This window comes from Mesorhizobium sp. CU3, assembly GCF_006442965.1.
In the GTDB taxonomy this organism is placed as follows: domain Bacteria; phylum Pseudomonadota; class Alphaproteobacteria; order Rhizobiales; family Rhizobiaceae; genus Mesorhizobium.
Genome location: NZ_VFWX01000007.1, coordinates 54415 through 277836 on the forward strand (window position 1 = coordinate 54415; position 223422 = coordinate 277836).

Genomic DNA, 223422 nt, shown 5'->3' on the forward strand with positions numbered 1-223422 from the left:
GCGCTTCCTCGCTCTGTCGAACGAGGCTGCGCGGGTCCGGCGACAATTAGAGAAGTCGGCGCCGCCCCTCATTGCCCTGCCGGGCATTTCTCCCCGTAAACGGGGAGAAAGAGGCTGGATGTGGCCGCAGCGCTTTTTCTGCAACGATGGTGATTGGCGAAGGCGGCGGCAACAGCTCCCTTCTCCCCGTTTACGGGGAGAAGATGGCGGCAGCCAGATGAGGGGCGGCGCCGGCGCTTGTTAATGGTCGATGGCGATCACGCCATTCGCCGCAGTAAGTTCTCCAATTCCCCCGCATCAGTCACCGCAGGCAAACAAGCTTGCCCAGTGCAGAACCAAGCGCCTGGCTTGTCGGCCGCCGGCAACACGCCGCCTGGCAACAGCGCTCGATTCGCCTCCGTACCAATCGGCACGACGATATCGACACGGCGCGGATCCGGATTCCGATTCGCAACCGGAACAAGGCTTGGATTCTCTGCGGAATCGACCAACACCAGTTTCAGCGGTTCGAGCACCAACGCGCAGGCGTTGACGATGCCGGCCTGGCCGTAGACCTGCTGCGCGGCGCGGCCCATGGCATGCTCGGCGATTGACGAAGCCTTTTCCCAGAGATCGAGATCGCCGCTCAGCGAGGACAGCCGAACCAAGGCCTCGACAATCTGGCTGGTCGCCGAGGGAATAGCCTCGTCGACATCGCCGCGGATGCGGATCGGCACGTCGCGGCTGTCTGAGGCGGTCAGCCAGTAGCCGGTTTTTTCGCCATCGAGATGCCAGCGGTCGAGCTCGTCGCTGAATTTCTTCGCCTGCGCCGAATAGGCCGGATCGCCGGTTGCCTCGAGCAGCGCGATCGCCGCGTTGGTCATTGCGGCATAGTCGCTCGACAGCGCCGGGAAGAGTTTCTTGGCGCCAAGCATGGAGTGGGGCAGGCGGCCATCCTGGCCGGCCTTGACGATATGGGCGAAGGCCTTTGCCGCGGCGTCGATCCAGTCGCGCCTGCCGAGCGAACGGCCCGCTTCGGCGAGCGCCGCGATCATCAGGCCGTTCCAGTCGGTCAGCGCCTTGCCGTCGCGGCCCGGCCTGACGCGTTTTTCCCGGATCTCCAACAGTTTCGCCTTCAGCGGCGTGAGCTGGGCATAGTCGGCGATACCCTCACGTTGCTGCGCCTCGCTCTGGCGGACGATCGGCTTGCCTTCCCAACCATGCGGCGCGGCGAGCTCGAAATAGCGGAAGAAGGTTGAGGCATCGTCGCCTAGCGCGGCTTCGATCTCGTCGCGGCTCCAGGTGTAGAAAAGCCCCTCCTCGCCGTCGCTGTCCGCATCGAGGCTGGCGGCAAAGGCGCGGCCTTCGGCCCGCATCTCACGCAGCAGCCAGGCGACGGTCTCTTCGATTCGTACCCGGAACAAGCTGTTGCCCGTGGCGGCATAGGCCCAATTGCACAGGCGGATGAGCTGGGCATTGTCGTAGAGCATTTTTTCGAAATGCGGCACCAGCCATTCGGCATCGGTCGAATAGCGCGAGAGGCCGCCGCCGACATGATCGTAGATGCCGCCGGCGAGCATCTTTTCCAGGCTGATCAACACGGCATCGCGATGCACCGTCTGACCGTCGCGCAGCCAGGAAAGCCAAAGCGCGTGCATGAACGGCGCATTGGGGAACTTTGGCGCACCCTGCAGGCCACCGAGATCGCGGTCGATCATGCCGTCGATGCGTCCGGCGAGGTCGGCCAGCGCGTCGCGGTCGAGGATGGCCCTGCCCTTGCCGCCGGCCAGCCGTTGCTCGACATGGGCGGTCAGCCCGTCCGCGCTTTCGGCGAGGCTTTGCTGCTTTTCGCGCCAGGCCTTGTCGACCGCTTCCAGCACCTGGATGAAGCCCGGCCGCCCGTAGCGCGCCTCGCGCGGAAAATAGGTTCCGCCCCAGAACGGCTTGCCGTCGGGCGTCAGGAACATGGTCAGCGGCCAGCCGCCTTGCTCGCCCATGGCATGAAGTGCCGCCATATAGATCTGGTCGATGTCGGGCCGCTCCTCTCGATCGACCTTGATATTCACATAGAGCCGGTTCATGACGGCGGCGACGGCGTCGTTCTCGAAACTTTCATGTGCCATGACATGGCACCAGTGGCAGGCGGCGTAACCGATGGAGAGCAGGATCGGCCGCCCGAGTTCCCTGGCTTCTGCAAGCGCCGCCGGCGACCAGCCCCGCCAATGCACGGGATTGTCGCTGTGCTGCTGCAGGTAGGGGCTCGCCTCTTCGGCGAGCAGGTTCTTGGCAGGCAAGGTCACGATCGGCGGCTCGGTATTGTCATTTGAGTGAGAAGAGACGCTAGGGCGGTTCGGTAGGTCGGGCAAATGGTTTCCCAATTTAAGGATTCGATCGTCGCGCTCTCAAGCGGCCGGCTGCCCGCCGGCATCGCAGCGATCCGTATTTCGGGACCGCAGACTCGATTCGTCATCGAAACGATGGCAGGGCCTGTTAAGGGTCGGTTCACCACGTTGCGGCGGCTGAAGGCGGCCGATGGCTCGACCATCGACCACGGCCTAGTCATCTTCTTTCCGGGGCCCGGAAGTTTCACCGGCGAGGACGTCGCCGAGTTCCATGTTCATGGCAGCCGAGCGGTCGCGGCCAAGATGCTGGAGACGGTCACCAGTTTCGATGGTGTCAGGCATGCGGAGCCGGGCGAATTCACGCGGCGCGCCTTTCTCAACGGCAGGCTCGATCTGGTCGAAACCGAAGCGCTGGCCGATCTGGTCAATGCTGAGACCGAAGCGCAGCGGCGCTTTGCGGTTCGCAATGCGGAAGGCGCGCAGAGCGAGCTTTACGCGAGCTGGCGCCGGCGGCTAATCCATGCCCGAGCGATGATCGAAGCGGAGATCGACTTCGCCGATGAAGAGGATGTGCCGGGATCCGTTTCGGATACGGTCTGGTCGGATGTCTCTGCCCTGGTTGGGGAGATAGAGCGGCATATTAACGGCTACAAGGCTGCCGAGATCATCCGCGACGGTTTCGAGGTGGTCATCCTGGGCGCGCCGAATGCCGGTAAGTCCAGCCTGTTCAACGCACTGGCGCGGCGCGAAGCTGCAATCGTCACCGACGAGCCGGGCACCACCAGAGATTTGCTCGAAGTCGTTCTTGATCTGAACGGCATGCGCGTACGGATCGTCGACACCGCCGGGTTGCGCGAATCGTCCGGCAAGGTTGAGGCGATCGGAATCGAGAAGGCGCGCAGCAGGGCCGCCGACGCCAATCTTATCCTTCTGCTGGAGGACATGGCCGATCCCTTGCCTGTCAGCCACGTACCGGTCGGTGTTCCGCTACTTCGCGTCGGAACGAAGGTCGACCTCAAGGCCGTAGGCTCGGGCGGGTATGATTTTACCATTTCGTCGATCGTTGGGACGGGATTGACGGAATTGCTGGAAGAGATCGGGCGACGGGCAGAGGATGGGGCCGGCGATGCCGGTGATGTCCTGCCTTCTCGGCTTCGGCACGTCGAGCTGTTGGGCGAGGCCAGGGATTTCCTGGGCACCGCGTTGGCCGGCAATCGGGCGGAGTTGCAGGCGGAGGAATTGCGCCTGGCGGCGGATCGCCTTGGTCGGATCGTCGGCGCCGTTGACGTTGAAGACCTGCTGGACGTCATCTTCTCGCAATTCTGCATCGGTAAATGATTCACGTGAAACACAGGGCCACCCTTCACCCTGCAGTGATTCACGTGAAACACTTATGAAAGCCACCGGATCGATGTTTCACGTGAAACGAGTCCAGCCTTCATCCTTGACAGGGCGCTGCCGCGGAGACATGTGTCGGTCGATCTCTGAAAGCGGATTCTTCAAATGACCAATCACTATGATGTGGTGGTGGTGGGCGGCGGTCATGCTGGATGCGAGGCGGCAAGTGCCGCAGCGCGCGCCGGCGCCAGGACCGCGCTAGTGACTTTGCGCTTTGACACGATCGGCGTGATGTCCTGCAACCCGGCCATCGGTGGTCTCGGCAAAGGCCATCTCGTGCGCGAGATCGACGCAATGGACGGGCTGATGGGCCGCATCGCCGACGCCGCCGGCATTCAATTCCGCCTGCTCAACCGCCGCAAGGGTCCGGCCGTGCGCGGGCCGCGAACCCAAGCCGACCGCAAGCTCTATCGGCTGGCGATGCAGGAAGCGATTCGGCAGCAGAACGATCTCGATGTGGTCGAGGGCGAGGTTCTCGACTTTGAAATCGTTGACGGGCGGATCGCTGCCGTTCAAGTGTCCGGCGACCGCCGGCTTGCCTGCGGCGCGGTGGTTTTGACCACCGGCACCTTCCTGCGCGGACTGATCCATATCGGCGAGAGGAAGATCGTTGCCGGCCGCATGAACGAGCAGGCAAGCCATGGGCTGTCGGCCACAATGGCCCGCGCCGGTTTCAAGCTCGGGCGCCTCAAGACCGGGACGCCCCCTCGCCTCGATGGCCGCACCATTGATTGGGCCTCGCTGGAAAGCCAAGCAGCTGACGAGCATCCGGTGCCGTTCTCGCTCCTGACCGACGCGATCGTCAACCCACAGATCCATTGTGGCATTACGCGGACCATGCCGGCCACACATGAGTTGATCCGCGCCAATCTTGGCCGCTCCGCCATGTATTCCGGCTCGATCGAAGGCGTCGGGCCGCGCTACTGCCCGTCGATCGAGGACAAGATCGTCAAGTTCGGCGACCGCGAGGGTCACCAGATTTTTCTCGAGCCGGAAGGCCTCGACGACGATACCGTCTATCCGAACGGCATCTCGACCTCGCTGCCGGAAGACGTGCAGCTCGACATATTGAAGACCATTCCCGGGCTGGAAAAGGCAACGATGCTGCAGCCCGGCTATGCCATCGAGTATGACCATGTCGATCCGCGCGAACTGGACACGACGCTGGAGACCAAGCGGGTTGCTGGCCTGTTCCTGGCCGGGCAGATCAACGGCACGACCGGTTACGAGGAGGCTGGAGCCCAGGGTCTTCTCGCTGGCCTCAATGCCGCGCGCAAGGCAGCGGGAGATGAGCAGATCGTGCTCAGCCGCACGCAAGCTTACATCGGCGTGATGGTCGACGACCTCACCAGCCGCGGCATTGCCGAGCCCTACCGCATGTTCACTTCGCGCGCCGAGTTCCGGCTGTCGCTGCGCGCCGACAACGCCGATGAGCGGCTGACGCCGCTGGCCGGAAAGCTCGGCATTGCGTCGCCGCGGCGGCTGCATCGTTTTGGCGAGATGGCGCAGAAGCTGGATCGGGCCCGCGATCTGGCGAAATCCGTGGCCTGGACGCCGAACGAAGCGGCTCGGCACGGACTGGAGATCAACAAGGACGGCGTGCGCCGCTCGGCCTATGAATTGTTGGCGCATCCGGGCGTCGACATGGCCTGGCTCGCTCGCGTCGAGCCGCGTTTTGGCGAACTCGACGCCAAGACGGTCGAGCGGCTTGAAACGGAAGCGAAATATTCCGTCTATCTCGATCGGCAGCAGGCCGATGTTGCGCAAATCAGGTATGAGGAGTCGCGGCTTATTCCGGAAGCTATCGACTTCTCGGATGTGCCTGGGCTTTCGAACGAGCTGAAGCAGAAGATGAAGACGCGGGAGCCACGCTCGATCGCTGATGCGCAGCGCATGGAAGGCATGACCCCGGCGGCCTTGGCGATCATCGTCGCGCATGTGCGCAATGCCGAGCTCGCCGCGCGAAGGGATGTGGCGTGAGTGCCGATGCCTGGGAAGCCCTGCAAAAGGCGGCAGGGCCAGTTTCACGTGAAACATTCGAGCGGCTGCAAGCCTTCGAACAACTGTTCCTGAAGTGGAACCGCAGCATCAATCTCGCGGCGCCTTCGACGCTGGATGATGTCTGGCGCCGTCATATCCTGGACAGCGCCCAGCTTGCGCGGTTGGCGCCCGCCGCAACGCGCTGGGTCGACCTCGGCTCCGGCGGTGGCTTTCCCGGTCTGGTGCTCGGCTTCCTATTGGCGGAGCGCCCAGGCGCTTCGATCGATCTGGTCGAAAGCAACCGCAAGAAGGCCTCGTTCCTGCAGTCGGTCGTCGGCCAGTTCGATCTGCCGGCGCGTGTGATCGCGCGGCGCATCGACGACAGCTATGCACTTGTTCGGGAACCGGAAATCGTCACGGCGCGGGCGCTCGCAGCACTTCCGGACTTGCTTGATCTGTCGGCGCTCTGGTTGACCAAAAAGGCGCGCGCGCTTTTCCACAAAGGCCGGGATTACCGCGCCGAGGTGGAAGAAAGCACTCACCGCTGGGGCTTCGATCTGGTAGAACATTCGAGTATGACCGACCCTCACGGCGTCATCCTCGACATCAGCGAATTGCGCCCGGCGACAAGCGAATGAGTTACTGGCAAATGAATTACCGGCACAGGCCCATGAGCACAGCACCGCGTATCATCACAGTCGCCAACCAGAAGGGCGGCGTCGGCAAGACGACGACTGCGATCAACCTGGCCACGGCGCTGGCCGCGATCGGCGAGCGCGTGCTGATCATCGACCTCGACCCGCAGGGCAATGCCTCGACCGGTCTCGGCATCGACCGCAAGGACCGCACTGTCTCGTCCTATGACGTGCTGACCGGCGAGCTTGATCTGGAACAGGCGGCCTTGCCGACAGCGGTGCCCGGCCTGTCGATCGTTCCTTCCACGCTCGATCTGCTCGGCATCGAAATGGAAATCGCCTCGGCGCCGGACCGCGTGCTCAGGCTGCGCAATGCGCTGCGCGCCGCGGCGGAACGCTCGGCCGATTTCGGCTATGTGCTGATCGATTGCCCGCCCTCGCTCAATCTGTTGACGCTGAATTCGATGGCGGCGGCCGATTCGGTTCTGGTGCCGCTGCAGTGCGAGTTTTTTGCGCTCGAAGGTCTCAGCCAGCTGCTCGAGACGGTCGAGCAGGTGCGCCGCACGATCAATCCGGACCTGACCATCCAGGGCATCGTGCTCACCATGTATGACGGCCGCAACAACCTCGCCAACCAGGTGGTGCAGGATGTGCGCACCCATATGGGCGACAAGGTCTACGAGACCATCATTCCGCGCAATGTGCGCATTTCCGAAGCGCCGTCCTACGGCAAGCCGGCAATCCTGTACGACCTGAAATGCTCCGGCAGCCAGGCCTATCTGCAGCTCGCTTCCGAGGTGATTCGACGCGAGCGCAAGCTGCGCGCGGCCTGAGCTTCAGCGGCTTGCGGGCTTTGGTTAATTAGCCGATTCGATTCCGAAACGATCTGGGCAGTATAATGAGCGAAGACCAATCAAGAAAAAGACTGGGCCGTGGCCTCGCGGCGCTGATCGGCGAGATCGACCGGCCGGCGGCGCCGGAACAGCCGAAGGCAACGGTGGCGGCGGACGGCAAGGTGCCGATCGAATTCGTCAGCCCGAATCCGAAGAACCCCCGGCGGCATTTCGGCGACGCCGAGCTCACTGACCTTGCCCAGTCGATCCGCGAGCATGGCGTGGTGCAGCCGGTGGTGGCGCGGCCGTCGCCGTCGCAGCCGGGGCGCTACGAGATCATCGCCGGCGAGCGGCGCTGGCGCGCGGCGCAGCGAGCGGGTCTCACCGAGATCCCGGTGATCCTGCGCGACGTCAACGACCGCACCGCACTCGAGTTGGCGATCATCGAGAATGTGCAGCGCGCCGATCTCAATCCCGTGGAAGAGGCGCAAGGCTATCAGCAGCTGATCGACGAGCATGGCTACACCCAGGCCGATCTCGGCCAGGTGATCGGCAAGAGCCGCAGCCATGTCGCCAACACGCTTCGCTTGCTGAAACTGCCCGACGTCATTCACTCGATGCTGGTCGACGGCGATCTGTCGGCCGGCCATGCCCGCACGCTGGTGACCGCCGAGGACCCGGCCGGTCTCGCCAAGCGCATCGTCGAGGAAGGGCTCTCGGTGCGCCAGGCCGAAGCGCTGGCGCAGACGCCCGCCGGCCCTACGCCGGCGAAGGCGAAGTCGGCGCCGAGTAAACCGAACAAGGACCCCGACACGCTGGCCCTGGAAAAGCTGATCACCGACACGATCGGCATGATCGTCTCGATCGAGCATAAGCCCAAGGGCGGCACGCTGCGGATCGACTACCGGTCGCTGGACCAGCTCGATGAGTTGTGCCGGCGGCTGAAGGACGAGCGGTAGGCGATTGGGGTGCAATGGAATTTGGCGGGGTTTGAGGTTCTGGCTTAAGGTTGGATACGGCTGATATATCGGTGATAGACAGTGAGGGCTGGCGGTTGCGCCGGCCCTTTTCCTTTGCGGGGTAATTGGCGAAGGCGGTGGTGACGGCCAATCTCCCCCCTCGTGGGGGAGATGCCCGGCAGGGCAGAGGGGGGCGCGAAGGAACGCTGCCTTCAAGGGCGAAGAAGCAAAGGGATGCGTGTTAGACTCGGAATTCACGCCCACGACGAAGGGCCACGGATGATCCAGCCGAGGATGACGACGCGTCGGTTCCTGCGAACAAAGTGCTGAGAAGTCGGTGGGACAGCGCCCCTCTCTGTCCTGCCGGACATCTCCCCCACGAGGGGGGAGATCAGCTGGCACATCGGCTTTCGCCAATCGCCGACGTCGGCATCGGGCGACGAAGCATCGCCCAATCTCTGCCCCGCTAGCGGCCACCGATATCCAAGCCGGCACGAGGAAGTGTCGGCTTCATCGGCTCAGCATGGTGGCTCTGCTTGACACCGCCGGTCAACGGCGTACCCTTTATTAGATACATCTTAATTATGCCCTGGCGTGCCGATCAGTCGCGGCGAGGGCTATCTGCCGGTCCCGGGCACAACCGGGAATGGCACCGCCTCGCCAAAGCGAAAATGCCGACGCGCCGACGCGAACGGGAGGTGCAAATGGCAGTCAGTTGGCAATTGTCTGGAAGCTATTTCGAAAATTGCAGCTGCGATGTCGTGTGTCCTTGCCTCTTATCCACCAACGCGCAGCTGACATCGAAGCCGACCAAAGGCGTCTGCGATGTCGGTCTGGTCTTTCACATCGACAAGGGCAATTTCGGCGACGTGCGACTGGACGGGCTCAATGTCGCGATGGTGGCGCATACGCCTGGCCCGATGGCCGAAGGCAGCTGGACGGCTGCCGCCTATATCGACGACAGGGCCGATGACCGGCAGACGGAAGCGCTGGGCGCGATCTTCACCGGCGCCGCGGGCGGTCCGATGGCGGCCTTCGCGCCGATGATCAGCACCAATCTCGGCGCCAAGAAGGTGCCGATGAAATACCAGGTCGACGGCAAGACGAGGTCGGCGGAGATCGCGGGCGTGATGCGGCTGGCGGTCAAGCCGCTGCCGACCATGCGCGAGGATGGCGAGATGTGGGTGGCTTCCGGCCATCCCGTCAATCCCGACTGGCTCGGTATGGCGATGGGCGTCGAAGGCAGCACCTTCAGCGACCATGGCATGAGCTGGGACAATTCCCGCCGCAACGGGCATTACGCGCCGATCAACTGGTCCGGCCAGCAATAGCCCTGCGGGCATCCATGGAGCTGACGTCGCAGCGAAACATCATCCTCGCGCTGCTGATCGCGGTGGCCGCGGGGGCGTGGACGCTGCTGATCCGGGAACAGTTCGGCATCGCCGCGGATATGGGCATGGCGATGTACTCGCCGACCATGGGCATGAAGGCGCCGCTGTTTCTCGCCGTCTGGATGGTCATGATGGTTGCGATGATGTTCCCGACGGCCGCGCCGATGATCCTGACGTTTCATCGCGTGCAAGCCGGCAAACAAGAGCGCGGCGAGGCTTTTGTCTCGACTTGGGTTTTCGTGGCCGCCTACATGCTGCTTTGGGGCGCCATGGGCGGACTCGCCTTTGCCGGCGCGGCCGGCGCGGAGCTGATCGCGGCGCATGCCGGACTGTCCGCTGCGACGGCCGCGCGCATCGGCGGCGCGCTGCTGATGGTGGCTGGCGCCTATCAGCTCTCGCCGTTGAAGGATATTTGCCTCGGCAAATGCCGGACGCCGATCGGCTTCATCCTGACCTCGTGGCGCGACGGCCGGTGGGGCGCGGTGCGGATGGGCCTGCAGCACGGGCTCTTCTGCGCCGGCTGCTGCTGGCTCTTGTTTCTCGCGCTCTTTCCGCTCGGGATCATGAACGTCGCGGCGATGGCGGTGGTCTCGTTGCTGGTCTTTGCAGAGAAGACCCTCCCGTATGGAGAGCGGATAGCAAAAGTGTCGGGTGTCGCCCTGCTTCTTTACGGCGCGGCGGTGCTGGTGTTTCCGCAAGCGCTGCCAACCTTCCAACCGATGGACGCAACGATGCCGATGGACCAGATGATGATGAACTGAGCGGAAAGGCGGCGTTCGGATCGCCTTCTTACCCTTCGTCATTCTAGGGCGGAGCAAGGAGCGAAGCGACGCGCGCAGACCCTAGAATCCATGCCGTGACGTTTTTGCGCCGCGACGGTGCAGGACGCTCACCAGCCAATCCCGCGAAAGAGCTCGAACCATTCCGGATTGGTCTTCTCGATCAGTTCGATTTTCCATTGCCGTGGCCAGCGCTTCAATGATGTCTCACGCTGAATGGCGTCAGTGATGTCGAAATACTCCTCGTACCAGACCAGACGTTGCACACCATAGCGTCCGGTGAAGCTGGAGCCTTGGCCGGTCTTGTGCTCGGGCATGCGACGAGCAAGGTCGTTGGTGACACCGATGTAGATCGTGCCGCCCTTTTGGCTTGCGGTCATGTAGACGTAACCTGTCATGTTACGATCGTACCTGTCGTTATCGCCAACGGCCATTCTGGACCGTTGCGTTCTACGGCCAGCGTCACGGCATGGATTCTAGGGTCTGCGCGCGTCGCTTCGCTCCTTGCTCCGCCCTAGAATGACGAAGGATAGGTCGCACCCTATCCACCCGGGGAGATTGGCCACACGGTTACCTCTGCGCCAGCCTCGCGCTTTCGATGGCGATCCCCAGAAGCGCCTGTCTTGCCAGCGCTTCCGACAGGTCCGGCCGTTTGCGCGTCTGCAGCACCGCTGTCTGCAGCCGCCCCAGCGCGCGACCGAGCGCATCCGTGTTCCAGCGCTCCAGCGTCTTTTCCACCAGCTTGCGGCGCGAGAAGAAGACCGGCGGGCGGGCGCCGGCGACGACCGAAGCGGCGTTGCGGCCGCCGCTCTCCATCTGGCCGCGCATCACCTGGATCGCCTGCAGCTGCCGCATCGCCGAGGACAGCACCAGGAAAGGATGGCCGCCGGACTGGCAGTGCCGGGTGAAGGCGATGTCGAAGTCGCCGACCTTGCCGTCGAGGACGGCATCGACCGCGTCGTCGAAGGAGGCGCCGGAAACGTCGCCGGACAAGGCGTTGACGTCGTCGACGCCGATCTCTTTCTGGCCATGCGCGAAAAGCACCAGCTTCTCGATCTCGCCGCGCGAGGCCAGCCGGTCGCCGCCGAGATTGCGGCGCAGCGCCTGGCGGGCATCCAGCGTCATCGACATGCCGGCCTTGCGCAACTCGTCGTCGATCACAGTGTCGAGGTCGCGCGCCTCGTCGGCATAACAGGGCAAGGCCATCGCGTTGCCCGCGGCCTCGACGATGGTGCGCAGGCCCGCGCCCTTCTTCAGGTCGCCGGCTTCGATGAGGATGATGGCGTCGCGCGCGGGCTCGGTGGTCAGCGCCTTGACGTCGTCGGCCAGCGCCTTCTGGCCGCTGGCATTGCGCACCCAAAGCAGCCGCCGGTCGGAAAACATCGGCACGGTGCGCGCTTCGTCGAGCAGGCGGCCCTGGTCGCGGTCGACTTCGGCGCCGTCGAGCTTGACCACTGAGAACGGGTCGTCGAGCGGCAGGCCGGTCTTCGTCGCGAAGCTTTTGGCGCGTTCAGCGACGAGGCCGCGGTCGGGGCCGTAAAGCAGGACGATCGCCATGGACGGGTCCGGCTTCGCCAGCCACGAATCGACCTCGTATCCCTTCTTCTGTGCCATGAGGGGTGAGTTAGCATGGGGCGGTGGCGGAGTGAACGGAGAAGCGGCGGCAGCGAGCGTGATCTCCCCCTTTGTGGGGGAGATGGCCGGCAGGCCAGAGGGAGGCGCTGTCCCGCCAGCGTATCGATGCATAATCCCTAGCACCGATCGACGCATCGGCTGCTGGTGCGCGCGCGTCCCTCAGAATCCTTGCTAGCCTCCAAAAACGACAACGGAGAGGTAGCGTTCTGTCACGCCCCCCTCTGCCCTGCCGGGCATCTCCCCCACGAGGGGGGAGATTAGCTGCTTCGGCCACCGCGCCTATCTCACTTACCTTATCTGGCGGCAATCGCCTCCTAAACTTCCGCCAAATTGCGCGCGGCGCGAAAACATCGACAAGAAATTTCGCCGCCATATCTGCATCTTGGCGCCTGCGTGCCGGAGGGCCGACGGTCGGGAGGACGGCTGTGCCCAGACCCGGCGAATTGGCACTGGTCACACGGCGCGGATGTGCAAATATCGCACCGGCAACATTGGAGGACATTAGCTCATGGCCGATGCTGGACTGTTGCGCTTTCATGTGCCCGAGCCGGAGGTTCGGCCCGGCGGTACGCCCGATTTCTCCAATGTGACCATCCCCAAGGCCGGTTCGGTGCCGCGGCCGGAGATCGATGTCGATCCGCGCAGCATCCGCGACATGGCCTTCTCCATCATCCGCGTGCTCAACCGCGCCGGCGAGGCGGTCGGTCCATGGGCAGGGCTGCTCACCGACGAGGAATTGCTCGAAGGCCTGCGCCACATGATGACGCTCAGGACCTTCGATGCCCGCATGCAGATGGCGCAGCGCCAGGGCAAGACCTCGTTCTACATGCAGCATCTGGGCGAAGAGGCGGTGGCCTGCGCCTTCCGCAAGGCGCTGGCCCCTGGCGACATGAACTTCCCGACCTATCGGCAAGCCGGGCTGCTGATCGCCGACGGCTATCCGATGGTCATGATGATGAACCAGATCTATTCCAACGAGGCCGACCCGCTGAAGGGAAGGCAACTGCCGATCATGTATTCCTCGAAGGAGCACGGCTTCTTTTCGATCTCCGGCAATCTGGCGACGCAGTATATCCAGGCGGTCGGCTGGGCGATGGCCTCGGCGATCTCGAATGACTCTCGGATCGCCGCCGCCTGGATCGGCGACGGTTCGACCGCCGAATCCGATTTCCACTCGGCGCTGGTGTTCGCCTCGACCTACAAGGCGCCGGTCATCCTCAATGTCGTCAACAACCAGTGGGCGATCTCGACGTTCCAGGGCATCGCGCGCGGCGGCTCCGGCACCTTCGCCGCGCGCGGCCTCGGCTTCGGCATCCCGGCGCTGCGCGTCGACGGCAACGACTATCTCGCCGTCCATGCGGTGGCCAAATGGGCGGCTGAGCGGGCGCGCGCCAATCTCGGGCCGACGCTGGTCGAATATGTCACCTACCGCGCCGGCGCGCATTCGAGCTCGGACGATCCGTCGGCCTACCGGCCGAAAGCCGAGTCCGACGCCTGGCCGCTCGGCGATCCGGTCATCCGGCTGAAGAACCATCTCATCCACCGGGGTGTCTGGTCGGAGGAGCGCCACACCCAGGCCGAGGCCGAGATCCTGGAGACGGTGATCGCGGCGCAGAAGGAAGCGGAAAGCCACGGCACGCTGCATGCCGGCGGCAAGCCGTCGACGCGCGACATGTTCGAAGGGCTCTATGAAGAGATGCCGCCGCATCTCAGGCGTCAGCGCCAACAGGCGGGGGTCTGACGATGCCCAGAAAAACCATGATCGAGGCGATCCGCGACGCCATGGATGTTTCCATGGGGCGCGACAGCAAAGTTGTCGTCTATGGCGAGGATGTCGGCTTCTTCGGCGGCGTCTTTCGCGCCACGCAGGGGCTGCAGGCCAAATATGGCCGCAGCCGCTGTTTCGACGCGCCGATCAACGAATCCGGCATTGTCGGCTCGGCCATCGGCATGGCGGCCTATGGCTTGAAGCCTTGCGTCGAGATTCAGTTTGCCGACTACATGTACCCAGCTTACGACCAGCTGACGCAGGAAGCAGCTAGACTGCGCTACCGCTCGAATGGCGATTTCACCTGCCCGATCGTGGTGCGCATGCCGACCGGCGGCGGCATCTTCGGCGGCCAGACGCACAGCCAGAGCCCCGAAGCTTTGTTCACGCACGTGTCCGGCTTGAAGACCGTCGTGCCGTCGAATCCGCATGACGCCAAGGGCCTGCTGATCGCGGCGATCGAGGATCCGGATCCGGTGATCTTCCTCGAGCCGAAGCGGCTCTACAACGGCCCGTTCGACGGCCATCACGACCGGCCGGTGACGCCCTGGTCGAAGCATGAACTGGGCGAAGTGGCCGACGGCCATTACACCATCCCGCTCGGCAAGGCGGCGATCCGGCGGCCGGGATCGGCGGTCACCGTGCTCGCCTATGGCACCATGGTCTATGTCGCACAGGCCGCGGCCGAAGAGACCGGCATCGACGCCGAGATCATCGATCTCAGGACGCTCTTGCCGCTCGACCTCGACGCCATCGTCGCCTCGGTCAAGAAGACCGGGCGCTGCGTCGTCGTGCATGAGGCGACGCTGACCTCGGGCTTCGGCGCCGAGCTGGTCTCGCTGGTGCAGGAGAACTGCTTCTACCATCTCGAAGCGCCGGTGGCGCGGGTGGCCGGCTGGGACACGCCCTATCCGCATGCGCAGGAGTGGGACTATTTCCCGGGCCCTGCACGGGTCGGGCGTGCGCTCATCGAAACATTGGAAGCATAGAGTGGGGGAGGCCTGACATGGGCGAACACATCATCAAGCTTCCCGATGTCGGCGAAGGCGTCGCCGAGGCCGAGCTTGTCGAATGGCACGTCAAGGTCGGCGACCTCGTGCGCGAGGATATGGTGCTGGCCGCCGTCATGACCGACAAGGCGACGGTCGAGATCCCTTCGCCGGTCGATGGCGAGATCCTCTGGCTGGGCGCCGAGATCGGCGACACGGTGGCGATCGGCTCGCCGATCGTGCGGCTGAAAGTAGCCGGCGAAGGCAATGTGAAGACCGCCGCCGAGCCCGCATCCGAGGAGAAAGCGCCGGCTAAGCCGGTCGAGGCAAAGCCGGCGCCGGCTGCCGCAAAAGCAGCGCCAAAGCCGGCGGAGCCGCCGAAGACGAGCGTTGCCGCGCCGAAGCGTCCCGCCTCCGCTTCCGCCGCGCCGCGCGCCGAAGGCGAAAAGCCGCTGGCCTCGCCGGCTGTCCGCCTGCGCGCGAAGGAGGCCGGCATCGATCTTCGCCAGGTCGCGGGCAGCGGCCCGGCCGGGCGGATCGGCCATGAGGACATCGAGGCTTTTCTGGCGCGGGGTCCGCAAGCGGCTCGCGCGACCGGGCTCGCCCAGAAGGACGGTGTCGAGGACATCAAGGTCGTCGGTCTCAGGCGCAAGATCGCGGAGAAGATGTCGCTGGCGAAGTCGCGCATCCCGCATATCACTTATGTCGAGGAGATCGACGTCACGGCGCTGGAAGAATTGCGCGCGGCCCTCAACAAGGAGAAGCGCGCGGATCGGCCGAAGCTGACGCTGCTGCCTTTCCTGATGCGGGCGATGGTGAAGGCGATCGCCGACCAGCCCAATCTCAACGCGCTGTTCGACGACGATGCCGGCATCATCCACCAGCATGAAGGCATCCATATCGGCATCGCCGCGCAGACGCCGAACGGCCTCGTGGTGCCGGTGGTCAAGCATGCCGAAGCGCGCGACCTTTGGGACAGTGCGGCTGAAGTCAACCGGTTGGCCGATGCGGCGAAGTCGGGCACGGCGACGCGAGACGAGCTTTCCGGCTCGACCATCACCATCACCTCTCTCGGCGCCATGGGCGGCGTGGCGACGACGCCGGTCATCAACTACCCGGAGGTGGCGATCGTCGGCGTCAACAAGATGATGGTGCGGCCTGTATGGGACGGCACGCAGTTCATCCCGCGCAAGATGATGAACCTGTCGTCCAGTTTCGACCACCGCGTCATCGATGGCTGGGATGCAGCGGTGTTCGTGCAGCGCATCAAGGCGCTGCTCGAGACGCCTGCGCTGATTTTCGTGGATTGATGGGGATGGAGAGGGACGTTGCCCCCGCACCTTCGTCATCCTCGGGCTTGACCCGAGGATCCATGCCGTGCCCGACGACGACGGTCGCAGCGGCGCAGAATTCCGCACCGTTGCAAAGCTCGAACGTCACGGCATGGATTCCAGGGTCTGCGCGCGTCGCTTCGCTCCTTGCTCCGCCCTGGAATGACGAAGGCACGAGCGCCTCGGCAAATCTCCAACCCAGGCGATACGGCACCCAGGCATGGCGACCGATCGAGGTGACCCCATGAAAGAAATCTCCTGCAAGCTGCTCGTCATCGGCGCCGGCCCCGGCGGCTATGTCTGCGCCATCCGGGCGGGACAGCTCGGCATCGATACGGTGATCGTCGAAGCGGCAAAGCCGGGTGGCACCTGCCTTACCGTCGGCTGCATCCCGTCCAAGGCGATGATCCATGCGGCTGAAGAGTTCGCCAAGATCGCGCATATGGCCGGCGGCAAGGATCCGCTCGGCATCGAGGTCGGCGCGCCGACGCTCGACCTGGCAAAAACCGTCGCCTGGAAAGACGGTATCGTTAGCCGGCTGACCGGCGGCGTCGCCGGGTTGCTGAAGAAGGCCAAGGTCAAGATCGTGCAGGGCTGGGCGACGTTCCGCGACGGCAAGACCGTCGAGGTCGAGACCGAGACGGGAACGCAGGTGATCCGCGCGGAGTTCGTGGTGATCGCCACCGGCTCGGCGCCTGTCGAGTTGCCGTTCCTGCCCTTTGGCGGAGCGGTCATCTCGTCGACCGAGGCGCTGGCGCTCCGCGAAATGCCTCAGAGGCTCGCCGTCGTCGGCGGCGGCTATATAGGGCTGGAGCTCGGCATGGCGTTCGCCAAGATGGGATCGAAGGTCACCGTGGTCGAAGCCCTGCCGCGGGTGCTGGCGCAGTACGATGCCGACCTGACGAAGCCGGTGCTGAAGCGGCTCGGCGAGCTTGGCGTCGAGGTGATGACGGGCGCCAAGGCCAAGGGGCTGTCGACCAAGGGCGACGCGCTGCTGGTCGAGACGGCCGACGGCAAGAGCGCCAAGGTCGCCGCCGACAGGATCCTGGTCACCGTCGGCCGCAAGCCGCTCACCTTAGGCTGGGGTCTGGAGCAGATCGACCTCGACATGGCCGGCAAATTCATCCGCATCGACGACCAGTGCCGCACCTCGATGCGCGGCATCTATGCCATTGGCGACGTCACCGGCGAGCCGATGCTGGCGCATCGGGCGATGGCGCAGGGCGAGATGGTGGCCGAGATCGTCGCCGGCCACAAAAGAAGCTGGGACAAGCGCGCTATTCCCGCGATCTGCTTCACCGATCCCGAACTGGTCACCGCCGGGCTCACGCCGGAAGAGGCGAAGGCGCTCGGCGGCGAGATCAAGATCGGCCAGTTCCCGTTTGCCGCCAACGGCCGCGCCATGACTAGGCAGGGCGAGGACGGCTTTATCCGCGTCGTGGCTCGTGCCGACAATCATCTGGTGCTCGGCATCCAAGCAGTCGGGCAGGGCGTGTCGGAACTGGCGGCGGCCTTCGGCCTGGCGCTGGAAATGGGCGCACGGCTGGAGGATATCGCCGGCACCATCCACGCGCATCCGACGCAAGGCGAGGCGTTCCAGGAAGCGGCGCTGAAGGCGCTGGGCCACGCGCTGCATATCTGATGCATGTCGCGCAAAAGTGTGCAGCGGTTTTGCGGCAACGACATGCATGAAAACAATGACCTAAAGCGCGTCGCCTGAATCCGCCTCTGCGCGACGCGCTTTAGGTTGCATATCGGACCATGCTGGTGTCTTTGCGCTGCATGGAGCTGAAGAAATACATTGCGATCCGGTACAATGCGCCGACCGGCTTCAAGCCGAGCCGATGGAACGGCACGGGTCGGGCCAATCTCGATCCTGTCTGGCTGGTCGAGCGGCTGGCGCTGTTCGACAACTATTGCGCGCCGTCACTGGAAAACCAGTCGATGAAAGACTTCACTGTGCTGGTCGCGTTCGATGCCGATACGCATGAGAATTACATGCGCATGGTTTGCGACTGTGTCGCCGGCATCGACGTACGGCCGGTGCTGGTGCGGCCGGGCGAGATTCACAATGCTCGGTTCAATGCGCTCGTCCAAGCCGACACGGACGCCGACTTTGTCTGCGTCGTGCGGCTGGACAGCGACGATGCGCTGGCGCCGGGCTTCATGGAGCGGGTCGACCACTATGCGCGCAGGGAGATCGCCAAGGGCGCGGTCGACGAACAGCCTCTCTACATCGCCTTCCCGCAGGGACAGAATTTCGACGTGGCGACCGGCCGCTACACCCAGCACGACTTTGTCGCGTCGGCATTCGGCGCCCTGGTCGAGAAGAGGTCGCCGGTGATGAAGGGCGTCTACAGCGATCATCATCAAAAGATGTCGGCCCGCTACAACACCGTCGTCGCGACTGCACACGGCGCCCTGTGGTGCATCGTCGTGCATGACAACAACGCCGCCAATAGCCTCAGGGGCAAGCCGATTGATACGCCTTCCTTCTCCGTGGGCCGGCCGGGCTTTTCTCCCAAGCTGCCGGCGGTCCCTGTCGCGAAGGGCGACGCGGCTTCGCCTGTGGGGCGAACCGCAAAGGCTTCGCGCACCTTCGGAAACCTCATGCGGTTTGTCTCAGGTCAGCCGCTGATCCTGCGTAAGTAATGCCAGCGGCGGCGTGGCGCGAATCTGCTCAGCTCGCGAGCCGACTTACCATCTCGTGTTGTGCATAGGCGCGGCCGAAGCGGTTAGCCAGGAAGGCGTCCAGCGCAATGTCTTCCTGGCGCACGAAACCCTTCGCCGGCAGCGAGCCGTCGGCCAGCATGTCGAGCACGGCGCAGATGCCGGAAGCGGTGGTGATCTGGATGGCGCTGCGCACAACCCCGCCGACGCGCTGCGAATAGATCTTGTTGGCGTAGGTTTCCTGCAGCAGGCGGCCGTTGCGACGGCCCGAGACGGTGACGAAGACGATGACCACGTCCTGCAGCGTCGACGGCAAAGCGCTTTCGAAAATGTCCTTCAGCACGTCGCGACGGTGGCGCAGGCCGAGGTCGTTGAGCAGCGCCTTCATGATCGCGGCGTGACCGGGATAGCGGATGGTGCGGTAGTTCAGCGTACGCACCTTGCCCTTCAGCGTCTCGGCCAGCGTGCCCAGACCGCCGGAGGTGTTGAAGGCCTCGTAGGTGACGCCGTCGAGCGAGAATTCCTCGCGCTCTTCCAGCGGCGGCACCTCGATCAGCTCGCCTTCGACGATCGCCTCGCAGGGCTCGCAATATTCGTTGATGACGCCGTCGGTGCTCCAGGTCAGATTGTAGTTCAGCGCGTTGGACGGATATTGCGGCAGCGCGCCGACGCGCATGCGCACGCTTTCCAGCGTGTCGAAACGGCTGGCGAGATCGTTGGCGACGATCGAGATGAAGCCCGGCGCCAGGCCGCATTGCGGGATGAAGGCGTTTTTCGCTCCGCGCGCCAGCTCCTTCACCCGGCGGGTCGAGACGACGTCCTCGGTGAGGTCGAGATAATGCACGCCGGTGGCCGCCGCCGCTTCGGCGATGCGCGTGGTGAGATGGAAAGGCGCGGCGCTCAGCACCGCGAACTTGCCGGCGAGGATCTTTTCCAGCTCGCCGGCGGCGGCGATGTCGAGCTCCTGCGTCGCGACGCCGTCCGGCAGTTCGGCGGCGGCGAGCTGGGCGGCCGAGCGGTCGACGAGGGTGACGCGATAGTCGCCCGTGGCGCTCAGCATCTCGGCAATGGTCGAGCCGATCTTTCCGGCGCCGACGACAACGATGTTCTTCATGATCAATACCCCTGGCATTTCGAGTTACCCGGAATCATCGCAGCTTGCCTGTCGAAAGGAAGCGTGGAACTGTACGAAACGAAGCACCATTCTCAGCAATATGCCGACAGGTCTCGTCGAAATGATCACTGAAGCCGAACAGGCCCTGCTCACGCTCTTGCGTGCCAATGCGCGCGCCTCGACCGCCGAGCTGGCGCGAAAACTCGGCGTGTCGCGCACCACGGTGCAGAGCCGGATCGAGCGGCTGGAGCAGCGCGGCATTATCGCCGGCTATGGCGTCAGGCTGTCGGCCGATTATGAGCAGGGACTGGTCAAGGCGCATGTGCTGCTCACCGTCACCCCGAAGCTCGCCGACAAGGTGGTGCGCAGCCTGGAAGCGATGCCGCCAGTGAGGACAGTGCATTCGGTCAGCGGCAATTTCGACATGATCGTTATTGTGGACGCGCCGTCGATCAGGGATTTGGACGCGCTGCTGGATAGGATCGGGTCGATGGACGGGGTGGAACGGACGTCGTCGTCGATTATCCTGTCGACGCGGGTGGATCGGTGATTAGCCGATCTCCTCCCTTGCGGGGGATATGGCCGGCAGGCCAGAGGGGCCTTTGCGCGTGAAGCGGCGACCTATCCTTCGTCATTCTAGGGCGGAGCAAGGAGCGAAGCGACGCGCGCAGACCCTAGAATCCATGCCGTGACATTGGCCGTAGGATGCAGCGGTGCAGAATGGTCACCTGTAACAAGGCCAGCTAACATCAATCGATGACCGGCTACGTCTACATGACCGCAAGCCGGAAGGGCGGCACGATCTATATCGGCGTCACCAACGACCTTGCTCGACGGATGCCAGAGCACAAGACCGGCCAAGGCTCCAGCTTCACCAGCCGCTACGGGGTGCAGCGTTTGGTCTGGTACGAGGAATATTTCGACATCGCTGATGCTATCCAGCGTGAGACGTCATTGAAGCGTTGGCCGCGCCGATGGAAAGTTGAATTGATCGAGAAGACCAATCCGGAATGGTTCGAGCTCTTTCGCGGAATTGGCTGGTGATCGTTCTGCACCGCTGCGACGCTCATGCGTCACGGCATGGATTCTAGGGTCTGCGCGCGTCGCTTCGCTCCTTGCTCCGCCCTAGAATGACGAAGGAAAGGCTAGCGGGACAGCACCCCCTCTGCCCTTGCCAGGCATCTCCCCCGTAAGGGGGGAGATTGGCCGTCGCGGCGGGTTTCGCCAATCTCCGGCGTCGCCCCCTAGGCCCTCCTCCTCTCCGGCCCCTCATCCAGCCACGCCACATCTTCCGGCGTCAGCTTGATATCCAGCGCCTTCAGGCTGTCCTCCAGCTCGTCCAGCGTGCGCGGGCCGATCAGCGGAACCGAGGGGAAGGGCTGCGCCAGCACAAAGGCCAGCGCGACATGGATCGGGCTCTTGCCAAGCCGTCTCGCCAGCTCGATGGCGCGGTCGCGGCGGCCGAAGTTTTTCTCCGAGTACCAGACCCGCACCAGCTCCTCATTGTCTTGCTTGTCGCGGCCGGCGCGGTCGGTGAAGAAGCCGCGGCCCTGGCTCGACCAGGCGAAGTTGGGCATTTGCCGCTTCGTCAGCCAGGCTTTCCAGGCGTCGGTCGAAGAGGTGATGCAGCCGGCCCAGATCGGCTCCAGCATCTCGGCCAGGGAGAAATTGTTGGAGAGCGCGCCGGGCTTCTGCTTGCCGTTCTTCTCGGCATAGGCAATCGCGGCATCCATGCGCTCCATCGTCCAGTTCGAGCCGCCGAACAGGCCGCGGATGCGGCCAGCTTTGGCCTCTGCGTCCATGGCGTCGACGAACTCGCCGACCGGCACGTCCGGATTGTCGCGGTGCATGAAATAGATGTCGACATGGTCGGTCTGCAGCCGGTCGAGCGATTGCGCCAATTGCTTGCCGATGACGTCGGGATAGCAGAGCGGCGAATGCGCGCCCTTGGCGATGATGACCGATTTTTCGCGCACGCCGCGATTTCTCAGCCACTGGCCGAGCAGCGCCTCGGTATAGCCGGCGCCATAGACGAAGCCGGTGTCGAACAGATTGCCGCCGGCTTCGAAAAAGGCGTCGAGCAGAATCGAACCTGAGGAGAAGGTGCGGAAATCCTCGAAGCCGAGCGCCAGAAGTGACACAGGTTTCGGCAGGCCGGGAATGTCGCGCTTGGCGATCGACTTGCCATCTGTCCGAAGCGGCCGGCCAGAGATCGTGGCCACACGCTTAGCCGGCTTCTCGATGCCGTATTCGAGCCCGACGGCATGGCGCCATCTGTCGAGCACGCGCAGCGTGCCCAGGCTGTCGGCCCAGGACATACCCGGCCAGGCGAATTCCTGGCGGCCGGCAAGGATCGCCTCGCCGGCGGCGTCGACCTCGAAGGAATAGACATGGCGGGTCTCGTTGACGCTGACCGTCTCGCGTGTGCCGCCGGACCGGATTACGTCGATCCGACCCGGCCCGACATCGCGGTTGCCACCGGCGAACCAGAAATCGGGCACATCGATGTTGCCCTTGGTGCCAAGGATGCGCAGCACATTGTCCTGGTTGAGAGAGATGCTGCAGGAGACTTCGGCGACGATGCCGCCGGGGAAGTGCAGCAGCGCCGAAGCCCATTCGTCGACGCCGGACTGGCCGAGATGCGCCGCGCCGACAACCTTGTCCGGCTCGACGAAGGGCTGGCCGGTCGCGGCGCCGGCGATCAGCCGCGCCATCGACACCGGATAACCGCCGACATCCAGAATGCCGCCGCCGGCGAGATCGTTGGCGTAGAGCCGGTGCTCCGGCATGAAGCCCGGCATGGCGAAGCCGAAGCTAGACTTGATCATGCGGATTTCACCGATGGCCCCCGACCTTATCAGCTCGACCAGTTGCCTCGTCTGCGGATGCAGCCGGTACATGAAGGCCTCGCCCAGAAAAGTGCCGGCCTTGCGCGCCGCATGCATCATGGCGTCGGCCTCGAAGGCGGTCAGCGCCAGCGGCTTTTCGCACAGCACATGCTTGCCGGCTTCGGCGGCCTTGATCGCCCATTCGGCATGGCCGGGATGCGGGATCGAAATGTAGACCGCGTCCACGTCTTTGTCGGCGAGCAGCGCTTCATAGCCGTCAAGGATGCGCGCCCCGGGAAACGTCTCGGCAAGCCCGGCTTTGCCTGGATTGCGAGCGCCCAAAGCGACCAGTTCGCCGGTGCGCGACTGGGCCACGCCGCCGGCAAAGGATTTTGCGATGCTGCCCGGCCCGAGAATGCCCCAGCGGATTTTTCCAGATGCGGATGTCATATCGAATACTCCATGGATCGCCGCCACGTCTTGGGAAGCGGGCGGACAAGAAACTCAGCGAATCCTCGCGCCCGCCTTGTCGAAGAGCAGCGAACGCTCGGCCTTGATCGAAACGGTGAAATGGTCGTCGCCGGCGCGCTGGCGCGAGGCTTCGCGCTCGATGACCAGCTCCTCGGGTCCGGCGTTGGCATAGACATAGCTCACGGAACCGAGATGCTCGGCGACGTCGGCCTTGACCGGAATGTCGCAATCGCCCTCGCCCGCTTCGCAGAAATGCTCCGGCCGGACCCCGAGTACGACTTCGGCGCCAACCGCCGGCAACTCTTGGCCGAGCGGTTTTCGCAACTTGGCACCGCCATGATTGACGAGTTCGATGATCGCGGCGCTGTTGGATATCTCGGTGACTTTGCCCTTGAGAAAATTCATCTTCGGCGAGCCGATGAAGCCGGCTACGAAACGGTTGGAGGGATCGTCGTAGAGATCGAGCGGCGCGCCGATCTGCTCGACATTGCCGCTCTTCAGCACGACGATACGGTCAGCCAGCGTCATCGCCTCGGTCTGGTCATGCGTCACATAGATCATGGTGACGCCGAGCTCCTTGTGCAGGCGCGAGATCTCGACCCGCATCTGCACGCGCAGCTCGGCATCGAGGTTGGACAGCGGCTCGTCGAAGAGGAAAACCTGCGGCTCACGCACGATGGCGCGGCCGATGGCGACGCGCTGGCGCTGGCCGCCCGACAGTTGCTTCGGCCGCCGCTGCATCAATTCGTCGATGCGCAGGATTTCGGCGGCGCGCTTGACCCGGCGTTCGGTATCGGCCTTCGGATTGCCGTTCATCCTGAGGCCGAAGCTCAGATTCTGTTCCACCGTCATATGCGGGTAGAGCGCGTAGGACTGGAACACCATGGCGACGCCGCGGTCGGCCGGCTCGACATCGTTCACCACCTTGCCGCCGATGGCGATCTCGCCGCCACTGATATCCTCCAACCCGGCGACCATGCGGAGCAAAGTGGATTTGCCACAGCCGGACGGGCCGACGAAGACGACGAACTCGCCATCGGCGATATCGATGTTGGCGCCGTGGACGACCTCGAAGCCGCCGAAGCGTTTTACAACATTGGTGAGGGTGACGGCGGCCATTGCGCTCCTATCCTACTTGACCGCGCCGGCGGCGATGCCGGCGATGAAATGGCGCTGCAACAGCACGAAGACGACGAGCATGGGCACCGTCAGCATGACCGCACCTGCCATGATGCCGCCCCAGGACACTTTGGTCAGGCCGACCAGCGTGCCCAGCGCCACCGGTGCGGTCATCGCGCCGGGCTGGCTGTTGATCAGAAGCGGCCAGAGATAATTGTTCCACGACGCGAGGAAGAGGATGATGGCAAGCGCGGCCAGCATCGGCCTGGCCAGGGGCAGCGCGACGAAGAGGAAGATGCGCCATTCCTTGACGCCCTCGACGCGTGCGGCGTCGAACAATTCGGCCGGCATCATCGAGAAGGCCTGGCGCATGAACAGCACGCCCAGCGAATTGAACAGCGGCGGCACGATCAGCGCGATCCAGGTGTTGGCCAAGGCGAAGTCGCGCGCCACCATGATGAATTGCGGGATCAGCACGACCGCATAGGGCAAGGTGATGGTGCCGAATATGATCGCCACCACGCCGCCCTTGCCGATGAACTCGTAGCGGGCCAGCGCCCAGCCGGCCATCGAGGTGAGCAGCACCGAGAGGAAGGTGTAGGTCACCGCCACCCCGACCGAAATGCCGATGGCGCCGATGAAATTGGTGTCGCGCTGCAAATTGTTGACGTTCTCGAGGAAGTAGTCGTGCGGCAGCATCTCGATGGCGGGGCTGAAGATGCCGTTGTCGGGCATGGTGGAAAAAACCACCATCATCCACAGCGGGAACAGCCAGATCAGCGCCAGCGGCGTGAGGAAGAGATGCAGCGCAATGCTGCGTCCGAGCCGTGCCTGCGAGCGCGAGGTCATTTCGGCTCCCCCCTCATTTCGGATCCCTCGTCAGCCAGAGCTGCACCAAGGTGATGGCGATGGCCAGGCCCGCCATGGTGTAGGCGACGGCCGAGGCGTAGCCGAAATTGAGCGAGCGGAAGCCCTGGCGATAGAGCAGCAGCCCAAGCGTCTCGGTGCCGCCGCCCGGACCGCCGCGCTCGGTGATCAGGAACGGCTCGGTGAAGAGCTGCATGGTGCCGATGATCGACAGCACGGCGCAAAAGACGATGACGGGCTTCAAGAGCGGCAAGGTGATGTAGAAGAACTGCTTGAGCTTGCTGACGCGGTCGAGCGTCGCCGCTTCATAGACGTCGTCGGGGATCGATTGCAGGCCGGCAAGCAGGATGATGGCGTTGTAGCCGGCCCAGCGCCAGGTGACCGCGATCATGATCACCGCCATGGCCGGCGTGACGTTGGAGAACCAGTCGATCTTGGACAGGCCGACGCTATCGAGCAGCTTGTTGACGATGCCGAAATCGAGGCTGAACATCAGGCGGAACACCGCCGAATAGGCGACCTCGCCGACGACGACCGGGGCGAAGAAGGCAAAGCGATACAGGCCGCGGGCTTTTAACAGCGGCGAGTTCAGCAGCACCGCCATGACGATCGCCAGCGATATCATCACCGGAACCTGGATGACCAGGATCAGCAGCGTGTTCTTCAGCGCGTTGTAGAAGGCGGGGTCGCCGATCAGGCGGCCCCAGTTGAAGGTCGGCGCGAAGCGCCACGGCACGGTGCGGGTCGCCTGGAAGGAGATGATGAAGGACGAGATGATCGGCCAGATCCAGAAGATGGCGAAGATCAACAGATAAGGCGTGAGGAAGCGATACGCGGTGGCGTTCCGGTAGCGCATCGTCCTCCTCCTTTCCGATTGTTGGGTGCGCCTTCTCATGGGCGCGGTGTTGATCAGACTTTGAGTTTGCTGGAGCGGCGCCAATTGTCGATGTCGGCGCCGCCCTGTCTTAACCTTCTCCCCTTGTGGGAGAAGGTGGCCGCGAAGCGGCCGGATGAGGGGTGCTCCAGGGAAAGCCAGCGTCTCACTCCGCTGGAACACCCCTCATCCGTCTCGGCGCTGTCGCGCCGATCCACCTTCTCCCACAAGGGGAGAAGGGGAAACCGCGCTTACTTCACCGGCAGGCCGGTGGCGGCGGCGATCTGGTTGGCGGCGTCGTCGAGCGCGGCCTTGGCGTCCGGATAGCCGTTGGCCAGATATTTGGTCTGGACGGCACGCACGATGATCTCGGCGTCGCTCTGGAACTGCGTGCCGCGGCTCGGATCGACCTTGGGCAGAGTGGCGAGGATATCCTTCCACACCGCCTGGCCGCCCCAGTATTCCAGGCCTTGCGAGACGTAAGGATCGTCGAGCGCCGAGATCAGGGAGGGCACCAGGCCGAAATCCTTCAGCATGGTGATCTGTCCCTCATTGGTCTCCAGCGTGTATTTCAGATAGGCGTAGGCCGCCTCCTTGTTCTTCGAGGCCGAGGTGATGGCGAGCGAAGAGCCGCCGAGATTGGCGGCGCGCGGGCCGTCGGCGGTCAGGCTCGGCATCAGATAGACGCCCCACTTGCCGCTTTCCTTGGGCGATTCGGTGCGGATCGTGCCTTCGTACCAGCCGCCATAGACCTGGGTCGCGACGGTGCCGGCGGTGTTGTTGGTGATCTTGGTCGACCAGTCGGCCGAAGACACGATGCCGGCGTCCTTCATCTCCTTGACCTTGGCCAGGCTGTCGACGCATTTCGGCTGGTTGACCGTGATCGACTTGCCGTCATCGGCGAAATAGGCGCAGCCCTGCTCGTTGGAGATCATGCGGAAGAATTCGGTGTCGCCGTTGAAATCGGCATTGGTCATAGACACGCCGGGATTGGCGGCCTGGATCTTCTTGCCGGCGGCGATGAAATCGTCCCAGGTCTTGATTGAGGACGGGTCGACGCCGGCCTTCTCGTAGAAATCGCGGCGGTAGAAGGCCGCGACCGGACCGGAATCCCATGGCATGGCGTAGGCCTTGTCGCCGACCTCGAGCTCGGTGCGCTTGAAATCGGGGAATTTCTTCTGGTCATCCGCCGTATAGCCCAGCGTGTGCAAGTCGACGAAGCAGTCGGGGAACTGGCTCCAGTAGTTCTCCGCCTCGCCATTCTCGATCGAGACGATATCGGGCAGGCCGACGCCGCCGGCGGCGCAGCCGGCGATCGATTTGTCGTAGGTCGGCTGGTTGCCGAGGTCTTGAACCGTGACCTTGATATCGGGATATTTCTTGTTGAAACCGGCGACCGTCGCCTTCAGCGACGAGGCGGCGATGTTCCAGCTCCAGATGGTGATTTCGCCGGATTGCGCGAGCGCCGGGCCGGAGCCCAGGGCAAGCATAAGCGCGGCGCAGGCCAGTGTCTTGCGCATTGAAACTCCTCCCATTTCATTTGCTCTCTGACAGTGAGCGTGCCTAAATTAGGCAAGGCGGAAGGCTTGTCCCGGACAAAGGGAAAAGAAAATTGGCGGAAAGTAAGATGCCGGATCGGCCGTTTTACCAGCCTGGCGCCAGCAGCGTGGAAGGCATGCCGCTGATGCTGCAGATGTTCCACACGCAGCCGCTGGTGATGCTCAAGCCGCATTGGCACGCGCAGGTCGAGGTCAATTTCATCGTTCGCGGCAGCGTGCATTACCTGATGAACGATCACGAGATCGCGCTGACGGCCGGCGAGATGTGCCTGTTCTGGGGCGGCCTGCCGCATCAGATGGACGATCTTTCCGACGACGCCGTCTATGCCGGCGCGCATCTGCCGCTGGTGCATTTCTTCCGGCTGCATCTGCCGGCGGATGTCCGCCACCGGCTGATGACGGGCGCGACGCTGGTGACGTCGGCGACCGACCAGTCCGACGACCACAATTTCCAGCGCTGGAACAGCTACGCGCGATCGGGCGACGCGGTGAAGGCCGAGCATGCGGTGAACGAATTGCTGCTCAGGCTGGAGCGGGTGCGCTTCGAGCCCTACGATCTGGTCTCCGGCGCATCTACCGGCCAGGTGGCCGGCGGCCCGTTCGACCAGCAGTCGTCGCGCAATGTCGGGCGCATGTGCGATTTCATCGCCGAGAATTTCCTCTACGAGATCGACTGCGTCGACATAGCGGCGGCGGCGGAGATCCACCCGAAATACGCCATGAGCATCTTCAAGAAGTCGACCGGCATGACGCTCAACGAGTATGTCAATCTCCTGCGGCTGAGCTACGCGCAGGCGCTTTTGATGCATGAGGACGCCAATGTGCTGCGCGTCGCCATGGATTCAGGCTTCGGCTCGCTCAGCGCCTTCAACAAATCCTTCCGCAAGCTCGCCGGCATGTCGCCCAAGGACTTTCGCCGGGCGGGCATTCGCTAGCACCTTAAGGGGAAGGCGGCTTCACCGCCGGAAAGCTGACGATCACGTCGAGGCCGGGATTGCGGTCTTCCAGCGAAATCGTGGCGCCGTGCAGGTCGGCGACCGCCTTGACGAGGCTGAGGCCCAAGCCGCTGCCCGGCGTCGTGCGGCTGGAATCCAGCCGGTAGAGCCGGCGAAAGACCTTTTCGCGCTCCTCGGCCGGAATGCCAGGCCCATTGTCGCGGACATGCACCACTACACGATCGACTTGCCCGGTGGCCGCGAGTTCGATCGTGGTGCCGGGTGGGCAGTGCCTCAGCGCATTCTCGACCAGATTGGCGAGCATTTGCATAAGCAAGTCACGGTCACCGTGGATATACCATTTCGTACCCGGAATGAGCTTTGTCGAAAGTGACTTCCCGTCATCCTCGGCGACGTCGGCATAGACCTCGCCAATGGTCTCGACGACATGGCCGACATCGACATCGACGAAACGCGCCTTGCGCGCGCCAGCCTCGATCTGGGCGATGCGCAGCAGCGCGTCGAAGGTTTCGTTGATCTGCAGGCTTTCGGCGCGGGCGTCGGTCAATTCGCCCGAAACGTCCTTGCCGGCGGCAGTCTTGTCGGCGGCGGATTCCAGGATCATCTGCAGGCGGTTGAGCGGCGTCTTCAGATCATGGGCGATGTTGGCGCTGACCTCGCGCATGCCGTCGACCAGCGCCGACAGGCGCTCCAGGGCGGCGTTGACCTGGCCGGAGACCGCATCGATGTCGTCGCCATTGCCGATCAGCGGGATGCGGGCGCCGAGCCGTCCGTGGGAGACCTCGACCATTGTGTCGGCGATCGCGTCGAGACGCCGTTGGACCCGCGAGGCAAGCACCGCGCCGCCGGCGATCGCCAGGCCGGTGATGAACAGCGTCGCCCAGCCGAAGCTCATCAGGATGATGGTCTCGAGCTCCTCGGTTTCCGAGAGCGAGAAGGCGACCGTCAAATTGTTGTCGCCGACCCTGCCCGAGTAGGCGCGATATTCCGTGCCGGGCGGCACACCAGGCAAGGCAGCGGTGAACATCGAGAACCCGTCCGGCAGGTCCGTGGCGGCGAAATCCCCGGCCAGGCGGTTGCCGCTATGGTCGGTGAGGGAAAAGATCTGGTCGCTGTCCTGGCTGAACTGGGCATGGTCCCTGACGGTGGCGACAAGATCCTCCTCGTCGCTCTCGGCATAGGTCGCGGCGATCAGGGCGTAGGTTTCCTTGATCGACCGATCGAGCTGCTTGGCGAGTTCGGCGCTCATCAGTTGATAGACGATCGCGCCGGAGAGGATGAAGGCGAGCAGGAACAGGAAGGCGAAGGTCAGCGCCAGCCTGAACGGCGTGCTGCGCAGCAGGCTGGCGCGCGGTCCGTTCATGCGGCCTCAGCTCGGTGCATGCAGGCTGTAGCCGGTGTTGCGGATCGTGTGGATGAGCGGCACGTCGAAAGGCTTGTCAACCTTGGTGCGCAGCCGGCTGATATGCGTCTCGACCACGCTGGTCTTGGGGTCGAAATGAAAGTCCCAGACGCGCTCGAGAAGCATGGTTCGGGTGATGACGCGGCCCTCGCCGCGCATCAGCACTTCGAGCAGGCTGAACTCGCGCGGCTGCAGGTCGATCGCTTGGCCCTGCCTGGTAACACGCCGCTGGATCAGGTCCATCTCGAGATCTGCGACGCGCAGGCTGGTCTTCTGCTCGGGCGCCGTCGGCCGCCGTCCCAGCGCATGGATGCGGGCAAGCAATTCCGAAAAGGCGAAGGGTTTCACCAGATAGTCGTCGCCGCCCGCTTCCAGCCCCTCGACGCGGTCGTCGACGCCGCCGATGGAGGTCAAGAAGATCACCGGCGTGCGGACTCCGGCGGCGCGCACCGCCTTGATCATCGACAGGCCGTCGAGGCTGGGCACCATGCGATCGGCAATGATCACGTCATAGGCGGTGCGGGTCGCGGCAAAGAGACCGTCATGGCCGTCGCGCAACTGGTCGCAGACATGGCCGGCCTCGGTCAGTCCCCTGACGATATAGTCGGCGGTTCTCGCATCGTCCTCAACAAGCAGAAGTCGCATTGCCCAGTGCGGTCCCACCCTTTGCTGCCTCAATCCCGCCGGCATGGTAGCGCCGGGTGCGGCTTTTTCTTGGCCGGCCGCCGGCCATACCATCGCTGACAGGGAACGCCCATCCTTACCGAAAACGCCTCAATCGAGAAGGGCATGATCATCTTCATCAATGATGTCCTTCAGCGTCATATAGAGAACGATGGCCACGATGCAGCCGAGGAAGGCCAGGCTGGTGAAGGTGGTGCCGAAGCCCATGCCGCCATATTCGACCGGCTGCGAAAGCAGGTCGCCGAAGGAGGCGCCGAGCGGCCTCGTCAGGATATAGGCGAGCCAGAAGGCAAGGATGCCGTTCAGGCCGAGGAAGAAGTAGGCGAGGGCGATCGCCGCGATCACGCCGCCGAAGATGAGGCCGGTGGTGAGGTAACCCATGTCGAAGCGTTCGGCGACGAGATCGCCGGCGGCCGTGCCGAGCGAGAAGGTGAACAAGATAGCCAGCCAGTAGAAGATCTCGCGCCTGATGGTGAAGATGGTGTGGATCGACAAGGTTTTTTCGCTCGCATACCAGGCCACGAAGGTCAGCGCGAGGACGATGGAGAAGACGATCGTCGTCGTTTCCAGCCGCACGCCGAAATTGTCGACGAGGTTGTCGGTGACCAAAGTGCCGACGATGCTGATCAGCACGACCGCCAGCCAGTAGGCCCAGGGCACATAACGCTTCTGGGCGAATTGCAGGACAAGGGCGGCGACAAGGACGCCGGTCATGATGAGCGAGGTGGTGGTGAGGCCGAGGCCGAGATTGACGGCCAGATAGTCGGCCGCCGTCTCACCCATGGTCACCGCCATGACCTTGATCAGCCAGAAATCGACGGTGACTTCCGGAACCCGGTTCAGTTCGGACTCGTGTTCGTTGATGATTGCGGTCATGGCAATGTCCAACTCCGGTCTCTGGCGATTACTTGCCGATGATCTTCATGGCCTGGGCGAAGAAGTCGTCGGCGCGCTTGTCGTCATCGGCATTGCAGCGCTCGATGCCCTTGGTCTCCAGCTCGGAAACCTTGTTCTTGTCGGCATCGTTCAGCGTCGCCTTGGCCTCGGCGGCGCGCAGGTCCTTCAGCGCGGTCTCGCAAGGCGTCGGGGCGGCAATGGCCACAGCAAGCGGAGTGACGATCGCGACAGCGGCAAAAGCGAAGGCAAAGGCAAATTTGTTCATGACTTTATCCTGATGTTTGGGCCGGTGTTCGGCTCCTGTTCGGGTCGCCTCAAAATTCCGTGAGGCGATCGTGAAGTTAGGCAGGCAAATTCACCGCAGCCTGTCCGCGCGCTTACAATTTCGTAAGGTCGGTCAAAAACGTTCGCCTGGCCTCGTCATCGCGCGGTGGAAGAGCTAGAGAAAGCTCGGCGTCCCCTGTCGGCACCGGAGCGTGAGAAAAGAATGGCTTACACGTCCCTGAAAGCGGCACCGAAGGCGTTCGACCAGGACAAGCGTCTGATCGTCGTGCAGGCGGCCGCCGTGTTTGCCGTCATCCTGCTTCTGTTCAGCAGGCCGGCCCTGGCCGAAGGCTCGAACGGGCATGAAATCGTGGAGACGATCGGGTTTGCGATGGTGCTGATCTGCTTCCTTGGCCGGCTGTGGAGCATCCTTTTCGTCGGCGGCAGGAAGAATGACGAGCTGATCGTGTCCGGCCCCTTCTCGATGACCCGGAACCCGCTCTACTTCTTTTCGACCGTCGGCGCTGTCGGCATCGGGCTGATGTTCGGCTCGGCGCTGGCCGCAGCGATGCTGGGCCTGGCAAGCTACGCGGTCTTCCGCTTCACCGCGGGCAAGGAGGCGGAGTACCTCGCCGGCAAGTTCGGCGCCGTCTACACGGCCTATGCCGACCGCACGCCGCGCTTCTGGCCGAACCCGCTGCTTTACCGCGACGAGGACCAGTGGCTCTTTTCGACGCGCGCGCTGAAGAGCACGTTTTGCGACGGCCTCTATTTCCTGGCGCTGTTTCCGGTCATCGAGACGGTCGAGTATTTCCGCGCGAGTGGTGCCCTGCCGACGCTTTTCACCGTTTACTGATCAGCGCGCCTTGTCGCGCGCCCCACGCCGCACGCTATCGAGGAGAATTGCCAGGCAGCCGGCGAGCAGCAGCAAGCCGCCGATCAGCGGCGGCAGTGCGAGGAGCTTCACCGCCGCGGCGACCAGCGCGATCAGGATCAAAGCCAGCAGCGCCAAGCTGCCGTCATCGACAAACATGCCGCCGAGCTCTTTGATAATGATGCGGACTATGGTCATCGAGCGGCTCCCTCGGCCGGATAGGCGCCGCGCAGCCAGCGCACGATGGCGAAGGACGCCAGCGCCACGATCGCGAATATGCCAAGCAAGGCCAGGTCCTCGCCCGGCCATTCGGCGCCAAGGCCCTCGCCGGTCCAGAAAATGCCGAAGCTGGTCAGCATCAGCCCGACAACGAATTTGAGGGCGTTTTCCGGGACGCGCGTCAGCGGCCGGTGCACGGCGAGCCCGATCAGCATCACCAGCACGAAGGCCGCCAGCGCGCCGAGGCTTGCATAAAGCGTCTGCCCATGCGCGGCGCCGACGGCAATGACGATGAACACCACTTCGACACCTTCGAGCAGCACCGCCTTGAACGAGGCCACGCCGGCCAGATAGTCGGCGCGGCGGTCGTCGGCCTGCCGCTGCAAGGTGGCTGTTTCCTCGGAAAAGGCATGCGCTTCGTCATGTAGCGCAATGACGCCGACGCTGCGCAGGATGGCTTTCCTCAGCCAGCGCATGCCGAACAGGATCAAGAGCACGCCGACGACGAATTGCAGCACGGTGATTGGCACAAGCGCCAGCAGCGGCCCGAAAACGAGCACCAGCGCTGCCAACACGGCGAGCGCCAGGGCCGCCCCCGTCAGCGCCGGGCGCCAGCCGCGCGTGACGCCGACAGCCAGCACGATGGTGAAGGCCTCGACCACTTCGACGAAGGACGCCAGGAACGACGCCGTCACGGTGGACAGAATGGGTGACAGATCGTTCATTCGGGCTTCCGTTGAATCGGCGGGCTCACCTGGCTATCTGCTTCTATGCAATTCCAAAGCAGAAGCCCTTATAGCTTTTCCTGATATTGCTGGAGCAACACAAGAGTTTGAGCGGCTCAGCTCAACCGGAATGGAGCCATGAAGAAAATCGGATTCCTGTCGTTTGGGCATTGGTCACCCTCGCCGCAATCGGGCACGCGCTCGGGCGCCGATGCGCTCTTGCAATCGATCGACTTGGCGGTCGCGGCCGAGGAGCTCGGCGCAGACGGCGCCTATTACCGCGTCCACCATTTCGCCCGGCAGCTCGCCTCGCCCTTCCCGCTGCTGGCCGCGGCCGGCGCGAAAACCAAACGTATCGAGCTCGGCACCGCCGTCATCGACATGCGCTACGAGAACCCGCTCTACATGGCCGAGGATGCGGGCGCCGCCGACCTCATCGCCGGCGGGCGTCTGCAGCTCGGCATCAGCCGCGGCTCGCCCGAGCAGGTGATCGATGGCTGGCGCTATTTCGGCTACGTGCCGGAAGAGGGCAAGAGCGACGCCGACATGGCGCGCCGTCATTCGGAGATCTTCCTCGACCTGCTGCGCGGCGAAGGCTTTGCCCAGCCCAACCCCAGGCCGATGTTCCCCAATCCGCCCGGATTGCTCAGGCTCGAGCCGTTCTCGGCAGGCTTGCGCGAGCGCATCTGGTGGGGCGCGGCCACCGACGCCACCGCCGTCTGGGCGGCCAAGCTCGGCATGAATTTGCAGAGCTCGACGCTGAAATTCGACGAGAGCGGCGAACCGCTGCATGTCCAGCAGGCCAAGCAGATCAGGGCCTATCGCGCCGCCTGGAACGAGGCCGGCCACACGCGGGAGCCGCGCGTCTCGGTCAGCCGAAGCATCTTTGCGCTGGTCAACGACATGGACCGCGCCTATTTCGGCGGCAGCGAGGGCGAGGACCATTTTGGTTACATCGAGCCGGAGAAACGCGCCGTATTCGGCCGCACCTATGCCGACGAGCCGGACAAGCTGGTCGAGCAGCTCAAGCAGGACGAGGCGATCGCCGAGGCCGACACGCTGCTGCTCACCGTGCCCAATCAGCTCGGCGTCGACTACAACGCCCATGTCATCGAGGCGATCCTGAAGCATGTCGCGCCGGCCATGGGGTGGCGGTGAGGGTGGGTGGCGAGCCACCTCTCAGCGATGGTAATTGGGCCAGAGGGGATGCACAGAGATTTTGACCGGCTGGCCATGCGTGCGTTGGCAGGCGGCATGCCCTGGAGATTGGCCGAAACGCCCATCGCAATCGTCATCCACGGGCGGAGCAAGGAGCGAAGCGACGCGCGCAGACCCGAGGATCCATGCCGTGACTTGGAAGCGCTGCGGCGGTCCAGAATTCTGCACCGTTGCATATTTCGGCCCAGGTAACGGAATGGATTCTAGGGTCTGCGCGCGTCGCTTCGCTCCTTGCTCCGCCCTAGAATGACGAGATTTGGGAGTGGCGCTGCCGCCCTCGATAGCCCGTATCTGATATTGACACCCGGCAAATCTGCACATTATCTTGGCGCGTAATCGGTTACGTAACCGATTACGGCTCAATCAAGTGGAGGAGACTAATGAGCAAGATTTCGAACACGCATGGGCTTGGCCCGTTCTCGCGCCGCCAGTTCCTGAAGACCAGCGCTCTGGCCGCCGGCGCGCTTGCACTGCCGCTCGGCCCGGTTCTGGCCGCCGACAAGCCGAGGGTCGGCCTGGTTATGAAGTCGCTGGCCAACGAGTTCTTCAAGCAGATGCAGGCCGGCGCGGAGGATTACGCGGCCAAGAACAAGGACAAGTTCGATTTCGCCGCCGTCGGCATGAAGGACGAGCGCGATTTCGCCGCGCAGGTCGACGCGATCGAGAACTTCATCACCCAGAACTACAACATCATCGTCGTGGCGCCGGCCGATTCCAAGGCGATGGTGACGCCGATTGCCAAGGCGCTGAAGGCCGGCATCAAGGTCATCAACATCGACGTCTCGCTCGACGAGGAGGCCAAGAAGAAGGCCGGCATCGACCTCGCTTTCTTCGGCCCGGACAACCGTGCGGGCGCCAAGCTTGCCGGCGACGCGCTGGGCAAGGCGCTCGGCAAGGGCGGCAAGGTCGTCATCCTCGAAGGTAATCCGGAGGCCGACAACGCCAAGGAGCGCAAGCTCGGCTTCGACGACTCGGTCAAGGAAAACGGCCTCGACCTGCTCGATTCCAAGACCGCGCATTGGGAGACCGAGGAAGCCAACACGCTGATGACCAACTTCCTCACCCAGCATCCCGACATCCAGGGTGTGATGGCGGCCAATGATTCGATGGCGCTCGGCGTCGTCAAGGCGATCGACGCGGCCGGCAAGTCCGGCCAGATCAAGGTCGTCGGCTTCGACAACATCCCGGCCGTCGGCCCGCTGCTCAAGGAAGGCAAGATGCTCGCCACCGTCGAGCAGTATGGCGCGCAGATGGCGGCGATGGGCATCGACTACGGCCTGCGCGAGCTCGCCGGCGAAAAATTCTCGGGCTGGGTCAAGACCGACATCAAGCTGATCACCGCCTGAGGCGAGCAAGCGCCGGGACTCCCTCCGGCATCGTGCTTGTCTCACCATCGCCGTCGGCACAGTGCCGGCGGCGGTGACGATGCGCAGCTACCGCCGCGAATATGCGCGGTCTAGGATTCCTCTGCCTATGGATGCGATTCTCTCCCTCGAAGGGGTCGGAAAGATCTTTCCCGGCGCCGTCGCGCTCAGCGACGTGTCGCTGTCGATCGCGTGTGGCGAGACCCACATCATCCTCGGCGAAAACGGCGCCGGAAAATCGACGCTGATCAAGCTGCTCGCTGGCATCTACCAGCCGGACTCGGGCACGATCGCCTTCAACGGTGAGCCCTACCAGCCGAAGACGCCGCATGACGCGCAGCTTTCGGGCATCCGCATCGTGCATCAGGAACTGAACCTCCTGCCCTATCTCAGCATCGCCGAGAACCTGATGCTGGAAAGCCTGCCGCGCCGCGCCTTCGGTATCGTCGATCGCAAGGCGCTGAACAGCCGCGCCGTGGCGCTGCTCAAGGAAGTCGGGCTCGACATCGACCCGCGTACCCGGGTCGAGGCGCTGGGCGTCGCGCAGATGCAGCTGGTCGAGATCGCCAAGGCGCTGAGCTACGACTCGAAGCTGCTGGTGCTCGACGAGCCGACGGCGACGCTGACGCCGCCGGAGATCGAGCGGCTGTTTGCCATTATCAAGCGGCTGAAGTCCCGGGGTGTCACCATCATCTACATCTCGCACCGGCTGCATGAGGTGTTCGAGATCGGCAACCGGGTGACGGTGCTGCGCAATGGCCGGCTGGTCGCCACCCGCGAGCTGCAGGGGCTCACCGTGCCCGACCTGGTGCGCATGATGATCGGGCGCGACATCGCCGACGAATATGGTTTCGACGCCTCGATCGTGCCGGGCACGGTGGCGCTCAGCGTCGCCAATCTGAAGCGCGACGCTTCCACCCCGGACATCTCCTTCGCCGTTCGCCATGGCGAGATCCTCGGCGTCGCAGGGCTGGTCGGCAGCGGCCGCACCGAGGCGATGCGGGCGCTGTTCGGCGCTGATCCGAAGCTCGACGGGCTCGTCGAGATCGACGGCAAGCCGGTGGCGATCGCCGCGCCCAAGGACGCGGTGCGGCATGGCCTCAGCCTGCTCACCGAGGACCGCAAGGGGCAAGGGTTGCTGCTCGACATGCCGGTCGACAAGAACATCACCATCACCGATCTGGACAAGGTTTCGCGCAACGGGCTGCTCAACCGCCGGGCCGAAGTCGCGGCCGCCAACGACCTCGTCGGGCAGCTGCGGGTCAAGGCAAGCTCGATCGAGCAGGCGGTGCGCAACCTCTCCGGCGGCAACCAGCAGAAGGTGGTGCTGGCCAAATGGCTGTTCCGCGGCACCTCGACGTTGATCCTCGACGAGCCGACGCGCGGCGTCGACATCGGCGCGCGGCGCGAGATCTATCAGCTGTTGTGGATGCTGGCGGCGCAGCAGAAAGGCATCATCATGGTGTCGTCGGACCTGCCCGAGCTGATGGGCATGTGCCACCGCATCATCGTCTTCTCGAAAAACAAAATCGTCGGCGAGGTGCCGCGCGCCGAGTTCGACCAGGAGCGCATCCTGTCGCTCGCCTATCAGGAGTATGTGCGACCATGAGCGAGACGTCCGAGACAGTCGTGGCGGCGCCCGTTTCACCGGCCAAGGCGAAATTCCTGCGCTTCCTGGTGCGCGACGCCGGCGTGCTGCTCGCGCTGGTGCTGATCACGCTGTTTTTCTCGGCGACCGCCCCTTACTTCGCCACATCGGGCAATGCGCTAAAAATCTTCGTGCAGATCGCCATCAACACGGTGCTGGCGGCCGGCATGACCTTCGTCATCCTCACCGGTGGCATCGATCTTTCGGTCGGCTCGGTGCTGGCGCTGTGCACCGTGGTCGGCGCCACCGTGATGATCGACGAGAATCTCTCGCCGGCGGTCGCCATCACGCTGGCGCTGCTCGCTTGCATGGCAACGGGCGCCGTCTGCGGCTTTCTCAACGGCTGGATCTCGACGCGCTGGAAGATTCCCTCCTTCATCGTCACGCTCGGCATGCTCAACATGGCGGCGGGGGCGGCGCGCGTGGTCAGCGACAATTCGACCATCACCGGCCTGCCGCAAAGTTTCGTCGATTTCGGCAATCTCATCATCGGCGGCTTCCTCCCGTCGATCTTCCTGATCGCCGTGCTGGTGATCGCGGCCGGCTGGTTCGTGCTGCGCTTCACCGTCTTCGGCCGCATGATCTTCGCCGTCGGCACCAATGACGAGGCGGTGCGGCTGTCGGGCCACAATCCGGATTTCTACAAGGTCGCCGCCTTCACCATCAGCGGGCTCACCGCCGGCATCGCGGCGATGGTCTATCTGTTGCGCCTCAATATCGGCAGCCCGATCGCCGGCGTCGGCTACGAGCTCAACGCGATCGCCGCCGTCATCATCGGCGGCACCTCCTTGAGCGGCGGCAAGGGCTCGATCATCGGCACGCTGGTCGGCGCCTGTATCCTGCAAGTGCTGTCGACCGGGCTGCAGTTGCTCGGCGTGGGGGACAACTTCAAGCCGATCGTGATCGGCCTTGTCATCGTGCTTGCCGTCATTCTAGACGCATATCGGGAGCGGCTGCTGCGGAAGATTCGGTAGGGGGTTCAGGGGACCAGGGACCATGACGACGATTGCCGATGTTGCGCGTCACGCGGGAGTATCCGTCGCTACCGTCTCGCATGTGATGAACCACACGCGCCATGTCGAGCCGGAAACGGCCGAGCGGGTGCGCGCAGCGATCGCCGCCTTGCGCTACAGTCCGAATTCGGTGGCGCGGAGCCTCAGGCGCGGCGAGACCAAGACCATCGGCCTGCTGCTTCCCGACAATTCCAACCCGTTCTTCGCCAGCGTCGCGCGCCAGATCGAGGACGCCGGCTTCGTGTCGGGCTATACGGTGATCCTGTGCAATTCCGACGGCAGCGCCGAGAAGGAGGAGCGCTATCTCTCGGTGCTGATGGCCAAGCAGATCGACGGGCTGATCTTCGCCGGCTCGTCCGACCATGCGCGTGTGTTCTCGCGTCTCTTACCCAACGTGCCGGCGGTGCTGCTCGACCGCGAGATCCAGTCGGTCAACGTCGATTCGGTGCTGGTCGATCACGACCATGGCGGCTACCTCGCCGGAAAACATCTGGTCGCGCTCGGCCACGAAAAGATCGGCGTCATCGGCGGCCCGCGCGATTCGAGCTCCGGCCCGGCGCGCTTGCGCGGCTTTGTCCGCGCGCTCGAGGAGGCCGGGCTCGAACTGCCGCCGTCGTCGATCGTCGATTCCGACTATCATTTCGCCGGCGGCCGGCTGGCGATGGAACAGCTGATGGCGCAGGCGCCTCAGATCACGGCGCTGTTTGCCTGCAACGACCTGATGGCGATGGGCGCGCTGACGCTGCTGCGCTCGCGCGGACTGCGGGTGCCGGACGACATGTCGATGATCGGCTTCGACGACATCCCCTATGCCGTCACCACCTGGCCGCCGCTGACGACGATCGCGCAGCCGGTGGAAAAGATCGGCACGCGCGCGGTGAGCCTCCTGCTCGAGCGCCTCGGCGATCCGGCCGCCGCGTCACGCCGCGAGGTGCTGGCGCCGGTGCTGGTGGAAAGGGAGAGCTGCGCGGCGCGCGGGTAGTACGGGGCAATCATCGATGCTGGCACCGGCGCTTTCGCCAATCGCCAACGCTGCACTATAGGCGCCGAGATCGCGGCCAGCCCCCTTCTCCCCGTTCACGGGGAGAAGATGCCGGCAGGCAGATGAGGGGCAGCGCCGAGGCTGCAAGATTGCCTTCAAAAGCCATCCGTGGAGGCCGCAATGTGCTCATTTTCGACCGCCGCGCCGCCCCTCATCCGCCCTTCGGGCACCTTCTCCCCGTGAACGCGGAGAAGGAAAGGGCGTCACGCCGCCGGCTGCATCGCGGCCCTGAGCAGCATCCCGAACAGGTCGCGCGGCTCGTCGGGGTCGGCGAGCAGGTCGAGTTCTTCGTAGAGGCCGGTGGCCTGGAGCTGGTCGCGGACATAGCGCAGCGCGGAAAAATCCTCGGTGGCGAAGCCGACGCTGTCGAACAGCGTGATCTGTTTCGCCGACTTGCGGCCTTCAGCCTGGCCGGTCATCACCTGCCATAGCTCGGTCACCGGATGATCGGCGTCGAGCTGCTGGATCTCGCCCTCGATGCGGGTCTGCGGCGGGAATTCGACGAAGATGTCGGAGCGCAACAGGATGTCGCGATGCAGCTCGGTCTTGCCCGGGCAGTCGCCGCCGACGGCGTTGATGTGGACGCCGGAGCCGACCATGTTGTCGGTAAGGATGGTGGCGTACTGCTTGTCGGCGGTCACCGTGGTGATGATGTCGACGCCTTCGACCGCGTCCTGCCCGGTCGAACAGATGGTGACATCAAAGCCCTTGCCGGCCAGGTTGCGGGCGCATTTTTCCGAGGCCGAGCGGTCGATGTCATAGAGCCGCAGCCGGTCGATGCCGAGCAGCGCCTTGAAGGCGATGGCCTGGAACTCCGACTGGGCGCCGTTGCCGATGATGGCCATGGCGCGCGCACCCTTCGGCGCCAGATACTTTGCCGCGACGGCCGAAGTGGCGGCGGTGCGCAGCGCCGTCAGGATGGTCATTTCGGTCAGCAGCATCGGATAGCCGGAGCCGACATCGGCCAGCACGCCGAAGGCGGTGACGGTCTGGCGACCCTCGCGCATGTTCTTCGGGTGGCCGTTGACATATTTGAAGCCGTACATCTTGCCGTCGCTGGTCGGCATCAATTCGATGACGCCGTCATGGCTGTGCGAGGCGATGCGCGGCGTCTTGTCGAACAGTTCCCAGCGGCGGAAATCCTCCTCGATGTAGGAGGCCAGCTCGGTGAGGAAGCGCTCGACGCCGATGGCGAGCACCAGCTTCATCATGCGGTCGACGCTGACGAAGGGAACGATGGCAAGGCGCGAAGGCTGGGTCATGATCAGAGGCTTCCGGAGTGGCTGCGGGTCGGGCGGTCCATGATGCGGCGGCCCATCAGGCTGGCGGTCAGGTCGACCATCAGGGTTGCGGTGCGGCCGCGCTCGTCGAGGAAGGGGTTCAACTCGACCAGGTCGAGGCTGGAGACCAGGCAGCTGTCGGACAGCATCTCCATCACCAGATGCGCTTCGCGAAAAGTGGCTCCGCCGGGCACGGTGGTGCCCACCGCCGGCGCGATCGAAGGATCGAGGAAGTCGACATCGAGGCTGACATGCAGGAGGCCGTTTTCCTTCTCGACGCGGGCGAGGAAGGCGCGCAGCAGCGGCGCGATGCCGTGCTCGTCGATGGCGCGCATGTCGTGCACGGTGACGCCGGCATCGTTCAGCGCGCGGCGCTCGGCCGGGTCGACGCTGCGCAGGCCGATGGCGCAGATGCGGGCCGGATCGACGGCCTGCGGCAGGTCCGGAAAATAGCCCTTGAAGCCCGCCTGGCCGCTGGCATAGGCGAGCGGCACGCCGTGCAGATTGCCGCTGGTGGTGGTGTCGAGCGTGTGGAAATCGGGATGCGCGTCGAGCCACAGCACGAAGAGCGGCCGGCCGCGCTCGGCGGCGCGGCGCGCGACGCCGGAGACCGTGCCGGCGGAAATCGAATGGTCGCCGCCGAGAAAGATCGGCATGGCGTTGTTCGCAGCCGCATAAGCCGTCTCGGCGATCGTCGCCGTCCAGGCCGAAATTTCGGGCAGCGCCTTCAGCGCCAGATTGCCGTGCACGACGGGACGCGCGGCGAGTTTCTCGACCGCGCCCCAGTCCTCGACCTCATGGCCGAGTTCCGCAAGCATCGAGACAAGGCCTGCCGTGCGCAGCGCGCTCGGCCCCATCTCGCATCCCATCCTGCCCGCGCCGTCCTGCACCGGCGCGCCGACGATCCTGCAACGCATAATTCTTCGTCCTCGCGATTGATTGCGCGGATTGGATCATCGGCAGCTGGCGGTTTGAACAGCCAAAATTGGCATTTCGAGAAGACTATTCTATCATATTGGACAGATAATTTGACCGAAATGGACAAGGTATGGACGCTCTCGACGAAAGATTGGTGACGCTGCTGAGGCACGACGCGCGGCGCAGCGTGTCCGACCTCGCCATCGATCTCGGCGTCTCGCGCGCCACGGTCAGGTCGCGCATGGAGCGGCTGGAAAAATCCGGCGAGATCATCGGCTACACGGTGGTGCTGCGCGCCGACGCGGTCGATCAGAGAATACGCGGCGTGATGACGATCGAGATCGAAGGCCATGCCGCCGACCGCGTGGTCAAGGCGCTGGGCGGGTTGGCCGAGGTCTCGACCATCCACACCACCAACGGCCGCTGGGACCTGGTGGTGGAATTGGGTACTGCGACGCTCACCGATTTCGACGCGGTGCTGCGGCGGATCAGGCTGATCCCCGGGATCACGGGCAGCGAGACGAGCTTGCTCTTGGCGACGCCGCGCACGACGCGGGCGCGGCTGGGATAACTGGCCGGATGCGGCGGCGCCGATGTTAGGCCGGGAGGCTCACATCGGCACCGCCTTGCGACGAGCGTTTATGCGTCAGCCGTTCGGATAGTAACCGCCGTCGGCGCCGTCACCCATATATGTTCCCTGCCCAGTGTCGTTCTGGAGCCGCTGGTCCAGCGCGTTGATCTGCCCCAACGCCGAACGGCCTTCGGAAACCCTGATGGTATCGGCCTGCTGCATCAGATCGCGCGCCTGGCCCGCCGTGAGCTTGCCGGCATCCTGCGCTTCGCGAATGCCCTGCTTGACGCCCTGCAACTGGTCGAACACCGCCCTCGTCTCCGGATCGGCCGGCACCGATGCCGTGGTCGTGGTGTCGACCTTGTGACGGTGAACCGCATAGGCGCTGGAAAGCGGTATCGCCGCGAAGATCGCCGCAGCCGCGATAATCCTTGGTGTGAAAGAACGCATGATGACATCTCCCGAGGGTTGAGAAGCGGTAAGACCGCTTTTCCGAAATGGGGCCGTCAGGTCGCGTCGTGTCGCGGTGGAGTCAGTCATTCATCGCCGGCGGTACTCGGTCCCGAAAATGCCATATAGTGGACATGTTGGCGTCGAAACCGGGGTGGAACGCTAACGTTATCCGATGTGATCGCGCGGTGAAGCGCCGTGATCAGTACCAGGGCCACAAATGAAAAAGGCCGGATTGAACCGGCCTTTTTTCATGCTGCTTAATTTCCTGAGGAAACTGGAGCGGGTGAGGCGATTCGAACGCCCGACCCCAACCTTGGCAAGGTTGTGCTCTACCCCTGAGCTACACCCGCTCGCGCGGCCTTGGGCCGCAAGCCGGGCTTATATGACCGAAGCGCGCGGCGATTGCAACAGGGAAATGACGGTGTTTTTGGAGCTAGCTCTCCCACCCATGTTCCCTGTGCGGACGTGGGATTCGTGCTGGCCGATCGCGGCGGCCTTGCCCCGGAAGCATTCTTGGCCGTAAACGGCGTCAGACTGTTCGACCGCGCGAGGACCGATGCCGAAGACCGAAGCCGAGCTCAATCAATTCCTTGCCGATCTCGGCATTGCCGTTTCGACGGTCAGGCACCCGCCGCTCTATACGGTCGCCGATTCGCAGGCGCTGCGCGGCGAGATCGCCGGCGGCCACACCAAGAACCTGTTCCTGAAGGACAAGAAGGACAATTTCTTCCTGGTCACGGTCGGCGAGGAGGCGGAGGTCGATCTGAAGCAGATCCACCATCTGATCGGCGCCGCCGGCCGGGTGTCGTTCGGCAAGCCGGAGATGCTGATGGAGCTGCTCGGCGTCATTCCGGGCGCGGTCACCGTGTTCGGACTGATCAACGACACGGCCGGGCGGGTGAAAGTCTTCCTCGACCAGGAGTTGATGAGCCACGACGTCATCAACGGCCATCCGCTGACCAATGAGGCAACGACCTCGATCGCCGCCGCCGATCTGATCAGATTCGTCGAGGCAACCGGCCACGATCCTGTTATCTTGAAAGTATCGGCTTGATCGCCACATGTGGGCGAAAGCGAAATCCGACAATGACGCGCCCGACGCCGGCGGCGCGACCGAAAGGGCGACGACATGAGTGACAACAATCCCTATGGCGGCTCGTTCGGCAGCGGCGGCCAATATGCCCAGACGGTGCAGTATGGCGGCGGCGACCGCCCCAAGGTCTCGCTCGGCGAGGCGCCGGCGGCGGCCGATCTGATCAAGGACACCACGACCGCGACCTTTGCCGCCGACGTCATCCAGGAATCGCGCCGTCAACCGGTGCTGGTCGACTTCTGGGCGCCCTGGTGCGGCCCCTGCAAGCAGCTGACGCCGCAGCTCGAAAAGGCGGTGAAGGCCGCCGGCGGCAAGGTCAGGCTGGTCAAGATGAACATCGACGACCATCCATCGATCGCCGGCCAGCTCGGCATCCAGTCCATTCCTGCGGTCATCGCCTTCAAGGACGGCCAACCGGTCGACGGCTTCATGGGTGCCGTTCCGGAAAGCCAGATCGCGCAGTTCATCGAGAAGGTCGGCGGCAAGGGCAATGGCGCGCCGCAGATCGCCGATGCGCTGGCCGCGGCCGCCGAGGCGCGCGCGGCGGGCGATATCCAGACCGCAGCCGACATCTATGACGCGGTGCTGGAACAGGCGCCCGAGACCATCGAGGCGATCGCGGGTTTGGGCGAAATCCTGTTCGAGGCCGGCGACGCCGAAGGCGCGGAGGCGGTGCTTTCGCGCGCGCCGGATGACAAGAGGGACGCGCCGGCGCTCGCTGCGCTGCGCACGAAGATGACGCTCGCGGCGGAAGCAGCGGCGCTCGGCAATCCGGCCGAGTTCGAGAAGCGGCTCGCCGCCAACCCGGCCGACCACCAGGCGCGCTTCGACCTGGCGATGATCCAGAACGCGCGCGGCGAACGCCACGAGGCGGCCGACAATCTGCTTTCGATCGTCAAGGCCGACCGGACCTGGAACGACGACGGCGCCCGGGCGCAGCTGCTGAAATTCTTCGAAGCCTGGGGAATGACCGACGAGGCGACGCTGGCGGCGCGGCGCAAGCTTTCCTCGCTGCTGTTTTCCTGACCTTTGCCGGCTTTATTTGCCGGATGGCCTTGCGGCAGGCGGCGGCGACGCCAGATAGAGCGGCAAGCCGCTGGCCCCGCCGTCTCTTTGTTTGTACGCAATTCCGGACGGAAAACCGCTACGCACTTTTCCTGGAATTGCTCTAGGCGGCTTGCAAGTGCCGGAGACCGGGAGGAGAGTGCTGGTTTGACAGGTCGGTCAGCGACGCCGGAGCAGTTTGCCGTTTCGCGGAAATCTCGAAACGGCTTATGTTCTTGTTCTTGCGCAGGTCCGGAACCGTCGCACGGTTTTCCCGGAATTGCTCTGTCGGAGGGTTGAGGTGCAGGTCGGAAACGCGCGCTATCGGCTCGCAAAGGATTTTCCGCCGACGATCCCGGTGTTTCCGCTTGCCGGTGCGTTGCTATTGCCAGGCGGGCGCATGCCGCTCAACATCTTCGAGCCGCGTTACCTGCAAATGATCGACCAGGCGATGGCCGGCGCGCGGCTGATCGGCATGATCCAGCCGAGTCTGGACGGCGCGCTGCGCGATGACGGCGAGCCGGAACTGTGCAATGTCGGCTGTATCGGGCGCATCATCTCGCTCGCCGAGAGCGGCGACGGCCGCTATCTGATCTCGCTTCAGGGCGTGTGCCGCTTCCGCGTCACGCAGGAGCAAACGGTGAAGACGCCGTTCCGGCAAAGCCGGATCGCGCCGTTCCTGGCCGATCTCGCGGAGGATCAGGCCGGCGCCGATGTCGACCGTCCGGCGTTGCTCAAGGCGTTTCGCGCCTATCTGCAGGCCAACGAGCTGGAAGCCGACTGGGAAAGCGTCAGCCGCGCCGAGAACGGCATGCTGGTCAATGCGCTGTCGATGATGGCGCCCTACGGCCCGGCCGAAAAACAGGCGCTGCTCGAGGCGCCGGACCTGAAGACGCGCGCCGAAACGCTGATCGCCATCACCGAAATGGCGCTGGCGCGCGAGGGGGATGAGTTTGGGTCCAGCATCCAGTAGGATGCGCCGATCAGGTGAGGCCGGCCTGCGTTCTCGGCTCGGCCTGACCTGAATCTCGGCACATCCAAGCTGTGGGCGATTGGAAAAGGAAGTGCGATGGCCGATGGACGTGACGGGCGCAAGGCCGAGATCGACCCGAAGCTTCTGGAATTGCTAGCCTGCCCGCTGACCAAGGGGCCACTGGCCTGGGACCCGGAGCGCAGCGAGCTGGTGTCGCGGGTCGCCAAGCTTGCCTATCCGGTGCGCGACGGCATCCCGGTCATGCTGCCCTCGGAAGCGCGTTCTATTTCCGCCGAGGATGTCTTGCCGGCGGCGCCGCCGCGGTTGGGTGGGCCGTCGTAGATTTCCTCCGCTGAAGACGTTTCCGAACGAATGCAGCAACTTTCGAAGTTGGCAGGAGCATCATCTCGTCGTCATCCCAGGGCGGAGCAGCCGCGAAGCGGCGTCGCGGAGACCTGGGATCCATGCCGTGACCTCGTACGAGGAACGCAGCGGAGCAGAATTCTGCTCCGTAGCGGCGCCCGCAAGTCGCGGCATGGATCCTCGGGTCTGCGCGCGTCGCTGCGCTCCTTGCTCCGCCCGTTGATGACGAAGACGTTTTCGCCGCTGCTGCGATCCCTATTGTGTGCTGGAAACCGCTGCTATTGAAAATTCCTCCCCTTGGGCATGACCTGTCGCGCCTCGCTCGACAGCGTCGCGATATCCTGGCGGACCGGCAGGCCGCGGCCGTCGGACCGGTCGGGGATCGTTTCGCCGGGTCGATGCTCGATGGTGGGCGCGGCTTCGTGTAACAGCACGCTCAGCCATGAGGTCAGGTCCTCGATCCGGTCGGCGACGATGTGGATGACGTCCGATTCATGCTGCAATTTGCCGGTGACGCGGATGAAGCGCGCGCCCATCACCACCGAGCGGAAGCGGTCGAAGACGCGCGGCCAGATGATGACATTGGCGACCGCCTTCTCGTCCTCCAGCGTGACGAAGATGGCATTGCCCTTGCCCGGGCGCTGACGCACCAGCACTAGGCCGGCGACCGAAACGCGGCGGCCGTCGCGCACCGAGGGCAAATGGGCGTTGGGGGTGATGCCGGCGCGGGTGAGCCGCTCGCGCAGGAAGGCGACCGGATGTTCCTTCAGCGACAGGCCGAGCGCGCGGTAGTCGTGCACGACATGCTCGCCGAGCGGCATCTTCGGCAGCCTGGTCTCCGGCTCCAGCTCGCGCAGGCGGAGCGCCGGCTGGTCGAAGAGCGGCAGTTTTTCGGCAGCGGTCCTGCCGTCCAGCGCGCGCACTTCCCAAAGGGCCGCGCGGCGGTCGAGGCCGATCGAGCGGAAGGCGTCGGCCTCGGCCAGCTTCTGGATCTCGCCGACATCGAGGCCCGAGCGCAGCCAGACATCGCGGACCGACCGGTAGCCGTCGCCGCGCTGCGTGACGACGGCCTTCATGCGCTCCTCGGACAGGCCCTTGATCTGGCGGAAGCCGAGGCGGACGGCATGAGCCGTCTCGATGACGCCGCGCATCGAGGCGTGGCGCTGCTGGATGCACGCCGGATCGAAGGCGGATTCCTCCAGCGTGCAGTCCCAGACGGAATGGTTGATGTCGACCTCGCGGATGTCGACGCCATGGTCGCGCGCGTCGCGGACGAGCTGGGCCGGCTGGTAAAAACCCATCGGCTGCGCGTTCAGGATCGCGGCGCAGAAGACGTCCGGATAGAAGGTCTTGAACCAGCAGGAGGCGTAGACCAGAAGCGCGAAGGAGGCGGCATGGCTTTCGGGGAAGCCATATTCGCCAAAGCCCTCGATCTGCTTGAAGCAGCGTTCGGCGAAATCCTTCTCGTAGCCATTGCCCACCATGCCGTCGATCATGCGCTGGCGGTAGTTGCCGATCGTGCCGGTGCGCTTGAAGGTCGCCATGGCGCGGCGCAATTCGTCGGCCTCGCCCGGCCTGAAGCCGCCGGCGACGATGGCGATCTTCATCGCCTGCTCCTGGAACAGCGGCACGCCCAACGTCTTGCCGAGGATCTTTTTCAACTCCAGGCTGGGATAATTGACACTCTCCTTGCCCTGCCGTCGACGCAGGTAAGGGTGGACCATGTCGCCCTGGATCGGGCCGGGGCGCACGATGGCGACCTCGATGACGAGATCGTAGAAATTTTTCGGCCGGAGGCGCGGCAGCATCGACATCTGCGCGCGCGACTCGATCTGGAAGACGCCGAGCGTGTCGGCCCTCTGGATCATGGCGTAAACGTCGTCGTCCTCTTCGGGAAGCGTGGCAAGCACGTAAGGTCGGCCGAAGGGATCCCGCGCCCGCGGATAATGATCGGTGAGCAAGGTGAAGGCGCGTTTCAGGCAGGTCAGCATGCCAAGCGCCAGCACGTCGACCTTGAGGATCCTCACCGCGTCGAGATCGTCCTTGTCCCACTCGACCATCTTGCGCTCGTCCATCGCCGTCTTGACGATGGGCACGACCTCGTCGAGCCGGTCGCGGGTGATGACGAAGCCGCCGACATGCTGCGAGAGATGGCGGGGGAAACCCATGATCTCGTTGGCGCGCTCCAGCACCTGGCGCGACAGCGGATCGGTGCGGTCGAGGCCGCCGGCATTGGCTTCCCTTTCGCCGAGCTCGGAGGTCGACCAGCCCCAGATGGTGCTGGACAGCGCGCTGCGGACGTCTTCCGACAGGCCCATGGCCTTGGCCACCTCGCGCAGCGCCGAGCGGCCTCGATAGCTGATGACCGCGGCGGCCAAGGCGGTGCGCTTGGCGCTGTATTTCGTATAGATGTACTGAATGACCTCTTCGCGCCGTGCGTGCTCGAAGTCGACGTCGATGTCGGGCGGCTCGTTGCGCTCCTCGGAGATGAAACGCTCGAAGAGCGTGTCTATGCGCTCGGGCCCGACTTCGGTGATGCCGATGCAGAAGCAGATGATCGAATTGGCGGCCGAACCTCGGCCCTGGCATAGGATATCCTGGCTGCGGGCGAATTTGACGATGTCGTGGACGGTGAGGAAATAGCGCGCATAGTTCAGGCGCTCGATCAGAGCGAGTTCGCTGTCGATGCGCTTCGTGACATCCTCGGGGATCCCGCCCGGGTAGCGTCTCATGGCCCCTTCATGCGCCAGCCGTTCGAGCTCGGCTTGCGGGCCAAGCCCGGATTCAGTCGGCTCGTCCGGATAATTGTATTCGAGATCGCTGAGCGAGAAGGAGAGCTCCCCGGCGAAGCGCAGCGTCTCGGCCAGCGCCTGCGGGTGGCGACGGAAAAGCCGCGCCATCTCCAGCGGCGGCTTCAGGTGGCGCTCGGCATTGGCTGCGAGCTCCAATCCGACCTCGGCAACCGGCGTGTTGAGGCGGATCGCGGTCAGCACATCCTGCAGCGGCCGGCGCTCGGCGGCATGGTAGAGCACGTCATTGGTCGCCATCAGCGGGACGCCAAGGAGGTCGGCTATCGCCGCTGCCTGCTCGATGCGGAAGCGGTCGTTGCCGGCATAATCCAGCGCCACGGCCAGCCGAAGGGCTGCGCCGAAACGGTCCTTGAGCCGGCTAATAAGAGGCAGGCTGCCCTCAGCGTCGACGGACAGGTTAGGCAGGACCGCCAGCGACATCCGGTCCCCCCATTCGAGGAGATCGCCCAGCTCGAGCAGCGTCGCGCCCTTCTCGGTCTCGTCGCGCAGATTGGCCTGGGTCAGCATGCGGCAGAGATGCCCCCAGCCCTGGCGGTTGCGCGGATAGGCGAGGATGTCGGGCGTGCCGTCGCCGAACACCAGACGGCAGCCGGGGTGGTAGGCCATCTTCTCGACCTTGGCCTGTTGCCAGGCGCGCACGACGCCTGCCACCGTGTTGCGGTCGGCGAGACCGATCGAGGCGAAACCGTAGAATTTCGCCGTCACCACCAGTTCCTCCGGCTTGGAGGCGCCGCGCAGGAAGGAGAAATTCGAGCTGATGCCGAACTCGGCATAGGGGATGGCGGTCAGCGCATTCATGCGAACACCCCATGCATGAACCAGCGCGGCGGCGCGGCCTGCGGTGCGCTGCTGTAAAGACCCTGGCGGTAGAGCCAGTAGCGGCGGCCCTCGCTGTCCTCGATGCGGTAATAGTCGCGGGTGGGCGCTTCCGCCTCGCCGGGCAATTGCCGCCACCATTCGCCGGCGATGCGCTCCGGCCCTTCGGCGCGGGCGACGCGGTAGAGCGCCCGCCGCCAGCGGAAATTCATCGGCGGACCTTCCGGGATCTCGGTCGCCGGCACCTCGATCGGTTCGGGCGAGCGGAACAGCCGCACCGGCCGCTCCGGCGGATAGATGGTCATCGGCGGTGCCGTCCGGTCGGGCTTCGGCGCGCGCCTTTGCGGCGCCTCGGCGAAGGGCACCGCGGTCACGGCGCGCTCCGGCAGATGGCTTTCGACAACGACGGGTTTCAGCACGGCGGCCTCGCCCAACCGGGCGCGGATGCGGTCGGCAAACAAGGCGATGTCGGCGTCATCGTCGGTTTCCTCGCCGGCAAGGTCGCCCTGCAACATATCGAAGGCGGCGACCGACAGGACCGAGAGCCGCACGAGGTCGAAGCCGAAGCCGGCATCGATGTTCTGCTCCATCGCGGTCAGCCTTTCGTGGAACAGCCTTTGGATCAGCCGCGGCTCGCGCATCGGCCGCGAGGTGCCGACGGAGATGCGGCTGACGGCGCCGTCGACGCGGAAAAGCAGAAGCGCGAGCGTCCGGGCGCCCTCGCCGCGGCGTTCGAGGTCGCTCTTCAAGGCGACGGCAAGCCGGCTCACCAGCCGCTCGATGTCGTCGGTGAGCATGATCGGCTCGGCCAGATGCCGCTCGACCGAAAGCGGCGCGACGGGCAGGCGCGGCGACACCGCCTCGTCGAGCCGGCCGAGCGCCTGGTCGAGACGCAGAAGCAGAGTGGCGCCGAAACGACGGGCGAGCGGGGCGCGGGGCGCGGCCATCACCGCGCCGGCGGTGCGCAAGCCGACGCTTTCGAGGCCAGTGCGGGTTTGCGGCGCGATGCGCAGCGCCGACAACGGCAGCGGCGCCAGTAGCTCCTCCTCCTCGCCACCGGCGACGATGCGGTCGCCATGGAAGCGGGCCGCCGCCCAGGCGGCGCCGGGGGTCGAGGCCAGCCCGGCGCGGACATCGAAACCCTGCTGGAGGAAGCGGGCGAGGATTTCCTCCTGCATGGCGCGTTCGCCGCCGAACAGATGCGTGCAGCCGGTGACGTCGAGGAACAACCCGTCCTCGCCGTCGATCGCCACCAGCGGCGTGTAGCGATCGCACCAGTCGGCGAGGCCTTCGAGCAGGCGGCGGTCGGCTTCCGCGTCGGCCTCGACCACGTCGATGGTCGGGTGCATGGCGCGGGCGTCGGCAATGCCCATGCCGCGCTTCAGTTTCAGCGCCTCAGCCTGCTCGTCGAGGGCCGCGATGCGCTGGGTGTTGTTGTCGCGGTGGCTGATCACCAGCGGCAGATGCTGCGACGGCCGGGAACGCCAGGACCGCCCCAGACGCTGGCGCAGGATCCGCTCCGCGGGCAGATGCGGGAACCACAGCGACAGGATCCTCTGCCCGCTCTTTCTCGGCGCTTCTTTCTGCGAAAGCGTGCTCATTGGGGTTCCACTCCAGTGTGAATTGTCCGGGAAGCGCCGTGCGGCTCTTGCCGATGTCGACGGTGAAGGCGGGGCGGCCGATCGAGCCGGCGAGCGGCCCGGCTACCGTCTCGCGGCTTGCCGAGGGTGCCGCCGAAACGATGAGGCGCACGGGCGCCGCGGTGGGTTCGGCCTCGCCGGCCTGGCGCAGCAGAAGCACCGGACGGCCGGCATTCTGGGCGCGGGCGTGCAGGCGCCGCGTGGCTGTGAGGTCGAGCCGCTGCGGACTGCCGCGGATCTCCAGGATGACGGCAGCGAAGGCTGTCATGCGGGCGGCCTCCTCGGCGATCCACAGCGCATCGAGCAGCTTCGGCGCTTCGGAAAACAGCAATTGCTCCGGGGCGATGCCGAACAAAGCGTGCAGCCCCCTGGCGTAGGGAAAGCCGGCCTCGTGGAAGATTTCGGCAGTGCCGATCCACAGGACCGGCAGGCCCTGCTTTTCCTTGAGGATCAGGCTGATGAGCGACAGCGCGAAACCGGCGACGGCTCCCGCGTCGCGGGTTTCCAGGCCATGGATTTCGCCGAGCGCCGCCTTGGGCAGGCCACCGCCGAGAGCGGTGTCCAGGCGTTCGATGCCGGTGCACAGGAGGGCGTCCGCCGAGGCCACGGCAAGGCCGCGCCGGACAAGCGTCATGTCGGAGCGAACGGCATCGGCAGACACACCAGCCACAGGCGCCTGCAGGCGCTCGGGCAGTGTTCCTTCGATCTTCGCGATCTGGCGGCGCAGGGCAAAAACAGTGTCCCGCGCCACGGCGCTCATCGCCATGACGTTCACTTCCGGCAGCAATTGTTCCTGTTATGTTCTTATAGATTCCAGAGGGTGCCGGAAGAGTCAAGCGGAGTCAGAAGGAATTTATTCCTTCGGCTTTTACCCGGAACGCTGCCGGCCAGCCCACTCATTTGCCTCGCTTCGTGCAAAAGCCTATATGCCGGGATCAAAGGAAATTTTATGGCTCGCATCTACAAGACACGCACCTGGCACGATCAGCTCTCGCCGTCGATCGACGAGCTGGAGTTTCTGGCGCTGGAGACCTATGCCCATCTGCCGGAAGAGTTCCGCAAGCTCACCGGCGAGATCGTCATCCTGATCGCCGATTTCCCGACCGACGAGATCATGGACGATCTGTCGCTGGAGACGCCGTTCGACCTGCTCGGCCTGTTCGAGGGGCGCGGCATCGCCGAGCGTTGGAACCCGCAAACCGGCGAGGGGCCGAACCGCATCACGCTCTATCGCAGGGCGATCCTCGACTACTGGGCCGAGAACGAAGAGACACTGGGCGACATCGTCACCCATGTGCTGATCCACGAGATCGGCCACCATTTCGGCCTGTCGGACGACGACATGGAGCGGATCGAGGAAGCGGCGGAGCAGACGGCGGCCAGCTGAGCGCAGTTCGTCATCCTAGGAAGTTCGTCATCCACGGGCGGAGCAAGGAGCGAAGCGACGCGCGCAGACCCGAGGATCCATTCCGTGACATACGAGCGTTGCTGCGGTTCAGAAGTCGTGCGGCCTCTTAGCGAGAGAACACGACAGTTCTGCGTCGTCGTACTCTTCGGCTCAGGTAACGGCATGGATCCTAGGGTCTGCGCGCCGCTTCGCGTCGCTCCGCCCTAGGATGACGAAGTTGGAGGGTCGCCGCCCTTTCCCCTACCAATCGCTCAGCTTGGTATCCGGCGTGTATTCCTGGCCTTCGACATCCTTCACCACGGCCTGGCCGCAGCGCATCGACTTGCTCTTCTTGTCATAGGCATAGGTCGGCGAGCCGAACAGGTGCCAACCTTTGTTCAGCGCCGCGGTCACCTTGTGGCAAAAGGTTGAATCGTCCGGAGCGGAGAGGAAGCGGTAGAGTTTCATCGTCTTAATCCTTAAAGCGCCGGCGCATCATGCGCCGATGATCGCGGCCTTCGCCAGAAGTTTCTCGGCTTCGGCCAGGTGCAGCCGCTCGACCATGCGGCCGTCGAGCGCGATCACCCCCTTGCCAGCATTCTCGCGCTGCGCGAAGGCGTCGCGGATGGCGCGCGCTCTCGCCAGCGCTTCCGGCGACGGCGAAAACGCGCGGTTGGCCGGCTCGATCTGGGCGGGATGGATCACCGACTTGCCGTCGAAACCCATGGCCGCCGCCTCCGCGCATTCGCGCGCCAGGGTTTCGAGATCGCGAAAATCATTGGCAACGCCGTCGATCACGTCGAGGCCGCCGGCGCGGGCGGCGAGGACGAGCTGCATCAGCCACGGCATCAGATAGCGGCGGTCGGGCGTGACCAGCGCGCCGGTCGCTTTGGCCAGATCGTTCGTTCCGGCAACGAAACAAGCCAATCGCGAAGCTGGATCGCGGCCGAGCTCGGCGATGGCGCCGATGTTGAGCAGCGCCTTGGGCGTCTCGATCATGGCCCATAGTTTGACGCTGTCCGGGGCGAAATTGTCGTCGAGCAGATCACCCGCTTCGAGGATGTCGCGCGGCTTGTCGACCTTGGGCAAAAGGATGCCGTCCGGTTCGGCCTTGGCCGCGGCGAGAAGATCGTCGGCGCCCCACTCGGTCGACAGCGCATTGACGCGCACCAGCATCTCGCAGCGCCGTTCTGGCCGCGCGGTGAAAATGCCGGCGAGTTTTTCGCGCGCAGTCGCTTTGTCTGCCGCCAGCACGCCGTCCTCGAGGTCGATGATGACGGCATCGCAGGCGAGCGAGGCGATCTTGGCCAGCGCCTTGTCGTTGGCGGCCGGGATGTAGAGCACCGAGCGGCGCGGGCGGTAGGTGTCGAGGGTCATGGGCGATCTATGCCGGGTGCGTTCGGGTGAGGCAAGTGCAAGGGCGATCTCCCGCTCTGTGCTGGGGACCAGCTAGTCGCCGAGATCGGCGCTGCCCCTCATCGCCCTGCCGGGCACTTCTCCCCGTATAGTGACGGGGAGAAGGGGCTTGCCGCACGGCTGGCTCCTCGTTGCAACGCTGGCGATTGGCGAAGCCGGCGGCGACAGCGCCCCTCTCCCCGTCACTATACGGGGAGAGGATGCCGGCAGGCAGGTGAGGGGCAGCGCCAGCATTTGGCGATTGCCCTGCACCAAATCTGCAAACCTCTGCGGAAAACCTCCTCCAATCCGCCGCGCCCTTTCCCCGCCCGACCGCCAACATGGCGTCATGCGAACACGTCACATATCCCGCTGGTCCCTGCCGCGCCGGCTGCGCAACGAAGGCTGGTGGCTCGTCGAGCCGCAACGGCCGCGCTGCACGGCGACGGTGCTTCCCTTCACCCCGAGAGCGCGGCCGGCATGCGGCGGCGGCACAGCCAGGAAGGCGCAGCGATGACGGCGATCACCATGTTGGCTCCGACGCTGAAAACGTCGTTCACGCCGAGCTATTGCCGCCGTGTCGGCGCCGGCGTGCTGCTGGCGGCGCTGGCCGATTTTCTGTTCTACGGCCAACCCGTCGGCATCACGGTCTTCATCTTCGCCGTCCTGCTTGCGGCAGCCGTCGTCGCCATGCATCCGGCGGCGCTCAGCAATGGCCGGATTTGGCTGAAGCACGTCGCGCTGTTTGCCGCGCTGTTGCCAACGATCGAAAATGTCAGCCTTCTGTCGGTGGTGGTCGCCGTCGCGGCGCTGGCGATGTTCGCGCTGTCTTTCGCCGGGCGGCTGCGCAGCGCACCTGCCCGGATTGCCCGCCAGCTTTGGCTGTTCCTGCTTTCGGCGCCGTTCCGCTTCGCCTTCGATTTCTTCCGCTGGCGCAAGGCAGCGCGCGAGCTCGGGCAGCAGCGCATCCGCCTTGCGGCCATCGCGGTCTGGGTCATGCCGCTGACGCTTGGCCTCGTCTTCCTGGCGCTGTTCGGCGCCGCCAATCCCATTATCGAGCACTGGCTGTCGCTGATCGACCTCTATGCGCTCATCGAAAAAATCGAGATCGCCCGGCTTGCCTTCTGGCTGATCGTGCTTGCCGGCGTCTGGGCGTTCCTGCGGCCACGCCTGCCGCGCTTCGCCGCCCATCGCTGGCGCGCCCTGCCCGCGACACCCGCGCGGCCGGCAAAAACAGCCGTCGAGGACATTTTGTTCGGCAAGGGTGCCATCCTGCGCGCGCTCGTCGTCTTCAACGCGCTGTTCGCGCTGCAGACCGGGCTCGACGCCACCTATCTGTGGGGCGGTGTGGCGCTTCCCGACGGCATGACCTATGCGGCCTACGCGCATCGCGGCGCTTATCCGCTGATCGTCACGGCGCTGCTTGCCGCCGGCTTCGTGCTGGTAGCATTGCGCTCTGGCAGCGAGACATCGAAGGATCCGCTGATCCGCCCACTCGTCTATCTCTGGGTGGCGCAGAACATCGTGCTGGTCGTCTCCTCGATGCTCAGGCTCGACCTCTATATCGACGTCTATGCGCTGACCTATCTGCGCATCGCCGCCTTCATCTGGATGGGGCTGGTGGCGGCGGGACTAGCGCTCATCATCGCCCGCATCGCGCTGGCGAAATCCGGCGAATGGCTGCTCTCCGCCAATCTTCTGACGTTATCTGTGACGCTTTATGCCTGCTGTTTCGTCAACTTCGCCGCGCTTATTGCTGACTTCAATGTCAACCATTCACTTGAAATGACCGGAAAAGGCGTTTCTCTCGACACCCTTTACCTGCAAGACCTTGGGCCGAGCGGATTTCCAGCGCTCGATCGCTATCTCGACCACCGCAGGTCGTCCGTTAACGGCGATATAGCGCTTCAGTATCTTGCGGCGGCGCGACGCGAGAACGAAAGTTGGTATCGCGTGACTCTGAACCACTGGCGCGCCTGGAGCTTTCGCGATTGGCGATTGCTGCGCACTCTCGACAAGCGCGGCCTGCCTGCTAATCCTGCCGTCAACCAACCTTATGCACCGGGTCATTGATCGATGCCGCACAACATCCTCGTCGCCGATGACGATCCGCATATCCGCGAGATCATCTGCTTTGCGCTGGAAAAGGCCGGCATGAAGACAAATGCCGTGGCCGACGGCGCCGCGGCACTCCAGGCGGTCGAGCATCGCGCGCCCGATCTCATCGTGCTCGACATCGGCATGCCGGAGATGGACGGGCTGGAGGTGTGCCGGCGTCTGCGGCAAAAATCCGACGTGCCGGTGCTGTTCCTGTCGGCGCGGGATGAAGAAATCGACCGCATCCTGGGTTTGGAAATGGGTGGCGACGACTACGTCACAAAACCGTTCAGCCCGCGCGAGCTGGTGGCGCGCGTCAATGTCATCCTGCGCCGCGCCCGGCCGGCGCCGGCGGAAGAGGAAGACGACAGGCAGTTCGCGCATGGCAAGCTGGCGCTTGTTCCGGCCAGCCACGCGGCGAGCTTCGCCGACAAGGCGCTGGTGCTGACCGCGATCGAATTCGCCATCCTCAAAGGCTTTCTCGCCCGCCCGCTGCATGTGCTTGGCCGCGACGCGGTGATGGCCAATGCCTATGCCTCCAACATCCATGTCTCGGAGCGCACGGTGGACAGCCATATCCGCAACATCCGCGCCAAGCTCGCGGCGGCCGGCTGCCTCGACGCGATCGAGACCGTGCATGGCGTCGGTTTCCGGCTCGGCCGATGCGGTGGTTGAGCAAGGAAAGATGGCGGCCCAGGCTCGCCACCGTCGTCGTCGTCATCCTGATCCTGGTGATGGCGCTGCCGCTGGTCGGGCTGTTCTTCTTCAGGCTCTATGAGAACCAGCTGATCCGCCAGACCGAGGGTGAGCTGATCGCGCAGGGCGCGGTGGTCGCGGCGATCTATGCCCAAGAGGTCCGTGCCACCGGCATCGCCCCGGAAAAGCTCGGCACGCCGGTTTCGGCCGACCCTACCAGGGACAACAATTATCCCTATGAGCCGATCGAGCCGCAGCTCGATCTCGCTTCCGACGACGTCATGCCGTCGCGGCCGGCGGCCGTTGCCGCCATCGCCGATCCGGCCTTCGCGGCCATAGGCGCCCGGCTCGACGGCATCCTCGACGAGACGCAGAAGACGACGCTTGCCGGCTTTCGCCTGCTTGACCCGCATGGCGTGGTGATCGCCGGCGGCGGTGAGGTCGGCCAGTCGCTCGGCGCGGTCGAGGAGGTGCAAAGAGCGCTCACCGGCGTCTATGCCAGCGAGCTCAGGCTGCGCATCCCCGACCAGCCAACGCCACCGCTTTATTCGGTGAGCCGCGGCACCAAGGTGCGCGTCTTCGTCGCCATGCCGGTGGAGCTCGACGGCCGCGTCGCCGGCGTGGTCTATCTGTCGCGAACGCCGAACAACATCGTGAAACACCTCTATGGCGAGCGCGGCAAGGTAACCTTGGCCGCGATCTCCATCGTCGGCGGCACGCTTTTGATTGCGCTCGTCTTCATCCGCACCGTCAGCCGGCCGATCTATGCGCTGATCGAGCGGACGAAACGCATCGCCGCCGGCGATCGCGAGGCGATCCGGCCGCTCGCCCATCACGGCACGCGCGAGATGGCGGAACTGTCGTCGGCCTTCCTCGACATGGCGCAAAAGCTGCAGGCGCGCTCCGACTCCATCCAGACCTTCGCCACCCACGTCTCGCATGAATTGAAATCGCCGCTGACGGCGATCCAGGGCGCGGCCGAGCTGCTGCGCGACTCAGGCGGGGCGATGGACGAGGCCGAGCGCCGACGCTTTTCCAACAACATCGTCACCGATGCCGGGCGGCTCAACCTGCTGGTGCGGCGGCTGCTCGACCTGGCGCGCGCCGAAAATCTCGAACCGAGCGGCGAAAGCACGACGCTACAGGTGGCCTTGGCTTCGCTGCCGATCGACACCAGGCTGGAGGCCGGCGTCGAGGCCGGCGGCGATATCAGGCTCGGCATCTCGGCCGAGAATCTCGGCATCGTGCTCGCCAACCTCATCGACAATTCGGCGCGGCATGGCGCGAAGCGGGTGACGCTCGGGGTGGCGGGCAGCGGCGAGCGGGCAGCAATCCAGATCGGCGACGACGGCGACGGCATCTCGGCCGCCAACCGCGCGAAGATCTTCGAGCCGTTCTTCACCACTCGGCGCGAGACCGGCGGCACCGGCATGGGCCTCGGCATCGTGCTGGCCCTCCTGAAAGCGCATGATGGCACGATCAGGCTGGTTGACAGCGAGCGCGGCACGCGCTTCGAGATCGATCTGCCGGTTGCGTAAACACGCGGCGGCTTTGTTCTACGCAATTCCGGACGGAAACACTTTTCCTGGAATTGCCTCAGGTCGGAGAAAAGATGCGTTACGACATCGTCATCGTCGGCGGGGCCATCGTCGGCTCCTCGGTCGCCTATTATCTGCGCGAGGAGGGCTTTACCGGCTCCATCGCGCTGATCGAGCGCGATCCGCAATTCTCGCATTCGGCGACGACCTTGTCGCTGGCCTCGATCCGCCAGCAATTCTCGATCCCCGAGAACATCCGCCTGTCGCAATTCACGCTGAAACTGTTCCGGCGGCTCAAGGAGACCTTTGGCGCCGACGCCGATATCGGCTTTCGCGAGGGCGGCTACCTGATCCTCGCCGGCGAGGCCGGATATCCGATCCTCAAGGCCAATCACGAAACGCAGGTCGCCGAGGGCGCCGACATCGTGCTGGAGGACGCCGGGCAGCTGACGAAACGCTTCGCCTGGCTGTCGAGCGAAGGCGTCTCCGCCGGCGCCTACGGCCGCTCGGGCGAGGGCTGGTTCGACGCGCATGCGCTGCTGACGCTGTTCCGCAAGGCGCTGCGCGACAAGAAGGTCGACTTCATCACGGCCGACGTCACCGGCATTTTACGCGATGGCAGCCGCGTCACCGGTGTTTCCCTCGACAATGGCGAAACGCTGGAGGCCGGCATCGTCGTCAACGCCGCCGGGCCGAATGCCGGCAAGGTGGCGGCTCTGGCCGGGCTTGAGTTGCCGGTCGAGCCGCGCAAGCGCAACGTCTTCGTCTTCGAGGCGCGCGAGAAATATGCCGACATGCCGCTGCTGGTCGATCCGTCCGGCATCTATGTGCGGCCTGAAGGCTCGGTCTACCTCACCGGCGGCGCCGAGCCCGAAGAAGGCGATGTCGCTCCCGACCCGAAGGATTTCGACGTCAACTGGCCGTTGTTCGAAGAGGTGATCTGGCCGACGCTGGCCACCCGCATCCCGGCCTTCGAAGCGATCAAGCCGACTCGCGCCTGGGTCGGGCATTACGACTACAACACGCTCGACCAGAACGCGGTGATCGGGCCGCATCCGGAGGTCGGGAATTTCCTCTTCGCCAACGGCTTTTCCGGCCACGGCCTGCAGCAGGCGCCGGCGGTCGGCAAGTCGATCGCCGAGCTTGTCGTGCATGGCGGGTACAGGACGGTGGACTGCGGGGCGTTCGGGTATGAGCGCGTGGCGGAAGGTAGGGCGTTCCGGGAATTGAATGTTATCTAGACGCTTCTCTTCGACGCTGGCGGGACAGCGCCCCCCTCTGTCCTGCCGGACATCTCCCCCACAAGGGGGGAGATTGGACGTCACGCCGGCCTTCGCCAATCTCCGACGTTGAGAGAAGGGTGGGCCGCCGAAACTGCCAATCTCCCCCCTCGTGGGGGAGATGCCCGGCAGGGCAGAGGGGGGCGCGAAGGATCTCGGCGCTTCTTATTCTTCAAGCTGACAAATACCCCTGCAGCCACCCCAGCACCCGCGCCCATCCCTCGGCATGCTCCGCCGCCGCGTCCGCAAAACCAGCGAAACCGCCATGGCAGACGGTCAGCCGCGTGCCGCCGGCGGTCGGTTCCAGCAAATAGGCAACCGTCGTCTCGCGCCGGCCAAGCGTCGGGTGGTCCCAGTCGTAGCGCCGCGTCAGGACGATCCGGCGCTCCTCGATTTCGAGGAATCTGCCGCTGGCAGGCAGGCGCCTGCCGTCGGCGGTCAGCACCGTGACGTTCCAATGGCCGCCGACGCGAAGCTCGGCGGTCCAGCCGGTCATGCGATAGGTGTCTGCCGAGCCCCACCAGCGCTCGACCTCCTTGCTGACGAGTGCGGCGATGACTTTCTCCGGCGAGGCGGAAAGATCGGCCGAAGCCATGACCGTGTCGGCATTCGCCATGGCTTGCGGCAGGGATAGTTGCAGCATCAAACCCACCTTTGACAGTAATTGTCTCGTATCCGAAACGAAGGTTCTTTTGTTTGATGCATGTCGTTCTCCCAGACCGCCGCGCACTTCTGGCGACATGCATCACCCCTTCGACGGCGGGCGCTCGAAACCCTTGCCGGTCTCGATCAGGCTCTTGAGGCTCGCCAGCACCAGCGGCCAGCCCTTGGAGACGTTGGGGATCAGCCTGTGCGGGCCGTCTGCCTCATGGGTTACGGCGAGCTTCGTCAACTCGCCATCCTGCTCGATGGCGAAGGTGCAGCGCGTGTAGCCGTCTTCCTTGACCTCGGGCAGCCATTCGTTGCGCCATTTGATGACGAGGCGTTTCGGCGGATCGACCTCGAGGATCTCGCCGGAGTCCGCAATACGGCCGTCCGGGAAAACCAGCTTCCAGCTGGACCCCACCTTCCAGTCGCTCTCCTGATGGGAGCAGAGGAAGAACTGGCGGTTGAATTCCGGGTCGGTCAGCGCCGTCCAGAGTTTTTCAGGCGTGGTGCGGATATAGGTGACATAGACGAAGCTGTTCTCGCTCACGGCTCTTCCCTTTCAAGTCGTTTCTTCAAATCGCTCAATGCAGTGAGCCGATGGCGCTCGAACTTGCCGATCCAGCGCTCGGCGATCTCGTTGATCGGAACCGGGTTGAGGTAGTGCTCCTTCTCGCGGCCCTTGCGGATTGTGGTGACGAGATTGGCCTCCTCGAGGATCGCCAGGTGCTTGGTCACCGCCTGGCGCGTCATCTCCATCCGCTCGCACAGCGCGTTCAGCGTCTGCCCGTTCCTGGCATGGAGACTGTCCAGCAACTGCCGGCGGGTCGGGTCGGCCAAGGCGCGAAAGACGGCATCCATGCTCATGGCTTTAATATGCAACCATTTGGTTGCATGTCAAGCAGCGCGGCAAATCGGCCGATCACATGCCTGTGAGCCAATCGGAAATTGCGGGAAGGAGGGGTCAGCCTTTGCGGCTGAACCAGAAGGCCGGCATGCTTTTCATGCCGATGCGTTCGTAGAAACCGACGGCGTCGGGCATCGAGATCAGGCTGATGGCGACCGAAGGTCCGAGCATGCGCCGCGCCTCGTCCATCAGGCCCTTGCCGACGCCGAGTCCCTGCGCCGAGGCTGATACGGCAAGGTCCGAGATGTAGCAGACCCAGGAAAAGTCGGTCATGCCGCGAGCGACGCCGAGCAGCGGCTTGCCCTCGACATCGAGCCGCGCGGTCAGCACCAGATTGGCGTTGCCCAGCATCGCCTTCAGCCGGGCCTCGTCGTCGACGGGCCGCACCTCGCCGAGGCCGGATTCCACCAGCACGCGGCGGAATTCCGCGACGTCGAGCCCGGGTTCGCGTGCGTAGAGGACGTGAGAATTTTGCGCCATGGCGTTCAGGATGCACTAAGGGGCTGCGAATTCGAAGCCGTTTGTGCCGCGCCCCTGCACCAACGGCCACACGAACAGTTGCCTTTTATTTGCCCGCGGCTTTGTGTAAACCGGCGCTCAGCAAAATCCCCCGCAACGAAAATACGGGCCAAAGCCATGGATAAATTCACCAAGCTCACCGGCGTCGCCGCGCCCATGCCGATCGTCAATGTCGACACCGACATGATCATCCCGAAGGATTATCTCAAGACGATCAAGCGCACCGGCCTCGGCACCGGCCTGTTCGCCGAGATGCGCTACAAGGACGACGGTTCGGAAAACCCGGATTTCGTGCTCAACAAGCCGGCCTATCGCAAGGCGCAGATCCTGGTCGCCGGCGACAATTTCGGCTGCGGCTCGAGCCGCGAGCACGCGCCGTGGGCGCTGCTCGATTTCGGCATCCGCTGCGTGATCTCGACCTCGTTCGCCGACATTTTCTACAACAACTGCTTCAAGAACGGCATCCTGCCGATCACGGTCAGCCCGGAAGACCTCGACAAGCTGATGGACGACGCCTCGCGCGGCTCGAACGCGACGATCTCGGTCGATCTCGAGGCCAAGGAAATCCGCGGTCCGGACGGCGGCGTGGTCACCTTTGACCTCGACGACTTCAAGCGCCACTGCCTGCTCAACGGCCTCGACGACATCGGCCTCACCATGGAGAAGGCCGGCGCCATCGCTTCGTTCGAGAAGAAGAACGCCGAGCAGCGCCCCTGGGCCTGAGCGGCCTGCATTGAGATAGGCCCGGCCGCTTGCGGCCGGGTTCGTGGCGGCTGAGTGGAGGCACAGTCATGACACGCTCGCTTCTGGCCGGTGCCTGCGCCTCGGCTGCAATCCTTCTGGCGCTGTCCGGCGCGAGCGCGCAGACCCAGGCCGCACCGCAACCCCCTGCCGCCGCCGATCAGCCTGCCCCGGATCAAGGGATGACCGATCAGGGCGCGTCGAGCACGTCCGATGCCGCTTCCGCCGACGACGACAAGCAGGCGCCGATCGCCTTCGAAGGCGGCCAGCTCACCATCACGCAGCCGGAACAGGACGGCGAGAAGGTGCTGGCCTATGACGGCAAGCAGCTCGCCAGCAACTACGACGTCTCCTTCGACAAGGTGGTCAAGATCGGCGACGTCAATGTCGCGCTGGTCGATGTCGGCGACGGCGGCAACCAGTGCGGACCGGCCAAGGTCATCGTCTGGAAGAAGGACGGCCAGATCGAGACCACCACGGTCGAGCAGGACGAATGCGGCGCGCCACCGGCCGCGGTCGCCGACCAGGCCATCTATTTCGTGCCTTTCCTGCTGCCCGGAGAAACGAAGCCGGCGCTGCAATGGTCGCCGACCGACGGGCTGACGACATCCGGCAATTTGACCTACACGCCGGAACCCGGCACCGACTGGAAGGATCTCGACGCCTCGAAATACAGCTACATCGTCGACGCTTTCCACAACGAAGCGGTCTACAAGGCGGCCAAGGCGCTGCTGGGCGACGATATGCCAGACATGGCGACCAGCCTGCTGGTCAGCGGCGGGGATACCGAAAAGACCGCATCGGGCGCCTTCTACGCCACCGGCTGCGTGCCGCATGATTGCGGCGGCAATGACGGCTTCATGGCCATCGACCCGGCCAAGCACAAGGTCTATTTCGCCCGCCGCGGCGACAATGGTCCGCTCACCTGGCCGCCTGTGAAGGATTGGCCGGCGGATATCAAGAAGGCGTATGACGACGCTCAAGGAAATTAGGGTGTATCGCGACGACCATCCCTGCCTTCGTCATTCTAGGGCGGAGCGACGCGCAGCGGAGCGCAGACCCTAGAATCCATGCCGTGACCGTTGGCGTAGAGTGCAAGCGGTGCAGAATTCTGAAACGCTGCGGCGCCTCGACGTCACGGCATGGATTCCAGGGTCTACGCGCGTCGCTTCGCTCCTTGCTCCGCCCAGGAATGACGACCGGTGGGAGGTTTTCGGCCAATCACCCATGTCGCGCTTACCTTTCCTGACAACGGTCCGCCCGGCTTGGCCCACGACTACGCCGTCTTCAACTGCTAGAGAGGCGCTACCATCACGAGGAGGCCCGCCCCATGCGCAAACTCATCTCTACCGGTTCGCCTTTCGAAAAGACCGCCGGCTATTCGCGCGCGGTGGTGCAGGGCGACTGGTGTTTCGTCTCCGGCACGACCGGTTACGACTACACCACCATGACGATGCCGGAAACCGTCGAGGCGCAGACGCGCAATTGCCTTGCCACCATCGCCAAGGCCTTGGCCGACGGCGGCTTCGACATGGCCGATGTGGTGCGAGCGCATTATTACATCACCGACCAGACCCATGTTGACGTTGTCTTCCCGATCCTCGGCGAGGCGTTCGGCGACATCCGCCCGGCGGCGACGATGATCGTTTGCCAGCTCAACAAGCCGGAGATGAAGATCGAGATCGAGGTCACGGCGCTCCGGCGGACCGCTTGAGGGTCGGCCCATGGTGAAGGTCCGGCGCATCGTCGCCAACGTCGCGACGCAGGATATAGCGGCGGCGAAGCGTTTCTATCAGGACGTGCTCGGCCTCGACATGCTGATGGATCAGAGCTGGATCGCCACCTATGGCTCGAATGAAAGCATGCAGGTGCAGGTCAGCGTCATGACGCAAGGCGGCTCCGGCACGCCGGTGCCGGACCTGTCGATCGAGGTCGACGACGTGGATGCGGCGCTCGATGCCATGAGGGCCGCGGGCTTCGTCGTCGAATACGGCCCGGCCGACGAGCCCTGGGGCGTGCGGCGCTTCTATGTCCGCGACCCGTTCGGCAGGCTGGTGAATATTTTGGCGCATCCGTGAGGGTTGAGCACGTACTGATATGTCGGCGGGACAGAGGGGGGCGCGAAGGATCTCGGCGTCCGTCCTCTTGCGCGCAGCCCGCTTGGCGTTTAGCAAGGCCGCGGTTTCTCCAGACACTATTGGGACGGTTCTCCATGGCTTCGAAAAATCTCTTCCTGCTCGCCGGCGACGGCATCGGCCCCGAGGCCATGGCCGAGGTGAAGAAGCTGATCGCTGCCATGAACGCCAAGCTCGGCAGCGGTTTTGCCACCGACGAGGGCCTGGTCGGCGGTTGCGCCTACGATGCGCATGGCGCGGCGATCTCGGATGCCGACATGACAAAGGCGATGGCGGCGGACGCGGTGCTGTTCGGCGCTGTCGGCGGGCCGAAATGGGACAAGGTGCCTTACGAAGTGCGGCCCGAGGCCGGGCTCTTGCGCCTGCGCAAGGACATGGAGCTGTTCGCCAATCTTCGTCCGGCGATCTGCTATCCGGCCTTGGCCGCGTCCTCCTCGCTCAAACAGGACGTGGTCGAAGGTCTCGACATATTGATCGTGCGCGAGCTCACCGGCGGCGTCTATTTCGGCGAGCCGAAGCAGATCATCGATCTTGGCAACGGCCAGAAGCGCGGCATCGACACGCAGGTCTATGACACGTTCGAGATCGAGCGGATTTCCGGCGTCGCCTTCGAGCTAGCGCGCACGCGCAGGAATCACGTCACCTCGATGGAAAAGCGCAACGTCATGAAATCGGGCGTGCTGTGGAACGAGGTGGTCACCCAGACGCACAACGCCAAGTATGCCGACGTCAAGCTCGACCACATGCTGGCCGATGCCGGCGGCATGCAGCTGGTGCGCTGGCCAAAACAGTTCGACGTCATCGTCACCGACAATCTGTTCGGCGACATGCTGTCCGACATCGCCGCCATGCTGACTGGTTCGATCGGAATGCTGCCTTCGGCCTCGCTCGGCGCGCCGGACGTCAAGACCAAGAAGCGCAAGGCGCTCTACGAGCCGGTGCACGGCTCGGCGCCCGACATCGCCGGCAAGGGCATCGCCAACCCGATCGCCATGATCGCATCGTTTGCGATGTGCCTGCGCTATTCCTTCGGCATGGTGGCGGAAGCCGACAAGCTCGAAGCGGCGATCGCCGCCGTGCTCGACGACGGCCTGCGCACCAAGGACATTTTCTCCGACGGCATGAAGGAAGTCGGCACGGTTGAAATGGGCGACGCCATCATCGCCAAATTCCTGGGCTGATGCCCGTCGAAATCCGCTGGGCGACGGTGGACGACGCGGCCGCGCTCGCCACCGTGCTTTGCGAAATGGCGACGCATTACCGGCAGGCGCCGCTCGATCACAGCCGCGCCACGGCCACGGCGCGGCAATGGCTGGGCGACGAAAGCCCGTTCTATCCGCATTTCGCTTTGGCTTTCGTGGGCAGCGAGGTCGCCGGCCTCGCCTCGGTGGCGATAGCGCATCCCGGCATCGACCTCGAAAGGCTGCTGTTCCTGAAGGACCTGTTCGTGTTGGGCAGCGCGCGCAACCAGGGCACTGGGCGCGCGCTGATCGGCTTTCTCGCCGCCTATTGCCTCGACAAGGGCATCGGCCGCATCGACCTGACCACGGAAGACTGGAACGAAGGCGCGCTGCGCTTCTACGAGCGGCTCGGCGCGGACCGCCACGGCCAGAAAATCTTTCTCCGGCTGGCAGGCGAAGCGCTGAAGGAGGCCGCTAAAACCTAATTCCAGTCGGCACCGGCCCATGTTTGTTTTCGCCGGCCTGGGAGGGGATCAGGCCGAACACCACCATCATGAGCCAGCCGATATAGGGCACGAAGTACAGGATCGCGAGCCAGCCGGTCAGGCCGACATCGTGCAGCCGGCGCACCAGCAGCGCGACCCAGGGCAGGATGGTGAGGAGCACGTAGATCGCGACAAGGCCGAACATGACGATCGGCAGCTCGCCGCCGCGTTCGAAATCGTCGCCCGACAAGTCGAAAAAGAGGCCGATGGTGACGAGGACGGCGAAGCCGATCGCCCAGAACAGGCAAAAGCTCCAGAACTCCTTGCGCCGGGCGCGGCTGTTGAAGTTCACGTAATTTACGGTCAGGGCGCGCCAGAAATAGCTCCAGAGGCCGGTCGTTTCCGGCGCCCCGTTTTCGGCGTTGCGGCCGAAATGCGGGGGCGTTGCGGGCGTGCCCGGCAACGGCGGGGCCGCCGCGACCGGCGTGGTGTTGTCCGCCAGACCGGTCACACGGGCATGGACCGAGAAGATGGCGGTGGCCCGCTCGCCATTCGGCTGGAATTCGACCGCGTCGCCTTTGACCAGGTTCATCTCGCGGTGCAGATCCTCGCGCGCGAAGCTGTAGCGCTTGCCGTCGGCGCCGGTGATGAAGCCGAAGCGCTGCTCCGCATCGTAGTGAAGAATCTCGCCGCGCATTGCCGTTCCCCCGCGTCGCGTCGGTCCAGACTGTTCAAAGTTACGGCCGTTCGCAAGGGGCATACGATGAAGCGATCTGCACGCACCACGCTGTCGTCATCCACGGGCGGAGCAAGGAGCGAAGCGACGCGGCGCAGACCCGAGGATCCATGCCGTTACCTATCAGCGTCACCGCGGTGCAGAACGACCTCTGTTCTGCACCGTCTTTACCCTTCGCGCGAGGTTACGGCATGGATCCTCGGGTCTACGCGTCCGCTTCGCTCCCGCTCCGCCCGTGGATGACGAAGTTCGGATGGCTCAGCTAATCGCGAAGGTTGCGATTTGCCACCAGCATTCGCTGCTTGCCACCGGCATTCGTCGCGGGTCGGCTCCCAGCCTCGCGACCCTAAGCCGGCCGCTTCTTCTGCTTCTTGCGCTTTGCCGGCTGGTCGGATTTCGGCCTGTCGAACTTTGGCCCTTCGAACTTCGGCCTGTCGAATTTCGCCTTGCCGGGCTTCTTCGCCCAGGGCTTTGAGTCCGGCGTCCCGGCAGGCTGACGTTCGCTCGGCGCCCGCTTTTCGAACCCGGCCGCACCCTGCTCGAAACCGCGCTTGCCGCGATGCGGCTTCTTGTCCGGCTTCGGCGGCTGATAGCCGGCGCGTGACAGGTCCGGCGTGCCGTCGATGCGCCTGACCGCGATGCTGCCCTGCAGCTTGCGGTCGGGGCCGATCGCGGCGACGAAGCGGTCGGCCCAGTCGGCGGCGATCTGCACGAAGGTTTCCTCCGGCTGCATCTTGATGGCGCCGATCTCGCGCTTGGACATGCCGGCGGTGCGGCACAGCATCGGGATCAGCCAGCGCGGCTCGGCATTCTGCCGGCGGCCGACCGACAGCGAAAACCAGACGCTGTCGCCGAAATCGTCGCGGCGGCTCGGCGCCTCGTCGCGCCCGGTGAATTTTTCGCCCGCCGGTTTTTCACGCGAGGGCGTGAAGGGCGCGACCTCCATCAGGTCCTCCGGCGCCGAGCGGCTGGAGCGGCAAAGCCGCACGAAGGCGGCCGCCACCTGTTCGGCGCCGTGCTGCGTGAGCAGCGTGTCGATGAAACCGCGTTCGTCCTCGCTGACCGGCTCGCTGAGCGCGAGGTCGGCCAGGATGCGCTCGTCGTCGCGGCGCAGCACCTCGTCGGCCGAGGGCGGGCTCGCCCATGTCGCCTTGATGCCGGCATTGGCAAGCAGCCGCTCGGCGCGCCTGCGGGCATTGCCGGGCACGATCAGCGCGCTGACGCCCTTGCGCCCGGCGCGACCGGTGCGACCACTGCGGTGCAGCAGCGTTTCCGGGTTGCTCGGCAGGTCGGCATGGACGACCAGCTCGAGACTGGGCAGGTCGATGCCGCGCGCCGCGACATCGGTTGCGATGCAGACCCTGGCGCGGCCGTCGCGCATCGCCTGAAGCGCGTGGCTGCGTTCGTTCTGGCTGAGCTCGCCAGACAACGCCACGACGGAGAAATTGCGGTTGTTGAAGCGCGCGGTGAGATGATTGACGGCGGCGCGGGTGTTGCAGAACACCAGCGCGTTGCCAGCTTCATAGTAGCGCAGCACGTTGATGATGGCGTTTTCCCGGTCGACTTGGGCGACGTTGAGTGCCCGGTATTCGATGTCGAGATGCTGTTTCTCCTCGCCCCCGGCCGAAATGCGCACGGCGTCGCGCTGGTAGTTCTTCGCCAGCGTGGCGATGGCGCGCGGCACGGTGGCAGAAAACATCAGCGTGCGGCGCTCGGTGGGCGCGGCGTCTAGGATGAATTCGAGATCTTCGCGAAAACCGAGATCGAGCATCTCGTCGGCTTCGTCCAGCACGACTGCTTTCAAGGCCGACATGTCGAGCGCGCTGCGCGTGATGTGGTCGCGCAGCCGCCCCGGCGTGCCGACGACGATATGGGCGCCGCGCTCCAGCGCGCGCCGCTCCGTGCGCATGTCCATGCCGCCGACGCATGACGCGATTTGCGCGCCGGTCAGTTCATAGAGCCATTCCAGCTCGCGGCGCACCTGCAGCGCCAGCTCGCGCGTCGGCGCCACGACCAGGCCCAGCGGCGCGCCGGCATCGGCGAAGCGCTCGGCGCCGCCGAGAAGCGTCGGCGCCACCGCAAGGCCGAAGGCGACGGTCTTGCCGGAGCCGGTCTGCGCCGAAACCAGCGCGTCGGCCTCGCCGAGCTCGGGCCCCAGCACCGCCTGCTGCACCGGCGTCAGCTGGGCATAGCCGCGCTTTTCCAGCGCCTGCGCCAACGCAGGAACGATCGTTTCGAAACTGGACATTCTTCTCTTTCGGAATTCGGAGCTGCTGAAGGCCCGTCGATGGGCTAAGGTGTGTTGATATTCAGGTGATGCCGGCCTGCAAACGCCGGTTTCCTGCGCTTCCGGTGCTCACGTACTTTAAGTACGCTCCGCTCCGGTTCTCGAAAACCACCGTTTTCGGCTCGGCCTGACCTGAATCTCAACACACCCTAGTGCCGGCGGGCGCTGAAGCGCCGCAAGGCCGGACGGTTGGGTGGTTCCTACTTCTTGGCGACGCCATTGTACAGGGCAGGCGCCAATTGACTCTTTCCGCAAACCGCGTAAAAGCCCGCGTCGAACGGGATCGTTATTCGATGCGCGGCCTCTTGATGGCTCTTCTTGCACTCGACGCCCCCAGCCTCAATGCGAACCATTGGGCCGGGCGCTTCGGCGCGTCCGCTCGTTCCAGCAAAACTACGGCCAAAACCACCACCAAAACGGTGTGATCCCCTTGGCCTAACCACCCTCTCCCGGGTCCGGCCCGGGGGACGGAACCCGCTTAGGCCGGCGGGTTTTCTCCAAAAACCAAGCGGAGAGGGACAAGGAGATTACGATGAGTTTCAAGGTTGCGGTAGTCGGCGCCACGGGCAATGTGGGCCGCGAAATGCTCAACATTCTGGACGAGCGCGGCTTTCCGGTGAGTGAGGTCGTGGCGCTGGCGTCGCGGCGCAGCCAGGGCACCGAAGTGTCCTTCGGCGACCGCACGCTGAAGGTCAGGGCGCTCGACCAGTATGATTTTTCCGACACCGACATCTGCGTGATGTCGGCGGGCGGCAATGTCTCCAAGGAATGGTCGCCGAAGATCGGCAAGCAGGGCTGCGTCGTCATCGATAATTCGTCGGCCTTCCGCTACGACCAGGACGTGCCGCTGATCGTGCCGGAAGTGAATCCGGACGCGATCGAGCAGTTCTCGCGCAAGAACATCATCGCCAATCCGAACTGCTCGACCGCGCAGCTCGTCGTGGCGCTGAAGCCGCTGCACGACGTCGCCACCATCAAGCGTGTCGTCGTCGCCACCTACCAGTCGGTGTCGGGCGCCGGCAAGGAAGGCATGGACGAGCTGTTCACCCAGACGCGCGCGGTGTTCGTCGCCGACCAGGTCGACGTCAAGAAGTTCACCAAGCGCATCGCCTTCAACGTCATTCCGCATATCGACGTCTTCCTCGACGACGGCTTCACCAAGGAAGAGTGGAAGATGGTCGCCGAGACCAAGAAGATGCTCGACCCCAAGATCAAGCTGACGGCGACCTGCGTGCGCGTGCCGGTCTTCATCGGCCATTCGGAAGCGGTCAACATCGAGTTCGAAAAGCCCATCACGGCCGACGAGGCGCGCGAGATCCTGCGCGAGGCGCCGGGATGCCAGGTGCTCGATAAGCGCGAGAATGGCGGCTACATCACGCCGCTGGAATCGGCCGGCGAGGACGCTACCTTCATCTCGCGCATCCGCGAGGATTCGACGGTCGACAACGGGTTGTCGATGTGGGTCGTCTCCGACAATCTGCGCAAAGGCGCGGCGCTCAATGCCGTGCAGATCGCCGAGCTCCTGGTCGAGCGCGGCCTGATCCAGCCGAAGAAGAAGGCGGCCTGACGGCTGTTTGATTAACGCTCACGGGCTGTTCCGCCGCTGCCGCGGCGGGCCCTCCGCGGGGGCGCCGAACGATCGGCGGCCCGCGGTCGCGGGCTCGGCCTTCGGCCGGGGGCGCCATTTCCTTCTCCCCTGTTTACGGGGAGAAGGTGCCCGAAGGGCGGATGAGGGGCAGCGCCGGCATGTCCAATTTTCCTGAAGCTGTACTTCGCCCAGCCATCGCTTCCGACGCCATCGCCATCGCCAGGACGATGCGCGCCTCACTCAACGCTTTTCCGTGGATGCCGCTCCTGCACACGCCGGAGGAAGACCTGTTCTTCATCCAAGACATCCTGCTCCCCAATCAGCAGGTGACCGTCGCCGTCGCCGGCGAACGCATCGTCGGCTTCATCGCCGTTAACGGCGAATGGGTCGACCAGCTTTATCTCGATCCAGCCTGGACCGGACAAGGTATCGGCAGCCGGCTGCTTGCCCGGGCCACGGCCGGCATGCCTTCAATCAAGCTGCGCTGCTTTCAGGCCAACACCGATGCGCGCCGCTTCTACGAACGCCACGGCTTTCGCGCCGAAGGTTTCGGCGACGGCTCGGCCAATGAGGAAGGCCTGCCGGATATTCTTTACGTGCTCAGGCGCTGAATTCAGGCACGGCTTTCCGTCGCCAACTGCCGCAGGATGGCCAGCGCCTCCTCCGCCCGTTCCGCCGGCACGAACAGATGGTCGTGGTAAAAAGCCGAGACCGGATTGACGCCCATGCCGGCCTTTGCCAGACGCGTCGTGATCGCGGCGAGGAAGCCGACGGCTTCCAGCGAGGAGTGGATGTCGAGCGTGATCATGCGGCAGCGGAACGTGCCGACGAGTCCGGCTGCCTTCGCCTCGTCTTCGGTCACGATCAGCGTTAGGCCTTCGCGCTCGCGAAATTGCATCACGGGGTCGAGCCCTGCGGGGACCGGCGTGCCAGGTGCCAAACTGGCGAAGACATGGACTTCCGGGTATAGCTGCGGCGTCATCGATGCCAGCAGCTTTTGCAGGTCCGTCTCGCCGCTCATGTTTTTTCCTTCCCGGACGCGCGTGGCGTTTCGCAACCTTCTCCGCAGTCCCGTCGAAACGTCAACAGCCCGGCCTGCAGCCGTGTGGACGACATGGCGATGTCGCTGGCGGCTGAGCCGCAGGCGCGTTATCGCCATAGAAACATAACGACTTGCAAGGGTTCACTCGATGATCGTCCGTCCGCGCCCGACATTTTTGCAGCTGTTCTTCATCATGCGCGGTTCGGTGGTGCCGCGCATCCTGCCGCAGATCGTCGGTTTCGCCATCTATTCGGCGGTCATCCTGCTCGTGGCACGCTATTTCCATCTCGATCTCAGCGCCTTCAACATCACCCCCTTCGGGCTCGTCGGCGTGACGCTGTCGATCTATCTGTCGTTCCGCAACAACGCTGCCTATGACCGCTGGTGGGAGGCGCGTAAATTATGGGGCGCGTTGGTGTTCGAGATCCGCAACCTGGCGCGCGCCAGCACCAGCCTGATCGGCGAGCGCACCGAGCAGCGGGCGCTCTTGATGGAGGCGCTGGGTTTCTGCCACCTGCTGCGCGGCCAGTTGCGTCGTATCGACAGCACAAAGGACGCCCGCGCTTTCATCGGCGACGCGGTCGACCAGGCGGCGACCCGCACCAATCCGGCCGACGAGATGGTCCGCCGCATGGGCCGCCGCGCCAATGCGCGGCGGGTCGCGGGCGAGCTCGATCCGATCGGCTTCCGCATCCTCGATGAAAGGCTGGCCGCCATCGCCGCCATCCAGGCCGGCTGCGAGCGCATCGCCGGCACGCCCCTGCCCTTCGCCTACACGCTGTTGGTGCACCGCACGGCCTATGTCGTCTGCCTGCTTCTGCCGATCGGCCTGATCTCGACCACCGGCTGGGCGACTCCGTTGTTCATGGCGCTGATCGCCTACACCTTCTTCGGCCTCGACGCGCTGTCGGAGGAGCTCGAGGATCCGTTCGGCGTCGAAGCCAATGACCTTGCTCTCGATGGGCTCTGCCGCGTCTGCGAGATCTCCGTGTTCGAGGCGCTGGACGAGCCGCCGCCGAAGATGATCGCGGCCGACAAGTTCTATTTTTCGTAGAGCCTTTCACCGTTTCACGGAAACGGTGAACCGCTCTATCTCTTTGTTTACGCAGTTCCGGACGGAAAACCGATCACACTTTTCCTGGAACTGCTCTAGCCCTGTAGGATCGCTGCGCGGTCACCCGTCCTTAGTTCGACGCTGGAAAGCCAGCCTTGTAACCAACGGAGGGTACCATGAGCATTGCCGAAGCCGCGCCCGCCTCGAAGGGCGCTTTGTGGACCGGGCGCGCGCTCAGCGCCGTCGTCGTCCTGTTCATGATCTTCGACGGCGTCATCAAGCTGCCACCGCTGGCCATCGTCACCGAAACCATGGCGCAGATCGGCTGGCCGGCCGATGCCGGCACCGCGCGTCTGCTCGGCATCATCGGGCTGCTCTCGACCGCGCTCTATGCGCTGCCGCGCACATCGGTGCTCGGGGCCATCCTGCTCACCGGCTACATGGGTGGCGCCATCGCCACGCATATACGCATCGGCAACCCGCTGTTCTCGCACACACTGTTCGGCATCTATCTCGGCATCATGCTGTGGGGCGGGCTCTACCTGCGCGACGCCAGAGTGCGGGCGCTGATCCCGTTCAGCCGCTAAACGGAGAAGACAAAGGTGTTCGCAGCCATCCTCATCATCCTTGTCATTGCCGCTCACGCAGCGCTCATACACGCGGCCCTGGCTGATCGGAGAGTCTTTGCGCGGTGAGTAAAAGATAATGATTTCAGCAATTTGACCATGGCTGCACAGATCGTTCTCGACGCTGAGCCGGCCAATATTCACTCTCTCATGGATCAAATCGGCCACCCGCGAGTTAAGGCCATGGCGGTAAGGACGGCGACCCGCGTGAGAGAGGAATTCAAAATGAAGAAAGCCATTACCATTCTTGTGCTGGCGATCGCGCTCGGCGCGTGTTCCCAGACAGAAAAGGGCGCAGCGATCGGCGGCCTGGGCGGCGCGGCCGTCGGCGCCGCGGTGGCGGGCGATCCGGTCGAAGGCGCGGTGGTCGGCGGCGCGGTCGGTGCGGTCGCAGGCGCGTTGATCGGCCGTGCCAGCGAACGCGGCAAGTGCCGCTACCGAGACCGTTACGGCCAGACCTATATCGCGCGCTGCCCGGACGGATACTGAGGTCGCAGGACAGGTCAAAAAGAAGAACGGCGGGCAATGCCCGCCGTTTTTGCATTCAGCCAAGAAACCGAATTACTCGGCAGTCGCGGCTTCCGCCTCGGCCGGTGCCGCGGCAGCGGCGGCAACCGCTGCTGCTGCGTCGTCCTGGGCCTTCTTCAGCAGGGCGGCGCGTTCCTGCGCCTTCTTGCCGGGCAGGGCCTTGTTCGGGTTCGAGCGGGCTTCGCGCTTGGCGAGGCCGGCCTCGTCGAGGAAGCGCAGCACGCGGTCGGTCGGCTGGGCGCCGTGCGACAGCCAATGCTTGACGCGCTCGGCGTCGACCTTGACGCGCTCGCCGTCCTTCGGCAGCAGCGGATTCCACGAGCCGAGCGACTCGATGAAACGGCCGTCGCGCGGCGAACGGGCGTCGGCGACGACGACGTGGTAGTAAGGACGCTTCTTCGAGCCCGCGCGGGCCAGTCTGATCTTCAGTGCCATTCTTATCTCCTAAAAGCTCTGATTTCGTTTGATGTGGTTGCGGTTGAAACTTTCAACCGGCTTTGGCAGCGCCGTTGTTAGCGGCGATCTGTTCGTGATGCCGAATCACCTCGCGGATGACGAAGTTCAGGAACTTCTCCGCGAAATCCGGATCGAGGTTCGCATCCTTTGCCAACTGGCGAAGGCGGGCGATCTGCTGCTGCTCGCGCGACGGGTCGGCGGGCGGCAGGCCATGCTCGGCCTTGAGCACGCCGACTGCCTTGGTGCAGCGGAAGCGCTCGGCCAGCATATGGATGAGGGCGGCGTCGATGTTGTCGATCGAAGCGCGATAGCCCGCCAGGAGGGCGCGTGCATCGGCCATGTCTTTCTCCTCGTTCATCGCCCCCTCACTTCTTCTTACCCAAACCAGGCAGCCCGCCGCCGCCCAGGCCAGGAAGTCCGGGAAGCTTCATGCCGCCAGGCAAGCCCGGCAATCCGCCGCCACCGGGGAGTCCGCCAGGCAGGCCCTTGCCGAGGCCGGCGGCCTGCGCCTGCTTCTGAAGAGCTTCGAGCTGCTTGGGATCCATCTTGGAAAGGTCGGGCATGCCGCCCATGCCTCCAGGCATCATGCCGCCGAGGCCCATCTTGGAGGCAAGGCCGCCCATCATGCCGCGCATGAGGCCGCCGCCTTTGCCCTTGCCGCCCATCGCCTTCATCATGTCGGCCATGCCGCGATGCATCTTGAGCAGTTTGTTGATCTCGGCCGCGTCGGTGCCGGAGCCGGCGGCGATGCGCTTCTTGCGCGAATGCTTGAGGAGATCGGGATTGGCGCGCTCGGCCTTGGTCATCGAGGAGATGATGGCGAGCTGGCGGCCGAACATCTTGTCGTCGAGGCCGGCGGCGGCAAGCTGGTCCTTCATCTTGCCCATGCCGGGCATCATGCCCATGATGCCGCCCATGCCGCCCATTTTCGACATCTGCTGAAGCTGCTGTGCCAGGTCGTTCAGGTCGAACTTGCCCGACTGCATCTTCTTGGCCATCGCCGCCGCCTGCTCGGCGTCGATGGTCTCGGCGGCTTTTTCGACAAGCGAGACGATGTCGCCCATGCCGAGGATGCGGTCGGCGATGCGCTTGGGGTGGAATTCCTCCAGCCCGTCCATCTTTTCGCCGGTGCCGATCAGCTTGATCGGCTTGCCGGTGACGGCGCGCATGGAAAGTGCGGCGCCGCCGCGGCCGTCGCCGTCCATGCGGGTCAGCACAAGGCCGGTGATGCCGACGCGCTCGTCGAAGCTCTTCGCCAGATTGACGGCGTCCTGGCCGGTCAGCGAATCCGCGACGAGCAGGATTTCGTGCGGGCCGGACACCTTCTTGATGTCGGCCATCTCGACCATCAGCGGCTCGTCGATATGGGTGCGGCCGGCCGTGTCGAGGATGACGACGTCATGGCCGCCGAGCTTGGCCGCCTGCACGGCGCGCTTGGCGATGTCGACCGGGCTCTGTCCGGCGATGATCGGCAGCGTCGCGACCTTGGTCTGCTCGCCGAGCTGGCGAAGCTGCTCCTGCGCGGCCGGACGCCGCGTGTCGAGCGAGGCCATCAGGACCTTCTTGTTCTGCCGCTCGGTCAGCCGCTTGGCGATCTTGGCCGAGGTGGTCGTCTTGCCGGAGCCCTGCAGGCCGACCATCATGACGACGACCGGCGCCGGCGCGTTGAGATCGACGGCGACGCCCTCGGCGCCGAGCATGTCGACCAGCTCGTCATGGACGATCTTGACGACCATCTGTCCGGGCTTGATCGACTTCAGCACAGCCGCGCCGACAGCCTTTTCGCGCACCTTGTCGGTGAAGGACCGCACCACCTCCAGCGCGACGTCGGCCTCGAGCAGCGCGCGGCGCACCTCGCGAAGTGCTGCCGAGACATCCGCCTCGGACAGCGCGCCGCGGCCGGTGAGGCCGTTCAGGATCGAACCAAGGCGTTCCTGGAGTGATTCAAACATTCTTCTTCCTTTTCCCTGGCATCCGGATGATGCCCGAGAGGTAGTGCGTTCGCACCGGGTCGCCAAGCAAAAGCGCAAAGCCAAAAAGCACCCGGGGGCGCATCGCGCTGCCGGGTGTTGGCCTCCAGGATCTCTTTACAGCACCCGCCTCAATGAAGCATCGGCGTCCTGGTCGGCTTTCGCGAAGGATACTCGTCGCGGAAATTCAGCGGCTCTAGACAGGAAATCGGCGGCGGAGTCAAGGCTAATGCATGTCGCGCAAAAGTGCGCAGCGGTTTTGCGGCAACGACATGCATCAAAAAACAATGCTCAAATCGGGGCCAAACGCCGCGATTTGTAAAGGCTCAGCCCGGGCTTTGCGTATTCGTCCCGACCTTGAGCGGCGAGTGCCGGTGCAACAGGAGCAGCATCGTCAAAAGCGTGCTGACGATGCCGATGACGGCGATCAGCACGGCGTCCCAATTCGTCCAGCCGGGGCCTTCGAGCGGCTTGGCGTTGAGCAAGGCGAAGCCATTGTAGCCTTCCTGGTGCGAGATCAGCAGGAAGCCGGTCAAATTATTGGCGAGATGGGCGCCGAACGAAGCGCCGAGATTGCCGGTGGCATAGACCAGCAGCATCAGGAGCAGGGCGAAGGCGCCGATCGAGACCAGCACGCAGGCATTGATGGCCAGCGACGAGGCCGAGTTCCAGTGCAGGGAAGTGAACAGAAGTCCCGGCAGCAGCGCCCAGATCCACGGGCTCTTGAAGCGGTAGGCGAGCGCGCGCGGCAGGTAGCCGCGAAACAGCATTTCCTCCGACGAGGTCTGCAGGAAGGCGAGCAGCGCGATCGGCACCAGGAAGAGCAGCCAGGACCAAAAGGCGATCGGTCCGCGCGCGATCTCCGGCTGCAGCGCGTAAAGCAGCACCTCCGAAAACAGCGATGTGATCAGCACGGCGATCAGCCCCTTGAGGAAATCGCCGCCGGCGATGCGGCGGCTGACGCCGAAGAGCGCTGACAAGGGTTCGCCATGCACGAAGCGCATCGCCACCCACAGACCGATCCAGATACCGGCAAAGGAGGTCAGCGCGCTGAGGATGCCGGTCGGCGACGCCAGGAAATCCTGCATGTAGCGCCCCGATGAGGGGCCAGGCAGCTTGAGCGCGAGATAGGTATAGGTACCGGCAATCAGCACCACGGCCGTCATGGCCATCCACAAGGCGACGACGATGGCCGACCCGAAGAACAGGCGCAGCAGATTGGTTTTTGCGTTGGGCGAGCGGCGATAACGCTCGAAGGCGGCATTGTCGATCGTCACGCGGGTCCCCTGCCGAAGGCTTTCGGCTGCATGATGTAGGAGATCGCAGTTACCACCCAATTACCATCAAGCCAGGCTGCTACGCGTGGAGAGAAAACGGCCGCCATCGCTGGCGGCCGTTTTCTTGTCAGGCGTCAGGGCGCGATCAGCGCATGACGTAGACGATACGCCTCGTGCCCGGATCGACCAGCGCCGGCTGGTTGTTCACATAGACGTAGCGGTAGCGGTAATCCGGGATTTCGCGCAGCTCCACCGTGTCGGGCAGCGTGGCGCCGGTCACCACCTCGCCGTCGAGATAGACCGGATCGACCCGGTGCGCGGAGACATAGGTGCCGACCTCGGCCGGCGGCCTGCCGATCGATTCGATGGCGTCGTCATCGTCGTCGGAGACGATGGCTCCGGTGTATGTGTCCGTGGTGTAGATATCGTCGGTCGGCGGCGCCACGACGGCGATGCCCGCATCGGCCGGCCGGCGTGTCAGCACCACGCGGCTGCCGCCGAAGTCGCCCGTCACATAGTCGGAATAGACCCAACCTTTGCCGCCGGCTTCGGCGATCGTGCACCATTTGCTGCCTTCGATGCAGCCGACGAGAGTGGCCGACTGGCCGGCCGCCAGCACGCCTATGACCGGGTATTGCGGGCCTGGACCGGCGCGTACGTTGAGATTGGCCACCGCGGACACGGGGGTGTCGGCGAAAGCGGCGCCCGACATGGCAAGCATCGTGCCGGCAAGTGCCGGAAACAACATGCGTTTCATGATTTTTCTCTCCGTTTTAACGCTCCCTCGGGCTCGGAAACGAAACGGAAGCTTATGCGTTCCGGCTAAAGTGGCGTTCGCCCGCTCACGAATTGTTCCAGGGTTTTTTCGGCGAGCCGGTCAAAAGATCGTGCATGAAGCTCAATTTCCGCGCCGTCACCTCGGAAATCACGAAGGGGTAGAGGTCCGGCAGGCCCATGCAGCGGTTGATCGAGTTGGAGGCCTCCGACAACACCAGCCAGCGGGCGAGAATCTTTTCGAACGGTTCCGGGACCGGGTCGGGATCGGCTGGCGCCGGTTGCAGGCGGCCGCCGGTATCGTCGCGCGGGACGGCATCGGCATCCACCGTCTCCAGGCGCCCCAGCGGGAAATTCAGCGCATGCACCATTTCCAGCGTGTCGGTGATGTGGAGGTGGTGCGCGAAGGTCTCGGCCCAGTCCTCCCAGGGGTGCGCGGTCGCATAGGCCGAGATGTGGCGCTGCTGCCAGTCGGGCGGCGCGCCATTGGCGTAATAGCCCTTCAACGCCTGCTCGTAGTCGGCTTGCTCGTCGCCGAACAGGGCGCGGAAGGCCGAAAGCCGGTCCGCATCGTCGCGGATCAGCCGATCCCAGTAATAGTGGCCGAGCTCGTGGCGGAAATGGCCGAGCAAGGTGCGGTAAATCTCGCCCATCTCGACGCGCCGCCTTTCGCGCTCGGCGGAATCGGCCTCGGCGACGTTGAGCGTGATCAGGCCGTTGTCGTGGCCGGTCAGGATGCGCTCGCCGCCCGGGCCGGCGCCGATCGGATCGGCGAGGAAGTCGAAGGCGAGGCCGACCTCATCCTCCGGGTTGACCTTCGGCGCGACCGGCAGGCCGAAAGCCAGCAGCGAATAGACGGCGCGTTTCTTCGCCGCTTCGACGCGGATCCAGCGCTGGCGGTTGCCGTCAACCGACAGGTCCGGGATCAGCTGGTTGAGCGCGCAGGCGCGGCAGAAGTTGTGGTCGGGCTCGGCGCGCCAGTTGCAGGCGCATTCGTCGGCATTGCCGCATTGGAAGATGCCCTCGGCGCCGGACAGAAGGAAACGCGCCTGGTCCGGGTCGTACAGCACCAGGCTGGAGCAGTTCAGGCACTGGGCATTTTCGAAATAGAGACGGTGGCCGCAATTTGGGCAGTCGAACAGCTTCATTTTATCTTCAACATGCAGAGCAGGCAGTGAGCGGGCTTCTTCAAACGCGAGGCTCCGCCCAGTGTTCCGGGATCATTTTGCCGCAAGCTCAGCGATGACCTGGCGGGCCACGCTCTCGCCCGAGAGCCTGGCGCCGCCGCAGGTCTGGATCAGCGGTCCGGCGACATGCTCACCGGCAAAGAAGATCTTTTCGGCAACAGGCTGCATCAGCGTCGCGCGCGCCTGCGAGCGGCCCGGCCGCGCGGCGGCGTAAGCGCCGCGCACGAAGCGCTCGGCGCCCCAATTGGTCATCATGGCGCGGCCGACATGCTTTTTCACGTCGCCGCCGAAGATGCTGCAGAGCCGGTCGATAGCGAAGTCGACCCCGGCCGCCTCGCCTGCCACCGACATTTCCCAGGCGAAGTCGCCGCCGACGAAGCCGACCATCAGGTCGAGATCGAAGGGAAAGCAAAGGAAATAGATGTCGTGCCTGGCCATGCGCTCGATCAGCAGGTCGTCGAAGGGCTCGAGGCCGAGCCTTGTGCCTTTGATCTCGATCGGCAGCTTGGTCAGCATGCCCATGGGCAGGTCGAAAAAGGCGCCGAAATGGGCGTCGGGCAGCGCCGGCGAGAATTCGATCTCCTCGAAGGCGAGCACGGCCGGCGAAGCGGTGACGATGACGGCCTTGGCCCGCACCGTGCCGCGATCGGTGACGCAGGCGACGCCCGGTACATCCCACAGGATCCGGCGAACCGGCGTCGACAGTTCGACCGGCACGTCGGCGCCGAAATGCGCGACCAGCGCGCCAAAACCTTCCTTGCTGAAGTAGTTCGGGTCGAGATCGGCGGCGGCCTGGAAGTCGCGGATCGAGATTTCGTCCTCGTCGGCGCCGAAATCCATCGGGCCGGCGAAGGTGGCGGCGGCGCGAGGGGCATGGCCCTTGGCCATCAGCGCCGACAGCCGGTCGTCGTCGCCATCCCGGACCTGGTGCGCGGCAAGCAGCTCGAACAGCTTGGCGTCGGCCGCCTTCATCTCGGCTTCCTCGTCCTCGCTCGCCTTGCGGTCGCGATAGTAGAGGTGGTCGACATTCATGTCGTGGTGATGCAGCGTCCAGCCCGCCGCCTTCGCCTCCGGGAAATACGGGTTGCGGTCGGCGGCGTGCAGCCAGGCGCAGCCGATGTCGAAGGGCACGCCGAACTGCCGGTCGCTGGTCCAGGCGCGGCCGCCGATGCGGTCCATGGCTTCGAGAAGGGTGAAGGAAAGGCCGGCCGCGCGCAGCGTCTTTGCCGCCGCCAGCCCCGCGGAGCCGGCGCCAATGATCACCACATCAACGTCTTCCATGAGGCAAGCCCGCCACAGTTAGTCCTTGATCGTAGGCAAATTGGCCGCCTTTCGCCAGTGCCGGTCACCGCTTCCCCGCGGGGGCGGTGACAATCCGGCGTTTCGCTGGCAAATTCGCAACCGGGACGTGATTCAGGCAACCAGGAGAACAGCATGGCATTGTTTGCCAAGGGAAGGATTTTCGCGGCGGCGGTGGTGGCGTCGCTGGCGCTGGCAACGGGCGCGCAGGCCGCCGCCAGTTGCGGCAAGAACGCCGCCGGCTTCGACGCCTGGAAACAGGATTTCGCCGCCGAGGCCAGGGCCAATGGCGTCGGCCAGAAGGGCCTGTCGGCGCTGGCCGGGGCGACCTACGCGACCAGGACGATCGCTGCCGACCGCGCTCTCCACAAGGCCTTCAGCGGCTCGGTGGAGGCATTCATGAAGCGTCGCGGCGGTGCGGCGATCATCTCGCGCGGGCGGGCGCTGAAGAAGTCGAATGCGGCGCTGTTCGACAACATCGAGCGCACCTATGGCGTGCCGCCGGGCGTGCTGCTCGCCATCTGGGGCATGGAGACCGGCTTCGGCGCCGCGATGGGCAACCAGAACACCGTCTCGGCGATCGTGACGCTGGCCTATGACTGCCGCCGCCCGGATTATTTCACGCCGCATGCCATCGCCGCGCTCAAGCTGGTCGATAGCGGGGCATTGAGCGCCTCATCAGTCGGCGCCATGCATGGCGAGATCGGCCATACCCAGTTCCTGCCCGGAAACGTCATGAAATACGGCGTCGGCAGCAGAAACCTGCGCGACAGGAATACAGCGCTCGCCTCCACCGCCAACTACCTCAAGGCGCATGGCTGGCACGCCGGCGCGAGCTATGAGGCCAATATGGGCGCCATCGCCGGCTGGAATTCTGCAAGTGTCTATCAGCAGGCCATCGCCCGCATCGGCGAGGCGATCGACGCGAATTGATCGAATCCTGATTCGGCGGGAAAGCCCGGCCAATATGTGCCGGGCTTTTCTTGTTTATGGGCTTGGACATTGGTGAAAGCGCGAATCCCCACCCTTGAGCAGCACTCAAGGGAGGGATGTCGCCGAAGGCGACAGAGGGGGTCTTTGCGCGTGAAGCGGCGACCTATCCTTCGTCATTCTAGGGCGGAGCAAGGAGCGAAGCGACGCGCGCAGACCCTAGAATCCATGCCGTGACATCGGCCGTAGAATGCAACGGTCCAGAATAGCCGTTGGCGATGGCACTAGGTAAGGTCGCAGCATGACAGGCTACGTCTACATGACCGCGAGCCAGAAAGGCGGCACGATCTATATCGGCGTCACCAACGATCTTGCTCGCCGGATGCCCGAGCACAAGACAGGCCAAGGCTCCAGCTTCGCCAGCCGGTATGGTGTGCAGCGTCTGGTCTGGTACGAGGAGTATTTCGACATCACCGATGCCATCCAGCGTGAGACGTCATTGAAGCGCTGGCCGCGCCGATGGAAAGTTGAATTGATCGAGAAGACCAATCCGGTATGGTTCGAGCTCCTTCGCGGAATTGGCTGGTGATCGTTCTGCACCGCTGCGACGCTCATGCGTCACGGCATGGATTCTAGGGTCTGCGCGCGTCGCTTCGCTCCTTGCTCCGCCCTAGAATGACGAAGTCCGGGCTGCCGGGACCGCACACTGTCTGCCTTGCCCTTGCGGGGAAGGCAAGCAACTATCAGCCCCTGCGGCTCCTCGCCGCCAGCGTCCGCAGCCGCAATCCATTGAGACGGATAAAGCCCTCGGCGTCCTTCTGGTCGTAGGCGCCGCGGTCGTCCTCGAAGGTGACCAGCGCATCGGAGTAAAGCGTCTTCTTCGACTTGCGGCCGGTAACGATGACATTGCCCTTGTAGAGCTTCAGCCGCACCGTGCCTTCGACATCTTCCTGGCTCTTGTCGATCATCGCCTGCAGCATGACTCGCTCGGGCGAGAACCAGAAGCCGTTGTAGATAAGTTCGGCGTAGCGCGGCATGAACTCGTCCTTGAGGTGCGCGGCACCGCGGTCGAGCGTGATCGATTCGATGGCGCGATGCGCGGCGAGCAGGATGGTGCCGCCGGGCGTTTCGTAGACGCCGCGCGACTTCATGCCGACGAAGCGGTTCTCGACGAGGTCGAGGCGGCCGATGCCATTGTCGCGGCCAAGGTCGTTCAGCGCCGCCAGCATGGTCGCCGGCGACAGCTTCTTGCCGTTGAGTGCGATCGGATCGCCCTTGAGGAACTCGATCTCGATCTCGGTGACGACGTCGGGCGCGTCCATCGGCGATACGGTGCGCTGATGCACGAATTCCGGCGGCTCGCCCCACGGATCCTCCAGCACCTTGCCCTCGGAGGAAGAGTGCAAAAGGTTGGCGTCGACCGAGAAGGGCGCTTCGCCGCGCTTGTCCTTGGCCACCGGGATCTGGTGCTGCTCGGCGAAATTGATCAGGTCGGTGCGCGACTTGAACGACCAGTCGCGCCACGGCGCGATGACCTTGATGTCGGGGTTGAGCGCATAGGCCGAGAGCTCGAAGCGGACCTGGTCGTTGCCCTTGCCGGTGGCGCCGTGCGCGATGGCGTCGGCGCCGGTCTCCTTGGCGATCTCGACCAGATGCTTGGAGATCAGCGGCCGGGCGATCGAGGTTCCAAGCAGATAGGTGCCTTCATAGACGGCATTGGCGCGGAACATCGGGAAGACGAAGTCGGCGACGAATTCCTCGCGCACGTCGACGATGCGGATATCCTTGATGCCCATCATCTCGGCCTTCTTGCGGGCCGGCTCCAATTCGCCGCCCTGGCCTAGATCGGCGGTGAAGGTGACGACTTCGGCGCCGAGCTCGGTCTGCAGCCACTTCAGGATGATGGAGGTGTCGAGGCCGCCGGAATAGGCGAGCACGACTTTCTTGACGTTTTTGATCTTGGACATTTTGGCGGTTCCGCGGGGAAAAGTTTCGCGGGCGAGGTATCACGGCCTTTCCGGGCGGCGCAAGAGACGAACGCTTGCCGGGTCATGGCATAGGCTGGGCCAGAACTTTGCGCCGGCAGATGCTGGCGGCGGCAAAACCGTCGGGTTAAAGGCCGCGCAGTGATCTCTCAGGTGCGACCGATGTCCTTCATTCCCGATACTTCGACGTTGATCCAGTTCGCCATCGCGACAATCATCCTGGCGATCACGCCGGGGCCGGACATGACACTGTTCGTCTCGCGCACGCTGAGCCAGGGCCGCGCCACCGGCTTCGCCTCGATGGCGGGTGCGCTCTGCGGCACGCTGATCCACACCACTTTGGTGGTGGTCGGCATCTCGGCGCTGATCGTCGCCTCGCCGATGGCCTTCTTCGTGCTGAAAATCTTCGGCGCCGGTTATCTGGTGTTCCTGGCCTTTCAGGCGGTGACCAAAGGCTCGGCCTTCTCGCCGGAGAAGAAGACCGGGCCACAGGTTTCACTGTTGCGCAGCTGGGTCGCAGGGCTTGGCGTCAACCTGCTCAACCCCAAGATCATCCTGTTCTTCATGACCTTCCTGCCGCAATTCGTCTCCGCGCATGATCCGGACGCGTCGGGAAAACTGTTCTTCCTCGGCGTGATGTTCGTCGTGCTGTCGACCCCGGTGACCGTGCCGATGGTGCTGGCGGCGGAGAAGTTTTCGGCGGCGATGAAGGCGAGCCCCCGCGTGACGCGCGTGGTCGACTATCTGTTCGCCGGCGTCTTCTCGGGCTTCGCGCTGAAAATCCTGACGGCGCAGGCGAAGTAAGCGCCGCTCGGCGCCTGCGGCAATCGACAAGGCGTCAGCGAAACACCTTCACCGCATGCCGTGCCAGGGCGATCGTCGCCGCGACGGCGATCAGCGCACAGACGCCCGGCCAGCCCCATTGGCCGTAGATCTTGACGCCGATCCACGAGCCGGCGCTGCCGCCGAGGAACACGCAAGTCATGTAGGCCGTGTTGAGCCGGCTTCGCGCATCGGGTCGGATCGCGAAGACGCGTGCCTGGTTGGCGGTCTGGCCGCTTTGCACGGCGATATCGAGAAGCAGCATGCCTGCCGTCAGCGCCAGCAGGCCTGTCATTCCGCCAAGCCCGCCGCCGAGCAGGACGATCGCCGCCGCGATGCCGGTGACGAAGGCGAGCGGGCTGACGAAATCGGGGCCCTTGCGGTCAATCAGCCGGCCGGCGATCGGCGTGCAGAGCACGCTTGCCGCGCCGACCAGGGCGATCAGCCCGACCGCCTGGCCGCCAAGGTGGTAGAGCGGTCCGCCGAGCAAAAGGGCAAGGCTTGTCCAGGCGGCGGTGAAGCCGCCGAACATAAGCGCCTGGTAGAGGCAGGAGCGGCGCAGTTCCGGCTCGTCGCGAAAGAGGATGAAGGCCGCGGCGACCAGCGAAGGGTAGCGCTGCGAGGATGTCGGCGCCGTCCTCGGCAGCACCAGACCGAGCAGGATGGCGAACACGAACAGCGCCGCCGCGGCGACGAAATAGGGTCCGCGCCAGCCGAGATGCTCGCCGAGGAAGCCGCCGAAGGTGCGGGCCAGGAGAATGCCGGCCAGCAATCCGCTGAGCAGCGTGCCGGTGACTGCGCCGCGCCGTTCCGGCGGCATCAGGCCCGCCGCCATTGGCAAAAGGATCTGCGGCACCACGGTGGTGATGCCGGTCACCATGCTGGCGAGTGCCAGCACCGGCAGCGTCGGCGCCTGGCTGGCGATCAGGAGCGCGGCGGCCGTCAGCGTCAGCAAGGTCGCGACGAGCGGGCGATGCGGAAACCGGTCGCCCAGCGGCACGAGTAGGAGAAGGCCCAATGCGTAGCCGAGCTGCGCGGTGGTGACCACCAGCGCCGCCGTTTCGGCCGGGACATGCAGGTCGGATGCGATCAGCAGCGTTATGGCCTGGGGGAAGTAGATGGTGGCGACGCTGACGCCGCAGGCGATGGAGAGGATGAACAGCAGGCCGGCGCTCAGGCCGGAAGGGCCGTGCTCGGCCGGTTGATCGAACCGCGCCGCGACGGCCGCGGCCGACCCGCCATTCTTTTCACCTTCGGCCAAGGGCCCGCTCCTCGTCGGTAGGATTTGCCGGAAATGTCTCGGCCACGTGCGCCGAAGTCGATTCGGGCAGCCTGTTCAACTCGCCGGGTTCTGGCATGATCCGCCGCGGAAAAGTCTGCAACTTTTCGTCATCGGCTCAACGTTCGTCATCGGGCAATGGCGCACGGCGCCAGCTGCCGGCCCAGCGGCCGGCGGAAAGCCAGTAAAAAATGCCGCCGACCATGCCGCTGCCGATCACCGCCAGTTGGCTATTGGTCTCGGTGACGTCGAAATTGGCATCGCCGGTCGCGTGAGCGAAGCCAAGGAAAACGATTGCACTGATCGCGCCGCCCAGCGCGTAGAAAAGCCAGTCGCGGCGATTGAGCACCTCCGCGATCAAGATCACGACGGTCACCGGCATGAAAGCGAAATAGGCGACGAACAGCGCCACGAAGGGCACCGAGAAATAGAGCGAGGCGGTTGCCGCCGGCTCCGGATCGCCCGTCATGTAGCCGTGATAGGCGAGGAACAGGATGTTGAGGAAGGCGCTCGCCGCCAGCGAGGCGACGACATAGCCGATCAGGATGACGGCGAAGCGGACGAGATAGGCGATGAGGCGGACCATCCTACGCTATCCGGAGATCGGAAGGAGTCGTGTCAAGGTCAGCCGATAAACGATCCCGCATAGGCTGCCTCCCACGATCAAGAACCCCAGCATGTCCAGGCCGGGCAACCTTTGCATCGTTGGATACACCAGCATCTCGGCAAATATGAGGATCCCGACGAGAGCGCCACCCACTATGAAATTTGGCCACCCTCGCTCTCGGGTCAGCTCGGACAGCACGATGAGTGGCACTGCGGGCAGTGCGCCATACACGGCGGCAACTGTCGCGCCGGCGATCAAGGCCAGCACCGTGTCCGCCAGGTCGAAGAAGAACTCGCCGCTACGCCACACGAACAAAGCGTTATCGTACAAAAGATACAGGAGAGGCATGACAAATGACGCGATTGCAAAGCAAACAGCGGCGGCTGCCAATCGCCGGATGAATCTCACGCCTCGCCGTGCCCCGCGATCATCATAGCTTCCAGCGCCAGGCGGTCGACCTTGCGCATGCGCTCCGATTCCGATTTGAGCTGGCCGCAGGCGGCGAGGATGTCGCGGCCGCGCGGGGTGCGGATCGGCGAGGCGTAGCCGGCATTGTTTATGTAGTCGGCAAACTTCTCGATCGTCTCCCAGTCCGAGCACTGATAGTTGGTGCCGGGCCAGGGGTTGAACGGGATCAGATTGATCTTGGCCGGAATGCCCTTCAAGAGCTTGACCAGCGCCTTGGCATCCTCGAGCGAATCGTTGACGTCCTTCAGCATCACATATTCGAAGGTGATGCGCTTGGCGTTGGAAAGGCCCGGATAGGCCTTGCAGGCGGCGATCAGGTCTTTCAGCGGGAACTTCTTGTTTATAGGCACCAGAAGGTCGCGCAGGTCGTCATTGGTGGCATGCAGCGAGATCGCCAGCATGACGCCGATCTCCTCGCCGGTGCGGGCGATCTCCGGCACCACGCCGGAGGTCGACAGCGTGATGCGTCTTTTTGACAAAGAAAGTCCGTCGCCGTCGGAGGCGATCAGCAGCGCCTTCTTCACCGCCTCGAAATTGTAGAGCGGCTCGCCCATGCCCATCATGACGATGTTCGAAACCTTGCGCCCTTCGGCCGGCACGATGGCGCCGTCGGGCGTGTCGCGGTCGGGGAAGTCGCCGAGCCGGTCGCGCGCGGTGAGCAATTGCGCCAGGATCTCTTCCGTCGTCAGGTTGCGCACCAGCTTCTGCGTGCCGGTGTGGCAGAAGGAGCAGGTCAGGGTGCAGCCGACCTGCGAGGAGATGCAGAGCGTGCCGCGGCCTTCCTCTGGGATATAGACGGTCTCGATCTCGACCGGACGGCCGGCGCCGCGCGGCGGGAAGCGGAACAGCCATTTGCGCGTGCCGTCGGCGGAAATCTGCTCCTCGACGATTTCGGGCCGGGCAACGGTGAAGTGCTTGCCGAGCTCCGCGCGCAAATCCTTGGAGATGTTGAACATATGCGCGAAGTCGGAGACGCCGCGCACATACATCCAGTGCCAGAGCTGCTGGGCGCGCATCCTGGCCTGGCGCTCCGGCACGATGCCGGCGCCGACCAGCGCCTCGCCAAGCTCGGCGCGGGTCAGGCCGATCAGCGTCGGCTTCTCGGCGGTGCGGGCGCGCAAGGCGTCACGGGCGCCCTCGGCGGTAAGGTCAAGCGAAACGGTCATGGTGGCGCCAATATAAGCGATTTGCGGCCGATTTCAGCATCCGCCGGATTTGGGAAGCGCGGCGCATAGCACAGGTTGACGGCGGAGTCATGCTCCGGCCTTTCCTTCTCCCCTTGTGGGAGAAGGTGGATCGGCGCGTAGCGCCGAGACGGTTGAGGGGTGTTCCAGGGAACACCAGCGTCTCACTCCGCTGGAGCACCCCTCATCCGACCGAGCTTCGCTCGGCCACCTTCTCCCACAAGGGGAGAAGGGGGGAGCCGCGACTGGCAGCACCCTACTCTTGAGTATCCACCTTGCTGCGATGGCCGCTGACCTGCGCGCCGTCTTCCGGGTGCAGGAAGAAGAAGCCGGGAATGGGCAGCAGCGGGATCACCGCCGTCAGCAGGAACGCCCAATGGAACTGGTCCGCCGTCGGCGCATGCGCTTGGCTGGAGACGAGGCCGAGCACCATGGCGGCGATCGAGACGCCGAGCGACACGCTGAGCTGCTGCAGCACGCCGCCCAGGCTGGTGGCGCGGCTGAGTTTTTCCCCCGGCAGGTCGGCATAGGACAGCGTGTTGGACGACATGAACTGCGCCGAACGGACGATGCCAAAGCAAAAGACGTACAGGCCGATCGCCCAATGCGGCGTGTCGGCATCGAGCAGCGAGAAACCCGCCACGGCAAAAGCGCCGACGACCGCGCTGCCGGTCAGCACGGCCTTGAAACCGAAGCGCCGCAACAGCAACGACAGCAGCGGCCGCATCAGAAGAGCGCCGAAGCTGCCGACGAAGGTCAGCGATCCGGAGGTGACCGGGCTCATGCCGAAGCCGACCTGCAGCATCAGCGGCAACAGGAACGGCGCGCCGTTGAGGCCGATGCGGCACAGGCCGCCGGCCAGCGTGCCGACCCAGAAGGAGCGAAAGCGGAACAGCGTCAGATCCACGGCAGGTGCCGCAACGCGGCGGGCGTAACGGCCGAAGGCGAGCAAGAGCAGGATCGAAGCGGCCAGCACCAGCACGGTCGCCAGCGGCGAAATGACCGGACGGCCGATATTCTCCAGGCCGAACTGCAGGAGTGCCGCGCCGACGCCGACCATCAGGAAACCGGCGAAGTCGAAAGGCTGCGCATCCTCCTCATGGAAATCGTCGACGAAGCGCAAGGCGGCGACGATGCCGATCAGGCCGAACGGCACGTTGACGTAGAAGATCCAGCGCCAGGAGGCATAGGTGGTCAACAGGCCGCCGAGCAGCGGCCCGATGACGGGCCCCACGATCGCCGGCAGGGTCATGTAGGTCATGGCGGTGATCAGGCCGCTGCGCGGAAAGGAGCGCAGCAGGATCAGCCGCCCGACCGGCGTCATCATGGCGCCGCCCAGCCCCTGCAGCGCACGCATGGCCAGGAGCATGCCGACGTTCTCGGCCACGCCGCACAACACCGAGCCGATTGTGAAGGTGAACAGCGCCAGCGCAAAGATGCGGCGCGCGCCGTAGCGGTCGGCGAACCAGCCGCTGACTGGGATGAACACGGCCAAGGTCAGGATGTAGGTGGTGACCGCGAGATTGAGCCGCACCGGAGTGGTGTCGAGGCTTTGCGCGATCGCCGGAATGGCGGTGGTGAGGATGGTGGAATCGAGCTGCTCCATCAGGAAGGCGATGGCGACGATCGACGGGATGATCAGTTTGAGCCGCGGGTCGCGCTCGGTCGCAAAGAGATGCTGTTCCAATTGTCGGCCAATTCCATTGTGCAGGAAGCGGTGACCAGTCCCGAGCCATCCGCAATCAAGCCGGCGATCCACGCCGTGCAGCCCAGCCGGCCTGGCCTCCCGCCGCACAGGACTGCTTTATGTCCCGGCCGATGCGAAGCGGTAGTTATTTCGACTGGTACAGCGGTCAACAAATCTTGACCCGCCTGTGCCAGGAAGGCGGCCGGCTCGCTCCGTTGTCGGCCGAAAATCGATCACATGTTCGTGTTGGCGTAACCAATCGAAATGCATCCGCGAAGCTGGAAAGGGGCGACCATGCCCCTCAACAATGGGAGTTCTCCGCATGCATTCGATCAAGTTCGTTCTTATCGCCGGCCTCGTCGGTCTCTCCGCCTCGCAGGCCCTGGCCGAGGACGCGATGGGCGCCATGACCATGATGAAGCCTGGCCAGGTGACGGCGGTCATGCCCGACGGCCATATGGGAACCATGATGCCGGACGCGAAAATGAGCGCCGAAATGATGAAGATGGCGAAGCCGGTCAAGCATTGCATGATGATGATGACCGACGCCAAGGGCAAAACCTATATGATCGACACCTCGACCAAGAAGGCGCAGGCCGAGTGCGAAAAGATGGCCATGTGAGCCATTCCGGGCGAGCCATGACACCCGCCGGGCAAGGTCCGGCGGGAGCAACCGGCTCCCGTATTTTCGCTTGGCTGTCACGATCCTCGTGACTGACCGGGCGCCGGCCGTCGCCATCGTTCCCCAGGGTTGATCGGCCCCGCCATTGTGCTAGGCCGGGCCATCACGAGGATCGACATGGCCGGACTATCGCGAAAATCCCGCATGCTGCGGCGTTCCCAGGCGATGTGGGTGTCGCGGCGCGTCTGGCAGCCGCGGCTGGTCTTCTGGGCCGGCGCCATCTCGATCGGGCTGATCAGCGTTCTCTTCGCGATGATGGCCGACCAGGCGCAGGCGCTGTTCCACCTTGTCATCGGCAATGACGGCGGCCGGCGCTTCTATCTGCCGCTGGTGATGACGCCGCTGGGCTTCGTCTTGTGCGCCTGGCTCGCGCATTCCTTCTTCCCCGGATCGCAAGGCAGCGGCATCCCGCAGGCGATCGCGGCACGGCATCTGCGCGACGACGAGGATCGCAGCCACATCCTGTCGCTCAGGCTGGTGGTCGGCAAGATCGCGCTCACCGTCGTCGGGCTCGCCTGCGGCGCCTCGATCGGACGCGAAGGGCCGACGGTGCAGGTCGGCGCCTCTGTGATGCTGCAGGCGGCGCGCTGGGGCGGCATGGCGCAGGCGCGGGGCTTGATCCTGGCAGGCTCGGCCGCGGGCATCGCCGCCGCCTTCAACACGCCGCTCGCCGGCATCGTGTTTGCCATCGAGGAGATGGGCCGCGCCTATGAATCGCGCACCAACGGCCTGGTGCTGACGGCGGTGATCCTGGCCGGCCTCGCCTCGCTCGGCCTGCTCGGCAACTACACCTATTTTGGCGTGGCCAAGGACACGGTGGCGTTCGCCGGCGACTGGCCGCTGGTGCTCGCCTGCGGCATCATCGGCGGCGGTGTCGGCGCGCTGTTCTCGCTGCTCGCGCTCAGGATCGGGAGGCGAATACGGCGCTGGAACGCGCTGCAGCCGCTGCCGCGCGCGCTGGCCGTGGCGGCATGCTGCGGTCTGCTGGTCGCGGTTATCGGCATCGGCTCAGGCGGGCTGACCTTCGGCACCGGGTATGCGCAGGCGCGCGGCGCCATCGAGGGCGCGCCGCTGCCGGCCTTCTTCTTCGTCGAGAAATTCGCGGCCGGGCTTTTGTCGATGGTGTCAGGCATTCCGGGCGGCATTTTTGCGCCGTCGCTGGCGGTCGGCGCCGGCCTAGGCAGCACGCTCGGCCTGGTCTTCGGCGCCGCCACCGGCACCGCGGCACTGCTCGGCATGGCCGGTTATTTCGCCGGCGTCGTGCAGGCGCCGATGACCGCCTTCGTCATCATCCTCGAAATGACTGGCAACCACGACAATGTGATCGCGCTGATGTGCGCGGCGGTGCTGGGCTACGGCACGGCGCGGCTGATCTCCAACGAGCCGCTCTACCACGCGCTGTCGCGGGTGTTCATCGCCGAGGCGATCCGGCGCAGGCGGGCCGAGGTGCCGTCAGCCCAGGCTTGAGTCCCACAAAGCGGTCGTTCAAACAAAAAGGCCGAACCCTTCGGTCCGGCCTCTATATCGGATAACCCTGCTTTGGTTATTTGCACTTGGCGATCGACGACAGCGCGGCCGAAATGCCTTTCAGCGAGAAGACATAGGAGGTCGGATTGCCGCGGCCGGACTTCGCCGTCACCTTCATGTCGGTGCCGGTCTTCATGGCGGCGATCAGCACCGGCTCTTCCGCCGCGTTCTCGACCCAGGCCGACTTGCCGCGGGTGAACATCGAGAACGACTTCTTGTCGATGGTGACGGTGGCCTTGGAGCCTTCCTGGAAATTGTAGCCCGCGATGAACTGCGGCTCGTAGGAGACCTGCTGTCCGGGACGCTGGCTGACGAAGAAGAACATGTCGCCATGGTCGAGCGACGGCGGCTGCTTGTCGGTCGGCACGGTCAGCACGTAGCAGACCTTGCCGGCCTGCGACTGATAGCTGTAGGTGCCCCAGGCATTGTGCTGGCCGATCTTGGTCGCCTGCTGAGCCAGCGCCGGCGCCGCGAAGGCGGCCACCAGGGCCAGGCTGGAAACTAGAGCTGTCAATCCGCGCATCGTTCTTCCCGTATTCCAAATGGTGCGGAGGCGGGCCGCATGGCGTCCTGCCGTCGCTTCATTTTGATTTAATCAGGGTTACCAAACGGTGAATTTTCCTCGAAGAAAGGAGATCACCCCAGGAAACCGCCCCCAAAGCACGTCACGCCGAGGGGTTCGAGCGACGTGCTTTGGCCTTCTTGTCTTTTGCATGTCGTTTTCCCAAAACCGCTACGCACTTTTGGGCGACATGCAATTGTCACGCTGCTGCCTGTGGTTGTCAGCGCGATGTCCCGGCGCGAACTTGGAGGCCACGAAAACGGCAAGAGTTTGTCTTTTCGCGCGAGGCGGTTGCGCGGGTCGCGTCATGCGGTTTTTCCGCGCGGCGATCAGCCCTTGTCGTCCAGCGCATCCCTGGCGGCCTGCCTGTGGGCGGCGGTGATATGGGTGCTGACGGCGGTGATCGCCGCGGTCAGCACGGCAAGGTCATCGGTGTAGCCGAGGCCGACGACGAAGTCGGGGATGAAATCGAACGGCAGCACGAAATAGCCCAAGGCGCCGAGCAGGATCGCCTTGGCGCGCAGCGGCGTGTCCTTGTCCATGGCGCAGTAATAGGAGGCGACCACCTCGTCCATGAACGGGATCTGCCTGGCGGCCTTCTTGGCGGTACGCCAGAATTTCTCGCGCACCTCGCCTTCGCCGGCAAGCTTGTCGCCGAAGCCGAAGTAATCAAAACCGGGACCTTGCGCCATCCGTCACTCCTTGGCGACCGTGCACATGGTTGCGCATCGGTCCGCCGCCGAAAGATGTGGTGAAAGCAGGGGGCGGCTGCAAGAGTTCAGTGGTTGGTCGATTAGGAAAATCGGAGAGGGATGCTGACCGGAGGGTAGGCCGGGTTGCAATCGCCTGGTTCCGCGATTGGCCGAGCCATCCCTCCGATCGTCATCCACGGGCGGAGCAAGGAGCGAAGCGACGCGCGCAGACCCGAGGATCCATGCCGTTACTTTCGAGAGCCGCTCACGGTGCAGAATTCTGCGCCGCTGCATTCTTCGACCAAGGTCATGGAATGGATCCTCGGGTCTGCGCTCCGCTTCGCGTCGCTCCGCCCGTGGATGACGAAGGCTGAGGTGGCCGCTCGCCTCAGCCGAAATACCGGTTCATCCGCTTGGCCAGCTCGATATCCAGCGCCGTCACGCCGCCGGCGTCATGGGTGTTCAGCGTCACGTCGACGGTCTTGTAGACATTCGACCAGTCGGGGTGATGGTCCATCTTCTCGGCGGCCAGCGCCACGCGGGTCATGAAAGCGAAGGCCTCGGAAAAATTCTTGAAGACGAAGCTGCGTTTGATCGAGGCGCCGTCGGTGGCCAGCGACCAGCTGCCGAGTTCGGCAAGGGCAGCGGTGATGGCGTCCTTGCTGAGTTTTTCTCTCGTCATGATGATTTCCCGTGCTATCTCGAATTCGACCCTCACCATAGTGCAAGTCGCCCACAGCTGCTTTGCGGTTTTGGGGTTCCAAATGCACAAACGGCGCATATCGAATGAGCATAAAGCCGATAAATTCCATTCTGTTCGTCTGCCTCGGCAACATCTGCCGGTCACCGCTGGCTGAGGGCGTATTCCACAGCGTGCTCTCCGAGCGCGGACTGGCCGGGCACATCAGGCTCGATTCGGCCGCGACCAGCGGCTGGGAGGTCGGCTCCGCTCCCGATCCGCGCTCGATCGCGGTCGCCGCCGAGCATGGCGTCGACATTTCAGGGCAAAGGGCGCGCAAGGTGCTGCAGGAGGATTTTTCGCGATTCGACCTGATCCTCGGCATGGACCGGGCCAATGTGCGCGATCTCAAGGCGCTGGCGCCGCAGGCCGCGCGCCAGCGTGTCCATCTCTATCTGGATTTCACGACGGGCGCCGCCCGCGACGTGCCGGACCCCTATTACGAGGACCGGCAGGCCTTCGCTTCTGTCTACCGCATGATCCGTGAGGCGTCGGAAGCGCTGGCGAAGCGGCTCGAGGCCAATGTGTCGCCGACCAGCGGCCAGGCCTCCTCGACGATGTAAGGGCCGCCGCCGACCGAATCGCGCGACGACATCAAGACGAAGCGGCCGACGCGGAAGGGCGTTGCGGAGAAATTGCCACGCGCCGACAGATATTGCGCGACGTCGAGCGGGTTTCCATTGCGCAGCCTGGCCAGCGTCACATGCGGCGAGAACTTGCGGGCATCGGCCGGCAGGCCGAGGCGCTGGCAGATGCGGTCGATTTCGCCCTGCAGCGCCACAAGGTCGGGCGAAGTGGCGACCCCGGCCCATACCGCATGCGGCTTCTTGCCGCCGAAGGCGCCGACGCCCGACAGCGTCAATTGGAAAGAAGGGCGATGCACCCGATCGAGCGCATTGGCGATCTCGTCGGCGACATGGCCTTCGATATCGCCGAAGAAGCGCAAGGTGAGGTGGTAGTTTTCGACGTCGATCCAGCGTGCTCCGGGCAATCCCCCCCGGAGCAGGGATAGGGAGAGAGCGGCATCACGCGGAATTTCGAGGGCGGTGAAAAGACGTGGCATGTGAAGCCTCCTGTCCTCGAATCGAAACTCTCAGCCTTAGCGAATCATCGATACCCGCCTGGGGCAAGCGGTTTGTTGTCCACAATGTTTCCCCAAGGGAAACCGTTGCATTCCGGACTCATGAGGCACCTCATGACGCGCCGCCATTGTCGGCGATCGCCTTCTCGACCACGGGAAGGATGCGCTCGACCATCACGTCGACGCCACGGGGATTGGGATGCAGGCCGTCCTCCAGCTGCAGATCCGGGTGCCCGGCGACGCCGTCGAGGAAGAACGGATAGAGCGGCACCCCGTATTTCGCGGCGAGCCGCGGATAGATGGCGTCGAAAGCCTCCTGGTAGTCATCGCCGAGATTGGGCGCGGCGCGCATGCCGGCGAGAAGCACTGGAATCTTGCGCTGCTTCAGCTTTTCCAGCATGGCGTCGAGGTTCTTCCCGGGCACGTCGGGCGAAACGCCGCGCAGCATGTCGTTGGCGCCGAGCTCGAGGATGACCAGCCTGGTGCCGTCCGGTACCGACCAGTCGAGCCGCGCCAGCCCGCCGCTGGAGGTATCGCCGGACACGCCGGCATTGGCGACGCTGATATCATAGCCCTTGGCCTTGAGCGCCGCCTGCAGCCGGTCGGTGAAACCTTCGCCCGGACCGAGGCTGAAGCCCGCCATCAGGCTGTCGCCGAAGCCGACGATGCTGAAGGTCTCGGCGCGCGCCGGCGACATGGCGCCGAAAAGTCCAAGAAAAAGCATGAAGGCTGCGGCAAAACGGTGTTTGAAAGCCATGCGGCGAGCCCCATATGACCGGAACAATCCCTGGAGGAGACTAAGCCCGTCTCCTTTTTTCATATATAGGACGCTTTCATTGTGACAGAAGCCGTCATCGCGCTGAGGGATGTATCGCTGACGCTCGGCGAGGGTGCTTCCTCCGTCCATGTGCTGAAAGGCGTCAGCCTCGACGTCGCGGCCGGCCAAGCCACCGGCATCGTCGGCCCCTCGGGCTCCGGCAAGTCCACTCTGCTGATGGTTCTGGCAGGTTTGGAAAGGGTCGATTCGGGCACGGTACGAATCGCCGGCGAGCCGCTAAACGGCAAAAGCGAGGACCAGATTGCATCGTTTCGTGGCCGAAACATTGGCATCGTCTTCCAGTCCTTCCATCTCATTCCCAACATGACGGCGCTCGAAAATGTCGCGGTACCGCTGGAGCTTGCCGGCCATGCCGATCCGTTCGGCGTGGCGGCGCGGGAACTGGCGGCGGTGGGCTTGAGCGACCGTGTGACGCATTATCCGGGCGAGCTGTCCGGCGGCGAGCAGCAGCGCGTAGCGATCGCCAGGGCGCTTGCACCCTCGCCGCGCATCCTCATTGCCGACGAGCCGACCGGCAATCTCGACCAGGCGACGGGCCGGCAGATCGCCGACCTTCTGTTCGCCAAGGCGGCCGAGCGCGGCATGACGCTGGTGCTGGTCACACATGATCCGGCACTCGCCGCGCGCTGCGCCCGCCAGGTTTCGATGCGCTCGGGGCGGATCGAGGATGCGCCGAAACCGGTGAAGGTGCCGGCCTGATGCGGACATTGAAGCTTGCCATCCGCTTCTCGCTGCGCGAGATGCGCGGCGGCCTGTCCGGCTTCCTGATCTTCCTCGCCTGCATCGCGCTCGGCGTCGCGGCGATCGGCGGCGTCAATTCGGTGGCGCAGGCGATCACCGCCGGCGTCGCCAATCAGGGCCAGACCCTGCTCGGCGGCGATTTGCGCTTCCAGATCAACCAGCGAAGCGCGTCCGAGGCCGAGCTCGGCTTCATGAAAAGCCTCGGCACGGTCTCGCTCAATTCCGGCATGCGTTCGATGGCGCGGTTGGAGGACGGGTCCGACCAGGCTCTGGTGGAGGCCAAGGCGGTCGACGACGCCTACCCGCTTTACGGAAGGCTCGAAACCGATCCGCAACTCCCGAAAGCGCAATTGTTCGGCGAAAAATCCGGCGTGTTCGGCGCCGCGGCGCCCGATCTGTTGTTCGACCGCCTCAATCTTCGTATCGGCGACAGGCTGAAGCTCGGCAGCGCCACCTTCGAGTTGCGCGCCAGGCTGGTCAGCGAACCGGATGCGGTTTCCGACGGTTTCGGCTTCGCGCCGCGGCTAATGATCTCGCGCGAGGGGCTTGCCGCGTCCGGCCTGGTGCAGCCCGGCAGCCTGGTCGAGAACGCCTATAAGGTGCGCCTGCCCGACGGCACGTCCGAGGCGCGGATCAAGGAGGTCCAGGACCAGGCGTCCAAGGACTTTCCGCAGGCCGGCTGGTCGGTCCGCGCGCGCGGCAATGCAGCACCCGCACTCTCCGCCAACATCGAGCGTTTCTCGCAGTTCCTGACTCTGGTCGGGCTGACGGCGCTGGTGGTCGGCGGCGTCGGCGTGGCGAACGCCGTGCGCGCCTATCTCGACGGCAAGCGCGGCGTCATCGCCACCTTCAAGAGCCTGGGCGCTTCCGGCGGCTTCGTCTTCACCGTCTATCTGGTGCAGATCCTTTTGATCGCCGGGCTGGGCATCGTGCTCGGGCTGATCCTCGGCGCCGCGATGCCCTTCGTGGCCAGTGCGCTGCTGCAGTCGGTCATCCCGGTGCCGGCCGAAGGCGGCTTTTATCCCGGCGCGCTCGCCATGGCCGCGCTATTCGGTCTCCTGGTGACGCTCGCCTTCGCGCTGTTGCCGCTCGGCCGTGCCCGCGACGTGCCGGCCACCGCGCTGTTCCGCGAAATGGGATTCGAGAGCCGCGGCCTGCCGCGCCTGCCTTATGCGGGTGCTGCGCTGGCGATCGTCGTCGTGCTGGCGGGGCTTGCGATCCTTTCGTCCAACGACCACCGCATCGCCTCGATCTTTGTCGGCGCCACCGTCTTTGCCTTCCTTGTGCTGCGGCTGGTGGCGCTCCTGGTGCAGTGGGCGGCCAGAAAGAGCCCGCGTGTGCGCTCGGTACCGCTGCGCTTGGCGCTCGGCAACATCCACCGCCCCGGCGCGCTGACGCCGTCGGTCGTGCTGTCGCTTGGGCTCGGCCTGACGCTGTTGGTGACGCTGGCGCTGATCGACGGGAATCTGCGGCGCCAGATCTCGGGCAGCCTGCCGGAGCGGGCGCCGAACTTCTTCTTCGTCGATATACAGAGCGGCGATGTCGATGCCTTCGCCAGTCTGGTCGGCAAGGAGTCGCCAAACGGAACGCTGGTCAAGGTGCCGATGCTGCGCGGCCGCATCATGGCGCTCAACGGCGTCGATGTCGCCAAGCTGCCGATCCCCGCCGACGGCGCCTGGGTGCTGCGCGGCGACCGCGGCCTGACCTATGACGCCAAGCAACCGGAGAATGCGACGCTGACCGAAGGTGCCTGGTGGCCGGAGAACTATGCCGGCGAGCCGCTGGTGTCCTTCTCGGCCGAGGAAGGCAAGGCGATCGGATTGAAGCTTGGCGACACCGTCACCGTCAACGTGCTGGGTCGCAACGTCACCGCGAAGATCGCCAATTTCCGCCAGGTGCAGTGGGAAACCATGGGCATCAATTTCGTCATGGTCTTCTCGCCCAACACCTTTGCCGGGGCGCCGCATGGCTGGCTGGCGACGCTGACGGACAAGGGTGCCACCACAGCCGACGACGCAAGGCTGCTCAACGCCGTCACCCGCGCCTTTCCGGCGGTGACGACGGTGCGGGTCAAGGATGCGCTCGACATCGTCAACCGGCTGGTGGCGCAGCTCGGCACGGCGATCCGCACAGCTGCCGGCGTGGCATTGATCGCCTCTGTGCTGGTGCTTTCCGGCGCCTTGGCCGCCGGCAACCGGGCGCGCATCCATGACGCGGTGGTGCTGAAGACGCTGGGCGCGACGCGGCGCACGCTGATTGCCGCCTTCTCCTTAGAGTATATGCTGATCGGCCTCGCCACCGCGCTGTTCGCGCTCGCGGCGGGAGGTGTGGCGGCCTGGTTCGTCGTGGCGCATATCATGACGCTGCCCTCGCACTTCATGCCGGAAGTGGCAGTGGTGACGATCCTGGTCTCGCTGGCGGTGACCGTCGGCATCGGTCTGGCCGGCACCTGGCGGGTGCTCGGCCACAAGGCGGCGCCGGTGCTGCGCAACCTGTGACACGCATGGGTTCGAGCCGCCCGTCCGGTTAAATCTTTGTAAGAATGCGCCGGGAAGGGCCGGAAACCGGCCTTTTTTGGAGTCTCACAAGGCGTTACACCCTGTTACCGTCTTGTTCTTGACGCCAAGAACCATCATATTTCGCCGCAGGCATGCTGGAGTCCCGCACAGCGGCGCCCGGTCTTATGGGATAACCCCAAAGACCTGTCACCGGACGGGGCAGAAGCAACAGAGGATTTCCAATGGCTGATCCCATTCGCAACTACCAGACGGGCGCCGCCTCCGGCGCGCGCGTCGATATCGATCAGGGCCTGCGGGCCTATATGATCAAAGTCTATAACCTCATGGGGCTTGGCCTGTTGATCACCGGCCTTGCCGCCTGGGGCGCATTCCAACTCGCCGTCACCGGCGACGGCCAACTGACCGCCTTCGGCCAGCTGATCTATGCCAGCGCGTTCCGCTGGGTCGTCATCTTCGCTCCGCTCGCCGCCGTGATGTTCCTGTCGTTCAGGATCCAATCGATGAGTGTGGCCGCGGCGCAGACGACGTTCTGGGTCTATGCCGGCCTTGTCGGCCTGTCGCTGTCGACGATCTTCCTGATCTATACCGGCACCAGCATCACCCAGACCTTCTTTGCGACAGCCGCTGCCTTCGGCGGTCTGTCGCTCTACGGCTACACGACGCGGCGTGATCTGACTGCGGTCGGCTCGTTCCTGATCATGGGCCTGATCGGCTTGATCATCGCCTCGCTGATAAACATCTTCCTGGGGTCGCCGGCTTTGGCCTTCGCCATCTCGGCGATCGGCGTGCTGATCTTCGCCGGCCTGACCGCCTACGATACGCAGAAGATCAAGGAGATGTATTTCGAGGGCGATGCCATGGATACCGCCGGCCGCAAGGCGATCATGGGCGCGTTGAGGCTCTATCTCGACTTCATCAACCTGTTCATGTTCCTGCTGCAGTTCATGGGCCAGCGCCGTTAAGGTAGTCCAATCAGAGCTGGACCACAGATTTCGCGAAGGGCGGCCCAATGGCCGCCCTTTTCTTTTGTGACGACCCTTGCTGTAATCGAGGCAGAAAAGATTGTTGCACAAATTATGAGCAGTATTTCCGTCAGGGCCGCGACTGCGGCCGACCTCGACCGAATCACCGACATCTATGCCGACGCGGTCACACACGGCACAGCAAGCTACGAGCTCGAACCGCCCAGCCGCGCCGAAATGGGCAATCGATTCGACAGCCTGGTGGCGGGCGGCTTTCCCTATCTGGCGGCGGAAAAGGACGGCGTGGTGCTTGGCTATGCCTACGCCGGGCCGTTCCGGCCGCGCCCCGCCTACCGATTCGTCATCGAGGATTCGGTCTATGTCGCGCCCGAGGCCAAGGGCCAAGGCGTCGGCTCGCTGCTGATGCAGGCGCTGATCGAGACGGCGCGGGCGGCCGGTTTTCGCCAGATCATCGCGGTGATCGGCGACGGCCATGCCGACAGCGCCTCGGTGCGGCTGCACGAAAAACTCGGCTTTCGCCATTCAGGCCGGCTGGAAGGCTCCGGCTACAAGCACGGGCGCTGGCTGGACACGGTGTTCATGCAATTGTCGCTGAATGGCGGCGCGGCGTTGCCGCCCGACCCTGATTCGCTGCCGGAGCGGCGGTTTCGTGGGGCAGGGAACTGAGGAATTGAAAGAGGAACTGGAGAATTGAAGAACTGGAGAACTGGAGAAAAATAGCGCCGTATCAGACGCTCAGTTCTTCAATTCTCCAATTCTCCAGTTCCCCTTCAGGCCTCAACCACCTTCAGCTTCGCGTCGAACACCCCAAGCACGCGGCCGAGTTCCTGGCCGCGCTTGAGGATTCGGCCGCCGGCGGCGATGACGGCGAAGGCGCCTTGGCGGCGCGCCAGCTTGGGGTCCTTGACGATCTGGAACAGCGGCACTTCGCTGGCCCGCCGAAAGACGGAAAAGACAGCGCGATCAGTGAGATGGTCGATGGCATAGTCGCGCCATTCGTTGGCCGCCACCATGCGCCCGTAAAGCCTCAGGATCTGGTCGAGCTCGCGCCGGTCGAATCGCACCGGCTGTTCGAGGCGTGCGTTGCGCGCCTCATGCAACGGGATCAGTATTCCGGATGCTTCCCCATCCTCCGTCCCGCCGCCGTATTCGGTCATGCCGCGATCCTTCGATTGAATCATGCGCCGGCCAAGGTTCGCGCTTTCGCAGTCGAATTGCAAGGCCCGGCGAAGCAAGCGCCGATGGTCGCGCTATTTCACAAACGTCCAGTCACGTTTGCAATACGCGTGTTGGAATTGGTGATGCTTTGCCACAATCTCGCCACAAATAATCCGCGCTCATGCCCCAATGTCCGACGAGTTTACCGGCGTTGCCTGAGACGGTTCGGTCCGGCACCGGCTCGTAAACCCCAAGCCCCCCGCCCACGGGTCAGCGTCGGATCGAACCAACCTCGGTTTTCCTTGGAAAATCAGGTGCGACGATCCCAAAACCTAAATGACCGGCGTCAGAAGCAAGCTGACGCCGGTTTTTTATTTTCCTTCTCTCGAAAGGTGGCCGAGCGAGACTCGGTTGATGAGGGGTGTTGGAAGGAATGAGGCGGCGGCGATTTCGAGCTGTTGCCAAGCCGGAACACCCCTAAAAGCGCCATCGCGCAGAAACGGATTCAGGCGACGCGCCTTAGGTCCTTGTTTTTATCCATGTCGTTCTCCGGCCTTTCATTGCGCCACTGGCACAATGAATTCGCCTCGCGAAGCGGCCGCTCACCCCACAGGGGGAGAAGGAAAAGGAGCGTCAAAGCCGCTCAGGCTTGCGGATGAAGGCAGCGCCGAGAATAGGTCCCGGGACGCCGTCCTTGCCGACGGACTGCAACAGCACGGCGCAGCCGCCCTTCTTCGAAATCTCGGTCATTGGCAATTCGTAGCGCTGCGCCTTGCCGCTCCACATGCCGGCGATCTGGATGTCGGAGACGGCGTTCCAATAGGTCAGGCGGCGGCCGCTGTTCTCGCCCTGGCCGATCTCGACCGTCTGCGGCGGGTCGAAATAGACGATCACCACATGCGCGTCGCTCGGCCCGTTGCCGGCATCGCCGGCGTCGATCATGACGCGGTCGCTGGTGCGGCTTACCTTGATGCCAACGCGCATGCCCTCGCCTGTACGGTCGAGCCGGGCGAGCGTGCCGTCGACCTCCTTGCGGTTGGCGCCGTTGACATGATTGCGGCCGTTGATGACGGCTTGCGGCGTGTAGACCGAGCGGCTGTTGAAGGCGCGCATATAGTCATATTGCCGCTCGGTGTTTTCCTTGGTGCTCAACGTATCCTGCCAGCCAAGGTAATCCCAGTAATTGACATGGTAAGCGAGCGCGATGATATCGTCCTTGCCGGCGAGCTCGGCGAAGAACTCATCGGCAGGCGGACAGGAACTGCAGCCTTGGCTGGTGAAAAGCTCGACTACCCCCAAGGGCTTTTCGAGCTTCTCCGTCGGAGGCTTTTCGGTTTCGGCGGCCAGGGCCGTTCCGGCAAATGCGGAAAGGACCAGCGCAAATGCCGCAAGCCGCAATGGTCCTCGAGATCCCATGACTTTTCCAATTCACGCCGGGTGGTGCCGGCCTTGTTCTCATTGGTAAAATATGTGGCAGAAGCGCCTGTCAACGGGAAGTCACGTTGCGGTGAAACTTTGCCGTTGCAACCGCAGGTAAGGCGGCAATAGAGAGGGCGTTGCACTTCACGGCACGGTTCGATTCGGCGGAGGCATCCTAACCATGTGGCAAACTCTCCTGACACCAGTCGATCTCTACTGCGAACGCACCGGTCCAGGACTTTGGGCGGAGCCGGCTAATGCTTTGACCAACTTGGCTTTCATTGCCGCCGGACTGTGGGGCGTGTCGCAGGTCCGGCGGCACCGGGCCGGCACATTCGCGGAGGTTCTGGCATGGTGGGTGGTGGCGATCGGCATCGGCTCGACCCTGTTCCATACCTTCGCCAACAAGGTCACGATCTGGGCCGATATCCTGCCGATCGCAGGCTTCACGCTGGCCTATACGCTGTTCAACCTGCGGCGCTTCCTCGGCATGGGCTGGGGCAAGGCGATCGCCGTCTTCGTCGCCTTCTACGTGGTCGCGGGGCTGATCACCTTTGCCGTGCCGGACTGGCTGCGCCAGGCTTCGAACGGCACCACCGGTTATCTGCCGCCGTTCCTGGCGCTGGCGTTTTTCGGGGTATGGGTTGCGGCCAGCGGCAACCGCGCCGGCTGGTATAATCTGACGGGATCGGCAATCTTCGTTGTCTCGGTCATCTGCCGCATGATCGACCCGCTGGTCTGCGCCAGCTTCCCGCTCGGTACGCATTTCCTGTGGCACGTCTTCAACGCGCTCATGCTTGCGGTGCTGCTGGCGGCGACGGCGCGATTCGGGGCGCCTAAGGTAAGGAGTGAGTAGTAGGTAGTGAGTAGGGAAGTTTCTTTTTCCCTACTCACTAATTCCTACTCACTACTCCCCATCCTAAGCAGCCAAATCGCGCAGCACATACTGCAAGATGCCGCCGTTCTTGAAGTAGTCGAGCTCGTCCAGCGTATCGATGCGGCAGATGATCGGCAGGTTCTTCACCGTGCCGTCGCCGTAGGTCACCTTGGCGACCATCTTCTGGCGCGGCTTGATGGCGTCCAGCCCGTCGATCTCGACCAACTCGTCGCCCTTGAGGTTCAGCGAGGCCCATGAGGTGCCGTCCTCGAAGACGAAGGGGATGACGCCCATGCCGACCAGGTTGGAGCGGTGGATGCGCTCGAAGGACTGGGCGATGACGGCGCGGACGCCGAGCAGGTTGGTGCCCTTGGCTGCCCAGTCGCGCGAGGAGCCGTTGCCGTATTCGACGCCGGCGAAGATGACCAGCGGCACGCCTTCCTTCTTGTATTCCATCGCGGCGTCGTAGATCGACATCTCCTCCTTCGAGGGATAGTGGATCGTGTAACCGCCCTCGCGGCCGTTTTCGCCCAGCATGTGGTTGCGGATGCGGATGTTGGCGAAGGTGCCGCGCATCATCACCTCGTGGTTGCCGCGCCGCGTGCCATACTGGTTGAAGTCGGCGACGCCGACGCCATGGTCGGTGAGGTATTTGCCGGCCGGAGAAGCGGCCTTGATCGAGCCCGCCGGCGAGATGTGGTCGGTGGTGATCTTGTCGCCGAACAGGCCGAGCACACGCGCGCCCTTGATGTCGCCGACCTTGCCGAAGGAGCGGCCCATGCCGGTGAAATAGGGCGGGTTCTGCACATAGGTCGAGTGATCGTCCCAGGCATAGGTCTGGCCCGCCGGCGCCTTGACCTTCTGCCAGTACTCGTCGCCCTTGAAGACGTCGGCATATTTGCGGGCGAACAGCTCGCGCGTGACGTTCTTCTCGATGAACTCCTGGATCTCGGCCGTGCTCGGCCAGATGTCCTTCAGATAGACCGGCTTGCCGTCGCTGCCCTCGCCGAGCGGCTCGGTGGTCAGGTCCTTGGTCACCGTGCCGGCCAGCGCATGGGCAACGACCAGCGGCGGCGAGGCGAGGTAGTTGGCCTGCACGTCGGGCGAGACGCGGCCTTCGAAGTTGCGGTTGCCGGACAGGACCGCGGCGGCGATCAAACCCTTGTCGTTGATCGTCTTGGAGATCGGCGCCGGCAGCGGACCGGAATTGCCGATGCAGGTGGTGCAGCCGAAGCCGACCAGGTTGAAGCCGATCTGGTCGAGTTCCTTCTGCAGCCCGGATTTTTCGAGATATTCGGCGACCACCTGGCTGCCGGGGGCGAGCGAGGTCTTCACCCAGGGCTTCTGCTTCAGGCCGACGCGATTGGCGTTGCGGGCAAGCAGCCCGGCCCCGATCAGCACGCTCGGGTTCGAGGTATTGGTGCAGGACGTGATGGCCGCGATGACGACGTCGCCATGGCCGAGATCGTGTCCAGTGCCTTCGACGGCATAGCGCTTCGAGATTTCGGCGGCCTTTTTGTATTCGGTCTCCATCGCCTTGGCGAAGCCGGCGGGGATGCCTTCCAGGGCGACGCGGCCCTCGGGGCGCTTCGGGCCGGCCATCGACGGCACGACGTCGCCGAGGTCGAGTTCGAGCAAGTCGGTGAAGACCGGATCGGCCGAGCCGGCGTCGCGCCACATGCCCTGCGCCTTGGAATAGGCCTCGACCAGGGCGATGCGGCTTTCCTCGCGGCCGGACATGGTGAGATAGCGGATGGTTTCCGAATCGACCGGGAAGAAGCCGCAGGTGGCGCCATATTCCGGCGCCATGTTGCCGATGGTGGCGCGGTCGGCCAGCGTCATGTTGGAGAGGCCGGGGCCGAAGAACTCGACGAACTTGCCGACGACGCCCTTCTTGCGCAGCATCTGGGTGACGGTGAGCACGAGATCGGTGGCGGTGACGCCTTCCTTCAGCTTGCCGGTGAGGCGGAAGCCGATGACCTCGGGCAGAAGCATGGAGACCGGCTGGCCGAGCATCGCGGCCTCGGCCTCGATGCCGCCGACGCCCCAGCCGAGCACGCCAAGGCCGTTGATCATGGTGGTGTGCGAATCGGTGCCGACGCAGGTGTCGGGATAGGCGGTTGTTTCGCCGTCCTCGCTGTTCGTCCACACCACCTGTCCGAGATATTCAAGGTTGACCTGGTGGCAGATGCCGGTGCCGGGCGGCACGACGCGGAAGTTGCGGAAGGCCTGCTGGCCCCATTTCAGGAATTTGTAGCGCTCCTCGTTGCGCTCATATTCGAGCTCGACATTGCGGGCGAAGGCCATCGGCGTGCCGAATTCGTCGACGATGACGGAGTGGTCGATGACGAGGTCGACCGGCACCAGCGGGTTGATCTTTTCCGGATCGCCGCCCAGCGCCTTGATGCCGTCGCGCATGGCGGCCAGATCCACCACGGCCGGAACGCCGGTGAAATCCTGCATCAGCACGCGTGCCGGGCGATAGGCGATCTCGACGCCGGCGGTGCCCTTGTCGGTCAGCCAGCCGGCGACCGCCTGGATCGATTCCTTGGTGACGGAGCGACCGTCTTCATTGCGCAAAAGGTTTTCCAGCAGCACCTTCATCGAATAGGGCAGCTGGGCAATGCCGGTGAGGCCGTTCTTCTCGGCCTCGACGAGATTGTAATAGACATAGTCCGCGCCACCCACGGTCAGGGTGCGGCGGCAATTGAAACTGTCGAGGGATTTAGACACGTGCGATCCGTCCTTGTCTGTTCAGCCTGAAAGGGAACGGACGCCGATGGCATGCAATCACGCGCAAAGGTGCGGGTACGGCCATTTCCGCTGTCCGCTCCCAAGCAACCCGAGCCGTTCAAGGCGGCGCGTGCGCTGGTTCGGCGCATATTCTGTTCCCGCGCCGACCGCTGGCACGGATGAACCGCATATAGAGAATTTCCTGGAATAGTTCTAGACAGTCGGACGGCAAATTTGTGCGATGCGGCGGTGACCGCCAAACAGGGCTTTCGGGGACGGGCAGGCATGCGGCTGATCGCCGAAAATCTGGGCGGCGAGCGCGGCGGCGAGACGGTGTTTTCCGGCATTGGCTTTGCGCTTGAGAAGGGCGAGGCGCTCATCGTCACCGGGCCGAACGGCACCGGCAAGTCGACGCTGCTGCGTGTGGTCGCCGGGCTGCTGCCGGTGGCGCAAGGCCATGTGCGGGTCGAAGGCGGTGGCGAGGCCTTTCCGACCGTCGCGGCGGCCGCGCATTATCTCGGTCATCTCAACGCGATGAAGCCGGCGCTCAGCGTCGAGGAGAATCTCGGATTCTGGCGTGCGTTCCAGGGCGAGCCGGGGCTGGGCGTGGAAGAGGCGCTGGAGACGGTCGGCCTGGGCGGGCTCGGGCATTTGCCGTTCGGTTATCTCTCCACCGGGCAAAGGCGGCGGGCGTCGATCGCGAAGCTTTTGGTCAGCCGGCAACCGGTGTGGCTGCTGGACGAGCCGACGGCAGGGCTGGACAAGGCTTCGGAGGAAAGGTTTGCGGGGTTGATGCGAGGGCATCTGCAGGGTGGAGGGATCGTGGTGGCGGCGACGCATCTGCCGCTGGGGATCGAGGGGGCGCGCGAGCTCCAAATGAAGACGGTAGGTCTTTGATGTCGGTGCTCTACGGCGCCCCCCTCTGCCCTGCCGGGCATCTCCCCCACAAGGGGGGAGATCAGCCCTTGCCGCGGCTTTCGCCAATTGCCAACGTTGACAAGACGGGCGGGGCGCTCGAGTTGCTAATCTCCCCCCTCGTGGGGGAGATGTCCGGCAGGACAGAGGGGGGCGCGAAGGAACGCAAACCTTGCAAGGGGATCACGACGTAATGTGGTCCCTCTTCATGCGCGATATCCGCCTTTCCATCCGCGCCGGCGGCGGGGCGCTGATCGGCGTCATCTTCTTCCTTGCCGTCATCGTCACCATCCCTTTCGGCGTCGGCCCGGACCTCAACCTTCTGTCGCGCATCGGCCCGGCAATTCTCTGGATCGCCGCCCTGCTCGCCTGCCTGCTCGGGCTCGACCGGCTGTTCCAGGCCGACCGCGAAGACGGCTCGCTCGACCTTCTTGTCCTGAACAACGACCGCCACATGCTGGCGCTGACGGTGCTGACGAAATGCCTGGCGCATTGGACCGGCAGCGTGCTGCCGCTGGTGATCGCGGCACCCCTGCTCGGCCTGTTCATGAACATGGAGCCGCTGGGCATCGGCGCCACGGCGCTCACTCTGCTTGTCGGCACGCCGGCAATTACCTTCATCGGCGCCGCAGGCGCTGCGGTTGCGGTGGCGCTGCCGCGCGGCGGGCTATTGATCTCGGTGCTGGTGCTGCCTTTGACCATCCCGGTGCTGATCTTCGGCGTCTCGGCAAGCTACGGCGCGGTGGCCGATCCGGCGCCGTTTCTGCAGCCTTTCCTCATTCTTGCCGCGCTGACCTTGTTTCTTGCGGTGGTCGGGCCGATCGCCGCGGCACTGGCGCTGCGGCACGGGACGGATTGATGTAGCCGCTCAGGATCGCAAATCTGCCGCAGAGGCGGTTCATTGCGGTGAAAAGCCGCCGCGGTTAAGAGATACGCGCTGGAGGCCCCTGATCTGGAAATGAGCGCACACGCCCTTTTCGTCACCGCCGCCTATGCCATCACGGCGATCGTGCTGGCCGGGCTGATCGGCTGGATCCTGCTCGACCAGCGGGCCCGCAAGCGCGAACTGGCTGCGCTCGAGGCGGCCGGCGTGCGTCGGCGTTCCGACAAGGCCGGGGCGACGAAGTCGTGAGCAGCGAGACCGAAGCGCCGGCGCCGCGTCGCCGCTTGTTCGTGCTTTTGCCGCTGCTGGTGTTTCTGGGGCTGGCCGGGCTGTTCCTGTCGCAGCTTCTGTCAGGCCACGACGCCTCGGAAATCCCTTCGGCGCTGATCGGCCTGCCGGCGCCGCAGACCAATCTGCCGCCGCTAGAAGGGGCAAACCTGCCGGGGCTCGATTCCAAAAACTTCATCGGCAAGGTGACGCTGGTCAATGTCTTTGCGTCCTGGTGCGCGCCGTGCCGCGAGGAGCATCCTGTGCTGCTTGGACTGTCGCAGGACAAGCGCTTCGCGTTGGTCGCGCTGAACTACAAGGATCAGCCTGAAAACGCCCGCCGCTTCCTCGGCGATCTCGGCAATCCGTTCCAGGCGATCGGCGTCGATCCGGCCGGGCGCACGGCGATAGACTGGGGCGTCTATGGCGTGCCGGAAACCTTCGTCATCGGCAAGGACGGCAAGATCGCCTACAAACATGTGGGCCCGCTGACGCCGGACTCGGCACGGGAGCTTCTGCTGCCGCAGATCGAAAAGGCATTGGCGGCGCGCTGATATTCATGTGAGGCCGGCCTGCGAATGGCGGCGTCTCGACGCCTTGGGGGGCCAACCGCATCACAAGGCCGTCATTGCCGGGAAGAAGCCTCCTGATTTCGACGTTGAATGTGTAAATTCTCCTCAGTCGGCTCACGAATTTTAACGTTTACGTAATTCCCAAAGCATCTAACCGATTGAAAATGCTAGGCTCGAAATAATCGTTTGAATTTTACAACGGCCGGGTCTATGCCGTGCGGCTAAATCTCGCGGTTTCCCGCATGCTTTCGGCCTCCCCGGCCCCGTCACGGCCTCGTCACAGTCAAAGGGAAAACATCCTCACATGGCACGCAACAAGATAGCGCTCATCGGCTCGGGCATGATCGGCGGCACGCTCGCCCATATGATCGGTCTCAAGGATCTCGGCGACGTGGTGCTGTTCGATATCGCCGAGGGCATTCCGCAGGGCAAGGGCCTCGACATCGCGCAGTCTTCGCCGGTCGACGGCTTCGATTCCCGGCTGACCGGCGTCAACGACTATGCCGGCATCGAGGGCGCGGATGTGTGCATCGTCACCGCCGGCGTGCCGCGCAAGCCAGGCATGAGCCGCGACGATCTGCTCGGCATCAACCTCAAGGTCATGGAACAGGTCGGCGCCGGCCTCAAGAAGTACGCGCCGAAAGCCTTTGTCATCTGCATCACCAACCCGCTCGACGCCATGGTCTGGGCGCTGCAGAAGTTCTCCGGCCTGCCGTCCAGCCATGTCGTCGGCATGGCCGGCGTGCTGGACAGCGCCCGCTTCCGCTATTTCCTGGCGGAGGAATTCAAGGTCTCGGTCGAGGACGTCACCGCCTTCGTGCTCGGCGGCCACGGCGACTCGATGGTGCCGATGATCCGCTATTCGACGGTTGCCGGCATTCCGCTGCCCGACCTCGTCAAGATGGGCTGGACTTCGAAGGAGAAGCTCGACCAGATCGTGCAGCGCACCCGTGACGGCGGCGCCGAGATCGTCGGGCTGCTCAAGACCGGCTCGGCCTATTACGCGCCGGCGGCCTCGGCGATCGCCATGGCCGAATCCTACCTCAAGGATAAGAAGCGCGTGCTGCCATGTGCTGCGCATCTCTCCGGACAGTATGGCGTCAAGGGCACTTATGTCGGCGTTCCGGTGGTGATCGGCGCCGGCGGCGTCGAGCGCGTCATCGAGATCGACCTGTCGAAGGCCGAGCAGAAGATGTTCGACAATTCGGTGGCGGCCGTTCAGGGCCTGACCGAGGCCTGCACCAAGATCGCCCCCCATCTGGCAGGCAAGTAATCTGGCCGGCAAGTAATCGCCCTCTCCGGAGACCAAGCGTATGAACATCCATGAATATCAGGCCAAGGCGCTGCTGAAGACATTCGGCGCGCCGGTGGCAAGCGGCGTTCCCGTGTTCAAGGCAAGCGAGGCGGAAGCCGCTGCCAAGGCGCTGCCCGGCCCGCTTTATGTGGTGAAGAGCCAGATCCATGCCGGCGGCCGCGGCAAGGGCAAGTTCAAGGAGCTGCCCGCCGATGCCAAGGGCGGCGTGCGGCTGGCGAAGTCGGCGGCCGAAGTGGTCGCCAACACCAACGAGATGCTCGGCCACACGCTGGTGACCAAGCAGACCGGTCCGGCCGGCAAGCAGGTCAACCGCCTCTATATCGAGGACGGCGCCGACATCGCCCGCGAGCTCTATCTGTCGATCCTGGTCGACCGCTCGGTTGGCCGCATCGCCTTCGTCGTCTCGACCGAGGGCGGCATGGATATCGAAACGGTCGCGCATGACACGCCGGAAAAGATCGTCACGGTCGCCATCGACCCGGAAAAGGGCGTGACGGCGGACGACGTGAAGAAGCTCAACGCCGCGCTGAAGCTCGACGGCGATGCCGCCAAGGACGGCGGCACGCTGTTTCCGATCCTCTACAAGGCCTTCGTCGAGAAGGACATGAGCCTGCTCGAGGTCAACCCGCTGATCGTCATGAAGGACGGCCATCTGCGCGTGCTCGACGCGAAAGTGTCGTTCGACAACAACGCGCTGTTCCGCCATCCCGATGTGATGGAACTGCGCGACACCACCGAAGAGGACGAGAAGGAAATCGAAGCGTCGAAATACGACCTCGCCTATGTCGCGCTCGACGGCAATATCGGCTGCATGGTCAACGGCGCCGGCCTTGCCATGGCGACGATGGACATCATCAAGCTCTATGGCGCCGAGCCCGCCAACTTCCTCGATGTCGGCGGCGGCGCGTCGAAGGAGAAGGTCACTGCGGCGTTCAAGATCATCACCAAGGACCCGGCGGTCGAGGGCATCCTGATCAACATCTTCGGCGGCATCATGAAGTGCGATGTCATCGCCGAGGGCGTGATCGCCGCGGTCAAGGAAGTGGGCCTGAAAGTGCCGCTGGTGGTGCGGCTCGAAGGCACCAATGCCGAGCTCGGCAAGAAGATCATCAACGACAGCGGCTTGAACGTCGTGTCGGCCGACGATCTGGATGATGCGGCCAAGAAGATCGTCAAGGCGGTGAAGGGCTGAGCGGATGCCTCCCCGCAAGATAAATTTGGTCGAAGCTGCGGACGCGAAGATCGCCAAGGTCTTCGATCCGCATATCGCCGGCGACGTCAATGACAGCCAGGCCAAGGTCGCCAAGTTCGGCGAGATCTTCGACTGGCACGCGCATGAGCATGAGGACGAGGCCTTCCTCGTGTTGCGAGGCAGGATCGCCATCGATTTCCGCGACGGGCCGGTCGAGCTCGGCGAGGGCGATTTCATCGTCGTGCCGCGCGGTGTCGAACACCGGCCGCGCTCGCTGACCTCGGAGCCCGTGGTGCTGATGTTCGAACCGGCGACGACCTTGAACACCGGCAATGCCACGAGCGATCTCACCGTCACCGATCTGAAGCGGCTCTGAGACATGAACGCGGCGCCTTTCTCCTCACTCTCGACCGGCCACCAGCGCCTGCAGGCGCTGGTCGGCGCGTGGCGCGGCGAGGAAGAGGTGGCGGCAACGCAATGGACCGATGCCGGCACGGCGACAGCGGAGGTTCTCGCCGAGGCGCAATTCGGGGGGCTGTTCGTGATGCAGCGCTATCGCCAGCGCCGCGACGGCACGATCTCGTTCGGCGCGCATAATGTGTTCGGCTTCGACCAGCAGAACGGCCTGGTCACCATGCACCAGTTCGATTCGATGGGGTTCGTGCCGATGTCGCCGGCCACGGGCACATGGAACGGCGACGAGCTTATGCTTGAGCGTTCGTCGCAGCGCGGCGCCGCCCGCGTGACCTATGTTTTCGACGGCGCCGACACATACCGCATGAAACTTCAGTTCAGGCCCGCGGGCAGCGATGCCTGGCAAGACATGGTGCGCGGCGTCTATCGGCGTGTCCCGCCTTCCGAGACGAAGGAAGGCTGAACGATGGAGACCGCCGGCAAGATTTTCCTTTTCTCTGATGGGTCCGAACAGACAGGCGAGAAACTTGCGACAACGACACAGTTACACATATACTGTGTGGATTTCGCAGGAGAAAAGACATGAAGAACATCACCCTGGCCGTAGAGGAAGGCATCCTCGAGCAGGTCAAACTGGCGGCCGCTGAACAGCGAACGACCGTCAATGGCATGGTGCGAGAGTTCTTTGAGGCGGTGGCCGCGAAGCGGCGCGCCAAGGACGAGGCGCGCGAAGCGCTGCTGCGGCTCGCCCGTGAGGCGGCCGGAGATATGGGCGGCAAGCAATGGAACCGGGAAGCGCTCTATGATCGCTGAATGCTTCCTCGACACCAATGTCCTCGTCTACGCCGCCATCGGACACAAATCCGAGCGTGCCAAGTATGAGCGCGCCGTCGCGTTGATCGAGAAAGAGGACTACTCGACCTCCGCCCAGGTTCTGCAGGAATTCTACGTGAATGTGACCAAGAGGGCGGACGTCGTGTTGCCGCCGGCGAAAGCCGCCGAGTGGGTCGCCGCGATCTCGATGAAGCCCTGCCAGGATCTGGACAGTGCGGTCGTCATGCGCGGCATCGAGAACGCGCAGCGCTACCAGATTTCCTATTGGGACGGCGCAATCATCGCCGCCGCCGAGCGCCTCGGCGTCAAGAGACTTTACACCGAAGACCTCAACCACGGGCAGGCTTACGGTTCCGTAGTCGCCATCAATCCCTTCCGTACTCACTGATCGGGTCGCTAAAAATGTCCATTCTCGTCGACAAGAATACCAAGGTGCTGGTGCAGGGCCTGACCGGCAAGACCGGCACGTTCCATACCGAGCAGGCGCTGGCCTATCACGGCACCAAGATGGTGGGCGGTATCCATCCCAAGAAGGGCGGCGAGACCTGGACCGGCTCGAAGGGCGAGAGCCTGCCGATCTTCGCAACCGTCGCAGAGGGCAAGGCAAAGACCGGCGCCAATGCCTCCGTCATCTATGTGCCGCCGGCGGGCGCCGGCGAAGCCATCATCGAGGCGATCGAGGCCGAGATACCGCTCATCGTCTGCATCACCGAAGGCATCCCGGTGATGGACATGGTCAAGGTCAAGGCGCGGCTCGACCGCTCGACCTCGCGGCTGATCGGACCGAACTGCCCGGGCGTGCTGACGCCCGACGAATGCAAGATCGGCATCATGCCCGGAAACATCTTCCGCAAGGGTTCGGTCGGCGTTGTTTCGCGCTCGGGAACACTTACCTATGAGGCAGTCTTCCAGACCACCAATGTCGGCCTCGGCCAGACCACGGCAGTGGGTATCGGCGGCGACCCGGTCAAGGGCACCGAGTTCATCGACGTCTTGGAGATGTTCCTCGCCGACGACGAGACCAAGTCGATCATCATGATCGGCGAGATCGGCGGCTCGGCCGAGGAGGACGCCGCGCAGTTCCTCAAGGACGAAGCCAAGCGCGGCCGCAAGAAACCGATGGCGGGCTTCATCGCCGGGCGCACCGCGCCGGCCGGACGCACCATGGGCCATGCGGGCGCGGTGATCTCGGGCGGCAAGGGCGGCGCGGAAGACAAGATCGCGGCCATGGAATCGGCCGGGATCAAGGTTTCGCCATCGCCGGCGCGTCTCGGCACGACGCTGGTCGAGGCGATCAAGGGTTAAGGGAGTAGGGGAGTAAGGGAATAGGGGAGTAGGGAAAAGTCAGCGGCAAAAAGCCCTACTCCCCTACTGCCTTATACCCCTACTCCCCTCCAAACAGGAGACGGAGCCAGGCTCCGCGGACAAAAATGGCAAGACAAGATCAGGCCAACGACCAATTCTCGCTCACCTCGTTCCTCTATGGCGGCAATGCCGATTACATCGACGCGCTCTACGCCGCCTATGAGGACAATCCGGCCTCGGTCGATCCGGAGTGGCAGGATTTCTTCGCGGCGCTGAAGGACGATGCCGGCGACGTGCGCAAGAACGCCAAGGGCGCCTCATGGGCGAAGCCCTCCTGGCCGCTTTCGGCCAATGGCGAGCTGGTGTCGGCGCTCGACGGCAATTGGGGCCTAGTCGAAAGGACGATCGAAAAGAAGGTCAAGGAAAAGGCGGTCGTCAACGGCGCAGCACTTTCCGATGCCGACGTGCACCAGGCGACGCGCGATTCGGTGCGCGCCATCATGATGATCCGCGCCTACCGCATGCGCGGCCATCTGCACGCCAATCTCGATCCGCTCGGCATCGCCAACCCGATCGAGGACTATAATGAGCTGTCGCCGGAGAATTACGGCTTCACCGAAGCCGACTACGACCGGCCGATCTTCCTTGACAATGTGCTGGGGCTGGAATTCGGCACCATCCGGCAGATGTTGGAGATCCTGACCCGTACCTACTGCTCGACGCTCGGCGTCGAGTTCATGCACATCTCCGACCCGGAGGAAAAGGCCTGGATCCAGGCGCGCATCGAAGGCGCCGACAAGGAGATCACCTTCACCGCCGCCGGCAAGAAGGCGATCCTGTCGAAGCTGGTCGAGGCCGAGGGCTTCGAGCAATATATCGACGTCAAGTACAAGGGCACCAAGCGCTTCGGCCTCGACGGCGGCGAGTCGCTGATCCCGGCGCTGGAGCAGATCGTCAAGCGCGGCGGCCAGCTCGGCCTGAAGGAGATCGTGCTCGGCATGGCGCATCGCGGCCGCCTCAACGTGCTTTCGCAGGTGATGGCCAAGCCGCACCGCGCCATCTTCCACGAGTTCAAGGGCGGCTCGGCCGCACCCGACGAGGTCGAAGGCTCTGGCGACGTGAAATACCATCTCGGCGCCTCTTCGGACCGCGAGTTCGACGGCAACAAGGTGCATCTGTCGCTGACCGCCAACCCCTCGCATCTGGAAATCGTCGATCCCGTCGTGATGGGCAAGGCGCGCGCCAAACAGGACCAGTTCGCCGGCCGCGAGCGCGGCGAGGTGGTGCCGCTGTCGGAGCGCGCCAAGGTGATGCCGTTGCTGCTCCATGGCGACGCGGCATTCGCCGGCCAGGGCGTGATCGCCGAAATCCTCGGCCTGTCCGGCCTGCGCGGCCATCGCGTCGCCGGCACGCTGCATGTCATCATCAACAACCAGATCGGCTTCACCACCAATCCACGTTTCTCGCGCTCCTCGCCCTATCCGTCGGATGTGGCCAAGATGATCGAGGCGCCGATCTTCCATGTGAACGGCGACGATCCGGAAGCGGTGGTGCATGCGGCGAAGGTGGCGACCGAGTTCCGCATGAAGTTCCACAAGCCGGTGGTGGTCGACATGTTCTGCTACCGCCGCTTCGGCCACAATGAGGGCGACGAGCCGTCCTTCACCCAGCCGATCATGTACCGCAACATCCGCACCCATAAGACGGTGGTGCAGGTCTATGCCGACCGCTTGATCGCCGAGGGCCACATCACCCAGGCCGAGGTCGACAAGATGCGGGCTGACTGGCGCGCCCATCTGGAAGCCGAGTGGGAAGTCGGCCAGCACTACAAGCCGAACAAGGCCGACTGGCTGGATGGCGCGTGGTCTGGCCTGCGCACCGCCGACAACCAGGACGAACAGCGCCGCGGCAAGACTGCCGTGCCGGTGCGCACGTTGAAGGAGATCGGCAAGAAGCTGACCGAGGTGCCGAAGGACTTCGACGCCCACAAGACGATCCTGCGCTTCCTCGAGAACCGCCGCCAGGCGATCGATTCCGGCGAAGGCATCGACTGGTCGACGGCCGAGGCGCTGGCCTTCGGCGCCATCCTGCTCGACGGCAATCCGATCCGGCTTTCCGGCCAGGATTCGGAGCGCGGCACCTTCTCGCAGCGCCACTCCGTGCTCTACGACCAGAACGACGAGACCCGCTACATCCCGCTCAACAATCTGTCGGCCGCGCAGGCCGGCTATGAAGTCATCAACTCGATGCTCTCGGAAGAGGCGGTGCTGGGCTTCGAATATGGCTACAGCCTGGCCGAACCGAAGGCTCTAACCTTGTGGGAAGCGCAGTTCGGCGACTTCGCCAACGGCGCCCAGGTGGTGTTCGACCAGTTCATCTCGTCGGGCGAGCGCAAGTGGCTCAGGATGTCGGGCCTCGTCTGCCTGTTGCCGCATGGCTATGAAGGCCAGGGTCCGGAGCATTCCTCGGCGCGGCTGGAGCGGTTCCTGCAGCTTTGCGCCGAAGACAATATGCAGGTCGCCAACGTCACGACGCCGGCCAACTATTTCCACATCCTGCGCCGGCAGTTGAAGCGCGACTTCCGCAAGCCGCTGATCCTGATGACGCCGAAGTCGCTGCTGCGCCACAAACGGGCGGTGTCGATGCTGTCGGAAATGGCGGGCGAAAGCTCGTTCCACCGCTTGCTGTGGGACGACGCGCAACTTCTCCCGAACCAGCCGATCAAGCTGGTGAAGGATTCGAAGATCCGCCGCGTCGTGCTGTGCTCGGGCAAGGTTTATTACGACCTCTACGAGGAGCGCGAGAAGCGCGGCATCAACGACATCTACCTTTTGCGCGTCGAGCAGCTCTATCCGTTCCCTGCCAAGGCGCTGATCACCGAACTGTCACGCTTCCGCAATGCCGAGATGGTGTGGTGCCAGGAGGAGCCCAAGAACATGGGCGCCTGGTCGTTCATCGACCCCTATCTCGAATGGGTGCTGGCGCATATCGACGCCAAGCATCAGCGGGTGCGCTACACGGGACGGCCGGCCTCGGCCTCGCCGGCGACCGGTCTGATGTCGAAGCATCTCAGCCAGCTCGCCGCGTTGCTCGATGACGCGCTGGGCGAATAACAGACCTCAAGAAGACAAGAACGGACAGGCACAATGGCTACCGAAATCCGCGTCCCCACTCTGGGCGAATCCGTCACCGAGGCGACCGTCGGCAAGTGGTTCAAGAAGGTCGGCGACGCGATCGCCGCCGACGAGCCGCTGGTCGAGCTCGAAACCGACAAGGTGACGGTGGAGGTGCCGGCAGCCGGCGCAGGCACGCTCTCCGAGATCGCGGTCAAGGAAGGTGAGACGGTCGCCGTCGGCGCGCTGCTCGGTTCGATTTCGGTGGGCGGCGCTGCGCCCGCGACCAAGCCGCAAGCGGTGGCGCAGGCTTCGAGCCCGGATGCGGCCTCGACGGTCAAGCAGGCCGCGGCCGAGACCGCCAAGGTCGCCGGCGACGGCGGCGCCATCGAGCCGCGCACCATGCCGCCGGCGCCTGCCGCCGCCAAGCTGATCGCCGAAAACAATCTTGCCGTCGACCAACTGTCGGGTTCGGGCAAGCGCGGCCAGGTGCTGAAGGGCGATGTGCTCGACGCCATCGCCAGGGGCGCGCCCTCGCAGCCGGCCGAGACGCCGAAGGCCGCGCCGGCGCCGATCGTTGCCCGCGCACCGTCGACGGCGGAGGACGCGCCGCGCGAAGAGCGCGTGCGCATGACCAAGCTGCGCCAGACCATCGCGCGCCGCCTCAAGGAAGCGCAGTCGACCGCCGCCATGCTCACCACCTTCAACGAGGTGGATATGAGCGCGGTGATGGCATTGCGGTCGAAATACAAGGACGTCTTCGAGAAGAAGCACGGCGTGAAGCTCGGCTTCATGGGCTTCTTCACCAAGGCCGTCACCCATGCGCTGAAGGAGATCCCGGCGGTCAATGCCGAGATCGACGGCACCGACATCATCTACAAGAACTTCGCCCATGTCGGCGTCGCCGTCGGCACCGACAAGGGCCTGGTGGTGCCGGTGGTGCGCGACGCCGACCAGATGTCCATCGCCGAGATCGAGAAGGAGATCGGCCGCCTCGGCCTCGCCGCGCGCGACGGCAAGCTGTCGGTCGCCGATATGCAGGGCGGCACGTTCACGATTTCCAACGGCGGCGTCTATGGCTCGCTGATGTCGACGCCGATCCTCAATGCGCCCCAGTCCGGCATCCTCGGCATGCACAAGATCCAGGATCGGCCGGTGGTGGTCGGCGGCCAGATCGTGATCCGGCCGATGATGTATCTGGCGCTCAGCTACGACCACCGCATCGTCGACGGCAAGGAAGCGGTGACCTTCCTGGTGCGGGTCAAGGAAAGCCTGGAGGATCCCGAGCGGCTGGTGCTTGATCTCTGATCGGAGCGGATCCGCAATGGGCGGTTGGTCAGATGCCTTACGCCGATTCCTTCGGCGTGGACGCGTCTGGCTCTTTTCCGATTTGCCCGTGGTCGCTTCGCCCGACGATTGGGACGCCTCTGAGATCAACAGCAACCTCGGCGTCTTCGCTCTCAGCTCTGCCGAGATGGCAGCACGGAAAATCACCGCCATCAAGATCGGTGAGCTTGAATTGCCCACCGGCGAAATCGTCGCCTGTGATCCGCTGATCACCGGTTTGGGACGACCGCCGTTTAGCCGCAAGGTAAAGCCGGGGCGCTACCCGGTCATATTGCTTCAGGTGGGGGCGAAGGTTGCCGTGGCGGCATTGCGTTTCGGCTCGGGCCTGCCGGTGCGTTGGGAATTGGCCACCTTTGCTCGAGACCGCCCATCGGGCTATGAGTTTGAATTTATCGTTGACGACGCAGTTGCGTCGTTTATGGACAAGTCGTTCCTGAAGATAATGTCTGACCAAGAGGAACTTGACGACTATTTGGCTGATGTTGCGTGTTCTCTCGACAGGTTTGGCCTGGATAGTCCGTTCGATGGGAATCCTCTCAATGTCGCCATGTTCGACACTGGCTATGGTGACGGCGCGTATCGATCTTTCTGGGGATTGGACGCGGCCGGCGAACCACTGCTCCTGATGACCGACTTCGAAGTGCTTGAGAACGCCGATGGCCGTGACGAGGCCGATCGATGAGTATCGTTGCCTCGCACATAATCCGATTGATCGCTGGGTCGGTGGTTTTGTTGCAGGCTCCCGCCGCCCACGCCGCCTGCCCGATTCAGCTTGCCGTCTATGGCGAGGCGAAAAGCGGCGCCGAGATCGACTTCACGCCCGCCGGCAGCTCGGCCACGGTCACCAACGCCTTCCGCATGATCCTCGACAACAATGTCGTGCTCGACGGCATCGCCATGTGGACCGAAGGCTCCGCCGGCCGGCCGCATGGTTCGCTGATGTATAAATGCCCGACCGGCGACGTCACCGGCGAGGAGCTGGCCGCCTGCACGGTCTGGGAAGGCGTCATCTACAGTGCCGATGACAAGGGTGTCGTCGGCCTGTTGCCTGCCGAAGGCGCGGATGCGCCGAAAAGCCTGATCTTTCCCGATCTGGGCGCATCGCTCGAAATGTCGGCCGCTTATGGTCCCGCCGGCTTTTCGAAAGTGCCGTGGGACGTCTTTGCCCTGAAAGGCTGCCAGGAATGAGTGCTCGGAAAAAGACGCTGCTGGTCACCGGCGGCAGCCGCGGCATCGGCGCGGCCATCTGCCGGCAGGCGGGCCGGGTCGGCTACAGCGTGGCGGTCAACTATGTCTCGAACCAGGCGGCCGCCGAGGCCCTGGTCGCCGAGCTCAAAGCCGCCGGCGGTGAGGCCTTCGCGGTCAAGGGCGACGTCGGCAGCGAGGCCGACGTCCTGGCGATGTTCGAAGCGGTGGACAAAAACTTCGGCCGGCTCGATGCCTTCGTCAACAATGCCGGGATCGTCGACGCCAAGGCGCGTGTCGACGAGATGAGCGCGGTGCGGCTCGAGCGCATGATGCGCGTCAATGTCGTCGGCTCCTTCCTGTGTGCTCGCGAGGCGGTGAAGCGCATGTCGACGCGCCACGGCGGCAAGGGCGGCGCTATGGTCAACATCTCCTCGGCGGCGGCCCGGCTCGGCTCGCCGGGCGAATATGTCGACTACGCCGCCTCGAAGGGCGCGATCGACACCATGACCATCGGGCTCGCGCGAGAAGTGGTGCTGGAAGGCGTCCGCGTCAATGCGGTCAGCCCCGGCATCACCGACACCGAAATCCACGCCTCGGGCGGCCAGCCCGACCGCGTGGCGCGGATGCGCGACATGTTGCCGATGAAGCGCGCGGGTACGGCGGACGAAGTCGCCGGCGCGGTTCTCTATCTTCTGTCGGACGCGGCCTCCTATATAACGGGCGCGATCCTGAATGTGAGCGGCGGCCGCTAAGGCGCCAGGATAAGGAAAAAAGATCATGGCTTATGACGTCGTAATCATCGGATCGGGACCGGGCGGCTATGTCTGCGCCATCAAGGCGGCGCAACTCGGGCTGAAGACGGCGGTGGTCGAGAAGAACGCCACTTTCGGCGGCACGTGCCTCAACATCGGCTGCATTCCGTCCAAGGCGCTGCTCTACGCCTCCGAGATGTTCGCCGAGGCCGGCCACGCCTTCGATACGCTGGGCGTCGAGATCCCGGCGCCGAAACTCAATCTGAAGAAGATGTTGGCGCATAAGGATGCGACGGTCGCGGCCAACGTCAACGGCGTCGCCTTCCTGTTCAAGAAGAACAAGATCGATTCTTTCCGCGGCACCGGCAAGGTGGTCGGCGCAGGCAAGGTTTCGGTGACCGGCGAGGACGGCAAGGTCAAGGAGATCGAGACCAAGAACATCGTCATCGCCACCGGCTCCGACGTCGCCGGCATTCCGGGCGTGAAGGTCGATTTCGACGAGAAGGTGATCGTGTCCTCGACCGGCGCGCTGTCGCTGGCCAAGGTGCCGGCCAGCCTCGTGGTCGTCGGCGGCGGCGTCATCGGGCTGGAGCTCGGCTCGGTCTGGGCGAGGCTCGGCGCCAAGGTCACGGTCGTCGAGTATCTCGATACCATCCTTGGCGGCATGGATGGTGAGGTGTCAAAGCAATTCCAGCGGCTGCTTGCCAAGCAGGGCTTCGAGTTCAAGCTCGGCGCCAAGGTCACCGGCGTCGCCAAGGCCAAGAAGGGCGCCACCGTCACCTTCGAACCGGTCAAAGGGGGAGCTGCCGAAACCATCGAGGCCGATGTGGTGCTGGTCGCCACGGGACGCCGCGCCTATGCCGACAGCCTCGGGCTGAAGGAAGCCGGTGTCGAGGTCGACGAACGCGGCCGGGTTAAGACCGATGGGCATCTCAGGACCAACGTGCCTGGCATCTACGCCATCGGCGACGTGATTGCCGGGCCGATGCTGGCGCACAAGGCCGAGGACGAGGGCGTCGCGGTCGCCGAGACCATCGCCGGGCAGGCCGGCCATGTAAATTACGACGTCATCCCGAGCGTCGTCTACACCAGCCCGGAGATCGCCTCGGTCGGCAAGACCGAGGAGGAATTGAAGAAGGCCGGCATCGACTACAAGGTCGGCAAATTCCCGTTCACCGCCAATGGCCGGGCGCGCGCCATGCTGCACACCGACGGTTTCGTGAAGATCCTGGCCGACAAGCAAAGCGACCGCGTGCTCGGCGTCCATATCGTCGGCTTCGGCGCCGGCGAGATGATCCACGAGGCGGCGGTGCTGATGGAGTTCGGCGGCTCGTCCGAAGACCTAGCCCGCACCTGCCATGCGCATCCGACCATGTCGGAAGCGGTGAAGGAAGCGGCCCTGGCGACTTTCTTCAAGCCTATTCATATTTAGGCGCTCGCAACGCGCCAGGCGCCCATCGCCCCAAACAAAACGGCCCGCCTTTTGGCGGGCCGTTTGTCGTTCGATGCCGTCCGATTACTGGGCCGGCGCAGGAGCCGGAGCAGGTGCGGGCGCCGGAGCTGGCGCGGGTGCAGGAGCCGGTGCTGGCGCAGGCGCGGGTGCCGGGGCTGGCGCAGGGGCCGGAGCCGGCTCAGCCGGAGCAGGCGCGGGCGCCGGCGTGCTGGCGGCCGGCGGCTCGGCCGGGGCGGGCGCATGTTCGCCGCCGCTTCTGCCAAAGACATAATACGCAACAATGGCCAGGATAATGACAACTAGGGCGATCAGCCATCCGCTGCCGCCGCCGCCGGATGGCGGAGGTGCGCTCGGGGTGTTGAAGGGGTCGTTCGGGTTCGCCATGAAACGTGTCCTCCTTGGATGAAAAGCATCAAATAACAGCCATCAACGCGCGGATCCCGCAATCGGTTTCACGCGGGCGGGCGGAAAACACTGAAAAACCGACGTTTTCCGGCCCGTCAGCCGCCAGGCGACTCAGTTGACAGCGGTAACAATATACCCCGCCTTGCGAAAATCTTCGACAAGGCCTTCCGCGCCGGGCAGATGCATGGCGCCGACGGCCATGAAGACGTTGCCCTTGGCCAGAATCGGCGCCGCGTGCGCGGCCATCACCTTGTTGCGGCTGGTGATCATGGTCTGCTCGAAAGCGGCTTCGCTGGCGGGGTCGTCGGCGGCGCCGGGCATCACCGCGCGAAGCAGCGGCCAGAACATGCCCGTCTCGCCATGCTGGTAGAGCACGATCATCGTCTCGTTGACGTCGTTGACCTTGTCGCCGAGCTTCATCGTCTCGACCAGGCTCTTCATGTGCATCTCGAGCGGCAGGGAGGCCATGGCGCGCAGCTGGTCGACAGCGGTTTCCAGGCCCTCGACATCCTTGCCCGAGGCCTTGGCTTCCGTCGCAAGCTTGACGTCGAGCACCGGCGCGCCCGCTGCCTGGCGCGCTACCTCGCAGGCGGGCAGCGCCAGCATCGCCGACAGGATCCAAGGCTTCATCTTGGCGACCGTCGCCGGGGGGATGCCGCGCGCGTCGAGCCCCTTGTCGAGGATGGCCGCGTCCTGCGGCGACAAAAGCGACGACAGCGTGGTGTTGTCGGTGAACATCATCAGGCCGGGTTCGCTCGCCATCGCGGCCATCATCTTGGCCTTGTCCATCGCATCGGTGGTTTCGATGATGATGGTGCCGGCGCCGTCATAGGCTTTCTGGGCAGCCGGCGGCAGCGTGGTGACGCGCATGTCGGTCATATGCATGGTGCCGAACAGGTAGGACGGCTTTTCGCCCGGTTTTTCAAGCTTCCACAGCAAGCCCTTGCCGTTCGGCACGGCGGCGGCCTCGGTCTCGACCTTCTTGAACGCAGCCGGGTCGCTCTTCTCCAGCGCGGTCAAGAGGTCCGTGCCGGCGCAATTGGGCGCTTGCGCATGCGCCCGGCCGGCAAGCAGCAGCACGACGAGGAACGACAGGAAAAACAGCAGGTTGAGCGCGACGAGCAGCTTCAACGAGACAAGGGCCGCGCGGTCGGCGATGGCGATGACGCGTTTCATGGAAAGGCGTTCTAGCGGGTAAAAGCGGCAAAACGGTTAATCGGGAGGGTGAAATTGTTTTTGGTTCGGGTGGGCTTTGGCGTTCGCTTGGGTTGTCGGATCGGATACCTCGACGATTAGTGGAAACGCCCATCGGGTCGTCATCCACGGGCGGAGCAAGGAGCGAAGCGACGCGCGCAGACCCGAGGATCCATGCCGTGACTTCGAAGCGTCGCGACGGTGCAGAATTCTGCTCCGCTGCGAAACGTTGAGGTCACGGCATGGATTCTAGGGTCTACGCGCGTCGCTCCGCTCCTTGCTCCGCCCTAGAATGACGAAGTCCGGAGGGCTCCGGTTGACCCCAAAAACTTCACGCCCTTGGATGCGCCTTCTCGTAGATGTCGAGCAGGCGCGTGGTGTCGACGCCGGTGTAGATCTGGGTGGTCGACAGGCTGGCGTGGCCGAGCAGTTCCTGGATGGTGCGCAGGTCGCCGCCGCGGCCGAGCAGATGCGTGGCGAAGGAATGGCGCAAGGCGTGCGGCGTCGCGGTGTCCGGCAGGTTGAGCGCCGAACGCAGCCTCGCCATTTCGCGCTGGACGATGGCCGGGTTGAGCGGGCCGCCGCGCGCGCCGCGAAACAACAGGCCCTTCGGATCGATGTGATAGGGGCAGAGCTTGCGGTACTCGGCGACAGCCTTTTGCGCCACCGGCAGCACCGGCACCAGCCGCGTCTTGCCGCCCTTGCCGGTGACGCGCAGCACCGTGTCGGTTTCCGTGGCGAGATCGGCGCCGCTGAGTCCGAGCGCTTCGGAAATGCGCAGGCCGGAGCCGTATAGCAGCGTCAGCACGGCGGCGTTGCGGGCGGCGATCCAAGGCTCTTCGGCTAGTTGCCCTTCCATCGCCACGACCTGTTTGGCGTCGCTCGCCGTCAATGGCTTGGGCAGCGATTTCGGCTGGCGCGGGGCGCGAAGCGCTGCCGCACCTGCGGCATTGGCTAGGCCGCGCCGTTCGAGGAAGCGCAGCAGCGAGCGGATGCCGGCCAGGCCGCGCCCCAGCGTGCGGGCGCCGGCGCCGCCGTTTCGGCGTGCGGCGAGGAAGCCGCGCAGATCAGCCGGGCGCAACTCGGCAATGTCGGAGATGCCCGGAGCGCCGCCGCAATGCGAGGTCAGGAAATGCAGGAACTGGCGGGTGTCGCGCTCATAGGCTTCGACCGTTTCCGGCGACAGCCGGCGCTCGCGCGCCAGCATCTTAAGCCAGTTCTCGCGCGCAGCCTGAAGGTCGGGTTTGGCCGGGATGAGGAATTCCTGCATGAGGCCATTGTCGGGCCGGCGGGTTAGGAAGCGGTGAAGAGGCCGTGATTGAAATGGCGACCCGGGAGAGTTAGAGCAAGGCAAAGGAAGCCGCCGATGTCGAAGCTCGAAAATCCCGTACAGATGGCCGTGATCGGCGCCGCGCACGGCATCAAGGGCGAATTGCGGGTGAAAACCTTCACAGGCGATCCGCTGGCGCTGGCCGATTACGGGCCGCTTTACGCCAAGGACGGCCGCGCCTTCCAGATCAACGATATCAGGCCGGCGGGAACTGTGGTGGTGGTGCGCTTCAAGGGCGTGAGCGACCGCAACGCCGCCGAGGCGCTGGCGGGCACCGAATTGTTCGTCGACCGGTCGGTGCTGCCCGACGACGGCGAGGAGGACGAGTTCTATCATGCCGACCTGATCGGCCTCGAAGTGCGCGATGAGACCGGCGCCGTCGGCAGGATCGTCGCCGTGCATAATTTCGGCGGCGGCGACATCCTCGACGTCACGCTTGCCGGCCGCAAGGGCGTGCTGATCCCGTTCACACAGGCCGCGGTGCCGGAAGTCTCTATCGCCGAGGGCTTTGTCCGGATCGATCCGCTGGCGGCGGGTCTGGTCGAGGATGAAGACGGCGAAGCGCCGGACCATGACGGCTTCGACCCGAAGGGACGGCCGCGCGGACCGAAGGATGCCGGGGGCAACCGGTGAGCTTTGCCGCCTCGGTGCTGACGCTCTATCCGGAGATGTTTCCGGGCGCGCTCGGGCTGTCGCTAGCCGGGCGGGCGCTGGAGGCCGGCACCTGGTCGCTGGAAGCCATCCAGATCCGCGATTTCGCCACCGACAGACATCGCACCGTCGACGACACGCCGGCCGGCGGCGGCGCCGGCATGGTGATGCGCGCCGATGTGCTGTCCAGGGCCATCGACCACGCCTCGCCGCCGGGCGATCCGCGACCGCGCCTGTTGATGAGTCCGCGCGGCAAACCGCTGACGCAGGCGCGCGTGCGCGAGTTGGCCGCCGGGCCGGGCGCGGTGATCCTGTGCGGCCGCTTCGAAGGCATCGACCAGCGGGTGATCGACGCGCGGGGACTAGAGGAAGTTTCCGTCGGCGATTTCATCCTGTCGGGCGGCGAACCGGCGGCGTTGGTGTTGCTCGACGCTGTAGTGCGGCTGTTGCCCGGCGTCATGGGCAATGCCGTGTCGGGCGAGGAGGAAAGTTTCGAGAACGGCCTGCTCGAGCATCCGCACTACACGCGACCGCAGGAGTTCGAAGGCAGGCCTATCCCGGACGTGTTGATCTCCGGCAACCACAAGAAGATCGCCGTCTGGCGCCGCGCCGAGGCGGAGAAGCTGACGAAGGAACGGCGGCCTGATTTATCGGCAGCCGCTCAGCCCTTGGTGAAATAATAGAACGCCAGAAACAGGCCGACGGCCACGACGAAGCCGCGGACCACGCCTTGCGGCACGCGCTTGGCGATCCAGACTCCGGCATAGCCGCCCAGAGCGCCGCCCGGGATCATGACGATCGCCTGCGGCCAGGCGACGACGCCGCCGGTGACGAAGACCAGGATGGCGATCGCCGCGATGACGACGGCCAGCATGTTCTTCAGCGCGTTCAGCCGGTGGTAGTCGCCTGCTTGCGTCAGGCCGAGCGTGGCCAGCATCATCACGCCCATGCCGGCGCCGAAGAAGCCGCCATAGATGGAGGTGACGAACTGCGCCAGCGATCCGGCAATGCTGCCGACCCGGTCCTCGGTATCGGCATCGGGTTTTGGCGCCGGCTTCAGCCACGGGCCGGCGGAGAACAGCGCGGTCGCGGCGATCAGCAGCCATGGCACCAGCGCGCGGAAGGATGGATTGGAGAGCGCAAGCAGGATCAGCGAGCCGGCCAGCGCGCCGATGGCCGAGACCACACAGAGCAGCAGCGCCTGGCGCCAGAAATGCTTTATGTCGTCGAGATAGGCGAGCGTCGAGGTGACGTAGCCCGGAAACTGCGTCACCGAGGAGGTGGCGTTGGCGACGATCGGCGGCACGCCGACCAGCGTCATGGCGCCGAAGGTGACGAAGGTGCCGCCACCGGCGACGGCATTGACCGCGCCGGAGACGAATCCAGCGAGAAACAGCAAGGCGGCATCGAAAAGTGTCATAGTGCTGCGCCGAGAAAATTTTACATTTTCCGGCTTAGGGAGCGTAAAGGCTCCGCGCAACCCGGCACGACGGCAGCAAATGTGGGGCCATGGCCGCGTAAAAAAATGCTGCAAAGGCGTGACAAAGCGGCAAAATGGCTGTATGTGCCCGCCCGAACCGGAAGAACGATCTTCTGGACCCGTCAACAAGTGCGGTGTAGCCGTCCCTGCCTGATGCCCTAGATAGTCTCTGGGCAAAGGGCATAGCCGAGCGGTCATAGGAACTGCAAGGCGAGCGATAGGACGCTCTGACTGTCGGAAGAACAAGAAGTGGATTTTTGAGATGGATCTCATCCGTCAGCTCGAGGCCGAACAGGCCGCCAAGATCGAAGCCAAGCGCAAGCTGCCCGAATTCCAGCCCGGCGACACCGTGCGTGTCCAGGTGCGCGTCACCGAAGGCACCCGCACCCGCGTGCAGGCCTATGAGGGCGTCGTCATCGCCCGCTCCGGCTCCGGCTTTCAGGAGAATTTCACCGTCCGCAAGATTTCCTACGGCGAAGGCGTGGAGCGCGTGTTCCCGGTCTACTCGCCGCTGGTCGAGGGCGTCGAGATCGTGCGCCGCGGCAAGGTGCGCCGCGCCAAGCTCTATTACCTGCGCGACCGTCGCGGCAAGTCGGCCCGCATTTCGGAAAACACCGGCGTGCGCGCGCGCAAGCTGAACGACGAAGAGCGTGATGCCTTGGCCGCCGAGCGCGCCCGCATCGAGGCCGAGAAGGTCGCTGCCGCGGAAGCGCTGGCCGTCGAGAAGGCCGCGCAGGACGCCGCCGAGAAGAAGGCCGCCGCCGAGGCCGCTGCCGCCGAATAAGGCGCTTCGCCAGCATTGTTTTGGAAAGGCGGCTTCGGCCGCCTTTTTCGTTTTGGCGGAACGCAAGGGCTCAATTCCTATCCCCTGCCTTCGCGCACCCGCATGCCGTGGCGATTGGCCCAAACGGCCGAGCTTCGTCATCCACGGGCGGAGCAAGGAGCGTAGCGACGCAGCGCAGACCCGAGGATCCGTGACGTCGACGCGCCGCAACGGTGCAGAATTCTGCGCTGCCGTGCCCTTCGGCCAATGTAACGGAATGGATCCTCGGGTCTACGCTCCGCTTCGCGTCGCTCCGCCCGTGGATGACGACATATGGGGTTGACACCTAATTATCTTGTACACTAAGTAATCGTGTGCAAATCGATTGGAGACCAAAAATGTCGGCACTTTACACCGCGCAAGCCCATGTCACCGGCGGCCGCAATGGCCACGGCGAAACCAGCGACGGCCTGCTCAAGGTCGATCTGGCCATGCCAAAGGAACTCGGCGGCAAGGGCGGCGCCACCAATCCCGAACAGCTCTTCGCCGTCGGTTACGCGGCCTGCTTCGAGAGCGCCATCCGGTTTATCGCGCGCAAGCAGAAGCTGCCGCTCGAGGACGCCGCGATTACCGCTACCGTCAGCCTTCTTCCCAATGGCGAGGGCTTCAAGCTCGGTGTCGCGCTAGCGGCGGAGATCAAAGGGCTTGATCAGACGGGCGCGGAAGCGCTTGTATCGGAAGCGCACAAGATCTGCCCCTATTCGAACGCCATTCGCGGCAATGTCGAGGTGGCGCTTTCGACGGTGGCGCTTCCGGCAAAGGCAGCATGACGACTGAAACCGAAATTCGAGCCATGGACGTCCCGGCGGATACCGCCGGGGCGGTCGCCGTTCCGCGGCTCGACCAGCAGCTTTGCTTCGCGCTCTATTCGGCAAGCGGGCTGATGACCAAGCTTTACCGGCCGCTGCTCGAGCCGCTCGGCCTCACCTATCCGCAGTATCTGGCGATGCTGGCGCTGTGGCAGCATTCGCCGAGCACGGTTGGCGAGCTCGGCGCGGCGCTCGGCCTCGATTCGGCGACGCTGACGCCGCTGATCAAGCGCATGGAAGCCGGCGGCCTGGTGACGCGCCGGCGCGATAGCGCCGACGAGCGCCGCGTGCTGGTCGAGCCGACCGCCAAGGGTGAGGCGCTACGGGCGAAGATGAAGGATGTGCAGGATGGGCTGAGCTGCGGCATGCCGCTGGAGAGGTCCGAACTCGAAGCCCTGCATGGCACGCTGACGCGGCTGGTCGCGGGGCTTCGCGAGGCAGGCGTCCCCGAGGCGGACTGATCGCCTGGCCGGATCCACTCCCAACCGCGTCGATGCGAGCATTGGATTCCGCTTCGGCGCTCGTTTGCGCAGCGGATCGGCTTGCAAGGCGCTTGCGGAAAGCTAAAGTCGGCGCCGGATTTTCCGAGGTCGCGCGGTTGTGGCGCGGCCGGTTACCTCCGGGGAGTGTGTCATGACCAAGTCGAAACTGCTGCTGGCCGGCCTGCTGGCCATTGTTCTCGCGCCCGTCGCCGCATGGGCGGACTCGCTGCCCGATCTCGGTGGCAAGAAGGTCGTGGTGGTGACGGAGAACGCGTACCCGCCGCTGCAGTTCATCGACAAGAAGACCGGCAAGCAGATCGGCTGGGAATATGACGCGATGGACGAGATCGCCAAGCGGCTGAACTTCAAGGTCGAGTACCAGAACACCTCCTGGGACGCGATGATCCAGGCGGTTTCCGACAACCAGTACAACATCGGCATGACCGGCATCACCATCAAGGAAGACCGCAAGGAGAAGGTCGACTTCTCCGACCCCTATATGCGCTCGGAACAGTTCATGCTGGTGCGCGGCGACGAAAGCCGCTTCACCGACGCCAAGAGCTTTGGCGCCTTCAAGGACGGGCTGATCGGCGCCCAGCCCGGCACCACACCTTTCTACACCGCCGTCTACAGCGTGCTCGACGGCAATGAGCAGAACCCGCGCATCAAGCTGTTCGAAACGTTTGGCGCGACCGTGCAGGCGCTGAAGACCGGTGATGTCGACGTTGTGCTCACCGACGGCACAGCCGGCAAGGGCTATGTCGACGCCTCCGAGGGCAAGCTGAAGCTGATCGGCGGCCCGCTCGGCACCGAAGATTTCGGCTTCATCTTCCCGAAGGGCTCGGACCTGGTGAAGCCGGTCAACGCGGCCATCGCTTCGCTGAAGGCGGATGGGACGTTGGACAAGCTGAACAAGAAGTGGTTCCTTGACTACAAGATGGGGCAGTGACCTCATCTTGTTGCGCGCGGTGAGTTTGCAGGAAATTGCGCTGACATTGCGCCCAGGGGCCTGGGCGCTATCCTCTCGGGACATCCGCTCCACCGGCATCGCCTGATGGCAGCACCCACCTCCACCGCCAAACCCGAATTCCCGTGGTGGCTTGCCGCCGCGCTCGTCCTGGCGCTTGCCGCCGCGCTGTTCATCGCCTCCAGCGATCTCTACGCGCAGGTCTTCGCCACCGTGGCCAAAGGCATCGGCATCACCGTCTTTGTCACCGCGGTCGCTTTTGCGCTTGCCTCGGCGCTTGGGCTCGGCATCGCGCTGATGGCGCTGTCGCGCTCGCAATGGCTGCGCCAGATCGCGCGCTTCTATGTCGAGATCGTCCGCGGTGTGCCGATCCTGGTGCTGTTGTTCTGGATCGCCTTTGCTGGCGCGCCGGCCTTCGTGGCGGCCTGGAACGCGTTGACCGCGCCGCTGCAGAGCGCCGGCCTGATCGGCGAATTGCTGGTGCGCGACGTGTCGCTTCTGTGGCGCGCCATCATGGCGCTGACCATCGGCTATTCGGCCTTCATCTCGGAAGTGTTCCGCGCCGGCATCCAGTCGGTCGAGAGGGGCCAGATCGAAGCCGCCAAGGCGCTCGGGCTCAGCCGCGCGCAGCGCTTCCGGCTGATCGTGTTCCCGCAGGCGATCCGCACCATCCTGCCGCCGCTCGGCAATGATTTCGTCGCCATGGTCAAGGATTCCTCCTTGGTCTCGGTGCTCGGCGTCGCCGACATCACCCAGATCGGCAAGGTCTATGCGGCGGGCTCGTTCCGCTTCTTCGAGACCTATTCGATCGTCGCTTATATCTATCTCATCCTGACGGTCGGCCTGTCGCTGGCGCTGCGCGCGCTGGAGCAGCGACTGCGCCGCCAGCATCAGGAATAGCCGGCCGTCTCAGAGCGCGCTACGATCCTTGCGATGAACATCGCGGAGGAGGCGCCCATGAATTTCGACAAGGCCAATGCGGCGCTGGATTCCGTCTATTCGGCCGATACGCCGGAAGGGCTCGCCAAGGCCTATGCCGAATGGGCGGCGACCTATGACAGCGAGACCGCCTCGCTCGGCTACCTGCTGCCGTTCCTCATCACCGCTTGGGTGGCGCGCCACGTGCCGGCCGGCGAAGGCCCGCTGCTCGACGCCGGCTGCGGCACGGGACTGTCGGGACCGTCGCTCAAGGCGCTGGGCTATGGCGACATCGCCGGGCTCGACCTTTCCGACGACATGCTGAAGCTTGCCGGCAGCCGCCAAGCCAATGGTGAACCGGCCTATGGCGAGCTGAAGAAAGCGATGCTCGGCGGGCCGCTGCCCTGGCCGGACCGGCATTTCCGCGCCTTCTTCTCGACCGGCGTCTTCACCATCGGCCACGCGCCGGCATCGGGGCTGCATGAGCTGGTGCGCATCACCCGGAGCGGCGGCCACGCCATCTTCACCGTGCGCGACCAGGTGTTCGAGAGCGGCGGTTTTCAGGCGGTGTTCGATGAACTGACGCAAGCGGGGAAATGGCGGCTGGTCGAACAGAGCCCGTGGTTCCGCTGCTACGCCATCGGCGACCCGGAAGCGCTGGTGAAGACGTTCGTGTTCGAGGTGATGTGAGCGCGACTTCCCTTCTCCCCTTGTGGGAGAAGGTGGATCGGCGCGTCAGCGCCGAGACGGATGAGGGGTGTTCCAGCGGAGTGAGACGTCGGCTTTCCCTGGAGCACCACTCATCCGTCGCCTTCGGCGACACCTTCTCCCACAAGGGGAGAAGGGAAAGCCTCCGCTAATTGCCGAAAAGCCAAAACATTGCTATTTACCCCGGCATGGAAAAGCTTTTCAGCGATCCGGCCTACAAGGGTTTCGTGCTGCAGGACAGAAAGCGCCTGCCGTCGCGGTTCTCCGCGCGCGTCTGCGGCGCGCCGACCAGCCGACTTCGCTGAACCGACCGATCGCGATCGTCGCGCCGGATAGCCGGCGTCCTTTTCCCATTCTCATATCGACGGATTTACGCACATGAGCGCACCGCGCACCCTCTACGACAAGATCTTCGACGACCACACGGTCGACCGCCAGGACGACGGCACCTGCCTGCTCTATATCGACCGCCACCTCGTGCATGAGGTGACCAGCCCGCAGGCCTTCGAGGGCCTGCGCATGTCGAACCGCAAGGTCCGGCATCCGGAAAAGACGCTGGCCGTGGTCGATCACAATGTCTCGACCTCGCCGGATCGCAAGTTCGGCATCAAGAACGAGGAAAGCCGCATCCAGGTCGAGGCGCTGGCCAAGAACGCCAAGGATTTCGGCATCGACTATTATTCCGAGAACGATATCCGCCAGGGCATCGTCCACATCATCGGACCTGAGCAGGGTTTCACCCTGCCCGGCATGACCATCGTCTGCGGCGACAGCCACACCTCGACGCACGGCGCTTTCGGCGCGCTGGCGCATGGCATCGGCACCTCTGAAGTCGAGCATGTGCTGGCGACGCAAACGCTGATCCAGCGCAAGGCCAAAAACATGCTGGTGCGCGTCGACGGCAAGCTGCCGGAAGGCGTCACCGCCAAGGACATCATCCTGGCCATCATCGGCGAGATCGGCACCGCCGGCGGCACCGGCTACGTCATCGAATATGCCGGCGAGGCGATCCGCTCGCTGTCGATGGAAGGCCGCATGACGATCTGCAACATGTCGATCGAAGGCGGCGCGCGCGCCGGCCTGATCGCGCCGGACGAAACCACCTTCGCCTATGTCAAGGACAAGCCGCGCGCGCCGAAGGGCGCGGCCTGGGATGCAGCGATGGCCTATTGGAAGACGCTGCATTCGGACGAAGGCGCGCATTTCGACAAGGTGGTGGTGCTCGACGCGCAAAAACTGCCGCCGATCGTCTCTTGGGGCTCCTCGCCCGAGGACGTCGTTTCGGTGCAGGGCGTGGTGCCCAATCCGCAGGAGATCACGGACGAGAACAAGCGGACGTCGAAAATCCGCGCGCTCGACTATATGGGGCTGACGCCGGGAACCAAGATCACCGACATCGCGCTCGACCGCGTCTTCATCGGCTCCTGCACCAATGGCCGCATCGAGGATCTGCGCGCCGCCGCCAAGGTGGTCGAGGGCAAAACCGTCAATCCGCGCGTCAACGCCATGATCGTGCCGGGCTCCGGCCTGGTGAAGGAGCAGGCGGAGGCCGAGGGTCTCGACAAGATCTTCCTTGCCGCCGGCTTCGACTGGCGCGAGCCGGGCTGCTCGATGTGCCTTGCCATGAACGACGACCGGCTGAAGCCGCATGAGCGCTGCGCCTCGACCTCGAACCGCAATTTCGAGGGCCGGCAGGGCTTCAAGGGCCGCACCCATCTGGTGTCGCCGGCGATGGCGGCGGCGGCGGCGATCGCCGGCCATTTCGTCGACATCCGCGACTGGAAATAGTCCGGGTCGCACTACAGAACCTGATTCTCCGAAACCCCGGACCTCGCACGATCCGGGGTTTCTTTTTTGCCCGCGATGTCTCGCTTTATACGCTCGCGCTTAACTGCTTGTTTGGGCTTCCACATTACTGTCTCCCCTTGGGTAAGTTGGGGAAAGTCGCAGTCCCTTGGACACCGGTCTGCTCATAGCGCTGCTCAATCCGACGATAGCGCTTGCGCTTGGCGCTGCGTTCGCCGTGCTGTGGTACCACCAGCGCCATCGCCCCTATCTGGCGGTGCTGGCGGCGAGCTACTGCCTGTCGGCGCCGGGTTTCCTGTTCCAGTATTTCACGCTCCCCATCGGCTTCGCGATGACGAAGCTCGTCTCCAACATCTGCTACACCACTGCCGCCTGCTGCCTGTCCGGCGCGATCGTCGCGCGCTACGGACGCCGCGTGCCCTATGTCGGCATCGCCATCATGGCCGGTGGCGGGTTCGCCGCCTTCCTGTGGTTCATGTTCGTCCAGCCGGACCTCACCTGGCGGGTGCTGGGCGTCAATTTCGGCTTTGGCGGCCTCAGCCTGCTGGTCGCCGCCGAGCTCAGGCCCGTGCGCAACAACGGTCCGACCGAAAAGATCCTGTTCGTGCTTTCGCTGCTTTCCGGGCTGAACTTCATCGCCCGCACGCTGATCGTGGTCATCGCGCACGGGCCGTTCCCGAACTATGACGGCTTCTACGGCTCGTCCTACTGGACGACAGCGGTGTTTTCGCACGCGCTCCTGTCGCTGTTGATCGCGCTCAGCCTGTTCACGGCCGCGGCGCTCGATATATTGCGGGCGCTCAGGACCGAAACCTACACCGATCCGCTGTCGGGCATCCTCAATCGGCGCGGCTTCGAGGAGCGGGCGGCGCGCCTGCTCGAGCAATGCGACAAGGCCGGATTTCCGGTCGCGCTGGTGCTTGCCGACCTCGATCACTTCAAGGCGCTGAACGACCAGCACGGTCATGAAGCCGGCGACCGCGTCATCGCCGATTTCGCCGCCAAGCTGCGCGCCGCCACCGGCGCGCGCGGGGCGGCCGGGCGCATCGGCGGCGAAGAGTTCGCCGTGCTTCTGCCGCTCAGCGATCTCGGCTCCGCAAGGCTTTTTGCCGAAGCGATCCGCACCTTCTATTCGGCCGGCACCATCGCCGGCCTGCCCGGCATAAAGGTGACCGCCAGTTTCGGCGTCGCCGCCCGCACCGGCAAGGAAGGGCTGATGCCGCTGATGCGGCGCGCCGACGAAGCGCTCTACAAGGCCAAGAAGAACGGCCGCGACAGCGTGCGCCTATCCTACGAGCGGCCCGAAACCACTTTCGTCGCCGAGCCGCTCGCAGCCGGGTGAGGCTGGCGGATCCCCCGCGACTTCGTCATCCACGGGCGGAGCGACGCGAAGCGGAGCGCAGACCCGAGGATCCATTCCGTGACCTTTACCGAAGGATGCAACGGGGCAGAATTCTGCACCGTGAGTCGCTCTCGAAAGTAACGGCATGGATCCTCGGGTCTGCGCGCGTCGCTTCGCTCCTTGCTTCGCCCGTGGATGACGACCGGAGGGATGGGCCCGGCCAATCACCGGGGTGAGGCGATTGCCTTTGACCTCTAACCGGCGTTCGAAATGCGCTGACGAGAGCATGGGCGTTGCAGTCAGTCGCGGAAGCCTGTGCCCTCCAGTCATGCCCTGGCATTAACATCTTTTTCGCCCCTCGATGGTTTGCTGTTTGCCGAGTCCGTCGAAGGAAGACATGGGCAGCGCCGACTTCGTATTGATGATCAATCTGTCCGCCGCCGGCCTGCTGGCGGCGGCGTTCATGACGATCGCCGTCTATGATACGGGGCGCGTGTCGGCGCGCTGGCTGGCGTTCAGCTATCTGATCGGCATGGCCTATTTCGCCATCGAATTCATTATCCCGGCCTTCGCCGATGCACGGCTGCCGGTCGTTACCGCCTTCGCCGTATTCCTCGCGGCGACCATCGCCTTCAATGGCGGGCTCGCGCATAAATATGGCATCAAGCCGCCCTGGCCGCCGATGCTGTTCTTCCTAGTGGTCGCCTCGGTCGCGGTCTATCTGGTGCAGGACCTGCCGCGCCACGCGCTCACCCGCATGATGGCTTACCAGCTTCCTTATGCCGCCATGCAGTTTGCCGCGGTCGGCATCGTGCTTTCCTCGCGGCAGAGGCGCGGGCGGCTCGATTACCTTTTGGCGGCGGTGCTCGGGGCAAGCGCTGTGCAGTTCGCCTCTAAGCCTTTCATTGCAGGCGCGCTGGGCGGCTGGGGCGCCAATCCGCAGGCCTATGTGCAGACCGGCTACGCGCTGGTGTCGCAGTCGCTTGGCACCGTGTTCGGCCTGGCGTTGGCGCTGCTGGCGCTGGCCGTGCTGGTGCGCGACGTGCTCAACGAAGCGACGTCGAAATCAGAGACCGACGCGCTGTCGCGGCTGTTCAATCGCGGCGGCTTCGAGCGCCACGCGGAACTGGCGATGCGGGATGCGGTACGGCGAGGCGTGCCGGTGGCGCTGGTCATCGCCGATCTCGATCACTTCAAGAGCATCAACGACAGTTTCGGACATGCCAGCGGCGACCGCGTCATCGCGACCTTCGCCGGCTTCCTGCGCGAGGCTGCGGCCGAGCATCATGTCGCCGGCCGCATCGGCGGCGAGGAATTCGCCATCATCCTGCCGGGCACCAATCTCGCCGCCGCGCGGTTGTTCGCCGAGGGCGCGCGCAGTGCCTTCGGCGCGCTGCCGATAGAAGGCCTGGCTGTCGGCTATCGCTGCAGCGCGAGCTTCGGCGTTGCCGAGCTCAACGCGGATGAGGGGTTTTCCAATTTGATGCGGCGCGCGGACGCCGCGCTCTACGAAGCCAAGAATGCCGGCCGCGACTGCGTACGCGTTGCGCCCAACATCCCGCGCCGCGTTCCGGCCGGAAAGCTCAGCGACAAGGGCTGAGGTTGGGCATCTCGCCGTCGGAAAGTCCGTACATATAGGAACGGCCCTTCACGAGCACCGGCGGCTGGTAGCAGCCGGGCGCGCCGGCATCGTCCGACTCATAGACCACATGAGGCTGGCCGGCGCTGGTGAATTCGGAGAGCTTCTTGGCGAGCCTGCCCTCGCCGACGATGATGCGCTTGTAGCCGGCTGCGCTGTCGATGACGAGATTGCCGAACGAATCGGCATAGACACGGTCATGGTGGCGAAGGTCCGCCTGCGCCGGCGCGGCGATCGCAACGGCCAGCGCCGCCAACGTTGCGGCGGCCAGGCTCTTCCCCACTGAATTCGAACGCATGTCGCTCTCCCTTGAATGGCGCGGCATCGCGCCCGGAAATTGGTCCGAATCGGAAATTAACCCTTTCTTAACCTTTGTTAAGAGGCGGATGGCCGTTGGCGCCGGTTCTTAATGAACATGGTTAATTTTTGCGGTGGAGTAGCGGCCCCGACGCGTCGGCTCATTCACGGGTGAACTTGATCTTGATGCGCTGCGTGGCTACAGCGGTCATTGTTTCACGGAAACGGTGACGCTGTATCTCTTTGTTTTGACGCAATTCCGGACGGAAAACCGTTTCACACTTTTCCCGGAATTGCGGTAGCGTGCCGCGCACGAAAGGGGCAGCGCATGAGCTTTGGCCACACGGTTCGGGCGTCGATCGCCATCCCGCTGCTTCTCGCGGTCGCGGCCTGCGTGCCGCAGAATGGCGCGCCGAAGGCGGCGGATGTCGGACCGCCACCGAGCGCCGCATCCTCACCGGTCCAGTCGCCCACTGCGACGCCGCCGGCATCCACGGCGGCTCCGGCCGTCGCAACACCCGCTGCGCCGCCTGCCAAGATCGTCACCGACCTGACCGCGCCGCGCTCCGGCGTCGGCACGGCCACCTACAGATGCGGCAATGGCGGCACGATCACCATCCAGAATCTGGGCAGCGTGCTGCGCGTGGCGAAGGCCGACGGCACGACCGAGGAGTTCGCGGCCTCGCCCGCCAATCAGAACAGCCGCTACCAGGAAGCGGCGACACATGACGCGATCGTGATCGACGGCCGCGAGGCCCTGGTGATGAAGCGGGGGTCGACGCCGCAAACATGCAGGAGATGAACGTTTGCTGCACTGCAGCGACGCTGCGCCGGCTGTCCAAACAGCCGCTAATCGATTGAAGGGCCGCGCCCTCGATTTGTCAGACTAAATGACTTTTCCAAAACGATTTTCCGGCTTTGACGCGGTGCAAAAAGAGCATTAGAAACCGGCTGTCTGGAGCCAGATATGAGAGCGGCAAACGCCGCTTGATACAGCGGCTCCAGGATGCCGATCTGGGGGAGCCATGAGCAAATCACCAGCCACCCGCGCAGTTGCCAGACGTGAACGGCCGCTCTCGCCGCATCTGACGATCTATCGCCCGCCGATCACGATGACGATGTCGATCATCCATCGCATCACCGGCGGCGCGCTTTATTTCGGCACGCTGCTGGTGGCGGCATGGCTGATCGCTGCCTCGACCTCGCAGGGTGCGTTCGACTGGGTGAACTGGGCGTTCGGCACCTGGCTCGGCCGGCTTATCCTGTTCGGCTACACCTGGGCGCTGATGCACCACATGCTCGGCGGCGTGCGCCACCTGATCTGGGACACGGGCGCGGCTCTCGAAAAGCACACCGCCTCGAAGATCGCCTGGGCAACGGTCGGCGGCTCGGTCGTGCTTACCCTTCTCATCTGGATCGCCGGCTATATGGCGCGTGGAGGGCTGGCATGAGCGGTTCCCAAAACGATATGCGCACGCCGCTCGGCAAGGTGCGCGGGCTTGGCTCGGCGCGCGAGGGCACGCTGCATTTCTGGCGCCAGCGGCTGACGGCGATCGCCAACATCCCGCTGCTGTTGTTCTTTGTCGGCTTCCTCATCGCGGTCAACGGCCATGGCTATGCGGATGTGCGGGCAGCGCTCGCCAACCCGTTCGTGGCGCTGATGCTGGCGCTGGTGCTGATTTCCGGGCTCTACCACATGCGGCTCGGCATGCAGATCATCATCGAGGACTACGTGCATGGCGAAGGGCTGAAGTTGCTGACGCTCGCGCTCAACACTTTCTTCTGTGTGGCAGTCGGCGTCGCTTCGCTGTTTGCCCTGCTCAAACTCGCATTCGGAGGCTGAGGCCTTGGCCAAGGACACATCCAACACGGCTTCCGCCTACACATTCGTCGACCACAAATTCGACGTGGTTATCGTCGGCGCCGGCGGCGCTGGCTTGCGCGCCACGCTCGGCATGGCCGAGCAGGGGCTGCGCACCGCCTGCATCACCAAGGTGTTCCCGACGCGCTCGCACACGGTGGCGGCGCAGGGCGGCATCGCCGCCTCGCTCTCCAACATGGGGCCTGATTCCTGGCAGTGGCACATGTACGACACCGTCAAGGGTTCGGACTGGCTGGGCGATGTCGACGCCATGGAATATATGGTGCGCGAGGCGCCGGCCGCGGTCTACGAGCTCGAGCATTACGGCGTGCCGTTCTCGCGCACCGAGGAAGGCAAGATCTATCAGCGGCCGTTCGGCGGCCACATGATGAACTACGGCGACGGCCCGCCCGTGCAGCGCACCTGCGCCGCCGCCGACCGCACCGGCCACGCCATCCTGCACACGCTCTACGGCCAGTCGCTGAAGAACAATGCGCAGTTCTTCATCGAGTATTTCGCGCTCGACCTGATCATGGAGCCGGATGGCACCTGCACCGGCGTCGTCGCCTGGAACCTCGACGACGGCACGATCCACCGCTTCTCGGCAAAAATGGTGGTGCTGGCGACCGGCGGTTACGGCCGCTCCTATTTCTCCGCCACTTCGGCGCATACCTGCACCGGCGACGGCGGCGGCATGGCCGCGCGCGCCGGCTTTCCGCTGCAGGATATGGAATTCGTGCAGTTCCATCCGACCGGCATCTATGGCGCAGGCTGCCTGATCACCGAAGGCGCGCGCGGCGAGGGCGGTTATTTGGTCAATTCCGAGGGCGAGCGCTTCATGGAGCGCTATGCGCCCTCGGCCAAGGACCTCGCCTCGCGCGACGTCGTCTCGCGCTGCATGACGCTGGAAATCCGCGAGGGCCGCGGCGTCGGCAAGAAGAAGGACCACATCTTCCTGCATCTCGACCATCTCGATCCGGCGGTGCTGCACGAGCGGCTCCCCGGCATTTCGGAATCGGCCAAGATCTTTGCCGGCGTCGACCTCACCAAGGAGCCGATCCCGGTGCTGCCGACGGTGCATTACAACATGGGCGGTGTGCCGACCAATTACTGGGGCGAGGCGCTCAGCCCAACGTCCGAGCATCCGGACAAGGTGTCGCCCGGCCTGATGGCGGTGGGCGAGGCCGGCTGCGCCTCGGTGCACGGCGCCAACCGGCTCGGCTCCAACTCGCTGATCGATCTCGTCGTGTTCGGCCGCGCCGCGGCGATCCGCGCTGGCCAGGTCATCGACCGCAAGTCGGCAATCCCGTCGCCGAACGCAGCGTCGGTCGAAAAGATCATGGACCGCTTCGACAAGCTTCGGCACGCCAACGGCTCGACGCCGACCGCGGTGCTGCGTGAGAAGATGCAGCGCGCCATGCAGGAAGACGCCGCCGTGTTCCGAACCCAGGAATCGCTGGAAAATGGCTGCAAGCGCATCTCGGAAATCTGGGGCGAGCTGAAGGACCTCAAGGTCACCGACCGTTCGATGATCTGGAATTCGGACCTGGTCGAGACGCTTGAGCTCGAAAACCTGATGGTCAATGCGATTGCCACCGTCTACGGCGCCGAAGCGCGCAAGGAGAGCCGCGGCGCGCATGCGCGGGAGGATTTCGACAAGCGCGACGACGTCAACTGGCGCAAGCACACGCTGGCCCATGTCGGCGAGGACGGCGAGGTGACGCTGACTTACCGTCCGGTCCACACCGAGCCGCTGCTGGCAGAGAAGGACGGTGGCATCAGCCTGGCCAAGATCGCGCCGAAGGCGCGGGTGTATTGATGATGGCGCCTGCGGCCACTGGATATTCCGGCACGCCGCTTCCGGCCAAGCTCGGCCTGAAGGACGGGATGGTCGCCGCCTTCATCGCGCTGCCGCCGGAGCTCGATGAATTGACCCAGGCCGTGTCCTTTGCCGGCGTCGATCGGCTCACCGAGTGGTCGGCGATCTCCGGCAGGCAAAAATACGACGCCGTGCATGCCTTCACCCGGCAGCGCGCCGAGATCGAGGACGGCCTGGCCAACATCGAGACGGCGATCAAGCGCGACGGCATGGTCTGGGTATCCTGGCCCAAGAAGGCCTCGAAGGTGCCGACCGACGTCACCGAGGATGTGATCCGCACCGAGGCGCTGAAACGCGACCTGGTCGACGTCAAGGTCGCCGCCGTGAACGAAATCTGGTCCGGGCTGAAGCTCGTCATTCGAAAGGACCGCAGGTAATGGTCGAACTCACGCTTCCCAAGAATTCCAAGGTCCAGCAGGGCAAGACCTGGCCGAAGCCGGAAGGCGCCACGAACCTTCGCGAATACCGCATCTACCGCTGGTCGCCGGACGATGACGAAAACCCGCGCATGGACACCTATTTCGTCGACATGGACGATTGCGGGCCGATGGTCCTCGACGCGCTGTTGTGGATCAAGAACAAGATCGACCCGACGCTGACGCTGCGCCGCTCCTGCCGCGAAGGCATTTGCGGCTCCTGCGCCATGAACATCGACGGCTCGAACACGCTGGCCTGCACCAAGGGTGCCGAGGACATTTCGGGCGCGGTGAAGGTCTATCCGCTGCCGCATATGCAAGTGATCAAGGACTTGGTGCCCGACCTCACCAATTTCTACGCCCAGCACGCCTCGATCCAGCCGTGGCTGCAGACGGTCTCGCCGACACCGGCCAAGGAATGGCTGCAGAGCCATGAGGACCGCGAGAAGCTCGACGGGCTCTACGAGTGCATCCTGTGCGCCTGCTGCTCGACATCGTGCCCGAGCTACTGGTGGAACGGCGACCGCTATCTCGGCCCAGCCGTGCTGCTGCAGGCCTATCGCTGGCTGATCGACAGCCGCGACGAGGCCACCGGCGAGCGGCTCGACAATCTCGAAGATCCGTTTCGGCTCTATCGCTGCCACACCATCATGAACTGCGCGCAGACTTGCCCGAAGGGGCTCAACCCTGCCAAGGCGATCGCGGAAATCAAGAAAATGATGGTGGAGCGCCGGGTTTAGTCTCGCAATGTCCCTGCCCGCCGATTTTTCGCCGGACGCGGTCGCCGCGATCCAGGCGCGGCTGGATGTGGCGCGAAGCCAGGGCGCAAGAATCCTGTTCGCGATCGAAAGCGGCAGCCGCGCCTGGGGCTTTCCATCGCCGGACAGCGATTACGATTGCCGCTTCGTCTATATCCGCCCGATCGCCGATCATCTCGTGCTGGAGCAGGCACGCGACGTGATCGAGTTTCCGCTCGAGGGCGAGATCGACGCCGGCGGCTGGGATTTGCGCAAGGCACTGCTTCTGGCGCTCGGCGGCAACGCCGTCATCGTCGAATGGGCGAAGTCGCCGATCGTCTATGAGGAGACGCCCGGCTTCCGCGCGCGCCTCCGCGATCTGCTCGGCGAGATCGTCGATCCGGTGCGGGTTTCGCGGCATTATCTCGGCCTGGCGCGCTCGCATGTCGGCAAGACGGGAAGCTTCGCCGGCGAAGTGAAGTTGAAGAAGCTGTTCTATCTGATCCGGCCGATCGTTGCGCTGGACTGGATGGAGCAGCGCCATTTCGTCGGCCTGCCGCCGATGAACATGGTCGATTGCCTGGCCGAGACCGAGGTTCCGGCACAGGCTGCCAGCGAAATCCACCGGCTCATCGAGAAGAAGCGCGAGACCCGCGAGATGGGTACCGGGCCGATCCCGGCCGAGATCGCGCGCTATCTCGAAGCGCGCTATGGTCATCACGAGATGAACCTGGCCGGTTCGATCCGGGACGAGACGCGGCAGGCGCGCAACCGCGCCCTGGCGACCGATTTCTATCGCAGGGAGGCAGAACGCCAATGACCGATCTCCCCATCCTGTCCGCCGTCGAAGCGCGCGTGCTCGGCTCGCTGATCGAGAAGAAGGAGCTGACGCCGGATGTCTATCCGCTGACGCTCAACGGCGCGCACCAGGCCGCCAACCAGAAGACGGCGCGTGAACCGGTGATGGCGCTCGAGCTGACCGAAGTTGGGCGGGCGCTGAATTCGCTGCAACAGAAGGGGCTGGTGCGGCAGGCCTTCGCCTCGCGCGTCGAACGCTACGAGCATCTGATGGCGCAGCGCTTCTCGCTGACGACGCCGCAGATCGCGGTGATCGGTCTTTTGCTGCTGCGCGGCGCGCAGACGGCGCATGAATTGCTGGCGCGCTCTGAGCGGATGGCGCGCTTTGCTTCGATCGAGGAGCTGCGCGACAATCTCGACCTGATGATCGGGCGGAGGCCGCCGCTGATCCAACTGCTCGAACGCGCGCCGGGGCAGCGCGAGGAGCGCTATGTGCATTTGCTGAGCGGGTCGGTGGAGGCGGCTGCGGTCGCGGCGCCTTGGCAGCCGGCGGCGACAGCTTCGGACACTGACCTCGAGGCGCGCGTGCGGGCGCTGGAGGAGGAGGTCGCGGCGTTGCGGGCTAGGGTCGAGGCGCTGGGTTTGTAGCTCAGCAGAAAGGCAGGGCAGAGAGGGGGCGAAGGATCGCCGCCCTCCCAAAACCGGTCACCCCAGCTTCGCATCCAGCGAAACCTTGATCGCGCCGAGCGCCTTCGACACCGGACACTCCGCCTTGGCCTTCTCGGCCAGTTCCTTAAATTTCGCGGCGTCGATGCCCGGCACCTTGCCGACCAGCGTGATGGCGCTGCCGGTGATGCCGGTGCCGGGGACCAGGGTCACCACCGCCTTGGCGTCGAGCTCGGCGGCCGGCGTGCCGTTCTCGGCCAGGAAATGCGACAGCTGCATGGCATAGCAGCCGGCATGGGCCGCGGCGATCAGTTCTTCGGGATTGGTGCCGGACTTGCCGCTCTCGTCCTCGAAGCGCGCCTTGAAGGAATAGGGCGTACCTTTCAGCGTCCCGCTCTGCGTGTCGAGCGTTCCCTTGCCTTCCTTCAGATTGCCTTTCCAGACGGCGTTTGCGGTGCGGTCCATGGAATCCTCCTTAAATGACGGGGTCGGCGCCGGCGGGCGCCGGCGTTCGCCAGAACTATAGCGCGGACGCGGCGGAAGGCCACCGCGCAGCGGGTATCCCGAGTGCCGAAATTCTTTCAAAAAAATGCGCGTGCAAAAATGTCGGCTTGGCTCCCGCCGGACCGTCCTGCGTGCGGCCGTGCCTTTGGCGGCCGGATGGAGGTCAAGATGGACGATCTGTTTTTCGCAATCTGGCGCGGCTCCGGCCGCAAGGTCCAACGACGGCAAGACTTCTGGCTGGACCCGCCGTCGAGCGGCTTCGGCCGGTTGCTGCTTGCGCTTGCCATCATCGGGGCAGGGGCATGGCTGCTCGACCACGAGATCGCTTCCGGCGGCAAGGCTGACACGCTCGTCGCCGCCTCGTATGGTTCGTCGCATAACGGGAGTTCGAAATGAAATACGTGCTTTTGGTCTATGGCGAGGAAAAGGACCTTTTTGCGCTGACGCCGGAGCAGGGAGCCAAGCTCGACGCGGATTCGCTCTCCTATGACAGGGCGCTCGACCGCCAGGGCAAGCTGATCATCGCGCAGGCGCTGCAATCGGTGAAGACCTCGAAATCGCTTAGGCGGCGCAAGGGCAAGCGGCTGGTCACCGACGGCCCCTTCGCCGAGACCAAGGAACAGCTGCTCGGCTTCGTCATGGTCGAGGCGGTCGATCTCGACGAGGCGCTGGAGATCGCCGACGGCATTCCGCTGGCTGAGCTCGGCACGGTCGAAGTGAGGGCGATCTACGACATACCGGGGTCATAACCGCCGGTCAGGATGGGCAGGAGCGGAGCTTTCTCTTGCACGGCTTCTTCAGGCTTTCTTCACCGGTCGCAACTCTTGCGTGTTGAAGCAACTCCACGCTTCTCTTATCGTGGCCTGCGATTTCGGGGGAATTCGGCATGCCTTTCCTGATTGCGATTCTTGGCCTGCTGGGAGCTGCGGCCATCTGGTGGTACCGGCTGAAATATATGAGCGACGCCGCGCGCGAGGTTGCCGATGTCGTCGGCCGCGTGCAAGGCAACATCCGCCGCAAGAAGCTGCGCAAGCAGGCGGCGCTGTCGCCGCTGACGGCTATCGACGATCCGGTGGTGGCGGCGGCGACGCTGATCGCCGCGATCGTTGCCGAACACGGCCCGGTGCTGCCGCAACGCGAGGCGGTTCTCCGCGAGGTGATCGCGCAGATCGCCGAAAGTCCGAAGAAGACCGACGAGGCGATCGTCTACGCCAAATGGGCGGCCGCGCAGGTCGACGACACGACGATCGCCATCGACAAGCTGGCGCCATTCCTGCGCGAGCGCCTCGACCCGCATGAACGGGAAGATTTTTTGCAGATGCTCAACCGCGTCGCCCAGGGCGGCGGACAGAGCCTGAAGATCGCCGACCAGCGGATGTTGAGGTTAAGGCAGAAGCTCGGCTTTGAGGTCAATTGACGGTGTACCGATATTCAGGTGAGGCCGGCCTGCAAATGCCGGTTTCCTGCGCTTCCGGTGCTCACGTACTTTAAGTACGCTCCGCTCCGGTTCTCGGAACCCGCCATTTTCGTCTCGGCCTGACCTGAATCTCGGCACACCCTCGCGCCTCGCGAGACCGAGAGCGCTAAATCGCTTCGCCCTTGAGCAGTCTTGGCGTGTCGGCCGACAGGCCCGAGGCTTGGCGGATGAAGAACTCCTTCAATCTCGGCATGCGCTCGACGAGGCCAAGCCCGATGTCGCGGATCTGGCGCAGCGGGTTGATGTCGTTGGAAAACAGCCGATTCAAAACGTCGGTGGTGACGCCCATCTGCAGCGTGTCGAAGCGGCGCCACTGCTGGTAGCGCTCGAGCACGTCGAGCGCGCCGATGTCCTGTCCCAGACGGTCGGCCTCGACCACCACTTCGGCCAGGGCGGCGACATCCTTGAAGCCGAGATTGAGGCCCTGGCCGGCGATCGGGTGGATGCCGTGCGCGGCGTCACCAGCGAGCGCGATGCGGGGCGCCACGAAGGCGCGGGCAAGGGTGAGGCCGAGCGGCCAGGCGCGCGGCTTGTCGACGACGCGGATTTCGCCGAGCTTCAGGCCGAAGCGCTGCTCCAGATCGTGCTCGAAGACGAAATCGTCGCCCCCAACCAGCGCTCTCGCGTCCTCCGTGCGCTCGACCCAGACGATCGATGAGCGGTTCGTGCCGTCCTTGTCCGGCTTCAGCGGCAAGGTGGCAAAGGGGCCGGCGGGCAGGAAATGCTCCTCGGCGCGGCCGTTATGCGGGCGTTCATGCGCGACGGTGCAAACGATGCCGGATTGGCCGTATTCCCATTTGACGGTCTTTATGCCGGCCATGTCACGCAATTTCGAATTGACACCGTCGGCGGCGACCAGCAGGCGCGCCTTCAGCGTCGCGCCGTCGGCGAGATGAACGGTGATGCCGGCACCGTTCACATCGAAAGCGCTGACCGCCATGCCCTCGATGATGTCGATGCCAAGCGATGCCGCGCGGCGGCGCAGCGCGCCGTTCAGGTCGCGGTTGGCGACCATGTGGGCAAAAGGCTCGCCGGGCGCCACCTCGCCGTCGAAGGTCAGGAACACCGGGCGCACCGGATCGGCGGCGCGCGAATCGGTTATGATCATCTCGGTGATCGCCTGCGCCTCCGGCGCGATCTCGTCCCAGACGCCGAGCTGTTCCAGCATGCGGCAGGCCGCGGCGGCGATCGCCGAAGCGCGGCCGTCCTTCTGCCACACGCCGGCGGGCGCAGCATCGACGATGGCGACGGCGAGGCCGGGGCGCGACTGCTTCAACGAGACGGCGGCGGTGAGGCCGACATAGCCGGCGCCGGCGATCAGCACGTCCAGCCGGGCTTCCCCATTCGCCTTGCGGTCGGCCATACTCTTTCCTTTCGCGGCTTGCGGCCGTCTTGACGGCCGTTGCAGCTTGACTGCCCGCCCGTCCTGTCCGAAACCGCATGACACATCTTTGAGGGACGTGGACCATGACGGCGGCGATGGACGAGCTTCTCGACATTCTCGACCTCGAGCAGCTCGAACACAATCTGTATCGTGGTCGCAGCCCCAAGGTCGACTGGCAGCGCGTCTTCGGCGGCCAGACGATCGCCCAGGCGCTGGTCGCGGCGCAGCGCACGGTCGAGCCTGTGCGCCACGTGCATTCGCTGCACGGCTATTTCATGCGGCCCGGCGACACCAAGCTGCCGATCGTCTACGAGGTGGACCGCATCCGCGACGGCGGCTCCTTTACCACGCGGCGCGTGGTGGCGATCCAGCACGGCCAGGCGATCTTCTCGCTTGAAGCTTCGTTCCAGCAGGACGAAGTCGGCCTGGAGCACCAGATGCCGATGCCGCGCGACGTGCCGGCGCCGGACATGCTTCTGTCGCAGCGCGAAGTGCTCGGCAAGTTCGGCGAGGCGGTGCCGGAAGGCATCAAGCGCTACTGGGAGCGCGACCGGCCGATCGAGATGAAGCCGGTGATGCTGAAGCACTATACAAGCCGCGAGAAGCTGGAGCCCGAACAGAACATCTGGATCCGTACCACCGGCCCGGTGCCGGAGGACCGCGCCATCCAGGCGGCTGTGCTTGCCTATCTCTCCGACATGACGCTGCTCGACACCTCGACCTTCGCGCATGGCCGCGCCATCTTCGACCGCGACATCCAGGCCGCCAGCCTCGACCATGCGATGTGGTTCCACCGCAGCCATTCGCTGGACGACTGGATCCTCTACACGCAAGACAGTCCCTCGACGCAGGGCTCGCGCGGCTTCACCCGCGGCTCGCTGTTCGCTCGCGACGGTACCTTGATCGCTTCGGTCGCACAGGAAGGCCTGATCCGCCTGAAACGTTGAAGCGCGTCACGCTTTATGCCGTTACCGCTAAACGCTGCACAGTTTTAAGCCGGCTTGCGCTCAAGCCTGCTAAGCAGGCATTTTTCAGATTCTGCCTATATTTTAATCACTAGCCGCGACGCCTCTGCGCATCAAAAACGGGCACGGGTGGCCCATCTCCTTTGTTTACAACAGGTTAACGCCCGTTTCGGCAATTGGCACGGAGCTTGAATCCTCGTGTGCACTCTCCGGCTCTCCTCGGGATCGGTGAAGGTGTGCAAACGCGGGGGACCGCAACAGCAAAGGGTGAAACCTTATGAAAATCGTGATGGCAATCATCAAGCCGTTCAAGCTCGACGAGGTGCGCGAAGCGCTCACCGCCGTCGGCATCCAGGGCCTGACCGTCACCGAAGTCAAAGGCTACGGGCGTCAGAAGGGACATACGGAAATCTATCGCGGCGCCGAATACGCGGTGAGCTTCCTGCCCAAGATCAAGATCGAAGTCGCCGTCAGCGCCGACATGGTCGACAAGGCCGTCGAAGCCATCACGGCGGCCGCCAAGACCGGTCAGATCGGCGACGGCAAGATCTTCGTCTTCGGCATCGACCAGGCGGTGCGCATCCGTACCGGCGAAACAGATAGCGACGCGCTCTGAGCGGCGAACCACCATTCCAACGGAGAGTTCAATGAATATTCCATCCACTTTGAAGACGACGGGAAAGGCGGCCGCACTCGGCGCGCTCACCCTCGCACTATTCGGCACCGTCGCCGCCTTCGCGCAGGAAGCAGCTCCGGCCGCCGCCGCTGCTGCGCCGGCCGCCGCACCCGCAGCGCCCGCTCCGGTTCTCGACACCGGCAATACCGCCTGGATGCTGACCTCCACCGCGCTGGTGCTGATGATGACCATCCCGGGCCTGGCGCTGTTCTATGGCGGCATGGTGCGCAAGAAGAACGTGCTCGCCACCATCATGCAGAGCTTCGCCATCACCTGCCTGGTGACGGTGCTGTGGTTCATGTTCGGCTATTCCTTGGCCTTCACCACCAATGAATCGGCATCGATGAATGCCTATATTGGCGGCTTCTCGCGCTTCTTCCATCATGGCATCACGGTCTCGACGCTGTGGCTACCGGGCGTGGCGAACATCCCTGAATTCGTCTTCTCGATGTTCCAGATGACCTTCGCCATCATCACGCCGGCGCTGATCGCCGGCGCCTTCGCCGAGCGCATGAAATTCTCGGCGCTGCTGATCTTCATGGGCCTGTGGCTGGTCTTCGTCTATGCGCCCATCGCGCACTGGGTGTGGGGCGGCGGCTTCCTCGGCTCGGCCGGCGTTCTCGACTTTGCCGGCGGCACGGTCGTCCACATCAACGCTGGTGTCGCGGGCCTGGTCTGCGCGCTGGTCCTGGGCAAGCGCGAAGGCTACGGCACCACCAACATGGCGCCGCATAACCTAGTCTATTCGGTGATCGGCGCCTCGCTGCTGTGGGTCGGCTGGTTCGGCTTCAACGCCGGTTCGGAACTCGCCGCCGACGGCCTCGCCGGTGCCGCCATGATGAACACGCAGGTCGCCACCGCCGCGGCGGCGCTGGCCTGGATGTTCGCCGAATGGATCGTCGCCAAGAAGCCTTCGGTACTCGGCATCATCTCGGGCGCCGTCGCCGGCCTCGTCGCCGTGACCCCGGCTTCCGGCTTCGTCAACCCGACCGGCGCCTTCATCGTCGGCATCCTCGCCGGCGTGATCTGCTACCTCTCGGCGGTCAAGCTCAAGCATGCGCTCGGCTATGACGACTCGCTCGACGCCTTCGGCGTGCACGGCATCGGCGGTATCGTCGGCGCCCTGCTCACCGGCGTGCTCGCCGATCCGGCGATCAACGCGCTTGGCAAGGACGCTTCGCTCGGCAAGCAGCTCTACGGCATCGTCTTCACCATCCTGTGGACGGCGATCGCCACCTTCGTCATCCTCTACATCGTCAAGGCGCTCGTCGGCCTGCGTCCGTCGACCCAGGAAGAGGTCGAGGGTCTCGACGTTACCCAGCACGGCGAAGTGGTGCCATAAGGCATGCTTTGTCAGGGTCGGCGGATCCTCCTCCCGCCGGCCCCGAATTTGTTAGGATCCCTCCCAAGATCCCGTCGTGACGCTCCCGCAAGGGGCTCACGCCTTGAGGCCCGGAAGTCATTCCGGGCCTCCTTTTTTGCCAGCAAGCGAGCGGCCCGGAAGTCATTCCGGGCGTTTTTTCACCAAATCTATACGCGTCGTTTCGATCACATTCAGTTGATCGCACCAGCATGAAACGTCGGCCTCCCTGGTTCCGTAATTGGATAGCGACCGCCAATCTGGCGATTGCCAAACAAAAGGGAAGGAACCAACTGATGAACATCAAGAATATCTTCCTGGGAGCCGTGGCTCTTTCGATGATCAGCGGCGTTGCACTTGCCGGCGCTCTCGATTCTCCGGACAACATGGCCCCGTTCTTCACCGACTCCAGCATGAAGACCATGAAGCCGGAAGCCGACTTCAAGGCGGCCTGGGCTTCGATGCCGAAGGACAAGCAGGACATGATGATGAAAGAGTGCCAGGACGCGGCGATGAGCAAGCCTCATGCCGAATTCTGCGCCAACCTGAAGGCCTATGGCGGCGCCAACAAGTGATCGTGGAAGGTCGGGTTCCGGAAGGGCCTGACCGTTTTGGCGTTTCAAGACAGGGAGGTGGCGGGCCGCACAGCCTGCCATCTTCGTTTCCAGCTCTTTGCCGGGGCATGATCTTTTTCGGGATCGTGCCCGAGGCATCCGGGTAAAGAGCCATGGTTAATGTGGCCTTAACCTTCCCCCCGATAGTCTGGCGTACGAATCTGCCGGGGTGCGCCATGCGCCCGGCCAGGCAACGACTCAACGGGGAAGAGGCATGCGTTCAGGCGCTTCAGCACCGCTCGCGCTGACCGGCACGGGGAACGGTCTGCAGGCATTCGCGCGGCGCCAGGTCGGGCGACTGGTCGGCGCCGGGCTGTTCGCCTTCACCGCCTTCGGCGTCGCTGCTTTGGCCACCTGGAACGTCGCCGATCCGAGCTTCTCGCACGCAACCAGCAACGTCGTCACCAACGCCATGGGCTATGCCGGCGCTGTGTTCTCCGATCTGGCCATGCAGTTCTTCGGCCTTGCCGCCGTCGCCGGCCTAGTGCCCGCCGTGATCTGGGGCTTTCTGCTGTTTACCGCACGCGGCGTCGACAGGCTGCCGAAGCGCGGGTTTGCTTGGTTCGGCTTTGCACTGCTTGCCGCGGCGATCGCCGGCTGCGTGACGCCGCCCAACACCTGGCCGCTGCCCACCGGCCTCGGCGGCGTGTTCGGCGACATGGTGCTCAAGATCCCCGGCATCGCCGTCGGCGGCTACCCGAAGGGCCTCTTCGCCAGCATCATCGCCGTCATCCTGGCCGCGCCGTCCTTGTGGCTGTTCGCCTATGGCTCGGCGCTGATTGCGCGCAAGAATGGTTTTGCCGTCATGGAGCGCGCCGCCCAGCCCGACCCGCGCGAGCAGGACGAGACGCTGTTCGACGAAGACGATGACGAAGGCGACGAGGGCATCCTGGCGCTTGGCGCCATCACCCATTGGTGGCTGTCGTTCCGCGCCTTCCTGCACCGCCGCGCCGAGCGGCGCAGGCGCGAGCGCGACGAGTTCGAGCCGCCGATGGAGCCCAAGGCCAGCGCCTGGCGGCGCGCCGCAGAGCGGGTCGAATCGGCCGAGTTCGCCGAAAGCCGGATGAGCCCGGGCGGCCGCGCCCGCGTCGAGCCGGAATTCTTCGCCGCCATGGTCAACGACCGCAGCGTCTCGGTCGATCCCGACGACCAGGACATTTTCGACGACCAGGACGACGATGCCGATCTCGACGAGCTCGACGACGAGCCGGTGCAGCGTCGCGGCGCGGGCGCCAAGGTGCAGAATTTCCGCTCCGACGCCGCGACCCGGGTCTCGGCGCCGGCGGCGCGCCCGGTGCCCGGAGCGCGCGCCCAGCGCGAGGCGCAGACCTCGCTGATCGGTTCCGACTCCTTCGAGATGCCGTCGCTGCATTTCCTGTCCGAGCCGAAGAACATCGCCAAGGACCCAAGCCTGTCCAAGGATGCGCTGGAACAGAATGCGCGGCTGCTGGAAGGCGTGCTCGAGGATTTCGGCGTCAAAGGCGAAATCATCCATGTCCGCCCCGGTCCGGTCGTCACGCTTTACGAGCTCGAGCCGGCGCCCGGTATCAAGTCCTCGCGCGTCATCGGCCTCTCCGACGACATCGCCCGCTCGATGAGCGCGATTGCCTGCCGCGTCGCGGTCGTGCCCGGCCGCAACGCCATCGGCATCGAACTGCCCAACGCCAAGCGCGAGACGGTCTATCTGCGCGAGATCATGGCGAGCCGCGACTTCGAGACCACCAAATCCAAGCTGGCGCTGGCGCTCGGCAAGACCATCAATGGCGAGGCGGTCATCGTCGACATCGCCAAGATGCCGCATGTGCTGGTCGCCGGCACCACGGGCTCGGGCAAGTCGGTCGCCATCAACACCATGATCCTGTCGCTGCTCTACCGGCTGACGCCGCAGGAATGCCGGCTGATCATGATCGATCCGAAGATGCTCGAACTCTCCGTCTATGACGGCATCCCGCACCTTCTGACGCCGGTCGTCACCGATCCGAAGAAGGCGGTGGTGGCGCTGAAATGGACCGTGCGCGAGATGGAGGACCGCTACCGCAAGATGTCCAAAGTCGGCGTGCGCAACATCGATGGCTTCAATGCGCGCGTGCAGCAGGCCGAGAAGAAGGGCGAAAAGATCTCGCGCACGGTGCAGACCGGCTTCGACCGCCAGACCGGCGAGGCAATCTACGAGACCGAGGATCTCGACCTCGAGCCGATGCCCTATATCGTCGTCATCATCGACGAGATGGCCGACCTGATGATGGTGGCCGGCAAGGACATCGAAGGCGCGGTGCAGCGCCTGGCGCAGATGGCGCGCGCCGCCGGCATCCATGTCATCATGGCGACGCAGCGTCCCTCGGTCGACGTCATCACCGGCACGATCAAGGCCAATTTCCCGACCCGCATCTCCTTCCAGGTGACGTCCAAGATCGACAGCCGCACCATCCTTGGCGAACAGGGCGCCGAGCAGCTGCTCGGCATGGGCGACATGCTCTACATGGCCGGCGGCGGCCGCATCCAGCGCGTGCACGGTCCGTTCGTCTCGGACGACGAAGTCGAGAAGGTGGTCGGGCACCTCAAGCTGCAGGGCGTGCCGGAATATCTCGACGCCATCACCGAGGATGACGAGGAAGAGGACGAGGACGGTCCGTCGGCCAAGGGCGGCTCCAGCGGCGGTGGCGGCAATTTCGAGGATTCCGACGACCCGTACGACCAAGCGGTGGCGGTGGTGCTGCGCGACGGCAAGGCCTCGACCAGCTACATCCAGCGCCGGCTCGGCATCGGCTACAACCGCGCTGCCTCGATCATCGAGAAGATGGAGAAGGAAGGCATTGTCGGTCCGGCCAATCACGCCGGCAAACGCGAGATTCTGGTGCCGACCGAAGAGGACAAATTCTAAGCCGGGACCTTCTGTGCCTCCGGCTCAGGCAACCTGAAATCGTCTTGTGCGTTCATGCGACGGGCTGTCGCGCAGCCGCCAAACTTAAGCCCTAGTGGGAGCCCAGATACTGCCACCAGACGAATCACAGGAAGTGACCGGCATGAAGACCCAGACAGAATTCGCCGTTACCCGTCGCCAGGTGCTCGGCCTCGGCCTGATGCTTGGCGGCGTTGCCGCTCTCAACCTCGTGCCCGGATACCAGCTTGTCGCGGCGGCGCAGGCCGCGGTGCCGCCGGCGGCGCAGAAGATCGCCGACCACTTCTCCTCGGTGCGGTCGATGAGCGGCGAGTTCGTGCAGTTCGGCCCGAAGGGCGAGCAGACCGGCGGCAAGTTCTTCCTCGAACGCCCGGGCAAGATCCGCTTCAACTATGACGGATCGTCGAATTTCCGCGTCATCTCCGACGGCAAGTCGGTGGTGATCCTCAACAAGAAGCTCAACACCTCGGACCTCTATCCGCTGTCGAAGACGCCGCTGAAGCTCTTGCTCGACGACCGCATCGATCTCTCCGGCGGCCGCGTCAAGGACGTCAAGGAAGAGGACGACCTCACCACCATCAAGCTTTCCGACAAATCGGTGTTCGGCAATGCGATGATCACCATGATGTTCGATCCGAAAACCTATGACCTGCGCCAGTGGACGATCACGGACGCGCAAGGCAAGGACACGACGGTGATGATCTTCAACACCAAGGAAGGCGTCAGCTTCCCGCCCGATACGTTCGCCATCGACTATACGGCCAACCGCGAGCTGAACACCAAGACGCGCTAGATTCAGGTGAGGCCGGCCTGCAAATGGCGGTCGCCTGCGCTTCCGGTGCTCACGTACTGAAGTACGCTCCGCTCCGGTTCTCGGAGCCCACCATTTTCGACTCGGCCTGACCTGAATCAGGAACCGCTGGCGCAAGCGAAAGCAGCCGCAAAGGCTGGCTTGTGTTTCCCGCCTCCGGCTGGCAGTAGATCGGCGACCCTTCTGCGGACCTCGCCTGAATGTCTTTCACCATCGCCACCTGGAACATCAACTCCGTGCGCCTGCGCATGCCGATCGTCGAGCGGCTGTTGAAGGAGCGTGCGCCGGATGTGCTGTGCCTGCAGGAAACCAAGGTGCCGGACGAGCTGTTTCCGGAAAAAGCCTTCCGCAAGGCGGGCTACGAGCACATCCTGTTCCACGGACAGAAGGGCTATCACGGCGTCGCCACCGTTGCGCGTCGGCCGATCGAGCTGGTCGAGAAGCGGCGCTTCTGCGAGATCGACGACAGCCGGCATCTGTCGGTCAAGGTCCAGGCCGGCAGCCGGTCGATCCTGGTGCATAATTTCTACGTGCCGGCCGGCGGCGATGAGCCGGACCCGGAGATCAACCGCAAATTCCGCCACAAGCTCGACTTCGTGGCGGAGATGAACGGCATGCCGGCGAGCCAGGACGAGTCGTCTTCCTCGATCCTGGTCGGCGACCTGAACATCGCGCCGCAAGAGCACGACGTCTGGTCGCACAAGCAATTGCTCAACGTGGTCAGCCATACGCCGGTCGAGACCGAGAATTTCGAGGCGATGCGCCGGGCAGGCGGCTGGGTCGACCTGATGCGGCTCAACATTCCCGCCGAGCAAAAGCTCTACACCTGGTGGAGCTACCGCGCGAAGGACTGGGAAGCGTCGAACCGGGGACGGCGGCTCGACCATGTGTGGTCGTCAGCCAATCTGGTGCCGAGCTTCACCGGCTATGAGATCCTGCAGGCCGCGCGGGGCTGGGAGAAGCCCTCGGACCACGTGCCGGTCATCGCGACCTTCAACCTAGATTAGCCCGTAAAACGCGGCGCCAGTTCCTCGATGCGGGCGATCATCTGCTGGAATTCCTCCAGGATGCGGGCATGCAACTGCACCGCCAAATCCGGATATTCCTCCAGGATGCGGCGGAACATTTTTCGGCTCAACCGGATCACTTCAGAATCGGCGGCCGCCGAGGCGCTGGTCAGGCGCCTGGTGTCGGCAATGAGAGCAAGCTCGCTCAGCATCGAGCCGGGGCCGGCGGTGCCGATCGGGATGCGCTCGCCGTCCTGCTCGCGATATAGCGAAATCAGGCCGCTGACCACGACATAGGCCGAATCGGCTTCGTCGTCCTCGCGGTAGAGCTTGCGATCGGCCTGCAGGATCGTGTTTTCGGCGCCGAAGGCGAGCAGGCGCAGCTGTTCCTGCGTGAAGCCCTGGAAAAGCTTTACGCCGGACAGGATGAGGATGTCGTCGTCCAGCGGCATCCCTAGCTGCGTCCCCGAGCGGTCAGTCCAGTCCCTCCTTTGGAGCGGCGCGTCCTCCTGGATTCGCGCAACCGACGCTCCAACACTTGCAGCCTGCGCATCGTGGCAGGCATCCAACGAGCCGATCCGTGACCCTCCAGCACCAGGATCGAACCCGAAGCGGTGCCGCCCGACCGCTCTGTCCGTTTGTTTCGACGCAACCCCGGATGGAAACCGCCGCACACTTTCCTGGAATTGCTCTAGATCATGAAATGTTTAAGGAACCAGCTTGTAGCCGCCGCTTTCTGTCACAAGAATTTCGGCATTGGAAGGATCGCGCTCGATCTTCTGGCGCAACCGGTAGACATGTGTCTCAAGCGTGTGCGTGGTGACGCCGGAGTTGTAGCCCCAGACCTCTTCCAGCAGCACGTCGCGCGTCACCACCTTCTGGTCGGCGCGATAGAGATACTTGATGATCGAGGCCTCTTTTTCGGTCAGCCGCACCTTTGCGCCGCGCGGATCGATGAGCAGCTTCTGGCTGGGCTTGAAGGTGTAGGGGCCGACCGAGAAGGTGGCGTCCTCGCTTTGCTCGTGCTGGCGGAGCTGGGCGCGGATGCGGGCCAAGAGCACCGCGAAGCGGAACGGCTTGGTCACATAATCGTTGGCGCCGGCCTCGAGACCGAGGATGGTATCGGAATCGGTGTCGTGGCCCGTCAGCATGATGATCGGCGCCTTGTAGCCGCCCTTGCGCAGGATCTTTACCGCCTCGCGGCCATCCATGTCGGGCAGGCCGACATCCATGATGAGCAGATCGACAACGCCGCTGCGCGCCGCGGCAACGCCTTTGGCGGCGCTCGCTTCCTGCTGGACGTCGAATTCTTCATAGAGCGCAAGCTGCTCGACCAAAGTGGCGCGCAGGTCGTCATCGTCATCGACGATCAGGATGGTGCGTGATGTCATGGATCAATCCGTTGTTTTAAAAAGAATATTCAGTTGACCTCCCCCCATTTATGCGGAAGCTCACCGGCGCAACAGTCGTTCACAGTGATTTGTTCCGTGACACAATCATACAAGAAAAAACGCGTGCGCAATGAGGCAGGCGCATTTTTGCCGAAAGGCCTAAGGGTTTTGACCGTTCGGGCGCGGCCCGGCAAACCGGCGCAGGGTTTGCTGCAAGCCGGCAAAACGGTGTTTCCCTGCGCCTTGGGGCGCAATGGCATCACCGCCGACAAGCATGAGGGCGACGGCGGGACGCCCTTGGCTTCGATGCGCATCCTGTCGGGTTATTTTCGCGGCGATCATTTCCCGGGCGGTCGGCGGACGCGGCTTGCCATGGCGCCGATCGGCCCGGATCTCGGCTGGTGCGAGGTGCCGAATGACCGCAACTACAATAGGCCGGTGAAGATCCCCTATGGCGCCAGCCATGAGCGCATGAAGCGCGACGACCGGCTTTACGATGTCTGCCTAGTGCTCGACTGGAACATCGCGCCGCGCCGGCGCGGGCGCGGCAGCGCGATCTTCTTTCACCTGGCGCGGTCGGGCTTCACGCCGACCCAAGGCTGCGTGGCGGTGACGGCGCGGACCATGGCGAGGCTGCTGCCGTTGTTGTCGGACAGAACGGTGGTGAGAGTGGTGAGGTAGGGGAATAGGGGAATAGGGGAATAGGGGAATAGGGATATCTGTTCGGTAGGCGTCTATAAGCCGCCAATCTTCCTACTCCCCTACTGCCTTATTCCCCTACTCCCTTACCTCCTCGGCTTTTGCCAGCCGGTGCCAAGCAGGCCGATTTCGCGAAGCTCGCGGTCCACCGCCTTTGCGACGTTGCGGCGCTCGGCGCCGATGTCGCGCAGCAGATCGTCGGAAAGGTCCTCGATGGATTCGTTGGGCAGCCGGGCGGCGATGCGGGCCTGGCGCAGCCAGTCGATTGCGGCGCGCAGCCACTGCGGAAGCGGGGATTTCAGGGCGGCGTGAGACTTCAGGGCGATGTCGGTCATGGCTTTGTCCGTGTTCTCCGGATATCAAATCCGGTTTGATAGTGTTTCGATTGCAGCCATCATGCCGGATTGAAAAACAAACGGGAAACGAGTAGTTCTTTTCTGATCGTCAAGTTTTATTTGGAGATCGGATGTCCAAGCTGCTGCCCGGAACGCGCGCGCTGCGGACCTTCGAGGCGGCCGCACGGCATCTCAATTTCACCCGCGCCGCCGACGAGCTCGGGCTGACGCCTGCCGCGGTCAGCCATCAGATCAAGGAAATCGAGGACCAGCTCGACCTGGTGCTGTTCACGCGCACCAGCCGAACCATCCGGCTGACCGAGGCGGGAGCGGTGCTGCTCGACGCCTCGGTCGACGCGCTCGACCTGCTCAACCGCGCCGTCAGCCGGGCGCGCAAGCTGACGCGCGGCACGGCGCTGTTGAAGGTGACGCTCGACGCGCAGTTCGCCACGAAATGGCTGATGCGGCGTGTCGACGACTTCCGCAAGCAGAAGCCCGGCATCGAGCTGCGCTTCGACATCACCTACGATGTCAGGGATTTCGATCTGGACGATGTCGATGTCGGCATCCGCTTCGGCACCGGCCGATATCCGGGGCTGACGTCGCATCGGCTGTTCGAAAACATCATCATCCCGGTCTGCAGCCCGGCGCTGCTCAACTCGGGCCCGCCGCTCAAGGAGCCGCGCGACCTGTTCAACCATACGCTGGCGCATATCGAATGGTCGCGGCAGGGCGTGACCTGGCCGAACTGGCGCATGTGGATGCAGGCGGCCGGCGTCGAGGATTTCGACGACAGCCGCACGCTCGTCTTCCGCACGTCGACTGACGCCACGCAAGCAGCACTTGACGGCAATGCCGTGGCGCTGGCGGATTTCGCCATGGTGGCCACCGATCTCTCGCAAGGGCGGCTCGTGCAGCCCTTCGAGCTCGGCATCAAGGTCGCGCCGGATTTCGCTTACTTCCTGGTCTACCCGCAGGCGATGAAAGACGACGCCAGGGTCATCGCCTTTCGCGAGTGGCTGCTAGAGGAAGCGGTCAAAACGCCGACCTGATTAGCCCGCCGGTGCCGCCGGCGCGCCGAACCAGCCGATAATGGCGCCGATGATCAGCAGCACGCCCAGCCAGTGGCCGGCATCGATCAAGGTCAGGTCCCAGCCAAAGCCTTCATAGCGGTGGTTGGTTGTCAGCGTGGTGGCGACGAAGCCAAGCCAGAGCAGGAAGCCGAAGATGATGCCTGCAAGCGGATTGGGCTCGCCGCCGGTCATTGCGCCGACCACCAGGGTCAGGACCAGCGCCATGACCAGCTCGGCAATGAAGCTGATGACGAACGGGAGAATGGAGCGTTTCTGGCTTGCGGGACCGATTTTCGCCGCCTTCATCCACGGTTTGCTCAAGCCCGTGTACCAGATGGCACCGAACAGCCATGCCGCGACCGCGGCAACGATCACCGCCAGCCAATTCACGACCGAAAAATCCATGATATCCCCTCCTCGACGATGAGGGGATGGAATCCCTGTTCGGCGGTTGCGTCAAGCGGGCGCCGGGAGACCGCAGCGCCACACCGTCGTTCGCTTGACCTCGGCGTCTTCCAGCACCCGCGTCACCGGCACTTCGTAGACGGCGAGCGATTGCAGCCCGGCCTTCGGCAGATAGGCGCGGCCGGGATCGCCGATAAGGATGTTGGCGCCGCGCGCCTGAAGCGCGGCGAACCAAGGCATCAGCCGGTCGGCGAAGGCCTTGTCGTAAAAGACATCGCCGGCCAGCACGACATCCCAGCCGTCATCGACGCCGACGCAGTCGTCGCCCTGGAATTCGGCCTCGACGCGATTGGCTTCGAGGTTGAGCGCGATGGCCGTCTCGCAGAACGGATCGATGTCGGCGGCAACCACATTGGAAGCGCCGGCTTTCAAGGCGGCGATGGCGACCAGGCCGGAGCCTGAGGCGAAGTCGAGCACGCTTTTGCCTTGCACGACCTCCGGATGGTCGAGCACATAGCGGGCAAGGCCCTGGCCGCCGGCCCAGGCAAAAGCCCAGAAAGGCGGCGGCAGGCCGATTTCGGCCAGTTCCTCCTCGGTGCGCAGCCAAAGCTCATGCGCCTCGTCGGCGAGGTGCAAAAGCACTTCCGGCACATGCGGCGGCGCCATCAAGGCCGTGTTGTCGAGGATGAACTTTTTCGCGCTTTTGGGCGTGAGTTTCGTCACGGCGCCGGATTGAGCTCGGCCATGCGGCAGACCTCTTTCCATTCGGCCGGCGTCACCGGCTGCACGGAAAGCCGGCCAAGCCTAACCAGCGCCATCTCGGTGAGCTTCGGATTGGCCTTGACCTCTTCCAGCGTCACCGGCTTCGGCACATCCTTATAAGCGCGGATGTCGACGCATTCCCAGCGCGGGTCGTCGGTGGTGGTGTCGGGGTGGGCCAGCGCGCAGACTTCGGCGATGCCGACGATGTTGAGCCCCTCATTGGAATGGTAGAAGAAGCCGAGATCGCCGATCTGCATCGCCTTCATGTTGTTGCGGGCGGCGTAGTTGCGCACGCCGTCCCACTGCGTGCCGGCCTTACCCTTGGCCTTCAGCGCCTCGAAGGAAAATACCGAGGGTTCGGACTTGAACAGCCAGTAATTCATGCTCGTATTCCTCCTGCGGCGCTTACTTGCGAATTAACTAGCCGCAGGCTTGTTGAAGGTCCAGTTCCACTGGCGGATTTCGACGCTCTCGAACAGGCCGGCCTTGGCGTAGGGATCGGCCGCCGACAGCGCTTGCGCGGCGGCCAGATCCGGCGCCTCGACCACGACAAGGCTGCCGTCCGGCTTGCCTTCGGCGTTGAGGAACGGCCCGGCGAAGGCGAGCTTGCCCTCGGCGTTCAGGCCCTCGAGGAAGGCGACGTGAGGCGGCCGCGTGTCGATACGCAACTGCAGGCTATTGGGCTTGTCCTTGCATACAAACGCAAAAAGCATCTCTTCTACTCCGCAGGTTCAGATGTCGGTTTCGGTTTTGAGCGGCCGCGTCATCAACGCCGTGACGGCCTGGTCGATGGTCACCTTGCCGTCGAGGATGGCGGCGACGGCGGCGATGATCGGCGCCTCGATTTGGCGCTCGGCGGCGATGCGGGCGGCAATGCCTGCCGTCGGCACGCCTTCGGCCAAGGGCAGGCCGGCCAACGGCTTGCCCTGGCCAAGCGCCAGGCCATAGGCGAAGTTGCGCGACTGCGACGAGGAGCAGGTGAGCAAGAGGTCGCCGAGGCCGGAAAGACCCATCAGCGTCTCCGCCCTGGCGCCGAAGGCAGCGCCGATGCGGCGCAATTCAACGAAGCCGCGCGTCACCATGGCGGCCTGGGCGCTGGCCCCGAGACCGGCGCCGGTGACCGCGCCGGCGGCGATGGCAAAGACGTTCTTCAGCGCGCCGCCGATCTCGACGCCGATCAGGTCGTCGCTGGAATAGCAGCGCAGGTTTTCGGCCGAAAAGCGGGCGGCGAGCCCGGCCGCAAGGTCGCCATCGCGGGCGGCGACCACGACGGCGGTCGGCAGCCCGCGCGCGACGTCGCTGGCAAAGCTCGGGCCGGAAAGGGCGGCGACCGGATTGCCCGGCAGCTTCTCCTCGACGATCGAGGACAGCAGCGCGCCGGTGTCGCGTTCGATGCCCTTGGCGCAGAGCACCAGCGGCACGGCTTTGGGAACGTGGCCGGCGGCATGCGCCAGCACCGCGCGCAGCGACTGCGCCGGCGTCACCGCCAGCACGCAGTCGGCGCCGCTGAGTGCCTCGCCGATATCGCCGGTCGCGGCAATGCCGGGCTCGATGCTGATGCCGGGCAGATAGCGCGGGTTCTCGCCGCGGCGGATGGCGGCGACGGTTTCCTGGTCACGCGCATAGAGCCGCGCTTCGTGGCCGGCGCGCAGCATCGCCAGCGCCAGCGCCGTGCCCCAGGCGCCGCCACCCAGCACCGCAACACGCCAGCCGCTGGCCGATCTATCGCCTGTCATGCCTTGGCTCCGCGGCGGCCCGAGCCGACCATTGGCGCCGACACGCTGTCGAGCGGCCAGCGCGAGCGCGGCACGAAATCGGCGGCGTTTTCCTCGGCGATGCCGGCGCGCAGCCGCTCGATGCCGGCCCAGGCGATCATGGCGGCATTGTCGGTGCAGAGTTTTTGCGGCGGCGCGACGAATTGAAAGCCGGCTCGAGCGCACAGCGCTTCGAGCGTCGCCTTGATCGTGCGATTGGCGGCGACGCCGCCGGCGACGACCAGCGCCGGCTTCTTCGCGTCAGGGCACTCCTGGCGGAAACGGTCGAGCGCCCGCGCGACGCGGTCGCCGAGGGCATCGGCCACCGCCGCCTGGAAGGAGGCGCAGATGTCGGCGACGTCCTGCTCGCTGAGCGGTGCGATCGCGCTTGCCGCCTGGCGCACCGCCGTCTTCAGGCCGGAGAAGGAAAAATCCGGCTGCGCCGAGCCTTTCATTGGGCGCGGAAAAGCGAAGCAGCGCGCGTCGCCGCTGGCAGCTGCCTTCTCGACATTCGGGCCGCCCGGATAGGGCAGGCCAAGCATCTTGGCGGTCTTGTCGAAGGCTTCGCCCAGCGCATCGTCGATGGTCGTTGCCCAGCGCTGGTAGTCGCCGACGCCGCGCACGGCGACGATCTGCGTATGGCCGCCGGAGACGAGCAGCAGCAGATAGGGGAAGTCGAGCCCGTCGGTCAGCCTTGCGGTCAGCGCATGACCTTCGAGGTGGTTGATGGCGATCAGCGGCTTGTTCGTGGCGGCGGCGATGGCCTTGGCCGTCATCAGGCCGACGATCAGCCCGCCGACAAGGCCAGGCCCCGCGGTGGCAGCGATGGCGTCGACCTCGTCGAGCGACACGGACGAATCGGCAAGCGCCGCCTCGACGATGCCGTCCAGCGCCTCGACATGGGCGCGCGCGGCGATCTCCGGCACCACGCCGCCAAAGGCCGCATGCTCTTCGATCTGGGACAGCACGACGTTGGACAGGATTTCGGGCGCAGAGGCACCGTCCAGCGCCACCACGCTGGCCGCGGTCTCGTCGCAGCTCGTCTCAATGCCCAGAACGCGGATCAATTGGTCGCTACTCTCGAAGATTGTCTCACCGGAGGTCTATCGATATTCAGGTGAGGCCGGCCTGCAAATGGCGGTTTTCTGCGCTTCCGGTGCTCACGTACCCAAAAGTACGCTCCGCTCCGGTTCTCGAAACCCACCATTTTCGGCTCGGCCTGACCTGAATCTCGGCAGACCTCGAGTTCACTCGGGGGGTTATCACGGACCGCGCGCCATGCAAACTTTGAAAATCGGAACACGCGGCAGCCCGCTGGCGCTGGCCCAGGCGCATGAGACGCAAGCGCGGCTGATGCAGGCGCATGGGCTGCCCGAACAGGCTTTCAAGGTGATGGTCATCTCGACCAGCGGCGACCGCATCCAGGACCGGCCGCTGTCGGAGGCCGGCGGCAAAGGCCTGTTCACCAAGGAGATCGAGGAAGCGCTGCTCGAACGTCGCATCGACATCGCCGTGCATTCGTCGAAAGACATGCCGACGGTGCTGCCGGACGGGCTCGAGCTCTCCGCCTTCCTGCCGCGCGAGGACGCGCGCGATGCCTTTATCGGCAAGGCGGCGAAGCGCATCGCCGACCTGCCGCATGGCGTGAAGCTCGGCTCCTCGTCGCTCAGGCGCCAGGCGCTGATCCGGCGCATGCGGCCGGATCTCGACGTGGTGATGTTCCGCGGCAATGTGCAGACCAGGCTGCGCAAGCTGGACGAAGGCGTCGCCGAGGGCACCATCCTCGCCTATGCCGGGTTGAAGCGGCTCGGGCTCGAAAGCGTTGTCACCGACCTGATGCCGCTGGAGACTTTCCCGCCGGCGCCGGGCCAGGGCGCGATCGGCATCGAAACCCGCATCGGCGACCGCGCGGTCGAAAAGATGCTTGCCGCCATCCACCATGCCCCGACCGGGCAAGCGCTCGCCTGCGAGCGCGCCTTCCTCGCCGCGCTCGACGGCTCCTGCCGCACGCCGATCGCCGGGCACGCGACGGTCGCCGGCGAAAATCTGTCCTTCGCCGGGCTGATCATCTCGCCGGACGGCACGGAATCGCATGAGGTCCGGCTGGAGGGGCTCGCCGTCGATGCGGCCGAGATCGGCACTGACGCGGCGCGGACGGTACGCGCCAGGGCCGGCGCGACATTTTTCGATGGCTGGGCCTGACATGCTCCGCGTCCTGGTGACGAGGCCGGAACCGGGCACGTCCCGCACGGCGCGGCGGCTTGAAGCTCTGGGATTCCAGCCGGTCCTGCTGCCGCTGACCGAGACCAAGGCGCTGCCGGTCGAGGCCGATACCATGCAGGATGCCGTCGCCGTCGCCGTGACCAGCGCCAATGCGGTGCGCCATGCGCCGAGGGAGCTCATCGCGACGCTTGCCGCGTTGCCTTGCCATGCTGTCGGCGAAAGGACGGCGGAGGCCTGCCGCGCGGCCGGCTTTTCGTCGGTCAGCGAAGGTCCGGGCGATGCGACGGCGCTGGCCGATGCAATCGCCGCCGGCCTGGCGGGCAAGGCGATCGTCTATCTTTGCGGCCGCGTGCGGTTGCCGGCCTTCGAGGCGCGGCTCAAGGCGGCAGGCGTCCGCGTCGATGCGGTCGAGACCTATGATACGGCCGGGCTAGACCAACGGGATGCCGACGTGCTGGCGCGGTTGTCGGAGAGCCCGGTCGATGCCGCGCTGCTCTACTCGGCCAAGGCGAGCGCGGCGCTGGTCAAGCTGATCGAGCGACCGGCGCTAGGTCATCTCTTTGAAACGACGGAATTTTTGGCGCTTTCAGCGCGCGTCGCCGCGCCGCTGGATGGGATTGCCGGGCACAGGATCAGGATTGCGCCGCATCCCGACGAGGACGCGCTTCTCGGGCTTTTGTCGCAAACGCGCTGATCCGCGTCATCACACCGCCCCTTTTCACCGCTTGGTGATGTGCTAGAGCATCCTTCAGCTCTAACCATCCTCAAGCCAATTCGCGGAGCCCAAGCATGGTCAAGACGCCGAAGATGCGACATTCGAAGAGCCGGCGCGAGCCGGTGACCATCGAGCTCGAACCCGGCGCCGTCTCTCGAATCGCCGGCGAGGATGCCGCCAAGACTGAAGCCGGCACCGATGCAGCGCCGACCGAAGAGGCCACTGACGCCTCGCAGATGGAAACGCCGGCGGAGCCGATCCATGCCGAGCAGGCCGATATCGAGCCTTGGGAACATGAAGACGCGGCCAAGGCGGCGACCGACAAGCCCGAAGCCTCCGGTGAGGCGGAGACGCCTTATCCCGGCGGTTCCGGGGCTGCTTCCGAGGCGCCGAAAAGCCAGTCCGGCAGCTTCGGCTACAATTTCGAGGATGCATCGCCCGCCGCCGCCGCTTCCGCGCCGAAGGCGAGCGCGAGCCGCAACGAAGATCGGCCGCAGCCGTCGCGCAAGACCGGCGTCAATACGATTGCCGCCGGCGTCATCGGTGGCGTGATCGCTCTGGCCGGCGCCGGCCTGTTGCAGGCCGTCGGCCTGCTCGGCGCGCCGGGGACGGGCGCGGGTTCGCTCGACGGCGTCAACAGCGAGATCGCTTCGCTGAAGGGCCAGATCGCGGCGCTGAAGGAAAATGGCGACACCGGCGCTTTCGCCAAGGTCGAGGGCCTTTCCTCGGCGCTGGAGCAGGTCAAGACCGATGTCGCGGCGCTGAAATCCTCGCCCTCTCAGGGCGGCGACGGCGCCGCACTCAAGGCGCTCACCGACAAGGTCGGCCAGATCGAGACGACGATCGCCGACCTGCAGAAGGCCGGCGGCGCTGCACCCGTCGATCTCGGTCCGCTCAACGAGAAGATCGCTGGCCTAGACGCACTGGTGAAGTCGGCCGGCGACGCGGCCAAGGCCGAGGACGGCCGGATCGCGGCACTGGAGCAATCGGTGTCGCAGCTCTCCAGCAAGGTCGAGGCGCAGGCCTCGCAGCCGAAGATCGCGCTGGCCATCGGCGCCTCGGCGCTCAAGGCGGCGCTCGACCGCGGCGCGCCTTTCGCGACGGAATTGGAAACCTTCGCGGCCATCGCGCCCGACGCGCCGGAAATCGCGGCGCTGCGCCCCTATGCCGAAAAGGGTGTGCCGACGCGCGCCGTCATCGCCTCCGAAGTGGATGCCGCCGCCGGCGCCATGGTCGATGCGGCGACGCCGGTCGACCAGAATGCCGGCTTCTTCCAGAGCCTGATGTCGAGCGCGGAATCGCTGGTCAAGGTGCGGCCGGTCGGCGCCGTCGAAGGCAAGGGCGCGCCCGAAATCGTGGCGCGGCTGGAGGTCGCGGTCAACCAGGGCGACTACGCCAAGGCGCTCGCCGAATACGACACGCTGCCGGATGCCTCGAAGGCTGCCGGCGCCGACTTTGCCGGCAAACTGAAGGCGCGGATCGAGGTCGAAAAGCAGATCGATTCGCTGATTGCCGGCGCGATGAAGACGTGAGGATAGAACGATGATCCGCATCCTCGCCTTCCTCGCCGTCGTCTTTGCGCTCGGGCTGGGCTTTGCCTGGCTGGCCGACCGCCCCGGCGAAATGGTCGTCACTTTCAGCGGCTATCAGTATCAAATCAGCCTGATGGTGGCGGCGGTGGCGATCGTTGCCGTGGTTGCCGCGGTGATGATCCTGTGGTGGCTGGTCAAGTCGCTTTGGAACAGCCCCTATACGATCTCGCGCTATTTCCGGGTGCGACGCCGCGACCGCGGCTACCAGGCGCTCTCGACCGGCATGATCGCGGCCGGCGCCGGCGACGGCGCGCTGGCGCGCAAGAAGACCAAGGAAGCGGCGAAATTGATCAGCTCCGACCAGGAGCCGCTGATCAACCTGCTCGACGCGCAGGCCTCGCTGCTCGAAGGTGACCATCAGGGCGCGCGCGAGAAATTCGAGCGCATGCTCGACGATCCCGAGATGCGGCTGCTCGGCCTGCGCGGGCTCTATCTCGAAGCTGAGCGCCTGGGCGACCGCAACGCCGCACGCCACTATGCCGGCCGCGCTGCCGCCGTTGCGCCGCAGCTCGCCTGGGCGGCGGAATCGACGCTGGAAGAATTGACCGAGCGCGGCGACTGGGACGGCGCGCTGAAGCTGGTCGAAGGGCAGAAATCGACCAAGCAGATCGAGCGCGACGCGGCCAATCGCCGCCGCGCGGTGCTGCTTACCGCCAAGGCGCAGGCGCTGGCCGGCAGCGACCCGAACGGCGCGCGAACGGCGGCGCTGGAGGCCAACAAGCTGGCGCCCGATTTCGCGCCGGCAGCGGTCATCGCCGCCGACATGGCGTTCCGGCAAAACGATGTCCGCAAGGGCTCGAAAATCCTCGAGACCGCCTGGAAGGCCGAGCCGCATCCGGACATCGCCGAGCTCTACACCCATGCCAGGCCCGGCGATGCCGTGCTCGACCGTCTCAACCGGGCCAAGAAGCTGCAGGATCTGAAGAAGAACCACGCCGAATCCTCGATCGCCGTGGCGCGCGCGGCGCTCGACGCGCAGGATTTTGCGACCGCCCGGCGCGAGGCGGAAGCCGCGATCCGCATGGATCGGCGCGAAGGCGCCTATCTGCTTCTGGCCGATATCGAGGAGGCCGAGACCGGCGACCAGGGCAAGGTGCGCCAGCTTCTGGCCAAGGCGGTGCGGGCGCCGCGCGACCCGGCCTGGGTCGCCGACGGCGTGATCTCGGAGCGCTGGGCGCCGGTGTCGCCGGTGACCGGCAAGCTCGACGCCTTCACCTGGCGCGCGCCGATGGAGCGGCTTGGCCAGTTGATCGACAGCGAGGCGGACATCCCGGTGCCGGCGATCGCAGCAGTGCCATCCGCCCAGCCCGCTGCCGAAAAGGCGATCGACATCGTCTCCGAAGTGCCGGCCGAGAAGCCGGCCGCGGCGAGCCAGGGCGACGAAAATGACATGGCGGCCGCGGCTGCGACAACCGATACCGGAACCGAAGGGCAAGCGTCGGAGTTGCCGCGATTGCCGGACGATCCGGGCGTGCCGCCCGAGGACGAAGCGGAAAAAGCGCCGCGCCGGTTTCGTTTGTTCTAACGGCCTATGGCGGGCAGGGAAAAAACATCGATGTTCGAACGCGTGTTGTCCTTCCTGAGGGATCTGCCGGCTGGCGATGCCAAGCCCAGTGCCGACGATCCGCGCGTCGCGGCATCCGCCCTGCTCTACCATGTGATGAGCGCCGACGGCGTGCGCCAGGACGTCGAATGGGAGCGCTTCAAGGAGATCCTCGCCGAGACCTATTCGGTGAGCGGGGCGGAGCTGGACGCGCTGGCCGCGGCTGGCGAGCGCGCCGACAATGAGGCGATCGATCTCTACGCCTTCACCAGCGTGCTCAAGCGCCATCTCGATGCCGAGGCGCGCAAGGCTTTCATCGGTTTGATGTGGGAAATCGTCTATGCCGATGGCGAATTGCACGAACTTGAGGACAATACGGTCTGGCGCGTCGCCGAGCTGATCGGCGTCGAGCGCCACGACCGGGTCGAGGCGCGCCGCAAGGCGGCGGCCGAAGCGCCCGGCGCGCGTGGCAGTTCGAGCGACGAATAGGGGCCTTTCTTCCTCCATGCCATCCAGACCGAGGCCGAGACCAAAAATCCTGATCGTGCTGCATCAGGAGAATTCGAGCCCCGGACGCGTTGGCCACATGCTTCTGGAAGACGGCTTCGACCTCGACATCCGCCGGCCGCCGCTCGGCGACGAGCTCCCCTGCACACTCGCCGATCACGCCGGCGCCGTCGTCTTCGGCGGGCCGATGAGCGCCAACGACCAGGAGGAGTTCGTCCGCCGCGAGACCGACTGGCTGGAAATCCCGCTCAAGGAGAACCGGCCGTTCCTTGGCATCTGCCTAGGCGCGCAGATGCTGGCCAACCATCTCGGCGGCAAGGTCGAGGGCCATGGCGAAGGGCTGGTCGAGATCGGCTGGTATCCGCTGAAGGCCACCGATGCCGGCAGGAAGCTGCTGCATTGGCCCGAAATGGTCTACCAGTTCCACCGCGAGGGCTTCTCGCTGCCCAGGGACGCGACGCTGCTGGCGACGGCCGAGACCTATCCCAACCAGGCGTTCCGCTATGGCGACAATGCCTGGGGCATCCAGTTCCATGGCGAGCTGACCCGGGTGATGATGCAGCGTTGGGTGGTGCGCGGCGCGCATCGCTTCGAACTCCCCGGCGCCCAGCCCGGCCGCGACCACCTCGGCGGCCGGCTGATCTGGGACATGCACCTGAAGCGCTGGCTGAGCGAGTTTTTGGGGATGATCTTCGGCAGGGCGGCGGCGGGGTAGGTTAGGGTTCCGAACGGTCTGCGCCGCGTTGTCCCAGAAGCGGACGTCGAAGCAAAGCGGCGAAGGCCAACGGTATGTTGGCGAATCGTTGGGTTCGTCGGTGTGCCAACTTGGCGGCGGGCTCGAACCATACGCGATAAGTGAATTAGAAGTTGTGTAAGTCCGCCTGAGCAATGCCCCCCATCTCATCGGTCATTTGCCGGGTTTGAGCCGGGACGCTCGGCGAGGCTAGGCCCATGCAATCAAAGAACTGTTTTAAAAGCACCCGATCAAAATGACCGCTCCACGTCCCCATCATCTCCGCGGCAGCCTCCGGAGTGAAGCCCTTCTTGTATGGCCGAGCGGACGTCAAGGCATCGAAAACATCGCAAATCGCGACAATCCGTGCAGCAGCACCGACCTGTGTGTCTTTCAAGCCATCCGGGTAGCCGGACCCGTCCAGCTTTTCGTGATGGTGAAGGCAAATTTCTCCCACGATTTCCGGTAGCCCCTTCGTTCCCACCAGGATCGCATATCCCTCGCGCGGATGGGTTTGCATCACTGCCATCTCATGAGCCGTGAGTTTGTCGGCCTTGGTCAGAATGGCGGTCGGGATGCGAATCTTTCCGATGTCATGCAGAAGACTGCCGATTGACAGCAACCGGACCAAATTGCGGTCAAGCTTGAGATGTCGCGCGAACAATCCGACAAGGGCACAGACTGCCACTGAGTGTTGAAAGCTGATTTCGTCCTTTGTCTTGAGCTTGGTGAGGTTCAAGACGCTTGCCGGGCGAGTGTACAGGAGCTGGTCGACGACATCGACAACAGCTTCCACTTGCTGCTGATCAACGCGTGTTGATGAGGCTGCGTCGCTGAAGATCGAGCGGACCATCCCGGTCGCTTTCATCAACGTGGCCTCAGTGCCGGGGGGTGTTGAGCTCTCAATCGGTTTTGGTAGCTCGACCGTCGAACTGGTTGGCCCGACCCCTTTTGAAAGATCGATGACAAGCGTCGTTACCGAACTTTCGCGAAGCGCCTTCAGTTCGGCCGGGCTGGATAGTTTGAACTGGCTGGCTGCAAACGGGCTGCGCAGCCATTGCTTGCCGAACCCATGGATAAACATGCCGAGACGGGCTTCATTCTTGTCGATCTGAAGAAGCGTAGAATTGCTCATGCAGTGTTCGCTTGGTTGGCATTTGACTTGAAACCGTCGGAGCGACCAAGTGCTTGGCGGACAGCAACGCCTAATATTGCCCGCGCCGCCGGTGCGCCTGTTTCAAGGCATAGCGCATAGCTGCCCGGTACCTACTTTCGCGCGCCTCACAATCCTCGCCGCTGCTCAACGTTACGGCATGTTCGTAAACTTTCCTTACCCTACGAGACGGCTCGAGAACGGCAGTTATAGGCCCAAGGGTAGCCAAAAGCCTCCAGTCCGGGGACGGCTCATATCATCCGTTGACGGCGCACGGCAGTTCGCCCGAAAATCGGATCGAGCAGCTTGGATCCGCGACCCCGATCACTCCCGGCTATTCAAATGCCGCACCCGCCGCAGCGCTGGGAACAGCCACGCCCACAACCCGGCCACCGCAATCGCTCCGATGCCGCCGATCACCACCGCGGGCACTGTGCCGATCAGCGCCGCCATGGTGCCGGCGCGGAATTCGCCAACTTCGTTGGAAGCGCCGACGAAGACGCCGTTGACGGCGTTGACGCGGCCGCGCACTTCGTCCGGGGTCCAGAGCTGGATCAGCGTCTCGCGGATATAGACGCTGAACATGTCGGTGGCGCCGAGCAAGGCCAGCGCCACGATCGACAGCCAGGTGACGGTCGAGACGCCGAACAGCACGGTAACAGTGCCGAATGCCGCCACGAAGCCCAGCATGATCTTGCCGGCATGATCGCGCACCGGATGGCCGGCGAGCCAGACAGCGACGCTGATGGCGCCGATGCCGGGCGCCGAGCGCAGCAGGCCGAGGCCCCACGGGCCGAGATCCAGAATGTCGCGCGCATAAACTGGCAGCAGCGCCGAGGCGCCCGACAGGAGCACGGCGAAGAGGTCGAGCGAGATGGCGCCGAGCACCACCTTCTCGCCCCAGATGTAACGGAAGCCGGCAAACAGCGTCTCGATCGTCGGCTTGTCCGTGGCGGTCTGTTGGGCCGGCTTCGGGATGGTGAAGATCAGCAACGCGGCCGCAAGCATCAGGGTGGTGGCGATTGCATAGGCGATTTCGGCCGACAGGCCGTAGAGCAGGCCACCTGCGACGGGGCCGACGATGGTCGCCGTCTGCCAGGCGGAGGAGTTCCAGGCGATGGCGTTGGCGAAGTCCTCCTGCGGCACCAGATTGGCGAACAACGAGGACGAGGCCGGCCCGTAGAAGGCGCGGGCGGCACCGAATACGGCAAGCACGACGAAGATCGGCAGCGGGCTGGTCAGGCCGTGCAGCGTCAACGCCAACAGGATGAGCGCGCAGCTTGCCTCCCCCATTGACGACAAAGTCATGATCAGGCGACGGCCGAAGCGGTCGGCGACGACGCCGGTGACCAGCACCAGAAGCAGCGAAGGCAGGAACTGCACGATGCCGACAATACCGAGGTCGAACGGATCGCGGGTCAGGTCGTACATCTGCCAGCCGACGGCCACCGACACGATTTGCGCGGCAAAGGTGGTCAGGAAGCGCGCCGTCCAGTAGCTGCGAAAGGATTTGTGGCGGAACGCGGCATAGCGCTGGTCCGGCGATGTCTGTTCTGTGGTCATGGAGATAGGGCCCCGTTGCGAAAATTGGCCAGCGGGGCACTTCCCGAATTGGGCGCTGTTCCGGCCAACGAAACTTAAGAAAGTTCGCGCGGCATATGCTTTAGAATCGGCGTTCGATCAAGGATTTTTCCCATTTTCCGTCGACTGGACCAGCGCAATTCCAAAACAGCGCGCAGCGGTTTTCCGTCCGAAATTGCGTCGAAACAGAGAGATAGGGCGGTTCGCCGCTTCTCTGAAAAGGTGAAACGCTCGAGGAAGTTACCGGCGCAACGCGGTCGAGATGGCGGCCAGTCCGCCTTGCAGTTCCGCCTCTTTCGGCCAGCCGAAGCCGACGCGGAAGAAGCGCTTCGGCATGTCGAACCAGTGCCCGGGGCCGACATAGGTGCCGTGCTCTTCGAGCAGCCGGGCGTAGAAGCCGTCGAGGTCGAACCCGGCATCGACGTTCAGCCGCGGGAAGCCGACGACGCCGCCTTGCGGCCGCACCCAATCGACCAGTGCCTCGCCGTCAATCCAGGCCTGCACGATGTCGCGGCGCCTGGCCATGTCGGGCAAAAGCGAAGCCAGGAAGGCGTCGCGGCGCTCCAGCATGGCGCGCGCGATCGCCTCGTCGATGACGCTGCCGCAGATGCCGATCTGCTCCTTGGCGGCAAGGAATGTCTCCTGCAACTCCGCGTCGCGGGTGATCAGCCAGCCGATGCGGATGCCGGGAATGCCGAAGGCTTTGGACAGCGAGCAGACGCTGATGGCGCTTGGGCTGAGCGAGGCCGCCACAGGCAGCTTTTCGCCGAAGGAGAGGTCGCGATAGGTCTCGTCGACCAGCAGCCGGCAAGGATGGGGCCGGCTCTCGGCCAGCGCGACCAGCGCGTCGAGATCGGTGCGTGTCATCATCGTGCCGGTCGGGTTATGCGGGCAGGTCACGCTGATCAGCCTGGTGTTCGGCCGCACTTCTGCCTTCACGCGCTCGATATCGACGGCGAAACCCTGGTCGAAATCGAGATCGACATAGGAAATGGCGCAGCCGATCGCCTTGGGCGTCTCGATGTTGGTGGCGTAGTTGGGTCGCACGACGACGAGGTGGTCGCCAGCCGACAGCAGCGCGGTGGCAATGATGAACAGGGCGCCGGCGGCGCCCGCGGTCACCAGCACATCGTCCAGCGAAAGGTCCTTGTCCTGCCCGGCGATCAGCGCACGCAGTTCCTTGTCGCCGCGATGCTCGCCGTAAAACAGTGTCAGGTCGGGAAGCGTGAGACCAATGTCGGAGAGCTTCTGGTCGGCGATCGAGCTTTCGGAGAGGTTGTAGCGGATGCGGTCGTAGCCGTATTCCTCCGGCGCCTCCTTCTCGATCACCATCCGGGCGTAATTCATCGCCGAGCTTCCCCATTTTATCTGTGATTTGGAGCAATCCTGACGGAAACTGCCTCACAGTTTTCCCGGAGTTGCCCTATCCGGCCTATCCAAGCCACAAAAGCAGGAAGCCTGCCAAGGCGGATTCCTCGGCAGGCTTCCTCAAACCATTGGTGCAGGCGATAGCTTTCAGGCGGTTGCCTTGGCCTTCCTGGACCTCGCGGGCTTCACCGGTTCCGGCTCGGGTTCGGCCTTGCGGCCGAGGCCGATCGACTTGGCCAGTTGCGAGCGCGAGGCCGCGTAGTTGGGCGCGACCATCGGGTAGTCGACCGGGAGGCCCCATTTGGCGCGATAGGCCTCGGGCGTCAGGTTGAAATGCACGCCGATATGGCGCTTCAGCGATTTGAACTTCTTACCGTCCTCGAGACAGATTATGTAGTCCGGCGTCACCGAGCGCCTCGGGTTCACGGCGGGAACCGGCGGCGGCGCCGCGGGCTCCTGCGGCCGGTTCAGCCCGCTGATCGAGGAGGCCACGCTAGCGATCAGTCCGCCCAGGTCCGCGGCGGGCAGGCGGTTCTTGGCGACATAGGCCGAAACGATGTGAGCGGTAAGCTCGAGCAGGTCGATCTCGCCCTTGGCTGTGTTGGCTTCCTCGTCCACGTAGTCCCTCCATTGTGCCGCGAAACCGATCTGGTCTTCGCGGCGTGTAATATCAAAGGCGCGCAACCGTTGTTTGCGAATCCCGAAAGACGCGAATCCCGAAAGACGCAAGGAGGCCGAGCCGGCGAACTTCTAGTCGGCAAATCTGCGCGACGCAATGATCTATCGCACAATTACACGCTATTTTGAACAATTATACTGAAATGTAACAATATCAGACGATCAGCGCCTTGTCGCGCCAAAGACGAAATCCACCTTCGAAAGCGCGAGTGTTGTCGCCGCGCCTTGATTTTTCAGGCAATTCGTCAAGCTTATCGACATTGCCGCCGCCGATGACGACATAATCCGGCTGCAAAGCGGCGCGAAGCCTGTCGACGACGTCGAAAACGTATTTGCGCCACTTTTTCTTCCCGCGCTTTTCCAGGCCGCGCTCGCCGACATAATCCTCGAAGCTGGCGCCTTTCTTGTAGGGCAGGTGGGCAAGCTCCATCGGCTGGCCGACGTTGTTGATGACCATCGCCGCGCCGAGGCCGGTGCCGAGGCCGAGGAAGAGCATGCGGCCGCCGTCATAGCTGCCGATCGCCTGCATCAGCGCGTCGTTGACCAGCTTCACCGGCTTGCCGAAGGCGGCGGTGAAATCATAGCCGTTCCAGCCCTTGCCGAGATTGAAGGGATCGAGCGAAGGCTTGTTGTCTCGCACCGGGCCCGGATAGCCCATCGAGATCACGTCATAGTCCAGCCCCTCGGCCAGCTTCTTCACCGAGTTGACGACCTGATCAGGCGTCAGGCCGGGCCCGGATGGCACCCGGCGCATCTCGCCGCCGGCGCTGGTCAGGATCTTCACATGCGAGCCGCCGACGTCGATGGTCAGCACGATCGGGTTGTCGCTTGCCGCAGCCGGTTTTGCCGCTTTCGCCATTTCAAATTCCCTCCGAAACTATTTCTCCGGATTGATCCAGCCGTCGGGTGGGCCGAAGCCTTTCATGGCATCGGCCGGTCCCCAGGTCTTCGGCGCATAGGTCGCCGGCGGCGTCGTGTCGCCGAGCACCGGGCCGACGATGCGCCAGGCAAGCTCAGCCGCGTCCTGGCGCGTAAAAAGCTGGCCGTTGCCGTTCATGGCGTCGCCGATCAGCCGCTCATAGGGAGGCATGTCGCCCTTGGTGTCGTCGAGCGCGGTCAGTTCTACTTGCTCGCCGACCATGTCGTCGCCGGGCCGCTTGCGCTGGGCGCCGATCGAGATCGCCACCTGCGGGTCGATGCCGAAGCGGACATAATTGGCGTCGCTCGGCTTGATCGGATCGAAGACGTCGAGCGGCGGCCGCTTCAGCCGCACGATCACTTCGGTCGCGTGCACCGGCATGTTCTTGCCAGCGCGGATGAAGAAGGGCACGTCCTGCCAGCGCCAGGTGTCGACAAAGAAGCGCACGGCGGCAAATGTCTCGACCGGCGAGTTGGGCCGCACGCCCGGTTCCGCCAGATAGCCGTCGAACTGGCCGCGCACGACATCGTCCTTGGTCAGCGTACGGATGGCACGCAACACCTGCACCTTCTCGTCGATGAGATCGTCGGCCGAGCGGCCGACCGGCGGCTCCATGGCGAGCAGCAGCAGGATGTTGAGCAGGTGGTTCTCGATGACGTCGCGGATACAGCCGACATCGTCATAGAATTTGCCGCGGCCCTCGACGCCGAAATCCTCGGCCATGGTGATCTGCACGCTCTCGACGAAATTGCGGTTCCAGATCGGCTCCAGGAAGGAATTGGCGAAGCGGAAATAGAGCAGGTTCTGGATCGCTTCCTTGCCGAGATAGTGGTCGATGCGGAAGATCGACTGCTCGTCGAAGACCAGATGCAACACCCTGTTCAGCCAGCGCGCCGACTGCAGATCGTGGCCGAAGGGTTTTTCGACCATCAGCCGCGCGCCGCGTGCGGTGCCGGACTGTTCCAGCCCCTGCACGACGGTCTCGAACATGGTCGGCGGCACGGCCATGTAATGCAGCGGCCGCTGCGCCGAACCAAGCGCGGTCTTCAATTTCTCGAAGGTGGCGCTGTCGCGATAGTCGCCGCTGACATAGCGCAGCAGCGAGGCGAACTTGCCGAACACCTTGTCGTCGACGGCGCCCAGCGCATTGACGATGCCGTCGCGGGCGCGGTCCACCAGTTTGGGCAACTCCCAGGGGTCAAAGGCGACGCCGATGACCGGCTCGGTCAGCGTTCCTTTGGCGACCATCTGGTAGAGCGCGGGGAAAATCTTCTTATGGGCAAGGTCGCCGGTCGCTCCGAAAAGCACCAACGTGTCGGACCTCTCCTGGCTCATGCGTTCACTCCCCTCACGCGCCGGTCTTCTTTTCGACATGGCCGCCGAAGGCATAGCGCATCGCGGACAGGAGCTTGTCGGCGAATTGCGATTCGCCCTGCGAGGAGAAGCGGTCGAACAGCGCCGATGACAGCACCGGCGCCGGAACGCCGGTGTCGATCGCTGCCTTCAGCGTCCAGCGGCCCTCGCCGGAATCCGAAACGCGGCCGCCGAACTGAGCAAGCGCCGGGTCGCTCTTCAGCGCGCCGGCGGTAAGATCGAGCAGCCAGGAGCCGATGACGCTGCCATGCCGCCAGACTTCGGCGACCTGCGGCAGGTCGATGTCGAACTGGTAGTATTGCGGGCTTTCGAGCGGGCTGGTCTCGGCGTCGGCGGTGCGCGACCGCTTGCCGGCGTTGGCCGATTTCAGGATGTTCATGCCTTCGGCATAGGCGGCCATGACGCCGTATTCGATGCCGTTGTGCACCATCTTGACGAAATGGCCGGCGCCGCTTGCCCCGCAATGCAGATAGCCGAAGGCCGCCGTGCCGTCGTCCTTGGAGGGGTTGGTTCCGGCGTCCGGGCCGGGGGCAAGCGTGGCGAACACTGAATCCAGATGCTTCACCGCATCGTCCGGACCGCCGATCATCAGGCAGTAGCCGCGCTCGAGGCCCCAGACGCCGCCGCTGGTGCCGACATCGACGAAGTTGATGCCCTTGGTTGCCAGCTTGGCCGCCTGGTCGACGGCGTCGTGGTAGTAGGAATTGCCGCCGTCGATGATGATGTCGCCCGGCTCCATCAGTGCCGCGACCTGGTCGACGATCTTGCCGGTGATGGCCGCCGGCAGCATCAGCCAGGCGCAGCGCGGCTTGGCGAGCTTGCCGACGAATTCCTCCAGCGAGGCCGCACCGACGGCGCCGTCCTTGACCATGCCGGCGACGCTTGCCGAATTGATGTCGTAGACGACGCATTCATGACCGTCGCGCATCAGGCGGCGCACCATGTTGGCGCCCATCCTGCCCAATCCCATCATTCCGATCTGCATGGTTTCATCCCGATTGCTTGAGGAAAGAAGAAATCTATCGGCCGTGTTTCACGATCATGCCGCGTCGATGCCGACGCTGAAGTCGACATTCTCCCAACGCATCGCCTCGGGCCAGAAAAAAGTGAAGACGATCGTGCTTCCCGGCTTCAGACCGGCAACCGGCAGGTCGACCAGATGGACACCAAACGCGTTCTCGGCGGTATGGCTGTCCTGGATCGTCAGCCACTTGTCGCTGCTCCAATGGACGACGCCCGGAGCCGAAAGCTCGACGCGCAAAAGCTTGCCGGCGGCGATGGAGCGGATCTTGTGGTTGAAGCGCCATATCCTGAGCGGCGAGACGGTCTTGCCCTTGATGTAGCGCTCGACGCCTTGCGGCGGCATGTCGAAAACGGCTCCGTCGCGCAGCGAGCGCAACAGCTTGATGTGCTCGGCATGCGCCCAGACCAGCGGCATGGCGCTGCCGGAGGGCTTGCCGAGCCACAGCTCGCGCTCCGGAATGTCGGTGCCGTCCCAGACCTGTTCGGGCAGCAGGCCGCCGATGCCGGCCGAGCGCTCGAAGGTTTCGAGGAGCTCTGCGGCCTTGTCCTTGCGGCCGGCGGCCAGCTCGTAATGCGCGCGCTCACCGGTGAGAAGCGGCCAGGCGCGGCCTTTTCCTGTGCCGTCAAAGGGCGCGCCGTCCTCGTGCTCGCCGTAACCATCGCCGGTATAGCGGTACCAGACCGGGCCTTGCGGAAGGTCGCAGCGCAGCAGCGCGTCGACCGCCTTGACGGTGTCGACGATGCGCGGGTCATCCGCCGCCCTTAAGCCGAAACGAACCAGCGCCAGCGCATCCGGGCTGATGATGGCCTCGGCCGGCTTGTCGGTGTCGCCCGGCGGGCGGTTCTTGATCGGCACGAAGCCGTCCTTCGGCGATGCGGCGCCCGCATCGTCCGGCGGCGCGATGCGGACATAATATCCGGCGATGCCTTCTTTGGCGCAAAGCCCGGTGCCCGTCACATAGGTCCAGCGCTCGATCTGGTCGTTCCAGCAATCGGCGATTTCGCGCAGATAGTTTGCCGGCTCAGTTTTACCCAATGCATCGAGCATGTCGGCGGCGGCAAGCAGCGCGATAATCTCGACGGCCAGCGTGAACGGGCTGTAGCCGGCATCCTCCTCCCAGCGGTCCTCGCCGGTGACCGGACCGTTGCGCACGACATAGGAGGCCGCGCTTTCGATCATCGGCAGGAAATCGGCGAGCTTCGGCTTCGGCAGATGGCCGGCGCGGCGCAAGGCATCGGCCAGGATCAGCGGGAAGGCGCATTCATCCATCTGGATGCCCGGCCAGTAGGCGGTGCCGTCCGACCAGACGTTTTGCGGCCAGTGTCCGTCCGGCTGCTGGATCGAACGCAGATAGTTGAGGATCTGCAGCGCCTGCTTGCCGTCGCCGGCGGCGAGAAAACCGCCCGCCGTTTCGACCAGGTCGCGCGGCCAGACGAGGTGATAGCCGCCGAGGTCGTCGTCGCCCTTGTTGAAGCCCCAGGGGATCGACAGGCTGGCAACCGCCGCGCCTGGCCTCGCGACCGACAGATGCGAAGCGAGCACCGCCGTGCCGACGCGGTAGGTGTTCAGCCCCGAAGCGGTGTGGCGATCGAGCTTTTCCAGCCCCGCCTGGAACTTGCGCCAATTCTCGACATAGGTTTTCGCCGCCGGGTCGAAGCCTTGTTTCAGGCTGGCCAGCGCGAGGTCGGCGGCCTCTTCGGGCGAGGCGCCGAAGCCGAGCGCCAGCAGGGCCGTGGTCTTGCCGGCCGAAAAGCCGATCTCGCCGGTCAGCGCGACATTGCCGTTTTCGGCGATCCGGCTCGATGGATCGAGCGCGCCGCTTTTGTGCAATTGCTGCCAGCCGTCGGAGAAGCCGACATAGCCGGCGGAGCAGTCGCCCCACGGCAAGGAAGACGCCAGCGCCAGCGAGACGCCGCGCCCGGTGGCGAAGAGCATGCGCTGGCCCTTGTGCTCGCCGACCCAGGCCGTGTTGCCCATGCCTGCATTGACGAGGTGCGGCGCAAGCAGCGCGTAGACATGGAAGTCGGCCGCCGGATCCTTGAGCGGAAGGAAGGTGATCTCCTGCAGCAGAACGGGGCGTTTCGGATCCGTAATGATACGCTTGTCGATGCGGTAGGCGCCGTCGGCGGCGGCATTGGTTAACCTGTAACCTGGGACACCGTCTTCGAAAGGCGCGATGGTGTGCGCGGCGTCGCGCTTCTCTTCCGAAAAATAGCCGCCGGGGCCGGTGACGATCAGTTCCATGTCGCGCGTGCAGGCGCTGTCGAGACGCGAATAATAGATCTCGTTGAGGATGCCGTGGCTGATGGTGAACCAGAGCCGGCTTTTCGCCGAAAGCGCGGTGCCGACGCCGCCCTTGGCGCTCGACGTCCAGCGCGCCGGTATTCCGGGCGCGCCTTGGGCAACGGTCGGCGTCACTGCCATCAAAATCTCTCTCCTGTCCCGTTCCTAGACCATGACGCGGCGGCTTATCAATCGTCGCACCGCAAGTTGATCGACGGTGCCAGGGCTTTGCAGGTGACGGCTTGCGGATCGTCTAAATTTGTCTGACAATAGATAAAAAACAGGGACTATCCGTACGACCACCAGCCTATATCTGCAACCTCGGGAGGAACCGACATGAAGAAACTGCTCGTATTGAGTGCATTGGCGGCGATGCTCGCCTCGGGCACCGCGCTTGCCGACACCAGCGGCAAGAAGATCGCCTTCTCCAACAATTATGCCGGCAATTCATGGCGCCAGGCGATGCTCGACAGCTACGGCATCGTCACTAAGAAAGCGGTCGAGGACAAGATCGTCGCCGCCGCCGATATCTTCACCACGGCCGACAAGGAAGTGCCGACACAGGCAGCCCAGGTGCAGAACCTGATCCTGCAAGGCTATGACGCTATCGTCATCAACGCCGCCTCGCCGGATGCGCTTAACGGCGCCATCAAGCAGGCCTGCGACGCCGGCATCGTCGTCGTCTCCTTCGACGGCATCGTCACCGAGCCTTGCGCTTATCGCGTCGTCGTCGACTTCAAGGACATGGGCAAGCAGGAAGTCGAGCAGATGGCGAAGTTCCAGCCCAAGGGCGGCAATCTGCTCGAGATCCGCGGTCTGGCCGGCACCTCGATCGACGATGCCATCCATGCCGGCATCCTCGAAGGCGTGGCGGCCCATCCCGAGTTCAAGATCGTCGGCTCGGTTACCGGCGACTGGGATCAGACCACGGCGCAGAAGGCGGTGGCGACCATCCTGCCCTCGCTGCCGGACGTCGTCGGCATCGTCGACCAGGGCGGCGACGGCTATGGCGCCGCGCAAGCCTTTGCCGCCGCCGGCAAGCCTCGCCCGACCATCATCATGGGCAACCGCCAGGACGAGCTGAAGTGGTGGAAGGAGCAGAAGGACAAGGACGGGTATCAGACATGGTCGGCGTCGATCGCGCCCGGCGTGTCGACGCTCGCCTTCTGGGTGGCGCAGCAGGTGCTGGACGGCCGCAAGGACATCCCGCACGACCTCCTGGTGCCCTATCTCGCCTTCACCCAGGACGATTTCGAGGCCGCGCTGCCGAAGATCAAGGAGGGCGGCGTCGCCACGCACGAATACACGCAGGAAGAGGCCATAGCGGCGATCAAGACCAACATCAAGTGATGGCGGACCCGTTGCCGCGCGCATGGACGACCGGGTATCGTTGAGCATGCTCAAGGCAAACACCGACATCGTCAGGCTGAACGGCGCCGAAAAGCATTTCGGCGCCGTTCGGGCGCTTAACGGCGTCGACTTCCATGTCGGCGCCGGCGAATGCGTCGGGCTGGTCGGCCATAACGGCGCCGGCAAGTCGACATTGATGCATATGGTTGCCGGCACGCTGCGGCCGGATGGCGGTGAGATCGCCGTACGCGGCAATGCGGAAGCGAGCTATTCCGTGGCGCGCGCGCTGGAGCTCGGCATACGCTGCGTGTTCCAGGAGCTGTCGCTCTGCCCCAACCTCAGCATCGCCGAAAACACCCGCATCAATCATCCTTCGATGATCGGCTTCGGCTGGCGGCGCAAGGCCGCCGATCTCATCCGGGCCAAGCTCGATGAGATCTTTCCCGAGCACGGCATTTCCGCCGACGACATTGCCGGCGACCTCTCCATCGGCAGGCGCCAGATGGTCGAGGTGGCGCGCGCCTTCACGCTGACCAGCGAGCCGCTGCATCTGGTCATTCTCGACGAGCCGACCTCCTCGCTCGACGCGCATACGGCGGGCCAGTTGCTCGCCTTCGTGCGCCGCTTCGTCGAGGCGGGCGGCAGTTGCATCCTGATCTCGCATGTGCTGGGCGAGGTGCTGCAGAATGCCGACCGCATCGTGGTGATGCGCGACGGCAAGGTGGTCGCCGCCGACGCGGCAAGCGCCTTCGACCGCGACAGGCTGGTCGCGGCCATGGGCGGCGCGGAAGGCCATCACAAGGCCGCGGCCGAAGCGCGCAAGGCCGAGACGGGTCCGCTCCGGGTCAAGGCGCGCCCAGCCAGGCAGGAGGACGGCAAGGAGCTGGTCGCCCGCGCCGGCGAGATCATCGGCCTTGCCGGGCTCGCCGGCCATGGCCAGACCGATCTGCTTCTGGCGATCTTCTCGGCCGCTTCGCGCGCCAAGACCGGCGTCGAGGTGACGGCGCCGGTGGCGCTGGTCGCCGGCGACCGCCAGTCCGACGGCATTTTTTCGCAATGGTCGATCGCGCAGAACATCGGCATCCGCTCGCTGCGAAGCCTGCGCAACGGCTTGTTGATCTCGCCGCAGCGCGAAGCGGAGCTTGCCGAGACCTGGAAGAAGAAGATCGGCATCCGCACGCCGGACATGAACAACAACATCTATTCGCTGTCGGGCGGCAACCAGCAGAAGGCGCTGTTTGCCCGCGCGCTCGGCTCCGACGCCGAGATCGTGCTGATGGACGATCCGATGCGCGGCGTCGATATCGGCACCAAGCTCGAAGTCTACGATTTGGTGCGCGAGGAGGCCGCCAAGGGCAGGACCTTCCTCTGGTACACGACCGAAACCGAAGAGCTCGACAATTGCGACCACGTCTATGTCTTCAAGAACGGCCGCATCGTCGCCAATCTCAGGCGCGACGAACTGACGGAGGAAAAGATCATCCAGTCCTCGTTCGGCGATGCGGCCTGAGATGACGGCGATTACCCCCGGCACCGCCCCAAGATCCTCGCCGCGCGGCAACGCGGCGCGGGCGCGCATGCTGCGCAGCCTTTTGCCGGCTTTGTCGCTGGCGCTGGTGCTGATTGCGATCGCCTGGCTCAATCCGCGCGCCATCAGCTATTTCGGGTTCAACCTGATGCTCAACCTGGCGATCCCGATCGCGCTGGCGACGATCGCGCAGATGTTCGTCATCGCCGGCAACGAGCTCGATCTGTCGATCGGAACCTTTGTCGGCTTCGTTGGCTGCGTCACCGCGACATGGCTGCGGGACGCGCCGCTCATCGGCGTTCTGGTGCTGCTGGGTTCGATTGGGGTCTACGCATTGCTCGGCGCGCTGATCCATCTGCGCAACCTGCCATCCATTGTGGTGACGCTCGGCATGAGCTTCGTCTGGCAGGGCTTGGCCATTCTCGTCCTGCCCAAGCCCGGCGGCAAGGCGCCGGACTGGCTGCTTTCGATCATGTCCTTCAAGCCGCCCTATATACCTTTCCCGATTCTCGCCGCGCTGCTCATCGCTGTCGTCGTCCATTTCGGCCTGATGCGCACCTCCTACGGCGTCATCCTGCGCGGTTCCGGCGGCAATGCGGCGGCGCTGCGGCGCGCCGGCTGGTCGCTGCTTCGGGCCAAGATCGCGCTGTTCGCGCTGACCGGCCTGTTCGGCGTGCTCTCCGGCATGGCGCTGATCGGCATCACCACCTCCGCCGACGCCAATATCGGCAATGGCTACACGCTGTTGTCGATCGCCGGCGTCATCCTGGGTGGCGGCGAGTTCGTCGGCGGCCGCGTGTCGCCGATCGGCGCGGTGCTCGGCGCGCTGACGCTGGCGCTGGCCGCCTCGCCGCTCTTAACCTTCATGCACATTCCGCCCGACTGGCAGGTCGCAGCCAACGGCGCCATCCTGATCATCGTGCTGGCGGCCCGCGTGCTGATCAGCCGCAGGGAGCGGTAAGCCATGGCCTCTGTGCGCACGCTGCTCGAAAAACCCTGGATCTGGTCCTTTGTCGGCGCGCTTGTCGTGTGGCTGGCGACGATCGCTTTCACCGGCGGCTATGGCGCTGGCGGCATGGTCACGGCCGCGCTGTCGCTGGCCGTCTTCACAGTCATCGTCGGCGTCGGCCAGATGTTCGTCATCACGCTCGGGCCCGGCAATGTCGACCTGTCGCTGCCGGCCAATATCGGGCTGGCCAGCGCCGTGGCGATGAAGGTCATGGGCGGCAGCGATTCGATGATCGTGGTCGGGCTGCTGGCTGCACTTGCCTGCGGGGCTGCGATCGGCGCCATCAACTATTTCCTGATCTGGGCGCTCAGGATCCCGCCGATCATCGCAACGCTGTCGGCAAGCTTCATCATCCAGTCGGTCGACATCAGCTTCGGCCGCGGGTTACAGATCAAGCCGCCGCCCGGCTTCGCCGATTTCACCAACTGGCAGTTCCTCGGCATTCCGGTGCTGGCGATGCTGACCGTGGTCTTCACCATCGGCGCGGCACTGGCGCTGCAGCGGATGATCTATGGACGTTCGGTGCTGGCGATCGGCCAGAACATCCGCGCCGCATGGCTGGCCGGCGTCGATGTCGGCCGCATCCGCTTCCTTACCTACACGCTGTGCGGCGCCCTGGGCGGCATCGACGGGGCGCTGCTTGCCGGCTATTTCCGCGGCGCCAATGTCGATATCGGCAACGAGTATCTGCTCGCTTCGATTGCCGTCGTGGTGATCGGCGGTACCTCGGTGGCCGGCGGCAAGGCCAATGTGCCCGGCGTCTGGGGCGCCGGGCTGTTCCTGGTGCTGCTGCTGACCATGCTCAACACCTTTGGCGTCAGCGCCGGCGTGCGGCTGGTGCTGACCGGGCTGATCATCGTCGGCGTGATCACCGCGGCCGGCGGCGAGAAGGCCGTGCGTTAATCAGGCTTTGGTGGCCTTCGCCCGTGCGATCGCGTCGACGATCATCTTCTTGGCATATTTGGAATCGTGCCAGCCCTCGATCTTGACCCATTTGCCGGGCTCGAGATCCTTGTAGTGCTCGAAGAAGTGCTGGACCTGCTGGCGGGTGATGTCGGGCAGGTGGGTGTATTCGGTGACGTTCTCGTAGCGCAGCGTCAGCTTCGGCGAGGGAACCGCGATCACCTTCTCGTCCTGGCCGGCATTGTCTTCCATGATCAAGACGCCGATCGGCCGCACATTGATGACGCAGCCCGGCACCAGCGCACGGGTGTTGCAGACCAGCACGTCGATCGGGTCGCCGTCGCCCGACAGCGTGTGCGGCACGAAGCCGTAATTGCCGGGATAGCGCATCGAGGTGTGCAGGAAGCGGTCGACGAACAAAGTGCCGGCCTCCTTGTCCATCTCGTATTTGATCGGCTCGCCGCCGATCGGCACCTCGATGATGACGTTGACGTCGTCCGGCGGGTTCTTTCCGGTGGCGATTGCTTCGATACGCATGGCTAAATCCCTCTCTCGGTTGAAATGACCGATAGCGGGGGACGCGTCATGGTGCAATGCGGCTAATGGGCTGGATTCGTCATCCTAGGGCGGAGCAAGGAGCGAAGCGACGCGGCGCAGACCCTAGGATCCATGCCGTGACGCAAATCGTAGAACGCTTCGGTGGAGTATAGCCATTGTTGGGCGCGGCGCTCTTTGATGCAGATTCTGCACCGTTGCAACGCTCTAAAGTCACGGCATGGATCCTAGGGTCTCCGCTTCGCTACGCCCTAGGATGACGAAGCCGTGTCAGTCATTCCAGACGAAGGCGACCTTCTTCAGCGCCTTCTGCTCGAACACCTCGACGCCTTCGGCGACATCGCGGCCGCCATTGCCGGCATAGAAGGCCAGGGCGTTGTGGTTGTCTTCGAGCGCCCAGACGACGAGGCCACGCAGGCCGTGGTCGGAAAGGCGGTTCTTCGCCGCCTTGAATAGCCGGCTGCCGAGCCCGATGCCCTGGTATTCCGGGCGCAGGTATAGCTCGTAGATCTCGCCCTGCTGCCGGAGCTCGCGGGCGCGGTTCTTGCCGATCGTGGCATAGCCGGCGATCGTGCCGCCGATCTCGACCACCAGCACCGTCGCTGCCTTGCGAATCGCATTGGCCCACCAGTCGACGCCGCGGCGATTGATCATCGAGGTCAGCGTGCGGTGCGGGATGATGCCCGAATAGGCGCCGTGCCACGCTTCCTGATGCACGTCGGCGATGGCGCTCGCGTCTCGAGGTTCGGCTTTGCGGATGTCGATGGTCAGCGTGTTCATGATTGGTTAACCATAAACCCACGCCGCGCGCTTGCAAAGAGTCCGCCATGCGCCGCCGACGATTTCGCACAAGCGAAAGGCGCGCCGCCTAAGATGGAGCCTGATCAGATTTCGACGAGGTGATCGTCGAGCTCGTTGGTGTCGCCTTGTGTGACCGGGAAATGCTCGGCCAGCACCGCGCCGACCGCGTCGATCGCGTGCACGAAACCGTCGGCCAGCCGGTCGTCGCCGGCATGCTTTGTCAGGTCGCGCACCACCCCATCCCAGACGTGCTGGCCGACCTTGGCGTCGATGCCCGCGTCGGCCAACACCTCGGCATAGCGCTCGGCGATGGAGACGAAGACCAGCACGCCGGTGCGCGCGCTGGTGCGGTGGACGTTGCGGGCAAGGAACTGCTTCATCGCGTTTATGTGTGCCGCCTGATAGCGCAGGCGCCTGGGCACGAAATGAATGCGCAGGGCCGGCAGGAACCAGAGCAGGGCGAGGACCGACGCCAATGCCAGCAGTTGCGCCAGCACGAAATGGGGCAGCCGGATGGTCAGCCACAACGCCTCCAGCCCATAGGCGACGGCGAGGCTGGCGACGAACAGGCCAAGCGTGGTGGTGAAAGCGGCTGGGAAGAAATAGCCGTCGCTCGAACGCGCGACGACGCAATAGATTTCGCCGTCGGTTTTCAACTCGGCCGTCCGGATCGCCTCGGCGATGCGGTCATGATCCTCGGCGCTGATCGATCGCGTTGCCATTTTTCTCACCAGCTTCCCGACGAGCCGCCGCCGCCCGACGAGCCGCCGCCACCGGAAAACCCGCCACCGCCCCCGCCGCCGGACGACCAGCCACCGCCACCTGACGACCAGCCGCCGCTTGACGAGGAGGATCGCCGGCCCGGTTCGAACGTCATGCCGAGCCAGCGGTAGCGGCCGGGTCCGATCTTCTGGCCGAAGATCGGCGGCAGCACCGTCATCGCGATGCCGCCGAAGAAAATCAGCGCCCAGATGGTGATGAAGATGGCGAAGAACAGGTCGTCGGAGTTGAACGGCGCCTGCTCGTTGCGCTTGCCGCGCGCTTCCAGTTCCTCCGGATTGCCCTCCAGCACCATGATCATGTCGTCGACGGCCTTGGTGATGCCGCCGGAGAAATCGCCGGCGCGGAAGGCCGGGACCATGTCGTTCTCGATGATCAGCTTGGTGTGCAGGTCGGTCAGCGTGCCTTCCAGCCCGTAGCCGACCTCGATGCGCATCTTGCGGTCGTTGGGCGCGACCAGCAGCAGCACGCCATTGTTCTCCTTGGCCTGGCCGAGCTTCCAGAAGCGGAACAGCCGGTTGGCGTAAGGCTCGATCTCCTCGCCGCCGAGGCTGGGGATGGTGGCGACGACGATCTGGTCCGAGCCTTTTGTCTCGAAGTCGGCGAGCTTCTGCGTCAGCGCGGCGCGGGTGCCTGAATCGATAATGCCGGCATTGTCGACGACGCGGCCGGTGAGGGCAGGGAGATCGGCGGCGAGCGCGGCGAGGGGGAGGAGGAGCGAGAAAAATAGGCCAAGAAGGGCGAGGTATGCGCGAGGCGCCCCCCTCTGGCCTGCCGGACATCTCCCCCACTTGGGGGGAGATTGGCAGATCGGCCGCCGGTTCTCACTTTCAGTCGTTGGCGATTGGCGAAGGCCGACACGACGTCCGATCTCCCCCCTTGTGGGGGAGATGTCCGGCAGGACAGAGGGGGGCGCGAAGGAACGCAAAGCTGACAGGCTCGATTAGTCGCCGCTCACCCGCCCTGTTTGGTCGTGCCCGTGCCGAAATCGACCTTCGGCACCTGCATCTTGTCTTCGTCGACGGTGAAGTTGGCGAAGGGCTCGTTGCCGCGGAACCAGAAGGTCGCCCACAGCACGGAGGGGAAGGTCTTCAGCGTCAGATTGTAATCCCGTACCGCCTGGATGTAGTCGCGCCGCGCCACTGCGATGCGGTTCTCGGTGCCTTCGAGCTGCGCCTGCAGGGCGATGAAATTCTGGTTGGCCTTGAGGTCGGGATAGGCTTCCGACACCGCGATCAGCCGCGACAGCGCGCTGGTCAGGCCGGACTGGGCATCCTGGAACTTCTTCAACGCGTCGGGATCCTTCAGCGTCTCGGGCGTCACCGTGATCTGGGTTGCCTTGGCGCGGGCCTCGACGACGGCGTCGAGGGTGTCCTTCTCATGCGAGGCGTAGCCCTTCACCGTCTCGACCAGGTTCGGGATCAAGTCGGAACGGCGCTGATACTGGTTGAGCACCTCGCTCCAGGCCGCCTTGGCGTTCTCTTCCGCCGTCGGGATGGTGTTGTAGCCGCAGCCGGCGAGCAGCGGCAGCACAAAAGCCATCATCAGGAAGGCGGGCAGGTTGCGGAAGGTGGAGGGGAAGGAGAGGCGCTGGGCAATCATGATCGGTCCCTCTGCGGAAGTTGCAAGCGAAGCAATAGCACAATCCGCGCGCAAGAAAATGACCCTGCCAATGGCGCATCCCTGCTCCCGGCCCGTCCCTGTGTGAAAGGAGGCGCGAACAGGATTTCCTCTACTTGTTTTGACACAATTCCGGACGGAAAACCGCTTCGCACTTTTCCTGGAATTGCTCTAAGGTCCCGTCGCGAAAGGGCAATTGCCATGGCCGAGCGCCGGGACGACGAGCAGGAATCACGACGCATCCTCGAACGTGTGGCGCGCGAGACGGCGCCGGGCAGCACGCCTTTCGTCGTGAGGGCGGCGAAAGACATGCGCGATCGCGTGACGGCGGCCGATACCGATCGCGCCGACCCGATCGAGTATTGGGGAACCCGCATTGGCCGAACGCTTGGTTTCATCATCGCCATTGGGCTGCTGGCCTGGCTGGTGTATGCCGCCACGCAGGGTGGCTAGAGCAATTCCAGGAAAAGTGCGAAGCGGTTTTCCGTCCGGGATTGCGTCAAACAAGGAGAAAGAGAGGTTCGCCGTTTCCGTGAGACGGTGAAACGCTCTAGGACCGAAATTCCATGAATGCAGAAAAAACCGACGCGCCGCGCGCGGTCATCGTCATCTCCAGCCATGTCGCCCGCGGTTCGGTCGGCAACCGCGCCGCCGTGTTCGCGCTGGAGACGCTGGGTTTCCCCGTCTGGGCGGTGCCGACCGTCATCCTGCCCTGGCATCCCGGCCACAGCCGCGCCACGCGCATCGTGCCGCCGCTCGACCAGTTCAAGGCGCTGATGGCCGATCTCGAACGCGCGCCCTGGCTCGGCGAGGTGCGCGCCGTGCTGTCGGGCTATCTCGGCGAAGCCGGCCAGGCCGAGGCCGTCGCCTCGCTGGTCGCCGCCGTCAAGGCGAAGACGCCGGGCGCGCTCTATGTCTGCGACCCGGTGATGGGCGATTCCGGTGGGCTCTATGTGCCGCAAGCAACGGCGACTGCCTTGCGCGACAGGCTGATGCCGATCGCCGATATCGCCACGCCGAACCGCTATGAGCTGGAATGGATGGCCGGCGCGCCGCTGCCCGACATCAAGTCGGTGACGGCGGCAGCACTTCATGCCGGGCCTTCCACCATGCTGGTGACCTCGGCGCCGGCGATGATGACGGGCGGCACCGGCAATTTCCTGCTCGACGGCAGCCAGGCGCTGCTCGCCGAGCATCGCCTGATCGACAAGCCGCCGAACGGGCTCGGCGACCTGACGGCCGCGGTCTATCTGGCGCGCATCCTGTCGGGACAGGCGCCGGTCAAGGCGCTGCAATCGACCACGGCGGCCGTCTACGAGATCCTGGCGCGCACGGCCAAACGCGGCGGCGACGAGCTGCAGCTCGAGACCGACGCGCAGAGCCTGTCGCATCCGATGGCGATGGTGCAACTGCGCCATCTGCTGCATCCCGGGCGGGACAAGCGGGCTTGAGGCTCGCCGGCGTCGACGGCTGCAAGGCCGGCTGGATCGCCGTCCATCGACAGTTCGATGAACCGCCTGCGGTCACAGTCTTTCCAAGTTTTCAGGGACTTCTCGACGCCCTGCCGGATGCGACGATCGCCGTCGACATGCCGATCGGCCTGCCGGATTTTTCGGGCAAGGGCGGGCGCGGGCCGGAGGCGCTGGTGCGGCCACTGCTGGGCGCGCGGCAATCGAGCGTGTTCGCTATCCCGTCCCGCGCGGCGCTCTATGCCGACACCAGCGACTTCACCACCATCGAGACCTGGTATGCGGCACATCGGCGGGCCAGTGAGGTGGCGATGACCACTTCCGATCCGCCGCGCGGCGTCTCCATTCAGGCGTTCGGGATTTTTGCCAAGATCCGCGAGATCGACCAGCTCCTGATCGCGCGGCCGGAGCTGCGCGGCCGCGTCTACGAATCGCATCCCGAAGTTGCCTTCTGCCGGCTGAACGATGGTGTCGCGATGGCGCTGCCGAAGAAGATCAAGGGCGCGGTCAATCCGGCCGGCATGGAGGAGCGCAAGGCGCTGCTTAGCCGGCATGGCTATGAGCGGAGCTTTCTTGACCAGGCCCCGCCACGCGGCGCCGCCAGCGACGATTTCCTCGATGCCGCCGCCATGATGCTGATCGCGGGCCGTATCGCCAACGACGAGGCGCGGCCTTCGCCCGATCCTCCGCTGACCGATCGTTTCGGCATCCCGGTGGCGATCTGGGCCTGACGATGGCGATTGGTTTTGGCGCGCCATGATGCATGGCTTTGTTGCCAGCGCCGACAATTCTGCATTGCTCACGGCAGGCTTTTGCCGCTACAGGCTTTCCGACCGCCACGACCTTGCCGCCGTAAACCCGGAAAGGCTTCAGCCGACCATGCCGCATCTGCCCGAGCATCTTCTCACCGGCTATCGCAATTTCATGACCGGCCGCTACCCATCCGAAAGCGACCGCTACCGCGCGCTGGCGCGCGAGGGCCAGGCGCCGGAGACGATGATCGTCGCCTGCTGCGATTCCCGCTCCGCCCCGGAGGCGATCTTCGATGCCGGGCCGGGCGAGCTCTTCGTGGTGCGCAACGTCGCCAATCTGGTGCCGCCCTATGAACCCGACGGCGAGTTCCACTCGACCTCGGCGGCGCTCGAGTTCGCGGTGCAGAGCCTCAAAGTGAAGAACATCGTGGTGATGGGCCATGGCCGCTGCGGCGGCATCCGCGCCGCGCTCGACACCAATTCGGCGCCGCTTTCACCCGGCGATTTCATCGGCAAATGGATGAGCCTGATCGCGCCGGCGGCCGAGACGGTTTCCGCCAGCACGATGATGACGGCAACCGAGCGCCAGACGGCGCTGGAACGGATTTCGGTCCGCTATTCGCTGGCCAATCTCAGGACTTTCCCTTGCGTCTCGATCCTCGAAGGCAAGGGCAGGCTCGCGCTCTACGGCGCTTGGTTCGACATTTCGACCGGCGAACTCTGGGTGATGAACAAGGATACGGGCGATTTCGAGCGGCCGGAGTTGTAACGGAGGGGGTAATGCGTCGATTCTCGGGCAGGTACGTTCTCGCAGCGGTGATGCTGCTTTGCTCGATCGCCGCCGCCAGCGCCGATGACGGCGCCATCATCGACCGCTGGTACTCGGCGCTTCTGGTCGCCGACCGCAGCGAACTCACCGAACTGCTCGCCGACAACGCTCGCATGAAGCTCGACGATATCGGCGTCATCCAGACCAAGCAGGATTTCATCGCCTCGATCGACGAATGGCAGGGCGCGGTCGCGGGCGCCGAAATCCGCCACCGCATCGAGAAGAGCGAGAACGGCCAGACCACGGTGCTCGCCTGCTACGACTTCCCCAGCAACGACACGCTGATGCGCGAAACCTTCACCGTTGCCGCCGGCCGCATCACCGCCAGCACCCAGACGGCGGTGGCGCAGGACTGCAGCGCTTACTGAGCCTCGATGTTGCGCCGTGTCGGGCAGCGCCCTACATCGGGGTGACCCCGCAGCATTCAGCCCACCAAATCACCCAGTTGGATCTCCCCATGTCAAAAACCGTCGACCTCGCCGCCCATCCGCTGACCGTCTGGCAAGGGCCGCTCGGCCTGCCGGATTTCTCGCGCATCGGCGACGACGATTTCGGCCCGGTCTTCGATGCGGCGCTGAAGGCGCATGAAGCCGAGATCGACGCCATCGCGGGCAATGGCGGGGCGCCGACCATCGAAAACACGTTGGCCGCGCTCGAGCTTGCCGGCGAGCCGCTCGACCATGTCTCGTCGATCTTCTGGTGCCGGGCCGGCGCCCACACCAACGATACGATCCAGGCGATGGAGCGCGAGATCTCGCCAAAGATGTCGCGGCATTTCTCGGCGATCTCGATGAACGAAAAACTGTTCGCCCGCATCGACGATCTCTACCAGCGCCGCGACAGCCTGAAGCTCGATCCAGAAACGCTGCGCGTCCTGGAAAAGACCTGGAAAGGCTTTGTCCGCTCCGGCGCCAAGCTCGATGCCGACGGCAAGAAGCGGCTTGCGGCCATCAATGAGGAACTGTCCTCGCTCGGCACCAAGTTCGGGCAGAACGTGCTCGCCGACGAGCGCGACTGGGCGCTGTTCCTCGACGAGGCCGATCTTGCCGGCCTGCCCGACTTCCTTAAGAGCGCCATGGCGGAAGCCGCCGAGATGCGTGGCCAGAAGGGCCGCTACGCGGTGACGCTGTCGCGCTCGATCTACGAGCCGTTCTCGACCTTTTCGGAGCGCCGCGACCTGCGCGAGGTGGCCTTCAACGCCTTCATCATGCGCGGCCAGAATGGCGGCGCCTCCGACAACACCGATGTCGTGCGCGATATGCTGAAACTGCGCGCCGAGAAAGCAAAGCTGCTCGGCTATGGCTCCTTCGCGGCGCTGAAGCTCGACGACACGATGGCGAAGACGCCGAAGGCCGTGCATGAATTGCTCGATCCGGTCTGGGAAAAGGCGCTGGAGAAGGCCGCCGCCGACCAGAAGCAGCTGGAGCGGTTGGCGGCGAAGGCCGGCAGCAACGGAAAATTCGCCGCCTGGGACTGGCGTTTTTATCAGGAAAAGCTGCGCGCCGAGAAATTCGCCTTCGATGAGGCGGAGCTGAAGCCGTATCTGCAGCTGGAGCGCGTCATCGAGGCCTGTTTCGACGTCGCGACAAAACTGTTCGGTATCACCTTCGAGGAAAAGAAGGGTATCGCCGCCTGGCATCCGGACGCCCGCGTGTTCGTGGTGAAGAACGCCGACGGCAGCGAGCGCGGCCTGTTTTTAGCCGACTATTTCGCCCGGCCGTCAAAGCGCTCCGGCGCCTGGATGAGCGCGCTGAAGTCCGGCTATGCGCTCGGCCACGGCTCGAAGCCGGTGATCTACAACATCATGAATTTCGCCAAGCCGCCAGCCGGCGAGGCGGCGCTGCTGTCGGTCGATGAGGCAAAGACGCTGTTCCACGAATTCGGCCACGCGCTGCACGGCATGCTGACCGACGTCACCTGGCCGTCGGTCTCGGGCACGTCGGTCAGCCGCGATTTCGTCGAGCTGCCCTCGCAGCTCTACGAGCACTGGCTGACGGTGCCGGCGGTGCTGGAAAAGCACGCGCTGCACGTGAAGACCGGTAAGCCGATGCCGAAGGCGCTGCTCGACAAGATGCTGGCTGCGCGCACCTTCGGCGCCGGCTTCGCCACGGTCGAGTTCACCGCCTCGGCGCTGATCGACATGGCGTATCATGCGCGCTCGGACGCGCCGGAAAAGCCGCTTCGTTTCGAAGCCGAAACGCTCGAAAAGCTGCATATGCCCGACACCATCGCGATGCGCCACCGCACCCCGCATTTCGGCCATGTCTTTGCCGGCGACGGCTATTCGGCCGGCTACTACTCCTACATGTGGTCGGAGGTGCTCGACGCAGACGCCTTCTCGGCCTTCGAGGAAACAGGCGATGCCTTCAATCCCGAGCTGGCCGAACGGTTGCGGAAGAACATCTATGCCGCGGGAGGGTCGAAGGATCCGGAAGAGCTTTACACGGCTTTCCGGGGGAAGATGCCTTCGCCGGAGGCGATGATGGTGAAACGGGGGCTGGTGTGATTGGCTGATCTCCCCCCCTCGTGGGGGAGATGGCCGGCAGGCCAGAGGGGGGCGCTGTCCCGCCAGCCCATGCCTCGTCATTCTAGGGCGGAGCAAGGAGCGAAGCGACGCGCGCAGACCCTAGAATCCATGCCGTGACGCCTGAGCGCCGCCACGGTGCAGAACGTTCACCAGCCAATTCCGCGAAACAGCTCGAACCACTCCGGATTGGTCTTCTCGATGAGTTCGATCTTCCCTTGCCGTGGCCAGCGCTTCAATGACGTCTCACGCTCGGTGATGTCGAAATACTCCTTCGTACCAGACCAGACGCTGCACACCGTAGCGGCTGGCGAAGCTGGAGCCTTGGCCGGTCTTGTGTTCAGGCATCCGGCGAGCAAGGTCGTTGGTGACGCCGATATAGATCGTGCCGCCTTTCTGGCTCGCGGTCATGTAAACGTAGCCTGTCATGCTGCGGTCTTAGTTGGCACCATCGTCACGGCTATTCTGCGCCGTTGCATTCTACGGCCGATGTCACGGCATGGATTCTAGGGTCTGCGCGCGTCGCTTCGCTCCTTGCTCCGCCCTAGAATGACGAAGGACGGGTCGGCGGGACAGCGCCCCCCTCTGCCCTGCCGGGCATCTCCCCCACGAGGAGGGAGATTGGCAGTTTCCACGGATCCGCCACTCTCGGCCATACCGGTCGCGTCAGCTTGGTGTAATTCGTCACCGCCGGATTGCTCGGGTAGGAGCTCGGCGCCGCGACATAGATGATCTCGGCGGCGATCGGTTCGAAGCCGGCGTAGAAATGGTTGGTCGATTTGATCAACAGGACGTCTTTCGACATCGGGTCGATGCCGATGTTGGAAAAGATATCCGGCTCGAAGGTCTGGGTGCGGTTGGTGTTGAGGATGACATCTACGTCGGTGCCTTCGATGCGCACCACGGCCGACGGTCCCAAAGTCACCCGGCTCGGGCCGAAGCTTTGCCAACCTTCATTGGCCGTCTTCAGCACGATCACGCGCGCGTCGATCGGTTCGCCGGCCTGCGGGCCGGCCTTGCCGCCGAAACGGAGCTCGATGACGGCGCCTTCGCCGGCGGCGTGGCAGAAGGTCACCGCGATCGGATCCCAGATGGTCGCCACGCCGACATTACGGATGCCGCGTGAAAGCAATTCGCGCAGAACGTTGGTGCCGTCGCCCGGCACGCCACCGCCAGGATTGTCCCAGATATCGGCGATGACCACCGGCTTGTCCCGGCGTTTCGCCTGTACGGCAAGCGCCTGCTCGATGCCGGCGGCGGCAGACAGCATCGTCATCGCCGTCTTTTCGCGCATGGCGTAGAGCTCGCGCCCGAGCGTCTCGGCCAGCGCATCGCCCTTTACCTTGTCGTTGTCGGTAACGACCAGGATGCGCGTGCCCATCTCCGGCACGTCGGCGGCCATGAAGCCATGGATGACCGAGATGGACAGCACACCATCCTTGCCGTGCAGCGCCTTGATCCTGTCGACGAAGGAACGCATCGGCTCGCGGCTGGTCGGCAGCACCTGGATCATGCGGCAGTCGAAGGTCGAGATCACCGGCTTGATCTCGCCGCGCGCGGCAGCGAGGCCAAGCTCGACGACATGCTCGCCGCGCTCGTAGAAATCGGTGTGCGGGAATTCGAGGAAATAAGCCATGACGTTGCAAGCCGCGACGCGCTTCGGCGTCAGGTGGCTGTGCGGATCGAATTCCGAAGCGATCACCACATTCGGCCCGACGATGGCGCGCACGCGCTCCAGCAGGTCGCCTTCGCAATCGTCATAGGCTTGCGCCACCATGGCGCCGTGCAGGCCGAGGATGACGGCATCGACCGGCAGGGCGGCCTTCAACTGATCGAGGATTTCGTCGCGCAGCGCCTCGAAAGTCTGCCGCTGGACCAGGCCGCCGGGCTCGGCCCAGGTTGCAGTGCCTTCGATGACGATCAGGCCTTCCTTCGCGGCGCGCTTTCGCAGGGCGATGATCGGCGAGGAGCAGAGCGTCGGCGTCTCCGGATGTTTTCCAGGACCGGCATAGAAGGCCATCTCGAAAGAGGCCCGGTCGGTCGGGATCGGCGAGAAGGTGTTGGTTTCCGTCGCCAGCGAGGCGGTGAAGATGCGCATGAACTTTTCCTAAGGTGGATGCTATTTGACGGCCCCGAGCGCGAGGCCCCGGACGAGGTAGCGCTGCAGCCAGATGAAAAGGATCGCCACCGGCAGCGTGGCGAGCAGCGTGGCGGCCATGACGTGGTGCCATTCGATCGTGTAGCGGCCAGCGACCAGCGAAAAGACCTGGATCGGCAGCGTGTAGCTTTCCTGGCTGCGCAGCATGGTGAGCGCCACGACGAACTCGTTCCAGGCGTTGATGAAGGTGAAGATCGCCGTCACCGCGATGGCCGGCAGGCAGAGCGGCAGGAAGACTTTGCGCAAAGTCAGCCAGCGGCCGGCGCCTTCCATCCAGGCGGCTTCCTCGAGGTCGCGCGGGATGGTGTCGAAATAGCTCTGCAGCATCCAGACGGTGAAGGCGACGTTGAAGGCCATGTAGATGAAGCCGAGCGCGGTGGTCGACTCGACCAGCCCCCAGGCGGCCATCAGCCTGAACAGGCCGAGCACCAGCACGATCGGCGAGATCATCTGCGAGATCAAAAGGAACTGGCGGAAGGCGCCATAGCCGGCAAAGCGAAAGCGCGACATGGCGTAGGCGGCCGGCACCGAGATCAGGATGGCGCCGACCGTCGCCAGCGCCGAGACGTAGAGCGAGTTGATGAGCGCCTGGCCGAAACCGGTCGCTACCCACATGTCGGCAAAATTCGACCAGCGGAATTCGCTCGGCCACCAGGTGGGCGTCAGCACCTCGGTGCGCGGCTTGACGGCGGTGAGGAACATCACCGCGAAGGGAAAGATCGTCACCACGATCAGCGGCAAAAGCAGCAGCCAGGCGATGATTGTGCGTTTCAGCTTCGGCGTCATGCGCGCTGCTCCCGCATGGCCAGCCGCACATAGATCATGGTGAAGACGAGCAGGATCGCGAACATCACCAGCGACACGGCGGAGGCCTCGCCCAGTTTGCCGATGCGGAAGGCGAGCTTGTAGAGATGCGTGACCAATATGTCGGTCGAGTTGGCTGGCCCGCCTTGCGTCATCACCCAGATGATCGGGAAGGAGTTGAAGACGTAGATGGTGTTGAGCACGATCGCGATGTTGATGAATGGCTTCAGCAGCGGAAAGGTGATCTCGCGGAACTGCTGGAACAGCGTCGCGCCCTCGAGCGCCGCCGCCTCATAGAGATCGTCCGGGATCGAGGACAGGCCGCCGAGGAAGATGGTGGTGGTGAACGGCACAGTGACCAGAATGCCGATCAGCACCTGCATCGGGAAAGCCGTCTCGGCGCTCGCCAGCCACTGGATGTTCTGGCTGATCAGGCCGAGCTTCATCAGCGCCGAATTCAGCATGCCGCTTTCGCCGTTGAGTGCCCAGCGCCAGACCACCGCGGTCATGGTCAGCGACACGGACCAGGGCAGCATGATGATGACGCGCGCCAGGCCGCGGCCGTAAAAATCCATGTTGAGGATCATCGCCACCGGGATCGACAACAAGAGCGCGCCGCCGACCACCAGCAAGGTCCAAAGCCCGGTGCGCCAGAGTGCTGCGACGAAATCCGGATCGGCGAACAATTCGGAGAAATTGGCGAAGCCGGTAAAGTCGCGCAACTGGCCGAAGCGGCTGACGTCATGGGTCGAGATCTGCACCAGGTCCCATACCGGCCAGAAGATGACGACGGCCGCCAGCAGCAGGCTGGGTAGCGTCAGCAGATAGGGCAGGAAACGATTTTGCATCGGCTGGGTTTGTACCGCGTTGCGAGGCATCGGTGGCGCTGGCTTGCCAGCTAACTAATCCTGACTTGTTCTTCCGGGCGCTTAGTCTCGACTGTTCCGGCGCCGGCGCCGCTCTTTCCTCTCCCCGTCGATCGGGGGAGAGGTGTCGAGCGAAGCTCGACGGAGTGGGGGTTGACCCTTTAGCGCAAGGCGAGGCCATGCCTGGTGCCTTTTGTATGTCGGTTCGCGCCGGTTGCCTGGTGGTTCCCCCACTCCGTCTCGGCTTCGCCGAGCCACCTCTCCCCCCCTCCGGAGGGAGAGGAAGGAGTCTGCTTCGGAAAGGTGTGGCGCGCCCCGACGGGGTGGGGCGCGCCACAGGGCGCAGGGAGAGACGCCCTTATTTCTTCTTCAGCACGGCGTTGGCCTTGTCGGCCGCCTCCTTCAGGCCGGCCTCGGGATCGCCGCCGAGATAGATTTTCTGCATGGCGTCCGAGGTGATCTGGGCGATCTCTTCCCAGCCGGGGATGACCGGCGCGAAGCGGGCGTCGGGCAGAAGCGCGGTGAAGGCGGCGAGGTCGGCGTTGTTGACGTAATAGTCCATCTTAGCCTCTTCCTTGTTCACCGGCAGGAAGCCTTCGCCTTGCGTGAACTTGGCGCGCTGCTCCTTGGTGAACAGGAAGTCGAGCAGCTTCCAGGCCTCGTCCTTGTTCTTGGAGTTCTTGAACATGATGATGGAGTCGGTCACGCCATAGGTCCCGCGCGCGCCGGTCGGGCCGGCGGGAATGGCGGCGACGCCGTATTTCAGGTTCGGCGCTTCTTCCTTGATCTGGTTGGACAGGAAGGGCGCGGTGATCATCATGCCGACCTTGCCCTGCTTGAACAGGTTCTGCACGTCCTCGCGATTGTTGGAGGTGACGCCGGGCTCGGTCAGGCCCTCGTCGATCATCGACTTGTAGAGCTTGGCGGCTTCGAGCGCGCCGGGCGTGCCGAGGCCGGAGGTGCCGTCCTTGTTGAGGATCTCGGTGCCCTGCGACCACATCGCGTAATAGTAATAGACGTCGGTCTCGATCTCCTTGCCCTGCAGGCCGAAGCCGAAGGCGCCGATCGCCTTGATCTTGCGGGCGTCTTCCTGCAGCTCGGTCCAGGTTGCCGGCGGCTTGGCGATGCCGGCCTTCTCGAACAGTTCCTTGTTGTAATACATGGCGCGCGCCGAGGCGGCGATCGGCAGGCCGTAGGTCTTGCCGTCCATGATCGAGGGCTGCAGGAAGGTGTCGATGAAGCGGTCCTTGAACTCGGGCTTGATGTAGCCGTCCAGTGGCTCGGCGACATCCTGCTGGACGAAATCGATCAGCCAGCGCGTGCCGATGATCGAGAGATCCGCATTGGTGCCGGCGGTGATGTCGGTGGTGAGCTTCTGCAACAGCACATCCCACGGCACCACTTCATATTTGATGGTGATGCCGGGATTGGCCGCCTCGAATTCCTTCTTCACCGCTTCGAAATAGGGGCCGGTCTTGGCGCTGTATTCGGCGACGGTGACGCGCACCTCGCCGGCGTCGGCAGGCGCGGCCAGCGCCAGCATGCTCATTCCGGCCAACAGGCCGACAGTCCATTTCGCAAGGCTCATCTGATTTCTCCCATTAATGCGCATTCGCGCCCGACCCTTCAGGGCTCAGGTTTTATGTGACTTTCCTACATTATCCATGATTTTACGCTACGCAAGCGGATTATCGTGTTGCTAAATTACATTTGGCTGGCTAGCCTGTTGGCTCAAAAATGAGGGGCTGAGGAGCAGGCCGCGTGGGTTCGACAGCCGAGTTGGAAGGCAAGACCGTGGTCGTAACCGGCGCCGGCGGCGGCCTGGGTTCTGCGATCGTGCAGCTCATGGCCGAGCGCGGCGCGCGCATCGTCGGCTGCGACCAGTCGGGGGAGGCGCTGGCCAGCCCTAGTATCGCTTCGCGCCACGTGTTCGACCTGCTCGACCGGGCCTCGATCGAGGCGGCGATCCCCGCGCTGCTCGACAAGGACGGCGTCCCCGACATCCTGATCAACAATGCCGGCTGGACACGCGCCGAGACCTTGCAGGCGCTGACGGCGGACAAGATCGAGCGGGAACTCGGCCTCAACCTGACGGGCGTGATGAGTTTTGCCGATCCGCTGATCAAGGCGATGGCCGGGCGCGGCTCGGGCAGCGTCGTCTTCATCTCCTCGGTCAACGCCATTTCGCATTTCGGCAACCCGGCCTATGCCGCCGCCAAGGCCGGCATCAATGCCTATGCCAAATCGGTCGCCGTCGAGCTCGGCCGCGCCGGGTTGCGCGCCAATGTCGTTTGCCCCGGCTCTATCCGCACCGCCGCCTGGGATCATCGCCTGGCCAGGGACCCGGAGGTCCTTGCCCGGCTCAAGCGGCTCTATCCGCTGGGACGCATCGTCAATGCGTCGGAAGTGGCGGAAGCCGTCGCGTTCCTTGCCTCCGACCGCGCATCCGGCATAACAGGGGCCGTGGTGCCGGTGGACGCCGGACTGACAGCCGGCTACCTGCCTTTCATCGACGACATATTGGGAGCGTGACCATGACCGACGTCCAGTTCCGCAACCTGTCGAAATCCTACGGCCAGCACAAAATCCTCGAGGACATCAACCTCGACATCCGGACCGGCGAGTTCGTCGTGCTCGTCGGGCCGTCCGGCTGCGGCAAGTCCACGCTTTTGCGCATGCTGGCCGGGCTGGAGACGATCACGTCCGGCGACCTCGTCATCGGCGGCACGCGCGCCAACGAGCTGCCGCCGCAGAAGCGCAACATCGCCATGGTGTTCCAATCCTACGCGCTGTTCCCGCATCTGAAGGCTTCGGAGAACATCGGCTTCGGCCCGAAGATCCGCGGCGAGGCCCGCGCGGCGATCGACGACAAGGTGAAGAAGGCGTCGGGCGTGCTCAACCTCTTCTCCTATCTCGACCGCTACCCGAGGCAATTGTCCGGCGGCCAGCGCCAGCGCGTCGCCATGGGCCGCGCCATCGTGCGCGAGCCATCGGTGTTCCTGTTCGACGAGCCGCTCTCCAATCTCGACGCGCAATTGCGCGTGCAGATGCGCACCGAGATCAAGGCGCTGCACCAGCGGCTGAAATCGACCATCGTCTATGTCACGCACGACCAGATCGAGGCGATGACCATGGCCGACCGCATCGTGGTGATGGACCGTGGCCGCATCCAGCAGGTCGGGCAGCCGCTGGAGCTCTATGACCGGCCGGCCAACAAATTCGTCGCCGGCTTCATCGGCTCGCCGTCGATGAGTTTTGTCTCGGGCGCGCTGAAAAGCACGGGCGGCAGTGCCTGGTTCGAGACCAAGGGCGGCGGCCGGCTGGCGCTTGCCGGCAAAGCCGCTGCCGGCAGCGATACGGTCGAGGCGGGCATCCGGCCCGAGCATTTCGTCATCGGCGTGGGCGACGAGGCTTTGGCCATCCAGGTCGACGTCGTCGAGCCGACTGGCTCGGAAACCCATGTCTATGGCTCGGTCGGCGGCGACACGGTGCGCGCGGTGTTCCGCGACCGGCTGCAGGTGAAGCCCGGCGACCGGCTGCCGGTCAGCGTCGATCCGCACAACATACACCTCTTCGACAAGGCGACGGGCCTGCCCCTTTGAAGGCTATGCGATGAAGACCCCGGCCGACATCATCACCCGCCTGCAATTGATGTCGCAGGACGGCACCAAGTCGGACCGACGGCTGGCCGGGCTGGTGCTTTCCGATCTCGATTTCGCCTCCAAGGCGGCGATCTCCGAGATTGCCGCGCGCGTCGGCGTCAGCGAGCCGACCGTCACCCGCTTCTGCCGCAATCTCGGCTGCGAGGGCCTGCGCGACTTCAAGTTCTATCTGGCGCAGGCGATCGCCATCGGCGGCCAGTATTTGTCGCCGGAGCCGCTCAGCCGCGACGCGCGCGAGCAGCGTATCGCGTCCGCCATCACCGAAGCGGCGATCGCCGCCATCAAGCGCGCCGGCGAGAACCTCGATATGAGCGTGCTGGTCAGCGTCGCCGCCCGCATCGCCAGCTCCGGCAACATATTGTGCATCGGCTCCGGCGGCATTTCCTCGATGCTGGCGATCGAGATGCAGAACCGGCTGTTCCGGCTCGGCCTGTCCACGCTCGCCCAGACCGACGGCCAGCTGCAGCGCATGTATGCCGCGGTGGCGACGCCGGAAACGACGCTGGTCGCCTTCTCCGTGTCTGGCTATGCGCGCTCGGTGATCGAGGCGGTCGAGGTGGCGCAGCAATATGGCGCGGCAACCGTCGCCATCACCGCGCCGGACTCCGCGCTGGCCAAAGTCGCCGACACGGTGATCCCGCTGCAGCCCTTCGAGGACGGCAACATCTACAAGCCGACCTCGTCGCGCTACGCGTTGCTCGCCATCCTCGACATGATCGCCACCACGGTGGCGGAATCGCGCGGGCCGAAAGTGCTGGAGAATTTGCGCCGCATCAAGCAGAGCGTGAACACGCTGAAGGTGGATGATCCGAAGCTGCCGCTGGGGGATTGAGCGATTGTAGCGCTTGCGCCGTCGACGTAGGCGATCCTTCGCGCCCTCCTCTGCCGCCACGTTATGCACACGTCTTTCTGTGACTGGTGTGACCGACCGGCCTGAGGCTTAATTGCCAGGTGGTTCCCCCAATCCGTCGCTGCTTCGCAGCGCCACCTTTCCCCCCTCCGGAGGGAAAGGAAGGAGCGTTGCCGGACACGCGTTGACGGCAGAAGGCTTGGCGCCTTTCCTCTACCCCGTCGATTGGGGGAGAGGTGGATCGGCGCGCAGCGCCGAGACGGAGTGGGGGTCGACCAGCGCTACGCAAGACGATGCATGCGCCAAGCTGCGATGCACGCTATCGCCAAAGACCAACCGCTTGGAAATGGTGCATGCCGTAGCCTCTGTCCGGCAGGACAGAGGGGGCGCTGTCCCGCCTGCGTCTCAAATTTTGAGTTGCTTGGAAAGTGCCTCGACGCTTTTCGCCAACGCCGCCGCATCGCCCACTATCCGCAGCGTCTTCAGCCGCGCTGTGCTGCCGGCAATCACCGATACAGCAGAACCCGGCACACCCAGAGCCTTGGCAACCATCCGCATAAGCGCCGCGTTGGCGGCGCCGTTTTCCGGCACGGCGCGCACGCGGGCCTTGAGATGGCTCATTCCATCGGCCGTCGTCTCGACGCCGTCGATCCGGTCGAATGCCGCTTTCGGCGTCAGCCGCACGTGAAGGTCGATGCCGCCGTCGCGCAGGCGAAACGGCTCACGCATCGATCAGCGGGCTCAGATAACCCAGGAAATCACCGTGGTCAGCAGGAACTGGCGAATGAAAAAGATGATCAAGAGCAGGATGATCGGCGAAATGTCGATACCGCCCAGATCGGGCATGAAGCGGCGTATCGGACGCAGCGCCGGCTCGGTCAGCCGATAGAGCATGTTGCTGACGGTGGCGACGAACTGGTTGCGCGAATTGACGACATTGAAGGCATAGAGCCAGGAAAAAATCGCCGAGGCGATGATGATCCACCAGTAGATATCAAGCGCCATGACGATGGTCTGAATGAGGGCGATCATGCCGGTCTCCAAATTGTCGCCGACATGTAGCCATTGCCCGCGGAACCGGCAAGGCCCGCCTGACTATCCGTGCGCGGGAGCCCCGTTTCGCCTTGACATCAAACGGCCGCGACCGATACAAGCCGATCCGCTGGAACGGGGCTGTAGCTCAGCTGGGAGAGCGCATCGTTCGCAATGATGAGGTCAGGGGTTCGATCCCCCTCAGCTCCACCACCAGCGGCGCCATTGTTAAATACCATAGCGAAAACAAATAGTTACGGACGTCGTCTATTGCGATGGGGCCCCAATCGCGTACCCAACCTGAGTACCCAGAGATAAGAAGGAGTTGCGACCGTATATATCCCTCGGGTTCTCATCTCAGGTGACAAGACCCTCACTGAAGAGCAGCTACTTCAGGACGGGAGGGTTTTCGTCGTCCTCGCTGAGCCCGGGGCAGGGAAAACGGAACTCCTCAAGACGCTGGCCGGTCTCCTCCAGACAACTCCAATAAAGGCCAGTATTTTCCGCAACCGAGCGCACAAGTTGGGTTCCGGCGCTCTCGTCGTTGATGCGATGGACGAGGTTGCACGGATCGACAGCGTCGCCACCGATCAGATCATCGCTCAGGCAAGTGATACCTCAACCGCCACGGTGATTTTCGCCAGCCGGTCAGGCGAATGGGATCGGGGCCGCACTGCCTACGTAAAGCACTGCTTTGGCATTGAGCCTGTCGTGGTGCGCCTGGAGCCGTTCACTGAAGCCGAGCAACGGCAGCTCTTCTCGAACTTCTTTCCTGATGAGACCTTTGATGCGTTTGTCGAGGAAGTGCACAAGTTCGGGCTCGCTCCTCTCTTGGGTAATCCGCAGTTCCTTCAACTGCTGGGGGCTGCGTACCTAGAAAGCGGTCGCGTTTTCACGTCCAGGGCAAAGATTTTCGCAGACGCAGTTAAGCGTTTAGCCCACGAGGCGAACTCTGAGCTGCCACGTCAAAAAGCGAAGCCACCGACTGCAGAGATTGTGGAATATGGCGGTGAGGTTCTGGCGAAGCTCTTGCTCTCCGGAGCGACTGGTATTGCGACGGTTGAGCAGCTGAGCGATGACGATTTCCCATTCATCAACAGCCTCAGCAGCAACGCCCCGCTGTCGGCCTTCCTCGTTGACACAGGCTTGCTGAAGCCCTCGGATGATCCCAATAAACACGAGCCGATCCACAGGATTGTCGCTGAGTACTGCGCCGCCGGATATCTTGTACGGCGAATAGAAGACCCGGCGGATCGACTCTCGCTAGGACGGGTAATGGCCATCATCGCGCCGAACGGGGTGACGCGTGACGAACTCCGGGGAATGCTAGGATGGATGGCAGCTCTTGGACGTGAACCACTTCAATTGGCTGCTATCCAGCTTGATCCTTATGCAGTTCTCGCGAACGGCGACCCCAGTCAACTCACCGCAAAAGCCAAGCAGATGCTGCTAACCGGCCTAGACCGGCTGGCCGACGCCGATCCCATGTTCCGGCGCAGTGATTTTTGGCGCCGCTTCAACGTAGGGCATTTCTTTAGCATCGATATTTTGGACCAGTTGCGCGTGATCCTCGGTAAGGCGGGCACTCTGCGCAACTTGGTACTTGAATTGCTGATCGGTACAGACGCTGCCACAGCCCTCGTTCCGGAAATCACCGCAATCTTAAGAAGCTCCACGGTTGATGCCGACACTCGCAAACTTTCTCAGGAGGCCTTGCTATCAATACGTGATTACAAACTAGCAGATGACTTTACCCTCCTTTTGGCCGAGGGATCAGCTGATGCTCTAGAAATGGCTGCAAGAGGCGTAGTGAAGCTCGGGGTAGCTGCAGTTGGCGCCCAAGAGGTTGGCGCTCTTCTGGACAAACTAAGCAGTTTATATCCCAATTCCGATGACCGTAGACACCATGTGTCTCACTATTTTATTGAACGGCTAATTCGCTCCTTCGATCTGGCTGACGTCATCGCATTCCTAGACCACTTATCTCCCAAGGTTGTATGCACCTGTTCTCCAACACATGATTATCGGTGCACGTGCCGACACGGGAAGAGCAAGATCATTGGTCACTTGCTAGATCGATATTTTGAACTTTCCACATACCCACACGAGCCTGCGCGTGTTTGGTCGTGGGTCAAGGCACTTCACTTTAGGAACCGAGCAAGCGAGGAGCGGAGCGCGTCGGTCAAACATCTAGGCGCCAATCACGACCTGAGGAGGTCGATACAGCAATTGGCGATGCAGGGCGCGAGGGGAAAAGACGCCGCGCATGAGGCCGTCACCAAGCTTTTTCTCAGCCACAGCCATTCCGGTCTTGTGCTACATGCGGGAGATCGAGAGGCGTTGAGCCAGTTTGCGGTTGAACAGGGTCTCGTAGACGTATGGGCGGAACTCTTGATCGCTCATGACATCTGGAGTGAAGCAAAGGGGCCTAATCCCGCCCGTGCCGCCCAGAGAAGCCAAAGCAAAACAGGACCTGAGTTTCTGGCCGCTTGGGCACTCAGGGAAAAATCCCGACGCCAATATGCCGAGCGAAGCTTCAAGATCCACCGGTCTCGCGGCAAGCGATATGCTGCCCGCGAAGCTGCCGTGGAAGAGAATAATCGCGCGCACCTACGAGAGAATTTAGCCCAGATCGAAGGTGGGCAGCATTGGTGGTGGCTAAAAAGATTTGCCCAAGCCTATCTCTTCGCGACCGACGAATTGAACCATCTTATCGACGATCCCGAAACCCCAAAGCGCGCGTTGCGCAACTGCTTTCCGCTACTCGACCCCCATGTTCCTACAGTTCAGGCTCTTGGCCTGCGTACCAGAGTTGATATCGCACAAGTGCTTCTTGCTGCCTGTATCGTCCGCTTTCGAGACGGTGATCGTCTTGGCGGCATCGATGCCCGTATTTTGGCGGCTGCTAAGACAGAGGCATCTTCGTATCCCGCATTTGAAGATGGTGAAGAAGCGGCATTTGAAGCCGCGCTGGATGACGCGCTGTTTGGGGAGCCAAACTCTGCGGAGACATTCGCTAGAGACTACCTGGAACAGCAGCTTACTGCGACCGAAGAGGTTCCGGTGAGCACTTCTTGGCTCAATCACAAATCCGCGTTTCAGCACCTGAGGGCGACGTTGCCGCTCGAATGGCTGGAGCGATTTCCCAACATGCCGATTGAGGCAGTTAGGTCTCTCTTCGGCATGGCTGCCAAATTTGGGGATAGGGAGCAGTTTTTGGCGTTGATTGATCGACGCCTTGCTGATCCAGCCATTGATAGTGGCGAAAACACGGAAGCAGACAACCGGGCAAGATCTCGCAGCCGTTTCTGGAAGCTGAACGCCTTCCTCTATCACACCCCGGGCGGCACTGCAGCATGGCAGGATCTCCGAACGGATCCGAAGACGATCTTTGCCCTGGAGCACCGGCTGGGACGCTTTTACTCAGATGAGTACGATGATTACCCTCCGGTAACCGCTGAGATGATTTTCCAGATCCTCGATGCTTATGTCGAAGTCTGGCCAAAGGTGAATCTACCTAATACCTGGGGATCGAGCGACCCAGAGGAGGAGACCGCCTATCGGTTTCTCCGTGAATGCATTTGGAAAATCGCCGAAGACACCCCGGACCGTCGAATCCCTGTGCTAGATGTAATGATGGCCGACCCCCGTTTTGCCGATTTTCGCGACACCTTGCTCACGTTGCGTGTCGAGGCAAGCCGCAAGTTGGCGTTGCAGGATTTCCGTGCGCCCCTTCCCACGGAAGTCAGCAAAATGCTCGACGAAAATGAAGTTGCGTCGGTCGAGGATCTGCGCGCATTGATGGTCGAGGAACTTGGCAACTTGCAGAAGTGGCTCGACGGCTCAGATACTGATCCTATCGAACAGTTTTTTTCGGGTGGAAAGCGGGTCGACGAGAATACTGCGCGCAATCGGATTGTGGATCGACTACAGGGTCGAATGACCGCGCTCGGTCTTTCAATTGTCATCGAACGCCATATGTCTGGTGGCAATCGATGTGACATTACCGCTTCATCCACCGTTCCTAGCGCCCATCGTCTCCTAGTTACGGAAGTAAAGGGGCAGTGGAACACTGAACTATACACCGCTGCATCTGCTCAGCTTGACCAACGCTACGCCATCCACCCGGATGCAGCCAAACAAGGCATCTATCTCGCACTTTGGTATGGCAACGGTGAGAAAGTTGCTGGACGCGTTGATCCGACAATCACGACCGCCGAGGAATTGAAGGAAAAGATCATTTCGTTCATGCCCGAGGAATTACGGAGCAGGGTCGACGTTGTGGTGCTTGATTTGTCGCGACGGCCACAAACGCCCAAACCTTCCAAAACCTCAAAGCCCGCCCGCCGGGCCTCGCCGGTCAAGGGCAAGCGCAAGCCGAAGCCAACTTAACCTATACTGAGTGCAATTGGTCGCAGCAGAGAGCTGTCGAACCGCAGGCCCGAGATCGTCGCGTCAGGTCCTAAGTCGAATACACTCGGGCGAGCTAGCCTATGCAAAATGCACAAGTATGGATGCATAGCTTAGTAGTCATCGAAGCATTCTTCCGTTTCGAGGATCTTGCGGAAGTCTGCTAGGACGTCGGCCCAAGCTGCTGTCTCCAGCAACCTCGCTGGGAGCCTTTCGTCCAACATCAGCAGCGCCAAGGCAAATCCTTCGGGGTCCTTGTGTGGCCGATCCTTGAGGGCCCTTGCTATGCTCTGTGCATAACCCCGGGCTCGCCTTGCGGCTTCAGCGCCGTGATCGACCTCGGGCTTTTCCTCTCCTTTGGATACAAGTTGCGCCTCTGTCCAGTTCATTTCCAGCAGTCGATCCGAAGTCATGCCTTTCCCGAGCAATGCCCGTTTGACCCGCCTCATGTTTGCCACGGAGCCGTCGGCGACCGCGCACTCCAGTGCGATATGGCTCTTGGAGTAATCCGTTCGGGCTGTGAGCCTCCAAGCGGCATTCATCTTATCCTGGAGGCTCATAGGCATCTTGTTCTTGGAGTTCAACGAGACCGACTTCGAGAAGGCCTCTTCGATGCTACCCCTGAAGACGCGAACCGGGATATTCCCGACAACACCCGCCCGCTTGTACGCAAGTCTCCTGTGGTGGCCGTCGAGAATGAACCAGCCTGCTCCACCCCACCACACCGTGATCGGTTCCAAGTGTCTCGGCTTCTCAGGTTTCCCAATGGCCTTTGCAAGGGTGTCGATGTGAGCCTCGTGTTCACCATCCCGATAGTCCAAGTTCCTTGGCTGAAAGATGCTCTCGATAGTTTGTAGCTCCTTCAGGCTGAGAACTTCAGGGTCTTGAGAACTCGTCGGGTTAATAACAAGGGCTTTTTCCAGTGCCTCCAGTGCTTCTCCCGCGTCGAGGTCGTCAATGTCAAAGGTTGCTGAAGCCAACTTCGGGTTTCCTTCGGTGCTGATAGGGGGCCGGAGCTCAGGCGGTTTGGGTTCTCTGCTGGGCGAGTTTCACCGAGTCCAGAAGCGTCACAAAGCCTTCGCGCCAACGCGATTTTACCGGCTGATCCCACAGGGGAACCCCAAGGTGCAAGGCCTTCTTTGACGCAGCAACGGCGTCCTCGCCAAGCAGCCTTTGAACAGCGCCTGAGACCTTCTTCCGGAGCTTTTGCGTGTGGGACGACCAGACCGTCGGGTGCCTTGGACCCTTTGGCGTGTATAGGATCGTCGATGTGTCCTTCGTCATAATGGGCATGGTCCACTTGCGGCTCGGGGTTCCCCTCTGGGTTGCCCAACTCCCCACTTGGGTCTCGATGAACCTCTCGCGAAATTCAGGAAGACCGTCGAAGTGCAAAAGGGCCCATCCCTCGACGGCAGCCGCACGAATAAACCAGTCTCGAAAGTCACTGCCATTCTTCGCGACTGTGGCCTTGACGATCTCCGCGCGGCCCCTCTGGGTGATCCGACGGTGCAGGCTGCCGGGCGATACTGCCCAACTTTCTGGACGCTTGAACCTCCTCGACTGGTAGCAAAGCTCCTGCTCGATCTGACTGCGTAGCTGCGGGGGACACCCTTTGGCCAACCACCGCTCTATCGCCTGGGAAAACGTGTGAAGCTCTTCCGCCGGTGGAATTGTCGCGATCGGGTCACCAACGTCGCGAATTCGATCCGCGTGGATGCGGCAAAAGCGGCTAAGTCCGGCTCGATGATGGTGGCAGCCTTGGAGGCTGCAGGTGAGGGCTTGGTTGCGGTGCTTCCTGAGGGCCGTAACGCTCTTGCGGTCACTACGCTCCTTGGTCATCCAGGTAGTGGGGTTTCCCCGTTGGTTAGACATTTCATTCTCTGGGTATAGGTCGAGCGTGTGGAAGTAGCACTGGCTCCACACGGGTAAGGAAGACGCGAGCTTTGGGGTTATCTCGCTTGATTATTTTAGCACAAACGCCACGAGAGCGAAACAGGAATAGTGCGCCTTCAGAAGAATTTAGCTACTTTTTTGATTGTTGTTGGTATGCAACTCCCTTGGCAGCATTTTTATCTACGCCAACGGCCCTCGTTGCATCCGATGCCCCCAGCGGCGACCCTATCGCGCCCAATGCTCTTCTTTCGAGTGCTTCCAGCTTCAGCCACTGCTTGCGGGTGAGTGGCTTCTTCTCGGCCTTCTTTCCCATTCCTCGTCTCTCCTCTTGCTGGTCCCTGCGCATCCCGTCAAACGCTCCGAAGGATACGGAAGACGCTGGATCGGCTCACGTTTAGCTCATGCACGATGGCATCGGCAGTCTTGCCCTCGGCCTTGAGCCGCAGCACATCCGCAGCCTTCCTTCTAGCGGTGGGCGCTCTTCCCTTGTACTTGCCATCCGCCTTGGCCTTGGCGATGCCCTCGCGTTGCCGCTCAAGCATGAGATCGCGCTCGAACTCCGCGATACCGCCCAACATGGTCAGCATCAACTTGCCGGTGGGTGTGCTTGTGTCCATCTGCATCGAGAGGATGCGCAGGGTCACGCCTTTCGTCCTAAGCCTTTCGGTAATCCCTAGGAGATCAGCGGTTGATCGAGCGAGGCGATCTGGCTTGGTGACAACGAGAGTGTCGCCCTCGCGTAGATAGTCTAGAGCGGCCTCCAATTGGGGCCGTGCGATAGCCACTGAGGACAGTTGCTCGCTGAAGACCTTGATGCATCCTGCGGCCTTAAGATCACGCTGCTGGGCCTCAAGCCCTGCGTCTTGATCGACGGTCGAGGTACGAGCGTAGCCGATGGTAGGTGAAGTCACTTGAAGCCCCCGTGGTGTCAATGAATTCATAGACCCTGTGAACCAAGCAGTGCCAAAAGTCAACAACCATCCTAGTGAGACGGTCATGGGCGGATTTTCCCTAGTGTCACAAGGGCAAGCCCTAGTGACCCGCTTCCCATTGGAACACGAGACGGACCCCCACGGGGGAACCAAGCCAAGGCGACAAGACAGTATCCGCAAACGAAAATTCTGCAAAAATGTGCGCTTATCGACGCAAGGCTCGCCAAAGGCTTGGGGGCCTATGCTAGGAGCAGCATCGAGAAAACAGCCTGAGGGTCACAGGGGACGCATGTACGAAAACGCCTTCAACAGCATCGAAAAGGACTTGAGGGCCGAAGAGGGCATCAGCAACGAGCTGGACTACGTCGAACAGACCTCGTGGGTGATGTTCCTGAAATACCTTCATGACCTGGAGAGCGAGCGTCGTGACCGGGCAGAACTTGAAGGCAAGGGCCACGGCCCGATCATCGAAGGCAAGTTTCGCTGGGACAGTTGGGCCGCGCCCAAGGTGAACGGTCAGTTCGACCACAACGCAGCCATGACGGGTGACGATCTGGTGGACTTCGTGGACCGCGAACTGTTCCCCTACCTCGCCCGTTTCCATGACCGCGCCACCGGCCCGGACACCATCGAATACAAGATCAGCGAAATCTTCACCGAACTGCGCTCCAAGTTTCGCTCAGGCTACATCCTTCGCGACGTGCTGGAAATCGTGGACGGGCTGCACTTCAAGACCCAGGCCGACAAGCACGAGCTTTCGGCGCTCTACGAAACCCGCATCCGCCGCATGGGCAACGCGGGACGAAACGGCGGCGAGTACTACACGCCCCGACCGCTGATCCGCGCCATGATCAAAGTCGTCGACCCGAAGATCGGAGAGACCGTCTATGACGGCGCGGTCGGCTCGGCGGGCTTCCTCTGCGAAGCCTATGACTACATGCGTCGCCCGAACATCAGCGCCAGCGACTATGAGACCCTGCAGCGGCGCACCTTCTACGGGCAGGAGAAGAAGTCTCTGGCCTACGTCATCGGCATCATGAACATGGTGCTGCACGGAATTGAGGCCCCTAACATCGTCCACACCAACAGCCTCAACGAAAACGTCCTGGACTATCAGGACAAGGATCGCCACGACATCGTCATGGCCAATCCGCCCTTCGGTGGCGGCGAGCGGCGCGAGGTGCAGCAGAACTTCCCGATCAAGTCGGGCGAGACGGCCTATCTGTTCCTGCAACACTTCATCCGCAAGCTGCGGGCCGGGGGCCGCGCTTCGATTGTCATTAAGAACACCTTCCTGTCGAACGCCGACAACGCCAGCCTGGCGCTGCGGCGCGAGTTGTTGGAAAGCTGTAGCCTGCACACGATCCTCGACTGCCCGCAGGGGACCTTCCAGGGGGCGGGCGTCAAGACGGTGGTGCTGTTCTTCCAGAAGGGCGAGTCGACACGGCGCATCTGGTATTATCAGCTTGATCCGGGCCGTAGCCTTGGCAAAACTAATCCCCTGAACGACGATGATCTGGCCGAGTTTGTCGAATTGCAGCGCGGGTTGGAAACCGGGCCTAAATCGTGGGTCGTGGACGTGGCCGATGTAGATACCGTGACTTTCGACCTGTCGGTGAAAAACCCTAACGCTCCTGAGACGGAGGCCCTGCGGAATCCGGAAGAGATCATCGACACAATCCTTGCCCGCGATGTCGAGACGGCGGAAATTCTTGAGCGCATCCGGGGGCTGTTGTGAAGGCGGGGTGGGAGGTTAGGCCGCTGGGGGAGGTCGCCGAGATTGCCAGTGGGGGGACACCCTCGAAGGGTCGGGATGACTTCTGGAAGGGTAATATTCCCTGGGTATCACCAAAGGATATGAAATCAGCTGTCATTGCAGACAGTGAGGACCATATATCCGAGGCCGCCCTCTCTGGGTCGGCAACGCGGCTAATCAAGGCTGGTTCGCTTTTGCTTGTTGTACGGTCCGGGATTTTGGCCCGAACTATTCCGGTGGGAGTGGCAGGGCGCGACCTGACCATCAATCAGGACATCAAGGCACTGATGCCGTCAAAGAAACTGGAAAGCAGGTTTCTTGCCTATTTCCTTGAACTTCGCGAGCCGTATTTGCTGGAGAAAGTTACGCGCGGTGCCACGGTCCATAAACTCGACACCCCGGTGGTCAAGTCGCTCCCAATCCCCCTTCCGCCCCTAGACGAACAGAAGCGTATCGTCGCGGTTCTGGATGGAGCCTTTCGGGAACTGTCCCAGTCGCGTGCCAACATAGAAACCAACGCTGCCGAGGCGAGGGAGTTGTTTGCCGAAGCTCTACGGCGGACCTTTGAAATTGAAGCCGTGAACTGGCCCAAACGCACTTTGATGGGCGTTTGCAGAGAATTCGGACGAGGAAAGTCACGACATCGACCTCGCAACGACCCGAGGCTCTATGGCGGCCCCTATCCCTTCATACAAACCGGCGACATCAGTCGGGCCGATCACCTGTTAACTAACTTCTCTCAAACCTACTCAGAGATGGGCCTCCAGCAAAGCAAGATGTGGCCGAGCGGGACCGTCTGCATTGCGATAGTCGGGGCCACAATTGGTGAGACAGCGGTCATCACCTTTGATGCCTGCTTCCCGGATAGCGTTATCGGCATGACGCTCGACCAAAATTTAGCGAATGCAGAGTACGTTGAATTCATGTTAGGATATTACAAGGATGATCTGAAAGAGGCGGGCAAGGGTAGTGCGCGAGATAATATAAACTTGGGAACCTTTGAGCACCGGGGGTTTCCACTGCCTGACCTCGAAATTCAAAACGACACGGTTCAACGGCTCAAGAAAATTGCCGGTTACATCGATCAAGTATCCAGCCTCTATGACGAGAACGTGGTCCTTCTAGACACGCTCCGCCAATCACTTCTGCAAAAAGCCTTCTCAGGCGAATTAGCCTAACCAACCTCGACCTATGTTCGACAGCGAAACCGAAGCCGACACCCGCGCCAACCGGATCGACCCGGTTCTTGCCGCTGCGGGATGGGGATCGGTCGAAGGCTCCCGCGTTCGCCGCGAGGTGATCTGCCCCGGTCGCATCATGCCGGGCGGCAAGCGTGGAGAACGTCTTTCCGCCGACTATGTGCTGATCTACCGCGACCAGAAACTTGCGGTTATAGAAGCCAAGCGGGCGGGCCTCGCCCACACCACCGGCCTCGCCCAAGCTAAGGACTATGCCGGGCGCCTTAAGGCCCGGTTTGCCTGCGCCACCAACGGGCTCGGCTGGTATGAGTCCGACATGACCAGCGGGGTCGAGGGCAACTTCCAGCCCTTCCCATCGCCGGATCAACTCTGGGACCGCTGCTTCTCGGACGCCAACAAATGGCGCGAACGTTTCGGCGCGGTGCCGTTCGAGGTAGCGGGCGGCAAGTGGGAACTGCGCTACTACCAGCACAACGCGATCAACGCAGTGCTGGAGGCCGTGGGCAAGGGCGAGAAGCGCATCCTGCTGACGCTGGCCACCGGAACCGGCAAGACCTCCATCGCCTTTCAGATCGCATGGAAACTGTTCCACGCCCGCTGGAACCTTTCGGGTGAGCCCGTGCGCCGTCCGCGCATCCTGTTCCTGGCCGACCGCAACATTCTCGCCGATCAGGCATACAACGCCTTCTCCGCCTTCCCCGCCGACGCGATCACCCGTATCGACCCGGACACTCTGCACAGGAAAGGCGCGGTGCCAAAGAACGCTTCGGTCTTCTTCACGATTTTCCAGACCTTCATGACCGGGGACGGCCAGCCAAGCTACGAAGGTTATCCGCCGGACTTCTTCGACTTCATCGTGATCGACGAGTGCCACAGGGGCGGCGCGAACGACGAAGGCAACTGGCGCGCGATAATGGAGCATTTCTCACCGGCCGTGCAGCTCGGCCTGACCGCCACGCCCCGCCGCAAGCACAATGCCGACACCTATGCCTACTTCGGCGATCCGGCCTATGTGTACTCGCTACGCGAGGGGATCGAGGACGGCTTCCTGACGCCCTTCAAGGTGCGCCAGATGGCCAGCACGATCGACGAGTATGTCTGGGATGGCTCCGACGAGATCGTTTCGGGCGAGATCGACAAGGACAAATACACAGAGGCCGACTTCAACACCCGTCTGATCATCGAGGCGCGGGAGCGTAGCCGAGTGGCCGAGTTCATGAACCAAATCGACCAGCGTCAGAAAACCCTCGTCTTCTGCGCTACCCAGGAACACGCACTGCGGGTGAGGGACTACATCAACCAGATCAAGGCCAATCCGAATCCTAACTACTGCCATCGCGTCACCGCTGATGACGGGAAGCTCGGCGAGCAGCACCTGAGGAATTTTCAGGACAACGACAAAACTATCCCGACGGTCCTGACGACCTCGCAGAAGTTGTCCACCGGGGTCGATGCGCGGAATGTCCGCAACATTGTTTTGATGCGCCCGATCCGATCCATGATTGAGTTCAAGCAGATCATCGGACGAGGAACCCGCACCTATGATGGCAAGGACTATTTCACGATCTACGACTTCGTGAAGGCGCACGAGAAATTCAACGATCCGGAATGGGACGGCGAGCCGATGCCGCCCGAAGGCACTCCGCCATCGCAGCCCGACCCCAGGCCGGAACCTCCGGAGCCAACCGAGGGCCCGGATGGGGGCACTGAGGGTGGGGAGGATGAGCCGAAGACCAAGCTGGTGATCCGGCTTGCGGACGGAAAGGAGCGGGCGATCACTTATCTTGCCGCGACGACCTATTGGGGTCCGGACGGCAAGCCGATGTCGGCGCAACAGTTCCTTGAACGCTTGTTCGGCGACCTTTCTACGATGATCGCTAACGAGGATGAATTGCGCCGCAAGTGGAGCGACCCTGACCAGCGGGAACACTTCATCGCGGTGCTGGAACAACAGGGCTATGACGCCGACAAGCTGGCGGACATGCGCCGCCTGGTCGACGCCCCGGATAGCGACCTATTCGATGTATTGGCCTACATCCGCTTCACGACCCCTCCGAAAACCCGACACGCCCGCGCCAATAATGTCCGTCAGGACGGCCTGAGGAGTTTGGACCGGGAGATGCGGGACTTTCTCTACGGTGTGCTTGGCGCTTACGAGCAGCGCGGAGAGAGGGAGCTGGCGACCCCGAAGCTCGCCGACTACCTGACGGCGCGATACGGAACCCTCGCCGACGCCCGGGCCCATCTGGGGGACATGCAGTCGATCCGGGCGTCATACTTCGGAGTGCAGCAGCGTCTCTATCGGGACTAGGACGCTCACTTGGCCTTTTCGGCTATCGCTTCCGGAAGCCGGACGGCCTCCACACATTCCCGCAACTGCTCCAGTGATGGCCCACCCGAGTACACGCCGAAGGCAATGCTCGCGCGTTTCTGCCCGACGACGGTTTGAATGGTGCTTTCGGGTTGCCCCGCGCGTTCTGCCGTGGTGATGAACCATCGCCGGAAGGAGTGGAAGTTGACGAGGCTGCGCCGCCTGCCTTCGCGTGTCTCTTCCACTCCGACTTTCCTGCGGTATGCCGTAAAGTGGTTGGACGCCTTGAACGACCGCTCACGCATCGAGTCCTTTTTGCGTACCGGGGGCCACTCAGGGAAAAGATCGTCGTCCGGCGACTTTCCTGCGACCCGGCGTTCCACGATTGCCTTGAGATCCGGATGGATCGGGCAGTCACGGGCGCCCGGCTCTTTCTTCTGCGGCTTGAAGGTGAACGTGCCGCCCTGACAATCCTTCATTTTGAGGTCCACTATCGCCTCAATGCGCGCTCCCGTAAGGGCAGCAATGCGCATCAAGTCGTGCATCTGCTGAGAGGCTTCCCCTGAAAGCAGTTTGACCATCTCGTCGTAGGTGAAGGGCCGTTCCTTGTCTTCGTTCAACACGCGCGGCACGGTATAGGTTCTTCCCGCCCAGACATCGGCGTTCACAGCATGGCGGTTCTCCATCCACTGCCAATAGATGCTTAGCCGGGTTAGATACTTGTTCAGTGTGACCGGCGACCGGCCTTGGCTGGCCCTGAAGGCATCCGCGAACCTGACGGCCTCCCGCTTGCCGAACGTTTCCAGGAAGGCCGGAACACTCTCGCTCTTGCACCAGTCGAGCAGGTACCCCATGGCCCGCTCGTCATCGGCGCGGGTTCGCGATTTGACGTTCAGCTGGTCGAGGTAGACCTTTCGGTGAGCGTCTATAGGGGTTCTCCTACCGAAGGCCATGTCAGCGAACTGTACCGCCGCATCTTCCTTATGGGGCTCGAACACCGGTTGGCCTTCCCTATCGACGCCCACCGGTTTCCCGGCCAACTCCTCGGCGCGGTTGATGATCTCCAGATCTATGGCGTGGGGGTCGGCTCCCGCATCTTCGATGCGCCTCCTGAGGGCCGCAAGCCGAAGAGCCTCCGCCTTGGCGGTTTCGGGCGACCGCAACTGACTGATCTGAGCATGGAGTGCTTCGACGACTGTCCACTTCAACCTGTTCGCCTCTGCGAGGCTGTCTGTTTCCAGGGACTGCTTGAGCTTGGTCTTTCCGATGGTTGATTGGAGGTCTCGGGGGACGTTGACCACGACGCGCCATCTGTTCCCATGCAGTTCCAGAAATCGCTTGTCGGCGTGACGTGGCGCTGGCATTCTGTTGGCCCCTGAGTACCCAATTGCGTACCCAGCCTGTGCCCCACAGCGTTCTGTTTTTCAACATCATTTTGATGCAAAAAGGAAAATACCTAACGAAGGTTGTCTCCCCCTCAGCTCCACCAGCGGAATTCCCCGGATCGATAATTTTATTAGACGGTGAAGCCGAAAACTTCGATGCTGCCGTCAGTCTCTGGCATGTGACGATGATCTCGATTTCCCGCATTGTGGCCCTCTTCCTGTTCGCAGCGATCAGCTTCGCGACACTGTCGCCGATCGAAATGCGGCCGCATCTCACCAGCGATCCGAATGTTGAGCGCGCGCTGGCCTATGTGCTGTTCGGCGTGGCGCTTGCCCTTGGTTTCCCGAACCGCCTCGTGCAGACCCTGGTGGCGGCCGCGCTTGTCGCTGGCGTGCTGGAGGCGCTGCAGATCATCGACCCGGGCCGGCATGCCCGGTTGAGGGACGCCGTGCTCAAGGCCGTGGCCGGTTTCATTGGCATAGCCGTCGGCCATGCCATCATGGCGGCGCGCCGACGCAAGACACCCTGAGGCGTATTGATATTCAGGTGAGGCCGGCCTGCAAACGCCATGCGGAGCGGCTCCGCCAACCGGTCCAGATACGTAAAATCGTTTACATGCGAATGTTTCCGGATCCGTGTTTTCGGAAACCGGGGGCCGTTTTGCGCGCCATTGGCGCGAAACGGACCGGGCGCATTCATCCCGCCATCCAAACGGAACAGGGAAGTGCGAAATGTCCATGCTCGGAAATCTCGGCCGCTCCATCATACGCCACCACAACGACGCCAAGGCCAGGCGCCTGATGAACAGCCTGTCGCCTGAGTTGCAGAAAGACATCGGCTGGGAAGCGGCGCCTCGGGCCCGCGAAAATGCCCACCTTGCCCATATCGTCCTTTCGGGCACGCGCTGAGCCAAATCGGGCCTTCGCTCCCAATGTGGCGAAGGGCTTTGTCGATCCAGACCCGTCACGCCTTGCGACAGCGACATGTCAGCCATTTCAATGGAGGAAGTGCCAATGTCAGTGCTGGGAATCCTGCTGCATTTCGGCCGCGCGGTCATCCACGCGCACAACAATGCCAAGACCAGGAATCTGATGGACCCGATGCCGCGCCAAGCGCGCTTCGAAGCAGACGAGGAAGGGGCTGACACCACGGAGAGCCGCTCGCAGCGATACGAGAAGGGTTCGAGGTGACAGGCCTTACACGCGGGCAATGTCCTCGAAGCTGAGGTCGAAACGCATCAGGTATTTACGCAGCCTGTCGGCGTCGTTGCCGCTGGTCTTTTTCAGGCGCGATACCGAAAAGAGCCTTCGGCCTGCGGCGCTGAGCGAACTGCTGTCACGGCAGGCCTCAATCACCGCGGCGAGCTGCGCGCGGTCGAAGGGATCGATCTCTTCGAGGCGGTCCGGTCCAATTACATCGAGCAATAGCGCCTCATGGTCGCCACCGGTGTCGCCGCCTCCGCGCCAGAGTGCGCCAAGGCGAGCGATCTCGTCGCGCACGGCTTCCTCGTTGATGCGGCCGAGCGGGGCAAGTGTGGCCATACGCGTCACCGAGGCGGAAAGGTCGCGAAAATTTGCTCGCCATTGCGCTTCCGGCGCCATGGCGAATTTGAGGTAGAGCTCGCGCGCTTCCTTGTTGAAGGTGACGTTTTGCCCCTCGCGCTCGCCGAAACGGCGCAGCTCGAATTCGAGGTTGGGCTCGATGTCTTCCTTACGGTCGCGCAGCGCCGGCAGCTGGAAGGTCCACAGATTGAGCCGCGCGAACAGGTCCTCCCTGAACTTGCCCGCCTTCACATCGATCGAAAGGTCGCGATTGGTGCCGGCAAGCAGCTGAAAATCGGACGTCACGTCCTGATCGGCCCCGACGGGAAGGAAGCGCTTTTCCTCGATTGCCCTGAGGCACATAGCCTGTTCGTCGGGACCGAGCTCGCCGATCTCGTCAAGGAACAGCACGCCCCTGTTCGCCGATTTCATCAGGCCGGCGCGTTCGGCCTGCGCGCCGGTGAAGGCGCCCTTCACATGGCCGAAAAGCGTCGACATCGCCTGGTCGCCGCGCAGCGTGGCGCAATTGACCTCGATGAAGGCGCCCGACAACTGGCGCTGCGCCTTCTTCAGCTCGTAGAGGCGGCGCGCCAGCTGCGACTTGCCGGCGCCGGTCGGGCCGGTGAGCAGCACCGGCGCACGCGAGCGGATCGCCACCTTCTCGATCTGCTCGATCATGCGGTTGAAGGCCGTGTTGCGGGTGGCGATGCCGGATTTCAGGAACGAGGTCGCCTCATCGCGCTCGGCGGCGAAGCGCGTGGCGATCGCGTCATAACGTGACAGGTCGAGATCGATAATCGAATGGCCGCCCGACACGTCGTCACGCCCGTCCTTGCGCGGCGAAAGCTGCAACAACCGCGCCGGAATGAAACGCGCTTCGGTAAGCAGGAACCAGCAGATCTGCGCGACATGGGTGCCGGTCGTGATGTTGACGAGATAGTCCTCTTTCTCGGGATCGAAGGCGTAGGCGCGGGCGAAGTCGCGCAAGCCGGTATAGACCTCGCTGAAGTCCCAGGGATCTTTCGCGGCAATGACATGCCGCCTGACGTCCGTCGCCGGCGACACTTGCTCGATGTCGGCGATGACCTGCCTTGCCAACTGCTCCGAGTGGGTGCCGTGAATGAGTTCCAGCCGGTCGATGAACAGGCCAGGCTGCTGACAGAGCGCAACCGTTGGCCGCCATTTTTTCCAGCGATCATCGGTGCGACCCGAATCGAGCGTCGTGCCGAGAATTCCGATGGCGACCCGTCTCTTCATTTTATCTCATCATATAAGCTCTGATATTTTTAGATCAGTATACAGACACTTGCCGCTGGAATGCCAGAGGCGAAAGGTTCCGCCGCTATTTTTTCTTTCATATTAAAATCAATAGGTTACCCAAGATGCACATGCCTCGGATAGGCTCGCGCTCTAAACTGGCACGGGGCTTGTAATGATGCTGATGTCAACAAGAAGGATCAGGGCAATGGCAAACAAATCCGTGTTTGCGACGAGTGCAGGAAAGCTGCTCCCGCCGGCTGACGCCAGGAACCATGAGGGCGCGCAGGCCTATCGCCTGTCGCCTCATCAGGCCTTGGCTCAGCTGGCGACGACGGGAACGTTCAACGCCACTTTCTACGCCGAGCCGAGCGAGCAGCTCGACGAGGTGCTGAAGCTTGCCTGGCAGGTCGAGCCGGCCTTTTTGGCGAAGACCGCGGTCCATGCTTTCGAGCAGGGTTACATGAAGGACATGCCGGCGCTTCTGCTGGTCGCGCTGTCCTTGATGCAAGGTGACGAGTTCAACCGCGCCTTCGCCCGGATCGTGCGCAACGGCAAGATGCTGCGCAACTTCGTGCAGGTGATGCGCTCCGGCGCCACCGGCCGCAAGTCGCTCGGCACGCGGCCGAAGCGCCTGGTGCAGAACTGGCTCGAGCAGGCGTCGGATTTCGAGATCATGCGCGCCGCGGTCGGCAACGACCCGTCGCTGGCCGATGTCGTAAAGATGGTTCACCCGAAGCCCAAGTCGGCCTCGCGTGAGGCGCTCTACGGCTATCTGATCGGCAAGCCGCATGACGTCGCCGCGCTGCCGGACGTGGTAAAGGCCTTCGAGGCCTTCAAGCACGATCCGTCGCTGCCGGTGCCGGAAGTGCCGTTCCAGATGCTGACCTCGATGCCGCTGTCGCGCGAGCATTGGGTGCAGATCGCCGGGACGGCCGGCTGGCAGATGCTGCGGCAGAACCTCAACAGCTTCGTGCGCAACGGCGTGTTCGAGGTGGAGGGTTTTGCCGAGAAGCTCGCGGCGCGCCTTAGCAACCCGGACGAGGTCCGGCGCGCAAGGGTGTTCCCGTACCAGCTGATGGTGGCCTTCACCATGGCGGAGGCGGGCGTGCCCGCAGTGGTCAAGGATGCGCTGCAGGATGCGATGGAAGTCGCGCTCGGCAACGTTCCGCAGGTCGAAGGCAATGTGGTCGTCTGCCCCGACGTTTCGGGTTCGATGGCCTCGCCGGCGACCGGCTTTCGCAAGGGCGCGACCTCGGCCGTGCGCTGCATCGACGTGGCTGCCTTGGTGGCTGCCGCGCTGCTGCGCCGCAACCCGACGGCGAGGGTGCTGCCGTTCGAGAACGATGTGGTGGATGTCCACCTCAACGCTCGCGACACGGTCATGACCAACGCGGCGAAGCTCGCGGCGATCGGCGGCGGCGGAACCAACTGCTCGGCGCCGTTGGCGCGGCTGGAGCGTGAAAAGGCGAAGGTCGACCTGGTCGTGTTCGTTTCGGACAACCAGTCCTGGGTGGACGCGACGCAGCACGCGCATCAGGGGACGGCGACGATGCAGGAATGGCAGAAGCTGAAGGTGCGTAACCCGAAAGCCAAGCTGGTCTGCATCGACATCCAGCCCTACGCTACGACGCAGGCCAAGCCGCAGGCCGACATCTTGAATGTCGGCGGCTTCTCCGACCGGGTCTTCGACGTGGTCGGCACGATGCTCGCCTCTGGCGGCGACCCGGACCATTGGGTGCGCACGATCGAGGCGGTGGAACTTTGAGAAATGGTACCGGCGGCGCGTCCGCCGGCACCGCAAGCACAGGACATGACGAATGCCGATGGAACTACAGGCTGTTACCCTCCGTGTCGCGGGTTCGAATCCCGTCGGGTCCGCCATTATGGACCCGTAGCTCAGCGGTTAGAGCAGGGTCCTGCCGCAAGGCAGGGAGATGTTTCATCACCCTTGTCGTCATGCCTGACGACATTTCGCGGCCGCGGCCGCAGATGGATAAGGAGAATAGAGGTCGAAGACGTGACGAATGCCTGTGGAACTACATCCTAACTTTCGGGTCGCGGGTTCGAATCCCGCCGGAGCTGCCAATCGGCTCCGTAGTTCAGTCGGTTAGAACGGAAAGGCAGTTTCACAACAGACTTTGTCGTCACACCTGGCAAAAATTTGCCGCGGCGAATGCCCGATGGAACTACAGCTCCAAAGACGGGATGCTCCGTGAGGTTCGACTCCTCACCTTGCTGGCGCTCTCTGGCACGAGCGGGACTCCCAGGTTTCATCTTATTTTTGTCGCCGCGGCACGACGAATGAATGGCGAATGCAGGCAGGACTACAGGTAGCGCGCCCGTCGGAAGACGGGAGGTCGAGTGTTCAAATCACTCTCTCGCTCACTGAGCGAGGTGGCGCAGTCAAGCGTTGTCTTGCCGATCCTTGTCGCCAGCCGATTGAACAGGGCGAATGCCTGCGGGAATACATTGGTATCTGGTGGTTCGAATCCGCCCGTCGATCACAGGATCGATCGGTTTCTCGCATCGATTTGGCGCCCGCCAGGATTGGCATGCAGACAGGAAATGGCGAATGCAGGCAAGACTACATGGATAGAGCATCCGCAATGAGAGTTGCGGAAGGTCGGATGTTCGAGCCATCCCGTCCATCTTCTAGATGGAAAGTAGCTCAGTAAATTGTCCTGCCATCCCTTGTCGCCAGACGTGATCTAAAGTTTTGAAAGTGAAAGACATGACCGAGATTGTAAGTGGACAGGATTTGATCGACGCCGGAATGCAGCAGGGCAAGTGGTTTGCCAGGGCGCTCGCGGCGGCCAATGCCGTTCTGGAGAAGGGCGGCTCGCATGTGGATGCGATCGAGACCGCGCGCAGCTTCGCGCCACCCCCGGCGATGCCGCTCAAGGCGGGCGGCTCGCTGCCGCTGCACCTCAACATCCTGGCCGAGAACGAGCATGAGGCGGCCAACGTCGAGGCTGTCACGAAGAGCATGGTCGAGCTGATGCGCACGCCGGTGATCCGCGCCGGCGCCATCATGCCCGATGCGTGCCCGGCGGGTTCGCTCGGAACCATTCCGGTCGGCGGTGTCGCCGTGTCCGAAGGCATCCATCCCGGCATGCATTCGGCTGATATCTGCTGCTCGATGGCGATCTCGGTGTTTCCCGGTGTGGCGCCTGCGGTACTGCTTGACGCTGTGCACGCCGTCACCCATTTCGGGCCCGGCGGGCGCCAGCGCGGCCAGCAGTTTCGGCCGTCGGATGCGCTGTTCCAGCGCTTCGAGGCGAACGGGCTGCTGCGCGACCTGAAGAGCGCGGCGATCGAGCATTTCGGCACGCAGGGCGACGGCAACCATTTTGCTTATGTCGGCACGCTGAAGTCGAGCGGCGAGACGGCGCTGGTGACCCATCACGGCTCGCGCGCGCCAGGCGCCCGCCTCTACGCTAAGGGCATGAGGATCGCCGAAGGCGTTCGCAAGGCGCTGTCGCCGGAGACGTTGCCGCAGAATGCCTGGATTCCGGCCGATACGCGGGAAGGCGAAGAGTATTGG

General features: G+C 64.0%; 221 protein-coding genes, 2 tRNA genes and 1 pseudogene (1 of these 224 only partly in view). 131 read left to right on the forward strand and 93 right to left on the reverse strand.

The features are described 5' to 3' along the window. Positions 1 to 257: 257 nt before the first annotated feature. Positions 258 to 2279: a thioredoxin domain-containing protein gene (locus FJ988_RS12480; RefSeq protein ID WP_140817975.1), complete on the reverse strand. Its 2022-nt coding sequence runs from the start codon at positions 2277 to 2279 to the stop codon at positions 258 to 260. Positions 2280 to 2345: 66 nt separating this feature from the next. On the opposite strand from FJ988_RS12480, the gene mnmE reads away from it, so the two are divergent. The 7 genes from mnmE (at position 2346) to FJ988_RS12515 (ending at position 10278) form a co-directional block, all read left to right on the forward strand. After that, positions 2346 to 3659, forward strand: a complete 1314-nt coding sequence (gene mnmE, locus FJ988_RS12485; RefSeq protein ID WP_140817977.1) for a tRNA uridine-5-carboxymethylaminomethyl(34) synthesis GTPase MnmE — start codon at positions 2346 to 2348, stop codon at positions 3657 to 3659. Between the two features lie 165 nt (positions 3660 to 3824). After that, positions 3825 to 5699, forward strand: coding sequence for a tRNA uridine-5-carboxymethylaminomethyl(34) synthesis enzyme MnmG (gene mnmG / locus FJ988_RS12490; RefSeq protein WP_140817980.1), 1875 nt, complete (start codon positions 3825 to 3827; stop codon positions 5697 to 5699). Further along, positions 5696 to 6337 (forward strand): 16S rRNA (guanine(527)-N(7))-methyltransferase RsmG, encoded by a 642-nt coding sequence (gene rsmG / locus FJ988_RS12495; protein ID WP_140817983.1) that lies wholly within the window; start codon positions 5696 to 5698, stop codon positions 6335 to 6337. The genes mnmG and rsmG overlap by 4 nt, the downstream gene beginning before the upstream one ends. Positions 6338 to 6369: 32 nt before the next feature. After that, positions 6370 to 7167: a ParA family protein gene (locus tag FJ988_RS12500; RefSeq protein WP_140817986.1), complete on the forward strand. Its 798-nt coding sequence runs from the start codon at positions 6370 to 6372 to the stop codon at positions 7165 to 7167. A gap of 65 nt (positions 7168 to 7232) precedes the next feature. Next, positions 7233 to 8126, forward strand: coding sequence for a ParB/RepB/Spo0J family partition protein (locus tag FJ988_RS12505; protein ID WP_140818001.1), 894 nt, complete (start codon positions 7233 to 7235; stop codon positions 8124 to 8126). A gap of 698 nt (positions 8127 to 8824) precedes the next feature. Beyond that, positions 8825 to 9457, forward strand: a complete 633-nt coding sequence (locus tag FJ988_RS12510; protein WP_407067749.1) for a DUF1326 domain-containing protein — start codon at positions 8825 to 8827, stop codon at positions 9455 to 9457. Positions 9458 to 9471: 14 nt separating this feature from the next. Further along, complete coding sequence (locus FJ988_RS12515; protein ID WP_140818005.1) at positions 9472 to 10278, forward strand: DUF2182 domain-containing protein; 807 nt, start codon at positions 9472 to 9474, stop codon at positions 10276 to 10278. 128 nt (positions 10279 to 10406) lie between these two features. Here FJ988_RS12515 and FJ988_RS12520 read toward each other — a convergent pair whose 3' ends face one another. Together FJ988_RS12520 and holA are read right to left on the reverse strand one after the other, a co-directional pair. Then, the gene (locus tag FJ988_RS12520; protein WP_140818007.1) at positions 10407 to 10694 is read right to left on the reverse strand and encodes a GIY-YIG nuclease family protein; all 288 of its coding nucleotides are present in this window, start codon (positions 10692 to 10694) and stop codon (positions 10407 to 10409) included. Positions 10695 to 10866: 172 nt separating this feature from the next. After that, positions 10867 to 11910: a DNA polymerase III subunit delta gene (gene holA, locus FJ988_RS12525; protein ID WP_140818009.1), complete on the reverse strand. Its 1044-nt coding sequence runs from the start codon at positions 11908 to 11910 to the stop codon at positions 10867 to 10869. Between the two features lie 529 nt (positions 11911 to 12439). Here holA and FJ988_RS12530 point away from each other — a divergent pair. From FJ988_RS12530 to FJ988_RS12550, 5 genes are all read left to right on the forward strand, one after another. Further along, positions 12440 to 13672 (forward strand): 3-methyl-2-oxobutanoate dehydrogenase (2-methylpropanoyl-transferring) subunit alpha, encoded by a 1233-nt coding sequence (locus tag FJ988_RS12530; RefSeq protein WP_140818012.1) that lies wholly within the window; start codon positions 12440 to 12442, stop codon positions 13670 to 13672. Positions 13673 to 13674: 2 nt separating this feature from the next. Beyond that, entirely contained in the window at positions 13675 to 14688 is a 1014-nt protein-coding gene (locus FJ988_RS12535) for an alpha-ketoacid dehydrogenase subunit beta (RefSeq protein ID WP_140818014.1), read from the forward strand. A gap of 17 nt (positions 14689 to 14705) precedes the next feature. Next, positions 14706 to 15998 carry a dihydrolipoamide acetyltransferase family protein gene (locus FJ988_RS12540; protein ID WP_140818016.1) on the forward strand — a complete coding sequence of 431 codons (1293 nt, stop codon included), beginning with the start codon at positions 14706 to 14708 and terminating at the stop codon, positions 15996 to 15998. Between the two features lie 265 nt (positions 15999 to 16263). Beyond that, positions 16264 to 17661 (forward strand): dihydrolipoyl dehydrogenase, encoded by a 1398-nt coding sequence (gene lpdA / locus FJ988_RS12545; protein WP_140818018.1) that lies wholly within the window; start codon positions 16264 to 16266, stop codon positions 17659 to 17661. Positions 17662 to 17786: 125 nt separating this feature from the next. Then, complete coding sequence (locus FJ988_RS12550) at positions 17787 to 18671, forward strand: glycosyltransferase (RefSeq protein WP_181183516.1); 885 nt, start codon at positions 17787 to 17789, stop codon at positions 18669 to 18671. A gap of 28 nt (positions 18672 to 18699) precedes the next feature. Here the strand turns inward: FJ988_RS12550 and FJ988_RS12555 are convergent, their stop codons facing one another. Next, the gene (locus tag FJ988_RS12555; RefSeq protein ID WP_140818024.1) at positions 18700 to 19803 is read right to left on the reverse strand and encodes a saccharopine dehydrogenase family protein; all 1104 of its coding nucleotides are present in this window, start codon (positions 19801 to 19803) and stop codon (positions 18700 to 18702) included. 121 nt (positions 19804 to 19924) lie between these two features. Between FJ988_RS12555 and FJ988_RS12560 the strand changes: the two genes are divergently transcribed. Together FJ988_RS12560 and FJ988_RS12565 are read left to right on the forward strand one after the other, a co-directional pair. Beyond that, entirely contained in the window at positions 19925 to 20353 is a 429-nt protein-coding gene (locus FJ988_RS12560) for an Lrp/AsnC family transcriptional regulator (protein ID WP_140818454.1), read from the forward strand. A gap of 206 nt (positions 20354 to 20559) precedes the next feature. Next, positions 20560 to 20847 (forward strand): GIY-YIG nuclease family protein, encoded by a 288-nt coding sequence (locus FJ988_RS12565; protein WP_140818026.1) that lies wholly within the window; start codon positions 20560 to 20562, stop codon positions 20845 to 20847. 200 nt (positions 20848 to 21047) lie between these two features. Here the strand turns inward: FJ988_RS12565 and FJ988_RS12570 are convergent, their stop codons facing one another. The 5 genes from FJ988_RS12570 to FJ988_RS12590 form a co-directional block, all read right to left on the reverse strand. Then, on the reverse strand, positions 21048 to 23081 hold the full coding sequence (locus FJ988_RS12570) for an aldo/keto reductase (RefSeq protein ID WP_140818027.1): 2034 nt from the start codon (positions 23079 to 23081) through the stop codon (positions 21048 to 21050). Positions 23082 to 23135: 54 nt separating this feature from the next. Next, complete coding sequence (locus FJ988_RS12575; protein WP_140818029.1) at positions 23136 to 24221, reverse strand: ABC transporter ATP-binding protein; 1086 nt, start codon at positions 24219 to 24221, stop codon at positions 23136 to 23138. Between the two features lie 12 nt (positions 24222 to 24233). Continuing rightward, the gene (locus FJ988_RS12580) at positions 24234 to 25070 is read right to left on the reverse strand and encodes a carbohydrate ABC transporter permease (RefSeq protein WP_140818031.1); all 837 of its coding nucleotides are present in this window, start codon (positions 25068 to 25070) and stop codon (positions 24234 to 24236) included. Between the two features lie 13 nt (positions 25071 to 25083). Continuing rightward, positions 25084 to 25944 carry a carbohydrate ABC transporter permease gene (locus FJ988_RS12585; RefSeq protein WP_140818033.1) on the reverse strand — a complete coding sequence of 287 codons (861 nt, stop codon included), beginning with the start codon at positions 25942 to 25944 and terminating at the stop codon, positions 25084 to 25086. Between the two features lie 269 nt (positions 25945 to 26213). Then, on the reverse strand, positions 26214 to 27482 hold the full coding sequence (locus tag FJ988_RS12590; RefSeq protein ID WP_140818035.1) for an ABC transporter substrate-binding protein: 1269 nt from the start codon (positions 27480 to 27482) through the stop codon (positions 26214 to 26216). Between the two features lie 107 nt (positions 27483 to 27589). On the opposite strand from FJ988_RS12590, the gene FJ988_RS12595 reads away from it, so the two are divergent. Then, the gene (locus tag FJ988_RS12595; RefSeq protein WP_140818037.1) at positions 27590 to 28456 is read left to right on the forward strand and encodes a helix-turn-helix domain-containing protein; all 867 of its coding nucleotides are present in this window, start codon (positions 27590 to 27592) and stop codon (positions 28454 to 28456) included. A gap of 4 nt (positions 28457 to 28460) precedes the next feature. Here the strand turns inward: FJ988_RS12595 and FJ988_RS12600 are convergent, their stop codons facing one another. The 4 genes from FJ988_RS12600 to FJ988_RS12615 form a co-directional block, all read right to left on the reverse strand. Continuing rightward, positions 28461 to 29840: a HAMP domain-containing sensor histidine kinase gene (locus FJ988_RS12600; RefSeq protein WP_140818039.1), complete on the reverse strand. Its 1380-nt coding sequence runs from the start codon at positions 29838 to 29840 to the stop codon at positions 28461 to 28463. A gap of 6 nt (positions 29841 to 29846) precedes the next feature. After that, positions 29847 to 30524, reverse strand: coding sequence for a winged helix-turn-helix domain-containing protein (locus FJ988_RS12605; RefSeq protein WP_140818042.1), 678 nt, complete (start codon positions 30522 to 30524; stop codon positions 29847 to 29849). 129 nt (positions 30525 to 30653) lie between these two features. Continuing rightward, a complete protein-coding gene (locus tag FJ988_RS12610) occupies positions 30654 to 31439 on the reverse strand; it encodes a hypothetical protein (RefSeq protein WP_140818044.1) in 786 nt (261 codons plus the stop codon). A gap of 28 nt (positions 31440 to 31467) precedes the next feature. Beyond that, entirely contained in the window at positions 31468 to 31725 is a 258-nt protein-coding gene (locus FJ988_RS12615) for a hypothetical protein (protein WP_140818046.1), read from the reverse strand. A 222-nt stretch (positions 31726 to 31947) separates the two neighbouring features. On the opposite strand from FJ988_RS12615, the gene FJ988_RS12620 reads away from it, so the two are divergent. Further along, positions 31948 to 32580 carry an isoprenylcysteine carboxylmethyltransferase family protein gene (locus FJ988_RS12620; RefSeq protein ID WP_140818048.1) on the forward strand — a complete coding sequence of 211 codons (633 nt, stop codon included), beginning with the start codon at positions 31948 to 31950 and terminating at the stop codon, positions 32578 to 32580. Here the strand turns inward: FJ988_RS12620 and FJ988_RS12625 are convergent, their stop codons facing one another. Together FJ988_RS12625 and FJ988_RS12630 are read right to left on the reverse strand one after the other, a co-directional pair. Next, positions 32581 to 32796 (reverse strand): hypothetical protein, encoded by a 216-nt coding sequence (locus FJ988_RS12625; RefSeq protein ID WP_140818051.1) that lies wholly within the window; start codon positions 32794 to 32796, stop codon positions 32581 to 32583. Further along, positions 32793 to 33542 carry a COG4280 domain-containing protein gene (locus FJ988_RS12630; protein ID WP_140818053.1) on the reverse strand — a complete coding sequence of 250 codons (750 nt, stop codon included), beginning with the start codon at positions 33540 to 33542 and terminating at the stop codon, positions 32793 to 32795. Before FJ988_RS12630 ends, FJ988_RS12625 begins: the two co-directional genes overlap by 4 nt. Positions 33543 to 33680: 138 nt before the next feature. Between FJ988_RS12630 and FJ988_RS12635 the strand changes: the two genes are divergently transcribed. From FJ988_RS12635 to FJ988_RS12655, 5 genes are all read left to right on the forward strand, one after another. Continuing rightward, positions 33681 to 34700, forward strand: coding sequence for an LLM class flavin-dependent oxidoreductase (locus tag FJ988_RS12635; RefSeq protein ID WP_140818056.1), 1020 nt, complete (start codon positions 33681 to 33683; stop codon positions 34698 to 34700). Between the two features lie 440 nt (positions 34701 to 35140). Continuing rightward, a complete protein-coding gene (locus FJ988_RS12640; protein WP_140818058.1) occupies positions 35141 to 36106 on the forward strand; it encodes a sugar ABC transporter substrate-binding protein in 966 nt (321 codons plus the stop codon). A 127-nt stretch (positions 36107 to 36233) separates the two neighbouring features. After that, a complete protein-coding gene (locus tag FJ988_RS12645; protein WP_140818060.1) occupies positions 36234 to 37733 on the forward strand; it encodes a sugar ABC transporter ATP-binding protein in 1500 nt (499 codons plus the stop codon). Beyond that, positions 37730 to 38746 (forward strand): ABC transporter permease, encoded by a 1017-nt coding sequence (locus FJ988_RS12650; RefSeq protein WP_140818062.1) that lies wholly within the window; start codon positions 37730 to 37732, stop codon positions 38744 to 38746. Before FJ988_RS12645 ends, FJ988_RS12650 begins: the two co-directional genes overlap by 4 nt. A 22-nt stretch (positions 38747 to 38768) precedes the next feature. After that, positions 38769 to 39767: a LacI family DNA-binding transcriptional regulator gene (locus tag FJ988_RS12655; protein WP_140818064.1), complete on the forward strand. Its 999-nt coding sequence runs from the start codon at positions 38769 to 38771 to the stop codon at positions 39765 to 39767. A 263-nt stretch (positions 39768 to 40030) separates the two neighbouring features. Here FJ988_RS12655 and FJ988_RS12660 read toward each other — a convergent pair whose 3' ends face one another. Both FJ988_RS12660 and rocF read right to left on the reverse strand, forming a co-directional pair. Beyond that, a complete protein-coding gene (locus tag FJ988_RS12660; protein WP_140818066.1) occupies positions 40031 to 41089 on the reverse strand; it encodes an ornithine cyclodeaminase in 1059 nt (352 codons plus the stop codon). Between the two features lie 2 nt (positions 41090 to 41091). After that, a complete protein-coding gene (rocF, locus tag FJ988_RS12665) occupies positions 41092 to 42024 on the reverse strand; it encodes an arginase (RefSeq protein ID WP_140818068.1) in 933 nt (310 codons plus the stop codon). Between the two features lie 131 nt (positions 42025 to 42155). Here rocF and FJ988_RS12670 point away from each other — a divergent pair, with 131 nt between their 5' ends. Continuing rightward, positions 42156 to 42596 (forward strand): Lrp/AsnC family transcriptional regulator, encoded by a 441-nt coding sequence (locus FJ988_RS12670; RefSeq protein WP_140818070.1) that lies wholly within the window; start codon positions 42156 to 42158, stop codon positions 42594 to 42596. A gap of 75 nt (positions 42597 to 42671) precedes the next feature. Here the strand turns inward: FJ988_RS12670 and FJ988_RS12675 are convergent, their stop codons facing one another. Together FJ988_RS12675 and FJ988_RS12680 are read right to left on the reverse strand one after the other, a co-directional pair. Beyond that, positions 42672 to 43046: a hypothetical protein gene (locus FJ988_RS12675; RefSeq protein ID WP_140818072.1), complete on the reverse strand. Its 375-nt coding sequence runs from the start codon at positions 43044 to 43046 to the stop codon at positions 42672 to 42674. Between the two features lie 278 nt (positions 43047 to 43324). Beyond that, positions 43325 to 43399: transfer RNA gene (locus FJ988_RS12680), tRNA-Gly, on the reverse strand. Positions 43400 to 43605: 206 nt separating this feature from the next. Between FJ988_RS12680 and FJ988_RS12685 the strand changes: the two genes are divergently transcribed. The 4 genes from FJ988_RS12685 to FJ988_RS12700 all read left to right on the forward strand — a co-directional run bounded on the left by FJ988_RS12685 (position 43606) and on the right by FJ988_RS12700 (position 46501). Then, positions 43606 to 44103, forward strand: coding sequence for a prolyl-tRNA synthetase associated domain-containing protein (locus FJ988_RS12685; RefSeq protein WP_140818074.1), 498 nt, complete (start codon positions 43606 to 43608; stop codon positions 44101 to 44103). Positions 44104 to 44178: 75 nt separating this feature from the next. Next, on the forward strand, positions 44179 to 45168 hold the full coding sequence (gene trxA, locus FJ988_RS12690; protein ID WP_140818077.1) for a thioredoxin: 990 nt from the start codon (positions 44179 to 44181) through the stop codon (positions 45166 to 45168). A 319-nt stretch (positions 45169 to 45487) separates the two neighbouring features. Then, a complete protein-coding gene (locus tag FJ988_RS12695) occupies positions 45488 to 46159 on the forward strand; it encodes an LON peptidase substrate-binding domain-containing protein (RefSeq protein ID WP_140818079.1) in 672 nt (223 codons plus the stop codon). Between the two features lie 96 nt (positions 46160 to 46255). Then, positions 46256 to 46501 carry a Trm112 family protein gene (locus FJ988_RS12700; protein WP_140818081.1) on the forward strand — a complete coding sequence of 82 codons (246 nt, stop codon included), beginning with the start codon at positions 46256 to 46258 and terminating at the stop codon, positions 46499 to 46501. Positions 46502 to 46800: 299 nt separating this feature from the next. Here the strand turns inward: FJ988_RS12700 and FJ988_RS12705 are convergent, their stop codons facing one another. Genes FJ988_RS12705 through FJ988_RS31160 form a run of 3 tightly spaced genes read right to left on the reverse strand, consistent with a single transcriptional unit; the run spans position 46801 to position 52554 of the window. Continuing rightward, positions 46801 to 50130, reverse strand: a complete 3330-nt coding sequence (locus tag FJ988_RS12705; RefSeq protein ID WP_140818082.1) for an error-prone DNA polymerase — start codon at positions 50128 to 50130, stop codon at positions 46801 to 46803. Beyond that, positions 50127 to 51602 carry a DUF6504 family protein gene (locus tag FJ988_RS12710; protein WP_140818084.1) on the reverse strand — a complete coding sequence of 492 codons (1476 nt, stop codon included), beginning with the start codon at positions 51600 to 51602 and terminating at the stop codon, positions 50127 to 50129. Before FJ988_RS12710 ends, FJ988_RS12705 begins: the two co-directional genes overlap by 4 nt. Next, positions 51544 to 52554, reverse strand: a complete 1011-nt coding sequence (locus tag FJ988_RS31160) for an ImuA family protein (protein ID WP_140818086.1) — start codon at positions 52552 to 52554, stop codon at positions 51544 to 51546. The genes FJ988_RS12710 and FJ988_RS31160 overlap by 59 nt, the downstream gene beginning before the upstream one ends. 183 nt (positions 52555 to 52737) lie before the next feature. Here FJ988_RS31160 and FJ988_RS12720 point away from each other — a divergent pair, with 183 nt between their 5' ends. Then, positions 52738 to 53175 (forward strand): metallopeptidase family protein, encoded by a 438-nt coding sequence (locus tag FJ988_RS12720; RefSeq protein ID WP_140818088.1) that lies wholly within the window; start codon positions 52738 to 52740, stop codon positions 53173 to 53175. A 261-nt stretch (positions 53176 to 53436) separates the two neighbouring features. On the opposite strand, the gene FJ988_RS12725 is transcribed toward FJ988_RS12720, so the two are convergent. Further along, entirely contained in the window at positions 53437 to 53643 is a 207-nt protein-coding gene (locus FJ988_RS12725) for a DUF1737 domain-containing protein (protein ID WP_140818090.1), read from the reverse strand. A 27-nt stretch (positions 53644 to 53670) separates the two neighbouring features. Beyond that, a complete protein-coding gene (locus FJ988_RS12730) occupies positions 53671 to 54552 on the reverse strand; it encodes a CoA ester lyase (RefSeq protein WP_140818092.1) in 882 nt (293 codons plus the stop codon). 531 nt (positions 54553 to 55083) lie between these two features. On the opposite strand from FJ988_RS12730, the gene FJ988_RS12740 reads away from it, so the two are divergent. From FJ988_RS12740 to FJ988_RS12755, 4 genes are all read left to right on the forward strand, one after another. Beyond that, a complete protein-coding gene (locus tag FJ988_RS12740; RefSeq protein WP_246688522.1) occupies positions 55084 to 56643 on the forward strand; it encodes a DUF4173 domain-containing protein in 1560 nt (519 codons plus the stop codon). Positions 56644 to 56646: 3 nt separating this feature from the next. Continuing rightward, entirely contained in the window at positions 56647 to 57342 is a 696-nt protein-coding gene (locus FJ988_RS12745; protein ID WP_140818094.1) for a response regulator transcription factor, read from the forward strand. A 59-nt stretch (positions 57343 to 57401) separates the two neighbouring features. Beyond that, a complete protein-coding gene (locus FJ988_RS12750; protein WP_407067734.1) occupies positions 57402 to 58901 on the forward strand; it encodes an ATP-binding protein in 1500 nt (499 codons plus the stop codon). 74 nt (positions 58902 to 58975) lie between these two features. Next, complete coding sequence (locus FJ988_RS12755; RefSeq protein WP_140818098.1) at positions 58976 to 60142, forward strand: FAD-binding oxidoreductase; 1167 nt, start codon at positions 58976 to 58978, stop codon at positions 60140 to 60142. A 211-nt stretch (positions 60143 to 60353) separates the two neighbouring features. Here FJ988_RS12755 and FJ988_RS12765 read toward each other — a convergent pair whose 3' ends face one another. The 4 genes from FJ988_RS12765 to FJ988_RS12780 all read right to left on the reverse strand — a co-directional run bounded on the left by FJ988_RS12765 (position 60354) and on the right by FJ988_RS12780 (position 62213). Continuing rightward, positions 60354 to 60824 (reverse strand): SRPBCC domain-containing protein, encoded by a 471-nt coding sequence (locus FJ988_RS12765; RefSeq protein ID WP_140818100.1) that lies wholly within the window; start codon positions 60822 to 60824, stop codon positions 60354 to 60356. Positions 60825 to 60926: 102 nt separating this feature from the next. After that, positions 60927 to 61376: an SRPBCC family protein gene (locus FJ988_RS12770; RefSeq protein ID WP_140818102.1), complete on the reverse strand. Its 450-nt coding sequence runs from the start codon at positions 61374 to 61376 to the stop codon at positions 60927 to 60929. Beyond that, positions 61373 to 61693, reverse strand: a complete 321-nt coding sequence (locus FJ988_RS12775) for a helix-turn-helix transcriptional regulator (protein ID WP_140818104.1) — start codon at positions 61691 to 61693, stop codon at positions 61373 to 61375. The genes FJ988_RS12770 and FJ988_RS12775 overlap by 4 nt, the downstream gene beginning before the upstream one ends. Before the next feature lie 97 nt (positions 61694 to 61790). Continuing rightward, positions 61791 to 62213, reverse strand: coding sequence for a GNAT family N-acetyltransferase (locus FJ988_RS12780; RefSeq protein WP_140818106.1), 423 nt, complete (start codon positions 62211 to 62213; stop codon positions 61791 to 61793). Positions 62214 to 62369: 156 nt separating this feature from the next. Here FJ988_RS12780 and leuD point away from each other — a divergent pair, with 156 nt between their 5' ends. The 6 genes from leuD to FJ988_RS12810 all read left to right on the forward strand — a co-directional run bounded on the left by leuD (position 62370) and on the right by FJ988_RS12810 (position 66794). Beyond that, entirely contained in the window at positions 62370 to 62975 is a 606-nt protein-coding gene (gene leuD, locus FJ988_RS12785; protein ID WP_140818108.1) for a 3-isopropylmalate dehydratase small subunit, read from the forward strand. A 68-nt stretch (positions 62976 to 63043) separates the two neighbouring features. Then, positions 63044 to 63985 (forward strand): hypothetical protein, encoded by a 942-nt coding sequence (locus tag FJ988_RS12790; protein ID WP_140818110.1) that lies wholly within the window; start codon positions 63044 to 63046, stop codon positions 63983 to 63985. Between the two features lie 338 nt (positions 63986 to 64323). Next, complete coding sequence (locus FJ988_RS12795; RefSeq protein ID WP_140818112.1) at positions 64324 to 64707, forward strand: RidA family protein; 384 nt, start codon at positions 64324 to 64326, stop codon at positions 64705 to 64707. 13 nt (positions 64708 to 64720) lie between these two features. After that, positions 64721 to 65071: a VOC family protein gene (locus FJ988_RS12800; RefSeq protein ID WP_140818459.1), complete on the forward strand. Its 351-nt coding sequence runs from the start codon at positions 64721 to 64723 to the stop codon at positions 65069 to 65071. Positions 65072 to 65205: 134 nt separating this feature from the next. Further along, on the forward strand, positions 65206 to 66309 hold the full coding sequence (leuB, locus tag FJ988_RS12805) for a 3-isopropylmalate dehydrogenase (RefSeq protein ID WP_140818114.1): 1104 nt from the start codon (positions 65206 to 65208) through the stop codon (positions 66307 to 66309). Next, positions 66309 to 66794 carry a GNAT family N-acetyltransferase gene (locus tag FJ988_RS12810; RefSeq protein ID WP_140818116.1) on the forward strand — a complete coding sequence of 162 codons (486 nt, stop codon included), beginning with the start codon at positions 66309 to 66311 and terminating at the stop codon, positions 66792 to 66794. Before leuB ends, FJ988_RS12810 begins: the two co-directional genes overlap by 1 nt. On the opposite strand, the gene FJ988_RS12815 is transcribed toward FJ988_RS12810, so the two are convergent. Together FJ988_RS12815 and FJ988_RS12820 are read right to left on the reverse strand one after the other, a co-directional pair. After that, a complete protein-coding gene (locus FJ988_RS12815; RefSeq protein ID WP_246688523.1) occupies positions 66784 to 67554 on the reverse strand; it encodes a DUF805 domain-containing protein in 771 nt (256 codons plus the stop codon). The two genes, FJ988_RS12810 and FJ988_RS12815, sit on opposite strands and share 11 nt — an antisense overlap. Before the next feature lie 322 nt (positions 67555 to 67876). Beyond that, positions 67877 to 69778, reverse strand: a complete 1902-nt coding sequence (locus FJ988_RS12820) for a DEAD/DEAH box helicase (protein WP_140818118.1) — start codon at positions 69776 to 69778, stop codon at positions 67877 to 67879. A 278-nt stretch (positions 69779 to 70056) separates the two neighbouring features. Between FJ988_RS12820 and FJ988_RS12825 the strand changes: the two genes are divergently transcribed. From FJ988_RS12825 to FJ988_RS12835, 3 genes are all read left to right on the forward strand, one after another. Then, entirely contained in the window at positions 70057 to 70242 is a 186-nt protein-coding gene (locus tag FJ988_RS12825; RefSeq protein WP_140818120.1) for a hypothetical protein, read from the forward strand. A gap of 107 nt (positions 70243 to 70349) precedes the next feature. Continuing rightward, positions 70350 to 71384 carry an aspartate-semialdehyde dehydrogenase gene (locus tag FJ988_RS12830; RefSeq protein ID WP_140818122.1) on the forward strand — a complete coding sequence of 345 codons (1035 nt, stop codon included), beginning with the start codon at positions 70350 to 70352 and terminating at the stop codon, positions 71382 to 71384. 179 nt (positions 71385 to 71563) lie between these two features. Next, positions 71564 to 72016 carry a GNAT family N-acetyltransferase gene (locus FJ988_RS12835; RefSeq protein WP_140818124.1) on the forward strand — a complete coding sequence of 151 codons (453 nt, stop codon included), beginning with the start codon at positions 71564 to 71566 and terminating at the stop codon, positions 72014 to 72016. Positions 72017 to 72018: 2 nt separating this feature from the next. On the opposite strand, the gene FJ988_RS12840 is transcribed toward FJ988_RS12835, so the two are convergent. After that, entirely contained in the window at positions 72019 to 72426 is a 408-nt protein-coding gene (locus FJ988_RS12840) for an ACT domain-containing protein (protein WP_140818127.1), read from the reverse strand. Positions 72427 to 72595: 169 nt separating this feature from the next. Between FJ988_RS12840 and FJ988_RS12845 the strand changes: the two genes are divergently transcribed. From FJ988_RS12845 to FJ988_RS12855, 3 genes are all read left to right on the forward strand, one after another. Next, the gene (locus FJ988_RS12845) at positions 72596 to 73501 is read left to right on the forward strand and encodes a bestrophin family protein (RefSeq protein ID WP_140818129.1); all 906 of its coding nucleotides are present in this window, start codon (positions 72596 to 72598) and stop codon (positions 73499 to 73501) included. 176 nt (positions 73502 to 73677) lie between these two features. Beyond that, positions 73678 to 74088 carry a DoxX family protein gene (locus FJ988_RS12850; RefSeq protein ID WP_140818131.1) on the forward strand — a complete coding sequence of 137 codons (411 nt, stop codon included), beginning with the start codon at positions 73678 to 73680 and terminating at the stop codon, positions 74086 to 74088. A gap of 264 nt (positions 74089 to 74352) precedes the next feature. Further along, positions 74353 to 74616, forward strand: a complete 264-nt coding sequence (locus FJ988_RS12855; RefSeq protein ID WP_140818463.1) for a YMGG-like glycine zipper-containing protein — start codon at positions 74353 to 74355, stop codon at positions 74614 to 74616. Positions 74617 to 74688: 72 nt separating this feature from the next. Here the strand turns inward: FJ988_RS12855 and rpsP are convergent, their stop codons facing one another. The 7 genes from rpsP to FJ988_RS12890 form a co-directional block, all read right to left on the reverse strand. Further along, positions 74689 to 75090, reverse strand: a complete 402-nt coding sequence (gene rpsP, locus FJ988_RS12860; protein WP_140818133.1) for a 30S ribosomal protein S16 — start codon at positions 75088 to 75090, stop codon at positions 74689 to 74691. Between the two features lie 52 nt (positions 75091 to 75142). Then, entirely contained in the window at positions 75143 to 75469 is a 327-nt protein-coding gene (locus FJ988_RS12865) for a chorismate mutase (protein WP_140818135.1), read from the reverse strand. A gap of 7 nt (positions 75470 to 75476) precedes the next feature. Continuing rightward, positions 75477 to 77063, reverse strand: coding sequence for a signal recognition particle protein (gene ffh / locus FJ988_RS12870; protein ID WP_140818137.1), 1587 nt, complete (start codon positions 77061 to 77063; stop codon positions 75477 to 75479). A gap of 344 nt (positions 77064 to 77407) precedes the next feature. Continuing rightward, the gene (locus FJ988_RS12875; protein ID WP_140818139.1) at positions 77408 to 78358 is read right to left on the reverse strand and encodes a CPBP family intramembrane glutamic endopeptidase; all 951 of its coding nucleotides are present in this window, start codon (positions 78356 to 78358) and stop codon (positions 77408 to 77410) included. Between the two features lie 145 nt (positions 78359 to 78503). Beyond that, the gene (locus tag FJ988_RS12880) at positions 78504 to 79115 is read right to left on the reverse strand and encodes a DUF1236 domain-containing protein (RefSeq protein ID WP_140818141.1); all 612 of its coding nucleotides are present in this window, start codon (positions 79113 to 79115) and stop codon (positions 78504 to 78506) included. An 85-nt stretch (positions 79116 to 79200) separates the two neighbouring features. After that, positions 79201 to 80280: a putative zinc-binding metallopeptidase gene (locus tag FJ988_RS12885; protein ID WP_140818143.1), complete on the reverse strand. Its 1080-nt coding sequence runs from the start codon at positions 80278 to 80280 to the stop codon at positions 79201 to 79203. A gap of 72 nt (positions 80281 to 80352) precedes the next feature. Further along, the gene (locus tag FJ988_RS12890; RefSeq protein ID WP_140818145.1) at positions 80353 to 81600 is read right to left on the reverse strand and encodes an NAD(P)/FAD-dependent oxidoreductase; all 1248 of its coding nucleotides are present in this window, start codon (positions 81598 to 81600) and stop codon (positions 80353 to 80355) included. Between the two features lie 153 nt (positions 81601 to 81753). On the opposite strand from FJ988_RS12890, the gene FJ988_RS12895 reads away from it, so the two are divergent. Together FJ988_RS12895 and FJ988_RS12900 are read left to right on the forward strand one after the other, a co-directional pair. Beyond that, on the forward strand, positions 81754 to 82551 hold the full coding sequence (locus FJ988_RS12895; RefSeq protein WP_140818147.1) for a lytic transglycosylase domain-containing protein: 798 nt from the start codon (positions 81754 to 81756) through the stop codon (positions 82549 to 82551). A 298-nt stretch (positions 82552 to 82849) separates the two neighbouring features. Next, on the forward strand, positions 82850 to 83137 hold the full coding sequence (locus FJ988_RS12900) for a GIY-YIG nuclease family protein (protein ID WP_140818149.1): 288 nt from the start codon (positions 82850 to 82852) through the stop codon (positions 83135 to 83137). Positions 83138 to 83291: 154 nt separating this feature from the next. On the opposite strand, the gene FJ988_RS12905 is transcribed toward FJ988_RS12900, so the two are convergent. Next, positions 83292 to 84515, reverse strand: coding sequence for an argininosuccinate synthase (locus tag FJ988_RS12905; RefSeq protein WP_140818151.1), 1224 nt, complete (start codon positions 84513 to 84515; stop codon positions 83292 to 83294). 180 nt (positions 84516 to 84695) lie between these two features. Between FJ988_RS12905 and FJ988_RS12910 the strand changes: the two genes are divergently transcribed. Further along, on the forward strand, positions 84696 to 85337 hold the full coding sequence (locus tag FJ988_RS12910) for a LysE family translocator (RefSeq protein WP_140818153.1): 642 nt from the start codon (positions 84696 to 84698) through the stop codon (positions 85335 to 85337). Positions 85338 to 85371: 34 nt separating this feature from the next. Here the strand turns inward: FJ988_RS12910 and FJ988_RS12915 are convergent, their stop codons facing one another. The 5 genes from FJ988_RS12915 to FJ988_RS12935 form a co-directional block, all read right to left on the reverse strand. Next, the gene (locus FJ988_RS12915; RefSeq protein WP_210242759.1) at positions 85372 to 86616 is read right to left on the reverse strand and encodes an MFS transporter; all 1245 of its coding nucleotides are present in this window, start codon (positions 86614 to 86616) and stop codon (positions 85372 to 85374) included. A 136-nt stretch (positions 86617 to 86752) separates the two neighbouring features. After that, positions 86753 to 87220: a hypothetical protein gene (locus FJ988_RS12920; protein ID WP_140818155.1), complete on the reverse strand. Its 468-nt coding sequence runs from the start codon at positions 87218 to 87220 to the stop codon at positions 86753 to 86755. 6 nt (positions 87221 to 87226) lie between these two features. Next, entirely contained in the window at positions 87227 to 87631 is a 405-nt protein-coding gene (locus FJ988_RS12925; protein WP_140818157.1) for a hypothetical protein, read from the reverse strand. A 14-nt stretch (positions 87632 to 87645) separates the two neighbouring features. Next, a complete protein-coding gene (rlmN, locus tag FJ988_RS12930; RefSeq protein WP_140818159.1) occupies positions 87646 to 88875 on the reverse strand; it encodes a 23S rRNA (adenine(2503)-C(2))-methyltransferase RlmN in 1230 nt (409 codons plus the stop codon). Positions 88876 to 89149: 274 nt separating this feature from the next. Then, on the reverse strand, positions 89150 to 90580 hold the full coding sequence (locus tag FJ988_RS12935; RefSeq protein ID WP_246688524.1) for a DHA2 family efflux MFS transporter permease subunit: 1431 nt from the start codon (positions 90578 to 90580) through the stop codon (positions 89150 to 89152). 322 nt (positions 90581 to 90902) lie between these two features. Here FJ988_RS12935 and FJ988_RS12940 point away from each other — a divergent pair, with 322 nt between their 5' ends. Both FJ988_RS12940 and FJ988_RS12945 read left to right on the forward strand, forming a co-directional pair. Next, positions 90903 to 91202, forward strand: a complete 300-nt coding sequence (locus tag FJ988_RS12940; RefSeq protein ID WP_140818161.1) for a hypothetical protein — start codon at positions 90903 to 90905, stop codon at positions 91200 to 91202. A gap of 177 nt (positions 91203 to 91379) precedes the next feature. Next, positions 91380 to 92729 carry a chloride channel protein gene (locus FJ988_RS12945; RefSeq protein ID WP_140818163.1) on the forward strand — a complete coding sequence of 450 codons (1350 nt, stop codon included), beginning with the start codon at positions 91380 to 91382 and terminating at the stop codon, positions 92727 to 92729. A gap of 76 nt (positions 92730 to 92805) precedes the next feature. On the opposite strand, the gene FJ988_RS12950 is transcribed toward FJ988_RS12945, so the two are convergent. From FJ988_RS12950 to FJ988_RS12960, 3 genes are all read right to left on the reverse strand, one after another. Then, positions 92806 to 93312 (reverse strand): invasion associated locus B family protein, encoded by a 507-nt coding sequence (locus tag FJ988_RS12950; protein ID WP_140818165.1) that lies wholly within the window; start codon positions 93310 to 93312, stop codon positions 92806 to 92808. 368 nt (positions 93313 to 93680) lie between these two features. Beyond that, complete coding sequence (locus FJ988_RS12955; RefSeq protein ID WP_140818167.1) at positions 93681 to 94043, reverse strand: YkvA family protein; 363 nt, start codon at positions 94041 to 94043, stop codon at positions 93681 to 93683. A 388-nt stretch (positions 94044 to 94431) separates the two neighbouring features. Further along, positions 94432 to 94725, reverse strand: a complete 294-nt coding sequence (locus FJ988_RS12960; protein WP_140818169.1) for a 4a-hydroxytetrahydrobiopterin dehydratase — start codon at positions 94723 to 94725, stop codon at positions 94432 to 94434. 104 nt (positions 94726 to 94829) lie between these two features. Between FJ988_RS12960 and FJ988_RS12965 the strand changes: the two genes are divergently transcribed. Continuing rightward, complete coding sequence (locus FJ988_RS12965) at positions 94830 to 95345, forward strand: low molecular weight protein-tyrosine-phosphatase (RefSeq protein ID WP_140818171.1); 516 nt, start codon at positions 94830 to 94832, stop codon at positions 95343 to 95345. Here FJ988_RS12965 and thpR read toward each other — a convergent pair. Beyond that, positions 95252 to 95845, reverse strand: coding sequence for an RNA 2',3'-cyclic phosphodiesterase (thpR, locus tag FJ988_RS12970; RefSeq protein WP_140818173.1), 594 nt, complete (start codon positions 95843 to 95845; stop codon positions 95252 to 95254). The two genes, FJ988_RS12965 and thpR, sit on opposite strands and share 94 nt — an antisense overlap. Before the next feature lie 130 nt (positions 95846 to 95975). Further along, a complete protein-coding gene (locus FJ988_RS12975) occupies positions 95976 to 96620 on the reverse strand; it encodes an arylesterase (protein ID WP_140818175.1) in 645 nt (214 codons plus the stop codon). Positions 96621 to 96701: 81 nt separating this feature from the next. Here FJ988_RS12975 and FJ988_RS12980 point away from each other — a divergent pair, with 81 nt between their 5' ends. The 4 genes from FJ988_RS12980 (at position 96702) to FJ988_RS12995 (ending at position 101610) form a co-directional block, all read left to right on the forward strand. After that, complete coding sequence (locus FJ988_RS12980) at positions 96702 to 97400, forward strand: ABC transporter ATP-binding protein (RefSeq protein ID WP_140818177.1); 699 nt, start codon at positions 96702 to 96704, stop codon at positions 97398 to 97400. Then, a complete protein-coding gene (locus FJ988_RS12985; protein ID WP_140818179.1) occupies positions 97400 to 99940 on the forward strand; it encodes an ABC transporter permease in 2541 nt (846 codons plus the stop codon). The genes FJ988_RS12980 and FJ988_RS12985 overlap by 1 nt, the downstream gene beginning before the upstream one ends. A gap of 242 nt (positions 99941 to 100182) precedes the next feature. Beyond that, positions 100183 to 100923 (forward strand): Bax inhibitor-1/YccA family protein, encoded by a 741-nt coding sequence (locus FJ988_RS12990; protein WP_140818181.1) that lies wholly within the window; start codon positions 100183 to 100185, stop codon positions 100921 to 100923. A 114-nt stretch (positions 100924 to 101037) separates the two neighbouring features. After that, entirely contained in the window at positions 101038 to 101610 is a 573-nt protein-coding gene (locus FJ988_RS12995; protein WP_140818183.1) for a GNAT family N-acetyltransferase, read from the forward strand. A gap of 104 nt (positions 101611 to 101714) precedes the next feature. On the opposite strand, the gene FJ988_RS13000 is transcribed toward FJ988_RS12995, so the two are convergent. Further along, positions 101715 to 102101 carry a DUF2794 domain-containing protein gene (locus tag FJ988_RS13000; RefSeq protein WP_140818185.1) on the reverse strand — a complete coding sequence of 129 codons (387 nt, stop codon included), beginning with the start codon at positions 102099 to 102101 and terminating at the stop codon, positions 101715 to 101717. A 634-nt stretch (positions 102102 to 102735) separates the two neighbouring features. Next, entirely contained in the window at positions 102736 to 103518 is a 783-nt protein-coding gene (locus FJ988_RS13005) for a thioredoxin family protein (protein WP_140818187.1), read from the reverse strand. Between the two features lie 184 nt (positions 103519 to 103702). Between FJ988_RS13005 and FJ988_RS13010 the strand changes: the two genes are divergently transcribed. Then, positions 103703 to 104377 carry a ceramidase domain-containing protein gene (locus FJ988_RS13010; protein ID WP_140818189.1) on the forward strand — a complete coding sequence of 225 codons (675 nt, stop codon included), beginning with the start codon at positions 103703 to 103705 and terminating at the stop codon, positions 104375 to 104377. A gap of 63 nt (positions 104378 to 104440) precedes the next feature. On the opposite strand, the gene acnA is transcribed toward FJ988_RS13010, so the two are convergent. Further along, on the reverse strand, positions 104441 to 107131 hold the full coding sequence (acnA, locus tag FJ988_RS13015) for an aconitate hydratase AcnA (RefSeq protein ID WP_140818191.1): 2691 nt from the start codon (positions 107129 to 107131) through the stop codon (positions 104441 to 104443). Between the two features lie 285 nt (positions 107132 to 107416). Between acnA and ccmA the strand changes: the two genes are divergently transcribed. The 17 genes from ccmA to lpdA (FJ988_RS13105) all read left to right on the forward strand — a co-directional run bounded on the left by ccmA (position 107417) and on the right by lpdA (FJ988_RS13105) (position 122660). After that, positions 107417 to 108028, forward strand: coding sequence for a heme ABC exporter ATP-binding protein CcmA (gene ccmA / locus FJ988_RS13020; RefSeq protein WP_140818470.1), 612 nt, complete (start codon positions 107417 to 107419; stop codon positions 108026 to 108028). 211 nt (positions 108029 to 108239) lie between these two features. After that, on the forward strand, positions 108240 to 108905 hold the full coding sequence (gene ccmB / locus FJ988_RS13030) for a heme exporter protein CcmB (protein ID WP_140818193.1): 666 nt from the start codon (positions 108240 to 108242) through the stop codon (positions 108903 to 108905). A 99-nt stretch (positions 108906 to 109004) separates the two neighbouring features. Further along, positions 109005 to 109178, forward strand: a complete 174-nt coding sequence (gene ccmD, locus FJ988_RS13035; RefSeq protein WP_140818195.1) for a heme exporter protein CcmD — start codon at positions 109005 to 109007, stop codon at positions 109176 to 109178. Then, positions 109175 to 109750, forward strand: a complete 576-nt coding sequence (locus tag FJ988_RS13040; RefSeq protein WP_140818197.1) for a DsbE family thiol:disulfide interchange protein — start codon at positions 109175 to 109177, stop codon at positions 109748 to 109750. Before ccmD ends, FJ988_RS13040 begins: the two co-directional genes overlap by 4 nt. A 322-nt stretch (positions 109751 to 110072) precedes the next feature. Beyond that, complete coding sequence (gene mdh / locus FJ988_RS13045) at positions 110073 to 111041, forward strand: malate dehydrogenase (protein ID WP_140818199.1); 969 nt, start codon at positions 110073 to 110075, stop codon at positions 111039 to 111041. A gap of 40 nt (positions 111042 to 111081) precedes the next feature. Next, positions 111082 to 112275: an ADP-forming succinate--CoA ligase subunit beta gene (gene sucC, locus FJ988_RS13050; RefSeq protein ID WP_140818201.1), complete on the forward strand. Its 1194-nt coding sequence runs from the start codon at positions 111082 to 111084 to the stop codon at positions 112273 to 112275. A gap of 4 nt (positions 112276 to 112279) precedes the next feature. Beyond that, positions 112280 to 112651 carry a cupin domain-containing protein gene (locus FJ988_RS13055; RefSeq protein ID WP_140818203.1) on the forward strand — a complete coding sequence of 124 codons (372 nt, stop codon included), beginning with the start codon at positions 112280 to 112282 and terminating at the stop codon, positions 112649 to 112651. Between the two features lie 3 nt (positions 112652 to 112654). Then, positions 112655 to 113152 carry a DUF1579 family protein gene (locus tag FJ988_RS13060; protein WP_140818205.1) on the forward strand — a complete coding sequence of 166 codons (498 nt, stop codon included), beginning with the start codon at positions 112655 to 112657 and terminating at the stop codon, positions 113150 to 113152. Between the two features lie 119 nt (positions 113153 to 113271). Further along, complete coding sequence (locus tag FJ988_RS13065) at positions 113272 to 113502, forward strand: hypothetical protein (protein WP_140818207.1); 231 nt, start codon at positions 113272 to 113274, stop codon at positions 113500 to 113502. Continuing rightward, the gene (locus FJ988_RS13070; protein ID WP_140818209.1) at positions 113492 to 113911 is read left to right on the forward strand and encodes a PIN domain-containing protein; all 420 of its coding nucleotides are present in this window, start codon (positions 113492 to 113494) and stop codon (positions 113909 to 113911) included. The genes FJ988_RS13065 and FJ988_RS13070 overlap by 11 nt, the downstream gene beginning before the upstream one ends. A gap of 14 nt (positions 113912 to 113925) precedes the next feature. Then, on the forward strand, positions 113926 to 114828 hold the full coding sequence (gene sucD / locus FJ988_RS13075; RefSeq protein ID WP_095820284.1) for a succinate--CoA ligase subunit alpha: 903 nt from the start codon (positions 113926 to 113928) through the stop codon (positions 114826 to 114828). A gap of 125 nt (positions 114829 to 114953) precedes the next feature. Next, entirely contained in the window at positions 114954 to 117941 is a 2988-nt protein-coding gene (locus tag FJ988_RS13080) for a 2-oxoglutarate dehydrogenase E1 component (protein WP_140818211.1), read from the forward strand. A gap of 33 nt (positions 117942 to 117974) precedes the next feature. Continuing rightward, complete coding sequence (odhB, locus tag FJ988_RS13085; protein WP_140818213.1) at positions 117975 to 119249, forward strand: 2-oxoglutarate dehydrogenase complex dihydrolipoyllysine-residue succinyltransferase; 1275 nt, start codon at positions 117975 to 117977, stop codon at positions 119247 to 119249. 88 nt (positions 119250 to 119337) lie between these two features. Then, positions 119338 to 119970: a DUF4241 domain-containing protein gene (locus tag FJ988_RS13090; RefSeq protein ID WP_246688526.1), complete on the forward strand. Its 633-nt coding sequence runs from the start codon at positions 119338 to 119340 to the stop codon at positions 119968 to 119970. Continuing rightward, entirely contained in the window at positions 119967 to 120476 is a 510-nt protein-coding gene (locus FJ988_RS13095) for a hypothetical protein (protein ID WP_140818217.1), read from the forward strand. Before FJ988_RS13090 ends, FJ988_RS13095 begins: the two co-directional genes overlap by 4 nt. Then, on the forward strand, positions 120473 to 121228 hold the full coding sequence (locus FJ988_RS13100; protein WP_140818218.1) for an SDR family oxidoreductase: 756 nt from the start codon (positions 120473 to 120475) through the stop codon (positions 121226 to 121228). The genes FJ988_RS13095 and FJ988_RS13100 overlap by 4 nt, the downstream gene beginning before the upstream one ends. Positions 121229 to 121253: 25 nt before the next feature. Then, entirely contained in the window at positions 121254 to 122660 is a 1407-nt protein-coding gene (lpdA, locus tag FJ988_RS13105) for a dihydrolipoyl dehydrogenase (RefSeq protein WP_140818220.1), read from the forward strand. A gap of 537 nt (positions 122661 to 123197) precedes the next feature. Here the strand turns inward: lpdA (FJ988_RS13105) and FJ988_RS13115 are convergent. Beyond that, positions 123198 to 124262: a TraB/GumN family protein gene (locus FJ988_RS13115; RefSeq protein ID WP_140818222.1), complete on the reverse strand. Its 1065-nt coding sequence runs from the start codon at positions 124260 to 124262 to the stop codon at positions 123198 to 123200. 349 nt (positions 124263 to 124611) lie between these two features. Beyond that, positions 124612 to 125550, reverse strand: coding sequence for a tyrosine recombinase XerC (locus FJ988_RS13120; RefSeq protein WP_140818224.1), 939 nt, complete (start codon positions 125548 to 125550; stop codon positions 124612 to 124614). Between the two features lie 96 nt (positions 125551 to 125646). Here FJ988_RS13120 and rimM point away from each other — a divergent pair, with 96 nt between their 5' ends. Both rimM and trmD read left to right on the forward strand, forming a co-directional pair. Next, the gene (rimM, locus tag FJ988_RS13125) at positions 125647 to 126243 is read left to right on the forward strand and encodes a ribosome maturation factor RimM (RefSeq protein WP_140818226.1); all 597 of its coding nucleotides are present in this window, start codon (positions 125647 to 125649) and stop codon (positions 126241 to 126243) included. Beyond that, entirely contained in the window at positions 126240 to 126941 is a 702-nt protein-coding gene (gene trmD, locus FJ988_RS13130; RefSeq protein WP_140818228.1) for a tRNA (guanosine(37)-N1)-methyltransferase TrmD, read from the forward strand. The genes rimM and trmD overlap by 4 nt, the downstream gene beginning before the upstream one ends. On the opposite strand, the gene FJ988_RS13135 is transcribed toward trmD, so the two are convergent. Then, positions 126923 to 127681, reverse strand: a complete 759-nt coding sequence (locus FJ988_RS13135; protein WP_140818230.1) for a sulfite exporter TauE/SafE family protein — start codon at positions 127679 to 127681, stop codon at positions 126923 to 126925. The genes trmD and FJ988_RS13135 overlap by 19 nt on opposite strands. A gap of 322 nt (positions 127682 to 128003) precedes the next feature. Between FJ988_RS13135 and rplS the strand changes: the two genes are divergently transcribed. The 9 genes from rplS (at position 128004) to FJ988_RS13185 (ending at position 137196) form a co-directional block, all read left to right on the forward strand. After that, a complete protein-coding gene (gene rplS, locus FJ988_RS13140) occupies positions 128004 to 128525 on the forward strand; it encodes a 50S ribosomal protein L19 (RefSeq protein WP_140818232.1) in 522 nt (173 codons plus the stop codon). A gap of 377 nt (positions 128526 to 128902) precedes the next feature. Next, a complete protein-coding gene (locus FJ988_RS13145) occupies positions 128903 to 129334 on the forward strand; it encodes an organic hydroperoxide resistance protein (RefSeq protein WP_140818234.1) in 432 nt (143 codons plus the stop codon). Then, entirely contained in the window at positions 129331 to 129834 is a 504-nt protein-coding gene (locus FJ988_RS13150) for a MarR family winged helix-turn-helix transcriptional regulator (protein WP_140818236.1), read from the forward strand. The genes FJ988_RS13145 and FJ988_RS13150 overlap by 4 nt, the downstream gene beginning before the upstream one ends. Before the next feature lie 172 nt (positions 129835 to 130006). Further along, positions 130007 to 130804 (forward strand): transporter substrate-binding domain-containing protein, encoded by a 798-nt coding sequence (locus FJ988_RS13155; protein WP_140818238.1) that lies wholly within the window; start codon positions 130007 to 130009, stop codon positions 130802 to 130804. Positions 130805 to 130909: 105 nt separating this feature from the next. Continuing rightward, positions 130910 to 131722 (forward strand): amino acid ABC transporter permease, encoded by an 813-nt coding sequence (locus FJ988_RS13160; RefSeq protein WP_140818240.1) that lies wholly within the window; start codon positions 130910 to 130912, stop codon positions 131720 to 131722. 57 nt (positions 131723 to 131779) lie between these two features. Then, a complete protein-coding gene (locus FJ988_RS13165) occupies positions 131780 to 132430 on the forward strand; it encodes a class I SAM-dependent methyltransferase (RefSeq protein ID WP_140818242.1) in 651 nt (216 codons plus the stop codon). A 396-nt stretch (positions 132431 to 132826) separates the two neighbouring features. Further along, on the forward strand, positions 132827 to 134236 hold the full coding sequence (gene leuC, locus FJ988_RS13175; RefSeq protein ID WP_140818246.1) for a 3-isopropylmalate dehydratase large subunit: 1410 nt from the start codon (positions 132827 to 132829) through the stop codon (positions 134234 to 134236). A gap of 166 nt (positions 134237 to 134402) precedes the next feature. Continuing rightward, on the forward strand, positions 134403 to 135596 hold the full coding sequence (locus FJ988_RS13180; protein ID WP_140818248.1) for a diguanylate cyclase: 1194 nt from the start codon (positions 134403 to 134405) through the stop codon (positions 135594 to 135596). A gap of 397 nt (positions 135597 to 135993) precedes the next feature. Beyond that, the gene (locus tag FJ988_RS13185) at positions 135994 to 137196 is read left to right on the forward strand and encodes a diguanylate cyclase (RefSeq protein WP_140818250.1); all 1203 of its coding nucleotides are present in this window, start codon (positions 135994 to 135996) and stop codon (positions 137194 to 137196) included. Here the strand turns inward: FJ988_RS13185 and FJ988_RS13190 are convergent. Then, positions 137180 to 137533, reverse strand: coding sequence for a hypothetical protein (locus tag FJ988_RS13190; RefSeq protein WP_140818252.1), 354 nt, complete (start codon positions 137531 to 137533; stop codon positions 137180 to 137182). The genes FJ988_RS13185 and FJ988_RS13190 overlap by 17 nt on opposite strands. Before the next feature lie 327 nt (positions 137534 to 137860). On the opposite strand from FJ988_RS13190, the gene FJ988_RS13195 reads away from it, so the two are divergent. The 8 genes from FJ988_RS13195 to FJ988_RS13230 all read left to right on the forward strand — a co-directional run bounded on the left by FJ988_RS13195 (position 137861) and on the right by FJ988_RS13230 (position 143871). After that, positions 137861 to 138334, forward strand: a complete 474-nt coding sequence (locus FJ988_RS13195) for a hypothetical protein (RefSeq protein WP_140818254.1) — start codon at positions 137861 to 137863, stop codon at positions 138332 to 138334. Positions 138335 to 138557: 223 nt separating this feature from the next. Beyond that, the gene (gene sdhC, locus FJ988_RS13200; RefSeq protein ID WP_140818256.1) at positions 138558 to 138983 is read left to right on the forward strand and encodes a succinate dehydrogenase, cytochrome b556 subunit; all 426 of its coding nucleotides are present in this window, start codon (positions 138558 to 138560) and stop codon (positions 138981 to 138983) included. Continuing rightward, positions 138980 to 139375, forward strand: a complete 396-nt coding sequence (gene sdhD, locus FJ988_RS13205) for a succinate dehydrogenase, hydrophobic membrane anchor protein (RefSeq protein ID WP_140818258.1) — start codon at positions 138980 to 138982, stop codon at positions 139373 to 139375. The genes sdhC and sdhD overlap by 4 nt, the downstream gene beginning before the upstream one ends. 4 nt (positions 139376 to 139379) lie before the next feature. Continuing rightward, entirely contained in the window at positions 139380 to 141212 is a 1833-nt protein-coding gene (gene sdhA / locus FJ988_RS13210; RefSeq protein ID WP_140818260.1) for a succinate dehydrogenase flavoprotein subunit, read from the forward strand. Between the two features lie 2 nt (positions 141213 to 141214). After that, positions 141215 to 141649: a DUF3052 family protein gene (locus FJ988_RS13215; protein ID WP_140818472.1), complete on the forward strand. Its 435-nt coding sequence runs from the start codon at positions 141215 to 141217 to the stop codon at positions 141647 to 141649. After that, on the forward strand, positions 141649 to 142428 hold the full coding sequence (locus tag FJ988_RS13220) for a succinate dehydrogenase iron-sulfur subunit (protein ID WP_140818262.1): 780 nt from the start codon (positions 141649 to 141651) through the stop codon (positions 142426 to 142428). Before FJ988_RS13215 ends, FJ988_RS13220 begins: the two co-directional genes overlap by 1 nt. A gap of 7 nt (positions 142429 to 142435) precedes the next feature. Next, the gene (locus tag FJ988_RS13225; RefSeq protein ID WP_140818265.1) at positions 142436 to 143245 is read left to right on the forward strand and encodes a DNA polymerase beta superfamily protein; all 810 of its coding nucleotides are present in this window, start codon (positions 142436 to 142438) and stop codon (positions 143243 to 143245) included. Continuing rightward, complete coding sequence (locus FJ988_RS13230) at positions 143242 to 143871, forward strand: YceH family protein (RefSeq protein ID WP_140818267.1); 630 nt, start codon at positions 143242 to 143244, stop codon at positions 143869 to 143871. The genes FJ988_RS13225 and FJ988_RS13230 overlap by 4 nt, the downstream gene beginning before the upstream one ends. A gap of 57 nt (positions 143872 to 143928) precedes the next feature. Here the strand turns inward: FJ988_RS13230 and FJ988_RS13235 are convergent, their stop codons facing one another. Beyond that, positions 143929 to 144354, reverse strand: a complete 426-nt coding sequence (locus tag FJ988_RS13235) for an OsmC family protein (protein ID WP_140785513.1) — start codon at positions 144352 to 144354, stop codon at positions 143929 to 143931. Positions 144355 to 144456: 102 nt separating this feature from the next. Between FJ988_RS13235 and FJ988_RS13240 the strand changes: the two genes are divergently transcribed. From FJ988_RS13240 to FJ988_RS13250, 3 genes are all read left to right on the forward strand, one after another. Further along, entirely contained in the window at positions 144457 to 144789 is a 333-nt protein-coding gene (locus tag FJ988_RS13240) for a hypothetical protein (RefSeq protein WP_246688527.1), read from the forward strand. Then, positions 144786 to 145142, forward strand: a complete 357-nt coding sequence (locus FJ988_RS13245; protein ID WP_140818269.1) for a YciI family protein — start codon at positions 144786 to 144788, stop codon at positions 145140 to 145142. The genes FJ988_RS13240 and FJ988_RS13245 overlap by 4 nt, the downstream gene beginning before the upstream one ends. 137 nt (positions 145143 to 145279) lie before the next feature. Next, positions 145280 to 145810 carry a hypothetical protein gene (locus FJ988_RS13250; RefSeq protein WP_140818271.1) on the forward strand — a complete coding sequence of 177 codons (531 nt, stop codon included), beginning with the start codon at positions 145280 to 145282 and terminating at the stop codon, positions 145808 to 145810. Positions 145811 to 145976: 166 nt separating this feature from the next. Here FJ988_RS13250 and FJ988_RS13255 read toward each other — a convergent pair whose 3' ends face one another. Further along, entirely contained in the window at positions 145977 to 147233 is a 1257-nt protein-coding gene (locus FJ988_RS13255; protein ID WP_140818272.1) for a ubiquinone biosynthesis hydroxylase, read from the reverse strand. 104 nt (positions 147234 to 147337) lie between these two features. On the opposite strand from FJ988_RS13255, the gene tesB reads away from it, so the two are divergent. The 7 genes from tesB (at position 147338) to xth (ending at position 155586) form a co-directional block, all read left to right on the forward strand. Next, a complete protein-coding gene (gene tesB / locus FJ988_RS13260; protein WP_140818274.1) occupies positions 147338 to 148201 on the forward strand; it encodes an acyl-CoA thioesterase II in 864 nt (287 codons plus the stop codon). A gap of 295 nt (positions 148202 to 148496) precedes the next feature. Continuing rightward, a complete protein-coding gene (locus tag FJ988_RS13265; protein WP_140818276.1) occupies positions 148497 to 148835 on the forward strand; it encodes a P-II family nitrogen regulator in 339 nt (112 codons plus the stop codon). 31 nt (positions 148836 to 148866) lie between these two features. Beyond that, positions 148867 to 150237 carry an ammonium transporter gene (locus FJ988_RS13270; protein WP_140818278.1) on the forward strand — a complete coding sequence of 457 codons (1371 nt, stop codon included), beginning with the start codon at positions 148867 to 148869 and terminating at the stop codon, positions 150235 to 150237. Positions 150238 to 150551: 314 nt separating this feature from the next. Beyond that, positions 150552 to 150830, forward strand: a complete 279-nt coding sequence (locus tag FJ988_RS13275) for a hypothetical protein (RefSeq protein WP_140818280.1) — start codon at positions 150552 to 150554, stop codon at positions 150828 to 150830. 253 nt (positions 150831 to 151083) lie between these two features. After that, positions 151084 to 153750, forward strand: a complete 2667-nt coding sequence (locus FJ988_RS13280; RefSeq protein ID WP_140818282.1) for a DNA translocase FtsK — start codon at positions 151084 to 151086, stop codon at positions 153748 to 153750. A gap of 142 nt (positions 153751 to 153892) precedes the next feature. Next, complete coding sequence (locus tag FJ988_RS13285) at positions 153893 to 154561, forward strand: outer-membrane lipoprotein carrier protein LolA (RefSeq protein WP_140818284.1); 669 nt, start codon at positions 153893 to 153895, stop codon at positions 154559 to 154561. Positions 154562 to 154779: 218 nt separating this feature from the next. Further along, entirely contained in the window at positions 154780 to 155586 is an 807-nt protein-coding gene (gene xth, locus FJ988_RS13290; RefSeq protein ID WP_140818286.1) for an exodeoxyribonuclease III, read from the forward strand. On the opposite strand, the gene FJ988_RS13295 is transcribed toward xth, so the two are convergent. Together FJ988_RS13295 and FJ988_RS13300 are read right to left on the reverse strand one after the other, a co-directional pair. Beyond that, positions 155583 to 156038, reverse strand: coding sequence for a Crp/Fnr family transcriptional regulator (locus tag FJ988_RS13295; protein WP_140818288.1), 456 nt, complete (start codon positions 156036 to 156038; stop codon positions 155583 to 155585). The genes xth and FJ988_RS13295 overlap by 4 nt on opposite strands. Before the next feature lie 255 nt (positions 156039 to 156293). Beyond that, the gene (locus FJ988_RS13300; protein ID WP_140818290.1) at positions 156294 to 156977 is read right to left on the reverse strand and encodes a response regulator transcription factor; all 684 of its coding nucleotides are present in this window, start codon (positions 156975 to 156977) and stop codon (positions 156294 to 156296) included. Positions 156978 to 157100: 123 nt separating this feature from the next. On the opposite strand from FJ988_RS13300, the gene FJ988_RS13305 reads away from it, so the two are divergent. Next, on the forward strand, positions 157101 to 157658 hold the full coding sequence (locus FJ988_RS13305; RefSeq protein WP_246688528.1) for a L,D-transpeptidase: 558 nt from the start codon (positions 157101 to 157103) through the stop codon (positions 157656 to 157658). A gap of 104 nt (positions 157659 to 157762) precedes the next feature. Here FJ988_RS13305 and FJ988_RS13310 read toward each other — a convergent pair whose 3' ends face one another. Then, on the reverse strand, positions 157763 to 158011 hold the full coding sequence (locus tag FJ988_RS13310) for a hypothetical protein (protein ID WP_140818294.1): 249 nt from the start codon (positions 158009 to 158011) through the stop codon (positions 157763 to 157765). Between the two features lie 131 nt (positions 158012 to 158142). Between FJ988_RS13310 and gcvA the strand changes: the two genes are divergently transcribed. Beyond that, complete coding sequence (gene gcvA / locus FJ988_RS13315) at positions 158143 to 159063, forward strand: transcriptional regulator GcvA (protein WP_140818296.1); 921 nt, start codon at positions 158143 to 158145, stop codon at positions 159061 to 159063. On the opposite strand, the gene FJ988_RS13320 is transcribed toward gcvA, so the two are convergent. From FJ988_RS13320 to tsaD, 6 genes are read right to left on the reverse strand one after another with little or no spacing between them, the layout of a single operon-like run. Beyond that, positions 159064 to 159489 carry a DUF1761 domain-containing protein gene (locus tag FJ988_RS13320; protein WP_140818298.1) on the reverse strand — a complete coding sequence of 142 codons (426 nt, stop codon included), beginning with the start codon at positions 159487 to 159489 and terminating at the stop codon, positions 159064 to 159066. A gap of 51 nt (positions 159490 to 159540) precedes the next feature. Then, positions 159541 to 160254 carry a methyltransferase gene (locus tag FJ988_RS13325; RefSeq protein ID WP_181183518.1) on the reverse strand — a complete coding sequence of 238 codons (714 nt, stop codon included), beginning with the start codon at positions 160252 to 160254 and terminating at the stop codon, positions 159541 to 159543. Further along, positions 160209 to 160634, reverse strand: a complete 426-nt coding sequence (locus FJ988_RS13330; RefSeq protein WP_140818302.1) for an EVE domain-containing protein — start codon at positions 160632 to 160634, stop codon at positions 160209 to 160211. Before FJ988_RS13330 ends, FJ988_RS13325 begins: the two co-directional genes overlap by 46 nt. A 33-nt stretch (positions 160635 to 160667) precedes the next feature. Then, positions 160668 to 160964 (reverse strand): YciI-like protein, encoded by a 297-nt coding sequence (locus FJ988_RS13335; protein WP_140818304.1) that lies wholly within the window; start codon positions 160962 to 160964, stop codon positions 160668 to 160670. A gap of 18 nt (positions 160965 to 160982) precedes the next feature. Next, positions 160983 to 161987 (reverse strand): NAD(P)H-dependent glycerol-3-phosphate dehydrogenase, encoded by a 1005-nt coding sequence (locus tag FJ988_RS13340; protein ID WP_140818306.1) that lies wholly within the window; start codon positions 161985 to 161987, stop codon positions 160983 to 160985. Then, positions 161984 to 163069: a tRNA (adenosine(37)-N6)-threonylcarbamoyltransferase complex transferase subunit TsaD gene (tsaD, locus tag FJ988_RS13345; protein ID WP_181183523.1), complete on the reverse strand. Its 1086-nt coding sequence runs from the start codon at positions 163067 to 163069 to the stop codon at positions 161984 to 161986. Before tsaD ends, FJ988_RS13340 begins: the two co-directional genes overlap by 4 nt. Positions 163070 to 163283: 214 nt before the next feature. Between tsaD and hemC the strand changes: the two genes are divergently transcribed. The 6 genes from hemC (at position 163284) to FJ988_RS13375 (ending at position 169300) form a co-directional block, all read left to right on the forward strand. Then, the gene (gene hemC, locus FJ988_RS13350; RefSeq protein ID WP_140818310.1) at positions 163284 to 164207 is read left to right on the forward strand and encodes a hydroxymethylbilane synthase; all 924 of its coding nucleotides are present in this window, start codon (positions 163284 to 163286) and stop codon (positions 164205 to 164207) included. 1 nt (position 164208) lies between these two features. Next, entirely contained in the window at positions 164209 to 164922 is a 714-nt protein-coding gene (locus tag FJ988_RS13355) for a uroporphyrinogen-III synthase (protein ID WP_140818312.1), read from the forward strand. Positions 164923 to 165017: 95 nt separating this feature from the next. Next, the gene (locus FJ988_RS13360) at positions 165018 to 166475 is read left to right on the forward strand and encodes a COG4223 family protein (protein ID WP_140818314.1); all 1458 of its coding nucleotides are present in this window, start codon (positions 165018 to 165020) and stop codon (positions 166473 to 166475) included. 10 nt (positions 166476 to 166485) lie between these two features. Next, the gene (locus FJ988_RS13365) at positions 166486 to 168060 is read left to right on the forward strand and encodes a heme biosynthesis protein HemY (RefSeq protein WP_140818316.1); all 1575 of its coding nucleotides are present in this window, start codon (positions 166486 to 166488) and stop codon (positions 168058 to 168060) included. Positions 168061 to 168090: 30 nt separating this feature from the next. Beyond that, entirely contained in the window at positions 168091 to 168567 is a 477-nt protein-coding gene (locus FJ988_RS13370; RefSeq protein ID WP_140818318.1) for a TerB family tellurite resistance protein, read from the forward strand. A gap of 16 nt (positions 168568 to 168583) precedes the next feature. Then, positions 168584 to 169300, forward strand: a complete 717-nt coding sequence (locus tag FJ988_RS13375) for a glutamine amidotransferase (RefSeq protein WP_140818320.1) — start codon at positions 168584 to 168586, stop codon at positions 169298 to 169300. A gap of 145 nt (positions 169301 to 169445) precedes the next feature. Here FJ988_RS13375 and FJ988_RS13380 read toward each other — a convergent pair whose 3' ends face one another. The 8 genes from FJ988_RS13380 to FJ988_RS13415 all read right to left on the reverse strand — a co-directional run bounded on the left by FJ988_RS13380 (position 169446) and on the right by FJ988_RS13415 (position 179839). Next, the gene (locus FJ988_RS13380; RefSeq protein WP_140818322.1) at positions 169446 to 170453 is read right to left on the reverse strand and encodes an HD-GYP domain-containing protein; all 1008 of its coding nucleotides are present in this window, start codon (positions 170451 to 170453) and stop codon (positions 169446 to 169448) included. A 342-nt stretch (positions 170454 to 170795) separates the two neighbouring features. Further along, positions 170796 to 172034: an MFS transporter gene (locus FJ988_RS13385; RefSeq protein ID WP_140818324.1), complete on the reverse strand. Its 1239-nt coding sequence runs from the start codon at positions 172032 to 172034 to the stop codon at positions 170796 to 170798. A gap of 258 nt (positions 172035 to 172292) precedes the next feature. Further along, a complete protein-coding gene (locus tag FJ988_RS13390; protein ID WP_140818326.1) occupies positions 172293 to 173399 on the reverse strand; it encodes an aminotransferase class I/II-fold pyridoxal phosphate-dependent enzyme in 1107 nt (368 codons plus the stop codon). Between the two features lie 168 nt (positions 173400 to 173567). Further along, a complete protein-coding gene (locus FJ988_RS13395) occupies positions 173568 to 174038 on the reverse strand; it encodes a MucR family transcriptional regulator (protein ID WP_140818328.1) in 471 nt (156 codons plus the stop codon). Positions 174039 to 174252: 214 nt separating this feature from the next. Continuing rightward, a complete protein-coding gene (locus FJ988_RS13400) occupies positions 174253 to 174957 on the reverse strand; it encodes an ROK family protein (protein ID WP_140818330.1) in 705 nt (234 codons plus the stop codon). An 18-nt stretch (positions 174958 to 174975) separates the two neighbouring features. Continuing rightward, complete coding sequence (gene zwf, locus FJ988_RS13405) at positions 174976 to 176352, reverse strand: glucose-6-phosphate dehydrogenase (protein WP_140818332.1); 1377 nt, start codon at positions 176350 to 176352, stop codon at positions 174976 to 174978. A 13-nt stretch (positions 176353 to 176365) separates the two neighbouring features. Continuing rightward, the gene (gene gnd / locus FJ988_RS13410) at positions 176366 to 177376 is read right to left on the reverse strand and encodes a phosphogluconate dehydrogenase (NAD(+)-dependent, decarboxylating) (protein ID WP_140818334.1); all 1011 of its coding nucleotides are present in this window, start codon (positions 177374 to 177376) and stop codon (positions 176366 to 176368) included. 54 nt (positions 177377 to 177430) lie between these two features. Continuing rightward, positions 177431 to 179839, reverse strand: a complete 2409-nt coding sequence (locus FJ988_RS13415; protein ID WP_140818336.1) for a glucan 1,4-alpha-glucosidase — start codon at positions 179837 to 179839, stop codon at positions 177431 to 177433. Positions 179840 to 180034: 195 nt separating this feature from the next. Here FJ988_RS13415 and FJ988_RS13420 point away from each other — a divergent pair, with 195 nt between their 5' ends. From FJ988_RS13420 to FJ988_RS13435, 4 genes are read left to right on the forward strand one after another with little or no spacing between them, the layout of a single operon-like run. Then, a complete protein-coding gene (locus tag FJ988_RS13420) occupies positions 180035 to 181048 on the forward strand; it encodes an ABC transporter substrate-binding protein (RefSeq protein ID WP_140818339.1) in 1014 nt (337 codons plus the stop codon). Between the two features lie 46 nt (positions 181049 to 181094). Then, positions 181095 to 182558, forward strand: coding sequence for a sugar ABC transporter ATP-binding protein (locus FJ988_RS13425; protein WP_140818341.1), 1464 nt, complete (start codon positions 181095 to 181097; stop codon positions 182556 to 182558). Between the two features lies 1 nt (position 182559). Beyond that, positions 182560 to 183537 (forward strand): ABC transporter permease, encoded by a 978-nt coding sequence (locus FJ988_RS13430; protein ID WP_181183519.1) that lies wholly within the window; start codon positions 182560 to 182562, stop codon positions 183535 to 183537. A gap of 3 nt (positions 183538 to 183540) precedes the next feature. Continuing rightward, entirely contained in the window at positions 183541 to 184488 is a 948-nt protein-coding gene (locus FJ988_RS13435; protein WP_140818345.1) for an ABC transporter permease, read from the forward strand. Here FJ988_RS13435 and ppa read toward each other — a convergent pair whose 3' ends face one another. The 5 genes from ppa to FJ988_RS13460 form a co-directional block, all read right to left on the reverse strand. Next, the gene (gene ppa / locus FJ988_RS13440; RefSeq protein WP_140818347.1) at positions 184489 to 185025 is read right to left on the reverse strand and encodes an inorganic diphosphatase; all 537 of its coding nucleotides are present in this window, start codon (positions 185023 to 185025) and stop codon (positions 184489 to 184491) included. It lies immediately after the preceding gene. 288 nt (positions 185026 to 185313) lie between these two features. Next, positions 185314 to 185823: a GNAT family N-acetyltransferase gene (locus FJ988_RS13445; RefSeq protein WP_140818349.1), complete on the reverse strand. Its 510-nt coding sequence runs from the start codon at positions 185821 to 185823 to the stop codon at positions 185314 to 185316. 104 nt (positions 185824 to 185927) lie between these two features. After that, positions 185928 to 186566, reverse strand: a complete 639-nt coding sequence (locus FJ988_RS13450; protein ID WP_140818351.1) for a TPM domain-containing protein — start codon at positions 186564 to 186566, stop codon at positions 185928 to 185930. 5 nt (positions 186567 to 186571) lie between these two features. Next, entirely contained in the window at positions 186572 to 187435 is an 864-nt protein-coding gene (locus FJ988_RS13455; RefSeq protein WP_140818477.1) for a YgcG family protein, read from the reverse strand. A 143-nt stretch (positions 187436 to 187578) separates the two neighbouring features. Continuing rightward, positions 187579 to 188226 carry a LemA family protein gene (locus FJ988_RS13460; RefSeq protein WP_140818353.1) on the reverse strand — a complete coding sequence of 216 codons (648 nt, stop codon included), beginning with the start codon at positions 188224 to 188226 and terminating at the stop codon, positions 187579 to 187581. Positions 188227 to 188445: 219 nt separating this feature from the next. Here FJ988_RS13460 and FJ988_RS13465 point away from each other — a divergent pair, with 219 nt between their 5' ends. From FJ988_RS13465 to FJ988_RS13490, 6 genes are all read left to right on the forward strand, one after another. Then, on the forward strand, positions 188446 to 188697 hold the full coding sequence (locus tag FJ988_RS13465; RefSeq protein ID WP_140818356.1) for a hypothetical protein: 252 nt from the start codon (positions 188446 to 188448) through the stop codon (positions 188695 to 188697). Positions 188698 to 188810: 113 nt separating this feature from the next. Continuing rightward, positions 188811 to 189695, forward strand: coding sequence for a pyridoxal kinase PdxY (pdxY, locus tag FJ988_RS13470; RefSeq protein WP_140818358.1), 885 nt, complete (start codon positions 188811 to 188813; stop codon positions 189693 to 189695). After that, positions 189692 to 190444, forward strand: coding sequence for a DUF429 domain-containing protein (locus FJ988_RS13475; RefSeq protein ID WP_140818360.1), 753 nt, complete (start codon positions 189692 to 189694; stop codon positions 190442 to 190444). The genes pdxY and FJ988_RS13475 overlap by 4 nt, the downstream gene beginning before the upstream one ends. 148 nt (positions 190445 to 190592) lie before the next feature. Further along, positions 190593 to 191234: a carbonic anhydrase gene (locus FJ988_RS13480; RefSeq protein ID WP_140818479.1), complete on the forward strand. Its 642-nt coding sequence runs from the start codon at positions 190593 to 190595 to the stop codon at positions 191232 to 191234. An 11-nt stretch (positions 191235 to 191245) separates the two neighbouring features. Beyond that, on the forward strand, positions 191246 to 191662 hold the full coding sequence (locus FJ988_RS13485) for a nuclear transport factor 2 family protein (protein WP_140818362.1): 417 nt from the start codon (positions 191246 to 191248) through the stop codon (positions 191660 to 191662). Positions 191663 to 191751: 89 nt separating this feature from the next. Then, positions 191752 to 193800 (forward strand): M3 family metallopeptidase, encoded by a 2049-nt coding sequence (locus FJ988_RS13490; protein WP_140818364.1) that lies wholly within the window; start codon positions 191752 to 191754, stop codon positions 193798 to 193800. A 167-nt stretch (positions 193801 to 193967) separates the two neighbouring features. On the opposite strand, the pseudogene FJ988_RS13495 reads toward FJ988_RS13490, so the two are convergent. The 5 genes and pseudogenes from FJ988_RS13495 to FJ988_RS13515 all read right to left on the reverse strand — a co-directional run bounded on the left by FJ988_RS13495 (position 193968) and on the right by FJ988_RS13515 (position 199234). Continuing rightward, positions 193968 to 194247 (reverse strand): annotated as a pseudogene (locus FJ988_RS13495) (GIY-YIG nuclease family protein). A 115-nt stretch (positions 194248 to 194362) separates the two neighbouring features. Then, positions 194363 to 195916: a M81 family metallopeptidase gene (locus FJ988_RS13500; RefSeq protein WP_140818366.1), complete on the reverse strand. Its 1554-nt coding sequence runs from the start codon at positions 195914 to 195916 to the stop codon at positions 194363 to 194365. A gap of 21 nt (positions 195917 to 195937) precedes the next feature. Then, entirely contained in the window at positions 195938 to 196762 is an 825-nt protein-coding gene (locus tag FJ988_RS13505) for a carbohydrate ABC transporter permease (protein ID WP_140818368.1), read from the reverse strand. Further along, positions 196759 to 197628, reverse strand: coding sequence for a carbohydrate ABC transporter permease (locus tag FJ988_RS13510; RefSeq protein WP_140818370.1), 870 nt, complete (start codon positions 197626 to 197628; stop codon positions 196759 to 196761). The genes FJ988_RS13505 and FJ988_RS13510 overlap by 4 nt, the downstream gene beginning before the upstream one ends. 376 nt (positions 197629 to 198004) lie before the next feature. Beyond that, on the reverse strand, positions 198005 to 199234 hold the full coding sequence (locus FJ988_RS13515; RefSeq protein ID WP_140818372.1) for a sugar ABC transporter substrate-binding protein: 1230 nt from the start codon (positions 199232 to 199234) through the stop codon (positions 198005 to 198007). A 173-nt stretch (positions 199235 to 199407) separates the two neighbouring features. Between FJ988_RS13515 and FJ988_RS13520 the strand changes: the two genes are divergently transcribed. The 3 genes from FJ988_RS13520 to FJ988_RS13530 are packed head-to-tail and all read left to right on the forward strand — an operon-like array spanning position 199408 to position 202140. After that, positions 199408 to 200178, forward strand: a complete 771-nt coding sequence (locus FJ988_RS13520; RefSeq protein WP_140818374.1) for an SDR family NAD(P)-dependent oxidoreductase — start codon at positions 199408 to 199410, stop codon at positions 200176 to 200178. A 2-nt stretch (positions 200179 to 200180) separates the two neighbouring features. Beyond that, complete coding sequence (locus FJ988_RS13525) at positions 200181 to 201248, forward strand: ABC transporter ATP-binding protein (protein WP_140818376.1); 1068 nt, start codon at positions 200181 to 200183, stop codon at positions 201246 to 201248. A gap of 10 nt (positions 201249 to 201258) precedes the next feature. Continuing rightward, positions 201259 to 202140 carry a MurR/RpiR family transcriptional regulator gene (locus FJ988_RS13530; protein WP_140818378.1) on the forward strand — a complete coding sequence of 294 codons (882 nt, stop codon included), beginning with the start codon at positions 201259 to 201261 and terminating at the stop codon, positions 202138 to 202140. Positions 202141 to 202563: 423 nt separating this feature from the next. Here FJ988_RS13530 and FJ988_RS13535 read toward each other — a convergent pair whose 3' ends face one another. Further along, positions 202564 to 202887, reverse strand: a complete 324-nt coding sequence (locus tag FJ988_RS13535) for a DUF167 family protein (RefSeq protein ID WP_140818380.1) — start codon at positions 202885 to 202887, stop codon at positions 202564 to 202566. Positions 202888 to 202899: 12 nt separating this feature from the next. Beyond that, positions 202900 to 203190 (reverse strand): YggT family protein, encoded by a 291-nt coding sequence (locus FJ988_RS13540; protein WP_140818382.1) that lies wholly within the window; start codon positions 203188 to 203190, stop codon positions 202900 to 202902. Between the two features lie 137 nt (positions 203191 to 203327). Between FJ988_RS13540 and FJ988_RS13545 the strand changes: the two genes are divergently transcribed. Further along, positions 203328 to 203403: transfer RNA gene (locus tag FJ988_RS13545), tRNA-Ala, on the forward strand. A 339-nt stretch (positions 203404 to 203742) separates the two neighbouring features. Then, positions 203743 to 207582: an NACHT domain-containing NTPase gene (locus tag FJ988_RS13550; RefSeq protein ID WP_246688529.1), complete on the forward strand. Its 3840-nt coding sequence runs from the start codon at positions 203743 to 203745 to the stop codon at positions 207580 to 207582. A gap of 131 nt (positions 207583 to 207713) precedes the next feature. Here the strand turns inward: FJ988_RS13550 and FJ988_RS13555 are convergent, their stop codons facing one another. The 4 genes from FJ988_RS13555 to FJ988_RS13570 form a co-directional block, all read right to left on the reverse strand. Continuing rightward, the gene (locus FJ988_RS13555) at positions 207714 to 208580 is read right to left on the reverse strand and encodes a ParB/RepB/Spo0J family partition protein (RefSeq protein WP_181183520.1); all 867 of its coding nucleotides are present in this window, start codon (positions 208578 to 208580) and stop codon (positions 207714 to 207716) included. A gap of 37 nt (positions 208581 to 208617) precedes the next feature. Continuing rightward, positions 208618 to 209439 carry a hypothetical protein gene (locus tag FJ988_RS13560; RefSeq protein WP_140818388.1) on the reverse strand — a complete coding sequence of 274 codons (822 nt, stop codon included), beginning with the start codon at positions 209437 to 209439 and terminating at the stop codon, positions 208618 to 208620. 184 nt (positions 209440 to 209623) lie between these two features. Continuing rightward, entirely contained in the window at positions 209624 to 209806 is a 183-nt protein-coding gene (locus FJ988_RS13565) for a hypothetical protein (RefSeq protein WP_140818390.1), read from the reverse strand. Between the two features lie 37 nt (positions 209807 to 209843). Then, complete coding sequence (locus FJ988_RS13570) at positions 209844 to 210434, reverse strand: recombinase family protein (RefSeq protein ID WP_140818481.1); 591 nt, start codon at positions 210432 to 210434, stop codon at positions 209844 to 209846. Between the two features lie 280 nt (positions 210435 to 210714). On the opposite strand from FJ988_RS13570, the gene FJ988_RS13575 reads away from it, so the two are divergent. From FJ988_RS13575 to hsdR, 3 genes are read left to right on the forward strand one after another with little or no spacing between them, the layout of a single operon-like run. Next, entirely contained in the window at positions 210715 to 212163 is a 1449-nt protein-coding gene (locus tag FJ988_RS13575; RefSeq protein ID WP_140818392.1) for an N-6 DNA methylase, read from the forward strand. Continuing rightward, positions 212160 to 213359, forward strand: a complete 1200-nt coding sequence (locus tag FJ988_RS13580) for a restriction endonuclease subunit S (RefSeq protein WP_140818394.1) — start codon at positions 212160 to 212162, stop codon at positions 213357 to 213359. The genes FJ988_RS13575 and FJ988_RS13580 overlap by 4 nt, the downstream gene beginning before the upstream one ends. A 13-nt stretch (positions 213360 to 213372) precedes the next feature. Beyond that, positions 213373 to 215691: an EcoAI/FtnUII family type I restriction enzme subunit R gene (hsdR, locus tag FJ988_RS13585; RefSeq protein WP_140818396.1), complete on the forward strand. Its 2319-nt coding sequence runs from the start codon at positions 213373 to 213375 to the stop codon at positions 215689 to 215691. A 5-nt stretch (positions 215692 to 215696) separates the two neighbouring features. On the opposite strand, the gene FJ988_RS13590 is transcribed toward hsdR, so the two are convergent. Then, entirely contained in the window at positions 215697 to 217055 is a 1359-nt protein-coding gene (locus FJ988_RS13590) for a DUF6538 domain-containing protein (RefSeq protein ID WP_140818398.1), read from the reverse strand. Positions 217056 to 217078: 23 nt separating this feature from the next. Between FJ988_RS13590 and FJ988_RS13595 the strand changes: the two genes are divergently transcribed. The 3 genes from FJ988_RS13595 (at position 217079) to FJ988_RS30815 (ending at position 218267) form a co-directional block, all read left to right on the forward strand. Then, positions 217079 to 217606, forward strand: a complete 528-nt coding sequence (locus FJ988_RS13595) for a VanZ family protein (protein WP_246688530.1) — start codon at positions 217079 to 217081, stop codon at positions 217604 to 217606. A gap of 202 nt (positions 217607 to 217808) precedes the next feature. Continuing rightward, positions 217809 to 217985 (forward strand): hypothetical protein, encoded by a 177-nt coding sequence (locus FJ988_RS30810; RefSeq protein WP_181183521.1) that lies wholly within the window; start codon positions 217809 to 217811, stop codon positions 217983 to 217985. A 105-nt stretch (positions 217986 to 218090) separates the two neighbouring features. Then, the gene (locus tag FJ988_RS30815; RefSeq protein WP_181183522.1) at positions 218091 to 218267 is read left to right on the forward strand and encodes a hypothetical protein; all 177 of its coding nucleotides are present in this window, start codon (positions 218091 to 218093) and stop codon (positions 218265 to 218267) included. Positions 218268 to 218273: 6 nt separating this feature from the next. Here the strand turns inward: FJ988_RS30815 and rtcR are convergent, their stop codons facing one another. Continuing rightward, entirely contained in the window at positions 218274 to 219875 is a 1602-nt protein-coding gene (gene rtcR / locus FJ988_RS13600) for an RNA repair transcriptional activator RtcR (RefSeq protein WP_140818400.1), read from the reverse strand. Between the two features lie 208 nt (positions 219876 to 220083). On the opposite strand from rtcR, the gene FJ988_RS13605 reads away from it, so the two are divergent. Together FJ988_RS13605 and FJ988_RS13610 are read left to right on the forward strand one after the other, a co-directional pair. Continuing rightward, the gene (locus FJ988_RS13605) at positions 220084 to 221643 is read left to right on the forward strand and encodes an RNA-binding protein (protein WP_140818402.1); all 1560 of its coding nucleotides are present in this window, start codon (positions 220084 to 220086) and stop codon (positions 221641 to 221643) included. A gap of 966 nt (positions 221644 to 222609) precedes the next feature. Next, positions 222610 to 223422: the 5' portion of an RtcB family protein gene (locus FJ988_RS13610; protein ID WP_140818404.1), read on the forward strand. It continues 597 nt past the right edge of the window; only the first 813 of its 1410 coding nucleotides appear in the window; it begins with the start codon at positions 222610 to 222612; its stop codon lies off the right edge, out of view.

What these genes read in the sequence shown, in the direction of transcription:
- FJ988_RS13255 (WP_140818272.1), bottom strand. Translation starts at nt 147,233, where the DNA reads ATGGCCGACCGCAAGGCGAATGGGGAAGCCCGGCTGGACGTGCTGATC.
- rtcR (WP_140818400.1), bottom strand. Translation starts at nt 219,875, where the DNA reads ATGAAGAGACGGGTCGCCATCGGAATTCTCGGCACGACGCTCGATTCG.
- FJ988_RS12840 (WP_140818127.1), bottom strand. Translation starts at nt 72,426, where the DNA reads ATGAGCGGCGAGACGGACCTGCAAAAGCTGCTGGCATCGATGACGCCG.
- FJ988_RS12555 (WP_140818024.1), bottom strand. Translation starts at nt 19,803, where the DNA reads ATGAAGAACATCGTTGTCGTCGGCGCCGGAAAGATCGGCTCGACCATT.
- leuB (WP_140818114.1), top strand. Translation starts at nt 65,206, where the DNA reads ATGGCTTCGAAAAATCTCTTCCTGCTCGCCGGCGACGGCATCGGCCCC.
- FJ988_RS13145 (WP_140818234.1), top strand. Translation starts at nt 128,903, where the DNA reads ATGTCGGCACTTTACACCGCGCAAGCCCATGTCACCGGCGGCCGCAAT.
- FJ988_RS13265 (WP_140818276.1), top strand. Translation starts at nt 148,497, where the DNA reads ATGAAAATCGTGATGGCAATCATCAAGCCGTTCAAGCTCGACGAGGTG.
- pdxY (WP_140818358.1), top strand. Translation starts at nt 188,811, where the DNA reads ATGAATGCAGAAAAAACCGACGCGCCGCGCGCGGTCATCGTCATCTCC.
- FJ988_RS13155 (WP_140818238.1), top strand. Translation starts at nt 130,007, where the DNA reads ATGACCAAGTCGAAACTGCTGCTGGCCGGCCTGCTGGCCATTGTTCTC.
- FJ988_RS13590 (WP_140818398.1), bottom strand. Translation starts at nt 217,055, where the DNA reads ATGCCAGCGCCACGTCACGCCGACAAGCGATTTCTGGAACTGCATGGG.
- leuD (WP_140818108.1), top strand. Translation starts at nt 62,370, where the DNA reads ATGGATAAATTCACCAAGCTCACCGGCGTCGCCGCGCCCATGCCGATC.
- hemC (WP_140818310.1), top strand. Translation starts at nt 163,284, where the DNA reads ATGCAAACTTTGAAAATCGGAACACGCGGCAGCCCGCTGGCGCTGGCC.
- FJ988_RS12990 (WP_140818181.1), top strand. Translation starts at nt 100,183, where the DNA reads ATGGCTGATCCCATTCGCAACTACCAGACGGGCGCCGCCTCCGGCGCG.
- FJ988_RS12500 (WP_140817986.1), top strand. Translation starts at nt 6,370, where the DNA reads ATGAGCACAGCACCGCGTATCATCACAGTCGCCAACCAGAAGGGCGGC.
- FJ988_RS12560 (WP_140818454.1), top strand. Translation starts at nt 19,925, where the DNA reads ATGATCACTGAAGCCGAACAGGCCCTGCTCACGCTCTTGCGTGCCAAT.
- FJ988_RS12540 (WP_140818016.1), top strand. Translation starts at nt 14,706, where the DNA reads ATGGGCGAACACATCATCAAGCTTCCCGATGTCGGCGAAGGCGTCGCC.
- sdhC (WP_140818256.1), top strand. Translation starts at nt 138,558, where the DNA reads ATGAGCAAATCACCAGCCACCCGCGCAGTTGCCAGACGTGAACGGCCG.
- FJ988_RS12585 (WP_140818033.1), bottom strand. Translation starts at nt 25,944, where the DNA reads ATGCGCTACCGGAACGCCACCGCGTATCGCTTCCTCACGCCTTATCTG.
- FJ988_RS13220 (WP_140818262.1), top strand. Translation starts at nt 141,649, where the DNA reads ATGGTCGAACTCACGCTTCCCAAGAATTCCAAGGTCCAGCAGGGCAAG.
- FJ988_RS13195 (WP_140818254.1), top strand. Translation starts at nt 137,861, where the DNA reads ATGAGCTTTGGCCACACGGTTCGGGCGTCGATCGCCATCCCGCTGCTT.
- rplS (WP_140818232.1), top strand. Translation starts at nt 128,004, where the DNA reads ATGGATCTCATCCGTCAGCTCGAGGCCGAACAGGCCGCCAAGATCGAA.
- FJ988_RS13300 (WP_140818290.1), bottom strand. Translation starts at nt 156,977, where the DNA reads ATGACATCACGCACCATCCTGATCGTCGATGACGATGACGACCTGCGC.
- FJ988_RS13135 (WP_140818230.1), bottom strand. Translation starts at nt 127,681, where the DNA reads ATGACACTTTTCGATGCCGCCTTGCTGTTTCTCGCTGGATTCGTCTCC.
- FJ988_RS13280 (WP_140818282.1), top strand. Translation starts at nt 151,084, where the DNA reads ATGCGTTCAGGCGCTTCAGCACCGCTCGCGCTGACCGGCACGGGGAAC.
- FJ988_RS12570 (WP_140818027.1), bottom strand. Translation starts at nt 23,081, where the DNA reads ATGACATCCGCATCTGGAAAAATCCGCTGGGGCATTCTCGGGCCGGGC.
- FJ988_RS13480 (WP_140818479.1), top strand. Translation starts at nt 190,593, where the DNA reads ATGCCGCATCTGCCCGAGCATCTTCTCACCGGCTATCGCAATTTCATG.
- FJ988_RS12565 (WP_140818026.1), top strand. Translation starts at nt 20,560, where the DNA reads ATGACCGGCTACGTCTACATGACCGCAAGCCGGAAGGGCGGCACGATC.
- FJ988_RS12685 (WP_140818074.1), top strand. Translation starts at nt 43,606, where the DNA reads ATGCCGAAGACCGAAGCCGAGCTCAATCAATTCCTTGCCGATCTCGGC.
- holA (WP_140818009.1), bottom strand. Translation starts at nt 11,910, where the DNA reads ATGGCACAGAAGAAGGGATACGAGGTCGATTCGTGGCTGGCGAAGCCG.
- FJ988_RS12890 (WP_140818145.1), bottom strand. Translation starts at nt 81,600, where the DNA reads ATGGAAGACGTTGATGTGGTGATCATTGGCGCCGGCTCCGCGGGGCTG.
- FJ988_RS13215 (WP_140818472.1), top strand. Translation starts at nt 141,215, where the DNA reads ATGGCGCCTGCGGCCACTGGATATTCCGGCACGCCGCTTCCGGCCAAG.
- FJ988_RS13335 (WP_140818304.1), bottom strand. Translation starts at nt 160,964, where the DNA reads ATGCTTTTTGCGTTTGTATGCAAGGACAAGCCCAATAGCCTGCAGTTG.
- FJ988_RS13245 (WP_140818269.1), top strand. Translation starts at nt 144,786, where the DNA reads ATGAAATACGTGCTTTTGGTCTATGGCGAGGAAAAGGACCTTTTTGCG.
- sdhD (WP_140818258.1), top strand. Translation starts at nt 138,980, where the DNA reads ATGAGCGGTTCCCAAAACGATATGCGCACGCCGCTCGGCAAGGTGCGC.
- FJ988_RS12920 (WP_140818155.1), bottom strand. Translation starts at nt 87,220, where the DNA reads ATGGTCCGCCTCATCGCCTATCTCGTCCGCTTCGCCGTCATCCTGATC.
- ffh (WP_140818137.1), bottom strand. Translation starts at nt 77,063, where the DNA reads ATGTTTGAATCACTCCAGGAACGCCTTGGTTCGATCCTGAACGGCCTC.
- FJ988_RS12780 (WP_140818106.1), bottom strand. Translation starts at nt 62,213, where the DNA reads ATGGCGCAAAATTCTCACGTCCTCTACGCACGCGAACCCGGGCTCGAC.
- FJ988_RS12670 (WP_140818070.1), top strand. Translation starts at nt 42,156, where the DNA reads ATGGACGCTCTCGACGAAAGATTGGTGACGCTGCTGAGGCACGACGCG.
- FJ988_RS12740 (WP_246688522.1), top strand. Translation starts at nt 55,084, where the DNA reads ATGACGGCGATCACCATGTTGGCTCCGACGCTGAAAACGTCGTTCACG.
- FJ988_RS12945 (WP_140818163.1), top strand. Translation starts at nt 91,380, where the DNA reads ATGGCCGGACTATCGCGAAAATCCCGCATGCTGCGGCGTTCCCAGGCG.
- FJ988_RS12820 (WP_140818118.1), bottom strand. Translation starts at nt 69,778, where the DNA reads ATGTCCAGTTTCGAAACGATCGTTCCTGCGTTGGCGCAGGCGCTGGAA.
- FJ988_RS12755 (WP_140818098.1), top strand. Translation starts at nt 58,976, where the DNA reads ATGCGTTACGACATCGTCATCGTCGGCGGGGCCATCGTCGGCTCCTCG.
- tesB (WP_140818274.1), top strand. Translation starts at nt 147,338, where the DNA reads ATGACGGCGGCGATGGACGAGCTTCTCGACATTCTCGACCTCGAGCAG.
- FJ988_RS13000 (WP_140818185.1), bottom strand. Translation starts at nt 102,101, where the DNA reads ATGACCGAATACGGCGGCGGGACGGAGGATGGGGAAGCATCCGGAATA.
- FJ988_RS12580 (WP_140818031.1), bottom strand. Translation starts at nt 25,070, where the DNA reads ATGACCTCGCGCTCGCAGGCACGGCTCGGACGCAGCATTGCGCTGCAT.
- FJ988_RS12775 (WP_140818104.1), bottom strand. Translation starts at nt 61,693, where the DNA reads ATGAGCATGGATGCCGTCTTTCGCGCCTTGGCCGACCCGACCCGCCGG.
- FJ988_RS12730 (WP_140818092.1), bottom strand. Translation starts at nt 54,552, where the DNA reads ATGACCCTCGACACCTACCGCCCGCGCCGCTCGGTGCTCTACATCCCG.
- FJ988_RS12865 (WP_140818135.1), bottom strand. Translation starts at nt 75,469, where the DNA reads ATGAACGAGGAGAAAGACATGGCCGATGCACGCGCCCTCCTGGCGGGC.
- FJ988_RS12885 (WP_140818143.1), bottom strand. Translation starts at nt 80,280, where the DNA reads ATGAAGCTGTTCGACTGCCCAAATTGCGGCCACCGTCTCTATTTCGAA.
- FJ988_RS13065 (WP_140818207.1), top strand. Translation starts at nt 113,272, where the DNA reads ATGAAGAACATCACCCTGGCCGTAGAGGAAGGCATCCTCGAGCAGGTC.
- FJ988_RS12830 (WP_140818122.1), top strand. Translation starts at nt 70,350, where the DNA reads ATGAGTTTCAAGGTTGCGGTAGTCGGCGCCACGGGCAATGTGGGCCGC.
- FJ988_RS13355 (WP_140818312.1), top strand. Translation starts at nt 164,209, where the DNA reads ATGCTCCGCGTCCTGGTGACGAGGCCGGAACCGGGCACGTCCCGCACG.
- FJ988_RS12985 (WP_140818179.1), top strand. Translation starts at nt 97,400, where the DNA reads ATGCGGACATTGAAGCTTGCCATCCGCTTCTCGCTGCGCGAGATGCGC.
- FJ988_RS13515 (WP_140818372.1), bottom strand. Translation starts at nt 199,234, where the DNA reads ATGAGCCTTGCGAAATGGACTGTCGGCCTGTTGGCCGGAATGAGCATG.
- FJ988_RS13275 (WP_140818280.1), top strand. Translation starts at nt 150,552, where the DNA reads ATGAACATCAAGAATATCTTCCTGGGAGCCGTGGCTCTTTCGATGATC.
- FJ988_RS12975 (WP_140818175.1), bottom strand. Translation starts at nt 96,620, where the DNA reads ATGGCTTTCAAACACCGTTTTGCCGCAGCCTTCATGCTTTTTCTTGGA.
- FJ988_RS13535 (WP_140818380.1), bottom strand. Translation starts at nt 202,887, where the DNA reads ATGCGTGAGCCGTTTCGCCTGCGCGACGGCGGCATCGACCTTCACGTG.
- FJ988_RS13150 (WP_140818236.1), top strand. Translation starts at nt 129,331, where the DNA reads ATGACGACTGAAACCGAAATTCGAGCCATGGACGTCCCGGCGGATACC.
- FJ988_RS12815 (WP_246688523.1), bottom strand. Translation starts at nt 67,554, where the DNA reads ATGCCCCTTGCGAACGGCCGTAACTTTGAACAGTCTGGACCGACGCGA.
- FJ988_RS13540 (WP_140818382.1), bottom strand. Translation starts at nt 203,190, where the DNA reads ATGATCGCCCTCATTCAGACCATCGTCATGGCGCTTGATATCTACTGG.
- FJ988_RS13190 (WP_140818252.1), bottom strand. Translation starts at nt 137,533, where the DNA reads ATGCGTTCGAATTCAGTGGGGAAGAGCCTGGCCGCCGCAACGTTGGCG.
- FJ988_RS13055 (WP_140818203.1), top strand. Translation starts at nt 112,280, where the DNA reads ATGCCTCCCCGCAAGATAAATTTGGTCGAAGCTGCGGACGCGAAGATC.
- FJ988_RS13060 (WP_140818205.1), top strand. Translation starts at nt 112,655, where the DNA reads ATGAACGCGGCGCCTTTCTCCTCACTCTCGACCGGCCACCAGCGCCTG.
- odhB (WP_140818213.1), top strand. Translation starts at nt 117,975, where the DNA reads ATGGCTACCGAAATCCGCGTCCCCACTCTGGGCGAATCCGTCACCGAG.
- FJ988_RS12910 (WP_140818153.1), top strand. Translation starts at nt 84,696, where the DNA reads ATGTCCTTCATTCCCGATACTTCGACGTTGATCCAGTTCGCCATCGCG.
- FJ988_RS12700 (WP_140818081.1), top strand. Translation starts at nt 46,256, where the DNA reads ATGGCCGATGGACGTGACGGGCGCAAGGCCGAGATCGACCCGAAGCTT.
- FJ988_RS12950 (WP_140818165.1), bottom strand. Translation starts at nt 93,312, where the DNA reads ATGCGCGGATTGACAGCTCTAGTTTCCAGCCTGGCCCTGGTGGCCGCC.
- FJ988_RS12895 (WP_140818147.1), top strand. Translation starts at nt 81,754, where the DNA reads ATGGCATTGTTTGCCAAGGGAAGGATTTTCGCGGCGGCGGTGGTGGCG.
- FJ988_RS13285 (WP_140818284.1), top strand. Translation starts at nt 153,893, where the DNA reads ATGAAGACCCAGACAGAATTCGCCGTTACCCGTCGCCAGGTGCTCGGC.
- sucD (WP_095820284.1), top strand. Translation starts at nt 113,926, where the DNA reads ATGTCCATTCTCGTCGACAAGAATACCAAGGTGCTGGTGCAGGGCCTG.
- ccmD (WP_140818195.1), top strand. Translation starts at nt 109,005, where the DNA reads ATGAGCGCACACGCCCTTTTCGTCACCGCCGCCTATGCCATCACGGCG.
- FJ988_RS13560 (WP_140818388.1), bottom strand. Translation starts at nt 209,439, where the DNA reads ATGACCAAGGAGCGTAGTGACCGCAAGAGCGTTACGGCCCTCAGGAAG.
- rimM (WP_140818226.1), top strand. Translation starts at nt 125,647, where the DNA reads ATGTCGAAGCTCGAAAATCCCGTACAGATGGCCGTGATCGGCGCCGCG.
- FJ988_RS12645 (WP_140818060.1), top strand. Translation starts at nt 36,234, where the DNA reads ATGGATGCGATTCTCTCCCTCGAAGGGGTCGGAAAGATCTTTCCCGGC.
- lpdA (WP_140818018.1), top strand. Translation starts at nt 16,264, where the DNA reads ATGAAAGAAATCTCCTGCAAGCTGCTCGTCATCGGCGCCGGCCCCGGC.
- FJ988_RS13325 (WP_181183518.1), bottom strand. Translation starts at nt 160,254, where the DNA reads ATGGAAAGAGGTCTGCCGCATGGCCGAGCTCAATCCGGCGCCGTGACG.
- FJ988_RS30810 (WP_181183521.1), top strand. Translation starts at nt 217,809, where the DNA reads ATGTCCATGCTCGGAAATCTCGGCCGCTCCATCATACGCCACCACAAC.
- FJ988_RS13120 (WP_140818224.1), bottom strand. Translation starts at nt 125,550, where the DNA reads ATGCAGGAATTCCTCATCCCGGCCAAACCCGACCTTCAGGCTGCGCGC.
- FJ988_RS13070 (WP_140818209.1), top strand. Translation starts at nt 113,492, where the DNA reads ATGATCGCTGAATGCTTCCTCGACACCAATGTCCTCGTCTACGCCGCC.
- FJ988_RS12745 (WP_140818094.1), top strand. Translation starts at nt 56,647, where the DNA reads ATGCCGCACAACATCCTCGTCGCCGATGACGATCCGCATATCCGCGAG.
- FJ988_RS12590 (WP_140818035.1), bottom strand. Translation starts at nt 27,482, where the DNA reads ATGCGCAAGACACTGGCCTGCGCCGCGCTTATGCTTGCCCTGGGCTCC.
- FJ988_RS13095 (WP_140818217.1), top strand. Translation starts at nt 119,967, where the DNA reads ATGAGTATCGTTGCCTCGCACATAATCCGATTGATCGCTGGGTCGGTG.
- FJ988_RS12940 (WP_140818161.1), top strand. Translation starts at nt 90,903, where the DNA reads ATGCATTCGATCAAGTTCGTTCTTATCGCCGGCCTCGTCGGTCTCTCC.
- FJ988_RS13360 (WP_140818314.1), top strand. Translation starts at nt 165,018, where the DNA reads ATGGTCAAGACGCCGAAGATGCGACATTCGAAGAGCCGGCGCGAGCCG.
- FJ988_RS12965 (WP_140818171.1), top strand. Translation starts at nt 94,830, where the DNA reads ATGAGCATAAAGCCGATAAATTCCATTCTGTTCGTCTGCCTCGGCAAC.
- FJ988_RS12725 (WP_140818090.1), bottom strand. Translation starts at nt 53,643, where the DNA reads ATGAAACTCTACCGCTTCCTCTCCGCTCCGGACGATTCAACCTTTTGC.
- gcvA (WP_140818296.1), top strand. Translation starts at nt 158,143, where the DNA reads ATGTCCAAGCTGCTGCCCGGAACGCGCGCGCTGCGGACCTTCGAGGCG.
- FJ988_RS12520 (WP_140818007.1), bottom strand. Translation starts at nt 10,694, where the DNA reads ATGACAGGTTACGTCTACATGACCGCAAGCCAAAAGGGCGGCACGATC.
- FJ988_RS13235 (WP_140785513.1), bottom strand. Translation starts at nt 144,354, where the DNA reads ATGGACCGCACCGCAAACGCCGTCTGGAAAGGCAATCTGAAGGAAGGC.
- FJ988_RS12810 (WP_140818116.1), top strand. Translation starts at nt 66,309, where the DNA reads ATGCCCGTCGAAATCCGCTGGGCGACGGTGGACGACGCGGCCGCGCTC.
- FJ988_RS12505 (WP_140818001.1), top strand. Translation starts at nt 7,233, where the DNA reads ATGAGCGAAGACCAATCAAGAAAAAGACTGGGCCGTGGCCTCGCGGCG.
- FJ988_RS13165 (WP_140818242.1), top strand. Translation starts at nt 131,780, where the DNA reads ATGAATTTCGACAAGGCCAATGCGGCGCTGGATTCCGTCTATTCGGCC.
- FJ988_RS13465 (WP_140818356.1), top strand. Translation starts at nt 188,446, where the DNA reads ATGGCCGAGCGCCGGGACGACGAGCAGGAATCACGACGCATCCTCGAA.
- mdh (WP_140818199.1), top strand. Translation starts at nt 110,073, where the DNA reads ATGGCACGCAACAAGATAGCGCTCATCGGCTCGGGCATGATCGGCGGC.
- FJ988_RS12640 (WP_140818058.1), top strand. Translation starts at nt 35,141, where the DNA reads ATGAGCAAGATTTCGAACACGCATGGGCTTGGCCCGTTCTCGCGCCGC.
- FJ988_RS13420 (WP_140818339.1), top strand. Translation starts at nt 180,035, where the DNA reads ATGAAGAAACTGCTCGTATTGAGTGCATTGGCGGCGATGCTCGCCTCG.
- zwf (WP_140818332.1), bottom strand. Translation starts at nt 176,352, where the DNA reads ATGAGCCAGGAGAGGTCCGACACGTTGGTGCTTTTCGGAGCGACCGGC.
- FJ988_RS13380 (WP_140818322.1), bottom strand. Translation starts at nt 170,453, where the DNA reads ATGAGCAATTCTACGCTTCTTCAGATCGACAAGAATGAAGCCCGTCTC.
- FJ988_RS13375 (WP_140818320.1), top strand. Translation starts at nt 168,584, where the DNA reads ATGCCATCCAGACCGAGGCCGAGACCAAAAATCCTGATCGTGCTGCAT.
- FJ988_RS13010 (WP_140818189.1), top strand. Translation starts at nt 103,703, where the DNA reads ATGTGGCAAACTCTCCTGACACCAGTCGATCTCTACTGCGAACGCACC.
- FJ988_RS12655 (WP_140818064.1), top strand. Translation starts at nt 38,769, where the DNA reads ATGACGACGATTGCCGATGTTGCGCGTCACGCGGGAGTATCCGTCGCT.
- FJ988_RS12595 (WP_140818037.1), top strand. Translation starts at nt 27,590, where the DNA reads ATGCCGGATCGGCCGTTTTACCAGCCTGGCGCCAGCAGCGTGGAAGGC.
- FJ988_RS12750 (WP_407067734.1), top strand. Translation starts at nt 57,402, where the DNA reads ATGGCGCTGCCGCTGGTCGGGCTGTTCTTCTTCAGGCTCTATGAGAAC.
- FJ988_RS12600 (WP_140818039.1), bottom strand. Translation starts at nt 29,840, where the DNA reads ATGAACGGACCGCGCGCCAGCCTGCTGCGCAGCACGCCGTTCAGGCTG.
- FJ988_RS13450 (WP_140818351.1), bottom strand. Translation starts at nt 186,566, where the DNA reads ATGGCAACGCGATCGATCAGCGCCGAGGATCATGACCGCATCGCCGAG.
- FJ988_RS12675 (WP_140818072.1), bottom strand. Translation starts at nt 43,046, where the DNA reads ATGCGTTCTTTCACACCAAGGATTATCGCGGCTGCGGCGATCTTCGCG.
- FJ988_RS13385 (WP_140818324.1), bottom strand. Translation starts at nt 172,034, where the DNA reads ATGACCACAGAACAGACATCGCCGGACCAGCGCTATGCCGCGTTCCGC.
- FJ988_RS13160 (WP_140818240.1), top strand. Translation starts at nt 130,910, where the DNA reads ATGGCAGCACCCACCTCCACCGCCAAACCCGAATTCCCGTGGTGGCTT.
- FJ988_RS13490 (WP_140818364.1), top strand. Translation starts at nt 191,752, where the DNA reads ATGTCAAAAACCGTCGACCTCGCCGCCCATCCGCTGACCGTCTGGCAA.
- mnmE (WP_140817977.1), top strand. Translation starts at nt 2,346, where the DNA reads ATGGTTTCCCAATTTAAGGATTCGATCGTCGCGCTCTCAAGCGGCCGG.
- FJ988_RS13435 (WP_140818345.1), top strand. Translation starts at nt 183,541, where the DNA reads ATGGCCTCTGTGCGCACGCTGCTCGAAAAACCCTGGATCTGGTCCTTT.
- FJ988_RS13310 (WP_140818294.1), bottom strand. Translation starts at nt 158,011, where the DNA reads ATGACCGACATCGCCCTGAAGTCTCACGCCGCCCTGAAATCCCCGCTT.
- FJ988_RS13115 (WP_140818222.1), bottom strand. Translation starts at nt 124,262, where the DNA reads ATGAAACGCGTCATCGCCATCGCCGACCGCGCGGCCCTTGTCTCGTTG.
- FJ988_RS12850 (WP_140818131.1), top strand. Translation starts at nt 73,678, where the DNA reads ATGAGCATTGCCGAAGCCGCGCCCGCCTCGAAGGGCGCTTTGTGGACC.
- FJ988_RS12650 (WP_140818062.1), top strand. Translation starts at nt 37,730, where the DNA reads ATGAGCGAGACGTCCGAGACAGTCGTGGCGGCGCCCGTTTCACCGGCC.
- FJ988_RS13370 (WP_140818318.1), top strand. Translation starts at nt 168,091, where the DNA reads ATGTTCGAACGCGTGTTGTCCTTCCTGAGGGATCTGCCGGCTGGCGAT.
- FJ988_RS12575 (WP_140818029.1), bottom strand. Translation starts at nt 24,221, where the DNA reads ATGGCCGCCGTCACCCTCACCAATGTTGTAAAACGCTTCGGCGGCTTC.
- ppa (WP_140818347.1), bottom strand. Translation starts at nt 185,025, where the DNA reads ATGCGTATCGAAGCAATCGCCACCGGAAAGAACCCGCCGGACGACGTC.
- FJ988_RS13295 (WP_140818288.1), bottom strand. Translation starts at nt 156,038, where the DNA reads ATGCCGCTGGACGACGACATCCTCATCCTGTCCGGCGTAAAGCTTTTC.
- mnmG (WP_140817980.1), top strand. Translation starts at nt 3,825, where the DNA reads ATGACCAATCACTATGATGTGGTGGTGGTGGGCGGCGGTCATGCTGGA.
- FJ988_RS13570 (WP_140818481.1), bottom strand. Translation starts at nt 210,434, where the DNA reads ATGAATTCATTGACACCACGGGGGCTTCAAGTGACTTCACCTACCATC.
- FJ988_RS13185 (WP_140818250.1), top strand. Translation starts at nt 135,994, where the DNA reads ATGGGCAGCGCCGACTTCGTATTGATGATCAATCTGTCCGCCGCCGGC.
- FJ988_RS12705 (WP_140818082.1), bottom strand. Translation starts at nt 50,130, where the DNA reads ATGAATGCGCTGACCGCCATCCCCTATGCCGAGTTCGGCATCAGCTCG.
- FJ988_RS13080 (WP_140818211.1), top strand. Translation starts at nt 114,954, where the DNA reads ATGGCAAGACAAGATCAGGCCAACGACCAATTCTCGCTCACCTCGTTC.
- FJ988_RS13510 (WP_140818370.1), bottom strand. Translation starts at nt 197,628, where the DNA reads ATGCAAAATCGTTTCCTGCCCTATCTGCTGACGCTACCCAGCCTGCTG.
- leuC (WP_140818246.1), top strand. Translation starts at nt 132,827, where the DNA reads ATGAGCGCACCGCGCACCCTCTACGACAAGATCTTCGACGACCACACG.
- FJ988_RS13340 (WP_140818306.1), bottom strand. Translation starts at nt 161,987, where the DNA reads ATGACAGGCGATAGATCGGCCAGCGGCTGGCGTGTTGCGGTGCTGGGT.
- sucC (WP_140818201.1), top strand. Translation starts at nt 111,082, where the DNA reads ATGAACATCCATGAATATCAGGCCAAGGCGCTGCTGAAGACATTCGGC.
- FJ988_RS12530 (WP_140818012.1), top strand. Translation starts at nt 12,440, where the DNA reads ATGGCCGATGCTGGACTGTTGCGCTTTCATGTGCCCGAGCCGGAGGTT.
- FJ988_RS12720 (WP_140818088.1), top strand. Translation starts at nt 52,738, where the DNA reads ATGGCTCGCATCTACAAGACACGCACCTGGCACGATCAGCTCTCGCCG.
- lpdA (WP_140818220.1), top strand. Translation starts at nt 121,254, where the DNA reads ATGGCTTATGACGTCGTAATCATCGGATCGGGACCGGGCGGCTATGTC.
- FJ988_RS13505 (WP_140818368.1), bottom strand. Translation starts at nt 196,762, where the DNA reads ATGACGCCGAAGCTGAAACGCACAATCATCGCCTGGCTGCTGCTTTTG.
- FJ988_RS13400 (WP_140818330.1), bottom strand. Translation starts at nt 174,957, where the DNA reads ATGGCGAAAGCGGCAAAACCGGCTGCGGCAAGCGACAACCCGATCGTG.
- FJ988_RS13430 (WP_181183519.1), top strand. Translation starts at nt 182,560, where the DNA reads ATGACGGCGATTACCCCCGGCACCGCCCCAAGATCCTCGCCGCGCGGC.
- FJ988_RS12625 (WP_140818051.1), bottom strand. Translation starts at nt 32,796, where the DNA reads ATGACCATAGTCCGCATCATTATCAAAGAGCTCGGCGGCATGTTTGTC.
- FJ988_RS13605 (WP_140818402.1), top strand. Translation starts at nt 220,084, where the DNA reads ATGGCAAACAAATCCGTGTTTGCGACGAGTGCAGGAAAGCTGCTCCCG.
- FJ988_RS13225 (WP_140818265.1), top strand. Translation starts at nt 142,436, where the DNA reads ATGTCCCTGCCCGCCGATTTTTCGCCGGACGCGGTCGCCGCGATCCAG.
- rpsP (WP_140818133.1), bottom strand. Translation starts at nt 75,090, where the DNA reads ATGGCACTGAAGATCAGACTGGCCCGCGCGGGCTCGAAGAAGCGTCCT.
- FJ988_RS12900 (WP_140818149.1), top strand. Translation starts at nt 82,850, where the DNA reads ATGACAGGCTACGTCTACATGACCGCGAGCCAGAAAGGCGGCACGATC.
- FJ988_RS12615 (WP_140818046.1), bottom strand. Translation starts at nt 31,725, where the DNA reads ATGAACAAATTTGCCTTTGCCTTCGCTTTTGCCGCTGTCGCGATCGTC.
- FJ988_RS12635 (WP_140818056.1), top strand. Translation starts at nt 33,681, where the DNA reads ATGAAGAAAATCGGATTCCTGTCGTTTGGGCATTGGTCACCCTCGCCG.
- FJ988_RS12765 (WP_140818100.1), bottom strand. Translation starts at nt 60,824, where the DNA reads ATGCTGCAACTATCCCTGCCGCAAGCCATGGCGAATGCCGACACGGTC.
- FJ988_RS13485 (WP_140818362.1), top strand. Translation starts at nt 191,246, where the DNA reads ATGCGTCGATTCTCGGGCAGGTACGTTCTCGCAGCGGTGATGCTGCTT.
- FJ988_RS13575 (WP_140818392.1), top strand. Translation starts at nt 210,715, where the DNA reads ATGTACGAAAACGCCTTCAACAGCATCGAAAAGGACTTGAGGGCCGAA.
- FJ988_RS13565 (WP_140818390.1), bottom strand. Translation starts at nt 209,806, where the DNA reads ATGGGAAAGAAGGCCGAGAAGAAGCCACTCACCCGCAAGCAGTGGCTG.
- FJ988_RS12795 (WP_140818112.1), top strand. Translation starts at nt 64,324, where the DNA reads ATGCGCAAACTCATCTCTACCGGTTCGCCTTTCGAAAAGACCGCCGGC.
- FJ988_RS13550 (WP_246688529.1), top strand. Translation starts at nt 203,743, where the DNA reads ATGGACGAGGTTGCACGGATCGACAGCGTCGCCACCGATCAGATCATC.
- FJ988_RS13005 (WP_140818187.1), bottom strand. Translation starts at nt 103,518, where the DNA reads ATGGGATCTCGAGGACCATTGCGGCTTGCGGCATTTGCGCTGGTCCTT.
- FJ988_RS12905 (WP_140818151.1), bottom strand. Translation starts at nt 84,515, where the DNA reads ATGTCCAAGATCAAAAACGTCAAGAAAGTCGTGCTCGCCTATTCCGGC.
- FJ988_RS12660 (WP_140818066.1), bottom strand. Translation starts at nt 41,089, where the DNA reads ATGACCCAGCCTTCGCGCCTTGCCATCGTTCCCTTCGTCAGCGTCGAC.
- FJ988_RS12960 (WP_140818169.1), bottom strand. Translation starts at nt 94,725, where the DNA reads ATGACGAGAGAAAAACTCAGCAAGGACGCCATCACCGCTGCCCTTGCC.
- FJ988_RS13425 (WP_140818341.1), top strand. Translation starts at nt 181,095, where the DNA reads ATGCTCAAGGCAAACACCGACATCGTCAGGCTGAACGGCGCCGAAAAG.
- FJ988_RS13100 (WP_140818218.1), top strand. Translation starts at nt 120,473, where the DNA reads ATGAGTGCTCGGAAAAAGACGCTGCTGGTCACCGGCGGCAGCCGCGGC.
- FJ988_RS13460 (WP_140818353.1), bottom strand. Translation starts at nt 188,226, where the DNA reads ATGATTGCCCAGCGCCTCTCCTTCCCCTCCACCTTCCGCAACCTGCCC.
- FJ988_RS12790 (WP_140818110.1), top strand. Translation starts at nt 63,044, where the DNA reads ATGACACGCTCGCTTCTGGCCGGTGCCTGCGCCTCGGCTGCAATCCTT.
- FJ988_RS13365 (WP_140818316.1), top strand. Translation starts at nt 166,486, where the DNA reads ATGATCCGCATCCTCGCCTTCCTCGCCGTCGTCTTTGCGCTCGGGCTG.
- FJ988_RS13330 (WP_140818302.1), bottom strand. Translation starts at nt 160,634, where the DNA reads ATGAATTACTGGCTGTTCAAGTCCGAACCCTCGGTATTTTCCTTCGAG.
- FJ988_RS13500 (WP_140818366.1), bottom strand. Translation starts at nt 195,916, where the DNA reads ATGCGCATCTTCACCGCCTCGCTGGCGACGGAAACCAACACCTTCTCG.
- FJ988_RS13250 (WP_140818271.1), top strand. Translation starts at nt 145,280, where the DNA reads ATGCCTTTCCTGATTGCGATTCTTGGCCTGCTGGGAGCTGCGGCCATC.
- thpR (WP_140818173.1), bottom strand. Translation starts at nt 95,845, where the DNA reads ATGCCACGTCTTTTCACCGCCCTCGAAATTCCGCGTGATGCCGCTCTC.
- FJ988_RS12995 (WP_140818183.1), top strand. Translation starts at nt 101,038, where the DNA reads ATGAGCAGTATTTCCGTCAGGGCCGCGACTGCGGCCGACCTCGACCGA.
- FJ988_RS13530 (WP_140818378.1), top strand. Translation starts at nt 201,259, where the DNA reads ATGAAGACCCCGGCCGACATCATCACCCGCCTGCAATTGATGTCGCAG.
- FJ988_RS12620 (WP_140818048.1), top strand. Translation starts at nt 31,948, where the DNA reads ATGGCTTACACGTCCCTGAAAGCGGCACCGAAGGCGTTCGACCAGGAC.
- ccmA (WP_140818470.1), top strand. Translation starts at nt 107,417, where the DNA reads ATGCGGCTGATCGCCGAAAATCTGGGCGGCGAGCGCGGCGGCGAGACG.
- rlmN (WP_140818159.1), bottom strand. Translation starts at nt 88,875, where the DNA reads ATGACCGTTTCGCTTGACCTTACCGCCGAGGGCGCCCGTGACGCCTTG.
- FJ988_RS13270 (WP_140818278.1), top strand. Translation starts at nt 148,867, where the DNA reads ATGAATATTCCATCCACTTTGAAGACGACGGGAAAGGCGGCCGCACTC.
- FJ988_RS13390 (WP_140818326.1), bottom strand. Translation starts at nt 173,399, where the DNA reads ATGAATTACGCCCGGATGGTGATCGAGAAGGAGGCGCCGGAGGAATAC.
- xth (WP_140818286.1), top strand. Translation starts at nt 154,780, where the DNA reads ATGTCTTTCACCATCGCCACCTGGAACATCAACTCCGTGCGCCTGCGC.
- FJ988_RS12955 (WP_140818167.1), bottom strand. Translation starts at nt 94,043, where the DNA reads ATGGCGCAAGGTCCCGGTTTTGATTACTTCGGCTTCGGCGACAAGCTT.
- FJ988_RS12605 (WP_140818042.1), bottom strand. Translation starts at nt 30,524, where the DNA reads ATGCGACTTCTGCTTGTTGAGGACGATGCGAGAACCGCCGACTATATC.
- FJ988_RS12880 (WP_140818141.1), bottom strand. Translation starts at nt 79,115, where the DNA reads ATGAAACGCATGTTGTTTCCGGCACTTGCCGGCACGATGCTTGCCATG.
- hsdR (WP_140818396.1), top strand. Translation starts at nt 213,373, where the DNA reads ATGTTCGACAGCGAAACCGAAGCCGACACCCGCGCCAACCGGATCGAC.
- FJ988_RS12835 (WP_140818124.1), top strand. Translation starts at nt 71,564, where the DNA reads ATGTCCAATTTTCCTGAAGCTGTACTTCGCCCAGCCATCGCTTCCGAC.
- FJ988_RS31160 (WP_140818086.1), bottom strand. Translation starts at nt 52,554, where the DNA reads ATGGCGATGAGCGCCGTGGCGCGGGACACTGTTTTTGCCCTGCGCCGC.
- FJ988_RS12610 (WP_140818044.1), bottom strand. Translation starts at nt 31,439, where the DNA reads ATGACCGCAATCATCAACGAACACGAGTCCGAACTGAACCGGGTTCCG.
- FJ988_RS12855 (WP_140818463.1), top strand. Translation starts at nt 74,353, where the DNA reads ATGAAGAAAGCCATTACCATTCTTGTGCTGGCGATCGCGCTCGGCGCG.
- FJ988_RS30815 (WP_181183522.1), top strand. Translation starts at nt 218,091, where the DNA reads ATGTCAGTGCTGGGAATCCTGCTGCATTTCGGCCGCGCGGTCATCCAC.
- FJ988_RS12845 (WP_140818129.1), top strand. Translation starts at nt 72,596, where the DNA reads ATGATCGTCCGTCCGCGCCCGACATTTTTGCAGCTGTTCTTCATCATG.
- gnd (WP_140818334.1), bottom strand. Translation starts at nt 177,376, where the DNA reads ATGCAGATCGGAATGATGGGATTGGGCAGGATGGGCGCCAACATGGTG.
- rocF (WP_140818068.1), bottom strand. Translation starts at nt 42,024, where the DNA reads ATGCGTTGCAGGATCGTCGGCGCGCCGGTGCAGGACGGCGCGGGCAGG.
- ccmB (WP_140818193.1), top strand. Translation starts at nt 108,240, where the DNA reads ATGTGGTCCCTCTTCATGCGCGATATCCGCCTTTCCATCCGCGCCGGC.
- FJ988_RS12535 (WP_140818014.1), top strand. Translation starts at nt 13,675, where the DNA reads ATGCCCAGAAAAACCATGATCGAGGCGATCCGCGACGCCATGGATGTT.
- FJ988_RS13230 (WP_140818267.1), top strand. Translation starts at nt 143,242, where the DNA reads ATGACCGATCTCCCCATCCTGTCCGCCGTCGAAGCGCGCGTGCTCGGC.
- FJ988_RS13525 (WP_140818376.1), top strand. Translation starts at nt 200,181, where the DNA reads ATGACCGACGTCCAGTTCCGCAACCTGTCGAAATCCTACGGCCAGCAC.
- FJ988_RS13445 (WP_140818349.1), bottom strand. Translation starts at nt 185,823, where the DNA reads ATGAACACGCTGACCATCGACATCCGCAAAGCCGAACCTCGAGACGCG.
- FJ988_RS13415 (WP_140818336.1), bottom strand. Translation starts at nt 179,839, where the DNA reads ATGGCAGTGACGCCGACCGTTGCCCAAGGCGCGCCCGGAATACCGGCG.
- trxA (WP_140818077.1), top strand. Translation starts at nt 44,179, where the DNA reads ATGAGTGACAACAATCCCTATGGCGGCTCGTTCGGCAGCGGCGGCCAA.
- FJ988_RS13320 (WP_140818298.1), bottom strand. Translation starts at nt 159,489, where the DNA reads ATGGATTTTTCGGTCGTGAATTGGCTGGCGGTGATCGTTGCCGCGGTC.
- FJ988_RS12630 (WP_140818053.1), bottom strand. Translation starts at nt 33,542, where the DNA reads ATGAACGATCTGTCACCCATTCTGTCCACCGTGACGGCGTCGTTCCTG.
- FJ988_RS12515 (WP_140818005.1), top strand. Translation starts at nt 9,472, where the DNA reads ATGGAGCTGACGTCGCAGCGAAACATCATCCTCGCGCTGCTGATCGCG.